This is a genomic window from Paraburkholderia sp. SIMBA_030, assembly GCF_046535245.1.
Taxonomy (GTDB): domain Bacteria; phylum Pseudomonadota; class Gammaproteobacteria; order Burkholderiales; family Burkholderiaceae; genus Paraburkholderia.
In genome coordinates this window covers 1-230,686 of sequence record NZ_JAWRXB010000011.1, presented here as the reverse complement: position 1 = coordinate 230,686, position 230,686 = coordinate 1, and the positions used below count along the sequence as shown (strand labels likewise).

The window sequence follows — 230,686 nt, the reverse complement described above, 5'->3', positions numbered from 1 at the left end:
CAAGCAGCATTTGGCGGGAGCTAGCTGCATCGTATGCAACCGGCTTTCAGCCATGAGCGGATGCTATGCGCATCACTGGTGGCGCGGTGACGTGTTGGGCAAAGATGTGTCATAGCTGCACTTTAAGAAAGAAGTGAGATGACCACGTATTCCAACGAAGCGGTACTTGAAGCGCTGCGGCGGGCGCAATATCGCCAGGTGCCATGGGCCAGACGGCCGGGCGTCTTCCAACATCTCCGGGCGCTGGGCTTGATGGACACTGTCCGGCAGCGCACGGTCGCGCCTGCTCCGGGTTTTCATGCCCCCGTCGATATTGCCGTGCTGACCGAGCGGGGCAGAGCCGAGTTTGCGCGGCTCGAGCACGCCGAACGCCTACTGAGTTGGGCTGCGCAGCGGATGAACGACTACGTCGTCGCTACGGCCGAAACGCACCCAACAGCTGCTCTCGAAGTCAGACCTTAGGGTCGCTGAGCGGCCTTGCACTGTTTCCCCGGCCGCATGACGCGGTCGGCGGCAGTTTTATTCTCCGCTGATTCGCGGGCACGACGCGTGCCGTCTCCCCTGTTCAGGCGAAAAAAAGCCCGTATCGCGAGGATACGGGCGTACCGGATTTACTACTGCCACGCTGTGCTTATGGCACTGAATGAGACTGGTGAAGCGCCGGGTGGTTCCCCCAATCGCTTAATTCGTACTACAGCGCCTTCATCGCGATGTCTGACGCATGAAACGCCCGCGCCTAGCGGCGTCGCGCCGCATCTCCGCGTGGCGGCTCCGGTCGTGTGCGGACATTGCTTGCGATATCGCCGCGCAAATCGCCTCGCGGCGCCGGCGGCGTGAAGTCGCGGTTGCGCGTTTCGCTTTGTTGCCTGGCTTCAATGGAGGCCGTGCGATCCGGCCGCCAGTTCCACCCTTGTGGGCGCTGCTGCGCGAGCGCCGGTGCGGCCATTGATGAAACGACAATGCCGCACAGAAGCAGTGACATTGGTTTCATGCTGAGCTCCCATCAAGCCGATCGACTCAAGGCCTGTTTGCATATCCATACGGTATGCCGAGTAGCGAAAGCACGGTGTAAGTAATAGTAAATGGATGTTTCACCCGCAACATTCGAGCGGCTTCAGGCATCTGAAGCCGCTCGACGGCGAACGCGGGGAAGCTGAAGCGGACGACTACGATGGGCGCGCTGTGGAGCGGTGCCCATGACAGGCCGGTCAAGCGCGTGAACGCGCGGCGGCCCAAATACACGCCGAGCGCCCGCAGGGCGCCCGGAGGCAAAACAATTCGCGTCAGGCCATCTTGACCGGCGCGCGCCACGATTCCGGATTGGTCCAGAATGCGCCGCGCAGACGGTCGCGGCTCGGCGGTGCCGGCGGTTTCGCCGCCGTCGCGCCAATGCGTCCGCGCAGCGAAATTTCGCGGCCGCTCGTGCCAAGTCGCTTAACTATTTCGGCGAGCGTACCATCGGCTTGCCACTCGTCGAAGCGGCGGCGGCAAGTCGGCGGCGACGGATACCGGCCGGGCAGCTTGGACCAGCCTTCGCCCGTCGACAGCACCCAAAGCACGGCGTTGACAACTGCGCGTGCTTCCACACGTGGTCGACCGCGTCGTTCACTCCGTGCTGGCTCCGCACAGAACAACGCCTCGACCAGCGCCCACTCGTTGTCTCTCAAATCGTCGAACAGCATCATGTTTCACCTCAGCGAAGCTAACTCCGGTGCGCTGCCCCGCGCCGCGCACTCTCCATGCACTCGATAGGCGAGTGCCAAGGGGGTCGGGCTTGCCACGGTCTGCTATGCAGTCAGATGTCATGGCGCCGACCCTGTGTGCATCTAAACGCAGGAAGTGTGCCAAGTTAAGTCCAACTGCCTGAAAGCCCCGTAACGGCGGGCCAGCGCGGGCGCCAGCTAGGGGCGTATGAGAATCCAAAAAACCCATCTCGAAAATCGGGACAATCACCAATCTTGTGCAATCAAGCCCGGCCAGCGTGCGTTTGCGCCTTATTGCTGCAATGCGGCGAGATAATCCAGCACGGCGCCTGTGCGACATTTCGCCATACAATGCGCATCAAACGATGTTATTAATGAGATCGGCAAATGAATGTGACGCTGCGCCAGCTAAGGGTTTTCATCGAGGTCGCCCGTTTGCGGAGCTTCAGTCGCGCTGGCGATGAGATCGGCCTGACGCAATCGGCGGTCAGCCGCTGTGTGCGCGAACTGGAGGGTGAAATCGGCCTCAAGCTGATTGACCGCACCACCCGTGAGGTGCAGCTCACCGACGTCGGCGGCAACCTGGTGTCGAGCGTGTCGCGGCTGCTGACCGACCTGGATGACGCGTTGCGCGAGATTCGCGAAATCGGCGAGCAGCGGCGCGGACGCGTGGTGGTCGCGGCCAGCCCGACGGTGGCCTGCCGGCTGATGCCGGGCGTGGTGGCATCGTGCAGCCGGCAATTCCCGTTCATCGCGCTGGGCTTGCGCGACGACGTGCAAAGCGATGTGGTGCGCAAGGTCAAGTCGGGCGAAGTCGATTTCGGCGTCATCATCGGCCCGTTTTCCGCCGACGATCTCGTCAGCGAATCATTGATGACGGATTCGTTCTGCGTCGTATCTCGCGGCGATCACCCGCTGGCGGCCAAAGCGCAGGTGGCGTGGACGGACCTCGATGGCCAGCGACTCGTCATGCTCGATTACGCGTCGGGCAGCCGCCCGATCATCGACGCAGTGATGCAGGAGTACGGCGTGAGCGCCACGGTGGTGCAGGAGCTGGGGCATTCCGCGACCGTTTTTGGGCTGGTCGAAGCGGGCGTCGGCGTGAGCGTGCTGCCGTGGCTGGCATTGCCTTTGCCGGCAGGGGCCTCGCTGGTGGCGCGGCCACTGGTGCCGCGCGCCGAGCGCACGGTCGAATTGGTGCGGCGGCGCGACCGGTCGCTGTCGCCGGCGGCGGAGGCGGTGTGGGGCTTGGTCCGGCAATTGCCGGCGCGGGCAGAGGATCTGGACTGATGCACGGATCAGCGCGGACGCGCGGTTGCTGTGGCCAGGGACCCCGCTGCGTCTGTCGGCTTGACGACTTCGCCGTCCCCTAAACAGGCGCCGCGCTAAACTGTTGCCTTTCCTGAACCTCAACCTTTACCCGTCACCCGTGTGGAAGTCTCAATGAGCGAATCGGATCTGCCTGTGCCGTCCGTCCCGAACGCGCGCGATGCCGTGCGCGCACTGCGTCCTTCGCAGATCCGTGAAGTCGCCAATGCCGGTTTCGGCGTGGCAGACGTGCTGCCGTTCTGGTTCGGCGAGTCCGACCGGGTGACGCCGGCTTTCATCCGCGACGCCGCCAGCGACGCGTTGGCCGCCGGTGCAACCTTCTATACGCATAATCTGGGCATCGCGCCGCTGCGTGTCGCGCTCGCTGACTACGTCAGTGAACTGCACGGGCCGACTTCGCCCGATAACGTCGCGGTGACCAGTGCGGGCGTCAACGCGCTGATGCTGGCTGCGCAACTGGTGGTGGGCGCGGGCGACCGCGTCGTCGCGGTGACGCCGTTGTGGCCTAACCTGGTCGAGATCCCCAAGATTCTCGGCGCGCATGTCGAAACGGTCGCGCTCGGTTATGGCGAACACGGCTGGCAACTCGATATCGAGCAATTGCTGGCGGCGCTCACGCCGGACACGAAGATGTTGCTTGTCAACTCACCGAACAATCCGACCGGCTGGGTGATGAGCTGTGACGAGCAGCGCGCCGTGCTGGCGCATTGCCGGCGCCACGGCATCTGGATCGTCGCCGACGAAGTCTATGAACGCCTTTATTACGAGGACGTCGGCATAGCCGCCAGCGGCGCCCGGTCACGCACCGCGCCGTCGTTTCTCGATCTGGCCGCGCGCGACGAGCGCGTGATCTGCGTGAACTCGTTCTCGAAAGCATGGCTGATGACGGGTTGGCGGCTCGGCTGGATTGTCGCGCCGGCCGCGCTGATGGACGATCTGGCCAAGTTGGTCGAATACAACACTTCGTGCGCGCCTGCTTTCGTCCAGCAGGCGGGCATCGCGGCCGTCCAGCAGGGCGAGCGCTTTACGCAGGAACTGGTGCGCGATCTGAAGGCGTCGCGCGACCATCTGGTGCAGGCGCTGTCCGCCGTGCCTGGCGTCGACGTGAAGGCGCCGCCGGGTGCGATGTATCTGTTTTTTTCCATGCCGGGGGCCTCGCGCAGTCTCGAGTTGTGCAAGGCGCTGGTGCGGGAAGTGGGTCTAGGCGTGGCGCCCGGCAGCGCGTTCGGTCCGCAGGGCGAGGGTTTCGTGCGTTGGTGCTATGCCTGCGACACGGCGCGGCTGGACGCGGGCGTTGAGCGTCTGAAGCGTTTCCTGGCACAGCACGGCACGCCGCATTGAGCGTTGGCGGCGAAGCGGAGAGCCGGGCGGGTTGCCTGTCCATTTCCGCCCGCTTTGGCAATAAAGCAGGCGGGTCGAGGCATACGTGGAAAATGCGCCGGGATTTCGTCTTTACGCACCGATTGTTTTTGCGTAATATGGCGCTCAGTCACGCGATTCCTTTCAGGACTTTCGCTGCTCCGTCCGGCTGGGTTTGGCTCGATTGCCTGTTTCGCCTCCCCCCGGTGCGTGCTCCCATCAATATGACCGATCAGAATCGGGCGAGCGCGTCTTCAGTTCCACATCGTCTGTTTGATCCGGTTCTTTGACCCTAACTCATAAGGTCGACCTGGCTGCATGAATACCCAAGAGGCGAAGATCGTCCTCGAGACTGCTTTGATCTGCGCGCAGGAGCCGTTAAAGCTCGGCGAACTGCGCAAGCTCTTTGCCGACGGCGTGTCGGCAGACACTGTTCGGACTTTGCTCGAAGACCTCAAGCAGGATTGGTCTGGGCGCGGTGTGGAGTTGGTCGGGCTGGCCTCGGGCTGGCGGTTTCAAAGCAAGCCCGCGATGCGCTCGTACCTGGATCGTTTGCATCCCGAGAAACCGCCGAAATATTCGCGCGCGGTGCTCGAGACGCTCGCGATCATTGCGTACCGCCAACCGGTCACACGCGGCGATATCGAAGAGATTCGCGGCGTCACGGTGAACACGCAGGTTGTCAAGCAACTCGAGGATCGGGGCTGGATCGAAGTGATCGGTCATCGTGATGTGCCAGGCCGTCCGGCGCTGTACGCGACCACGCGGCAGTTTCTCGACGACCTCGGTTTGAGGGCGCTCGACGAATTACCGCCGCTTGCCGATCCGTCGGCACAGCTGAATGCGAATCTGCTTGGGCAGCACGCGATAGAGTTCGCCGACGCTGAAGCCGCGCAGGCGCAGGACTCGGGCGAGGCGGTTGCGCTCGAAGCGGATGTGGAATCTGCCGCGGTCGAAGCCGATGCGGCAGCAGGAGAGGGAATCGCTGAGGAGCATCAAGCGCTGCTCGATCAGCCGCAGCACGCCGAGCCGGCAGAATCAGCCGATAGCGCCGCGGATGCCACACCCGCGTCCGAGTCGCATCAGGACGCCGCAGCCACACCGGCGGCGCAAGAACATGTTGTTGAAGCGGCACACGTTGAATCGCAAGCCGGCACTGCCGGGCCTGCACTGAATCACGATCCGGTCTCCCAGGCCGATCCGGCAGTACCCGCGCACGACTCGGGCGTGCTCCGCGATACGGAGCACGCCGCCGAGCCGAACCCGACCACGGCGGCGCACGGCGATCCTGAGGGTCGCCGCGATGCCGCACAGGACGCAGGCGTTCTGACCGACGACGAACCCGAGTCGCGCAGCGCCTGACGTAACCGAACTTTTTTTGCCGCGCCCGCAACGGGCGCGCGCGACCTGACATTTTGAGGTTGTTTTGACACATACCCACGACACCGATTCGTCCGAATCCGAGCGCGCCGTGCTGTCGGCTCGCGCCGACGAAGCGCGCACCACGCAAGCGTCGGCAGGCGAGGGCGAGCGCCCGGCGCAGACCACGGAAGCAGACGGTGAAGACCGTCCGCGCCGTGGCCTGCGTCGCGGGCCGCGCAGCCTGATCGCGCGGCGCCGCGCCGGCGCGAAGGCAAAGGGTGCTGAAGGCGCGCCGGTCGTCACCGAAGCGCCGCCGGACGGCGAGGTCGTCGCGCAAGTGCGCATGCCGCGCAAAGATGCGGGCGCCAAGGGTCAGGGGCCACGCCGCAACGCGGGCGGCGCCAAGCGCGAGGGCGCGTCTCGCGACGGTCAACGCGAAGGCGGACCGCGCGAGCGTCAAGCGCGCGAAGGCGGTCAGCGTCAGAACCGCCGCGGCGGCGAAGCGCCGGCAGCGGCTGCGGCACCTGAAGCGGGTCAGGACGATCTGTTTTCGTACGTTACATCGCCCGCCTTCGATGCGGACAATAGCGCCACTGGCGGCGTGCGCGCCCCGATGCTGCGCCGTGGCAAGCCGGCCGCGCCCAAGCGCGTGCTGGCAGCGGACGACGACGCGCCAAAGCTGCACAAGGTGCTGGCCGAAGCCGGCATGGGCTCGCGCCGCGATATGGAAGAGCTGATCGTGGCCGGGCGGGTGTCGGTGAATGGCGAGCCGGCCCACATCGGCCAGCGCATCATGCCGACCGACCAGGTTCGCATCAACGGCAAGCCGGTCAAGCGCAAGCTCGCCAGCAAGCCGCCGCGCGTGCTGCTGTACCACAAGCCGACGGGCGAAATCGTCAGCCATGCCGATCCGGAAGGCCGCCCGTCCGTGTTCGACAAGCTGCCGCCCATGAAGACTGCCAAGTGGCTCGCAGTCGGCCGTCTCGACTTCAATACGGAAGGTCTGCTGATGCTGACCACGTCGGGCGATCTGGCGAACCGTTTCATGCATCCGCGTTATAGCGTCGAGCGTGAATATGCGGTACGCGTGGTCGGCGAGCTGGCTGAAGGGATGCGTCAGAAGCTGTTGCACGGTGTCGAGCTAGAAGACGGTCCGGCGAATTTCCTGCGCATTCGCGATGGCGGCGGCGAAGGCACCAATCATTGGTATCACGTGGCGCTCGCCGAAGGGCGTAACCGCGAAGTGCGCCGCATGTTCGAAGCAGCCGGCCTGATGGTCAGTCGCCTGATCCGCACGCGTCACGGCCCGATTTCGCTGCCGAAGGGTTTGAAGCGCGGCCGCTGGGAAGAACTCGAAGACAACCAGGTGCGCGCGTTGATGGCGTCGGTCGGCCTGAAGGCGCCGACTGAAGAGCGCGGCAGCCGTAGCTCGGCACCGGAGCGCAAGCAGCCGGATCCAATGCAAACGTCAATGGGCTTCATCAGCCGCGAACCGGTGCTGATGTCGCATGGCCGTTTCGACCAGCAGCAGCCGCGCGGTCAAGGCCGGCGTGGCGCGGCGGGGGGCGGTGGCTTCGGCGGCGGCGCGGGCTCTGGCTCAGGTTTCGGTGGTGGCTACGGCAATCGCGGTGCTGGCCGCGGGGCCGGCGGTGGTTTCGCTGGGCCGATGGGCGGTGGCGCGGGCGGCCCCCGTGGCGGCCGCGACGTCGACGGCAATCGCGCGCCGTCGGGCAATGGCAATCGCGCCGCGGGTGGCGGTAAGCGCGCCGGCGGCAGTGGCGCCAATCCGGGCAGCGGCGGCAACCGCGGACCGGACGGTAATCGCGGCGGCAACGCCAACCGTGCCGGCGGCGGCAACGCCAATGCAGCAGGTGGCGCCAATCGTGGCGGCGGCGCGCCGCGCGGCCGCTCGCGTGGCCGTTAAGTCAAAGTCGTAGTAAGCAAGGTAGCTGGCGCGTTCGTTCGTTCTTTAGCGATCACGCCAGGCCGCGGTGAGAATCGATCGACGAGCGCCGCAGGTTTCATCTGACGCATGAGCACAGCGGCCTGTGCATAAATAGGGGCGGATTTTCTCGCAAGATTCATCGGCCGCGGCTGATGATCTGTTCGAGTCACCTTGAAAAAGGGTGGGGCTGCCGCGATATCGTTGCAGTAGCGTTGAAAGATTGCCATGAAATCAAGCGGAAATGCGCTTCGCGCGGCGTTCCGCGGTTTGCGTTTGTCCCGAAAAATGGCTACAATCGCAAAGTCGCTGGGCGTGCGGCTTTTCATGTGCGGCTCAGGTGCGACCACCGGCAATAAGATGATGGGCGTTTAGCCCATTTTTTTTTGCCGCTCAGTTCATCGTGGTTCGGCATCTCGGGTAGCACGAACGTGCGCCGGCTTGGCGCGCGGCCCGCATTGGTTGTTTGCAAACAGGCGGCAGGCTCGCTGCGCGAACATCTTAGAGGGCACTGTGCAACTGACGGAACTGATTGAAACCACGGTCGTGGGACTCGGCTACGAGCTCGTCGATCTCGAGCGCACCGGGCGCGGCATGTTGTGCATTTATATCGACCAGCCGGCCGGCATTGCGATCGAAGACTGCGAGAAAGTCACGCGTCAGCTCCAGCACGTTCTGACGGTCGAAAATATCGATTACGAGCGGCTTGAAGTGTCGTCGCCGGGTCTCGACCGCCCGCTGAAGAAACTGGCGGATTTCGAACGCTTCGCAGGCAGCGAAGTGGTAATCACATTGAAAAAGCCATTGGACGGACGGAAATCGTACCGGGGCATTCTGCATGCTCCGCAAGGCGAGACGATCGGTCTGGAATTTGAAGGGAAGGAAGGCGCTGCGATGCTTGATTTCACGCTCGCGGACATGGATAAAGCACGCCTCGTTCCGAAAGTTGACTTTAGGAGCCGCAAACAATGAGTCGCGAAGTGTTGATGCTGGTGGATGCGCTGGCACGCGAGAAGAACGTCGATAAAGACGTGGTATTTGCCGCGCTCGAGGCGGCCCTCGCTTCGGCCTCCAAGAAACTCTTCGAAGAAGACGCGGACATCCGCGTCCAGATCGACCGTGAAAGCGGCGAACACGAAACGTTTCGCCGCTGGCGCGTGGTGCCGGACGAAGCCGGTTTGCAGGAGCCGGATCAGGAAATCCTGCTGTTTGAAGCACGTGAGCAGAAGCCGGAAATTCAGCTCGACGAATACATCGAAGAACCGGTGCCGTCGATCGAATTCGGCCGCATCGGTGCGCAGGCCGCCAAGCAGGTTATCCTGCAGAAGGTGCGCGACGCCGAACGCGAACAGATCCTGAACGACTTCCTCGAGCGCGGCGAACACATCATGACCGGCTCGGTCAAGCGTCTGGACAAGGGCAACTTCATCGTCGAAACCGGCCGTGTCGAAGCGCTGTTGCGCCGCGACCAGCTGATTCCGAAGGAAAACCTGCGCGTGGGCGACCGTGTACGCGCCTATATCGCGAAGGTCGATCGCACCGCGCGCGGTCCGCAGATCGAGCTGTCGCGTACGGCGCCCGAATTCCTGATGAAGCTGTTCGAAATGGAAGTGCCGGAAATCGAACAGGGCCTGCTGGAAATCAAGGCGGCGGCGCGCGATCCGGGTGTACGCGCCAAGATCGGCGTGGTCGCTTACGACAAGCGCATCGACCCGATCGGCACCTGCGTCGGCATTCGCGGTTCGCGCGTGCAGGCCGTGCGTAACGAGCTCGGTGGCGAAAACGTCGACATCGTGCTATGGTCGGAAGATCCCGCCCAGTTTGTGATCGGCGCGCTCGCGCCGGCAGCCGTCCAGTCGATCGTCGTCGATGAAGAAAAGCATTCGATGGACGTCGTTGTAGACGAAAACGAACTGGCGGTCGCGATCGGCCGCAGCGGCCAGAACGTGCGTCTTGCCAGCGAACTCACCGGCTGGCAGATCAACATCATGACGCCGGACGAATCTGCGCAAAAGCAGAATCAGGAACGCGGTGTACTGCGTGACCTGTTCATGGCGCGTCTCGATGTCGACGAAGAAGTCGCCGACATCCTGATCGACGAAGGCTTCACGAGCCTCGAAGAGATCGCTTATGTGCCGCTCAACGAGATGCTCGAAATCGAAGCATTCGACGAAGACACCGTTCACGAACTGCGTAATCGCTCGCGCGATGCGTTGCTGACGTTGGCGATCGCGAATGAAGAAAAGGTCGAGAATGTTGCCCTCGACCTGAAGAGCCTGGAAGGCATGGACGCCGACCTGCTCGCCAAGCTTGCCGAACATCAGATCCAGACGCGCGACGAACTCGCCGAGCTGGCTGTGGATGAACTGGTCGAGATGACCGGAATGGAAGAGGATGCCGCTAAGGCGTTGATCATGAAAGCACGTGAACACTGGTTCCAGTGAGAAATGACCATGGCGCACTAAATTGAACGCGGCCGTCAGGCCGCATGACCCGATGCTAACCGCAAGGAATCGGTCCTTGCATTAAGAGGAATGAATGGCGAGTAACAACGTAGCCCAATTTGCCGCGGAACTGAAAATGCCTGCAGGCGTGCTGCTCGAGCAGCTGCAGGCGGCGGGCGTCACAAAAGCGAGCGAAGACGACAGCTTGTCCGAAACGGACAAGGCGCGTCTGCTCGACCACTTGCGCAAGTCTCACGGCTCGACTGATGCGGACAAGCGCAAGATCACGCTGACGAAACGGCATACGTCGGAGATCAAGCAATCCGACGCGACGGGCAAAGCTCGCACCATTCAGGTCGAGGTGCGCAAAAAGCGCACTTTCGTTCGCCGCGACGAATCCGCCGCTGAAGGCGCGGAAGCATCGAATCATGTGGCCGAGGCCGACGTAGACGACCTCGAACTCCAGCGTCGTGAAGAGGAAGCCCGTCACGAAGCCGAGCTGCTCGAAAAGCAGGCTCAGGAACTGAAGGCGCGTCAGGAACAGCTCGAACGCGAAGAAGCCGAACGTCAGGCGCGCGAGCAGGCTGCCGAAGCCGAGCGTCGCCGTGCGGAAGAAGAAGCGGCGAAGAAGCGCGCTGCTGCGGCGGCCGAAGCGGCTGCTCGCGAGAAGGCTCCAGCGGCGCAAGCTACTCAGCCGGCCGCCGCGAAGGCTGAACCGGTCGCTGCCAAGGCCGCTGAGCCGGCGGCGGAGCAGGACGACGAGCGCGCTGCGGCAGAACGCGCCGCTCAACGCGAAGCGGCGAAGAAAGCGGAAGACGCAGCGCGTCAGGCCGCCGAAAAGACGCGCGCCGAGCAGGAAGAAATCAGCAAGCGCCGTGCGGCGGCAGAAGCCGAAGCGCGTGCGATTCGCGAAATGATGAACACGCCGCGCAAGGCGCAGGTCAAGGCGCCGGAACCGGCACCGAAGCCCGCTGAGCCGGCCAAGGCCGTGGAAGCCAAGGGCACGCTGCACAAGCCGGCGCGTCCGGCAGGCGAAGCACCGGCGCGTCCGGCAGCCAGGAAGCCGGCTGCTGCGACTACTCCGGCTGCTACGACTACGCAGCCGGCTGGCGACAAGAAGAAGCCGGGCGCCGGCAAGGGCGGCTGGCAGGACGACGCAGCGAAGCGCCGTGGCATCAAGACGCGCGGCGATACGAGCGGCGGTGTCGATCGTGGCTGGCGCGGCGGCCCGAAGGGTCGCGGCAAGCATCAGGATCAGAACACCACGTTCCAGGCACCGACCGAACCGATCGTGCGCGAAGTGCACGTGCCGGAAACCATCACGGTCGCCGATCTGGCGCACAAGATGGCGGTGAAGGCCTCGGAAGTCATCAAGTCGATGATGAAGCTCGGCCAGATGGTCACGATCAACCAGATGCTGGACCAGGAAACGGCGATGATCATCGTCGAAGAACTGGGCCACCACGCGGTTGCGGCCAAGCTGGACGATCCGGAAGCGATGCTGGTCGAAGGCGAAATCTCCGACGCAGAAGCGCTGCCGCGTCCGCCGGTCGTGACCGTGATGGGTCACGTCGACCACGGCAAGACCTCGTTGCTCGACTACATCCGCCGCGCCAAGGTCGCAGCGGGGGAAGCGGGCGGGATTACGCAGCACATCGGCGCGTATCACGTCGAAACGCCGCGCGGCGTCATCACGTTCCTCGATACGCCGGGCCACGAAGCGTTCACGGCCATGCGTGCTCGCGGTGCGAAAGCGACCGACATCGTGATTCTGGTGGTCGCGGCCGACGACGGCGTGATGCCGCAAACGAAGGAAGCGATTGCCCACGCGAAGGCAGGCGGCGTGCCGCTGGTCGTCGCGATCAACAAGATCGACAAGCCGGATGCGAATCCGGAGCGCGTGAAGCAGGAACTGGTCGCGGAAGGCGTCGTGCCGGAAGAATACGGTGGCGATTCGCCGTTCGTGTCGGTGTCGGCAAAGACCGGTGCGGGCATCGACGACCTGCTCGAAAACGTGCTGCTGCAAGCCGAAGTGCTGGAACTGAAAGCACCGGTTGAAGCGCCGGCCAAGGGCCTCGTTATTGAAGCGAAGCTCGACAAGGGTAAGGGTCCGGTTGCAACGATCCTGGTTCAGTCGGGTACGCTCAACCGTGGTGACGTGGTGCTGGCCGGGAGTGCTTACGGCCGCGTGCGAGCCATGCTCGACGAAACCGGCAAGCCGACCAGGTCGGCGGGGCCGTCGATCCCGGTCGAAATTCAGGGTCTGTCGGAAGTGCCGCAGGCAGGCGAGGAAATGATCGTCATGCCGGACGACCGCAAGGCGCGTGAAGTCGCGCTGTTCCGCCAAGGCAAGTTCCGCGACGTCAAGCTGGCCAAGCAACAGGCCGCGAAGCTCGAGAACATGCTGGAACAGATGGGCGAAGGCGAAGTGCAGTACATGCCGCTCATCGTCAAGGCCGACGTGCAGGGTTCGCAGGAAGCTTTGGTGCAGTCGCTGCTCAAGCTGTCGACCGACGAAGTGCGCGTGCAGATCGTGCACGGCGCCGTGGGCGGCATCAGCGAGTCCGACGTCAACCTGGCTACGGCTTCGAAGGCGGTCATCATCGGCTTCAACACCCGTGCGGACGCGCAAGCTCGCAAGCTGGCGGAATCCAACGGTGTCGATATTCGCTACTACAACATCATCTATGACGCAGTAGATGAGGTGAAGGCGGCAATGTCGGGCATGCTGGCTCCGGAGAAACGCGAGATCGTGACGGGTACGGTCGAAGTGCGTCAGGTCTTCAAGGTGCCGAAGATCGGCGCGGTGGCCGGCTGTATGGTCACGGACGGTTTCGTCAAGCGTTCGTCGTCGGTACGTGTGCTGCGCAACAACGTCGTCATCTTCACGGGCGAACTCGATTCGCTCAAGCGCTTCAAGGACGACGTGAAGGAAGTCCGTCAGGGCTTCGAGTGCGGTATGTCGATCAAGAACTTCAACGATATCGTCGAAGGCGATCAGTTCGAAGTCTTCGAGGTCACCGAAGTCGCGCGTACGCTGTAATTCACGCGGCACGGCTCAACGGGCGGAGCGGGCTTTAACGCCCGCTCCGCCCGTTGTTTTTGGGCCCGCGCGAACCCCCTTTGTCATCCGCTAGAACGGATCACTCATTCACATGCCTAAAAAACGTACTTCTCCCAATCGCAACGTGCAGATCGCCGATCAGATCCAGCGCGACCTGTCCGAGCTGCTGCGCGAGGTCAAGGATCCGCGCATCGGCATCGTCACGATTCAAAGCGTCGAACTGACGCCGGACTATGCGCACGCGAAGGTCTACTTCACGACGCTGACGGGCGACCCGCAACAGACGCTGGAAGCACTTCAGCACGCTGCCGGCCATCTGCACAATCAGCTGTTCAAGCGCCTGCATATCCATACCGTGCCGACGCTGCATTTCCATTACGACAAGACCATCGAACGTGCGGTCGAAATGTCGCGTCTGATCGACGAGGCGAACGCCAATCGCGCGAAAGAAGACTGATCGCGCGCTGTTTAGCGACGTTTTCCGCCCTGCTCACCGTTCACCTTGACTCTGTCTTCTTTCTGACATGACCGCACCTCAACGCCCCCGCGTGCCACGTCGCGCGCTCGACGGCGTGCTGCTGCTCGACAAGCCGATCGGCCTGTCGAGCAACGACGCGCTGATTCGTGCGAAGCGTCTCTATCTGGCAAAAAAGGCAGGCCATACCGGCACGCTCGATCCACTGGCCACCGGTCTGCTGCCGCTGTGTTTCGGCGAAGCCACCAAGTTTTCGCAGGATCTGCTCGAAGCCGACAAGACCTACGAGGCGACCATGCGCCTCGGTATTCGTACGACCACCGGCGACGCCGAAGGCGAAGCGATCGACACGCGCGACGTGACGTGCGATCAGACGGCAGTCCTTGCCGCTTTGGCGAAATTTCCCGGCGACATCGTCCAGGTCCCGCCGATGTATTCGGCGCTCAAGCGCGACGGCAAGCCGCTGTACGAATATGCGCGCGCCGGCCAGGTGGTCGAGCGGGAAGGGCGTCAGGTAACGATCCACGCGCTCGAGTTGCTCGCCTGCGCGCTACCGGACGTGACGTTTCGCGTGACGTGCAGCAAGGGGACGTATGTGCGAACGCTGGCCGAGGATATCGGCGAAGCGCTCGGTTGCGGCGCACATCTGGTGGCGTTACGGCGCACCGGCGTCGGCGCGCTGACGCTCGAGCATGCGGTGACGCTCGACGCGTTGTCCGATGCGACGGAAAGCGAGCGCGATGCCTGGTTGCAACCGGTCGATGCGTTGCTGTCCACGTTTCCGGCAGTCCATCTGGATGAAGACGCGACGCGCCGGTTCCTGCATGGTCAGCGATTGAAGCTCTCCGAGTTGAGCATGACCGGCGATGCGGTCAACGCGCCGCGAGTTCGCGTGTACGCCGCCGAAGGCCGCTTGCTCGGCGTCGCGAAACAAGGCGACGGCGTGCTGGCGCCGGAGCGGCTGGTGGTCACGGCCGCGAGCTAGACCGCAGGCCAACGCGCGCAACAACGAAAAAGGCGGAATCGCTCGATAGCGATCCCGCCTTTTTTCATCCAGCTTGCGTTTTGTATCGAAACTAAAATCTCAATGCGCCGCCGCGGCCGCCGCGCCCGCGTCACCGCCCGCGCGTTCCGGCCTTGTGATCCAGATCAGTGCGACCAGCGCGACGAAGATGCCGGCGGAAACAAAGAACAGATCATTCACGCCCAACTGCGCGGCCTGCTGCGTAGCCATCGTGTTGAAGAGTCCGTACGCCTGCGGTTGACTGAAACCAGCCGCACCCATCTGCCGGATCGATTGATCGAACACCGGGTTGTATGCGTTTGCCTGTTCCAACAGTTGCGCGTGATGCATGATGGTCCGGTGATCCCATGCGGTCTGGAAGATCGAGGTGCCGATCCCGCCGCACATGATCCGCACGAAGTTCGACAGGCCTGACGCGGCCGGAATCCGGTTGCCCGGCAATCCCGACAGCGTGATCGACACCAGCGGGATAAAGAACCCGGCCATACCGATGCCTTGAATCAGCGTAGGCAGCAGCAGCGAGTAAGTATCGACGCCAGTCGTATAACGCGAGCGCATCCAGAAGCACAACGCGAACACGAGGAACGACAAGGTCGCGATATAGCGCGGATCGGTACGCGGCAAGATCTTACCGGTAATCGGCGAGAGCAGTACCGCGAACAGGCCCACCGGCGCCATCACCAGGCCGGCTTCGGTTGCGGTGTAGCCGATGTCGGTTTGCAGCCACAGCGGCAGCAACACGAGATTGCCGAAATAGAGTCCGTAGCCGATCGAAAGCGCGACCGTGCCGCCGGTGAAATTGCGCCGGCTGAACAAGGACAGATCGACCACCGGATGCTCGGCCGTCAATTCCCATACGATGAAGAACGCGAGCGAAATCACCGCGACCAGCGCCAGCACGACAATGGTGGTCGACGAAAACCAGTCGAGGTCCTTGCCCTTATCGAGCATCACCTGCAACGAGCCCACCCAGAGGATCAGCAGGCCGAGACCGACGCCGTCGATCGGCGCCTTTTTGACGACCGAATCGCGATTGCGGAAGATCGTCCAGGTCGCCACGGCGGCGATCGCGCCGACCGGGATATTGACATAGAAAATCCACGGCCACGAGATGTTGTCCGAGATCCAGCCACCGAGAATCGGCCCGGCGACCGGCGCAATCAGCGTGGTCATCGCCCACATGGACAAAGCCATCGGCGCCTTGGCGCGTGGATAGCTCGCGAGCAGCAGCGTTTGCGACAGCGGAATCATCGGGCCGGCCACCGCACCTTGCAGCACGCGCGAGGCGAGCAGGAACGGCAGGGTGGGTGCGAGGCCGCACATCCATGACGAGATCACAAACAGAACGATCGACGCCATGAACAGGCGCACCTGGCCGATCCGGTCGGTGAGCCAGCCGGTCAGCGGCACGGAGATCGCGTTGGCGACAGCGAACGAGGTGATCACCCACGTGCCCTGGTCGGACGACACACCGAGATCGCCCGAAATCGACGGAATCGACACGTTCGCAATCGACGTATCGAGCACGTTCATGAACACGGCGAGCGACACCGCGATGGTGCCGATCACCAGTTGCGCGCCCTCGAGCGGCGGGTGAGGGAGTGGCGCCTGAGCCTGAGCCTGAGCCATCAAAAAAGCCTTATATGAATCGTGGCAAGGCTTACATCAACTTCGCAGCGGGCCTGGCGGCCTGGCTCGACTTCTGCGAGCCGCCGTTCGGACCTGCGTTCTCCGAGATGATGCGAGCGATTTCCGCATTGGCTTCGTCGCCGTACTTCTCGAACACGCTGGTTTGATAGACCGTGTTCGGCGCGTTGCCGAGCTGGCCGCCGTCGTCGTTCTTGATGGTCACATCGGCTTGCATCGACAGACCGATACGCAGCGGGTGCTTCTCAAGTTCTTGCGGGTCGAGCGCGATCCGCACCGGCAGGCGCTGTACCACCTTGATCCAGTTGCCGGTCGCGTTCTGCGCGGGCAGCAGCGAGAAGGCCGAACCCGTGCCCGCCGAGAAGCCGACCACCTTGCCGTGGAACACCACCGACGAGCCGTACACGTCGGCCGTCAGTTCGACCGGCTGGCCGATGCGCATATGCTTCAGTTGCACTTCCTTGAAGTTCGCGTCCACCCATACGCCGTTCAGCGGCACGATCGCCATCAGCGGATTGCCCGGCGAGACGCGCTGGCCGACCTGCACCGAGCGCTTCGCGACGTAGCCGGTAACAGGCGCCGGCAGATTGTTGCGCGCGTTGTTCAGGTAAGCGTCGCGGACCTTCGCCGCGGAGGCCTGCACATTCGGGTGATTCGCGATCGTGGTGTTGGCGGTCAGTGCGCGGTTCGACGCGAGCTGTTGCCCGGCGGCGTCGAGTGCGGCCTGCGCGCTTTTCACGGCGTCGCGAGCGTGCGAGATTTCTTCCTGCGACACAGCGCCGGTTTGCGCGACCGTCATACGGCGCTTCAGGTCGTCCTGAGCGCGCGACAGATCCGCCTGGCGTACGGCGACTTGCGCCTGGTACTGGTTGTCGTCGGCGAACAGGCCGCGCACCTGGCGCACCGTTTGCGCGAGATTCGCTTCGGCCTGTTCCAGCGCAACGCGTGCGTCGGCCGGATCGAGCACGACGAGCGGGTCGCCGGCCTTCACGGTTTGCGTGTCATCCGCGTTCACGGCGACTACCGTGCCGGTAACTTGCGGCGTGATCTGCACGACGTTGCCGTTCACGTACGCATCGTCGGTGTCTTCATGGAAGCGCGCGACGAGGAAGTAGTAAAGACCGTAAGCGATCGCTGCGATCAGGATCACGATGACGAGCAGCGTCATCATGCGCTTGCGTTTGCCGTTGTTCGCCGGTTGTGCGGGGGGCGCGGGCTGTTGGGGGGTGCTCATTGATGTGCTCCGGGTTCTCTCAAGCGTCGTCGTTTATTCGGATGTTCGTGCGAGTGTGTGCGTCGCACCGATGTGGCTTCGGTTTGCGCGTTCAGTTTGCGGCGGCGGTTGCGGCGGTCGCCGAGGCCGGGGCATCGGTCGGCACCACGAGGCCGGTCTGCGTCGCGTCGAAACCGCCGCCGAGCGCCTTGATGAGGCCGATCTGCAGATCGCGGCGGCGCATCTTCAGGCTCGTTACCGTCTGTTCGGCGGCAAGGCGGTTCTGGTCGGCGGTCAGCACCTGCAACTGCGGCGACAAGCCGGCCTTATAGCGAATCACCGCCAGTTCGTACGCCTTGGTCGACGCGTCGAGCGCGCGTTGGGCGTCGCCCGATTGCCGATCGATCGACCGGATCGACGACACTTGCGTCGCGACGTCGGACAAGGCGCTGATCAGCGTCTGGTTGTAATTCGCCACGTCGAGGTCGAAATCGGCGTAACGGCCCTTCAACTGCGAGCGCAGGGCGCCGGCGTCGAAGATCGGCAGATGGATCGCCGGGCCGAATTGGATCTGACGGCTGCCGGATTTGAGAAAACGGCCCCAGCCGAACGCGTCGAAACCGAAGCCGGCCGCGAGGTTGACGTCCGGGAAGAATTCAGCTTTCGCTTCCTTCACGTCGTGCATTGCGGCTTCGACCTGCCAGCGTGCGGCGACGATATCGGCGCGACGTGCGACAAGGTCAGCCGGCAGATTGTTCGGCAACGCGACCGTGTCGCCGGTGGTCAGAACCGGCTGGGCGATTTGCAGGCCGCGATCAGGGCCCTTGCCGAGCAGCGCGCCCAACTGATAACGCACCACGGTGATCTGACCGTCCAGGTCAGTCAAATTCGACTGGCTGGTCGCGATGTTGCCGTTCGCGGTCTGCCGCTCGACGTTGGTGTCGAGACCGGCGGCCACGCGGCCGTTGGTGATCCGGCCGATATCCTGGCGGTTGGCGATTTCACGCTGGGCGATATCGCGGAACGCATACAACTGCGCGAGCTGGTTATACGTGCTCGCCACCGACGCGGCCAGCATTACGCGCGCCTGCTGCATGTCGGCCTCGGCGGCCTTTTCCTGCGACACGGCCTGGCCCAGACGCTGGCGGTTCTTGCCCCACAGGTCCAGATCCCATGACGCGCTTGCCAGCACGTTGTTTTCGCTATACCAGGTGCCGCCGTACGGAGGCGGGTAGAGCGCGTTGCCCGAGAACAGTTCGCGGGTCCACGAATAGCTGCCGTTGACCTTCGGGTACAGCGCCGAGCGCGAGCTTTCGATGTACGACGAGGCCTTTGCCACGCGTGCCTGCGCCTGCGCGATCGACGGACTGCCTTCCAGCGCTTCCGCAATCAGCTTGGGCAGTTGCGGGTCGCCGAACTGGTTGGCCCAGTCGAGCGACGGCCACGGGCCACCCTGGCCGGACAGACTCTGGGTGGACTCGTACTGAGCCGGCGACGAGATCTGCTTGTCGCTCTTCATGCCGAAGTAGTTCGCGCACCCCGTAAGGGCGAGCGCCGTCACCGCAGCGGCGACGGCGGCCCGGCTCGACAGCGCGGGCGCGGACAGGGAAAGGGGTTTCATCGTTCGACTCTTTGAGTGGAATGTAATGATGGACACTGCAAGCAATTTATTACGACTTGCTGTCAGGATTGCTTGCTGCATCACGGGTGAGTCCCGTTTGTTCGCCGGAATTAGTGAGCACGCGGCGCAGCATGCTTTTCAGGAAACCCACTTCTTCGGGCGTGAAACTGCCCAGCAGGCTGTCCAGTACGCCTTTGAAAATCGCCGGCATCTTCGCTGCGATCGCGTGGCCTTCCGGCGTCAATGCCAACCTGACGACACGCCGGTCTTCGTTGCTGCGCACCCTTGTCAGCAGCCCGCGCTTCTCCAGCCGGTCGACGAGGCGAGTGACGGCGCTTGCATCGATGCCGTATTCGCGCGCCAATTCGGCTGCCAGCAGACACTTGCCGCTGGCCACCATGAACAGGATGCTGCCCTGCTGACTGGTGATGCCAAGTTCGGCCATGCTACGTTGGGTGACCAGGTTGGACATGGTCGATTTCACCCGCGAGATCAGATAGCCGACGCTTTCGCCTAGCTGGTACTCACTGAGATCCGGCGTGGGGGTGGGGGACGGCTCCGTCATGGTTCTCATGCAAATGCAATGGTTGACTAGGCAGGATTATAGAGGCCGATTGATTGACGCGGCAAGCGTTATTACAGCTTAGGCAAGGAACTTTTCCCGCTCAAGACATAATGTGCGCGATTTCGCGTAAGAGTTCGCGGATACTGGATGGCGCCTTTCCTGCGCACGCTGCATGGAAAACGGTCGGTCTATCAGGGAATACCAGAAAGCTTCATTTGTGCGTGCTACAATATTGGGTTCCCAAAAGTGCGCTTTGGGCTTGTCGTGGTTTATATAAGCAACCGGCGCACTCTCAACTGTCTCCAGGTTTCCTATGACCCGCGCCCTACGCAACATCGCTATCATTGCCCACGTCGACCACGGCAAGACTACGCTCGTCGACCAGCTCCTTCGCCAAACCGCCACGTTCCGTGAGAACCAGGCGGTGGTCGAGCGGGTGATGGACTCGAACGACATCGAAAAAGAACGTGGCATCACGATTCTTTCGAAGAACTGCGCGGTCGAGTACGAAGGCACGCACATCAACATCGTCGACACCCCGGGCCACGCCGACTTCGGCGGCGAAGTGGAGCGCGTGCTGTCGATGGTCGACTCGGTGCTGTTGCTGGTCGACGCGGTCGAAGGTCCGATGCCGCAAACCCGTTTCGTGACCAAAAAGGCGCTCGCGCTCGGCCTGAAGCCGATCGTCGTGATCAATAAGGTCGACCGGCCGGGCGCGCGGATCGACTGGGTGATCAACCAGACCTTCGATCTGTTCGACAAGCTGGGCGCGTCGGACGAGCAACTCGACTTCCCGATCGTCTACGCGTCGGGCCTGAACGGCTACGCCGGTTTGACGTCGGACGTGCGCGAAGGCGACATGCGTCCGCTGTTCGACGCCGTGCTGCAACACGTGCCGGTCCGCCCGGCCGATCCGGAAGCGCCGCTGCAACTGCAGATCACGTCGCTGGATTACTCGTCGTATGTCGGTCGCATCGGCGTGGGCCGCATCACGCGTGGCCGTATCAAGCCGGGCATGGCAGTGGCCGTGCGTTCGGGCCCGGACGGCGCGATCCTGAACCGCAAGATCAATCAGGTGCTGTCGTTCAAGGGTCTGGAGCGCGTGCAGGTGGAGTCGGCTGAAGCCGGCGACATCGTGCTGATCAACGGCATTGAGGAAATCGGTATCGGCGTGACCATCTGTTCGCCGGAGCAGCCGGAAGCGCTGCCGATGATTACCGTCGACGAGCCGACGCTGACGATGAACTTCCTCGTCAATTCGTCGCCGCTGGCTGGCCGCGAAGGCAAGTTCGTCACGAGCCGTCAGATCCGCGATCGCCTGATGAAGGAGCTGAACCACAACGTCGCGCTGCGCGTGAAGGAAACCGGCGACGAAACCACGTTCGAAGTGGCGGGCCGCGGTGAGTTGCACCTGACCATTCTCGTGGAAAACATGCGTCGTGAAGGCTACGAGCTGGCCGTGTCGCGTCCGCGCGTGGTGATGCAGGAAATCGACGGCGTGAAGCACGAGCCGTACGAAAACCTGACCGTCGACATGGAAGACGGCCACCAGGGTGGCGTGATGGAAGAGTTGGGCCGCCGCAAGGGTGAAATGCTCGACATGGCGTCGGACGGCCGTGGCCGTACGCGTCTCGAGTACCGTATTTCGGCACGTGGCCTGATCGGCTTCCAGTCGGAGTTCCTGACGCTCACGCGCGGCACGGGCCTGATGAGCCACACGTTCGACTCGTATCAGCCGGTCAAGGATGGTGCGGTCGGCGAGCGTCGTAACGGCGTGCTGATTTCGCAGGACGACGGCGCAGCGGTTGCGTACGCGCTGTGGAAGCTGCAGGACCGCGGCCGTATGTTCGTGTCGCCGGGTGAGCCGCTGTACGAAGGCATGATCATCGGCATTCACAGCCGCGACAACGACCTGGTCGTGAACCCGATCAAGGGCAAGCAGTTGACCAACGTGCGCTCGTCGGGTACGGACGAAGCGGTGCGTCTCGTGCCGCCGATCCAGATGTCGCTGGAATACGCGGTCGAATTTATCGACGACGACGAACTGGTCGAAGTCACGCCGCAATCGATCCGTCTGCGCAAGCGTTACCTGAAGGAGCATGAGCGCCGCAGCGCCAGCCGTAAGGGCGCAGTGGACTAAATAGGTATCGCGCCGCGGTTTCGCGGTCGATGTCGGGCAAAAGCCACCTTCGGGTGGCTTTTGCCGTTTTTGGGCACCCACATGACTTAAGCGTCGTTAGTCGCGGGTGCTATTCCCGTTTGTCCCCCGTTTCTCGCAGAAGACTGTTGCAAGGACTGGAAACTAGCTGGAAAGCCCGTCGCGGCGGGCTCGGGCGACAATCGGCCTGCTATCTGGACTATCCGTTATGTGATATGCTCCCCGGGTGCAAAGTTTTAGGTCCTTCCAAGCAAGACTTGATTCGCGCAATCCGCTAAACGGTCAGGCCGTGTCGCGGAAGGTTCTGTAACCCGCTATTTCTCGAGAAACTCGAAGAAAGGTGAGCGTAAAAATGATGAAGCAATTCCAGTCGAACTCTTATCTGTTCGGCGGCAATGCTCCGTACGTGGAAGAAATGTACGAAGCGTATCTCGATAATCCGGCGTCAGTGCCCGAGAACTGGCGCAGCTATTTCGACGCGTTGCAGAACGTCCCTGCATCGGATGGCAGCAATGTCAACGACGTGGCCCATGGCCCGATCGTCGAATCGTTTGCTCAACGGGCCAAGGCCAACGCCTTCATCCCGCGCACGGCGGTCGGCGGCGAAGATCTCGCTACCGCACGCAAGCAAGTCTATGTGCAGTCCCTCATCGGCGCATATCGCTTCCTCGGCTCGCAATGGGCCAATCTCGATCCTCTGAAGCGCCGCGAACGTCCCGCTATTCCCGAACTCGAACCCGCGTTCTACGACTTCACCGAAGCCGACATGGACCAGGAGTTCAGCGCAACGAATCTGTACTTCGGGTTCGAGCGCGCGTCGCTGCGCGAGATCGTCAAGGCATTGCGCGACACGTATTGCGGCACGATCGGCGCCGAGTACATGTACCTGAGCGATCCGGAACAGAAGCGCTGGTGGAAGGAGAAGCTCGAGTCGATCCGTTCGACGCCGAATTTCTCCAATGAAAAGAAAAAGCACATTCTGAATCGCCTGACGGCCGCTGAAGGCCTCGAGCGCTTCCTGCACACCAAGTACGTCGGCCAGAAACGCTTCTCGCTCGAAGGCGGCGAAAGCTTCATCGCGTCGATGGACGAAGTCGTGCGTCATGGCGGCGCTAACGGCGTCCAGGAAATCGTCATCGGCATGGCCCACCGTGGCCGTCTGAACGTGTTGGTCAATACGCTCGGCAAGATGCCGGCGGACCTGTTCGCCGAATTCGAAGGCAAGCACGTCGACGACCTGCCGGCTGGCGACGTGAAATACCACAAGGGTTTCTCGTCGGACGTCTCGACCGAGGGTGGCCCGGTTCACCTGTCGCTCGCGTTCAATCCGTCGCACCTCGAAATTGTCAACCCGGTGGTCGAAGGCTCGGCCAAGGCCCGTATGGACCGTCGCGGCGACGACAGCGGCCTGCAAGTGCTGCCGGTGCAAATCCACGGCGACGCGGCCTTCGCAGGCCAGGGCGTCGTGATGGAAACGCTGAACCTCGCGCAAACGCGCGGGTACGGCACGCACGGCACGCTGCACATCGTCATCAACAACCAGATCGGCTTCACCACGTCGGATCCGCGCGACTCGCGCTCCACGTTGTACTGCTCGGACGTCGTCAAGATGATCGAAGCACCGGTGCTGCACGTGAACGGTGACGATCCTGAAGCGGTCGTGCTGGCTACGCAGCTGGCCATCGACTTCCGGATGCAGTTCCATAAGGACGTCGTCGTCGACATCGTCTGCTTCCGGAAGCTGGGTCACAACGAGCAGGACACGCCGGCGGTCACGCAGCCGCTGATGTACAAGACGATTGCGAAGCATCCGGGCACGCGCGCGCTGTACGCTGAAAAGCTGGTGCAACAAGGCGTGATCGCGGCGCCTGACGCAGACGAATACGTCAAGGCCTACCGCAAGGCGATGGACGAAGGTCATCACACGATCGATCCGGTGCTCTCGAACTACAAGAGCAAATATGCGGTCGACTGGGTCCCGTTCCTGAACCGCAAGTGGACCGACGCAGCCGATACGGCAGTGCCGCTGGCCGAGTTGAAGCGCCTCGCTGAGCGCATCACCACGATCCCGGAAAACTTCAAGGTTCACCCGCTGGTCGAGCGCGTCATCAACGACCGTCGCGCGATGGGCCGTGGTGAAGCGAAGCTCGACTGGGGCATGGGCGAACACCTGGCATTCGCATCGCTGGTCGCATCGGGCTATGCAGTGCGCCTGACCGGTCAGGACTCGGGCCGCGGCACGTTCACGCACCGTCACGCGGTGCTGCACGATCAGAACCGCGAACGCTGGAACGACGGCACGTATGTGCCGCTGCAGAACATCGCCGAAGGTCAGGCGAAGTTCACGGTGATCGACTCGGTGCTGTCGGAAGAAGCGGTGCTGGGCTTCGAATACGGTTACTCGACCGCTGAACCGAATACGTTCGTCGCGTGGGAAGCGCAGTTCGGCGACTTCGTGAACGGCGCGCAAGTCGTGATCGACCAGTTCATCTCGTCGGGCGAAGTGAAGTGGGGCCGCGTCTCGGGCCTGACGATGCTGCTGCCGCACGGCTACGAAGGTCAAGGTCCGGAGCACTCGTCGGCACGTATCGAACGTTTCCTGCAACTGTGCGCAGACCACAACATGCAGGTCGTTCAACCGACCACGCCAGCGCAGATTTTCCACCTGTTGCGCCGTCAGATGATCCGCCTGTTCCGCAAGCCGCTGATCGTCGCAACGCCGAAGTCGCTGCTGCGTCACAAGGAAGCCGTATCGGATCTGTCGGAACTGGCGAAGGGCGCGTTCCAGCCGATTCTCGGCGAAGTGGACGACGCCATCGACGCGAAGAAGGTCAAGCGCGTGGTGGCCTGCTCGGGCCGCGTGTACTACGACCTCGTCGCGCATCGCCGCGAAGCGAAGGCGAACGACGTCGCGATCATCCGTATCGAACAGCTCTATCCGTTCGCGCACAAGCAGTTCGAAGCGGAAATGAAGAAGTACGACAACGCGACCGAAGTGGTCTGGGTGCAGGACGAGCCGCAGAATCAGGGCCCGTGGTTCTACATCGAGCACCACCTGAAGGAAGGCATGAAGGACGGACAGAAGCTGGCATACAGCGGCCGTCCGGCTTCGGCCTCGCCGGCAGTCGGCTACTACGCGAAGCACTACGAGCAGCAGAAGGCGCTGGTCGAAGGCGCTTTCGGCCGCCTCAAGAGCGCGTCGATCGCTAAATAAACACAACAGACGAACCGGGAAAGCGCCACGCGCTTTCCCGTGCCGCGTCTGAAGGTTCATTCGCGGCAGTTATGGTTCGCAGGCGGTCGTCGTTCACCGCGCCGTCACCCGATACGTATTCAGGATATTCATAATGGCTATTGTCGAAGTCAAGGTTCCCCAGCTTTCCGAGTCGGTCTCGGAAGCCACCATGCTGCAGTGGAAGAAGAAGCCCGGCGAGGCTGTCGCACAAGACGAAATTCTCATCGAAATCGAGACCGACAAGGTCGTGCTCGAAGTGCCGGCTCCGTCGGCTGGCGTGCTCGCGCAAGTCATCGCGAACGACGGCGACACCGTCACCGCCGAGCAGGTGATCGCCAAGATCGACACCGAAGGTACCGCCGGCGCCGCTGCTGTCGAAGCAGAAGTGAAGCCGGCTCCGGTCGCCGCTCAGGCACCCGCCGCAGCACCTGCTGCGCAAGCCGCATCCGCAACGGGTGCGAACACCGCTGCTTCGCCGGCTGCCGGCAAGCTGATGGCTGAAAAGAATCTGTCCGCAGGCGACGTCGCCGGCACCGGCCGCGACGGCCGCATCACGAAGGGCGACGTGCTGACCGCGCAAGCCGCACCGGCACCGGCACCGGCCGCCAAGGCTGCTGCACCGGCTGCCGCACCGAAGGCTGCGAAGCCCTCGCTGCCGGACGTCAAGGCGCCGGCATCGGCCGAGCAATGGCTGAAGGACCGTCCGGAACAGCGCGTGCCGATGTCGCGTCTGCGTGCGCGTATCGCCGAGCGTCTGCTCGAGTCGCAACAAACCAACGCCATCCTCACGACGTTCAACGAAGTGAACATGGCGCCGGTGATGGACCTGCGCAACAAGTACAAAGACAGGTTCGAGAAGGAACATGGCGTGAAGCTCGGCTTCATGTCGTTCTTCGTGAAGGCGGCTGTTCACGCGCTGAAGAAGTTCCCGCTCGTGAACGCGTCGATCGACGGTAACGACATCGTCTATCACGGCTACTTCGATATCGGTATCGCGGTCGGTTCGCCGCGCGGTCTGGTGGTGCCGATCCTGCGCAATGCAGATCAGCTGAGCCTCGCCGAAATCGAGAAGAAGATTGCCGAATTCGGCCAGAAGGCCAAGGACGGCAAACTGTCGATCGAAGAAATGACCGGCGGCACGTTCTCGATCTCGAACGGCGGTGTGTTCGGCTCGATGCTGTCGACACCGATCATCAACCCGCCGCAATCCGCAATTCTCGGCGTGCACGCCACCAAGGAACGCGCTGTGGTCGAAAACGGCCAGATCGTGATCCGTCCGATGAACTATCTGGCGCTGTCGTACGACCACCGGATCATCGACGGTCGCGAAGCGGTGCTGTCGCTGGTCGCGATGAAGGACGCGCTGGAAGACCCGGCTCGCCTGCTGCTCGACCTGTAATCGCCGGCTTGTAATCACTACAGTCGTCGCGATATAAGCAACACGCCTCCAGCATTCCGCAGTACTGGAACGACGCGCGCCACGAAGCGTGGCCGCGCGCCGTTTCGCCATCAAAGGGATTGTCATGTCCAAAGAATTTGACGTTGTCGTGATCGGTGCAGGCCCCGGCGGCTATATCGCCGCAATCCGCGCTGCCCAGCTCGGCAAGTCGGTTGCATGTATCGAAAAATGGAAGAACCCGGCCGGCGCGCTGAAGCTCGGCGGCACGTGTCTGAACGTCGGTTGCATTCCGTCGAAGGCGCTGCTCGCATCGTCGGAAGAATTTGAAAACGCGCAGCACCACCTCGCCGATCACGGTATCAACGTGTCGGACGTGAAGCTCGACCTCACGAAGATGCTGTCCCGCAAGGAAGGCATCGTCGAGAAGATGACCAAGGGCATCGAGTTCCTGTTCCGCAAGAACAAGATCACGTGGCTCAAGGGTCATGGCAAGTTCACCGGCAAGACGGACGCCGGCGTGCAGATCGAAGTGAGCGGCGGCGAAGGCGCGGATGGTACAAGCAGCGAAGTCGTCACGGCGAAGAACGTGATCATCGCGACGGGCTCGAAGGCGCGTCACCTGCCGAACGTGCCGGTCGACAACAAGATCGTGTCCGACAACGAAGGCGCACTGAGCTTCGACACCGTGCCGAAAAAGCTCGCCGTGATCGGCGCAGGCGTGGTCGGCCTGGAACTCGGCTCGGTGTGGCGCCGTCTGGGCGCGGAAGTGACCGTGCTCGAAGCGCTGCCGGAATTCCTCGGCGCCGCGGACCAGGCGTTGGCCAGGGAAGCCGCCAAGCAGTTCAAGAAGCAGGGTCTGGACATCCACGTCGGCGTGAAGGTCGGCGAAGTGACGGCGACCGATAACAGCGTCACGCTGAACTACACGGACAAGGACGGCAACGCGCAAACGCTGGAAGCCGACCGTCTGATCGTGTCGATCGGCCGCGTGCCGAATACCGACAACCTCGGCCTCGAAGCGATCGGCCTGAAGGCCGACGAGCGCGGCTTCATCGACGTCGACGACCACTGCGCAACGGCCGTGCCGAACGTGTACGCGATCGGCGACGTGGTGCGTGGTCCGATGCTCGCGCACAAGGCTGAAGACGAAGGCGTGCTGGTTGCCGAAATCATCGACGGTCAGAAGCCGCATATCGACTACAACTGCATTCCGTGGGTGATCTACACCGAACCGGAAATCGCGTGGGTCGGCAAGACGGAGCAGCAACTGAAGGCCGAAGGCCGCGAAGTCAAGACGGGCCAGTTCCCGTTCATGGCGAACGGCCGCGCGCTGGGCATCAACAAGGCGGATGGTTTCGTCAAGATGATCGCCGACGCGAAGACCGACGAACTGCTCGGCGTGCACATCATCTCGGCGAACGCATCGGACCTGATCGCGGAAGCCGTGGTGGCGATGGAATTCAAGGCGGCGTCGGAAGACATCGGCCGTATTTGCCATCCGCACCCGTCGCTGTCCGAAGTCATGCGCGAAGCCGCTCTCGCCGTCGACAAGCGCGCGCTGAACATGTAACCGGCAGCGCACGCCTGACTGATCGCAGCACTGCGGCATCACTACGAAGGCGGGCGGGTTCACTCCCTCCCGCCTTTCTTTTTGCAGCAACACAATGAACGTCACCGAATACTACGAAAAAGAACTGCAGACGCGGGGTTATCAATCGGACCCGGCGCAACGCGCGGCGGTCGACCGCCTGCAGCGGTGCTATGAAGAGTGGGTCGAGTACAAATCGCGCCGCTCGAACGCGCTCAGGAAACTGATCATCCACCCGGATCTGCCGCGCGGCGTGTACATGTGGGGCGGCGTAGGGCGGGGCAAGAGCTTCCTGATGGACAGCTTCTACATGATCGTGCCGGTGCAGCGCAAAACGCGGCTGCACTTCCACGAGTTCATGCGCGAAGTGCATCGCGAACTGGAAGAACTGAAAGGCCAGGCCGATCCGCTCGACGAACTCGCGCGCCGTATCGCGAAGCGCTATCGGCTGATCTGTTTCGACGAATTCCACGTGTCGGATATCGCCGACGCGATGATCCTGTATCGCCTGCTCGACAAGATGTTCGAGAACGGCGTGCAGTTCGTGATGACGTCCAACTACGATCCGGACACGCTATATCCGGACGGCCTGCATCGCGACCGCATGCTGCCGGCAATCGAACTGATCAAGGCAAAGCTCGACGTGATCAACGTCGATGCCGGCGTCGACTACCGGCAACGCACGCTGGCCCAGGTCGAGGTGTATCACACGCCGCTCGGCGCGGCGGCGGACAAGGCTTTGCGCGACGCGTATTCGCGCCTTGCGGCGGTCCCCGACGAAAGCCCGCTGCTGCACATCGAAAAGCGGGAACTGAAGGCGTTGCGCCGCGCTGACGGCGTCGTGTGGTTCGATTTCGCGACCCTGTGCGGCGGTCCGCGCTCGCAGAACGACTACCTGGAACTGGCGAGCCGTTTTCACGCGGTGATTCTGTCCGGCGTGCCGCAGATGTCGGTGCGCATGGCTTCGGAAGCGCGCCGCTTCACGTGGCTGATCGACGTGTTTTACGACCACAAGGTCAAGCTGCTGATGTCCGCAGCGGTGCCGCCCGAGCAACTGTACGTCGACGGCCCGATGGCCAACGAGTTCACGCGCACGGTGTCGCGCATCGTCGAAATGCAGTCGAAGGAATATCTCGACGCGCCGCGGCGCATCGTCGATACGTCGCTGACCTGAGGGCCGGCGTCATCCTCGCGGCGGCGCTTTTGCGATAGATCACGGTCCGCTCGGCAAGTGGGCGGTGTCCGAAACGTATTTTCAAGATTCGGATTGGTCTTATATTCCGCCCGCGGGCGACTGGGTATCTTCTTTGTCATGGTTCTGACAAAGGAGAAGCCATGAATCCGTACCGTGATATCAATGACGAAGAATGGCAACGCATTGCACCGTTGCTCCCTGAACTGCGTCCGCGCTCCGAACTGCGCGGCCGTCCACTTGCCAATACGCGCTCAGTGCTCAACGGCGTGCTGTGGGTGATGTATAACGGCGCTACGTGGTCGGCCATGCCGCGCAAATACCCGTCGTATCAAACTTGCCATCGCCGCTTCAAGGCGTGGTACGAATCCGGCGTGCTCAAGCGCGTGATGGATCTGCTGTTCGGTGCCGCAAGCGAGGAACTGTGCAGCACGATGGAAGCACGTATGCGTACGCACGTGGGCACGGAAGAGGAGAGCGAGCCGGCAGATGCGGCTCCGGTTGCGGCACCCGCGGCGTACGACCTTGCGTCCGCCAAGCCGGTACCGGCTTCGCCGTTCGCGTTTGCGTCGCCCTTCAAGCACGCTGCATGACGGCGTGAACAAAGCAAATCAAGCAAAAAAACGGCCGCACGATGGTGATCGTCGGCCGTTTTTTCTGACGCTGTCCTGACAGCAGTAACGGTATGCTGGCGACCTACACCAGCACCTCAGGCATTCATACCTGAACCACGCGCGGACTTATTGCTGACGAACCCACGTCTGCGAGCGGCCAAGCAGCGATACGCCGATATAGCCGCGCACCACCAGCTTGTTCCCACCGTCTTCCAGGTGCATCTTGCACTTATAGACCTTGCCGTTTTCCGGGTCGAGAATCTGCCCGTGATCCCAGCCGTCGCCGTCCTTTTTCATATCGTTAATGATCGTCATGCGGAGAATCAATTGATCCTTGCGCGCGTCGGTGCATTCCGTGCAGCGGCGATCCGGTTGATCGTTCGCGCCCAACCCCTTGATCACCTTGCCGTTAAGCGAGCCCGTGCTGTCCTGCGTGATCTGAACGAGCGCCTTGGGGTTGCCGGTATGATCGTCGACGGTTTGCCAGGTGCCGACCGGGTTGTCGGCTTGCGCCATCGCGGTGACGGCGCTGGCGAGCAGCACGCCGGCAACGGCGGCGTGTCTGGCTGTGCGGAGCACGATTGCGCGAGCGCGTTGAGTGAATTGCGTCATGTCTTCCTCCTTGAAAAAAAATCGCACGATCATGGTCGCGCGGCGTTATTGGCATCTCGGGCCCGTCTGGGCCTTCTTGGGCCTTCTTGAGCGATCAGCCGCCGTGATGCCTCGTGTTGCCTCTCAGGTTCTGCTTCAGCTGCATCGGTTGAACACCGTCAGCGCAGAATACGTGAAAGTGCGCGTGCCGTTTGATAGTGGAACCTCTAGTCAGAACGCGGCACTTTCGCTCATCAGTTCAGTTGATACGAAAACGTAGCGTTGATGCGCGGGCTGCGCGACGCGCTTTCCACCGGCGCGTCGCCGACCGGTTTCGCGACTGACAGATCCAGGCTGTAGTACTTCGCATCCGAGATCCTGAAGCCGAACGCAATCGATGACAGCCTCGACGGCGAAGGCGTGCCCGCATGCAGATACACGCGCGCCATGTCGAACGATAGGTACGGCGTGAAAGTACGCAGGTACGTGAAGCCGGGCGTGAACGCGCGGTTGACTTCGAGCATCGCACCCCAGCCTGAATCCCCGACGCTTCGCCCGGTTGATAGCCCTGCGCAAAACGTTGCGCGCCGAACGAGATCTGTTCCGAGGTCGGCAGCGATACGCCGCTGTACTGACCGGTCAGCGAGACGGCGGTGCCGATCTGGAGCGGCCACTCGTTGGTCTGCGAGAAGGTCGCGCCGGTCCGTACGAAGTTGATCGACGCCGGATTGGTGACGGGCGCACCGGGAACGTTCGAGTCGCCGGATTTCGACGCGCCCAGGATATCGAATGCCTTCGCCACATTGAAACTCGCGTGGCGCACCTGAGTCGGGTGCACGCTGGTGTAGTCGGCCTGCAACTGCAGCACGCGGATTTGCGAGCGCAAGCCGATCTGCGCGCCGGTGTTGTGGTTGTTGTAGCGATCTTCGCGATCAGCCCAATGCTGCCGATCGGCAGCGCGCCGTGCGCAGCGAGATAGGTTACGTCGTCCCGACCTTTTGGCAGCAACGCAGACACGCTCAATTGTTCGCCGAGCGCGGTCAGCCCGTTCTCGGTCGCGGTCAGCAGACCTTGCACGCCGGGATGGTTGAAGTCGATGCCGGTGCTGACGTTGAACGGCTTACGATCCACGTTCGGTTCGAGCATGGTGGCGCCATCGGTGTTTTGCGGCGGCGGCACGGTGGCCGCGACCTTCACGCCGGGCAGTAGGCCCAGCCCAGCACATTGAGCGCTCGAAGGTGGCGCGCCGCAATGGCCGGTCGGCCGTGATGCGGCCGGCGATCGCGCGGATCCTGTCTTCGACTGCGCCGGCGTCATGTCGGTATCGCGCGCGCTGAGCGATATACCCGTACTGGCTTGCCGACGCGGTTGCCGACACCTATTTCCCCGGCAATGTGCGCGAGCTGCGCAATCTCGCCGAACGCATCGGCGTGACCGTGCGGCAGATCGGCGCGTGGGATGCGGCGCGTCTGCAACGACTGCTGGCGCTCGCGCGCACCAGCCAGCCGATGCCGGCCGAGAGCACCGCGGAGGTGCTGGTGGACCGCAGCAAATGGGACATGGCCGAGCGCAACCGCGTGCTCGCCGCGCTCGACGCAAACGGTTGGCGCCGGCAGGATACAGCGCTCTATCTCGGCATCAGCCGCAAGGTGTTGTGGGAGAAAATGCGTAAGTACCAAATTTTCGACGAAGAGCCCGAAACACGCGAAAGTGAGTAATAATGAGATGGTTGTGCTAAAACAAAAACTGTTCGAGCAGGAATTACATGGACCGAAAGTCGAAACTACGACAGATTGCCCTGGCGGCATTCGTCGCGTTGGGGGCCGTGCAGGGCGTGAATGCGCAGGCTCTGCCGGATAGCGGCACGAGTGCTGGCGTTGTTTCCCAGCCGGGCGCGACGATGGCGTTGCCGGCTACTTCGCAGGCGCAACCCGGCGTGCTGACGCCGGACGAAGCGAAGCAATCTGCCGCGGGGAATGTGGCGGAATTGCAGCAGATGATCCACGGGTCGGATCTGAACGAATTGCGCACGACGTACAACGGCAGCTACGGCACGAGCCTGCTGTTTTATGGCAAGGAGATGACGTACTACGTCGCGCTGTTCCAGCAAAAGAATTTCTGGCGCGTCATCAAGACGCAGGACGCAACGCGTGCCGACATGATCTACAAGGATTTTGTGCGCCAGACGTTGCAGCTATCCGACGTCGAGATTCGCCGCACGCAGCTGGAGGCACAAAAAGCGTTCACGGAACGGATGATCGCGTTGTCGCAGGATCGCGCGAACCGCCTGCAGGCTGACCTGGACGTTGCGCGTCAACAGCAGAACATTGTCGCGAACCAGCAGCAGCAAACCCGCGCCGAGGCAACGGCGCTGGCGCAGCAGAAGGCGGCAGCGCAAGACCAGTTGCGCGTTGCGCAGCGCCAGGTACGCGAGTTGCAGCGTCAGCTGGAAACAGGCTTGCCGTCGCACTGAAGCGTGCGAGCGGGCAGGAAGGGGGCAGGGGCGGAGGACCGCCCGGCCCTGCACGGGGCAACGCTGATAAACCAATAAGAAAAGAGGCGCCACCACCCCAGGCGCACGGTCAAATGCCGCTGCGAAAGGCAAAAAAACCGCCTGCTTCAATGCCGCTTCTTCCCGCTCTCCGGCGAATGCGCATCCGGCAAATGATGCGGATCAGTGACATCGACAGCAATCGGATCACTAGCAGGGAAACTTTCCTCAAGCGCCTCATCGAGGCGACTCTCCGCGGACGGGGCGGGCGGCTTCGCTACCTTGGCATCGGGCGCATGCGGCTTCGGCTTGGACATGACGTGCTCCACTTCGAAAGTAGTGTCGATAGTCCAGCATAGCGCAAAGCCAAACCGGCCGAACGGTCAACGGCACATTTCCCCTACGCCGGTAGGCATTTCCTTCAAAAAGAAAAACACCCAGCCAACGGCAATTAAAGAGCGCAACTTAAGAACGTAGTTAAAGCGAACTTAAAACCCCGCCGCTCTACCTCGTCTTCGAGTGTGTCGCCAAACAAAAAAGAAAAGCAAAAGGCGAGACCAGGCAAAACCGCATGCCGCCCAACGGCATCTCCAGAACGGGATAGCGCAAAAAAACAAGGCAGCGCAACGACATGGAACCCAAGACCCCTGCACAGACGCAGCGCGTCAACGCATCACACGTAGTGGAAGCGGAATTGGAACATCTGGATTGGGCAACACGGCAACCGGCGCAGCGCATGCTGGACGCCGGCTACTGGCGCCGCCGCGTGCTGGCGGTCAAATGCAGATTCGAACTGACGCAGCTGCAGATCATGCGGCTGGAGAAGATTCTGCAGCGGCTCGGCTATCCGTCGGAGTAGCTGGCCGCTGCGTGAGCAGCTTATTCGTTACCGCCAATGGCGCCACCATTGCCACCGTTACCGCCGCCATGGTTGCCGCCTTCGCCGCCACCCGTGCCGAACAGGCGCCGGCGACGCGTCACGACCACCGGTCCGTCAGACGTGCTGCCGCGCTCGGACGATGCCGGACGGTCGGAAGACGGCTGCGCGCCATACGACTCGCGCGGCTCACGCGGTTCGCGGGGCTCACGATGATCGCGCGGTTCACGCGAGCCGTGTGGGCCACGCGTGGTGTGTTCGCCGTGCGCAGGCCGTCCGGCGCGCGGAGCCGGACGCGTGCCGGTGTCGAGCTGGATCGTCGAGATCGCGCGCTTGTAGATGCCTTGCAGGCCGACGGGCGTGCGCAGCATCACCAGATACTGATCGAACGACTCGATGCACCCTGTCAGGCGAATGCCGTTGACAAGGTAGATCTCCACGCGCTTTCGTTCTTTGCGCGCTGCGTTCATGAAGTCGTTTTGCGGATGCGATTCTGCGGAAGCCATGGACAATTCAGGTTAGAAAGACGGTTGTTCGCCGCGATTCTACCCTGTGTAGGGGCGGAACGCGTCGGCGGGCGAACTGCGTCCACTATAACGGCTTGCGCGCACATAAGCATCTGATAACTATTGACTGTAACGTTGAGTTACGAATCTGCGGATGAATGGCGCTTTTCGTGGCGGCGGTGGCGCGTCGCCGCCGCGGATGGCGGAAAAAGATGGCGCCTCGCGCCGAACGCACGGAATAAACCGGTGTCCGCCTGCGTTAAGTCAGCATGGCAGCGTTGCATGTCGCACGCGGCCGACCGGGTCCCGGCCCACGCGCGCCAGCCGGCGGACGCGTCGGCCGAAACATAGTCAGGAGATACACATGAAAGCAACCCGCATTCTTTCCACCGTCTTCGTGCTGTTGGCACTGGCGTTGGGCTCGCTCGCGACGAGCGGCTGCACGTCGGCGACCGATAGCGGCGCGTCGAGCACCAGCGGCAGTGGCGGTGGCACCGGCGGCGGTTACTGAGCGTTAAGCGCACCGGGTGAATTTCGAAGCGGAAGTGATTTCGTGGCTCCCGCAGTTGCGCCGCTATGCGCGCGCACTGACGGGCGACCGCGCTTGGGCCGACGATCTGGTACAGGATACGGCGGAGCGCGCGCTTGCGCGCTGGGCGGCATTCCGGCCGAACAGCAACCTGCGCGCGTGGCTGCTGACGATCCTGCGGCATCTGTACATCGATCAGTTGCGCGGACGTCGCGAGATCGCCGTCGACGACGAAAGTGCGCCGTGGCGCAATCTCGAAGCGCCGCACGGCGAAGTCGACGGTCTGGTGCTGCGCGATCTGCAGCGCGCGCTGTATTGTCTGCCGCTCGAGCAGCGGGAAGTGCTGCTGCTCGTCTGCGTCGAGGAACTGACGTACCAGGAGGCGTCGAGCGCGCTTGGGGTGCCGATCGGCACGGTGATGTCGCGGCTGTCGCGCGCGCGTGAACATATGCGCGTGCTGCTTACAGAAGGTCCGGCGCACAAAAAAAACCCGCCGCTGAAAGTAGTGAGAAATCCGCGATGAACAACGACGACTACGATTCCGGCTTGACCGAGGGGCTCGATTTGCGAGTGCTGTCGGCGTTTGTCGACGGCGAGTTGCCGCACGCGCAGCGCGCCGCGATCGAGACGCAGCTGGAGCAGCATCCGCAGGCCGCCGCACGGGTGGCCGCGTGGCGCGCGCAGAAGAAGGCGTTGCAGGCGCTGTGCGGTGCGCCGGCGCGCGAGGAGCCCGCTTTCATCGTCGTGCGCCCGTCTGCGCCGTGGTGGCGGCGCGTCGGCCTTGCGGCGTGCTGGCTCGCGGCCGGCGCCGGGCTCGCGCTGGCGTTGGGACCGCTCGCGCCGCGCCTGACGGGCGGTGCGTGGGGCGGGTTGGGCGGGTGGAGCGGCTTCGGCGCCGCTCCGGCCAGCTTCGCCCAACGCGCGGACGTCGCCTATGCGGTTTATACGCCCGAGCGGCGTCATCCGGTCGAAGTCGCGGCGAGCGAGGAAGAGCATCTGATCAACTGGTTGTCCAAACGGCTGAACCGGCCGTTGTCGGTACCGTCATTGCAGGAATATGGCTATTCGCTGGTGGGGGGGCGTCTGTTGCCGGGCGAAGCGGGACCGGCCGCGCAGTTCATGTACGAGAACCAGAACGGCGCGCGCCTCACGCTGTACGTCACCGGCATTTCGCGCGACGAAACCGCGTTCCGCCTGTTCCGCGACGGCAACCGGCGCACTTTCTACTGGGTCAGCGACCGCATGGGCTACGCGTTGTCCGGGCCGATCTCCGAAGGCAAGCTGCGCTCTATCGCCATCGACGTGTGCAGTGCCCTCGGCGGCAAACCGGAAGCGTGGCAGTAACGCCGTGAGCGCGGTAAGCGGATGGCGGTGAGCGCCGGCCCGTTTGCTGGCGTTGCAACACCCGGTAACAGAAAAGCTCCCGCGCTCGCGGGCCGCCGGCGGAATAGCGCCGCGCCGCGCTTCGTTTACTCGTTGCAGGACCGTGCCGTCGCGGCGGCGTATCAGTACGCGCAGATACCGCGCAAGTGCGCGCGCGGCGCGGTCTCGAGCGAGGCAAACCGACGGGGTCTTCACGGTGTCGACACGCCCCTTGGCGAGTCGCAACGCCGGCGCGTCGAGGCAGCGAAATCATGGTTACTTTCCATCAATTCGGCACGGGGCTATGCTCCGGCATATGTTGTCTGTGTCTGAGCACCGGTTGTGCGGCGCAGTACGATGCGAGTGCCCCGTCGAACGACACGCCGCCGTGCCGCATCGTCGCGGGTCAGGCGGAAATCGACGGCGTCATGCAGCAGATTACCGGCCGCGCGTGCCTGCAGCCGGACGGCAGCTGGCAGATGGTCGAAGGCGACGGCACCGCGCTGGCATCGTACCCGGCGCCGGTCTATTACTACGACCCATGGTACTGGGGGCCGCCGGTGGTGTTCGGAGGCGGCGTGTCGTTCGTTTTTGTCGACCGCTTTCATCATCATCACCATATGGATCATGTGCGGATGGGTGGCCACGGCGATTGGCACGGCGGCAACGGCGACTGGCGCGGCGGCCACGGCGACTGGCACGGCGGCGGACATGGCGGCTGGCATGGCACCGTGCCGATGCAGGGAGCGGGCGGCATGTCGCACGGCGGCGGTGGGATGCGTCGTTAGCTTGCCGCGGCTCACACGTCGCGCCGCAAAGGAGACGCTTTGACACGCAGCTTGCCGCCGAAAGTTTCAGCCGCCCAGTTCGATCGCGCGCTCGCCGGCTGGCGCTCGATCGTCGGCGAGGCGCAGGTGGTCAGCTCGGCAGCCGGGCTCGCGGCGTATCTCGATCCGTTCGCGCCCGGCGAGCGCGAAGCGTTCTCCGCGTCCGCTGCGGTGCTGCCCGCATCCGTCGACGAGATTCGCGCGGTACTGCGCATTGCCAATCAATATCGCATTCCGTTGTGGACGGTCTCGACCGGCCGCAACTTTGCGTACGGCGGCGCCGCGCCGCGTCTGCCGGGCTCGGTGGTGCTCGATTTGCAACGGATGAACCGGATCATCGAAGTGAACGAGACGCTCGCTTATGCGCTGGTCGAGCCGGGGGTCAGTTATTTCGATCTGTATGCGCATCTGCGCGACAAAGGCTACAAGCTATGGGTCGATCCACCCGCCGCGGGTTGGGGCAGCGTGGTCGGCAATACGCTCGAGCGCGGCTTCGGCTATACCGCGTATGGCGATCACGCGGCGTCCCAATGCGGCATGGAAGTGGTGCTCGCCAATGGCGACGTGCTGCGCACGGGGATGGGCGGCATCGAAATCGGCACGGCGTGGCAGCTGTATCAGCCGGGCTACGGGCCGTCGTTCGACGCGATGTTCATGCAGTCGAACTACGGCATCGTCACCAAGCTGGGCGTCTGGCTGATGCCTGCGCCGCCCGCATATCTGCTCGGTGAAATCCAGTTTCGTCACGAGCAGGATCTCGAAGCGATCGTGGAAATCTTGCGGCCGCTGCGGCTCGATGAAACGATCCGCAGCAACGCGGTGATCGAGGGCGGTCTACGCCGCGCCGCGGGTTTGTCGGCGCGTACGCAGTGGTACGACGGCACAGGCGCAATGCCCGAGAGCGCGGTGGCGGCGATGCTCGACAAGCTGAATGTCGGCCGCTGGAATCTGCATTTCGCGCTGTACGGCACGCCGGAATTGATCGATGCGCGCTATGCGATCGTGCAGCGCGCGTTCGCCCGTTTCCCGCAGGCAAGACTCTCGGCCGTACGCTATGCAGGCGATGCGCAACCCGCCGCGGGCGGCGACCGTAACCAGGCCGGCATTCCCGCGATGAGCGCATTCCGCATGCTCGACTGGCGCGGCGGCGCGGGCGCGCATGTGGACTTCGCGCCGGTCTGTCCGGCGACCGGGCGCGACGCGCTGCGCCAATACACGATGGTGAAAACGCGCGCCGCGGAATACGGTTTCGATTACTACGGTGGCTTCACGGCGGGCGTGCGTCATTTGCATCACATCTTCGCGGCGATCTTCGACCGTAACGACGCGAATCAGGTCGAGCAGGCCGGCGAGCTGGTGCGCTCGCTGATGAGCGACGCGCGCGCGGCCGGTTACGGCGAATATCGCGCGCATCTCGCGTACATGGATTTCGCCGCGGCGCAGTACAGTTTCAACGACGGCGCATTACTGCGGCTCTCGGAAACGATCAAGGACGCGCTCGACCCGAACGGCATTCTCGCGCCGGGCAAGCAGGGCATCTGGCCGGCGGCGTGGCGCGACCGGCGCGGTTATACCTGACACACGCAAAGCGACGGCGTAATGAAGCAATGGACCGACGCACTTTCATGATGACAGGCGCATGGTTTTCGACCGCGGCGGGCGGCGCGTGGCCGTGGCTCGCGCATGCGGCTGCTCGTTGCAATACGTTGGCGGTGATCGATTCCACCCTCGCGTGCGGCCCTGCGTTCGCGGACTACGTCGCGCAATTGAACCTGCCCGCCTTCGAAACGGGCGACGATATCGGCTCGCTCTGGTACACGACGCTTGCGCCGCGCCTGTCGCGAGCTCAGGTCTCGCTGATCGGTCTCACGCGCGCATCCGATTACTTCGTGCTCGAGCAGCTTGCGAACCGCACCGCACGTAGGGTCGAGCATAGCCACGAGCAGGGCGCGGGACGCGTTGCGCACGTCGCGTTCGTGCTTGCGCCGCGCCTCGCTCGCTAGAAGTTGTACCCCTTGTTCTTCGGATCGAAGGCCATGTCGTCGAACGTCTTCGGCGTGATGGTTTCGAAGACGATTTTCTCAAAGAGCCTGCCGTCGTTATCGTAAGACTCGACCGTGCGGAAATACGGGTGCCGCAGATCGAGCCCGAGCGTTTCCTTCTTCGCATAGAACTGCGGCTGTCCAGTGGGCGATTCGAAGGTGACGGCAACCACGCGCACACCGTCGATCGTTTTCACGTCCACCTGGGTGGAGCGCGGCAGACCCGTCTCGATGTATTTCTTGCCTTCGGCGAGGTACTGGCTGGCGATGAATTCGGTGCCGAGGTCGCGCACATGATGGTTCGATTGCGCACGCGCCAGTGTGCCGGTGGTCGACGTCCACAGCGGCATCACGTTCAGCAAGCCGCCGAGGTGGCCGTACATTTCATCGCTCCGTTTGGACTCGTCATAGATGATTTCCTGGCCGGCGTGCGCACCGTCGGGCAGCCACTTCGCGTAGATCCGCAGCGGGTTGTGCGCGATGCGCACCAGCATGTGATCGGCCTTGTCGGGCTGCTCCCCGTGAATGCGTTCCATACGCGACATCGTGAACTCGTAAGACGGATAGCCGTTCGGTCCTTCCTTGATGTAGCGCGGCAACGCAAGCGGATCGAGCGACCTGAACAGCGCGACCAGTTGCGCGTCGTCGAGCTTTTCCAGCGCGCCGCTTTGTTGCGCGGCGCGTAGCCACTTGACCTGTTGGTCCAGCGTGAGTTTGCCGACCTGTGCCGAAGGCGTGGCCGGCGCTTTGACAGCGTTTGCGATATCGAGCGCGGGCGGCGCGTCGTCGTTCTGCGCGAACGCGGGCATGGTTGCCGCGCCCGCCATGAGCGCGCCTATCGCTAACACGCGTAATGATGCGGCACGTAATGACGTTCCCAGCGAAACCTCCGGCGAAGCCTTCGGCGAAACCTTCGGCGAAGCACGCGGCGCGGTGACGTCCGACGGCAAACGGGCGAGGCGCATGAAGGCCGGCGAGCGGCGCGAACGTGCGGACGTGCTGTGCTTCATGAATCTCTCCGAAAAGGCTAGCCTGGGGTGGCGCGGACGCGCCTTACCCCTCAGGCCGCCTTGTGCTTGGCGAGTTCCTCGTCGCGCAGCGCGCGGCGCAGGATCTTGCCGACATTGGTTTGCGGCAACTCGTCGCGGAATTCGACGAGTTTCGGCACCTTGTAGCCGGTCAGGTTCTTGCGGCAGTGGGCAATCACCTGTTCTTCCGTCAGCGACGCATTGCGCTTGACGATGAACACCTTCACACGCTCGCCGTGCACCTCGTCGGGCACGCCGATCGCGGCGACTTCGCGCACGTCGGGATGCATCGCGATCACGTCTTCGATTTCGTTCGGGTAGACGTTGAAGCCCGACACCAGGATCATGTCCTTCTTGCGGTCGATCAGACGGATGAAGCCGCGCGGATCCATCACGCCGATGTCGCCGGTGGCGAGCCAGCCGTCGGCATCGATCACCTTGGCGGTCTCTTCCGGACGATTCCAGTAGCCTTTCATCACCTGCGGACCTTGCACGCACAGTTCGCCCGCTTCGCCGATGTTCGCCCACGTGCCGTCGTCTTTCCTGAATCGCACTTGCGTGGACGGCGCGGGCAAACCGATCGAACCTTCGAAATCGCGCAGATTGGTGAGATCCACCGGATTCATCGACACGATCGGCGAGCACTCGGTCAGCCCATAACCTTCGATGATCGGCTTGCCGGTGACCGCCTTGAAGCGATCGGCAACCGACTTCTGCGTGGCCATGCCGCCGGCCATCGCGAGTTTCAGATTCGAGAAGTCGCGCTTGCGGAATTCTTCGTTTTCGAGGAACGCGTTGTAGAGCGTATTCACCGCGGTCATGCCGGTGAATTTCTCGTGGCGGATGATCATCATCACGCGCTTCATGTCGCGCGGATTCGCGATCAGGATGTTGCGCCCGCCGAGTCCCATGAAGATCAGCGCGTTCACGGTCAGCGAATAGATGTGATAAAGCGGCAGCGGCGTAAGCACGGTTTCGATGTCGCCGCTCAATTGCCCCTCGGACCACACCTTCGCCTGCAACAGGTTGGCGATGATGTTCCTGTGCGTGAGCATCGCGCCTTTGGCGACGCCGGTGGTGCCGCCGGTGTATTGCAGGAACGCGATGTCGTCGTGGGTGGGGCGAACCGGTGTCAACGGCCGCGTGTAGCCGATCGCGAGCGCTTCGAGCAGCGGCACGGCTGTCGGCAGGTTGTACTGCGGCACCATTTTCTTCACATGGCGCAGCATGAAATTGAGGAAACGTCCCTTCAGATTCAGGCCGTCGGCAAGCAGGTCGCCCAGACCCGTGACGATGACGTTCTGCACTTTGGTGCCGGGCAGCGCCTCTTCGACGGTCTTCGCGAAGTTCTCGAACACGATGATGGTTTGCGCGCCGCTGTCCTTCAATTGATGCGCGAGTTCACGCACGGTATAGAGCGGATTGACGTTGACCACCACGGCGCCGGCTTTCAGCACGCCGAACAGCGACACCGGATACTGGAACGTGTTCGGCAGCATGATCGCGACGCGCTCGCCCGGCTTCACGCCGATGCTTTGCAGATACGCGGCGAACGCCGTCGCCTTGCGGCCGAGTTCGCCATACGTCAGATTCGCGCCGACGCTCACGTACGCGACACGTTCGCGGAACTGCGCGATGCATTCGTCGAAGAACTGCACGATCGACTCGTATTTCCGCACGTCGATTTCGTGCGGCACGTCCGCCGGGTACGACGCGTACCAGATGCCGTCGGTGTTCGGCGCGCGATTCGCCGCAGCGGTTGAAGGTGCGGATTCGGCAGCGGTTGAAGGTACGGATTCGGCAGCGGACGAGGGCGGGGCGTGCGTGGGCTGGGTCATCGGTCGTCTCCTGAAGCAGTGGCTTCGTATGTTTGTGTGCCGGTCTTGCGGCCAATCGTTAATGCAGTGATCCAGGCGGTCGTTGAGTTGCTCGTTAAGTCGCTCATTGAATCGGTCGGTACGACGCTCGTGCGCTTCAACGTTCCAGAATCGCCACTACGCCCTGGCCGCCCGCCGCGCAGATCGAAATCAGCCCGCGCGCGGTGCCGGCCGGTTTGTCGAGTTGCGCGAGCATTTTCGCGAGGCCGGCGACGATCCGCCCGCCGGTTGCCGCAAACGGATGACCGGTGGCGAGCGAGCTGCCGTTCACGTTCAATTTTGCCCGATCGATCGCCCCGAGCGGGCCCGGCAAACGGAGTTGCGTGCGGCAATACTCGTCATCCTGCCACGCCGCGAGCGTGCACAACACTTGTGCCGCGAATGCTTCGTGGATTTCGTACAGATCGAAGTCCTGCAAGCTCAGGCCGGCGCGCGCCAGCATGCGCGGCACCGCGTAGGCGGGCGCCATCAGCAGGCCTTCTTTCTTGTCGAAATAGTCGACCGCGGCGGTTTCGGACCCGCTCAAATACGCGAGTACGGGCAGGCCATGTTGTGCTGCCCAGTCTTCGCTTGCGAGCAGCACCGCGGACGCGCCGTCGGTCAGCGGCGTCGAGTTGCCGGCCGTCAGCGTGCCGGCGTCGCGATCGAAGACCGGCTTCAGGCCGGAGAGTTTTTCGAGCGTCAGGTCGGCGCGCAGATTGTTGTCGCGCGCGAGGCCGCGGTACGGCGTCATCAGATCGTTGACGAAGCCGCACGCGTACGCCTCGGTGAGCCTGCGGTGGCTCTCGTAGGCGAGCACGTCCTGCGCTTCGCGCGAGATGTTCCAGCGCTTGGCCATCAGCTCGCAATGTTCGCCCATCGACAGCCCGGTGCGCGGCTCGCCGTTGCGCGGCAGCAGCGGTTTGAAAAACATCGCGGGGCGCAGCTTGGTCAGCGCGCCGACGCGTTGCCCCGTGCTCTTGCCGCGATTCGCTTCGAGCAGGATTTTGCGCATCCGTTCGTTGATGCCGATCGGCGCGTCGGAGGTCGTATCGACGCCGCCCGCGATCCCCACGTCGATCTGCCCGAGCGCGATCTTGTTGGCGACGAGGATCGCCGCTTCAAGACCGGTGCCGCAAGCCTGTTGCACGTCGTAGGCGGGCGTTTCCTTCGCGAGCGTGGTGGACAGCACCGATTCGCGCGTCAGATTGAAGTCGCGCGAATGCTTGATGACGGCGCCGGCGGCCACTTCGCCGAGCCGTTGGCCGTGCAGGTCGTAGCGATCGATCAGGCCTTGCAGCGTGAAAGTCAGCATGTCCTGATTCGACGCGGTCGCGTAGGCGGTGTTCGAGCGGGCAAACGGAATCCGGTTGCCGCCGATGATGGCGACGCGGCGCACGGCGGGCAGCGGGTTGGACATGCTCGGCTCCTTTGGGTCGTTCCCCGGTTACTGAACGGTGCGAATGACGACTACTTCGGGTTTGCGTTCGGCTCCGCTTTCGCGGTCTACATTCACTACACAACGAATTTCATGCTGCTGTCATTCCATGCGGTTACGAAACAATGGCACGGCAATCGCACGAAGCATTCGCACGAAACAGCGCGCACTTCATTGCAGCATCCATTGCATGCGGCCGCGTAAATGCGGTTTCTCTCCGGCGATATCGCGTACTTCCAGTTCGCGCTCGATCAGCGAAGGCGACGCGCTCCAGAACGACACCTCGCCCGGCAGCAGCATCGGCACTTTGAATTCCGCGCTGAGCGTGGCTTCGGCAAGCGGTTTCGGCGGTTGCAGCGCGGCGGCGGCGCGGGCCAGCGTCCACATGCCGTGCGCAATGGCGCGCGGAAAACCGAATGCTTTTGCGGACAACGCGGTCATGTGAATCGGGTTGTAGTCGCCGGATACGCGAGCGTAGTCGCGGCCCAGTTGCGGCGGCAATTGCCAGCGGGACAGACGTTGCAACGCAGCCTGATCGAGTTCGAGCGCGCCAAGAGGATCGCCGCTTGCCGGCACGCCCCGCTTCAGATAGACGCTGTCGCCGTCCCACACGGCTTCGCCGCGCCGGTACAGACGCGAATGCAGCACGAACGCCTGGCCCTTGTCGTGACGCAGCAGCGCGCCGAATTCGACCTCGACGCGCAGCACGTCGTTATGCGCTATCGGCCGCCGCAGCCGCACATGATTGGCCAGATGCACGAGCCCGAGCGCCGGCCACGGGAAAGCCGGGTCGGTCAGCATCAGCAGATGCAGCGGGAAGGCGAGCAGATGCGGAAAAGTGAGCGGCACGCCGTGCTCGGGAATGAACCCGCACACCCGCGCGTAATGCCCGATCGCCGCCGCATCGAGCGGCGCGGCGGGGCGCACCAGGCGCAGCGCCGGCAGATGCGTGTCGTGTCCGCGTTTGAGGAGGCCGGATAATGCGCGCGCATACAGCTTCGCCGGCGCGGGCAGTTGCTCGATGACGACGGTTTTGGGTCGGACCGCATTCGTTGCGTGACCGCCATTAAACGGCTCGCGCATGGTCACGCTCCAATCAGACTTTGCCCGCATACGCGCACGATCTGGCCAGTGATGCCCGCCGAACCGGGATGCGCGAGCCACGCGACGGTCTGCGCGACGTCGACCGGCAGGCCGCCTTGGCTCATCGAATTCATGCGGCGGCCGGCTTCGCGAATCGTCAGCGGAATCTTCGCGGTCATCTGCGTTTCGATGAAGCCCGGCGCGACCGCGTTGATCGTGATGCCGCGCTCGCGCAGATGCGGCGCCATGCTTTGCACGCGGCCGATTACGCCGGCTTTCGAGGTCGCGTAATTGGTCTGCCCGCGATTGCCCGCGATGCCGCTGATCGACGATACGCCGACGATGCGTCCGCCGTCGCGCAGGATGCCGGCCGCGAGCAACGCATCGTCGATACGTTCCTGCGCGGACAGGTTGATGTCGATCACGCTGTGCCACGCGGCGTCGGCCATCCTGGCGATGGTTTTGTCCCTGGTGATGCCGGCGTTGTGCACGACGATATCGACGCCTTGCTCATCGAGCGCCGCGGCGATCTGTGCGGGCGCTTCGGGCGCGGCGATGTCGAAGGCGAGGGCGGTGCCGTTCAGTTGCCGCAGCGTCGCTTCGAGCGCGTCGCGCGCCGCCGGAATGTCGATGCCGATCACATGCGCGCCTTCGGCCGCCAGCACGCCCGCAATGGCCGCACCGATGCCGCGTGCCGCACCGGTGACGACCGCGCGGCGGCCGGCGAGCGGCTGCTGCCAGTCGAACGCCGGCACGGCGTCGCTGCCGGCGCCGATGCGCACCACCTGGCCCGACACATACGCCGAACGCGGCGACAGGAAGAACCGCAGCGTCGCTTCAATGCCGTTCCCGGCGCCTTGTTCGACATACACGAGATTCGCGCTGATGCCGCGCCGCGCTTCCTTGCCGAGCGAGCGCGTCAAGCCTTCGAGCGCGCGCTGCGCGGTCCACTGGCGCGGGCTCGCGCAACCTTCCGGCGGCCGGCCGAGCACGACGATGCGGCCGCACTTGCCGAGCGAGCGCAACGTATCGTGAAAGAACCCGTGCAGCGGATCGAGCTGGCTGCTGTCTTCGATACCGCTCGCGTCGAACAGCAGCGCGTTGAGCTTGCCGTGCGAGCCGGATTCGGCCGGTTCGAAGCGGCCCGTCATCAGGCCATGGCGATTCGCGAGCGGCACCCACAGTCCCGCGCTGTCGTGCGCGACGCTGGTCATGCCGACACTGGCCACGAGCTTGGCGAGCGCGTCGAGCAGATGCGGTTCGCGGCCCGCGCCGATCGCCACCAGGCCGTCGAACTCGGGCTGGTCTGCACGATAGCGGCGCAGCACTTCGGGCAACGGCAAGCCGAGCGAGCGCGCCAGGCGCGCGCCGAACGGCGAGTTGACGAAGTTCAGATAAGAGTCGTTCATTGGGTCCGTTGCTCCGCTGGCCTCTTCGAATGTGCGTCAGTGTGCATGCGTTGCGCGTTGTCGTGGGTTTTTTTTCTGGGCGCTCAGGCCGCAAGCTGCAGCGCTTTGTCGAGCGCTTCCTTGCGCTTTTGCAATCCGGCCAGCATGTCGAAGTCGGCCGGGAAATCGTCGACCTTCACGACTTCCGCGCCATAGCGCGCGTAGTCCTCGAGCACGCGGCGCTCGTCGGCATCGATCAGGCCTTTCTGCTGCGCGGCGCTGGTCCACGCGGCCAGTTGCGGCAGGCTTTGCGGCATCGGCGCAAGCACGCCTTGCCGGACCGCGTCGCGCAGTTTCTGTTCGATCCCGGTGACGCGCGGGTTCAACTGGAACACCAGTTCGCCGTAGCCGAGCGCATCGACGTCCGGATGCGGCACATATGAGTCCGACACCAGACGATCGCGCGCCGCGCCCGGCGTTTGCATCAACTCGGCAATCTCGGTGCCGAGCTGGTCGGACGGCGCGCGATACGGCAGGCCGAACGGAAAGGCGAGCATACGCACGAGGCGCGCGGCGAAGCGGTTCGGATAGTTGGCGAGCACGCCGTCGATGGCCTGCTGTGCCTGGTACAGCGAATCTTCGACGCCCCAGCGCACCAGCGGCAGATCTTCTTCCTGACGGCCTTCGTCCTCGAAACGCTTGAGCGTCGCCGAGATCAGGTAGAGCTGCGACAGCACGTCGCCAAGACGCCCGGAAATGCGTTCGCGCCGTTTCAGATCGCCGCCGAGCACGAACATCGATACGTCGGCGAGCAAGGCGAAGGCGGTCGAGATGCGGGTCGCCGCGCGGTAGTACGGCAGCAGCGGGGCATGCGCCGTGCGTGGCCTGGCGATGAATGCGCCGCCGGTCACGCCGTAGACGAAACTGCGCGCCACGTTGGAGAGCGTGAAGCTCACATGACCGAAGAACGCCGCATCGAAATCGCGCAGTGCCTTGGGGCGATCCGTTTCACGCGTCGCGGCCATTTCCTTGAGCACATACGGATGGCAGCGAATCGCGCCCTGGCCGAAGATAATCAGGCAGCGCGTCAGAATGTTCGCGCCTTCCACCGTGATGGAGATCGGCACCTGCTGATAGGCGCGCGCGAGGAAGTTCGACGGCCCCATGCAGATGCCCTTGCCGGCGGCGATATCCATGCCGTCGTTGATGACCATGCGGGCGCGTTCGGTGACGTGATACTTCGCGATCGCCGAAATCACCGACGGCTTTTCGCCGAGGTCCACCGCATGCGCGGACAATCTGCGCGCGGCATCCATCACATACAGGTTGCCGCCCATGCGGCCGAGCGCTTCCTGCACGCCTTCGAACTTGCCGACGGCGGTGCGGAACTGGCGGCGGATCGCGGCGTACGCGCCGGTGCCGCGCACGGCGATCTTCGCCATGCCGACATTCGAAGACGGCAGCGAAATCGCCCGGCCCGCCGCCAGACATTCCATCAACATGCGCCAGCCGTTGCCGACTTGCGCGCGGCCGCCGATCACCCAGTCGAGCGGAACGAACACGTCCTTGCCCGAATTCGGACCGTTCTGGAATACCGCATTGAGCGGCCAGTGACGGCGGCCGATGTTCACGCCCCGGTGGTCGGTCGGAATCAGCGCGCAGGTGATGCCGGGCTCTTCGTCGGCGCCGAGCAGATGATCGGGATCCAGCGCGCGGAACGCGAGGCCGAGCACGGTCGCGATCGGGCCGAGTGTGATGTAGCGCTTGTCCCACGTGACGCGAAAGCCCAGCGTCTCGCGGCCTTCAAAAGTGTCTTGGCAGACGATGCCGATGTCCGGAATCGCCGCCGCATCGGAACCGGCGTAAGGGCTCGTCAACGCGAAGCAGGGGATGTCGTCGCCACGCGCGAGGCGCGGCAGATAGTGGTTCTTTTGCGCTTCGGTGCCGTAGTGCACCAGCAATTCGGCGGGCCCGAGCGAGTTCGGCACCATCACCGAAACGGCGGCGGCCGAACAGCGCGTCGCGAGCTTCATGATGACCTGCGAATGGGCGTACGCGGAGAACTGTTTGCCGCCGTATTGCTTCGGGATGATCATGCCGAGGAAGCCGTGCTCCTTGATGTACTGCCAGGTTTGCGGCGACAGGTCTTGCCACACCATGGTGGTGTCCCAATCGTTGGCGAGCTCGCACAGATGCTGGCATTCCACGTCGAGAAAGGCTTGCTCTTCGGCGGTGAGGGTGGCCGGCCCGTAGCCGAGCAAGGTGTCCCAGTGCGGGCGGCCCGAAAACAGTTCGGCGTCCCACCAGACGGTGCCGGCTTCAATCGCATCGCGCTCGGTCGGCGACATCTCCGGCAGGATCTTGCGGAACACATCGAGTAGCGATTTGGTGAGCCATGCGCGGCGCAGCGGCTTGAGCGCCAGCACCAGTGCGGGAAGCACGAACAGGACGGCCAGAACCGTGGTCGCCGCCGGGCCCGAAGCGCCGCTGGCATGCGCGGCTGTCACCCACGCGATCATGAAGGCAAGCCACCATGAAGCGCGTGCCTGCACGTAGACGAGCGCCAGCGCGGCGATGACGAGCACAAGGATGAACCACGGCATGACGTTTCCTCCTGTTTCGATGGTGCGTGCGAACGCATCCACGGGGCGCGGACGGCTCGCGTTCTGTTGTTGATCTTCTACTGGCGGTTTTGCGTCCGCCGCGCGTCGGGGTCGCTTTCTGGTCGCGTTTGTGTCGTGTCTATTGTTCGACCGCGCGGCGGCGCTTAGGTGCGGGACCTGAAGGCGCTGCTCAGGTATGCGGCATTCGTGATGTTCCGGTGGCGGCGCTCAAGCCGTGCCATGCAACGCGTGCTGAAATGAGTTCGCGTCGACACTGCCGCCGCGGCGTTCGCCGTCCGATGCGGGCGAGGCCGCCGCCGATCCGCTTGAAGCCGGCTGCGTGGCGGCCACCGCCGGGTTGGCGCATGCCGTCTGGTCTTGCTCGCCGCCGTCGGTGGCGTCGCCGAGCACGGCGGCGAACGTGGCCAGTTGCGTGCCATCGGGCAGGGGTGCCTTGAGCGCGGCCACCATCAGCGAAGCGAGACGCGCGATCAGTTGCAGATCGTTCATCGACTTGCCCTGTGAGAACTCGGAAATCAGGCTGTCGGTATCGGTACCGGCCAGCACGCCGGACAGCGCGCCGATCGCGAAGTGCAAACGCCAGCCGAGTTCTTCACGCGGCAGATGCGGCAGCGCGCGCTGGAATGCATCGAAAAAGCGCATGGCCACCGACTCGTAATGCGCGTTCAGAAAGTCGCGAATGAACGACGACGGATCGGTATAAGCGCGCCCGAGCAGCCGCAGGAACGCCTTGCCGCCCACGCGCGGATCGCGCGACAGCCGCAGCGCCGGAATGAACATCGCGCCGAGCACGTGCTCGCAGGTCAAACGCACGCCGAGCATTTCGTCGAAGCGGTCGAGCAATTTGAGCCGCTCCTGGTTGAGCTGGTCGAGCCGGCGCGACAGCATCGAGTGAATCAGCGATTCCTTGCTGCCGAAGTGATAGTTGACCGCCGCGAGATTTACTTCGGCACGCGAAGTAATCTGGCGCAGCGACATGACCTCATAGCCACATTCGATGAACAGCGTTTCGGCGGCGTCGAGGATGCGGGACTTCGTGTCGCCGGCATGCCGGCCTGTTGTGCGAACTGCCATGTCGCGTCTCCCAGTTGCCGGGCATCCGGCCGCAAACAAGCGATTCAAATGAATATTTGAAACAGCCGTTTTTTCAGGATAAGAAGAATAGCGTTGGCGATCAAGGATTCACTGTCGATTAACTCCTCTAGAAGACCTGACGCGGGTCGGGATGCGAACACGCGTGATACGGCCAGGCGCGCGGAAATAAAAAAAGGCCGTTCCGATCGAAATCGGAACGGCCTCGTATGGCTTGCTGCTTGTGTTTGGCCCTGCGTTTGTTCTGTTGCTGCGTGGCGGTTCGAGCCGCCTTTGGGGCTATTGTGCCCGATAACGGGCCGACGAAATAGCTGTTTAGTTCGAGCGCTTGAAGCTACGCTACAACTTCCTTCGCCGATTGCGTCATATCGATGCCGCGGCGTTCGCGGCTGAACGGAATCAACGCGGCGATCACCACTGCCACGATGCCGATCACGACGCCCATCACCAGTGCGTAGTTGTTGCCATGCGCTTCGGCGGCGCTCGCCTGCAGCGGACCGTTGACGGACGCGATCAGGTTGCCGAGCTGATACACGAGGCCCGGGAACGTCGCGCGGATTTCATCGGGCGAGATTTCGTTCAGGTGCACCGGAATCACGCCCCATGCGCCCTGCACCGAAATCTGCATCAGGAAAGCGCCGGCCGCGAGCAGCACTGGGGTGCTCGAGAATGCCCACAGCGGCAGCACCGGCAGCGCGATCAGCGCGGCGATGAAGATGGCGCGCTTACGGCCGATCTTCTCCGACAACGCGCCGAAGAACAGGCCGCCGCAGATCGCGCCGACGTTGAGCGTGATCGTGATCCACGACACCGTATGCGCGTCGAACTGACGTTGCACGCGCAGGAAGGTCGGATACAGATCCTGCGAGCCGTGCGAGAAGAAGTTGAACGCCGTCATCAGGACGATTGCGTACAGCGACAGTCCGACATGCTGCTTCAACGTGGCGACGAGACCCAGATGCGCTTTCTTTTCCAGCGTTTTGAACGCCGGCGACTCCGGCACGTGCGCCCGGATGTACAGCACGAGCAACGCCGGCAGCACGCCGACGAAGAACATGCCGCGCCAGCCGATGTACTGATAGAAGATGCCGAACACGACCGATGCGAGCAGATAGCCGCTCGGATAACCGGCCTGCAACAGACCCGAGACGAAGCCGCGCGACTTCGGCGGCACGGTTTCCATCGTCAGCGCGCCGCCGACGCCCCATTCGCCGCCCATCGCAATGCCGAACAGCGCGCGCAGCACCAGCAGGGTGGTCAGATTCGGCGAAAAGCCGGAGAGCAATTCCAGCAACGAGAAGCACGCGATGTTGACCATCAGCGTTGGACGGCGGCCGAATTTGTCGGCGAGCCAGCCGAAAATCAATGCGCCGACCGGACGCATCATCAGGGTGAGCATAATGCCGACGGTGACCGCCGGGATATTCGTATTGAACTCCGCCGCGATATCTTTCAATACGAATACCATTAGAAAGAAATCGAATGCGTCGAGTGTCCAGCCCAGATAGGCGGCGATCGTGACGTTTCTCTGTTCCCGAGTCCAGCTCATTGATTGTTCTCCTGATTCTCCGATAACCTTCGTTTGACTACGGGCGGCTGCGCAGCCCCGTATGCCCCGTAGTATGGGTTTCGAGCGAGTGTACGCCGAGTGTTAAGCGCTTGCATGGATGAACTGGCGTTTATCCGTCGTTTATCCGTCGTTTATCCGTCGTTTATCCGTATTAATACCTGGAGTGAATTGCGCCACGAATCTTTATGCATGCAAGATGTCGGGTGAATGTAATCGCGTGTTTCATGAGCGCTCGAGGCGCAACAGCGCATCGGCGAGGTCGTCGAGCGACAGCGGCTTGGTGAGATGGCAGTCAAATACGCCAACGCCCGCCTCGAGGCGACCGGCGCCTTCGGTATAGCCGGTCAACGCCACCAGCTTCGTCTGGCCGCACTGCGGGCGCAGGCGAAGCAACTGCGCAAGCTCGAGGCCGTCCATGCCGGGCATCGTGATATCGATCAGGGCAACGCCCGGCGTAAACGACTCCACGATCCGAAGCGCGTCGGGTCCGCTTTGTGCCCGTTTCACCTCGTGTCCATCGAGTTCCAGCAAGGTACCCAGCGCCTCGGTCGCGTCCGCGTTGTCGTCGACCAGGAGGATGCGCATCGGCGCCATCGTGCGCTTCGGGGTCATGCGCGCCTCGCCGGCGGTTTTGCAGACAATCGGGAGTCGCAGGGTGACTTCCGTCCCCTCGCCTTCGCCCGCGCTCGCAATCGTAACGGTGCCGTTGTGTGCCGTCACCAGATGCTTCACGACAGCCAGGCCAATTCCGAGTCCTCCTTCTGCATGCTGGCGTGCCGACGCCGACTGGGCAAACATGTCGAAGACGTGTGGCAGTAGCGACGCTGAAATACCGGCGCCGTTGTCCTTTACCCGGATGATCGCGGTACGGGGCGATGAATCGTCTATCGGGGCACTGCCAAGATCCGGCGCCTCCACCAGCAACGTGATGTCGCCGCCGGGAGGCGTGTATTTCGCCGCATTCGACAGCAGATTCGACACAACCTGCGTGAGGCGGGCAGGGTCCGCGTGAACGGTCACCGGATACGGCGGAACGGTGATATGCAGCCGGTGCCGGTCATTGTTGACGTCGGCCTTCAGCGCCGTCACCGCGTCCGCCACGATGTCCTGGAGCAAGCCGTACGAGGGACGCACGGAAAGTTTGCCATGCCTGATCCGGGACGCGTCGAGCAGGTCGCTGACGAGCCGTTTCAGTATCCGCATTTGCCTGTCGGCGATGCCCAACGCGGACAGTACGGCGGGATTGTCCGTCGCGAGCTTTCGCGCTGCCCTCAGCGCGCTGTCGATAGGGGCAATCGGATTGCGCAGTTCATGGCTCAGGGTCGCGATGAAGTCGTCCTTGCGTGCTTCGGCTAGCGCCAGTGCGTTCCTTGCTGCGTCCGCTTCAGCCGCGCGGGCTTCCGCTTCAGCTTTCGCCCGTGTGATGGTGAGCGCCGCGCAAGTGAAGTTCGCGAGGCGGGTCAGGATCCTGAGGTCCTCGGAGTCGAAAAGATGCGCCTTGTCGTGAGACATCACCCACACGGTGCCCCACGGTTCCGGTTCGCCTGGAATCGGTACGACCAGTTCTTCGATAATCTCGGGTTCAACGTGTTCCAGACAGGCATAGTGGCGTTGGGGATACGAGAACAGTTGCCCCGCGGCCAGTTTGAGCGCAATGCCACTCGGGCTGTCTTCAATCGGGGTTGTAGTGTCTACGGCGGCAACGCACGCGCCCGAAACGGCAACCCATCTGAAAACAGGGGGGCCGCCGGTGCCGGGCTCCAGCAAGCCGATGCCCGCGCTGCCCGCCTCGCATAGATCGAGTGCCATGTCCGAGAGCGTCTGCAGCATGGCGCCATCCGAGGAGATCAGCGCCTGCGCGAGACGATGCATCGACTCGCTTTCAGCCGCGAAGTCGGGCGGTCGATGCGCGCGCGCACCAAGCGCTGGTGTGACCAGGGTGCCCGCGCGCCGCGCGCGGTCCGCCTCGGATTGCGCGGACGGTCTGGCCATATGGCCTCCAAGGCGAAATTGGTATTGGGATGCACGTGCCAAGCGACGCCGTGCAGACTGAATTGTAGTCCTCGCGGCACGAAGATTCGGCCGTGCTGCCGCACGCGACGCCGGAATGTCTCTCGGGTACGCTTATTGCGAAGGCCACTTGTTATCCTTTTGACCTGAATGCGCGGTACGTGAATTGCCGACGGTCCTTTTAGTTGATGACGATCCGAATATTCTGCGCCCACTCCGGCTACTGGTGGAGCGTGAGGGATATCGCGTGCTCACGGCGCAGAACGGCGAGGCGGCACAGAGCGTCGCCGCGCTCGAGAACCCCAGTCTGATTGTGACCGACTGGATGATGCCGCACGTCGATGGCGTTGAACTGTGCCGGCGTTTGAAGGGTGACAGTGCGACGGCGCGCATTCCGGTGATCATGCTGTCGGCCGCGCTGCCGCCTCATTCGCAGGAGCCGCTATGGGACGTACTCCTGTTGAAGCCTGCCCCGATAGCACGGCTGATAGGGACGATTCATCAGCTTCTCGACGGCTCTCGCCCGGACGCGCCATGACGCACGCGTGCGTGGTGAACAGTCCGGTATGCGGAACAACAGATCGTTCGCTGTGCCACGATGGAGACGGCCGAAACCGCCCTAACCACAAGACCTAACGTGTTTCGCAAGTGTGATTCAGGTCCTGCGGTGATTCAGGTCCTGCGCGGTTTCTGCAGAGGAATAGGCGAGGCGGCGTGCGGCGGTCAGACTTCCAGTAGTAGAAGAGACGCGCACGCCGCAATTTTTTACACTGCATTGCAATTTGTGCACAGCACGATTTGCCGTCCAGTCGTTATCCCCCGCGTACATAGTGGTCAGAGACCACGCGTCGTCGATGAATCCAGGCGATCGCCAGTTCGATTGCCTGATCCATTGCTTCCTGAGCCTGTCCGAAATCGCCATCGACCCCAATCGTACGTTCTTCTCCATCCCGATCGACAATTGTCGCGGCGCCGGCAAATCGTCCACCGTTCGATGCGGTCACAATCGGATGGATGAGGCAACCGCCATATTCAATAGCGTTTCCATGTTGCATCGCGACCTCCTTCTACGGTACGCATTCGTTCCCGAACCAGAAGCAGTACGCGCGCCACCCGCGTTTCGACTGGAAAATGTCCGCGCTTCCAGCAACTCGGCACGCGCTTCTGATCGTAGCGCTTATCGCGTTCGACGACACGCTTTGCCTTGCAGGCGGCGTGCGTTCCGGGACCCGCGCGCACAAGACCCGAGCGTCGCCAGGGTTATAGATATCGGCCTACACTGAATGCACGTCGCCGCTGATTCGCGGCACGACCCGCCGGCTAAAAGCGGCCAGCTAAAAACGATAAGAACCTGCGGAGTCGACGGCGGCACTTCCCGTGCGGACGAGAGGCGAAACCGGCGTCAGCCGGCCAGTTCGCCATCCGCAATATGGACGGGCGTAATCCGTACTGATCGGGTCCTGATTGTGAAGGAGGGAATCCGGATGCTGCGCGTGACCAAACTGGCGGACTACGGCACGGTGATCATGACCGCAATGGCGCGGGATCCCGATGCCGTCCATAGCGCGAGCAGTATCGCGGCCGCGACGGGCATCGCGATGCCCACCGTGTCGAAGGTGCTGAAGGTGTTGACGCGGGGCGGCGTGGTGGTGTCGCTGCGCGGTGCGAACGGCGGCTACCTGCTGCCGCGGCCGCCGCAGCGGATCACGCTGGCCCAGGTGATCGCCGCTGTCGACGGGCCCTTCGGCATGACCGAATGCAGCACGCTGCCCGGCCTCTGTATGCAGGAGGCGGCGTGTGCGGCGCGCGCCAACTGGCTGAAAGTCAACCGCCTGATCTACGAGGCGTTGCAGCAGGTCACGATGGCAGACATGGCGGGGCCGACCTTGCGCGCAGTGGATATCAGCGCGATTCGCGCGCGCAGCATCCCGGGCCAACGTGCGGGTGCGGCACCGGCGGCGCGCAGGACGATTGATGGAGCGACTAATGGGACGATTGACGGAGGCCACGCATGAGCCCATCCACAAGTAGTTTCGACGAACTGATCGGTCGCGAATACCAGCATGGTTTCGTCACCGAACTGATGGCCGACGCGTTGCCGTGCGGACTGAGCGAGGACGTGATCCGGCTCATCTCCGCGAAGAAAAACGAGCCGGCGTTCATGCTCGAATGGCGGCTGACAGCCTATCGGCACTGGCTCACGATGACCGAGCCGCGTTGGGCGACGATCCAGCATCCGCCGATCGACTATCAGGGCATCGTCTATTATTCGGCGCCGATGGCGCAGAAGAACGGTCCGAAAAGCCTCGATGAGGTCGATCCGGCGCTGCTGCGTACTTACGAGAAACTGGGCGTGCCGCTGGCCGAGCGCGAACTACTGGCAGGCGTGGCGGTGGATGCCGTATTCGACAGCGTCTCGGTGGCCACCACGTTCCACGAAAAGCTCGCGGAACTCGGCATCGTGTTCTGTTCGTTCTCGGATGCCGTGCAGCATCACCCCGAGCTGGTGCGGAAGTATCTCGGCTCGGTCGTGCCGTACACCGACAATTTCTTCGCCACGCTGAATTCCGCCGTGTTCAGCGACGGTTCGTTCTGCTACATCCCGCCGGGCGTGCGCTGCCCGATGGAACTGTCGACCTACTTTCGCATCAACGCGCAAAACACCGGCCAGTTCGAGCGCACGCTGATCATCGCGGACCGGGGCGCGTACGTGAGCTATCTGGAAGGCTGTACCGCGCCGATGCGCGACGAAAATCAGCTGCATGCCGCGGTGGTCGAGCTGATCGCGCTGGAAGGCGCGCAGATCCGCTATTCGACCGTGCAGAACTGGTATCCGGGCGATGCGTCGGGCAAGGGCGGCGTCTACAACTTCGTGACCAAGCGCGGCGACTGCCGCGAGGCGAATTCGAAGATTTCCTGGACCCAGGTGGAAACCGGCTCGGCGATCACCTGGAAATACCCGAGCGTGATTTTGCGAGGCGATAACTCGATCGGCGAATTCCACTCGGTCGCGCTGACCAGTCACTATCAACAGGCCGACACCGGCACGAAGATGATTCATCTCGGCCGCAATACGCGCAGCACGATCCTGTCGAAGGGCATTTCGGCGGGCCGCGGCAAGAACGCCTATCGCGGGCTCGTGAAGATCAGCCGCGCGGCGCAGGGCGCACGCAATTACACGCAGTGCGATTCGCTGTTGCTCGGCGCGCGGTGCAGCGCCCATACGTTTCCGTATATCGAAGTCAGAAACCCGACGGCGAAGGTCGAGCATGAAGCATCGACATCGCGGATCGGCGAAGACCAGATGTTCTATTGCCGGCAGCGGGGCTTGTCTCCTGAAGACGCGGTGTCGTTGATCGTCAACGGCTTCTGCAAGGACGTTTTCAAGGAGCTGCCGATGGAATTCGCAGTCGAGGCGCAGAAGCTGCTCGGCGTCAGTCTGGAAGGCAGTGTGGGCTAATTTTTACCCATTTATCCACGGCGATTCGTGAGGTACACGAACCATGCTTGAAATCAGCAACCTGCAGGTCGAAGTCGACGGCAAGCATATTCTGCGCGGCATCGATCTGAGCGTGAAGGCCGGCGAGGTGCACGCGATCATGGGGCCGAACGGCTCCGGCAAGAGCACGCTCGCTCAAGTGCTGGCGGGGCGCGAGGACTTTGTCGTCACGGGCGGCACGGTCTCGTACCTTGGGCACGATCTGCTGGCGCTCGCGCCCGAAGAACGCGCGCACGAGGGACTCTTTCTCGCGTTCCAGTATCCCGTCGAGATTCCTGGTGTGAGCAACATTTATCTGCTGAAGGCCGCGTTGAACGCGCAGCGCCGGCATCGTGGCGAGCCCGAACTCGACGCGATGGAGTTTCTGCAACTGGTCAAGGCCAGAATGACGCTGATGCAGATGGACGAGACGCTGTTGTATCGTGCGGTCAACGAAGGATTCTCCGGCGGAGAAAAGAAGCGCAACGAGATATTGCAGATGGCGGTGCTGGAACCCCGGCTCGCGATTCTCGACGAAACGGATTCCGGACTCGATATCGACGCGTTGCAGATCGTCGCGCGCGGCGTCAACAGCATGCGCGCTGCCGAACGGGCGATCGTACTGGTCACGCACTATCAACGGCTGCTGGATTACGTCGTGCCGGACCGCGTGCACGTGCTGGCGAACGGCCGCATCGTGAAGTCGGGATCGCGTGAACTGGCCGTCGAGTTGGAGCGCAAGGGCTATGGCTGGATCGAGAATGAAACGATGCATCCAGCCGCTGGAGCAAGTGCGGGGCTTTGATGAAAGACAAATCGACCGACCCTTTCCACCAGGCTTTCAGACACGTCGCCAGAACCTTGCCCGGCGCTGAGTTACCGTGGCTGCGCGCCGCGCGCCGCAACGCCTTCGAGCAGTTCGACGACGTGCTCGGCCTGCCGACCACCCGTCAGGAGGACTGGAAATACACGGACGTGTCGGCGATCGGCCGGCATGACTGGCATTTCGCGCCACAGCGTACCGGCCGCGCCGGTCATCTCGACGACAGCGAGATGCGCCGTATCGTCGATGAACTCGCGCTGGACCCGGCGGGTCATCGGCTGGTATTCGTGAATGGTCACTACGTGCCGCGGCGCTCGAAACTGAATGGCCTGGCGCATGGCGTGTTCGTGGGCTCGCTCGCGCGGGCGTTGCGAGAAATGCCGCAACGGCTTGAAGCGGCAATCGTGTCTAAGACCTATACCGACGGCTTCGCGGCGTTGAACACCGCGTTTCTGGCGGATGGCTTTGCCGTCGTGCTGCCGCCTGGCGAAGTCCTCGATCAGCCGTTGCACATGCTGTTCCTGAGCGACGAGCCCGGTCTGGCTGTGCAGCCTTTCAGCGTCGTGCTGGCGGGCGCGCGCTCGGGCTGCACGATCGTCGAGCACTTCGTCGGATCAGACGGCGACGCGTATTGGACCAATGCGGTCACCCGTATCGTCGCCGACGAACAGGCGGATGTGCAGCACTACCGGTTGCAGCAGGAAGGGCCGAAGGCTTTTCATATCGCGTCGGTCGTCGTCGACCAGCAACGCGCCAGCTGTTTTGCATCGCATGCGTTCGCGTTCGGCGGCGCGCTGTCGCGCACGGGCATCGGCACCAGTCTGAACGCCGCCAACGCACAAGCCACGCTGAACGGTCTCTATTTTGTCGGCGGCCGGCAGCACGTCGATCACCACACGCGCATCGACCACGCCGACGTGCACGGTACAAGCCGCGAGTACTACCGCGGCGTGCTCGACGGCGCCGCGCACGGCGTGTTCAACGGGCGCGTCATCGTGCATCCCGATGCGCAGCAAACCGACGCCCATCAGTCGAATCACAACCTGCTGCTGTCGCGCGACGCTGAAATCGACACGAAGCCACAGCTCGAGATCTATGCCGACGACGTGAAATGCACGCACGGCGCGACCGTCGGTCAGCTGGACGAAGGTCAGTTGTTCTATCTGTGCGCGCGCGGCCTCGACGAGCGCATGGCGCGGGCGCTGCTGACCTATGCATTCGCGCGTGATGTTGTCGAACGTGTGCGCATCGATTCGCTGCGCGACCGGCTCGAAAACGTGCTGCTCGCGCGCACCCCGGAAGGCGCGCGCATCAGGGAGTTGCTATGAAGCCGATTGAATCCATGCCGGTGCCGGATCCGCGCAACGTCGCGCACTGGCGCGCTGATTTTCCGATTTTGGGCGAGCGCGCGCATGGCCGGCCGCTGGTCTATCTCGACAACGGCGCCACGACGCAAAAGCCCGCGGAAGTTATCTATGCGGAAAACGCCTTTTACCGTCATAGCAACGCCAATGTGCACCGCGGCGTGCATCTGCTGTCGCTGCGCGCGACCGATGCATTCGAGGCGGCACGCGCGAAAATTGCACGCTTTATCCATGCGGAGCGCGCGGAGGAGATCGTGTTCGTGCGCGGCGCGACCGAGGCGATCAATCTGGTCGCGCAGAGCTACGCGCGGCCGCGGCTCGGGTCCGGCGACGAAATCCTGATCAGCGCGATGGAGCACCATTCGAACATCGTGCCGTGGCAGATCGTCTGCGAGCAGACCGGCGCGGTGCTGAAAGTCGTGCCGATCGACGATACGGGCGCGCTCGTTGTCGACGCGTATGAAAGCTTGCTGAGCGAGCGTACGCGGCTGGTCGCGATTACGCATCTGGCCAATGCGCTCGGCAGCATCAATCCGGTCGAGCACATCGTTGCCGCGGCGCACGCGAAGGGCGTGCCGGTGCTGCTGGACGGCGCCCAGGCGATTTCGCATCTGCCCGTCGACGTGCGCGCGCTCGACTGCGATTTCTACGCGTTTTCCGGGCACAAGGTGTACGGGCCGACGGGAATCGGCGTGCTGTACGCCAGGGCCGCGCTGCTCGAGGCGATGCCGCCATGGCAGGGCGGCGGCGACATGATCCGCTCGGTAACGTTCGAGAAAACGGAATACAACGAGATTCCGTGGAAATTCGAGGCGGGCACCCCGAACATTGCCGGCGCGATCGCGCTCGGCGCGGCGCTCGATTATGTCGACGGGATCGGCATGGAAGTGATCGCTGCGCACGAGGCCAGCGTGCTCGCTTATGCGACGCACGCACTGCAGGCCATACCGGGTTTGCGCCTCATCGGCACCGCGCGCGATAAAGCGAGCATCGTGTCGTTCGTGCTCGACGGCGTGCATGCGCACGATGTCGGCACGATTCTCGATCGTCACGGCGTCGCCGTGCGTGCGGGCCACCACTGCGCGATGCCGGTGATGCAGCGCTTCGGCGTGCCGGCGACCGTGCGCGCGTCGTTAGGCCTTTACAACACGCGCGACGATATCGATGCGCTGATCGAGGGACTCGGCCACGTCGGGGAGGTATTCGGACGATGAGCGATCTGGGCGAACTCTACCAGGAGGTCATCTTCGATCACTACCGGCGGCCGCGCAATCACGGCGTGCTGGCCGGCGCGAACCGCAAGGCGGAGGGCTACAACCCGTTGTGCGGCGACAAGGTGACGCTGTATCTGAGGATCGAGGACGGTATCGTCAAGGACGTGAGCTTCGAGGGCTCGGGATGTGCGATTGCCACCGCGTCGGCATCGTTGATGACCGAAGCGCTGAAAGGCAAAACGGAAGCCGAGGCGCAAGCGCTGTTCGGGCGCTTTCGCGAGATGGTGACGGCATCCGGTCTGGTACCGGTGGGAGCGCCGGATCTGGGCAAGCTCGCGGCGCTGTCGGGCGTGCGTGAATTTCCCGCGCGGGTGAAATGCGCGACGCTGGCGTGGCATACGCTGCATGCCGCGCTGCAAGGCGAGGATCGCCCCGTGTCGACAGAGTGAGGCAGACGATGAGCACATTCGACTGGTTCAAGCGCGCCGAGGGCGCACAATCTGGCAGTGCCGCCACGACAGAACGGCTGGAAGAACGCGTGATCGACGCGTTGCGCACGGTGTATGACCCGGAGATCCCGGTCAACATCTTCGACCTGGGCCTGGTCTATGGGCTCGATATCGACGCGCACGCGGGGCGCGTCGATATCCGCATGACACTCACCGCGCCCGGCTGCCCGGTCGCGCAGACTTTCCCGGCGACGGTGGAGGAGGCGGTGCTCGACGTGAGCGGTGTGAACGAGGCGCACGTCGAACTGGTGTGGGATCCGCCATGGTCGCGCGAGCGGATGTCCGATGCCGCGCGCCTGCAACTCGGGATGCTCTGACATGTCGGACTGGGTCGAAGTCGCCGCCATCGAAGATCTGCCGCCCGGTACGCACCGCACGGTCGACGTGGACGGCGCGCAGGTTGCCGTGTTCAATCTCGACGGCGTCTGCTATGCGATTGAAGACGTTTGCACGCACGACGGCGGCATCCTCACGGGCGGCGAGGTGAACGGCGACGTGGTCGTCTGTCCGCGTCACGGGGCCAGCTTTTGCATCAGGACGGGGAAGGTCCTGGGGCCGCCGGCCTACGAGGACGTCGCGACGTTTCCGGTTCGCGTCGAGGACGGGCTCATTCAGGTGCGCGACGCACGGTGGGATTGATGATCGACGACGGGTATGCTTGATCCCCACGGCGATGTATCGCGCACGGCCGCATTCACGGCCGTCATGCAACCACCACGCCAAGGAGGGCGACATGCGCGCAATGGTGTTCGACGGGACTGCTCCAGTACTGCATGACATGCAGGTGGCCGATCCGCAACCGTCGGCCGGTCAACTGCTGATCGACATCCATGCATGCGGGGTGTGCCGCACGGACCTGCATGTGGTCGACCGCGAGCTGGCGCATCCGAAACAGCCGCTCATTCCGGGGCACGAAATCGTGGGAACCGTTGCCGCGCTGGGCGAGGGCGTGTCCGGATTCCGGCTCGGCGATCGCGTCGGCGTACCGTGGACAGGCCGCACCTGCGGCCACTGCCGCTATTGCCTCGGCGGCCGCGAGAACCTGTGCGACGAACCGGGCTTCACGGGCTACACCATCGACGGCGGCTACGCGCAGCGTACTGTCGCCGACAGCCGCTACTGCTTTCACTTACCCGAGCGCTATTCCGACGTCGAGGCGGCGCCGCTGCTGTGCGCCGGGCTCATCGGCTATCGCACGCTAAGCATGGCGGGCGACGCGCAGCGGATCGGCATTTATGGATTCGGCGCGGCCGCGCATATCGTGGCGCAAGTGGCGCGCCACCAGCGGCGCTCGGTCTATGCATTCACGCGCCACGGCGATGCGAGCGCCCAGCAGCTTGCGCTGCGCCTCGGTGCCCGCTGGGCCGGCGGCAGCGACGAGACTGCTCCTGACGAACTCGATGCCGCGCTGATCTTCGCATCCGCCGGCGCGCTCGTGCCGGCAGCGCTGAAGGCGGTGGCCAAGGGCGGCACCGTCGTATGCGGGGGGATTCACATGAGCGATATCCCGTCGTTTCCGTATGATTTTTTGTGGGGTGAACGACGCATCTGCTCGGTGGCCAATCTCACGCGCGCCGACGGGCACGCTTTCATGCAACTCGCCGGCGAGATTCCGCTCGAGATCGAAACGAGCCGCTATGCGCTCGCCGATGCGAACCGCGCGCTGAGCGACCTGCGTGACGGCAGAGTCACGGGCGCGGCCGTCCTGTGCATGCGGTGACGGTAGCGGTTGCGCGTTTCATCGCAAAGCGGCGCGCCGTGGACGAGATTGACACGTACTCGTCGGCATCGCGGATGGGTTCCCGTGCCTGTCACGGCAACGGCTATCCGATCCGCACGTCGGTCGAATCACGCGGCACGGTAAGCAGAATGCGGCCGGCGAGCGGATCGGCCGGCGCCGTCCCGTCGCCGTTCGCACGCTTGACCTTGCTGAATACCACCGAGAAGCCCTCGGGCGTGACCGTGGCCGACGCGTAGCCTTGTGCGTCGTGATCGACATAGCGAAGATCCGGATTGTTCGTCTTCAGGAAAGCGTCAAAGGCGGCAGGCGTGGCGACGAGCGGCGCAAACGGCGTCCCGCTCCACGCGGCCTTCACGTAGGTATAGAAAGACGTGCTGCTGATCCCAGCGCACACGAAATCGACGATCACCGGCGTACCGGTTGCGGGGTCCGGCACATCGCGCACCACGCCGCACTGAAACGCATGCAGATCGCCGGTGATCGCGACGACGTTGTGGATCGACTCCTGCCGCAGCCACGTGAGCAGGTCTAGTTTGTGGGCGGGATAGCCGTCCCACGAATCGCAGTTGATGACGAACCGCTCCTTCTGCTTCGCATCCGGTTTCGGAAAGGTCGCCCACAGACGATTCAGCATGACCTCGTTGCCCCACACCTTCCACGTCGCACGCGACGCCTTCAGTGTGTCTTTCCACCACTGCGTTTGCGTCGTGCCGAGCATCGATGGCATCCGGCCGAGTTGGCCAGCATCGAGCGCTTCGGAGCGCGCCAGCATGTCCTGTCTGACGAAGTACCGCGAACCGACCGCGTCGTCGCCCTGCACCGGGTCGTGTCCGCGCGCTTCGGCGATCGCCCGCGCGCTGACGACGGGCCCGTCGCGATGGAGCCTTTCGTCGGTCATCACCAGCTCCATGAGCGAGCCGAACCTGAACGTGCGATAGATACGGATGTTTTCGTACGATTCATTTCCGGGCGTGAACGCGACATCGCTCCAGTCGACCGGCATGTATTCGGCCCAGGCCTGGTTGGCGTGGCGCCGACGTTGCGTTTCCTGTTTTGCTTCGTTCGTGTACGCCTGATGATCCTGCCAGCAATCGTCCGAGAATTCGTGATCGTCCCAGATCGCGATCATCGGGAACTGGCGATGCACGGCCTGCAGCCGCGGGTCGGTATGGTAGGTTCGATAGAGCGTGCGATAGTCGTTGAGCGTATCCGCGTAAAAACCTCCGCCCGGCAGCGGTTGGCCGTCGGGTAATTTCAGCGGTGGATGCGACGCTTCTGCCGCGTCGTGGGTCGGGGCGCCGACGGTCTCATAGATATAGTCGCCGACGTGCACGACGAAATCGAGATCGGTTTCGGCGGCCATCAGGACCATGGCCTGCCAGTGATTGACGCTCCAGTCCTGGCAGGTGAACCATGCGAACCGTACCCGGGTATTCGCATCGGTCGGGCTGGGCGCAGTGCGGGTCGCACCGGTGACGCTGACGTCCCGGCCGGCGACGAATCGATAGTAATACCGGGTCTTTGGCAGCAAACCCGTGACTTTTGCCCGGACGGTGAAGTCGAAACTGTCCGACGCGCGCAGCGGGACGCTTGCGACGGTGGTTGCGAAATCCGGCTGCGCGGCCACCTCGAGCCGCACCGAAACTCTGTTAGCGCTGCCCCTCGCGGCGATGCAGCGCGTCCAGAAGACGACCGACGTATCCCGAGGGTCGCCGCTCGCGACGCCCTGCGGGAACAGATACCGGCGCTTGGGCGAGGACGCGTTCACAGGCAGCGCGGATCGGCACGGCATGAGCGTGCCGGTTGCGGCGGCGACCGTGAAGAAAGCCGTCGACTCCAGAAAATGACGGCGCTTCATCGCGTTTCCCGTGGAGATACGTCGCGCCGCGAGGGTGCTCGACCGGTGCCGGGGATGCTGTTCTGACCGGTGCCGGGATGCTGTTCTAACTGATCGCGCCGCTGCTGTTTTTCGTCGCGATGATTGACCGTTATCCGGGCAGCGTTGCGGCGCGGACAATACCGACTCAGGCTTTTTTCACGTATGCGCTACACCATCCCTTTGCATTGACCAGCTTGCCGCCAAAGGTCGTGCAGGGACCCGTCATATCGCCTGACTTGCCCTGGAAGAACTGACAGTTGGCGCATGTCTGACCGGCCTGGTATTTCGGAAATTTTGCCTTGTCTACACGAGCGGCGTCCGTTTTGTAACCGAGCCCCTGTGCGGTGGGATCGCTTTCGGAGAGCACGGGGGCGTCCGCGCGTGATTCCTGGTTAAACAGGGCGCTCGAAGCGAGCGAAGCGGCGAATATCATGAAACGACGACGATAGGTTCGCATGGGAGGCTCCTTTTTCGTCACGGATAAAAGCATGCATCCAGAACCCATGGCAGCGCGATCAGCCGATTCACTGTTTCAGCGAGTACGTCGGCAGATACAGCTACGTACGTAAGGGTCACCTCCTCGAAGCCGTGACGGCGATCGATACGGACCCGAACATGGTCGGCATGTCGCGTCTCACGGCCAAGCGCCTGCCAGACGGCGACGATTCTCAGGCCGTGCGAGGCTGCTCGCACCGTGAGGCGGTAAGGTGCCGTCTCACGGGCGCCGTGCCGTGCAGACATCACCTGTATGACAGGATCGTCCGGTGACATCCTGATTTGCGCGTCGGTCGGTTCCGCACCCATGGTGAACTCCGAAGTGAGCGTGGCAGTCATGGATGCTGAGACCCGGCGGAGCGGGCGAGTCGCCCTTTCATCCAGTTCACCAGTCCTCCGCACAACACGGTAGAAGCGGCCGGTTTCGCAATCAATTTTTACGCGTCAATGCAAGTTATACACGGGCGCGATCGGTCGTGAGTGCGGCACGTACAGCGCCGACTTGTCGCTTCAAAATGCTAGCATCAACCATTCCAGCAACCCGGCTGTCGGTCGTCGCTGCGGCGACGACGTGACGCAATGACCTGTACGACCTGTACGCGCACGAGACCGCCGGGGCACGACAGTTGCTGGAAGGAGGTTTGTCCGCGGCAGACTGCCAGCGGATCGATGGCTAGTCTTTTTAGCTCGCAGTGGAGGGTCAAATGCCTGCGAAATCGAAAGCACAACAGATGGCTGCCGGCATGGCGCTGGCCGTGAAGAAAGGGGAGAAGCCGGAAGCAGAACTTAAGGGCGCTGCGAAATCGATGTATGAGTCGATGAGCAAAGAACAGCTTGAAGAGTTCGCAACGACTAGCCGGAGCGGCAAGCCAGTCCATAAGTCAAAATCGGAATAAAAGAGTCTGCCACGCGTGCGGCCCGTAATCCGGTAGCGGCAGGCAATTCTGTTTTCAAATAGCTGCGCCGATCCAGGGGCAACCGTGAAGGCTCGTCCGGGATGTGCCGCGCAAATCTGTCTGGGAGAGTGTGATGGTTGCCGTATCTGAAGTCATGACAAGAGATCCCGTCAAGCTGGCGCCTGCCGACAGCATGCAGCGTGCGGCGGAATTGATGCACGCCTTTGATGTCGGCGCGATCCCCGTGTGTGATTCGAATGTGCTGATCGGCATGGTGACCGACCGGGATGTCCTGTTTCGTGGCGTTTCGCAGGGAAAGAGCGCGCATACCGTCGTGAGCGAAGTGTACACGCGCAACGTCAAGCGCTGCTACGAGTACGACGACGTGGAGGCCGTTCGCGAGACGATGCAAGCGGAGCAGATCAGTCGCGTGCCGGTCGTGAACGGCGACCAGGAATTGGTGGGTATCGTCTCGCTCGGCGACCTCGTCACGCAGGCAGACAACGATGCAGGTGAGGCGCCTGGACAGATGTCGGCGGCCTCCGGGCGGGCTCGCTGACACGCGGCGAATTGCCGGACCTACTCGGAAATACGCGCATTCTCGGCGCGATGCGGCGCGTACCGCGCGAGGCAGTCGAGCCCCTTTATCGCGCCGACCGGATTTGGGCGATCGCGGCAAGCAGCGCGTGCAGCGACACCGGTTTCCCCAGATGCGCGTCGAAACCCGCCTGCAGCGCATCGGTCGCATCCTTCTGCCGCCCGAATCCAGTCAGCGCGATGGCCGGGACGGTTGCCGTCTGGGGAAGTTTTCGCAATTCGGCGATGAGTTCATAACCGCTCATGCCGGGCATGCCGATGTCCGACAGGATCAGGTCGAATTCCGTCCCCTTCGCGGCGTCGAGCGCGGCTTTGCCGCTCAGTTCGGCCCGGACCTGTGCACCTTCCATTTCCAGCAGTGCCCGGAAACCCTCGAGCCCTTCTGCAGAATCGTCGACGAGCAGGACCCGCAATCCCCGCAGGCTGCTCGCATCGACGGCAGTGCGCGGGGACGGCGAGGGTGACGCGGGCGCGACGTCGGGCAACTTAAGGCAGAAACGCGCGCCTCGTCCAATTCCTTCGGAAAAGGCGTCGATCCGGCCGCCGTGCATCTCCACCAGTTGCCTGACCAGCGACAGGCCAATACCCAGTCCGCCGCGCTCGCGGCTCGGGCCGGTATGGGCCTGGCTGAACATGTCAAACACGCGAGGCAGAAAGTCCGGAGCAATGCCCTGTCCCGTGTCGGTCACATCGACGCTCACGTACCCGTTGCCATGGGCGACGGTCACATCGACCTTTCCTCCCGACGGGGTGAATTTCAACGCGTTGCGGATCACATTCCAGAGTATCTGTTCGAGGCGCACGGCATCCGCCTGGATCGGGATGGACGTGTCGACGCCTGAAACGGACAACGTAATCCCACTGGCGGCAGCATCGACCGTGCTTGCATCGATCACGGCGCGCACGGTGGCCGCGATATCGACCGGCGCCAGGTGAAGCGCAAGTTTTCCCGTGCGCGCCCGCGACAGGTCGAGCAGGTCGTCGATGATCTTCGCCTGCCCCACGACCGTGCGCAGAATGACATCGGCCGCATCCTGGACGAGCGGCACTTCCCGGAACTCCGCCGCGCGGGCCAACATCTCGGCCTTGACGTGAATCAGGTTCAGCGGATTCTTGAGCTCGTGCGAGAGCACCGCAAAAAATTCATCCTTCTGCCGGTTGGCCAGCTCCGCCCGCTCGCGCACCCGCCGTTCGAGTTCAAGCTGAACCATCTGCCTGCTTTCAACGCTTTTACGGTCGGTGAGATCGCGTGCGATCTTGGCGAACCCCTTGAAGTTCGGCGTCTCGATCGGCGTCATCACGCCGCTGCAATAGATTCGCCTGCCGTCCTTGCGCACATGCCACCGCTCATCGTCCGCCCGCCCTGATTTTGCGGCCTCGGTGCGCTCGGCGAGCGGCGCCCCCTGTGCCCGGTCTTCGGCCGAGAAGATCAGATCGAGCGGCTGGCCGAGCACTTCTTGTTCCTCATAGCCGAACACGTTCTGCGCACCCTTGTTCCAGCTCACGATCGTGCCGTTCAGGTCCTGCACGATGATCGCGTAGTCGTTGGTGGTGAGCGCCGCGAACTTCAGCCGCTCTTCGCTTGCCTGTGCCGACGCTTCCGCCCGTCGACGCGCCGTGATGTCGATGAGCGTGAGCACCGCGCCGTCGATGCGGTCATCGAGCGTCCGGTAAGGCGTGAGCCGCGCGATGAACCACTGGCCGTCACGCGTGCTGACTTCCCGTTCGGTCAACTTCAGCGTTTCGAATGCTGCCGCGGCGTCCTGCGCCAGTTGGGGATAGTTCAGGCGGTGCGTCAAATCCAGTAACGGCCGGCCGACGTCCGTCGGGATAATGTTGAAGATGGCGACCGCGGGTGCCGTAAAGCGCTTGATGCGCATGGCCCGGTCCACAAAGATGGTTGCAATGCCGGTCGACGCGATCAGATTCTGCAGGTCGTCGTTCGCCTTGGCCTCATCCTCGACCTTCGTCTGCAGCTCGGCGTTGACCGTGACCAGTTCCTCGTTGACGGACTGCAGTTCTTCCTTGCTGGTTTCGAGTTCCTCCGTCGCCGAGCGCAACTCCTCGTTGATCGCCTGCAACTCCTCGTTTGATGCCTTCAGCTCCTCGTTCGATACGTTCGACTGCTCGATAGTGGACTGCAGCAATTCCTTTGTGCGGTGTAACTCGTTCTCGAGGTGCGTGATGACGGGATTGTGGTCGGCGAGGCGGCCGGCCTCCGGGCTTTCCTGGTTGCCGGTATCGTAAAACTCGTCAAAAAATACCGCGATCACGTCGCTCCCGGCTGCGTCGTCGTGGAACGGGTGCACCGTCATGTTGACGTACGAGCAGGCATCGCCGTGCGAAAGCCGCACGTGCTCCACCTTGACACTGCCGCCGTGCTGCAGCACCTGGAACAGCGCGGTTCTCAACTCGAGGCGCAGGTCCGGATTGATCACCCGGAGCAGGTTGTGCGACGGCTCTCCGCCCACGTACCGCAGGAAGCGGCCGGCCTGTTCGGACATGTGCAGGATTTCCGCCTCGCGATCGACCAGAATGCTGGGCGCGGCATAGTGCTCGATCACCCGCTGATGCAGAGGGGCAAATGAAACACTGGCGGCCCGCCGCAGCGGTTTCGCAACGTGGACCGTCGAGAGTTGCGCCGCCCGGCCGGCGACCAGCAGCGACGGCGCGACCCGGGTGCCGCTCGTGACAGGCAGTGCGCGATAGATCCGGTTTTTTTTGTCGACTGCGGAAAACAGGTCTTCCGCAATTTCCGCAGATTCGGAACTGCCCAGAAACAGATACCCGCCAGGCTGTAGCGCGAAGTGAAACGTCTGCAGCACCTGGCGCTGGACGGTGCGATCGAGATAGATGAGCAGATTGCGGCACGACACCAGGTCGAGCTGGGAGAACGGTGGATCGCGCAGGATATTGTGCGCGGCGAACAGCACCTTTTCACGCAACGGCTTGTTGACGGCATAGCCGCTGCGGGAGTGCGTAAAAAACTGCTGCAGCCGCGCGCGCGGGACATCGGTCAGGATCGATTCCGGATAGTGGCCGGCCCGGGCCACTTCGATCGCCCGCTCGTCAATGTCGGTGGCGAACACCTGGACGCCACCCGCTTTCGTACCGTCGGCGAGTTCCTGGCAGAGCAGGATCGCGACGGAATAGGCTTCTTCACCTGTGGAGCAGCCGGCTACCCACGCGCGAACCTGCTTCTCACGCGATCCGTCGCAGATGCGGGGGATGACCTCCCGCTCGAGCGCCTCGAACGCCTCGTGGTCGCGAAAGAAATTCGTCACGCCAATCAGCATGTCCCTGAGCAGGGGCGGCGTTTCGTCGGTATGCCTGCCGAGGAACCGTTCGTAGGCTGGCAGATCGGGCAGGGCATTGACCTGCAGGCGCCGCTCGATGCGTCGCAGCACGGTCGCGCGCTTGTAATGCCGGAAGTCATGACCGGTCCGCAAGCGCAGTGTCGTCAGGATTTCCTGCAAGGCGTGTTCAGCGGTTTCGTTTGCATCGGCAGACGGCGCCACGACAGCTGAATCCGTGTCGGCGGCCGGCAACTGGATGGTCCGGGCATTCGCCCACAGTTCGATCAGTTTTTGCGGCAGCTCGAGGACCGGCAGCGTGATATCCACGAGGCCGCTCGCGAGCGCGCTTTGCGGCATCTCGGGATATTCCGCGTCCTCGGGACTTTGCGCCAGGGTGATACCACCGCACTCCTTGATGCGACCGATGCCGACGGTTCCGTCGCTGCCGGTTCCCGACAGGATGATGCTGATGGCGCGGGAACCGTGGACCTCCGCGAGACTGCGGAAAAACCTGTCGATGGCGACCGGACGTCCAGCATCGCGTTCAGCGTGCGTCACCCGCAGATAACCGTCGCTCATCGACAGATCGTTTGACGGCGAGATCAGGTAGATATGATTCTTCTCGATGCGCGTCGGCTCGCGCACCTCCGAGACCGGCATCGCGGTCACCCGCTGGATCACGTCGTCGGCGCGGCTCTCGTGCCGGGGCGACAGGTGAAGCACGACCACAAACGCCATGCCGGCGTCCTGGGGCATCTGTTCGAAGAAGCGCAGGAGCGCCTGGATACCGCCGGCCGATGCCCCCATGCCCACCACCGGAAAGTCCAGCGGGGCGGGCACAGTCTGGGCGGCGTCGGGGCGCCCAGGGGCGGAGGGTGGTGCGTCGGTGTTCATTAAACGATTGCTGGCTAGGGGTGGCATCGACGCGGGTCGCGCCGCGTTGGCAGTGAGTGATCAGGGTGGCGGCGCTCAGACCGATAGCGTACGCCGGGACTCATCGGAAGGAAAGGATCAGACTGCTCGAATAGACGAGGCTGTACGGCTTTCGGGCGGGCCATCGAGTTCGCGGGCCAATCGGCCATTGCATGGATCGACGAACGCGACAATAGCGTCGCCAGCAAGGAGGCTGCTCTGCCGCTCGCACATTGAACTCACGGCAGAATCGGACCGTAAGAAGCGCGCGGTTCGACGAACTGTCGCACGATTGGCCCTGCCTGGCCCCGATTGGCGCCACGATTGCGTGTGACGCCCCTGACTGATCCAGCAGGCACGGTCCGTGCGTAAACCCGGCGAGGGAGAGCAATTCGCGCGACATTGCCGTTTCACGGCATGGCAAGGCGGTGATCTTCAGGGGGAAACGTCATGGAATCGATCTTGAAATATGTGTTCGTCGTCGTGGCGGCCATACTGCTCGCGGCAGGAACGACGGCGTGCAAGCGTGCTGACAATAGCAGCGAAAGCAGTGCCGGCATGAGCGGCGGCGCGACCAGCAGCAGCGCAGCGCCGGCGATGGGGCATCCGGCATCGGGCGCCAGTCAGTAGCCGACCGTCGGCGCGCCGCATCGTCGCGCGCCGGTCTCTTTGGATGGCCGCGGCATGCCGCGATTGAATTCGCGCGAGTTCGCCGCGGCCGTCGTTGCAAAGCTTGCCGGCAGGTCGGTAGACATTTCATCCGCCTGATCGCATGTCTGAGCGGTATTACACGACCGTTGATTGGAGATGCCCCGTGAAGCTTGGATACACGATCCTGTATGTCGAATCCGTCACCGACACCATCGCCTTCTATGAAAAAGCATTTGGCCTTGAGCGCGGGATGGTGGCCGACACCGGCGAGTACGGCGAACTCAGAACGGGCGAGACGAAACTGGCCTTCGCCGCCAATGGCATTGTCGAAGGGTTGACCGGCGTTCCCTTCGAAGCGGCGGCTCCTACAAAGGCCGCACCACCGCTGGAGCTCGGACTGGTGACCGATGATGTGGCGTCGATGTTTAACCGCGCTGTCACCGCCGGTGCGGTTCTGGTCAAACGGCCCGAGAAGAAGCCCTGGGGCCAGGTAGTTAGCTATGTCCGCGACAACAACGGGTTCCTGGTGGAGATTTGCTCGCCAATGGCTGATTGAGTATGGCGGCTGACGAAAAATCCGTGGCCTGCCGAACGCCGCCGTCCGCGAGACCGGACGCCGTCCCCCGCGGACTGGCCCGTTGGGTCCCGGCCCTGAGCTGGGTGAAGGCGTACCGGCTTGCCTGGCTGCCGCACGACGTAGCCGCCGGCGTGACGCTCAGTGCGGTCCTCGTGCCAGCGGGGATGGCGTATGCGGAAGCTGCGGGCCTGCCGGCCGCATCCGGCTTGTACGCGTCGCTCGCGGCGCTGGTCACGTATGCGCTGTTCGGTCCGAGCCGCATCCTCGTGTTGGGACCGGATTCAGCCCTGGTCGCGCTGATTGCGGCGACCGTCATGCCGCTCGCACGCGACGGCGGGGCGCACGCCGTCATCCTCGCCGGGGCGCTCGCGCAGCTGTCGGGGGCGATCTGCGCTGCGGTCGGTCTGCTGAAGCTCGGCTTCGTCGCGGATCTGCTCTCGACGCCGATCCGTCATGGCTATCTGAACGGCATCATGCTGACGATCGTGCTCAGCCAGCTGCCGAAGCTGCTTGGTTTTTCCGTACACGGCGAAACGTTCGTGCTGCAGGTGCGCGAACTGGCGGACGGTGTACTCGCGGGCCGGACCAACCTTGCCGCGATGACGATCGGCGCGCTATCTCTCGCCGCGATCCTCGGATGCCGGCGCTGGGCGCCGAAAGCGCCGGGTGTCCTGATTGCGGTTGCCGCGGCGACCATCGCCACCGCGCTCCTCAATCTCGCCTCGAGCGCGGGCGTGGCCGTGGTCGGCACGTTGCCGCGCGGCCTGCCGGCACCGCACATTGCGCTGCCTGTGCTGCACGAGTGGCTGGCGCTGACAGCGACGGCCGCCGCCATCGCGCTCGTCTCGTTCACCGACGTCAGCATGCTGTCGCAGACCTACGGATTACGCGGCGGTGTGCCCGCTGACCGTAACCAGGAATGCGTCGCGCTCGGCATCGCGAATATCGCTGCCGCGCTGTTTCAGGGGTTTCCGGTCAGCGCCAGCGGCTCGCGCACGCCGGTCGCCGAAGCCGCCGGGGCGAAGACCCAGGGCACCGGTCTCGTCGCCGCGCTGATGGTGGCGATCTTGCTGCTGTTCCTGCCGCAGGCGCTGCACGATACGCCGCAAGCGGCGCTTGCGGCGGTCGTGGTGGCGGCGTCGCTGGCGCTGCTCGAAACCCGCGGGATGCTGCGGCTTTACCGGCTACGGCGAGGCGAGCTGGCGCAAGCGCTTGTATGCTTCTTCGGGGTTGTGCTATCCGGCGTGGTGACAGGCGTCGGCATCGCGCTGGGGCTTGCTGTGCTGATGTTCCTGTGGCGTGCCTGGCGACCCTATTCAGCGGTGCTGGGCCGGGTCGACGGCGTGAAGGGCTACCACGATATCTCGCGGCACCCTGACGCGCGCCGCATCCCGGGCCTCGTGCTGCTGCGCTGGGACGCGCCGCTGTTCTTCGCGAATGCGCAGATCTTTCGTGAGCGCGTGTTGCGCGCGCTGCGCGACGCGCCCACGGCGACGCGCTGGATCGTGATTGCCGCCGAGCCGGTCACCGATATCGACATCACCGCGGCCGACATGCTCATGCAGCTCGACGAAGAACTCGACGCGCTGCAAGTGCAGTTATGTTTCGCGGAGCTGAAGGGCCCAGTCAAGGACAGTCTGAAACGCTACGGAATCTTCGAGCGGATCGGCGGCCACTATTTCATGCCGACAGTGGGCCGCGCGGTCGGCGAGTACCTCGAAGCGCATCCCGTCGAATGGCACGACTGGGAAGACGACGCATGACCTCGGGAACATAAGCGGGACGGCGCTTGCAGACGCGCCTGCAGTCAGCGTGCACTGCAGGCACGAGCGATGCGACGCACACTATCGAGGCGCGTGAGCGGTGTCGATTGTGATATCCGCGTCCGTATAAAAGGGCGCTCCTGAATATTCCCGTGGCAAGCACGACCCCGCCGGGCGCGCATCGCAAAACGGGTGAAGCGTGTGGAGAGCGCGATGCGAGGCCGATGGGCGAAAATTCTTCTCCTCGCTGCGATTGTCATTTCGTGTGATGCGTGCTCGCGCAAGGACGATAGCGGCATCGCTGTTCCCGGTCGGCATGGCGGCAACGGCAGCGGTGCTTCATCGCCGACGACGGGTGCGCGGCAATGGGTTCTGGCCCGGCGATCCGGCGCAGATGTCAATACGCGCGCAACCGCGAAGCTACAGGAGGAACGGCCATGAGTCCGGTTGACAGGGAGCAACGGATCGAAGAGATCGAATTGGGGTTGGCGAAATTGTTCGCATCGCCCAAGCCGCCCGCCGTACGAAGTTACGCGGAAGGCTCGAGTCTTTATCTTCATCTGTCGTGGATTGTCGCGTCGACCGGCGACACGTCGCTAGATTCGCGTTGCGTCGTCGCGCTCAGGTTCTCCGCGCAGCAGATCGATCGCTACGGCGCAATGGAAACGGCAAAACGCAACGCGTTTCGGGAACGACTCGGGTCTTTCGTCCGGCGACGCTTTGACGAGCAGTACAACTTACCACCGCGGCAAGGCGACTGCTCGGTCGAACTCGATGTCGATGACGCGCTTTTTGAAGGGCAGGACGGCTCATCCTGAGAGCGCCCATGCCTGTCGCCAGCATGCCGACGGCGCCACCGGCGGCGCTATCCGTTGCGCGGCGCGCCGCCGGCTCAACGCGCCGCGCCGCGCAGACGCTGATACCAATTCATCAGCGGCGTTGCCGAGATGCCGTGCACGACCACTGAAGCGGTCACCACCGCCAGCGCGATCGGCACGAGGGGCAGCACGTCGGCGCGCGGGCCGTATTCGAGCGCGTACGCGAGGTAGTAAAACGAGCCGATCCCGCGGATGCCGAACCAGCTCATCAAGCGCCGTTGCGCATGCGAGGCCTGCGATCCGACGAGCGACGCTTCGACCGCGAGCGGTCGCACAAGCACAAACAATGCGACGATGAGGGCGGCGCTCGACCAGGTGAACAGCGGTACGGGTAGCGTCGAAAGGACGTTGCCGATGATCATCATGGTGGCCATCTCGGCGATCCGTTCGAGTTCGATCGTGAAGCCCAACACCGATTCGGCCATATACGCGTGCGCTTTCTCCGGATGGGCGGCGGTCGCTTCGATATCTCCGGGATCGACGGCGCCGATCGCGGCGGGCGGCGAACGCTCGCCGCTCGCCCGGTGTTCGGCCCGGCGCATCGCGACACCTGCCGCGAACACGGCGAGGAACCCGAACGTGTGGAGCAGTTGCGCGGCGCCGTACGAGAGTTCGATCAACCCAAGCGCGAAGAAACCTTCGAGGCCGAGGGCCTGCGCATGACGGGTACGCAGCCAGGCCACCGCATGCATAGTCGTCCAGCTCATCAGCGCGCCCACGGCGATTGCGCCGGCGATGCCCCATGCCGTCATGCCCAGAAAACCGGCGGAGAACACGTGCTGTGCGTCCGCTCGTGCGTTTGGACACAGCGCGAGCCCGGCAAGCACGAACGGCAGCGCGACGCCATCGTTCAAGCCGCCTTCGCCGGAGAGCGCGAAGCGCACGCGGTCCAGATCGCTGGAGTGGCGCACCTGCACGTCGTGCGCGAGCACCGGGTCGGTCGGCGCGAGAATGGCGGCAAGCAGCAGCGACGGTCCCCAGCCAAGATGCAAGATGCCGACGCCAGCCAGGGTCAGGAGCGGCACCGTGACGATCATCGCGAGGAATCCGAGCCGCAGCGGCAAGCCCCACAACGAGTCGAATACCGGCACCCTCAGCCTCAGGCCGATCGCGAACAGCGACACGAGCAGCGCGACCTGGGTGAGGATGCGCAACATGCCGGCATCGTGCGGGAGGGCGAGTGCAAGCAATCCGATTCCCGTGGGGCCGAGCGCGAAGCCGGCAGCCAGATAGAACATCGCGGTGCTGCAAGGCAGGCGCTCGACCATCGAACTCGCAATACCCATTGCCACGAAGATGCCGCCGACGATGAGGAACCATTCTGTCTCGTGCATGCTGCGTGCGCTTGCCCTCAGGGCTCGCGGCCGAATGCTTCGCGCAACTTGCGTTTGGCTTTTTCGAGCTCGTCGCGGCGCGACCTGGGAAGGTTTCTGCCGGCCCGGTTGATATAGAAGTTCAGCATCGACATGGCCGATTGAAACGGCGTGCCTTTGCGACGGCGGCTCCGCGTGGACGAACGTTTCAGCGATTGCGCGATCTCCTGCGCGCTGCCGGTTCTGAAGATGCCGGCGTCGAGATCCAGCGCGTCGCTGGTTTCCATCACGTGATGCGACCAGCGGTTGGGCGACTTGCTCACGCTCTGCTGGTTTCGATATGCGGCGCCCGCCTGCGCATGGCGCTGGCGGGGCGGCCGGCCGGTACGGCGCCGCGTCGAGGGGTGAGGGGATTTCACAGGTGGCATGCGGGCCTCGTCTGAACAGGGACGGTCCTGGCCAGGAAGCGTGCAATCCCTATGCCAGTACTTTCGGAGACGGGCACGAAGACTGCTGAATAGCTGATGAATCAAGTCGCCTTTCCAGCGTATTCGAACCCATGGAGAACCTCATGTCACAGAAGCCGTTCCTGAGCGACGTCGAAACCATCCGCAAGCACGCGCGCGACCGTATTGCGGAGGGGGCCGTGACCGCGGGCTATCGTGCCGACCGCGAGACTGTCCTGAAGCTGCTCAACGATGCGCTTGCTACTGAACTCGTTTGCACGCTGCGCTATCGTCGCCACCATTTCATGGCGAAGGGCATTCAGTCGAAGAGTATTGCCGACGAGTTCCTGCAGCACTCGAACGAGGAGCAGCAGCATGCCGACCAGATCGCCGAGCGCATCGTGCAGCTCGGCGGCGAGCCGAATTTCTCGCCTGATGGACTGCTCTCGCGCAGCCACTCGGAATACGTCGAAGGCCAGACACTGGTCGACATGATTCACGAGGACCTGGTCGCCGAGCGTGTGGCGATCGACAGCTATCGCGAGATTGTGCAGTACCTCTCCGACAAGGATCCGACGTCACGCCGGGTGATGGAGACCATTCTTGCTGTCGAAGAGGAACACGCGGACGAGATGGCGGATTTGCTCGAAGGCTTGCCGGAAAAGGTCCGGAAGTAACCGGCGCGGGCACCATGCTTGCGTGTACGAAGGAACAGGCATTGAACAAAGCGGAGAGAAATTCAAAAGCGAAAAACGGCGAGTCAAAACCGGCTTGCGACAACAATGTCAACCGCCCATCGGGCGGCCCATAAGGAGGGATGCGCCATGCTTCAATATGCGCTCGTTTTCTTCATCATCGCGATCATCGCGGCGGTCTTCGGTTTCGGCGGCATCGCCGCCGGCGCGGCGGCCATCGCGAAGATCCTGTTCTACATCTTTCTCGTGATTTTTCTGGTCACGTTGCTGCTCGGCGTCGTGCGACGATGAAGGCGACCTAAGGCCGGAACGGGTCGCAACATCGATCTTCGGATTGCAGCTATTACAACAGGCATTGTAAGGATTGCGAAGTCAACCGGCTGACCACGCTTGCATAGGGCTGCCGTTTTTTTATTCTCGTGCGCGAGACACATGTCGCCGTGGCGCGCTTCGTGCTGAAGTTCGTAACATTGTCGCGCGATGGTGCAGCAGCAAGGGCAATCGATAATGGCGCGGAAACTGGAAACGTACCGGCGCAAACGCCGCTTCGACGAGACTCCCGAGCCGTCCGGCGCGCCGCGGCGCAGCCGGGCGACGGCTCGCGCGAAAGGCGACGGCAATCCGAACGGGCACGCACTTTCCTTCGTGATTCAGGAACATGACGCACGGCGTCTTCATTACGACTTTCGCCTTGAGCTGGACGGCACGTTGAAGTCGTGGGCGGTGCCGAAAGGGCCGAGCCTGGACCCTTCGGTCAAGCGTCTGGCCGTCCACGTCGAAGACCATCCACTGGAATATGGATCGTTCGAAGGTGAGATTCCGCAAGGCAACTACGGCGCAGGCACCGTGCTCGTGTGGGACCGCGGCACCTGGGAGCCAGCGGGCGGCGAGCGAGCGGCGCATGACGCCTATGAGGCCGGCAAGCTGAAATTCCGGCTCGACGGAGAGAAGCTGCATGGCGACTGGGTGCTCGTGAAGAGTCCTATGCGCGGCCGCGGCGACAAGGAGCAGTGGCTGCTGATCAAGGAGCGTGACACCGAGGCCCGCAGCGAAGACGAATTCGATGTGCTTGCCGAACTGCCCGGTAGCGTGCTTTCGCATGACGATAATAAAAACGCGGGCAAAACCGCCAAACCCGGGAAGGGCGCTTCAAAGCGCAAGCACGGCGCCGGAGAGACTCACGCGAGTGCCGCCAGGCACCACGCGAAATCGCTCGTCAAACCGGTGTCATCACCCCATGCGGGCGATGCGAAGACCGACCATCCCGATATCGTCGCCACGCGCAGCGCGGCATCGCTTCGCACACTGGCGGCGTCGCCGTCAATCGAAGGGGCCGTGAAGGCGCGGCTGCCCGCGATGCTCAAGCCGCAGCTCGCGACGCTTGTCGATGCTGCTCCGCAGGGCGGCGACTGGTCGTATGAAGTCAAGTTCGACGGCTACCGGGTTCTTGCACGAATCGACCGGCAAGACTCGAAACGACCGGTGCACATCTTCACGCGATCGGGCCTCGACTGGAGCGCGAAATTCGTCATGCAGTGCGAAGCGATCGCCGGACTCGATATCGAATCGGCATGGCTCGACGGCGAGGCAGCCGTGCTCGATGAACGCGGCGTGCCGGATTTCCAGGCGCTGCAAAACGCGTTCGATACCGATCATCCTCAGGATATCGTGCTGTTCCTGTTCGATTTGCCTTACCTGAACGGCTATGACTTGCGCGAGGCGCCGCTCGTACGGCGGCGCGCGCTGCTTCGTGCGCTGCTGGAAAATGCCGGCGGCGACATGCTGCGCTTCTCCGAAGACTTCGCAATCGATGCCGACGACCTGCTGCGAAGCGCTTGCGAAATGGCGCTGGAAGGCATCGTCGGCAAGCAGCGTGACAGCCACTACGTTTCCAGGCGAAGCCCGACGTGGATCAAGCTGCGCTGCCGTCGGCGTCAGGAGTTCGTGATCGGAGGCTACAGCGAGCCGGCCGGAAGTCGCGCGGGTTTCGGCGCGCTGCTGCTCGGCGTGTATGACGCGAACCATCGGCTGCAATACGCGGGACGTGTCGGAACCGGCTTCGATTCGGCCACGCTGCGCACGGTGAAGCAGGAACTGGCGGCACGCGAAACCGAGCAGATGCCGTTCGCGAGCGTGCCGCGCGAGCGCAGCCGTACCCCCATTCATTGGGTGAAGCCCGAACTCGTCGCCGAATGCAACTTTGCGCAGTGGACAAGCGACAGCATCGTGCGTCAGGCGTCGTTCATCAGCCTGCGTCGCGACAAGCCCGCGCGCGAGATCGTGCAGGAGGAGGCGCGCAAGAACACCGCCACGCCAACGAAGCACGCAAAAAAAGCGTCGTCGCGTGACGAATCGATCGTTGCCGGCGTGCGGATATCGCATCCGGATCGCGTGATCGATGAGAGTACGGGGGCGACCAAGCTCGACCTCGTGCGCTACTACGAGTGGATCGCGCCGCGGATGCTGCCGCATCTCGCGGACCGGCCGGTTGCGCTTTTGCGCGCCCCGGACGGCCTCGACGGCGAGCATTTCTTCCAGAAACACAGCAACAAGCTCGCTTTACCGCATGTCACGCAGCACAAGGGGCTCGACCCCGGCCATGCGCCGCTCCTGACGATTGACAGCATAGAGGCGCTCGCCAGTGCTGCGCAGATGGGTGTGATCGAATTTCACACGTGGAACGGGGTGGCGTCGGCCTTGGAAAAGCCTGACCGGATGGTGTTCGATCTCGACCCGGACCCCGCCTTGGGCTGGGACGCGATGATCGAAGCGGCGCAAGTCACGCGCGAGCTGCTTGCCGAGTTCGGCCTCGAATCGTGGTGCAAGACGAGCGGGGGCAAGGGGCTGCATGTGGTGGTGCCGCTTGAGAAGGGGCTGGGCTGGGAGGACGTCAAGGCGTTTTCTCAGGCGATCTCGCAGCATATGGCCAGGACGCTACCCGAGCGCTTCAGCGCGAAGATGGGCCAGCAAAACCGGAAGAAAAAGATCTTCGTCGACTATCTGCGCAACAATCGCGGATCGAGCACCATCGCGGCGTTTTCGGCACGCGCGCGGGCAGGACTGGGTGTTTCGGTGCCGCTTGCGTGGGATGAGGTCAAACATACGACAAGCGGTGATCAATGGACCATCGGCAACCTGCGCGAACGCCTCGACGCGCTCAAAGGCGACCCATGGGCCGGTTACGCGAAGTGCCGGCAACGCATCACCGCGGCAATGCGAAAGCGTCTTGATCGATCAGGAAAGGACGATTGAAGGCTTTCGCGCGGAACGTTCCTTGCACGACCAAACAGTGAAAGTAAGGAATTTCAAACCCGTAAACCATCGGAAGGAGAAACCATGAAGACCATCGAGTTAATCAGGGCTGCTTGTGGTATCGCATGCGTCGCCTTCGCACTGACCGCGACTGCGCAAACCAGCGGTACGGCCCCTCCGGCAAGTTCCGAAACGATGGGGCAACATCTCGATGACGGCACGATCACCGCGAAAGTGAAAGCCGATCTGCTCACCGCGAAAAACGTGAAGTCGGTCCATATCCATGTGCAGACGCGCCAGGGCATCGTCTGGTTGAGCGGCACGGTGCCGACAGTGGACGACAAAGCGGCTGCGACAGAGGTGGCGCAGAACGTCGACGGTGTCGCCGGCGTCAAGAACCATTTGAAGGTGGCCACGCAATAAGCGTTTCGCGTTCCTTCGTGCGATGAACGGCCAGCATCGCATCGCTGGTTTTGGCGGCAACGATTTCGTAGCGCTGCAGCACGTGCGTGGTGCGAGACGCGGTTGCGTAAAGGATGCTGGCGCGTTTGCAATTCTTTCGCATGAGTACGAGGAGAACTGATAAACGGCTTTCAAAGCACTCCTGCGGATGCAGAAGACGCACGTCGTGCGCTGCATCGTTGGTGAATCTCCGGCGAACAGAGGCGCGGCCGCGTTGTACGTGGTCGGCGCCTCCAGTGCCTAGCCGTCTTCGCCGACCTCAGTGGGATCGGGCAACTCGGGCAGATTGCGGCTGTCGTCCGGTGGTGCCGGTTGTGCCTGATCGTCTTCCGATGCAGGTGTGCCGGAGACCTCGTTGGGTATCTGCATGGTTTGCATCGTTTTCTCCGTAAAGGCCCTTATGCTCGAGGGCGACGCACGCTGCGTGCCAATGTTCTACGGGCCCGGCATCACCGTTTTTTTCGCGAATGCACGCCCAGAAGGCACAGACCTTGCTAGATCACGAGTGGCAGCAGGCAACAGTTGCGCTGTAAGCCGGCGAATGCCGCATTCACCTACCGAGACTTCGACAAAGCAGGGGGTGATGAAACAGCTAACTAATCAAAGCACGGGCAAACAAGTGCTGATGGTGGCGGCGCTCGTATTGTTGACAGCCGCTGGCGGCTGCAAGCGCTCCGCTAGCGACAGCACCGGCGCCGCGCTGAACAGCAGCGGCGTGATGGACGGTCACGCGGCCACCGGCAGCACCGCCGACACGAGCAGCGGCGCGGCCGCCGCCGATAAGGCGAGCACGCAGGCCACGGCCGCCGCGGCGTCGGGGGCCAGCCAATGACGACAGTCCCGCGCGGATTTGCAGTAAGGCGATCTGGGTTGAACGCCTCATGACCAGGCAGACGCCGGAGCAGCAATACGGGCAAGTTGGGGAGGTGGACAAGCGCGGACATGCTGCGCCGGCTATATCGATGCAACCGATCCATGCCGCTCGGTTCTCGCAAGGGTGGGAATGAACGCATGCGCTTGCATCGCGGGAGATGCAATCATGAACTCAAGAATCCATTACCAGATGAATATCTGTGGCGGTGATTTCACGCACGTCAGGGAATGCTTCCGCGACTGGAAATCGCAGCCGCTCGTGTATCGGTGGAACCAACGGATGTTCGAGGGAAAACAGGAAGTGCGTCGTCTGTTCGGCGGTGTATTCAACAACGGCGAGGTCGCGCATCGGGCGCTCGAGCGTGTGTGCGGACCGGGTGATCCCTACGCGCTTGCTGCCGAGATTCGCGACGGCGAGCGCGACCTGTGGCTAGTGATGGCTGCGTACGAAGAAGAAGCTTGAGTTGAACCGAAACGCGCGCTGGCCGACGCTGGTGCAACACGCTGATTGCGCAATCGGCGAGGCGCAACGCTGTATAGGCGCCGTGTGGCGAATGAGGCGCACGCATGGGATCTGAAACGCTGCGCCGCATGTATCCGCGGTGTTTCGGTGAATACATCGACCAGGGAGAAAGAGCATGAAATTCCGATATTTCCTTCAAATGATGGCTGTCGCGCTGGGTCTCGGCGTCGCGTCGACCGGCGCGGTGTATGCACAGGCGAGCGATGCAGCGGCGGGCGCCGCGAAGCTGTCGCCGGCGGACCAGCAGTTCGTGCAGGATGCCTCGCAGGCCGACGCTACCGAAATCGCGGCAGCCAAAATAGCGCTCAGGAATTCGAGCGATCCGCACGTCAAGACATTCGCGCAGCAAATGATTATCGACCATACGAAGCTCTCGCGCAGCATGGACGCACTGGCTGCCAGAAAGGGCCTGGGCGCGGCACCGGCCGCCGATTCTGCGCTGGTTGGCAAGCTGCAAACGCTCAAGGGCCAGGCGTTCGATCAGGCGTATGTAGAACAGGTCGCGCTGGAAGGTCACCAGAAGGCAGTCGATCTGTTCCAGAAGGAGAGCGAGAGCGGCACCGACGCGCAACTGAAGGCCGCAGCCATGCACGCGCTGCCGACCATCAAACATCACCTCGCAATGGCGCAGCAACTCGCTGGCGCAATGAAGGGTTCGTCATGAGTAGGATTGCGCCGCGGCCAGCCTATGAGGATTCCTTTATGCGCATCACTTTTCCCAACGACCAGCCGGTTTTCGACGGCGCGAATCTGACAATGCGCTTGACGGCGCGCGTCGACGGCGGGCCGGCGACTTTGATCCGCTCAAGCAACCCGTGCCGCTCAATGAATTCGGTGAGAAGCACGCTTGATTTGAAGGTTTTTCGCTGAGATTTTCGACGAGCCAGGAAACAGGAACGGCGGTACGTTCCAGGCACGCCCCATGCGAATAGATCCATGGAACCCCGCTGTTGCATGAAGGTATGCGGCGGCAGATTCCATGATTGACGAAACCTATGGAGGTATTGAATGGCTACGAACGTTGTTTCCGTGCTGAATGACCTGATCGAAACGTCGAAGGATGGCGAAAAGGGTTTTCGCAGGGCCGTCGATGATGCACATGACGCGCAACTGAAGACGATGCTTCTAGCGTGCGCGGAAGACTGCATGCGCGGTGCGCGTGAGTTGCAGGACGTGGTCCAAGGTCTGGGCGGCAAACCCGAAGCGCACGGCAGTATGAGCGGCGCATTGCATCGCGGCTGGGTCGACGTGAAGTCGGCGGTGACGGATCGCAGCGACCACGAAATCCTCGCCGAATGCGAAAAAGGCGAGGATGTGGCGAAGAAACGCTATCACGATGCGCTCGAAAAGGACTTGCCGCTGGACGTGCGCAGCATCGTCGAGCGTCAGTATCAGGGCGTGCTGCAAAACCATGACCGTGTGCGCGATCTGCGCGATCAGTATGCCTCGGCCAGGCGTTAATCGGCATTATTAGTCGAAATCGATCGGCAGTAAGCGGCCGGCGCGCTGACGAGCGCCACAACACAACTTTTCACGCCAGCGTCCGGATATTGGTGCCCTTGGCTGCGAGCCGTCCGTCCTGAACGCTCCCGGTGACTACTTGCTCGTTCCGGGCGTGACGGATATCGCAACCGCTTCGGTGTGCACAATTTCAACCTGATCACCCTGGCGAATTTTCTGCAACTGCTCGGGGTCCACCAACACATCCACCGTGCCCTGCGGCCCCTTTATTGTGACGTGTTTCCCCTCTGCATCAATGGCAACGACATCGCCCACTACCGTCACCTCACGACTGATTGTGCCGCCCGGTTTGGCCCCGGACGCGGCCGGCTGTAAGACCTGCCGCTCCTTGGCAGACCGCGGGCCGCTTGTTTTTCTGAGACTCAGAGACCTCGCCTCCCGGTACTCGGTGGTGACCACATCACCAACCTTGAGCTGATCAAAGTTGCGCACTTCCTCGCCCGCCTCAAGTTCTTCGACCCGGCCGTTCTTGTCCTTGAGCGTGACGGTGCGGGTAGCGGGATCAATGGCGACGACCGTGGCAATTACCGTTGCCGTTCCTGTCACGGTGGTCTTGTCTGTTCCATTTTTGATCTCCACAGACGTCTGTGGCTGGGCAAATGCCGGGCAGGTCATCATGGCGACGGCGGCCGCCACAAGGAAATACTGGATCTTCATTGCCGTGCTCCCTGGATCGGCTCCGGAACGATTCAATTTTGCGAGCCGACGACTGACGAATTACAAGTGCGTCAGCGCAACATCCGTATCGTCGGTCGTGCGCTCCGAGGCTGTTCCCGCCGCGCTGCCCGCTACCGCGAGTCCCGCCGTCGCCAGAGCGTCGCAGGCATGCCCGCGTAGATCGTCGACCGCATAGGGCGCGTCCGGGTCACGCACCCACGCGCTGATCTGCAGCCGCGCGCCGCCCTTCGACGGATAGCTGTCGACCGCGACCGTCGGCGCGAGTGTGGAGCCCGTCAGTACACGTGGTTCGGCGGCGACCATCTTCTTCAGCTCGGCGATGGCCGCATCCACCTGGTCGCGTCGTGCGAGATCGATCATCACATCGATATGCTGCGTGCCGCCGCTGCTGTAATTGATGAGGGGGTTGCTCCAGATCTGACTGTTCGGCACGAACACGACGTTGCCGTCCCCGCGTTCGATACGCGTCGTGAAAAGCCCCACTTCACGAACGATGCCCGCAGCGGCGCCGCTGCCTTCGATCACGTCGCCGGTCCTGAACGGCCGTAGCATCAGCAGCATGATGCCGGCCGCGATGTTTTGCAGCGTGCCCTGCAGCGCCAGACCGATCGCGAGTCCGGCGGCACCCAACGCGGCAAGCACGCTCGCCGTGGCGATACCGACTTCACTCAGCGCTGCGACGATCGCGACGACGCGTACGGCCCACGCTGCAATGCCGGCGAGCATCGGCGCCAGTGTCGGGTCCGCGTCCGAGCGGATCAGCATGCTCGCGAACAGCTGCGCGATGCGGTTCGATACCCACCAGCCGATCACGAGGATCAGCACCGCAACGATCAGGTGCAGGACGTCGTGCGTCACCGACGCGAGCAGCGACGGTTGCAGATGGAAGAGGCGGTTGAAGAATTCGTCCATGGTTGAATGTCAGCCGGTTGCAATGGGTCGCGAGATGCGTCGCCGCGCAGCGCCGATCCGGCGATCCGCCGGAATTTACGGCCTGCCCCGCGAACGCGTGGAACGCGCGCAAACTGGGACAGCACGCGATCTCGCACGTGGTGTGTACGGAGCAGCAGACCCCGTGCCTGTCCGCTTTCGACAGATAATCACGCTGCTTGTGCGTGGAGCATGCTGGCCCGCGCCGCTCCGGCGCAATTCAACGGGTGGCGAGTCCCTGTTCGGGCGGCGGCCCGGCATCGATGCCGGAATATTCATACTGTGAGATCACCTGGGCGCCAAATAGCAGCAACGTGGCGAGCCATTCGAGACTGAAGAGGATCACGATGGCAGTCGTCAACGAGCCATAAACTACGCTGACCTGTGACAGCCTGGCGAAATACCAGACCAGCACATGACGCGTGATTTCCCACAGTAGGGCCGCTGTCACGCCGCCGAACAACGCGTGCCGCAGCACGGGACGGCCAACCGGCATCACAAGGTAAATCGAGGTCAGCACGAAGATTTCGCCGGCCACGCCGAGCAGATACAGCAGCGCGCGCGAAAATCCCTGCAGCGAAACATGGCGACCGAGCAGATCGACACCTTGCGCGCCGACAGCTTGCAAGCCGGTGGAGACGAATGTGACGATCAGCAGGCCGACGCCGAGAAAGAGGATATAGCAATACGGCAGCAGCGCCGACAGCATGAAATGACGCCGGCGGATCGCCACCCGGTGCACGAAGATCACTGACATCGCGTTCTCCAGCACAGTAAAAGCAAGCGAGCTGAAGAAGAACATCGTCATGAGCAGCACCCAGCCAATCACTGCGCGGTGAGCGAGGAAATTGGCAAGTTCATGGACGAGCGCGTCGGCCTGGCCCGGCACCAGCCAGCGCAGCAAACGCGCAAGCGTGTCGAGCAGAACGCGCGGGTCCACCACGTGCGACAGCGCAATGACAATCAGGATGAGAAGCGGAACAATCGAGAGGAGAGCGTAGTAAGCGACCGCGCCCGCCAGCAGCATACCCTGATTGGCGCGAAAGGCCTTCAGCGTCTGCAGCAGGAACGTGCCCGGATGGCGTGCAACGCTGCGCGCGCGGTGCAGGGTGTCGACGCTCATGGCCGCGGTTCGACTGCTGAAATGGGTGCAACAAGAGACGGATAGTTGATGGGCATGAAGGGCTCCTTGCTGGCGTCGCGAACACTTTCCTGCGCTTTGAAAAATTTTGGGGAGGATCATTGGGCGCCGTCACCGCGAGACTCCTTGCCGCTCGCCTACGGTAAAAATCGCGGCGAGCAGTCCCGCGGAAACAAGCGCGGTCGTTCGTTGAATCATGGTTTTCACCTTCTGTCGGCAAGGGCATATGCATTGACAGAGGCAAAAGTCGTGCCGCGCGCTTCCGGACCAGCAAGGAACAGCGCCTGCCGCGCTCCAGGTTGCCGCCGTGCAATCTGTTAGCGGATCGAGTAAATGTTGCCAGCCCGCATGCGCCGAATCGGCGTTCCCTGAACGGCCTATTTCGCATTCGCCGCGCTGGCGGGCGGGCTTCGTATGATTTTGTCGTTGGTCGGCCTGTCCGGATTCTTCACTGGCATGTTGTCAGGACTGGTCGCGCTCGCTGCGCTTGAAGCCGCGGCGGGCGGCGGTTTCACCATCGGGGTTTCCGGTTGCGGCGCCACGGCTTGGGCCTGCGCCGTGGCGGCGAAGGCCGTCGAGATCACGAACACGAAGGTCGTACCGGGCGCTACGAGTGCATGACGAGGCTTCATCGACTTCTCCAGATTGTTCCTTTCCCGCTCGTCGCGAAACGCGTGCCCGGCTCGCACCGATGCATCGCAGCGTTCGCTACGGACCGCTTTGATGCTTTTCCGGCAATGCGAGATGGAGCGTCGCGGTCGGCCGTAACATATCGTCCTACAGATCGACACCGATGATCGGGTGCAAACCATCTCCGCCGGACCCCGTCGCAACCTGCCGGAGGCCCAGCGCCAACTCCACAAACTGCATCGCCCGGGCGTTGGCGTCGCCACCGACCTGAGGTTCGAATCCGCGCTTCGCGCACAACGCGACCGTCTTTTCATAGACCGCGACCCCTGCTTGCCGCGGATAGGCGATGAACGGCTCGTCGCGCAGATCCTTGAGCTTGATCGATGAAGCCTTGGCGAGCCGATGGCGGGCATGCATGGCGAGCATCAGCGGTTCTTCCATCAGCGGCGTGAACACCAGATCGGTAGGCGGCACACTTTCGGGCACCCGCAGCAAACCGACGTCGATTTCGCGCTGCTCGATCGCCTCGATCTGCCGGGACGATGACAGCTCCAGCAGCGTGATGTTGACCTTCGGACGTTGCGTCCGGTACGCGTGAATCAGCTTGGGGAAAAACGGTGACAGCGTTGAAGCGTTGGTAAAGCCGACCCGCAATCGCCCAACGTCGCCGCTGACGTGCTCGCGCTCGGTTGCAACGACCTCTGCGCCGACATGGGTCACACCGGCGAGTCGGCTCATCCCGAGGTCGCGGCCGCGTGTCGCAAAGTGATCGCGGCGGCATAGGCCCCGAAGACAAATATCCGAAGGTCGAGCATCCGCACTACATGGTCGGACTATCACTGCCGCATCTCAGAAAGCTGTCTAATAAGGACAACTATGCTCGAGCCAAACAGGTAGTCTACAGCCGTCAACTTGACAAGGCCGCTGGCGGAGTTTCTGAACAGAACTCGAGACGGCAGCCTTCACAATCTTCCTCTTTGGCAGGACGATCGGCTGTGCGGCAGAGATCGACGATCACCTCAATCGCGGCCACGCCGCAAAACGTGGTTCGATATGTCGCATAGCCGGCGCCGACATGCGCAGGCGGCCGGGACCGCGCGAGCCGCCGGGTTATTCGCGAGCGGGGGTTAATGAGACGGCACCGAGGGTTCACCCCAAGTCCGAAATTCAGGTTGCATTCAGGTTGCGTCGCTAGGCTTTGCTCATGAACACGACGAGCGGGCGGCGAAAGATCCGCACCCCGGTAACCAGGGCCGCGTCGTCGCGTTAATCCATCTACACACGGTGCGAAGGAGGCGCACTGACCAGGCGCGGCCACGAAGTGGAAGCATTGGCACGGGCCGGCCGCATTGGCAATGACGGGATTGAAGGAGCAGGTGATGGAAACGACTAGGACGTCCTTGCGTTATCAGGTGGAGAAGTGGCTGATGATGGCTTCTGCAATGTCGGCTCGGGTCAGCCGCGCAAACCGTGCAGGCTCGAATGGGAGGCGCTGTGTATGCGTCGAGGCGTTGAGATCCACAGGTCCTATTGCCATCTATTTCTTTTGCGAGCGTGAGGGCAACTGGTGCGTATCCCCGCTTCGTTCGAATCGACCGGCGATGAGCGTGGCTTGAAGGGCAGTCAGTCACCGATCGATTCTGTATCCACACTGGCAGGGTTACGTGGTTGTGACCGTCTCCGAGGCCGCGGCGTTCGACGGACGTGCTCAAACGCGGAGATTTGGCTGCAGCATTGTCCGCATGCCTATCTGATCGACGTGCGCCGGAACGATCAGACGTGTGAACCGGGCTCATTGCCATCACCCGCAACCCGGTTTCACCTCCAACCTTAACCTCCGGCGACACGCAATACTTCCGACATTCTTTCTCGACGTGTCGAGTTTCTGCGCTCGGGAATTGTTCGCTGCTAATGGGCTGCCACGGCAGGCCGTTGCCGGAATACGGATCCGCAAACCAGAATGAACAGCACAAGCGCGATCGAGGCGCCATACCGGCTCATTGCAAGACCGCCATTAGCGATGGGCTTGTCGAGGAAGTCGCCGACCACTGCACCCAGCGGTCGGGTCAGGATGAACGCCGCCCAAAAGAGCAGCGTCCTTGGGATGTCGGTCGAGTAGTAGGCAATAACGAGCACGAGCAGCAGACCGCCGAAGATCAGCGCGGCACCGGAGTAGCCAAGGCCTGCCGAATCGGCCGTCCAGTCTCCCAGCGCGGTGCCGAGCGTCTGGGAGAGCATGATCGTCACCCAGTAGAACATTTCGGCTTTCGCGGACGAAACCGTCGTCACGCATATCGAACCCATCGTCCGATACCAGACGAGTAGTGATGCGAGCAGCAGGAACATCAGGAGTGCGCTGCCGCCCGCATAACCGATGCCGAGCGATCGATCGGCAAAATCCGCGAGTGTCGTGCCGACAGTTGTGGTCGCGATAATGGTGAGCCAGTACAGCACGGGGACGAATCGGTCCGCCTTGATCTGTGCAACGACCGACACGAGAAATATGACTGCGAAGATGATCGTACTGACCAGATAACCCAGATTCATGGACATCGAAGCGGCATCGCCGCCGGTTTCACCGAGCGTGGTTGCGGCGATCTTGATGATCCAGAACGCTAGTGTGACCTCGGGAACCTTGACTACTGCGCTGTTCATTTTTTCCATGGCGTTTGGCCTGAAATATGGTTAGGACGTGGTTGTCGACAACCTGCTGACCTCGGGGCTGCCGTCGATGAACGCTCAAGCCAGGCTGTCAGCGGAGCAAGACGACAGGCTACGGGAAGATTCCTTAAGAGAGACTTAGAGACTGCATTGCGCGTCCCGGTCACCTGGTAACGATGGCGGTTTCCCAACTTGCCACGCCATCTCACACAGCGAGCATTTACTTCCCGGCCACTGTCTTCACGCTGGCGCCCGGCAATACATCGAAACGCAGCAATTTTCCGCCGGTGCCTGAATCGCCCGGCGAGACCGCAATATAGAGACATTTCCGCGCAGGTACGAGAATCGCCGTCTTGGCGCCCATGTCCGTCGGCATGTGTGCGAGTTCCTCGTAGCGGTGGGGATCCTTCTGCTGGATGACGCCCAGATAATCGTCTCCGGCCATGTAGATGCGCTGATTGGCCTCGTCGAAGATGACTTCGTTCGTGCGCTGGGGCGCGTCGAACGACGCGATCATGTTGCCGTTTGCGGCATCGAGCACGAGTAGCTTGAACGGCTTGCGCGTGCCGATAAACAGGCGCTGGTGCTTCTCGTCGAACGCCATGGATGCGTTGAGTTCCGCGCCGTGGATCGGCCAGTTCGCGATCGCGTGGCGCGTCGCCTTGTCGACGACAGCGAGCGTGCTCTTGCCCGTTACGTTGACGAAGAGTCGATGACCGTGCTGCTCCGCCGCCATTGCTTCGGTAAAATCAGTGTCGAACGTCACGTCGCCGATGTGGCTACCTGTGCGCGGATCGACCTCCGAGACGACCGTTCGCGTCATCTTCGGCTCGGCGTTTTTGCCACCGGTGACGACGTACATATGGCGACGCGACGGATCGTAGCGCATCGAATCGGCGCCGGCGGTGAGCGGGATCGAACCGATCATTCGATAGCTCTTGCCGTCAACGATGCGTGTCATGCCGGCGCCGCTGTCGGTGACGATCAGGCGGTTCACGTCGGGCAGATACAGAATTGCGTGCGGCTGGTCGAAGCCCTTGATCGTGCGGAGATGCTTGCCGCTGCCGAGGTCGAACACCTCGAGCGTCGCGCCGTCTTCGCCGGCGAGAAACAGGCGCCCGCCGGCGACGTCGGCGGCGAAGTGGTCGAAATCGCCTTTGTAGCCGGGCAATGCCGTGCTGCCGGTGAGCCGCAACGGAGCGCTGGCCTTCGGTGCCGCCGCGCGGGCGGCGTGCGGCAGCGTTGCGCAGAGCATCGCGACTGCGAACGTCGTCAGTGACACCAACGCGGAAATTCCCAAACGCATATTGAGTCTCCTGAATGGGAATGAATCGATAAAAAGGGTCTTCCCCGAGATGCTGGGAAAGACGCTTCGGATGCATCTCGTCGGCCGCGCGCGTCGCCTACCTCGCGGGCTCGAACAGCGCGGCGTAGCTCGGGATCTGCCTTTGCAATGCGTCGCGCAGATGCGTCGAGGCGAGGAAGAACGCGGTCTCGCCCTTCGCGTTCGCGCCGTCGTTCTTGTACGCGAGCACGATCTCGCCGACGTTCTCCCCGTGCACGTCGCGCAGCGGCAACATCATCACGAACTTCTTGACCGTGTCGTTGGGGCGACGCCAGCGCGGGTCGACGATCGTGATGCCCTTCTTCGAGATGTCGATGTCGTCCGGATCGTCTGCATTGCCGATGCGATCGAGGTAGGAGCCGGCGAACATCGTGTAGGCGTCCGTCATGCCGGGAGGCACGCCGTGGAAAGTCACGCTGAGCAGCTCGGGATGCTGTCGCATGATTTGATCGGACAGTTTCTGTGCGTAAATCTTCGCGCTCGGCGGCGTCCAGTTCTTTGCGTGAGGCTCGGGCGCGATGGTGGCGGCGTCGGCCGAGTACACCGCGGAAACCGACACGACGCCGAGCATCGCGACGAGCAGGGTCTTCGTCAGGGTCTTCATGTCTCTCCTCTCTTAGCCCTACGGGCGTTATGGAACAGGTGTGAGTCGAGTGTAGAGTCGTCACCTTGAACGAGCGTTAACGCGATCTGAACTCGAATTCAGTTTGAGACGGCAAGGCTGTCGCAGTGGATGTTGCCATTGCAACGCGTGGCGACGTCCTTGTGTCCGCGCGAATGTCGCTACAGGCTGATCGAATCGGCATCAACAACGAGAGCGAGCCGGGACTCACTGTGTTTCGCCGATGGAAAGCAACGACGCAAGCGGGACCGCGGAAACGCGCCCGTCCGCGTTTGCGAAGTCATTCCGCCTGATCGAGCTTCGCCAGCTCTTCCTTGACGACGGATGGGGTCAGTGGAATATAGACGCCTTCCTTTGCCACCACGTCCTGCCCCTGGCGGCTAAGTACGAGCTTCAGAAATTCCCTGGTCTTCGGCTGCAGCGGTTCGCCGGGCTTCTTGTTGACGAAGATGTACACGTAGCGCGAGAGCGGATATTTGTGCGTGTACACGTTCTGCAGCGTCGGTGCGAGGTAAGGTCCGCTGTCGTCCGCCGCGAGCGGCACGACTTTGACATTCGGCGTCACGTTGGCGAGCAGCGCGTAAGTGAGTCCGCCCGGATGTGCCGCCATATCCTCTGCCGCCACCGTGAACGCATGCGTGAAGCCCTTGCCCTTCACGAACTGGATGTTGTCCTTATATTCGCCGCCTTCGAGCAGATTCAGCTTCAGGAAGTACTCGATGCCGTTGACCGGCTTCAGGCCGTAGAGATGAATCGGCCGGTCCGCCCAGTCGCCGCCAAGCCCCAGGTCACCCCAAGTGTTGATGTCGGCGTGCCCGCGATTACGCGTCTTCGAATAAATCGCGTCGAGCTGGGCCAGCGTCAATCCCTTGATCGGGTTGTCCTGGTCGACGAGTATCACCGACGTCGCCGTCTTGCCGAGCGAGCCGACGCTGCCCGTCGCGACGCGAATCGCGAGCGGCTTGTAGCCGAACTTGTCGACGAATGCCTTCTCCTCGGCGGGCAGCAATTCACGTCCGACGGGCGCCAGGTCTGCCGCGCCGTTTGTCAGTGCCGGACCGCCCGCGCCGGATGCCTTCGCCTCCATCGTCACGCTCAGGCGCGGATAGGCTTTCCGATAGAGCTTGATCCATCCGAGCGTGATCTCGTCCATCACGTCCGCACCGACGAGGCGCAATTCCTCCTCCGGTACCGACTGGACTTCGCCCGGGTGCCAGCTCGGTATCGACGGGTCGACATTGAGGTGGTGCTCGACAGCCGCGTACTTCAGCGCGAACGCCGACGGCGATGTCAGCGCGCCGAGCGCGGCCATGCCGATCATGGCCGCGACCGATGCCGCTGCGGATTTGCGTAAAGCTCCAAACTCCTTCTTTCGTTTCATGGACGTCTCCTGAATGAACCAAGGCCGACATGTTGTCGTGAGGTCGCCGTCGGCAAGGCGTTGGTTGTGTGTCGCAAGGCGGTCGTGTCGGCGGTGAAGCCTGTGCGTAGCCGACACGATGAGGCTGCACCACGATCGTGGGCCTGGAAGATAAAACCAACCTGAAAATTTACTGAATTAATCTTCAGGCGCGCACGTAACGGTCAGTGCGTGGGCTGGAACAGTGCATCCAGCGTGCGGGTGCGCGCGGCGAGTTCGTCGCGAATCCTTTCGGCCTGACGCACGATTACTTCGCGATTTCCGCCCGGAGCAAAGTGAAACGTCGAGCCGATCACGCCGATGGTCTTGCCGTCGGCGCTGTGCATCGGCAGTTCGACTGACAGGTCGCCGGTTTTCGTGGTCTCGGTGCGGGGCCGGCCGCTGTCGAGCACGGCGAGATCGTCGGCATCGGCCGGCTTGCCGATGCGGCCGATGTTCGATGCGATGATCAGGTTCTCACTACCGGCGGGCGGCGTGACGTGCAGGGCAAGGATCGTGAGCTCGGGGTGTGCGGCCAACGTGGTGTCGACGAGTTGCTGCGCGTATGGCGCTGCCTGCACTTCGGCGCGTGCCGACCAGGCGAGCGCGAGCAACGCCGCTGCCGCGGCGGCTTTGGGGATGCGGTGCATGCGAAAGCTCCTGAAGAGGGCGCCGCCCGCGGGATGTGTGGAATGGCGAGCGGCGCCGGAGGGCGAGGGCGAGAGGCGGGCTGCGAGGTCAGTTGGCCAGCATCGCGCGCGAGCTTTCCACTTGCTGCGCGCGCAGCGGCACGTACATCGCGTGATCGAGTACGGCTTGCTGGCCTTGCTTGCTCAGCACGTAGCGGAGGAACTCGGCGATCGCCGGGTTGAGCGGCTTGCCGGGCGCCTTGTTGGTGTTGAAGTAGATCAGTCGGCTCAACGGATACGTCGCCAGCGCAACGTTCTCGTACGTCGGCGCGACGAACGGTCCGCTATCCGACTGGCCGAGTGGCAGCATCTTCACCGGCGCGTCGATATAGGCGATCCCCGAGAAGCCGATGCCATAGCGATCGTCGGCCACGTTCTTCGCGAGCGGGAACACCAGCTTGTCGTAATGGATGTCGTCGCGCCACTCGCCGCGCTTCCCGTCGGTGCTCAGCACACGCTGCCTGACGAATTCCTCGAAGCCGTTCCACGGCTTGATCGCATAGACATGCACCGGCTTGTCGGCCCAATCGCCGGTCAGCCCGAGGTCACCCCAGGTCTTGATCGGCTTGCCGCCGCGCAGCTGCGTGCGCGAGTAGAGCGCGTCGATCTGCGGGTAGCTCAGCTTCTCGATCGGATTGTCCTTGTTGACGAAGAAGCCGATCGCATCGAGGAAGCCGAAATGCCGGTACGAGCCGCCGGAAATCGGCACGCTGAGCGGATCGTAGCCAAACTTGGCCTTAAAGTCGGTGACGTCGTCCGGCTTGAGTTCACGCGAAACAAAAACGAAGTCGAGCTTTTCCCTGAGCAACTCTTTCGCGCCGAGGCTCCCCGCGTAGGGCGGCGAAATGTGAATGTCGACGTTCGGATAGTACTTCTTGAAACCTTCAATCCAGCGGTTGACAAGCGAGGGCAACACGTCGGACGCCGCGCCCGCGAACGTGCCGGAGAGCTTGCTGTCGGTGCGAGGCTGGTAGTCCGGCAACGCGGCATCGAGCCGCGGCTGTAGGATTTCGGGTTCGAGCAGCGTGCGTCCAACTTTCATGCCTTCATCGGCTTGCTCCTTGGTCTGCGGCGTCGCCGTCTTGAGCGCGGGCACGACCCACTCGACCATCGGCGTGTTGGCGTATGCCGTGCCCATCAATACCGATGTAACGGTCCAGGCGGCGGTGACGGCCAGACGGCAATAGCGGTGGGGCGATCGACGTCGGCCCGTCGCGGAACAGGGTTCGTATCGATTCATGAGATGTCTCCTCCTTTATTGAATTGGACTAGATGCCGCTGTTCCTTCATCCCGAGACCAACGGCGCAAAAAGACGACCGGGGATGACGTGCTGAATAGCGTGCGATCCGGCGAATCAGGTAGCGTGCCGATCCGATACGACACAACAATAGTGCCGCCGGATGAACGAAAACTGAAGCGATCCTGAAAATCCGTTCATGAAACGCATCTGCCCAAGATGAACGAATCTTCAGGATCGGTTCAGGTTGGCTTCATCGTGTCGCCGTACCGTTGGGACAGCTTGCACGGGCGCAAAGGCGGGGCGGCGTTCCTGACCGGAAGCCCGGCGAATGCGCCATTTTCCCTATCCGGCAGGAGACACCCGTGCTTGCTTTCAATCTTTCCCAGCGGCACGCATCATCGTCGATGCGGCATCTACTGCATTCATCGCGCACGTCCCGGTTTACCGGTTCGTGTGCACCAAGGGGCCACCGGCGTTCAGCCGGCGCAAGCCTTGTGGTTGCCGCCTGTCTGGCGCTGACGGCACCCGCCATGGCACTCGCAGTGGATGCTGTCGCAGGCACTCCAGTTTACCAACCGCAAGCGAACCTGAGCGGGAGGCTCAATTGCGTCGGCGACGACACGATGGGGCCGCTGGTCGACGCGTGGCTTGCCGCCTTCCAGCGACGTCAGCCGGGCATTCGTCGCGGGCCGCACTGGCGTCATGCGGGCAGCGCGACGGCGTTCGGTGCTTTGATGTTCGGCGATGCCGACATCGCACCGATGGCGCGCGAGCCGCTGCCGACCGAGCTACAACCGTTTGCGCACCAGTTCGCGGGCGACATGATGAAGTCGCCGCTTTTTGTGCGCGTCGCGAGTCGCGACGGTCAGCCGGCCTATCTCGCGGTGAATCGGCGACCCGGTGCGCCGTTGCCTCCGAAGGTCAAGGCGTTCCTCGAGTTTGCGCTGAGCGGCGACGGGCAGGCGATCGTCGCTGCGCAACAGCGCTTCACGCCACTCACCGCCGACGACGATGCGCGAGAACGTGCGAAGCTCGACGGCTTCCTGCCGCAGCTCGATACGGGATTGCCCGGCTATCGTCCGGTGGCGGGCCTGCACGGCGCGATTGACAGCATCGGCAGCGACGGCATGAAATCGCTGATGGACACGTGGATCGATGCGTTCACGCACGTGCAGCCCAGCGTGCGCAAGGGCGATCGATGGGAGCATCTCGGCACGTTGAACGGCTTTCACGCGCTGCTCGCAGGCGATACCGAGATGGCGCCGATGGGCCGCGAACTGTGGCCTGACGAGCGGGCTGCCTATGCGCAGATCCGTCACGACGCGGCGCCGCTCGAAATCCGTGTCGCGCGCGGCGGCTTCAACACGCCGCAACGCACGACCGCGCAAGCGATCTTCGTGCATCCGGACAATCCACTCTCCGGCATCACACTGCCGCAGCTCGCATCGATCGTGCAGCGCAACCCGGCCATCACTCGATGGGGACAACTCGGTCTGACGGGCGAGTGGGCCGACCGTCCGATCACGATCTACATGCCGCCGCACGTCGCGCCGAACGCGATGTCGATGCAGTTCATGGTGCTCGCCGGCGGGCAATGGAACGCGGCCGTGCACGAAGGATCGATCGACGACACCGCGCGTGCGATTGCCCACGATCCAGGCGCGATTGGCTTCGGCGGACTCGAGGAGGTCGGCCCCGGGCTGAAGTCCCTGGCCGTGGCGCGGCGGGCCGGCGAGCCGTTCTATGTCCTCGACGCCGAGAATGCGTCGAGCGGCCGGTATCCGCTCACCCGCTACATGTACATCCGGCTCAACCGGCCGCTGACGGCCCCAGTGAAGGCGTTTCTGCGCTACATCCTGAGCCGCGAGGGGCAAGAGCCGGTGCGTTATTCGGCGTACTTCCCGCTGACTGCGGCGGAAGTGCGGGAAGAACTGGCGAAGCTCAAGTAGCGGTCGCTCGAATCCGTCCCGGCGCGCGCCGCTGGCGATCCCTGAACAGAGATTCATTTTCCGTTCAGCCTGTTTTTAAGATTGCCCCGTATAACTGAAACCGTTTCATGAGCCCGGGCATCCCGAACCGGGACACGGTGCGAGCGCCGCAGCCAATGCGGCACGCAACCCTATTCGATATTGGAGGAGAACATTCGATGAAACGCACTGTCCTGCGTATTGCTGCCGGCGCGATCGCGCTCGGCGCCCTGGCCCCCGCCGTGCATGCGAACGAGAAGATCACGCTGATGGTCGGCGGCGTGGAAAAGCAGATCTACCTGCCTGCCACGCTTGCGGTTCGGCTCGGCTATTTCAAGGAGCAGGGCCTCGACGTCGAGCTCGTCAACGAGGCCGCCGGCGTCGACGCCGAGAACGAACTGATCGCCGGTGCGGTGCAAGGCGTCGTCGGCTTCTACGACCATACGATCGACCTGCAGGCGAAAGGCAAGTACATCGAGTCGGTCGTGCAGTTCAGCCACACGCCGGGCGAAGTCGAGCTGATCGCGACGAGGCTCGCCGGCAAGGTCAAGTCGCCCGGCGATTTCCGCGGCCTGACGCTCGGGGTCACCGGGCTCGGCTCGTCGACGAACTTCCTCACGCAGTATCTGGGCGTGTCGCACGGCGTGAAGACATCGGAAATGACGTCGCTCGCCGTCGGCGCCGGCAGCACGTTCATTGCCGCGATCAAGCAGGGCAAGATCGACGGCGGCATGACGACCGAACCGACCGTCTCGCGTCTCGTCAACGGCGGCGACGCCAAGGTGCTCGTCGATCTGCGCTCGCCGGAAAGCACGCAGACGTGGCTCGGCGGGCTCTATCCGGCGGCGAGCCTCTATATGGAGAATGGCTGGGTGCAGTCGCACAAGGCGACCGTCCAGAAGCTCGCGAACGCGTTCGTCAAGACGCTGCGCTACATCGACACGCACAGCGCCGACGAGATCACCGCGCAGATGCCCGCCGACTACTACGCGGGCGATCGCACGGCTTACGTGAAGGCGCTGGCCAACGGCAAGGTGATGTTCATCCCGGACGGCCGCATGCCGGACTCGGGCCCGCCGACCGTGCTCAAGGTGCTTTCGTCGTTCGATAAGGCGGTGACGGGTCACAGGATCGACCTGTCGAAGACCTACACCACCGAGTTCGTCAACGCGGTGCAGACCAAGTAGCCGCGCAAGGCGCGACGGTCCGGCAGCGGGTCGTCGCGGACGCATCGTCGATTCCAATCTGGTCCCAAAGGTGGTAACCAAATGGCAGTTTCCCTGGCAACCGTGCAGCAACCCGTCGTCGCTTCGAACGACGTACCGGCGATCGAACTCGACCGCGTCAGTCGCCGCTTCGTCAGTCCGGAAGGCAAGGCGATCATGGCGCTGCAGAATTTCACCATGAGCGTCGCCAAGGGCGAGTTCTGCGCCGTCGTCGGCCCGACCGGCTGCGGTAAATCCACGACGCTCAGTCTGATCACAGGCCTCGCGAAGCCCAGCGCGGGCTCAGTCAGGATATGGGGTAATCCGGTCACCGGCATCGATCGTCGAATCGGCTTCGTGTTCCAGTCCGACGCGGTGTTCCCATGGAAGAGCGTGCTCGACAACGTCGCCGCCGGCCCGCTCTATCGCGGCGAAGTCAAGGCGCGGGCCTACGAGCGTGCAATGGAGTGGATTCGCCGCGTCGGTCTCGTGCGCTTCGAGCGTCACTACCCGCACCAGCTCTCGGGCGGCATGCGCAAGCGCGTCGCGCTCGCGCAGACCTTCATCAACGAACCCGAAATCCTGTTGATGGACGAGCCGTTTTCCGCGCTCGACGTGCAGACCCGTACGCTGATGCAGGACGAGCTGCTGCATCTATGGAGCGCGAACGGCGCATCAGTGGTGTTCGTCACGCACGACATCGAGGAGGCCATTGCACTCGCGGACAAGGTATTCGTGCTCACGTCGGGCCCCGCGACCGTCAAGACATCGTACGAGATCGACCTGCCGCGCCCGCGCGACGTTGCGGAGGCGCGTTATTCCCCCCGCTTTATCGAACTGTCGCGCCAGATCTGGAACGATCTTCGCGACGAGGTCCACATTTGAGCGCCCCAGGCGCATTGAGGAACAGCATGAATACCCCTATGACAGGAACCGCCCCGCTCGAGATCGAGCTGCGTGAGGTGGAAGTACGGGCGCAGGCAAGCATGCGCCGACGCCGGACCCTCGTGCATGCGTTGCGGTTGGCGGTGCTGGTCGTGACGCTGGGCGGCTGGGAGTTCGCCGGGCGCCTGGGCTGGATCGATCCGTTTTTCTTTTCGACACCGTCGTTGATCGTCGCGCAGATCTGGCAGTGGCTCACCGAAGGGACGTCGCAAGGCCCGCTGTGGGTGCAGGTGCTGGTGACGCTCGAGGAGACCGGGCTCGGCTTTCTGATCGGCAGCGTCGGTGGTGTGGTGGCCGGGATCGCGCTCGGTCGCAACAAGCTGCTCGCGGATGTGTTCAGCATCTACATCAAGGTCGCGAACTCGATCCCGCGCGTGGTGCTCGGCTCTGTGTTCATCATTGCGCTAGGTCTTGGCATGGCATCGAAGGTGGCGCTGGCGGTCGTCATGGTGTTCTTCGTGGTGTTCGCCAATGCCTTCCAGGGCGTGCGCGAGGCGGATCGGAACCTGATCGCGAACGCGCACATCCTGGGTGCCACGAAACGCGAAGTGACGATGACGGTCGTGCTGCCGGCCGCGATGAGCTGGATCCTGGCGAGCCTGCACGTGAGTTTCGGGTTCGCGCTCGTGGGAGCGGTGGTCGGGGAATTTCTCGGCTCCAGGCAAGGCATCGGGCTCCTTATTTCGACCGCCCAGGGAGCATTCAACGCGGCCGGCGTGTTCGCCGCGATGATCGTGCTCGCCGTCGTCGCACTGGGCGCGGAGTTCGTGCTCACGCAGTTCGAGAACAAGCTTCTCAAATGGCGCCCGCCGCAATTCTCCGACGCGGGTCACTGAGCTCCGCGCGCCGGGCCGGTCCGCGCGCCTGACGGATCGGCCCGGCACCCGCCGTTCGCGCGCCCGTCGCCGCGCCGCGCTTCTTCCCACCACGCCGGCTGGCGTCCGCAGGTCGCGTTCGCGCCCAGCGTCACGCTGCCGACCGGCAACGAGCGCCTCGGCCTCGGCGACGGGCATGCGCACTTGCTGCTACCGCTGTGGGTGCAGAAGACGATCGGCGACTGGACGACGTTCGGCGGCGGCGGATACGTCGTCAACCGTCATGGGGGACAGAAGGGCTGCTGGACCGCCGGCTGGGCCGCGTTGCGCAAGCTCGGCGACAAGCTCCAGCTCGGCGGCGAAGTCTTCTACACGGGGGCGGCGAGCGTGGACGATCCGTCGGCGGTCGGCTTCAACCTCGGCGGCATCTACGGGCTGACCGAGCACGACCGCCTCCTGTTCTCCATCGGGCGCGGCATCACGCACGTGAGCGACACCAACCGTTTTTCTTACTACGTAGGCTATCAGCGCGACCTGTGACGCACGCGACGCGCTCAGGCCGCGCCGGTGGCATGAAGTGCGGCAGCGGTAGGACCGGCGTTGTTGGTTGCCGTTGCGGCAGGGATCTCGAAGACCATCGACAATCCGCGGCCTCCGGGCCCGGCTTCGGCGAAAATGCGGCCGCCGTGCAGCTCCACGAGACTGCGGCAGATAGCGAGGCCGAGGCCGGTGCCCTTGTCTTCGCTGCCCGGCCGATTGACGCGCACGAAACGCTCGAAAATACGTCCGCGCTGATCGGCCGGCACGCCGGGCCCCTCGTCCTCCAGGCGCACCTGCCAGCACTGATTCATCAGGGTGGAGCGCAACGTGACGCGGCATCCGGTGGGCGAAGCCGCCAATGCATTGCTAAGCAGGTTCAGCAGTATCTGGCGTATCCACTTCGGCTCGATCGCGACCAGCCCGCTGCCGTGATGGGTCAGGAAGAAGCGCTGTTCCCGGTATTCGGCGAGCACGTGCGCGTCCTGCGCGAAGCCTTGCAGGAACGGTTCTGGGTCCTGCGGCCGCAGATCGAGCGTAATCGCGCGCGCGTCGGCGCGCGACAGAAACAGCAGATCCTCGATGATGCGGTTCAGATGCGTGAGCTCCTTGAGCTGCACCTGCACCGCGTGTTCCTGCGCGGGCGTCAACTGGCCGTCGACGACGAGCTTCTCCGCCTGCAGGCGCACCAGGGTCAGCGGCGTCTTGAGCTCGTGCGACGCCTCGGCGGTAAAGCGGCGAATCTGGTGGAACGACTCCTCGAGGCGGTCGAACATCTGATTGAGCAAGCGCGCGAGGTCCGAGATCTCGTCGCGCGCGCTGGACACAGGGATGCGCTCGCTCAGGTTGTCCGAGTGGATGCGCACCGCCGTGTCCTGGATCAGCCGCAGCGGCCGCAGCGCCATCCGGCCGAAGCCGTAGCCGATCACGCTGCTAACCGCGATCATCACGAGCAGCAGCCCGTAGAACGTATGCTCGTAGCCGCTCATCACGTCGCGCACGTGGCGCTTCGATGTCGCGACCACGGCGGTATACGGTCCGAGCGCGAACTTGCCCGCGCGCAGTTCGCCGAAGCCGTCGACATGGACGTTGAACGCCTGAAGACTGGGCGACGGCGTCATGTCGAGCGCGCGCAGCGCCGGCGACCGAAATACGACCGAGCCGGCGGGGCCGTAGATCTCGGTGAAAAAGAGTTCGAGATTGTCACTCGTCAGCGCGTCGACGCGCTGACGCAACGCGGCCTCGGGCGGCTTCGCGCCGAGCGCGGCGACGCCCGCGCGGATATGTTCGAATTCCGACTGGTTGAGCAGATCCAGCGCGCGGATCGCGTGGCTTTCGATGATATACCGCCCGGCGAGGAACAGCGCCGCGAACGTCGCGGTCGACGCGAGCACGTAGCAGATCGCGAGGCGCGCACCGATGGTTTTCATAGCAGCTGATAGCCGACGCCGCGCACTGTCTTGAAGAGCGGCTTGCCGAGCGGCACTTCGAACTTTCCGCGCAGGCGGCTCATATAGACGTCGAGCAGGTTGGTGTCGACGTCGTAATGGGATTCCCAGATCTTTTCCGCGATCAGCGTGCGCGTCAGGATGCGGCCGGGATTCTGCAGAAAGATCTCGAGCAACGCGAACTCGCGGCTTGTCAGATCAATCGGCTTGCCGTTCAGATGAACGGTGCGGCTTAGCAGGTCGAGCTTGATGCCCTGATGCTGGAGCACGGTTTCCTTGACGGACGATTGGCGCCGTAGCAGCGAGCGCATGCGCGCCAGCAACTCTTCGATGCTGAACGGCTTGGGCAGATAGTCGTCGGCGCCGACGTCGAGCCCTTTGATCCGGTCTTCCACCGCATCGCGCGCGCTCAGGATCAGCACCGGCTCGTTGAAGCCGGCGCGGCGCCATTCGCGCAGCAGGTCCAGGCCGTCGCCATCGGGCAAACCGAGATCGAGCACGATGACGTCGTAATTCGATTCGCACAGCGCTTCGCGCGCTTGTGCACAATTCTCGACCCACGTGACCGTATATGCGCGTTCGGTTAGCGCTTGCTTGAGGAACAGACCCAGCTTGCGCTGGTCTTCGAGAATCAGGATTTTCATAACGAAACCGCGTGTCAGGGACATCTTCAGGCTAGCGCATGCGGATTGCCGTGACAACCAATGCATACCCGGGAGAGGCACTACGGAAGGCACCTGCGGAACTGAGCCCCCTGGGGTAAAACACGATTTCCAGCGTCGTTTTTTCCAAAGGAGCACGCAAAAGGGATGCGCCTGACACAACCCTCCCAGGGCAGACGAGCACTGCATGCACACCGATGCGAATCACACGCAATCGAATGTGAACGCGTTTCGAGCGAGGCGGGGCGAATCAGTGAATACCCCTGCACTCCGCCAAAATTCAGGTTTCATTCAGGTTTGAACGCAAAGATGATAGTCACCAACCCTCGACGTTTAGCAAACCTCATGAAACTCGATTTCCGTCCTCTACTCCTGCGGATTCATCGTTGGTGCGGCTTGACCGTCGGACTCGTGATTCTGCTGATGGCGAGCACGGGCGCATCGATCGTGTTTCGTCCCGATCTCGAGCCCGTGCTCAATCGCGATCTGCTGACCGTGTCGGCCTGTACGGCGCGCGTGCCGCTCGACACGCTGAGCGCAAATGCCGCCGCATCGCGGCCCGGCGCGACGCTCGATTATGTCCGGCTCGTGGCGGGCAAAGAGGGCGCGCCGCGCATGCCGTCCGCGATGGTGCGCTTCACCGATCAGTATTTCGTCTTCCTGAATCCGTGCAGCGGTGAAGTGTTGGGCGAGCGTTCGCGCTACGGCGGCCTGCTCGGCACGATCGAGCAGATACATCGCTTCCGCTTCATGGAGCACGGCAGCCTGATTACCGGTACGAGCGCGATCGTGTTCGGTCTGCTGCTCGTGATCGGCGGCCTCGCACTCGGGTGGCCGCGCACGCGCCGCGGCTGGCGAGACGCGTTCACGCTCCGGTCCGGCTCGTGCAGCCACGTGTCCGCGTATCGCCTGCATCGATCGGCCGGCGCCTACGCGAGCGCAATTCTGCTGTCGATGGTGCTGACTGGCCTGCCTTGGGCGTTCGACTGGTACGCGTACGGCATCTATACGATCGTCGGTTCGCCGAAACCCGCGAAGGCGCCGAAGTCGGCCGTGCCGTCGAGCGGCGCGCCGCGTCTGCCGCTCGAAACCTTCTGGCGCACCGCGCAGTCGCTGTCGCCCGATCCGCAGGATGCGCTGCTGCACATCCCCGAAAAGCCCCGCGACGCCGTCGAGATGTACCTGATCGACCGCGACGCGCCGCATCCGAACGCGCGCACGATGCTCTTCATGGACGCGTATACGGGCAAGGTGCTGCGCTTCGTTCCGTATGCAAGGAGCGGTCTCGGGCACAAGCTGTATTTCTGGGCGCTGTCGTGGCATACCGGCGCGGTCGGCGGCGTGTTCGGGCAACTGCTCCTGCTGTTCGGCGCGCTGTCGGTGCCGGTGCTCGCATACACCGGGATGCGGAATTTCTTGCGCCGCAAGCAGCGTCCCGTATTGAACGACGTGCGGCTCACGGTGCGCGTCGCGAAAAAAACGATCGAAGCCGACGGAGTGTGCGCGTTCGAGCTGACAGATGCGGCAGGGCGCAAGCTGCCGCCCTTCGCGGCGGGCGCACACATCGACCTCTACCTCGGTGACGGTCTCGTGCGTCAATATTCGCTTTGCAACGATCCGCGCGAGCGCCATCGCTATTTGATCGCCGTGCTGCGCGTCGAACGATCGCGCGGCGGATCGGCGGCGATGCACGATCGCGTTTGCAAAGGCGATTTAATCGAGATCGGCCTGCCGAGTAATCGCTTCGCACTCGACGAATCGGCGCCGCGCTCTCTGCTGCTCGCGGGCGGCATCGGCATCACGCCGATCGTCGCGATGGCCGAGCGCCTCGCGCGGCGGGGCGCCGCTTTCGAGCTGCACTATTGCGCTCGCTCGCGCTCGCGCGCGGCGTTCGTGCGGCGTCTCGCGCAAGCGCCATTCGCGGGGTGCGTGCGCTACCACTTCGGCGACACTCGCGCGGAGCAGCGGTTCGACTTCGAGCGCACGCTGGACAGCCAGCCGGCGGCGACGCACCTGTACGTGTGCGGTCCCGCCGGCTTCATCGATGCCGTGTTGCACGCTGCGCGGCAACGCGGTTGGCCTGAGCGGCAACTGCACTGCGAGCGCTTCGCGTCTAATGCGCGCAAGCCCGCGGTGACGCACGCGTTCGACGTCCAGCTCGCCAGCACGGGCAAGGTGTACCGGATCCCCAAGCACAAGACCGTCACCGCATCGCTGGCCGAGCACGGCGTCAGGATACCGACGTCGTGCGAGCAGGGCGTTTGTGGAACGTGCGTCACGCGCGTGATCGCCGGCGAGGTCGAGCATCTCGATTGCGTGCTGACGGATGCGGAGCGCGAGCGACATGGGCATTTCACGCCGTGCTGCTCGCGCGCGAAGGGCGATCTGCTCGTGCTGGATATCTGACCTCGCAGCGGACGCGATGCGCGTGGCGACCGGCTCGGACCGAATATCGACACTACAACAAATCTGGAAGTGACCGTGATCAGAAAGACGATGGTAGCGATGGCCGTCCTCGCCATGTTTTCCCCCGCGCTCTACGCGCAGGCCGACGGCGGTCCGCGCGCGAACGCGGAAGTGTCGCAGCCCGGACACGCGCAAACCTATGCGCAGCAGCTCGTCGATCGCACGGTCGCGCGGCACCCGGAACTTGTCGAGCTGGACATTCACATGCGTCCGCCGGGCGGGGCGGCTAGCGTCATCGTCGCGGCGAAATCGGCTGGCCGGATCGGCATCAAGTCGGATCCGGACGATCTCGATGTGGTCAAGACAGGCACGCCGTTCGTTGAAGTGAACAAGCGCGGCGATCAGAACGTCGAGGTGCATCTGCCGTTGCTCGACGTCACGCGCAAGGTGATCGGCGAGCTCGAAGTGACGTTTCCGTACCCGCCCGGATCGGGCCTCGACAAGGATGCGCTGATCCGCAGCGGCGCGCTGATCCGTGACGAATTGAGTCGGCAGATCCGCTACGGGGTCGAGCTCTTCGATCCCGTGCTCGCGAACACCGGCATTCCCACGAATCCGTACGCGCAGACACTCGTCGACGACGTGATCCGCACGCGCCGCGACGTGATGGTGCTCGTCATGCACGTCGAGCGGCCGGGCGGCAACGGCGACTATCCGATCATCGCGTCGAACATCGGGCGCATCGGCAAGCCGGCCGACGCGGGCGACCGGCGCGTGATCGAGACTGGTAAGCCGCAGATCGAGATCGGCTCCGACGGCGACCGTCTCGAAGTGGAGTTGCCGCTGCAGGATGCCGGGGGGCGCACGATCGGCGCGCTCGCGGTCGTGATGCCGTATCGGACCGGCGACGATGAGTCGGCGTTCGTGAAGAAGGCCGAGAAGATCCGCGACGACCTGCGTGCGCGGATCCGCGACGTGGCTGCGCTGTACACACCGCAGCGGCTCGAGCCGGCGACGTCGGTGATCGCGACGCAGATCAGCGAGGACGCGCTCGGCAACAAGGAATCGCTGCCGATGACGAAGGAGGTGATGGGCGCTGCGTCGCTGCAGACCGCGCAGGAAGGCGTGACCGATGCGGTAAAGAATCAGGCCGGCGTCGCGCCGACGAACTCATCGGGCAGCCCCGCCGACGCGGCGAGCATTCGCGGGATCAAGGTCAACCTGTTCGCGAACTACCGGCTCAACGGCGGCCTGCCGACCGCGAACGTGATGTCGGTGCCGGCGGAGAACAAGCAGCGTGTGGAGACGCTGAAGGGCGCGAACGCGCTGATGTTCGGCGTTGCAAGCCCCGCGGGCATCCTCAACATGGTCACGAAGCGCGCGCCGATGGACAGGGACGTTGCATCGCTCGCCCTGCTCGGCAACTCGTTCGGGCAGATCGGGATAGCGGGCGACGTGAGCCACCGGTTCGGCAGCGAGAAGCAGGTCGGCCTGCGTGTGAACGCATCGGACACGCATCTCGAGAACGGCGTGCACGGCGCGTCCGGGCGGAGCTGGTTCGGGAGCGTCGGCGCCGACTGGCAGGCGACCAATCGGCTGCACTTCGAGTTCGATCTCGAAACCTATCGCAAGGAGGTCGTCGAACAGGGCAGCATCAGCTTGCCGAAGGCCGTGAACGGACAGGTGACGGTGCCGCGCGTGCCCGATCCGCGAAATCTGCTGTCCGGCCCGTGGGCGACCTTCTCCGCGAAGACGACGAACGTCCAGGGGCGCGTCGACTACGACATCGCGCCCGGCTGGAAGGCGCTTGCCGAGATCGGCCAGTCCGACTCCGACCGTTCGCGCCTGACGACCCGGATCGGCGGCTACGACGTGTTCACCGGCGCGGGCGGCATCCCGACCGTGAACACCGTGACGCAGATCTATTTCAACAAGTACAAGCGCGCGGAACTGCTTGGCAAGTTCACGACGGGTCCGCTCACGCACGACATCACGTTCGGTGTGGCGCGCAGCGAGCGGATCGCTGAGACGCCCGTGCAGAACACTATCGTGCTGCCGGTGCGCGTCAACATTTTTGATCCGATCGCGCTGCCCGCGCCGGTGCCGACGAAGCCGAACACGTCGCTGCCAAAGCAGATCAACGCGGATACCGGTCTCTATACCTACGATATCGTGGGCATCGGATCGAAGTGGAAGTTCCTGCTCGGCTTCCGCGAGAGCCGCTCTTCGGCGAATGACGGTGTCGTGTCGTCGTCGACGTGGGTCGGGTCGCCGGCGTTCGGCATCCTCTACGACGTGCTGCCGACAACCACGCTGTTCGCGAGCTACATGAAGGGCCTCGAGGACGGCGGCGTCGCACCCGTGAACGCGAAGAACGCGTATCAGGTCCTCGCGCCGGCGGTGTCGACGCAATATGAATTCGGCTTGCGCGATCACTACTTCAAGTGGCTGCAGGTGAGCGCTTCCGTATTCGACATCAAGCGCGCGAACGCCGTGACCAATTCAACGACGCAGATCTTCGCGAACGACGGCACGATCGAGTACCGGGGTGCGGAAGCGGTGCTTACGCAAACACTGTCGCGGCAGTGGTCGCTGACCGAGGCGATCCTGTACATGCACGCGGTGCAGAACCCTGTCAGCGACAAGTCGATCAGGGGCCTCACGCCGGAGAACACGCCGAAGTGGATCGGCAACGTCGCGCTCACGCACCGGCCGTCGTGGCTACCCGGCCTGTCGCTGACGGCGCGCATGTCGTTCATCGCGAAGCGCCCGGTCAACCCTCAGAACCAGGGCTACATCCCCGGCTACACGATCTACTCGCTCGGCGCGAGCTACGAGACGCGGATCGGCGGCAAGCACGTCGATTTCAGGCTGGCCGTCGAGAACCTGTTCAACAAACGCTACTGGAACTCGGTGCAGACCGGCACGCTCGGCACCGGGATGGACCGCAGTGTAAAGGCGGTTGCCAAGATCGATTTCTGACGCGCGGCACGGCGATTTTTCTCACATCACTTTCGACGGACTCTTTCATGAAACCCAATTCGATTCGTACCTTCGGCCGTGCCATCGCCGCCGCCGTCGCGCTGACGGGCGTGCTGCAAGCCGGCGCCGCGAGCGCGGCGGTGCCCGGGGACGGCGACGCGCTGTCGCTGATCATCACGTACCAGACCGCGCCCGCGAACCGGCCGGCGCTGCGCCACGAGCTCGAGCAGTCAACCGCGCGCGAACTCGCGCGCTGGAAGCACGACGGGCACATCAAGCAGTACAACCTGCTGTTCAATCGCTATGCCGATTCGGACAACTGGGACGCGATGGCCGTGCTGACGTTTTCGACGCCAGCGGATCTGTATCGCTGGCGCGTGGTCGAGCGCACGCGGCCGGCCGCGCTGTCCGGAAAGGCGCTCGCGGTCACGACATCGATCCACACAACGCCGGTCGATGCGAAGCGCGCGGAGGCGCTCGACGCGAAGTTGCCGAATGCGGTGTACGTCGTCATTCCGTACAAGACGCTGGTGTCGGCCGGCGAATATGAGAAATACGCGGACGGCTACGTGATCCCGCAGTTCAAGGGCTGGATGGACGAAGGTGTGCTCGCCGGCTATTCGCTGTATACGAGCCAGTTCCCAGCGGGCCGCCTGTGGAATGCGATGGTGCTGCTCCAATACAAGGACGAGGCCGCGCTGAGCGCGCGCGAGTCCGTGGTCGCGAAGGTGCGCGAGCGCCTGAAGAGCAGTCCGGAATGGAAGGCGATCAGTGACAGCAAGAAGAACGTGCGGACCGAGGAGCAGGTGGTGATCGCCGATCCCGTTGCCGTGAATCAATGACGAATCCACTCGCAGGGAATATCCGATGAAAAAGCTCACACTCGCTCTGTTATCCGCGTGCGTCGCCACCAGCCACGCATCGGCCGCCGAACCGGCCGCGCTCGCCGTGGACGCGGCGCCGCAACGCATCGTCCTGCTCGTCGACGAGATCAAGGCAGTCCGCAATTTCCCGGTCGTGCTCGCGGAACGACTCGGCTACCTCGACGACGGCAAGACGACCGTCACGCTGATGAACATCCGCGACGACATGTCGACCGCCGACATGCTGAAGGACGGCCGCGTCGACGCCGTGGTCGCCTACTACCATCACAACGTCGTCAATCAGGCGCACGGAATCAACACGGAGGCGGTTGTCACGCTTGGCGTGACGCCGGGCGCGAAGGTGCTCGTCGCGAATCAGGCGAAGGACAAGTACAAGAGCGCGGCCGACCTCAAGGGCGCGCGCTTCATCGCGGGCGGCGCTGGCTCGTCGAAAAGCACGGTCGCGAATGCGCTCGTACTAGCGGGTGGCAACGGGATCGACGACTACACCCGCCTCGGCACCGACGGCAAGGAGAAGAACGTCGACGCACTGCGCGACGGTGCGGCCGATTTCGTCGTCGCACCGACGCCGGACGGTGACGTCTACGAGGCGAAGGGGGTCGCGACCGTGTTCGCGGATCTGACGACGGTCGATGGCACGCGCCGGAGTCTGGGTACGCTGTTTCCGTCGAGCACGGTCTACATGTCGAGCGCGCGCGTACACGCGCATCCGGAAATCGCGCGGCATCTCGCGGGAGCGTTCGTGCGTACGCTGCAGTACATCAACGCACATACGCCGGAGCAGATCATGGCCGTGATTCCGCCGGAAATCGTCGGAAAGGACCGCGCTGCGTATCTAAAGGTGCTGAAACAGGAGATCCCGATGTTCGCGAACGACGGCCGCATGCCGGACGACGGCGCGACGAAGGAATGGCAGGTGCTCGCCGCGGCCAACCCGGCCTACGCGTCGGTGAAGGTCGATCGGACCTATACGAACGCGTTCGTCAATGAAGCGTTGCGTGCGCCGCACTGATTCTGGAGATGAACGCGGCGAACGCGTGGGCGGCGACGCTGCTCGCCCGCGGGTTTTGTCGCGGTAAGGAACTCGGTGGAAATACGACCGCTATACCACGCTGCTTATGTCGAGGCATTCAGCGCCGGTTTTCATATCGTAACGACTTTTCAGGAGACTTACCCATGCAAATCACCGGTATGTTGCACGGCTCGCGCCTGCTGCAATTCGTCGGCTTCCCGGCAAGCGAGGTTGTGGGGCCGGGCGCCAGCGAAGAAGAGATCAAGGCACTGATCGACAGGCACAAGCAGGTTTTCGTCAAGCCTGTCTTTAAGGGCGGAGTCGGAAAGAAGGGGAAGGCGGGATTGCTCGGCCGTGCGTCCGACCTCAAGACAGCGTTGGCCGAGAAGGAGCGGCTGTATTTCGCCGAACACATCGCTCGACATCTGAAAGCGAAAGCAAACGGCGTGACATTCGAAGCCGGCGTGCCGGCGAAGCATGAGGTCTATTTTTCGATCACCGATTCCACCCGTTTTCGGGCACCGACCATGACGCTCTCGCACATGGGCGGCATCGATATCGAGGACGTCGATCCGAAGCATGTGGCGATGGTGCCGTTCGACGCGCTGACTGGCCTGAAGGCTTTCGTCGTCGCGAATGCGCTCAGCGAAATTGGCGCACCGAAGGAAATCATCTCTTCGCTCGTTCAGCAGTTGCCAAAACTCTGGGAGCTCTTTCACGACTTCGGCATGACCACGCTGGAGCTGAATCCGATCCGAATGCGCGAGGACAAACAGGGACGCCTGACGCCTGTTGCCTGCGACTTCAAATGCGGCTTCGATCGCGACGATCCGCGCTGGACGCGTCTTGGACTTCCGGCGCATCTGTTCGCCGCCGATTACTCGGATTTCGAGCAGGAGATCAATCAGCTACGCACGCACCAGGGGCAGAGCGACGTGTATGTGATCAACGAGAAGGGAACGATCCTCGCGCCGACGTTCGGCGGCGGCGCCAATTCGCTCGTCACCGAAATGCTGGGCGATGCCGCGATCATCTCGTCGGACTTCGGTGGCAACCCGCCTTACGCAAAGATGAAGGAAGTAGCACGTATCTGTTTCAGGCACTGGCTCAAGCAGGCGAATGTGCTTTTCATCATCGGCGGCAAGTCGAACAACACCGACATCTACGAGACGCTCCGCGCGATGGCCGACGCGTTGCGCGAGCACTTCAGCGAGCACGGCCCGACGCCGCTCTATGTCGTGCTGGGCCGGGGAGGGCCGAACCTCGTGCGGGGCATGTCCGCGCTGAGAGACACCTGCGATTCGCTGGGTCTGCCTTATCGGCTGTTCGGATTCGACTCCGACATCAGCGAAGTCATTCAGTACGCACGCGAGGCGGACGCATGGATGCAGGCCGGCGGCCGGGCAGCGATCGCGGCCCGGATCGGTGCGGCCGCGACGGAAACGCAAGCGGTTCATGCCTGAGGAGATCGACATGTACAAGCAAGGCAATAACCCGTTCAAGTATTTCGTCGGCATCAATTCGCTCGCGCAGATCGCCTCGCGCGAAGATCGCGTTTGCGTGCTCAACATCCTGGGCGGCGAATCGTCGGATGTCACTCCGGTGAGCCATGCGTTCTCGGGCGGCAATGTCGTTTTCGGAACTGCGCCGGGCAAGGGCGGACAAGTGCTCAAGACCGCACTTGGCGACATCCCCGTGTACAACAACGTTCGCGAGGGTCTGGAGGCGGGGCACCGGTTCAATTGCGGCGTTGTCTATCTGCCGCCGTCGGCGGCTCGCGACGGCGTCGCGGAACTGATTCGCGTCAATCCTGAGTTGCGCAGGATCTTCATCATCACCGAGAAGATCGCCGTTCACGACGCCCGCGAAATCCGCGCGATGGGCCAGCAAGCGGGCATCGACATTTTCGGGGCGAACGGACTCGGTGTGGCCGACTCGTGGAATCGGGTGAGAATCGGCGGGGCGCTTGGCGGCGACAATCCGGACGACTCGTTGCGCCAGGGGTCCATTGCGATCTTCTCCAATTCCGGCGGCTTCAGCACGACCATCGCGCAGTACTTGCGCATGAGCGGCTGGGGTACGTCGACCGTCATTTCGAGCGGCAAGGATGTCTATATCCACTACGCCGCGCCTGAATTTGCGTTCGCGCTCGCGAACGATGCGCGCAGCAAGGCGGCGGTGCTTTACTGCGAACCGGGCGGCTACTATGAGGCCGACGCCACCTTCACGAAACCGGTCGTCGCGTGCGTCGTCGGTCGATGGAAAGGCCGCCTGACGCGCGCGGTCGGCCACGCGGGGGCGATGGCTGGAGGGGCCGACGATGCACGGGCCAAGGAGCGCTGGTTCATGGAGAAGTTCGGCGTGGATCGGCTCTTCGCACCCGACGATCCCTGCTGCTCGGCGAAAGGCGCCGTCGTCGTGAACATCGCGCATATCCCGGCGGCCCTGACGGCCGTGATGCGCGCCAACGCGATGATGCCCGACTTCGACCCGGAGGGCAGCCTCGCGCTCAAGCCATGGTTCGGCTCCGATCAGGGCATCGCGCTTCCTTCCAGCCTTGAGATTCCGGTGGTGGAGGCTGTCGCGCCATATAACGAGCAGGTCTCCCTGGTCAATCGCCAGGTCGGCGCGATTGCGCCGCGTCAGCCGCTCAAGGACGCATCGGGCGCATCGCAGATGGATGCGAAGACGCAGGTGAGCAGTCTGCACGGTACGTCGATGCTCGAAGCGGCCACGCGCTCCATCGAAGCGAACGTCTGCCTTGCCCTGCTGCGCGAATTCGGCGGCGAGAACGACGCGAAGCTGATCAACGTTGCGGTCGCCGCCTGGGTCAACCTGCATGGGACACCGGAACTCTCCGCGGCGCAGGCCGCCCGCGAAGCCGGCAACGCACCGAACGCGGTGCTGGCAGCGGCGGCTTCGATCGTCGGGCCCAATCGTCAGCGCGCGGCGCGGGACGCGGCGAAACTGCTGATCGATCGCTTCGCGGCTGTCAACCTTGCCAACGCGCTCGATGAGACCTTCGACATCGGCCAGATCGACGCGAGCGGCTGCGAGGCGTTGTTCTCGGACTCCCGCGACCCGCGCGCCGATGCGATGCTCGCAGGACTCGCTCATCGTGGTGCGAAGTCGGTATTTATTCGCTGGCTCGTGTCCCGCCCGCTTCACCCAACGGCGGACGCGGTGCTGGCCGCGATCACCACGACGCTGGCGTGGGGGCCTCTCAAGCGCAAACGTATTTCGCGCATTACCGCAGAAAGCCTGCCCTGGTGGACCATGCTGTTCGGCACGATGATCGGGGCTTCGGCGGACGCGTCGCGACATGGTCCGGACGTTTTCTGCGGCTTGCCGAGCGCAAAGCTGCTGACCGAACACAGCCTGACCGAAATCTGCTTCGCGGCGCTGCTCAACCTCGAGCCGGGCCCTGATGACCTGTTCGCGTTCAGGACGCTCGTCGGCCTGCTGCTCACCAACGGTCCGGGAGCTATCTCGGCACAGGGGGCGAAGGGCGCGGTGTCCGCGGACGGTCCGGAAAGTCCCGAGCGCGTGCAAATCAACAAGGCGATCGTCGGCTTCCTTTCGCATACCGGCTATACGCATGGCGGCAACGGCTACGAAGGCATCGCGTTTCTGCTCGAAGCGTTCAGGGACAGCGGCCTCGATGATCCGTCGAAGCCCGGCCAGGGTGTGGATCTCCAGTTGCTCGCCGAGCGTTCCGTCCAGCGCTATGCGAAATACAAGGCCGGGCAAAAAAACGCTGGCAGCCTCGACATCGCCAAGCTTCCAGGCGTGAATCATCCGGTTTTCAAGGACAGACCGGTCAACCACGATCCCCGTGAGGTGTTCATCGCCGACCTGTTCGGCAAGCGTGGCGAATACAACGCGTTTCATGCTTACTATCGCGAGCTAGTACAGGCACTTTTCGACGCGGGCGTGTCACGCAACGTCTATTGCGTCAATGTCGATGCGGTGATCGCGGCGCTGTTGCTGAAGATGCTTTGGCAGCCGCTGCGACGTGGAGAGTTCAGCGAGTCCGACCTGGAAACCGCGGCCTTCACGATCTTCCTCTACCCGCGCATGTTCGGATGTGCGGCGGAAATCGACGATCACCTCAACCGCGGACGAAACATGGACACGCGCACGCCCGCTTCAGGGTGCCGCTTTGTGGCGTGAACGCGCGTGCCCATTGATAACGGATGGGCGGCGCGAACTGGCCCCGTCCTGCGCCGCATGGTGTCGCATGGTGTCGGGCGATCGACAATTCAACGTCGATCGCCGGGTTCGATGTGGCGTTGCACCGTCGGCTGCATTGACTCCCCAGCGAGCCACCTCTGTTCTACTATCCCTTCCGCCGGCTCGTCGCCGTATTGGGCAAGGCCGTTGCCCCCGCAATTTTGCATAATTAAAGTGACCATTTCTCGTGAACCTTTAGTTCAAATTGCACGCTGTCGGTTGCCGCCCGCCTGTCTGTTGACTCCGCCACTTGAACACGCGGCGCCGCCGACCAGCGCGCTACGTCGTCCGTGATGCGCGAGGTGAGCGAAGCAGGATAGGGCGGCGCATTCATGGCGACGACCGTATTTCGCAAAGAACATGTCGCAGCATTACGCAATGAAGCGCAAGGGCCGACCTGCAAGATATTCGCCGACCTTGATCGGAAGGTCAGGAGTGGTCGAAGGCTGCGATTGCGACGAGATAAAGGAACGCATTGCCGAGATCGCCTGGCCGGCGCAGCAGTTCGTCAGCGAGTTCTCGCTAAGCACGGTGGCCCATGCGGCATAGTGGTGGAGAACCAACTTGGCTCCGTATGCGGTGCGCGGCTATCGGGAAAGATGCTGGGCGCGCGGCGACTACGCCTCCACGAACTCGAATTTTCATGTACTCAAAAACGTACTCATTTGACGTCGGCTTATCTCGTGGAACGCAGCATCCCCCTATGCGCCCCAGAAATGAAAAAGCCCGCAAAAGCGGGCGTTTTCATGAACAGCAATCCAGCAATTGATCTGGACCTAATTTTCTCTGCCCAGGAGAGGACTCGCATTTGTCTTGTAGTGCATTGATTTTTAATGACATTTTTGTACTCCGAGCTCTACGGCGTGCTCGTTGATGTACTCACTCGCGGTTTGCTGTAAAACCTGTCGTTTGTTGCGCAAATGCAACGCTGGATCAATGACGTCCTGGAGTCTACAGACCTCCGTTCGCGGGCGCGTCGCGTCGAAGCCTGAAGCCAGAGACAGCGAAGGTCATTTCGGTCAACGATCTTCGGTGCCGGCAATGTAGTGTTTAGTGTTGGGAGCGCGAGCTTGTTCAGGCGGGATTGCCGTTCAAGAAGTATGAACAGGAGAAATAGTTGAACGACGGAGGTCTACTGTTCATAATGTCAGCGTGTTCACATTTTCTGAACAAGCATACTTCATGAACGCCGATCCGTATGACCTCCCGGGTTTCGACCGCCCGACCCAAGCGCTGCTCAGCCGGATCGTTGGCGCCGTGACCGGGCGAGGACGCATTCCATTGCATATCATCGACTTTTATCCTGGCGGGAGAAAAGCTGGGCCAGCCGGAGAGGGGCGACTGACGCTCGATGTGAACGGTGTGATCCAGCAATACACGCTTGCGGCCAGAGGCCGGATAAGATCGCGGGAAGAAGTGAACGCGCTTGCGGCGATGAACCACGCCGCGGCTTTTCCAGTCCTGCTGACCACTGCCTGGTTGACGCCCGCGTTAGCGGACGAGTGCGTCGAGCACGACCTGCAGTTCATCGATCTGGCTGGCAATCTGTACGTGCATGCGCCTGGCCAGTACATGCTTGTAACCGGCAGGCCGGCGAATCCCGAGATCAGGCGTCTGGGATCGGGATCGGGGAAGCCCGCCAGTTCCGCGAGCGCCTCTGCGCTCAGGATGATTTTTGTGTTGTTATCTGCTCCAGAGTTGCTTAACCGTCCATACCGGGAAATTGCGGCAGCGGCGGGTGTGGCGCTTGGCACCGTTGGCAGTGTGCTGGACGACCTGCGTGAGCGCGGCTTGCTGGCGGGCACGGACGACCGGAGATTGCTCGATCCTGCAGCGCTCAGGCAAGAGTGGGCGATCAACTATCCGCTGCGCCTGCTGCCGAAGCTCAACGTGCAACGGTTCGCAGTAGCCGATCCATCGTGGTGGCAGCATGCCGGGCTTCCCGCAGGGCAGGCATGGTGGGGCGGGGAGGTTGCTGCTGCAAAACTGACCGGGCAGCTTCGGCCGGCCGCGCAAACGCTCTATGTCGAACCCACGGCAAGACCGGCTGTGACGATGGCACTCGCGAAGCGTCACCGCTTGCGTGCCGATCCCGCCGGCACGCTGGAAATCATCGATGCCTTCTGGCATCTCGACGAGGCACGGATGGAAAAAGTGACGGCGCCACCTTTGCTCGTGTACGCAGATCTGCAGCGTACGAGGGAACCCCGCAATGCGGAGGCTGCGGTGTTGATTCGCAACCAGATGGAGCAGGCGGATGACTCCAGTCCATCTTAAGACGCCGCTGCCGGAAGGAAAGCAGGTTCTGCTGACAGTCATGGATCGCGTGGCCCGGCTGACGAACCTGCGGTACTTCGTTGTCGGCGCGACGGCGCGCGACATCCTGATGTATCACCTCCACGGATTCGCTCTCAACCGCGCCAGTCCCGACATCGATTTCGCCATGGCCATCGAGGACTGGACCGTGTTTGAGGCGCTCAGGGCGGCGCTTCTTCAGGAGCCAGGCTTCCGGGCGGACGCGAAGGTCCTGCATCGGCTTCACTATTCGCCAGCCGTGGGAGATGGCTTTCCGGTCGATCTGGTCCCGTTCGGCGGCGTCGAGATCTCTCCCGCGCAAGTGGCGTGGCCTCCGGACATGGCAATCGTGATGAACGTAGCGGGCTACGCCGAAGCGCTGGATAGTGCGGTGACCGTGTGCATCGCAGATCACTGCGAGATCCCCGTTGCATCGATACCGGGTCTCGTGATGACGAAATTGATCGCGTGGCTGGACCGTGGGCGGTCCAATCCGAAAGACGCGGTGGACTTCCGGTATCTGCTGGAAAATTATGCTGCTGCAGGCAATGTCGACAGGCTGTATGGAGAAGAGTTGCCATTGCTGGCCGCGTGCGATTATGTGTTCGAGCGGGCCGGTCCGAGATTGCTGGGATTGGATATAGCGTCTATCGCTTCCGCGCAAAGCAGGCAACAGATCGTCGGCATTCTGGCTGCCCCCGAACTGCATGATCGGCTGGTGATGCACATGCTGCGGGGCGAGTCTCACTACGGCGACGCGGTAGGGGAGATTGAGAACCAGCTTGCTGAATTCAGGATCGGGCTGATGGATTGGCCCGGGCCGTGATTTCCTGACTGTACCCGAACCGGCGCCGAGGGGAAATGGTTCGCCGCCGCGAAAGACGCCGGCCTGCTCGATCTGGCGGCGTCAGGCTGAATGTGCGACGGCCTTCAGAGCGGTGTCGTACTGCCTGCGGCAAGCCGCGCCTTTCAACCGCGCGCGCTTGGGCAGTGAGTTCTCAGCATCGCGGACCACAGACTCATGGCAACAGGTCGCGCGTGCTCATTCGTCAGCCTTGCCGAGGCCACTCCATACGACCTTGACAGCCTTGCGGAAGGCATGCAGTTGCGACGGGTTGTCTTCACTCCAGCGAAGGAAAATAACCAGACCCTGGCAACTGGACAGGATCAATGCGCCACGCAATTCGCGTTCTTCCATCGACAGTGCCGGATTGAGTTCGCCAACGAGCTTCGCAAAGAGCCTCGTGAACTGCTTCTGTATCTCTATGAAGACATCGCGCGCGAACGATTCATGCAGCGCCAATCCCCAGCTTTCGAAGATGGCTGCAGGCAACCCGGGTTTGACAAACTCGGCGAAAGCGTCGTCGATGATCGCTTCGAGCCGCGCCTGCGGGGAGCGGTTTCTGTTTTCGGCAAAGCCCCGAAAGCGTTCGAAGTACCGCTTTGCGACCTCCTCGATCGTGGCGCGCAACAGCGCTTCACGGGTCGAAAAATAGTGCTGTAACGTGCTCAGGCGAATGCCCGCATCATTGGCCACGCGGTTGATCGTGTACCCCGCATAACCCGCCGCGATCAGCACGTTGATCGATACATCGATGATCTCGGGCACCCGGCTCTCCCGATTGCCGCGCCGTCTCGTGAGTGTCGCGGTACGTGGATCAAATATCGCTGCGGAAGTGAGGGTCAGTTTTTTCACGTGCACTCCGTTCTGAGGCGCTAACTGTCTCGCTGTTTGGCGCAAAGTTCGCGTCTGGCAACGGCCCGTGGGGTCGCGCCCGCCCTGTGCGACAACAATCAACGTTGCGGTTCTGCGCTTTCCGGGCATCGCGTTGAGAGTCGGCGGCGCGACTGCGCGGTGGTTGCTTCGGAAATCGCTCAACTTAATAGGTTATCTAACCTGACTTAAGTATAGGTTGAAAAACCGATTTTTGCCAAACATCGACACGCCAAATGTCCAATAAAACAACGTCTCGACGGGTCTATATCGTTTACCCTTGCCACCCAAATTAGAGGTTGCTTTATAGGTTATATAACCTATATTTGACGGTAAGGTAACCGACAAGACGTTGCAATGTTCCAGCCACGAATTGGCGGGACACGATGGTGGCGCCGCGGTGAGAGGAGAGCGAGATGGGTTCCGGCAAGATGTGCTTGCGATCGCTGGTCGCAAAGTGGTTTGGGCACTCTGCGGTGATGACGGTACGCGTGATGGAGTTCAGTCGCACACCATCGGATCGAAGGCGCTACGTGCGCATCGGCGTGGTGCGGCCGGACGGAAGTTTGACCATCGTTTTCTTCCGGCACGATGACGGTTCGTGGAACGTGTTCCCGGCAAAGGCGAGCACGCCGGCGATGCGCGCTTACCCGCTTGCAGCATGAGCGATGGGTCGCTAGTCGGGCGATCTCAGGAGAAACGGAATGAACATCCTGGAATTGGCGGCGGATGCTGGAATGCTGGTCGTACTTGACGGCAGAATCGGTCGCACCGAGTACCGAAGCGTCCATGGAACCCTGGATGCGTTTCAGCGTTTTGTTCACGCGTTGGAATCGGCACTGGTGAATAGCGAGGAGTCCGATTGGTCTCAGTGTCGAGGCAGCCTGTGCGCGGAGTCTTCGTCATCTTGAAGAAGTGGTGCCGGAGCGCCACGATAGAGACCTTCACGCTGACTCGGAATGCGTATCTGGCCGCTGGCCATGAAACTGGAGCGGGTGCAGAACAAGCTGGTGCCGGATCGAGTTCGCTCACACTGAAGAGCAAGCTCAACTGGATGGAGAGACTGATGAAGGCTTCCGCAATCTACGCCTGGGTGACGGTGCTTACTGCTATCGCCGCGGCGCTCCCTCCGGTCTCGTCCTATGCCTACGCGCTCGATCCGCAACTCGACTGTCGATCGAACGCACACGCGTTCATCGCCCCGCTTCTGAAGGACCAGTATATCGATCCGAAGCCGATGCGCGTCGAAGCGAACTCGGTCAACGCATTTCGACCGGCGCACGACAGCAACCTGACGGCATTTGGCTTTCGCGTCTACGCCGTCCTCGGATATAAACACGACGATGCACTGTTCAAACGCGGAGATGGCCAGCCTGTTACGGACTCAGCCTACGGCGTGGTAGTGATGGGCCCCACCGAGTCAGTAGAAGCGCACGCGCGCCAGGCCGGCAGCGGCGCTGTCATTCATCAAGTAATCCCCCTCTTGCTAACGGCCATTTTCTGCAGCGGACCGTGACGCGCTCAGCGTAGGCCAAATTAATTCTGTCGCTCCGGACTCTCCGTGGCAGAAGGGAATCGCCGATCGGATTGACAATTTTGCTTCCACTCCGAACGAAATAAAGCCGTCACTTCGCCTCAGTCCGAATTAAATTTGCCACTTCGCATCGCATACCGCTGTCAGGACGCGACAAGGTTTTCCGGTCTGGATATCGCACATTTCTAACGCTAGATAAGCCGTTTCGCGACGGTTAGGCGCGCGCTTTGGCGGCGAGGAACACCAACTCCGACTTCGGTTCGACGCGTCTGGGCATGGGATTGCCCCCGAATCTGGTATAGGCAAAAATCGTGAAGACAGCCCCTCGCAACTGCATGCCTTCCGCAAGGCTGTCAAGGTCGTATGGAGTGGGCTCGGCAAGGCTGACGAATGAGCACGCTCGACCTGCTGTTATGAGTCTGTGTCGTCGTGACAGAACAATTGTCGCCGCGCACATGCGCGTGTCGGTCATCTCATGGGCGACCACCCAGCCGAACGTGGACCAGGCGGTCGAAGCCATCATCGGGGCATGGCGCCGGGTGGCGGCCAATGCATCGAGTTTGGTGCGATAACACGCGCTTCGCCAGATCCACGCCAATAGTCGTAATCTTCATTGCCGACTCTCCTGTCCCTTGCAGCGGGAACAACGATTTCCCACTTTGGCATAGGTCTGCCCGCCTCGCAGAGGGAGTCGCCCATTAAATCGGAGCCGGCCGGAGTTCCAGTCAAGGCTATTGCGGGCCTGGAGGCGGCGCGCGGTCCGCCGTCGCGAAACGGAACGGGAGTAACATGAGTTCCGGCGAGTGAGGCTTCGTGGAAGCGATAGATCGCGCCGGGCCGCGCTTGCTGACAAGTGAACCGCAAGCAGGGAGAAGACCGTGCCGGCGAACTCAGAGACGACATCACCTCCAATTGTCAGAGTCATTGGCAAGGCTGGTTCGCCAATGGCGTACACAATTCGGGATTTTCTTCATCGCAGCGACGTGCCTTTCGAATGGGTTCAGCTTACCACTGACGAAGAAGCGCGCTCGCGGGCAGGTGTGGACCATCTCTATGATCCGCGTCTGCCAGTTTGTGTATTTCCGGATGGTAGCCGAATCGAGGCACCAACCGTACGCCAGATTACGGAGAGGCTCGGCTGGTTCCTCGCTCCGTCGCGTGCCGAGTACGATCTTGCTATTTACGGTGCGGGTCTGGCAGGTTTGAGCGCCGCGGTCTATGCGTCATCTGATGGGCTCAAAACGGTTCTGATTGAGCGATCTGCCATCGGCGGGCAAGCCGGCAGCAGCTCCAAGATTGAGAACTACCTTGGATTTCCCTCAGGAATCAGCGGTGCGGAACTGGCTGAGCGAGCGAGGGAACAGGCGTGCCGCTTTGGAACCGAGATTCTGGTGGCGCGCGAAGGCGTCCGCGGCGAACTCCAGCCGGGGAAGCGCGTCGGCCATCTTGCTGACGGCACGAAGATCGTCTCCCGCGCTGTCATCTGCGCGACCGGCGTCGAATACGCGCACCTCGATTTGCCGAAAGAGGAGGCGTATATCGGAGCCGGTTTGTACTATGGCGCGGGCGCGAGCGAAGCTTCGCTCACTCGGACCAAGCACGTCTATGTCGTCGGTGGCGGCAACTCGACAGGGCAGGCGGTGATGCATTTTGCTCCCTTTGCCTCGCGGGTCAGCATCGTCGTCCGTGGTGATTCGTTGGAATCCTCACTTTCGCAATACCTGGTCGATCGCATTTGTGCCTCCACAAATGTGGAGGTGCTTACGCGAACCGAAGTGACGGGGCTGGAAGGGGATTCCCAGCTTCAAGCGATAACGCTCAAGGATCGCAACACTGGGCAGCAACGCAGGGTTGCCACACACTGGCTGTTCGTCTGTATCGGCGGTGTGCCACACACTGAATGGGCTCCAGAGTTGGGGGTCATGCGGGACGAGCGTGGTTATTTGATGACAGGTCCGGACCTTCTTCGCGACGGGCGGCAGCCGCCCAACTGGCCTCTCGATCGTGACCCGTATTACCTGGAAACCAACGTTCCCGGCCTCTTTGCGGTGGGTGACGTTCGTCACGGTGCGGTGAAACGCTGTGCCTCGGCAGTTGGCGAGGGTGCAATGGCGGTAGCGTTCGTGCACCGGTACCTGGCGGAAGGCTGAGACCGGCTTTTAAGCAGCCCCACAGACGCTCCAAGGTCGCCGTTTCGGGGTGATAGGGCGAGCCGACGGCGGACGAGTTCGCTGCCATTCGTCCGGGCAGATAACCCAATTACATGGCGCCCGCGCAAGTACGCAGAGTCAAGCGCCCGGTCCCAGGCGGGAACACGCGCCACGTACCGTCATCGTGCTGGAAGAAAAATAGTGCAATCGTGCCTTGCGGCCGCAGCGCTTCGACGCGGACATAACGCCTCCAATTAGAGTGCGTGCGACTGAATCGGGTTACCCGAATCGGCGTCGCCGGAGTGGGTGCCAGCCATTTTTCAACCAGCGTGCTCAAGGACTTTTCTGCGATGCTCATCTGCTTCTCCTTCAAACGGAATGCTAGCCAAGGCGCGTGGTCAGAGAGTCTTGACCAGTTCCGGCACGGCGCTGAACAGGTCCGCCTCGAGACCATAGTCGGCCACGCTGAAAATAGGTGCCTCAGGATCTTTGTTGATCGCGACGATCACCTTGGAGTCCTTCATGCCGGCCAAATGCTGTATCGCCCCAGAAATGCCTGCGGCAATGTAGAGCTGAGGTGCGACGATCTTGCCCGTCTGTCCCACCTGCGAATCGTTCGGCGCGTAGCCTGCATCCACAGCGGCGCGGCTCGCGCCCAGGCCCGCCCCCAGCTTGTCGGCAAGGGGCGTCATGACTTCGGCGAACTTCTCGGCACTCCCCAAGGCTCTTCCGCCACTGACGACGATCTTTGCGACCGTCAGTTCGGGTCGGTCGCTCCTCGTGAGTTCGCGGCTCACAAAGCTGCTTTTGCCGCTATCGGCCACCGCGTGCACCTGCTCGACACGGGCATTGCCACCAGTCGCCGCCGCAGCGTCAAACGCAGTGGTGCGCACGGTGACGACCTTGGTCGCGTCGACGCTTTGCACGGTCGCAATCGCGTTGCCGGCATAGATTGGGCGCTCGAAAGTGTCCGGGCTGTTGACCCCGGTGATGTCGCTTATCTGGGCAACATCGAGCTTCGCCGCCACGCGTGGGGCGATATTCTTACCGTTGGCCGTGGCGGGGAAGAAGATGTGTCCGTAATCGCCAGCGATGGCGAGCACCTGCGCAGCGACATTCTCGGCGAGGTTCTCGCTCAGGCTGGCGCCATCGGCCACGATGACTTTGGCCACGCCGGCGATCGCGGCGGCGGCCTGCGCGGCTCCAGAGGCTTTGCAACCGGCGACCAGCACGTGGATCTCGTCGCCGACACGGGCGGCGGCAGTCACGGTGTTGAGGGTGGCGGGCCTGATGCTTGCGTTGTCGTGTTCGGCGATGACAAGTACGGTCATGTTTCGTTGCTCCTCTGTCCAGTCTCTCAGATCACTTTGGCTTCATTCTTGAGCTTGTCGACCAACGTAGCCACGTCGGGCACCTTGATGCCGCCCCCGCGCCTGGGCGGCTCACTGACCTTGAGGGTCTTCAGGCGCGACTTGACGTCCACGCCCAGGTCCTCGGGCCTGAACGTATCGAGCGGCTTCTTCTTGGCCTTCATGATGTTGGGCAGCGTGACATAGCGCGGCTCGTTGAGGCGCAGGTCGGTGGTGATGACCGCCGGCAAGGACAGCGAGATGGTTTCCAGGCCGCCGTCGATTTCACGGGTGACCTTAACTTTGTCCCCCTCGATTTCCACCTTGGAGGCGAAGGTCGCCTGCGGCAGATCGGCCAGCGAGGCGAGCATCTGCCCGGTCTGGTTGGCGTCGTCGTCGATAGCCTGCTTGCCGAGGATAACGAGCTGGGGCTGTTCCTTGTCGACGATGGACTTGAGGAGCTTGGCCACAGCGAGGGGCTGGAGTTCCTCTGCGGTTTCGATGAGGATGGCACGATCGGCACCGATGGCCAGCGCCGTGCGCAGGGTTTCCTGGGCTTGGGCAACGCCGGCGGAAATAGCGATGATCTCGGTGGCTACGCCTTTCTCCTTGAGTCGCACCGCCTCCTCGACCGCGATCTCATCGAATGGGTTCATGCTCATCTTTACGTTGGCAATGTCCACGCCGCTTGCGTCGCTTTTCACACGAACCTTGACGTTATAGTCAATGACCCGCTTGACGGGCACCAGAACCTTCATGGACTCAACTCCTGGGATGTTGGGGAGGGCGACGCGAACATGTGCACGGCATGCGCTATGTAGTGTTGTATTGTACAATACACTAGCGCACTAAATATAGTCAAGCGCGAGCGAGCTTGACGCTCAACCTCGTCCGATGCGTCAGCCACGCCCGATCAGGAATCCAATGACAGATAGGCCAGCAGGTTATGTTTCATGGTATCGAGCGTGCTGGCCGCGGTTTCGAGCTGCGTATCGGGCAGTCCGGCGAGGATCTGCTGGTTGAGCTGATGGCTGAGCTTGCGCATCTTCGTAATGAGTTGCTTGCTCGTGGGCTCAAGAAAGATGCGGTTGATCCGGCGGTCGCCGGCGTCAGCTTCGCGGCGCACGAGGCCGGTTTTCTCCAGCCGGTCGATCAGCCCGCCAATCGCCACCTTGCCGAGGTCCAGCTCTTCGGCAAGTTGCGATTGCGTCATGCCGTCCTGGCGCGATAGATAGGCCAGTACCCACCATTGGGAGCGGGTGACGTTCATCGGCTTGAGGCAGCGGTCGAATGCGCTGCGCCGCAGGCGCGAGACGTCGTGTATGAGGAAGCCGAGCCGTAGCTCCCAGTCGGTACTTTTTGCGTCGTTGCTCATCTGTTTTCCGGATTGGGTGATCTTTTACTTTGCGGATGTGAACATTTTACAGACACACAGTACCCAGGTGTGCGATCGGTTGTGTCATTCGCGGGTGAGCCGGATCAGGCGCTTGCCGAGGTTGTCGCCGCGGTAGAGGCCGGCGATCGCCCCCGGCGCTTGATCGATGCCGTCGAGCACGTCCTCAAGGTAGCGCAACTGTCCCGAGCGCAACCAGCCCGCCAGGTCGTGGAGCGCGACGTCCTCGTGTTCGGGATGGTCGAAGATGACGAAGCCTTCGATGCGGGCGCGCTTGACGAGCAGATGCCGCTCGATGCGCGGGCCCTGCGGCGGCGGATCCCAGCTCGCGACCGACGCCGTTCCGCAGATGACGACGCGCGCGCCAATGTTCAGATGTTCGTGGACAGCGTCGCTGATAGGGCCGGCGGTGTTGTCGAAGTAGACGTCCACGCCACCCTTGCAGGCAGCGGCGAGCTGCTGCGCGAAGTCCGGCGCCTTGTAGTCGACGGCTGCGTCGAAGCCGAATGATTGGGTGCACAGCTGCGTCTTCTGTGGGCCGCCCGCGATGCCGACCGCGCGGCAGCCCTTGAGTTTCGCAATCTGCCCGACGCAGGAGCCTACGGCGCCGGCCGCGGTGGAGACGACGACCGTCTCGCCAGGCCGGGGCTGGCCTATCTCAAGCAGGCCATAGTGCGCGGTGACTCCGTTGATGCCGAGCACGCCCAGCGCGGTCGAAGGCGGAAGGTCGGTTTCGGTGACCTTGCTCCGGATTGCCTCGGCTTCCACCACCGCATAGTCCTGCCAGCCGAAGAGCCCGGTAACGAGATCGCCCACGCGATAGTCCGGATGACATGAGGCCTCGACACGCGCGACGGCGAACGAGCGCATCACACCGCCGACAGGCACGGGCTCGGCATAATTCTTTACTGCGCTCACCCAACCGCGCATGGCTGGCTCGACCGACAGATAAAGGTTGCGCACCAGCACCTGGCTGCCGGACGGCGTAGGTACGCCGCTCTCGACGATCTGGAAATGCCGGCTCTCCGGGATGCCCTCCGGGCGTGACTTCAAGAGCACCTGGCGGTTGACTGTAGCGGTCATGTACGTCTCCTTCTCAAGGTTCTCACCGACACCCAACATCGGCGGATTTTGTGGATTCAAAAGTGAAGCGCAACGCCCCCTGGTTTCCACGAACGCTGCGCGAAGCATGCGAGCATGCATCCGCTCAATCGGGTTTTCCCGCATCCGTGTGCCTGAATGGACCGCAAGTGTTGCGCTTCACTTTTGAATTTTCTCTTGGTATAGTACGCATGTGTATGGTGTATATGTGCACGTTATATTAACACATCTTGTGGAGATATTCCGATGGCAGGCCTGTGGTTCGAGCAGTTCCGTGTCGATCAGGTGTTCGAGCACGAAATCCGGCGCACGGTGACGGAGGCCGACAACGTGTGGTTCTGCGGCGCCACCTACAACCCAGCCGCTGTCCATATCGACGCCGAGTACTGCAAGACTACCGAGTTCGGGCGGCCACTCATGAACAGCATCTTCACGCTCGGCCTGGTGATTGGCCTGTCCGTGCAGGAAACGACGCTGGGTACCACGGTGGCTAATCTTGGCATGACGGACGTGCGTTTTGCGTCGCCGGTGTTCGCGGGGGACACGATCCGCGCGGTGACGACGGTGGCCGAGTTGCGCGAGAGCCGCTCGCGGCCGAACGCGGGCATCGTGACTTTCGTGCACCGCGGGCTGAACCAGAGCGGCCAGGAGGTGGTGACCTGCCGCCGCCAGGCGCTGATGCTCAAGAGGCCCGTATGAAATTGCGTTCGATGCTTTTTGTGCCGGCCGACAGCGAGCGCAAGCTCGACAAAGCCCTGGGTAGCCGCGCCGACGCCTTGATTCTCGATCTGGAGGACGCAGTCGCACCAGCCCGGAAACCGGCGGCACGCGAGGCCGCCGCGGCATTCGTGGCCGCACAGGCGAAGGCGCTTCCGGCCAGCCTTTTTGTGCGCATCAACCCGCTCGACTCAGGCCTTGCCCTCGATGACCTCGCGGCCGTGGTCGTACCGGGACTCGCCGGCATCATGCTGCCCAAGACCACGAGCGCCGAGGATGTGCGCCGGCTTGGGCTTTACCTCGATGCGCTGGAGTCTCGCGCTGGCATGGCTCTGGGAACGGTACGCGTCGTGCCGGTGGCCACCGAGACCGCGCAGGCGATGCTGACGATGGCGTCCTTCGTGCCAGGCATTCCTCGCCTCGCGGGGCTGACCTGGGGAGCGGAGGACCTGTCGGCCGCGCTCGGCGCAATCTCGAACCGTGAGGCCGACGGCAGCCTTTCGCCGCTCTACGTATTCGCCAATTCGATGTGTCTGTGCGCGGCGGCCGCGGCCGGGGTCGACGCCATCGATACGTTGCACGCCGACTTCCGCGATGGCGACGGCCTCGCGGCCGCCTGCGCCGTCGCGAGGCGCCGTGGGTTTCGCGGAAAGATCGCAATCCACCCCGACCAGGTGGACATTATCAACGAGGCGTTCACGCCCTCGGAGGCGGAAATTGCGGCTGCACGCCGCATTGTCGGCGCCTTTGCCGCCCAGCCGCAGGCGGGCACGCTGAGCATCGACGGCGTGATGGTCGACCTGCCGCATCTCAAGCAGGCCCGGCGCACGCTGGGCGTTGACAACTAACGACGGAGACAGGAAACAATGGACTTCACAATCCCCGAGGACCATCGCGCAATCCGAGAAGGCGTGGGCGCCATCGTGCGCTCCTTCGGCGACGACTACTGGCTGGCGCGCGACGAGGACGGCGAGTTTCCACGCGAATTCCATCAGGCCATGGCGCGCGCCGGCTGGCTCGGCATTACGATGCCGCCCGAGTATGGTGGCGCGGGGCTTGGCGTGTCCGAGGCGGTGGTGATGCTGCACGAGGTGGCGAGCCACGGCGGCGGCATGGCGGCGGCCTCTACCGTTCATATCAACCTGTTCGGGCCGCACCCGATCGTGGTCTTCGGTACGCCGGAACAGCGCCAGCGCTGGTTGCCGGGGCTGGTGGAAGGGCGCGACCAGTGCTGCTTCGGTTTCACGGAGCCCGATGCGGGGCTCAACACCACCGCGATCAAGACCTTCGCAGAGAAGGTGCCAGGCGGCTACATCGTGCATGGCCAGAAAGTCTGGACTTCCACGGCGCAGGTGGCCAACAAGATCATGCTGTTGACGCGCACGACCAAGCTCGAGGACTGCGCCAAGCCGACCGACGGAATCACGATCTTCTATACCGAGCTCGACCGCAGCAAGATCGAGGTTCGCCGCATCGCGAAGATGGGCCGCAAGGCGGTGGACTCGAATGCGATCTTCATCGACGGCCTGTTTATCCCCGAGTCCGATCGCGTCGGTGAGGAGGGCAAGGGCTTCGGCTACATCCTGCACAGCCTGAACCCGGAGCGTCTGCTGGTCGCGGCCGAGGCGATCGCCATCGGCCAGGACGCGCTGCGCCGGGCGACCAGGTATGCCCGCGAGCGCATCGTCTTCGACCGGCCTATCGGGCAGAACCAAGGCATCCAGCATCCGCTGGCGGAGCGCTGGATGGCGCTGGAAGCAGCCTGGAATATGGTGCTCAAGGGCGCTTGGCTCTACGACCAGCACCAGCCCTGCGGCGCGGAAGCCAACAGTGCGAAGTTCCTTGGTGCGCGGGCCGGCTATGACTCGGCACTCCAGGCGGTGCTGACGCACGGCGGCTTCGGTTACGCAAAGGAATACCACGTCGAACGCCTGCTGCGCGAAGTCACGGTGACGCGCATCGCACCCATCACCGAACAGCTCATCCTCTCCTTTATCGCCGAGAAGGTGCTGGATCTTCCCAAGTCATACTGAAAACGGAGTGCCGTCGTGATCAAGAGAGAATTATTTCAACCGGAACACGAGACCTTCCGAGATACGGTGCGCCGCTTCATCGACAAGGAGATCGCACCGCATCACGCCCAATGGGAAAAGGATGGGATCGTACCGCGTGAACTGTGGCGGAGGGCGGGGGCGGCCGGCTTGCTGTGCTGCACCATCCCGGAGGAGTATGGCGGACTAGGCGCGGACTACCTGTTCGACGTGGTGGTATTCGAAGAAATGGGGGCCGCTGGTTACACCGGCCCGGGCTTTCTGATCCACTGTGACCTGGTCGCCACGTACATCAAGTCCTTCGGCAGCGAGGCGCAGAAAAAGTGCTGGCTGCCGAAGATGGTGGCGGGCGAGGCCATCGGCTCATTAGGCATGACCGAGCCGCATGCCGGGTCCGATCTGAAGGCTATCCGGACCAGGGCGGTACGCGACGGAGACGACTATGTGATCAACGGCCAGAAGGTCTTCATCTCCAACGGACAACTGTGCGACGTGCTGGTGCTGGCGACCAGGACCGACTCGGCCGCAGGCGCGAAGGGCATCACCCTGTTCCTGGTCGATACCAGCCTGCCGGGTTTTCGCCGCGGCAAGAACCTGGACAAGCTCGGCATGAAGGCGCAGGACACCTCGGAGCTTTTCTTCGACGATCTGCGCGTGCCGGCGTCAGCCATGCTGGGCGAGGAGGGAAAAGGCTTCGAGCTGATGATGACCAAGCTCGCGCAGGAACGGCTTGCGCAGGCGATCCGGTCGGCCGCAGTCGCCGAGCGTGTGATCGAATACACCATCCAGTACACCGGCGAACGCAAGGCTTTCGGCAAAACGATCGGCGAGTTCCAGAACACGCAGTTCAAGCTGGCGGAGCTGGCCACCGATACGGCGGTAGGTCGCCAGTTCACGGACAAATGCATCCAGCTGTTCATGGAAGGCCGGCTCGATGCCATCGACGCGGCGATGGCCAAGATGTACCTGAGCAATCTGCACTGCCGCGTGGTGGACGAGTGCCTGCAACTGTTCGGCGGGTGGGGCTACATGTGGGAATATCCAATCGCGCGGGCCTATGCCGACGCCCGCATCGTCAAGATCGCCGGAGGCTCCATCGAGATCATGAAGCACATCATCGGCCGGCAGTTATTCGCGGATTTCCGGCCGCGAACAGAGGCGCGCTAGCGAGCGGTTGGAGGCAACGCGGTTTCGAGACCGCTTTAAAAAAGACAGGAGACACATATGGAAGACTCGATGAGCGATCCGTTCCGTCCGGACGTGCTGCGCGGCAAGCGCATTCTGGTGACCGGGGGTGGCACCGGTCTTGGCAAGGAGCTCTCACGTGCCTTCGTGGCGCGCGGCGCCGCCGTGCACATCTGCGGCCGCCGTCCGGCCGTACTCGAGCAGACCGTGGGCGAACTTGGCGCGCAGGCGCAGCATGGCGGCTCGATCGAGGCGCATGTCTGTGACGTGCGCGAGGCCGAGCAGATCGAGTCGATGGTGGAGACCATATGGCGAACCGGTCCGCTCACCGGCCTGGTCAATAACGCCGCAGCGAACTTCATCGCACCGTCGACCGAGATCAGCCCGCGCGGCTTCGCCGCCGTCCGCTCGACCGTGATGGATGGGGCGCTCTTTTCCACCCTGGCCTGCGGTCGGCGCTGGATCGAGCAGGGACTACCGGGCTCCGTGGTCAGCATGCTCGTCACCTGGGTTTGGACTGGTTCGGCTTATGTATTGCCCTCGGCGATGGCGAAGACGGCCGTGCATGCGATGACGATGTCGCTCGCGGTGGAATGGGGCCGTCATGGCATCCGCGTGAACGCGGTCGCGCCGGGTCCCTTTCCAACCGACAGCGCTTGGGAGAAGTTGTCTCCGATTCCCAAAGCCAACGTCGGCGCGGTCTCGTCCGAGCAGGTTCCCATGCGCCGTTTCGGCAGGATGGAGGAACTCTCGAACCTGCTGACCTTGCTGCAGTCCGACGGGTGCGACTATCTCACGGGGCAGAACATTGCGATCGACGGCGGACACCACCTTGCGGCGCCCAGCACTTTCGCCGACCTGTCCCAGCTAACGGCGTCCGATTGGGCCGAGGCGAAGGCCGTCGTGCGTTCGCGCGCAGAGGCCGAGAAGGCGGAACGGGCAGCGGGGAAGTGAGGGCACCATGAAGAGCACCTCCGGCTATGAGATCCTCCCCCTCTGCCTGCTGCGCGATCTGCTCTGTCGACGAGACTGAAATCGACTGCCTGGCAAGTGTGGGCGCTGCGTCCGGTTGATGGGCCAAGCGCCAGGCGGTCACGTTTTTTCACTCTTTGGAAAACACAAAGGAGACAAGCGTGTTCCAGCAAAAGAAAGTCATCATCAGTTGTGCGGTCACGGGCGCAATCCACACACCGTCGATGTCACCGTATCTGCCGGCGACACCGGAGGAGATCGCCGAATCGTCGATTGCCGCTGCCCAGGCCGGTGCCGCGATCATTCACCTGCATGCGCGCGATCCGGTGACGGGTAAGCCCGACCAGCGGCCGGAGGCGTTTACGCCTTTCCTCGGCCGCATCAAAAGCGCGTGCGATGCGGTGATCAACCTCACGACAGGCGGCTCCCCCTACATGCCGGTGCAGGAGCGCATTCGCCCGGCCGTCGAACTGCGGCCGGAGGTCGCCTCGATGAACATGGGGTCGATGAATTTCGGCCTGTTCCCGATGCTGCAGCGCTTCAAAGAATTCCGGCACGATTGGGAGCGGCCTTACCTCGAGGGCAGCAAGGATCTGATCTTCCGTAACACCTACGGAGACATCGAGACCGCGCTGCAGGCATTGTCATCGAGCGGCACGCGCTATGAATTCGAGTGCTATGACACCTCGCATCTCTACAACCTCGCCCATTTCATCGAGAGCGGCTTGGTGAAGCCGCCGTTTTTCGTCCAAACGGTGTTCGGTATCCTGGGCGGCATTGGCGCCCATCCGGACGACGTGATGCACATGAAGCGCACGGCCGACCGGCTTTTCGGCAATGACTATCGATGGTCGGTGCTGGGCGCTGGTCGCAACCAGATGAAAGTGGCTGCGATGGCCGCTGCCATGGGTGGCAACGTGCGCGTCGGCCTTGAAGACAGTCTCTGGATCGGAGTGGGGCGGCTCGCCGAGTCCAACGCGGCGCAGGTGCTCAAGGTTAGGGAGATCCTCGAGGGGCTCGGCCTGGAAATCGCAACGCCCGATGAGGCGCGCGAGATTCTGTCGCTTAAAGGTGCCGATCAGGTCGGCTTTTGAGGTTCAGGAGCGGCGAGCGGAGGCGGTCCCGGCAAGTGCCGAGGCGCATCGGATCGACGCTTTCCGATGGCTCAAGCAGGGCGGGATGCGATGGAGCGGGGCGAAGTTGGCCCCCGCCGTTCAAAGGCGGCGACGGATGGTGCCCCATGCTTCCTGGAGTGCCGCGCGATGTTCCGGCGCTGCAATGGCAATGAGGGCATGGGCGCGGGCGTCGAGCGACAGGTCACGCACCTGGGCCGCACCGTATTCTGTGACAACTACGTCGGCCATATGCCGGGGCAACGTGCAAAGGCTCTCTGCATCCAGCGCAGGTACGATGCGCGAAACCGAGCCGCGCTTTGCCGTGGCTGCCATGCAAATCAGGAGGCGGCCATCGGTTGAGTTCAGCGCGCCTTGCGCGAAGGCCGGCAAGCCGCCGGCGCCGGCCTGCAGTACGCCCGCGCCGCGCTCGGCGTTCACCTGGCCGAACAGGTCGATTTCCATGGCCGAGTTAATGGCGACAAAGCGTGCCTTCGCGGCCATTGCCTGCACGTTGTGCGTCTCGCGCACGTCTGCGAAACGTAGACGCGGGTGGCGGCCGGCCCAGTCGTAAAAGTCCGCATCGCCGAGCGCGACGCCGGTCGTGATGGTGGCGTCGGGTTCCAGCGCGCCAGCGTCCTCGAGCGTGCGCGCTGCCTGCGAGACCATGCCGGTGTGCAGCCTGAGACGGCGGTGTGAGGTCAGCGCGCGGGCCAGCGCCAGCGGTACGGAGCCGATACCGAACTGAAGCGTGTCGCCGTCGCGTACGAACTCGGCCGCCAACCGACCGATGCGTGACGTGGTCTCGCCGCCGCCGTCGGCTTCGGAGAACTCGGTCAGCGGCGCGTCGAACTGGATCGCCGCGTCGAGCTCGGAAAGGTGCACGCGAAAGCCGCTGGCCGTGTGTGGCATCGCACGGTTGAATTGCGCCACGCGCCGCGCCGCGCGCGGCCATGCAATGGGCAGGAAATCGCCGCAAATGCCCGCGCTGCACCAGCCATCTGGGTCGGGCAGGCTGAAGTGGCCGATGGCGAGGTCGAATGGCGTGCACTGCTGCAGGTAGCGGGCAATGCCGGGATAATCCAGACTCAGCAAGTCGGCGCGCTGTTCCCGAATGCCATTTCGTATCGACGGTGACATGAAAAACGCCGTCTGCCGCGCCTGCGGATGGACGCTCAAGTAGTCGGCGTGACCAATGCCCGGAAACTGGACGCCGATGAAGTCGACGTCGCGCGCACGTTCAGGGTCATCCGTCAGTTCACGCAGCAGCAGTGGAGATTCGCCACTGAGTCCCGGCACGAAAACGCGCATCTGCGGCCGCAGTGCATCGACGAGCCGCTTCACTTCGCCTCTCCTTCCTCAGACATCCGCAGCGAAATCTGCGCGCTCCCAGAAATCAGGAGTTCGCCCGCGTCGTTGTGTGCGCTGAGCGCGTAGTGGGCGATGAGGTCTTCCGTCCGCTCGAGCGTGCCCGTCAAGACGATGCGCGCGCCGCGCTGTGCGACGCTCACGAAACGCGTCTCCAGCGAGCGCAACGCCTGCGCGCCGAAGTGGGTCGTGAGGAGCCGGGCCGCAAAAGCCATGGTCAACATGCCGTGCACAACAGGCCGCTCGAAGCCGGCAGCATGCGCGATTTCGTCGTCGAGGTGTAGCGGATTGTGGTCGGACGACGATGCCGCATAGCGGGCGAGGTCGAGTGCGGTGACCGGACCGCATTCGAGCCGGATGGACGCAGGTGGCGGGTTCAACACGACGTTCATGCTGCTGATGCCTCGGCTGCGATGTTATTGCGGGCCACGATGGTTTGCCGGCTGGTGCCGATGGTGACGCCATCCCGCAGGTACTGCGTGTCGATCACGATGAAGCTCAGTGCTCCGTCGCGCTTGTCGTAGCTGTCGGTGATCCGTCGGCTGACCTCGATGCGTTCGCCGACATGCAGTGGTGCGAGGTAATCGAAGCGCTGCGCCGCGTGCAGTACCGAGCGCAGTGGCACACCGAGCTGCTCCATGAGCTGCGCGCTGTTGAAGTGATCGGTTTCGATCGCCTTGAGGAAGGTGGGCGGGACCGGACAAGCCGCATATCCCGCATCGGCCGCAGCGCTGGCGTCCCAGTACACCGGGTCGGTTTCGCCGATGGCCTGGCAGAAGAGCTGGACCCGCCACGCGTCGATCGTGACCGACGTGGGCGCGGTGGTGAAGCCGATGTGGGCGCTGTCGATCATGATGGGTAGCTTGGTCCAAGCCGATGCTCGAGTGCACGCCAGGTCTCGGCCTCCGGGCCCTGCAGCCGGGCGGTCAGCCGACTGCGCTCCTGCCACAGGAGGGTGAACGGGCCGCCACTGAAGGCGGGGGCAATACCGGCTGCGCATGCCGCGACGTCGAACAGTTCGGTGTCGTCGACCATGCCGTCGGCCGCGAGATCGAACGCGCTCAGTGCGAGCGCGTCAAGCGGGTTGTCGCCCGTCGCTGCGGCAAGCCGCAGCAGAGCGCTCCGGGCGGCTCGGGTCCGGTAGGGCAGGGCGCCGAGACCGTTGGCGAGCGCGGCAAGCGCCTGTGCCACAGCGTCGTCCGTCGCCACGATTTCCATGACGCGTCCATAGGGGCCAGCGGGCGAGAGCACGGCTGTTGTGACGTCGAAGAATTCCCCTCCGCCTGCATCGTCGAGCGTGCGCAAGGCGACGAAATAGGTGCGGCCCTGGTTGTCCACGACCTGCGCGGTGTCGGCAGACAATGCAGCATCGCTGGCGTGTGCCAGCTTTGACTTCTCGATCGCCTCCCGCCATGCGCGACGCGTAGTGGACAGCGGGCCGAGCGTGACGCGTTCGATGCGCAAATCGCGTGGCGCCGCCAGTTCCCTGTCGGCGCGCTGACGATTGAGGAACAGCGTTCGCACCATGTTGCCTGCGACCGGGTCGAACATCAGCCGCAGAAATTGCCGCATCTCGATGTCGGTCGCTTCCGCCAGGTCCTTGCGTGCGCCGAGCAACACGCTGTCGATGATCGCGCTGTAGGCAGGATAACGTTCGAAATCAGGATCGGAAACGCCGTGTGCGCGCGCAATGCGGCGTGCCTGCTCGTCCGAGTGAACCGGGACATCGGTTTGGGCGTGATGGAGGTACTTGGCGGCCTGGTCGGGCGAGCGGCCCTGCAGTTCGTGCGCCACGGCGCGTGCCTCGGCGAGCAGTTCGGGCGCTGGCAAGGCCCGTGAGAAGATCCCCAGTTCCGCAGCGTGCCTCGGTGTGATGGCGCGACCTGTCAACAGCAGCGACATGCCCTGCTCAAAGCCGGCAAGCCGGGGCAGCCGCTGGGTGCCGCCCGCGCCCGGCAGCAAGCCCCAACGCACTTCGGGCAGGCCAATGAGGGCTCGCGCGTCGTCGACGACAAGCCGTTCCCTGCAGGCCATCGCCAGTTCGAGGCCACCGCCGAGCGCGGTGCCGTTGACCGCAGCCACCCAGGGCTTGGTCGAGTCCTCGACCCGCAGGAACAGGCGCCCCAGCCGGCCGCAGCGCTTGAACATCACCTCCGCGGTATCGCCGGGTCCAGGTTCGGTGAAACCGCGAACCATCGCCAGATCGGCGCCGGCCAGGAAAGACGACTTGCCTGAGGTCAGCACGACGCTGCGCACATCGGGCGTGGCTTCCACGTCGTCGAGCAGGGCTTCGAGTGCATCCATCAAAGCGACGGAGAACACGTTCATCGATCGCCCGGGCATGTCGACGGTGGCCAGCAGCACGCCATCGTCGCCCAACTCGCTGCGAATCAACATTGGCAACTCCCTCGGTTCGTCAGCCGGCATACTTCTTGAAGTCCGGTTTGCGTTTCTCGTTGAACGCCCGTACGCCTTCCTTCGACTCCTCGGTCTGATAGTAGTGCTTGACGGTCTGGATGCCGAGAAACCCGATGCCGCGGATATTTTCCGAGTCGGCGTTGAAGGAGCGTTTGGCGATGGTCAGGGCCGTGGGGCTCATCTCGTTGATCTCCTTGCACCACTGGTCGACCTCCGCATCGAGTTGCTCGTGCGGGACGACCTTGTTGACCAGCCCCATGTCGAACGCTTCCTGCGCCTTGTAGCGGCGGCACAGAAACCAGATTTCGCGAGCCTTTTTTTCGCCGACGATGCGCGAGAGGTAGGCGGTGCCCCAGCCCGGATCGACCGAGCCGACCTTCGGTCCGACCTGGCCGAACGTGGCCTTCTCCGAGGCGATGGTCAGGTCGCACAAGGTCGCGAACACGTTGCCGCCGCCGATGGCGAAGCCCTGCACCTTGGCGATCGTCACCTTGCGCACATCGCGCAGCGCGGTCTGGAACTCTTCGATGGGCATGCCTACCGTGCCCCGCGGACCATAGAGACCATCTTCGCTGAGATGCTCCTTCTGGTCACCGCCGGTGCAGAACGCCTTGTCGCCGGCGCCGGCGAATACGATCACATTGGCCGACTTTTCCTCACCGGCACGCTGGAAAGCGTCGATCAGTTCTTCCAGCGTCTGCAGGCGGAACGCGTTGTAGACTTCGGGCCGGTTGATCGTGATGCGAACCACGCCGTCGCGAACTTCGTAGAGGACATCCTTGTAACTGGTGCTCATGATCAGTTCTCCTTATCCGTGCATGGTGAGACCGCCCGAGACGCTGATCGTCTGGCCGGTGATGAAGCGGGCGTCCTCACTCGCGAGAAACGCGACGAGACCGGGGTAATCGTCTGGCAGGCCAATGCGGCCGAGCGGCACGCCCCGCACCATGGCGTCGCGGATTTTCTGGCCCTGCTCGCCGCTGCCGACGAAGGCTTCCATGGCGGGCGTTTCGGTCGGACCGGGACACACGTTGTTGACGGTGATCTGGTTGCGTGCGAGCTCACGCGCGAGAGCCTTTGCGAACGCGATGGTCGCGCCCTTGCAACCGGAGTAGACGACCTCGCCGCTCGAGCCGACCCTGCCTGCGTCGGATGCAATGTTGATGATGCGTCCGGCCTTGCGGGCCGCCATGCCCTGGGCCACCGCATGGGTCACGTGGAGTGGGCCGAACCAGTTGATCGCGACGACCTTCTTCCAGAAGGCCTCGTCGGTCTTCAGGAAAGGCATCGGCGTGTCCCAGCCGGCGTTATTCACGAGGATGTCAGTACCCGCGCCAGCCGCTTCCTCGAAGGCCTTCACGGCCTCCACCACGATCGTGTATTGGGTGATATCGGCGATTGCCGCGATCGCTTTGCCGCCGGCTTCCTGTATCGCGGCGACTGTCTCGTTCGCCCCCTTCTCGCTGATGTCGAAGACGCCGACGGTGATCCCTTCGGCCGCAAGCCGCAGGGCGATTGCGCGGCCGATGCCGCTTCCCGCGCCTGTCACGATGGCGGTTTTTCCCTTGAGTCCTCTCATGTGCTGCGTCTCCTGAAAAGAGTGGATATGTTTCGCTGCTCGCGCCCGACGGCGGATCGGCATGGACCTGCGCTCAGGCCCTGTGACGTCCGATGATCGCCACGGCACTGACATTCTGATGCGGATGACCGCCCAGGTTTTGCGTCAATCCGAGGTCGATGCGCCTGATCTGACGCTCGCCCGCCCGTCCGTGGATTTGCTGGTAGATTTCGTAGACCATGCGCAGTCCCGATGCGCCGATCGGATGGCCGAAACATTTGAGCCCACCGTCAGGTTGCACGGGAAGCAGGCCGTTGCGGTCGAACACCCCATCCAGCACATCGTAGATCGCGCGGCCAGGTGCGCTGAACCCCAGGTCCTCCATCAGCACCGCCTCGGTAACGGAGAAGCAGTCGTGCACCTCCGCCATATGGACCTGCTCGCGCGGAGCCGTGATGCCGGCACTGCGATAGGCGCGCGCGCTGGCGGTGCGCGCCGTTGCGATGTGAGCGCCGTCCCAACTGCTGAATGCGGCCTCCTCGCCATTGCTGACTGAGACTTCGAGCGCCTTGACGCTGACAATTTCCGCACCCGGTTTGAGCGAGCGCGCGATCTCGGGTGTAGTCACAATCGCGCAGGCCGCGCCGTCGCTCACGCCGGAACAGTCGTAGAGGCCAAGCGGTTCGGCGATCATCGGTGCCTTGAACACATCCTCTTCGCTGATGGGATTGCGCAGGTGGGCCTTTGGGTTCAGAGCACCGTTAGCATGGCTCTTGATCGAGATGTGCGCCATGGCGCGCTTGAGATCGATCTTGTCCACGCCATGCTTGGCGGCATAAGCCGCCGCCAGTTGCGCAAAAGCGCCCGGCGCTGTGGCGTTTGGCAGCCACAGGTCATTGTTGACGCCGCGCGTTCGCACCGGCAGGCCGCCGTAGCCCGTGTCCTTGAGCTTCTCGACGCCCAGCGCGAGCACGATGTCGTAGGCGCCGGCGGCCACCGCATACGCGGCGCCGCGTAAGGCTTCCGTGCCGGTGGCGCAGGCGTTCTCTACCCGCGTGGCGGCTATCCTGGGCAGCCGCAGCGCCTGCGCGAGCGGTCCTGCGGTCTTGCCGACGTTGTTTTCTTCAAGACAGACGCCGAGCCAGGCGGCTTCGATCTGGCCGATTTCGATGCACGCGTCGGTCATCGCCTCGTTAAAAGCTTCAAGCATCAGATCTTCAGGGCCGCTGTCCCAGCGTTCGCCAAAACGCGTGCAACCCATCCCCAGAATGGCGACTTTGTCGCGGATACCTTCAGCCACAGGATGCTCCTTGTTCTACCGTCCGCACAGGTGTGGCTTTCCAGAAGTAGCGGCGGAAGCCACGTTTCGCATCGTATTCCTTGACGCGGAACACCATGCGCAGAGGCACGCCAACGCTCAACTCGCCGGCGTCGGTGTCAGCGAATTCCATCAGCACGCGTCCGCCACCGTCGAAGTCGATGTGGCCGAACTGGAAGGGAGGCGCGGGCGTGTAAGCGAGCCAGTCGCTCGTGTGCGACAGCACCCGTGCGCCGGTGTCGACGAGGCTTTGGGGCGTTTGGGTATCTTGCGCACGGCAGATCGGGTTGACGCACAGGCGCGAACGGGGAAATTGCGTGGTACCGCAGGCTGAGCATCTCCCGGCCTCGAAGTGGGATACGCGGGCGCCTTCGCGCCAGGCAGCGGTCAGTGCCGTCCGGTTGTCCATCTCGGCGCGCATGCCCCATTCGAGCGCGATCTGGCCGGTGAATGACAGGTACTTCATGTAGCTTGTCTCCGGCCGACCCGCGGACGGCACAGTGCCAGGACAGGGCGCTTCGGTGCGGCGCAGCAGCAATGCGTCGCAGCCGCTGCCGAACGCGACCAGCAGCACCAGTTCGCCGGGCGCGGCACGACGAAGTGCCACGTCAAGCAGGGCAAGCGGCTGTGCCGTACCGAGATCACCTGTCTGTTCCGAGCCGGCTCCGACGAGTGCTTCTGCGCGGATGCCCAGCTTCTTCGCCATTACCTCGTTGATGCGGTTGATCGGCGCCGGCATCGCGAATTGAGCGATGCCGGCGGCATCTACGCCGGCACTGGTCAGACATTGACGTACCGTCGACAGGGCCACTTTCATATAGCCTTCGTCGCGTACCCAGCGCTCCTCCCAGCCGTAGTCGTAGGTCTGGCCGGCGGCGCGGAAACGGTCAACGAAGTCGGCATGCACGCTGTGGCTCGCCACCAGCGTGGCGATCGGAAGGCCGCTGCCCACTACCGCTCCGGCTGCGCCATCGCCGTATATCATCTCCTGTGGACTGCCAGGCTTGGCGAGGCGGCGATCCGAGGCCACCAGCATGTGTGCCGCACCGCCACGCTGGCGCAGCAGGGCGACCAACTCGGTTGCGGCGGCGCGGGGGCTGGAACTCAGGTCCCGCACCAACAGGGCATCGGGCAAACCTAGCGCAGATGCAACGATGCCGGCATTCGATCTTTCGACGAAGGGCAGGGTGGTCGACGCCAGCGTCAATCCGCCCAGTTCGACGGACGGCGCGGCCCGGACCAGTTCCCGTGCCGCCTCGACCGCCATCGTTACGCTGTCTTCATCCCATGAGGCCATGGCGCGCCTACCGCGCGCCAGCGATTTGAGCCCGGGTGCCATCCACTGGTGCTGGGCGAAAATTGCGGCTCGATCAAGCCTCAGGCGAGGCAGATAGCGGCTGGTAGCGAGGAGGCCGTATCCGTGGTTGGTTGGGTCCTTCATCCTTTTCCTGTGCTCAATCGCGCCATGATGTGATGATGAATACAGTACACTAGTGAACTAAATGAGGCAAGCAAAAATCCGGGTACCCGGAATGAACGATGCCCAACGTGCGCCCTGAATGGTTCAAACCGGATCCCACGTGAATACATCCCCGGACCGGTCCAGCGCGTAGAAAGCCGGACGCAGCATCGGCAAGGCGGTATCGATCACGCTTTCAGGCGTCCAGCCCTCTCCGCGGTGCGCATTGCGGATCGGCCGCGGCTGGCTGAACAGGTGGATTTCGTTGTTGCGTACGCCGAAAACCTGCCCCGTGACATCAGACGCTGCATCGGCGCACAAGGCGACGACAAAGGGGGCCACCCGTTCCGGCAATAATTTTTTCAGAGAATCGACACGTCGCTTCTGTTCGGCCGTTTCGTTGGGAATGGAGTCGACCATGCGCGTCCAGGCAAATGGTGCGACCGCATTCGAACGGACACCAAACTTCTGCATGTCGATGGCGATAGATTTCGAGAGCGCGGCGATCCCGAGCTTGGCCGCACTGTAGTTGGCCTGGCCGACGTTGCCGATCAGGCCCGAGGTCGAGGTCATGTGCACGAAGCTGCCGCCGCCCTGTTCCTTGAAGTACGGGGCAGCAGCACGGCTCACGTTGAAGCAGCCTTTAAGGTGAACGGACACCACATCGTCGAATTCCTGCTCGGTCATGCGATGAAAAATCGCGTCCCGCAGGATGCCGGCATTGTTGACCACGATGTCTATCCGGCCGAAGGCATCGACGGCCGCACGGACCATGGCTTGCGCTGCCGCCCAATCGGCGACCGAGCCACCGTCGGCGACGGCTCGGCCGCCGAGCGCTTCGATGGCGGCGATCACGTCCAGCGCCGGGCGTTCCGACTCCGGGCTGCCGTCGAGTCCCGCGCCAAGATCATTGACCACCACGCTGGCACCCGCGGCAGCCAGCGCCAGTGCGATGCCCCGGCCGACGCCACGGCCTCCGCCGGTGACCAATGCGACTTTTCCTTCCAGCAACTTGCTCATTCGCGCTCCTGATGTCGATAACTCATGCTTTCCACTTGTCCTGCACCCGCCGGTCATTCGCCGGGGAAGCCCGTGCCGTCGTGCCCTGAATCAGTCGTTCAACTACGTCACGTAGCATATAGTGCACTAGTGTACTATAAAATCAAAGAGTCGTCGTCAAATATTTTGCGGTGGATCAGGGCTGGACTAACAGGCCGTAGGCACGAGCCTTGGCCAGCGCAGCCGATCGGCTGCGCACGCCTATCTTGGTGTACAGGTTATTCAGGTGCCACTTCACGGTGGGCACTGTCAGGGACAACCGGTCAGCTAGTTGCTGATTGCTGAGGCCTTCATTGATGAGATGCAGCAACTGCGTTTCGCGTACCGTCAGCGCCGGCAACGCGCTCTTCTGCCCGGTCCCGACCGGTATCGCGGCCGCGTCGACGGGGACGGCCATGTCCGGCAGCTCGGCCAGTGCCCGAAGCCGCTCGAGAAACCTGACTTCATTCGGATGAACGAACCCGAAATCGCGCGACCCGGCGCTGTCCAGGACTTTGCCTAGCGCGTTACCGCACACCATGAACGGATAAACCAGTTGCCCCGGGCAGGCCAGCGAGATCGCCATCGACAGGACCCGCAGGGCCTTCGTCGAATCGCCTAGCCTGACGTGCGCGTCCATGGCGGCCAGCAGGAGCTCGACGCGATCGTGCTGGCGCCCTTGAGCCTGTGCAACCTTCATAGCCACGTTGATCTCATTCAAGGCTTGCTCGCACATGCCTCTCCCGATCAACAGTTCAATACCGGCCAGCAGCCAATCGCCGCGTGCACGCATGGGCGTATCGATGGTGTGGCGTGATCGCGGGGTTAGCAGATTGCATCGTTCCGCCAGGTTCACCGCCTCCTGGGTATTTCCCAACCGCAATTGCCGGCGTACGCGCTGAGCCGACAGCAGCCTCAGCACTCTGGGCGGATAGCTGCGGGCGATTCGATCAAGCTCCGACTCCGACAACGCATCCTCGGGCTGGTCAGGCAACACGGCGACACACGCGCCAAGGCCCGATTCGGCGGACATGACCACGCCGTGGTGATGCGCACGGGCCAGCCCACGACGGGCTGGCAGGAGGGCCTCCGAAAGTCGCCCCGAGTCCACCAGGGCACGCGCGTGCACGAAGTCGATCGCCGCGACGACGCCAGCATCCTCCCCGATTTGGGCAGCCACATTCGCACGCGCTTCGATCAACAGTCGGTCTGCCACGTCGGGCCGCGCGCGAGCCAGTTCGACCATCGCCCGCAGGATCTCCACCCAGGCTTGAGCAAAGGCGCTTTGCGAACGCAATATGGCGCCCTCGGCACGATCCAGGTGCTGCTGCGCATCAGCCAGATCCCCGCAGTCGATCTCTGCCATGGCTGCGATCGCCGTAACCGTGCCCGTGTGCAACGGGTCGTTCGGATGGTCGCTGGCAAGCCAGGCCAGCGCTTCGGCATGGGCAACGTCCAGCGTGTCCAGGTATACGCCCAACACCATCCGGAGGAACGGGAGATCGGCACTCACCTGGCCGGCCTCCGTGTCAGGCACCGTGCCCTGCTGCAAACGACGGTCGAACACGTCCAATGCAAGCCGCGCACGTTCGTACTGCATCGTGTGGCACAAGGCCCATACATACCAGCCCTGGGCTTCTGCCGGTACGCGGCCACCGGCGAGGAGCAAGCGGTCAACCCACTGGACGAAGAGCGTCATCTGCCCACGGTCCCCGGCCACCTGCCGTGCGACCCGACCGATCAGGTCCTGCGCCAGTTCGACGTCGGGTGCATCGAGTGCGCTCCCGATGGCAGCGACGTAATCGCCACGGGTGGCATGCCATTTCGCCACCCGCTGCAATACCTCCCTGCGGCGATCCTTGTCGAGGCGCTCCTGTCCCTCGTTCAGCAGATATTCCCGCAACAGCGTATGAAAGCGGAACCAGCGGCGATTGCGATCCACTGGGAATATCAGCATGTTGCGAAGCACCAGGTCGTCCAGCCATGCATGGGCCTGAACAGATCCGGTCATGTACTGCGCCAACTCCGCGCTGAATTCCCGCACCAGCGCTATCTCCATGAGAAACCGGACACGCGCGGGCTCGATTCCGGCCAACACGCGGTTCGTGAGGACGCGCGCAATATCCGTCTGATCGCCACCGAAGTGCTCCAGCACCGTTGCAGGAATGACGCCTTGAACAGGGCCTGCATCGACGCCGCGCTCGGCAGACATCAGCACTTGCAGCAGACGCACGGCTGCGGGCCAACCCTCAGTTTGCGTCTGGATGTGGTCGAGCATAGTCGCGTCGAGCGAAGAAAAGCCCGCCAGTTGGAGCAATCGTCGGGTCGCGATGCAATCGAAGCAGAGATGCTCCGCGCGCAGTTCAAGCGCGCCCAGTTCCAGTTTGACCCGCACGATGTCGATCGGCAGTGCGCGGTTGCTGGAGAGGATCAGACGCAACTCGGGGCCGCTGTCGAACACCAGGCGCTCCAGCAGCGCAGAAAGCCGCAAGTCCTCGCACAAGCCCAGGTTATCGATGAAGACTACAGTCCTTCCCGGCAGCCGGCGGAGTTGCCCGATGACCCGATCCATCATTTCGCCGGGATCGGCGAACGGCAGCACCTCAACTTCGGTCTCGTCGGCGGGGGCATCTGCGCATTGCGCCAGTGCATCACGCAGTAAAGCTAGCAACGAAAGCAGGTCGCGGTCGCGGTCGTCGAGCGACAGCCACAGGCAGTGTTCGCCGCGCGACCGCAAGTGCTCATGGACCCGGCTGAGCAGCACCGTCTTGCCGTATCCAGGCGGCGCGCACACGGCCGTCAACTTGGGCAGAGCGTCCGCCTGCAACTGCGACAAGGCGCGCGTCAGCACACACTCGAAGCCGAAATCTGGAGGTGCCAGACGTCCCCTGGACCACTCATCCCGCTTCATGCGACCCGCAGAATGTCCAGCGAGAATTGTCCCAAAGTGCTGATCCGCCCCGTCATTCGACGGTTCTGACACCCGTGGGTCGTCATGTCCACTTACGGTGACTCGAGGCACCGGCGGCGAGATCGCTTTCATTCATACGCCCGAACTAAGTTCACTTGTGCATTGTAAATGACATATACCATATTCATGTTTATGGTAGACATGGTCTCGCCTCTTCTGGCAGTTTCCCCGATTGTGAGCCTGCTCGGGTGTCTTGATGCCTCGGGTTTGTCCTAGTCGGACCCCAATCTTTCGGATGGGGTTATCAATCCTCCTCGCCATTCTAATTACAACAGGTCACCAATGAGGAATCCGTGCGCCGATTCATCGGCATCGGGGACTCGCACCAGTCCACCGCCGTCGCTGCATCGCAGCATGACGGGGCGATAAACCAAGGAGACAACCATGAGACTCAAAGACAAGGTCGCGGTCATCACCGGCGCGTCGACAGGCATTGGTCGCGCGATTGCCGAGCGCTACGCCCGGGAGGGGGCCAGCGTTGTCGTGGCCGACGTCCGGGGAGCCGCCGAGGCTGCCGCCGAGATCGGCCAAAATGCCTTGGGCATCACGACGGACGTTTCCGACCTTCAGAGCACCCACGCGATGGCCGTGGCGGCGATCAATCGATTCGGGCGAGTGGATATTCTGGTCAATAACGCCGGCATTTTCACCGGGCTCAACTACACGCCCATGGAAGCACTCGCCGTTGCTGACTGGCAAAAAATCCTGGCAGTCAACGTCATGGGGCCGTGGCTGTGTGCAAGTGCGGTGTCGCCGAATATGCGTGCGAACGGCGGCGGCAAGATCATCAACATCGCTTCTGTGATTGCGCATGTCGGCATCCCGTTCATGCTGCACTACGTGGCGAGCAAAGGCGCGTTGGCCGCGATGACGCGAGCGATGGCGCGCGAGTTCGCCGCCGCGAAGGCTGGCATCACGGTCAACGCGATTTCCCCCGGTTATATCCACTCGCCCAACGCGGTGGCCAACGCAGCGCAGCACGAACAGTTCGAGGCGGTGGCGTCCCAGATGCGAACCATCGAGCGCGCGCAGACGCCGCAGGACATTGCCGGCGCCGCCTTGTGGCTCGCAGGCGATGAGTCATCGACCGTCAACGGCCAGAACATCGTAGTCGACGGCGGCATCTTCATGAGCCTTTAGAGGGCGTCGGCCAGCTGCAGCGGGCCGACAACTTCATTTGAACCGCAACGCTCGCGCTCCCATGTCCCGTAGTCACGTATCGAATTCAGGAGACAGTCAGATGGACACTTCCGTACAGTTCGGAACCCAAATCAAGGCGGTGAAAAACAAGAATCTCATTGGCGGTCAATGGCTGGACGCCGCTTCGGGCCAGACCATCGAGGTGGAGAATCCCGCGACCCAGGACCTGATCGCCGCCGTGCCGCGTAGCGCAGCGCAAGACATTGACCGCGCGGTGAGGGCGGCTCGGGCCTCCTTCGAGAGCGATGCGTGGCGCAAGATGCGCCCAATCGATCGGGGTCGCCTGCTCGAAAACATTGCCCGCAAGATCGAGGATCACGCGGAAGAACTGGCCCACCTGGAGTCGGTCGACACCGGCAAGGCCATTACCTTTGCCAAAGTCCTGGATCTACCGTCCACGGTCGAGGTGTTCCGCTACATGGGAGGCTGGTGCAGCAAGGTCGGCGGCAAGACTTTACCCGTCTCTTTCGACGGCAAGGAGTACCACGCCTATACGCGCCGCGAGCCAGTGGGCGTGGTGGGCGCCATCACGCCATGGAATTATCCGCTCGCGCTTGGGGCATGGAAGATCGCGTCGGCGTTGGCGGCCGGATGCACGATGGTGCTGAAGCCCACGGAGCTCACTCCGCTGAGCACGTTGCGGCTTGCCGAGCTCTGCCTCGAGGCAGGTCTGCCAGAAGGTGTCCTGAACATCGTCAATGGTTATGGCCACGAAGCCGGCGCTGCGCTGGCCCAGCACCCCGACGTCAACAAGATCACGTTCACCGGCTCGACCGCAGTGGGCAAGCAGATCGTCGAGTATTCGCTTGGCAACATGAAGCGGGTTGCGCTGGAACTCGGCGGCAAGTCGCCCAGCATCGTTTTTGCCGATGCGGACCTCGACCAGGTCGGCCTCGGCGCGGCGCTTGCCGTGTTCTTCAACTCCGGCCAGATCTGCTTTGCCGCCAGCCGGCTGTTCGTGCAGGACAGCGTATACGACCAGGTGGTCGAGGCGGTGGCGGCGGCGGCTTCCCAGTTCAAGGTGGGCAATGGCCAGAACCCGGAAACCATGATGGGGCCGCTCGTCTCCGGCAAGCAGCAGGAACGCGTACTAGGCTACGTCGCCTCAGGGCTGGAGCAGGGCGCGACGCTGGTCTGTGGCGGCAAGAAGACGGGAGACAAGGGTTACTTCATGGAGCCAACCGTGTTTGCCAATGCCGACCCGTCGATGAAGATCGCCCAGGAGGAGATTTTCGGACCGGTGGTCAGCGTGATGCGGTTCAAGGACGTCGAGGACGTCACCCGAATGGCCAACGACAGCCCCTACGGGCTGGCCGCCAACATCTGGACACGTGACATCAAGAAGGCCCACCGGCTGGCGCACAGGCTGGAGGCCGGTTCGGTCTGGATCAACTGCCACGGAATCATCGACGCGGCATTGCCTTTCGGCGGGTTCAAGCAGTCCGGCTGGGGGCGCGAGGTGTCCGAGGAAGGGCTGTTGGCCTACACCGAGACAAAGACGGTCTGCGCGTTGCTCGACGACTGAAATGAACCCAAATGCCCCGCACTGCGGGCTCATGGAGGAAGGTGAAATGTGGGATTACCTCAAATATTATCTGGCGCCGCTGACGCAGGCGTTAAGCATGCTGGGACTCTACGTGGGCGGTGACTATGTCTGGGTCGGCCTCGGTTTCTTTCCCTTGATGGCAGCCATTGACAGCATGCTGCCGCTGGACCTGAAGACGCGCAAGATGAAAAGGCGGGGTTGGGCCTTCGTGCCGATCTGGCTTTCGACCTTGCTGGGACCGGCCACGTACCTCATGCTGGCCTGGTCTGTCGCCCATCATGATCTGACCGGCTGGCAGATGTTCGGCGGCGTAATGAGCTGCGCGTGGCTCTCGGTGGTGCCGATGGTTCCCGCCTCCCACGAGCTCTACCACGCACGGGGCAGAATCGGCCGCACGTTCGGACGCTATGCGCAGATATGCTTCCTCGACCCGACGCGGATGGAGGCGCATGTCGTGAGTCATCACCGTGACGTGGGCACGGCCCACGACAGCGACACTGCAGCGCGTGGCGAAACCCTGTATTCGTTCGCACCCAAAGCCGTTCTTGAATCCACCCTGCTGGCCCAGCGTATCGAGTCGGATGCGCTGGAAAAGCGTGGCTTCGCCCGCTGGTCGATTCGCCACCATCTCTGGCGCGCGATCCTGGCGCAGGTGCTGTTCCAGTCACTGATGTACTGGATCGGCGGTTGGGCGTCGGTCGGGCTCGCGCTCGTTGCCATGGTGATTGCCCGCTTCTGGGTCGAGACCTTCAACTACTTCCAGCACTATGGGCAGGTGCGCGTGGCTGGCAGCCCGATCGAGAAGCGCCATGTATGGAATCACCTCGGTCCGCTGTCACGGTTGCTCGCTTTCGAGATCACCAATCACGCTGACCACCACCTGAACACCTATCTCTCCTACTACGAGTTGGTGCCTCACCGCGAGGCGATCCGCATGCCCAGTGTGTTCGGTTGCTTCATGGCAGCGCTGTTGCCACCGGTGTGGTTCAGTCTGATCATCAAGCCGGCCCTGCGGCGCTGGGACAACGAATGGGCGTCCGCGGAAGAGCGCCGTCTGGCTGCCGAGCAGAACCGTCGCGCGGGTTGGGAAGATTGGCTAACGCAACCTCCTGCAACGGCCAGTTCATCCAGTTGATGGACCACGCCCCTGACGAACCCATCCAATGAAGAGCGCGAACATGATTGTCGATATCCAGCGGCGCATGATTGGTCATGCTGCCCTCATCCTCCTTATCGGGATGCTGGCAGGCGCGGGCCTGCTTGTCAGTCTGGTCGGAGGACTCGAGTGGTGGCCCGGAAAGACGATGCCACTGCACCTGCCGATTTCAACCGACGCCTGGGTGCGCACGCACCTCGGTGGCATGCTCAACGCCTTCCTGATCATGCTGGCGGCACTGGCTATGCCGGTGGTCGGGTTCGACGTGCCTGGCGGGCGCCGCCTCGGCTGGATGTTCGTGGGCACGGGGTGGGCCAATACCGTCTTTTACTGGGCGGCGATGTTTGCCCCCAATCGCGCGCTGAGCTTTGCCGACAACCGGTTCGGGTCATCCAACCTGTTCACGGTGATCGGCCTCGCGCCTGCCTTGCTGTTCACCCTCGTATCCATCGTCGCGGTTGTGCTGCTGGCGTATCGGGCTTTGCGCTAAGCCTTTGTCCACGGCGTCGCTTTCCGTTTTCCAGACTCTCCACACTCCATGCGAAATTTCCTCAACTCCTTGCTGCCGCGGTCCCCTACCAAGCGGCAGATCCGGATCCTCCCGCAGGGGGTGACCATTGACGTCGCCTCGGGTCAGACGTTGCTGGAAGCGGCACTGGCCAATGGCGTTCACTATCCTCATAACTGTACTGTGGGCACCTGCGCTTCGTGCAAGACGCTCTTGCGCCAGGGCCGCGTGCGGGAAGCCACGCCTTTTGGCTACACCCTGTCCAAACAGGAACTGGATGCGGGTTACATCCTGGCCTGTCAGGCCTTTGCGCGCGACGATCTCACCGTCGTGGAGATTGCCCCCCCGAGTGCCGATCTGCCAGTGGCGGAGTCCTACGCGGCCAACATTGTCGCTGCCGAGCCGCTGACCCACGACATTCTGAAAGTTACGATGCGTACAGACCGCCCTGTGAACTATGTGGCCGGGCAGTACGCTAGCGTCCTCGCGCCCGGATTGCCCCGCAGCCGGCACTACTCGTTCGCCGACGCGCCACAGCGGGGCGGCCGGACAGAACTTGCGTTTTTCATCCGCAAGGTGCGGGGTGGCGCCTTCACCGATGCATTGTTCAGTGGCAGCCTCACCGGTCAGTCGCTCGCGATCGAGGCGCCCCACGGCAGTTTCTACTTGCGAGGCGGCAATGCGCCGATGGTGTGCGTCGCAGGCGGCAGTGGCTTGGCGCCATTGTTGAGCATCCTGGAGGATGCGCGCAGGAGCCGCATCCGCCGCCCCTGCACATTGCTCTTCGGCGCGCGTACGCAAGCCGATTTGTACATGCTCGATGCCATCCGGGAGCTTGCCGGAAACTGGCCCGATCCTTTCGAATTTATCCCGGTGTTGTCTCACGATTCCCCGGGCAGCCCCTGGGAAGGCGCCCGAGGCCTGGTCAGCGATTTCATCACCGCGGCGATGGCTGACGGTGCGGAAGGCTATCTATGCGGACCACCGCCCATGATTGACGCAGGCATCGCAATGCTGGTGCAGCACGGGGTTTCGCTCGAGGCCATTCACTACGACAAGTTCACCGACGGTCACGATGCGGTGCCCGGTAGCTGACCCCTGCACTGCATTTGCCGATTCAAACTCGCCCAGGAGCACTGCAACCAGGCAGACCACGATGAATATGTCTTCCGAGGTAGTGCAAACACTTATAGATAGCTACAGTACGGTACACTACTGTACTAGTTATGCAGATGGCGCCACCCGGCATAACCCAGGAGATTGGATAGATGGTCCTCACTGAAGACCAGAAAGCGCTTCAGGAAACCGCGCGAAGATTTTCACGCGAGCGGTTACTCCCTGACTACCAGAAGCGGGAAAAGCAGAGGGTGCTTGACCGGGCACTGATCCGCGAGATGGGTGCATTGGGCCTGCTGGGAACAGACATTCCCGAATCCTTCGGCGGCCTGGGGATGGATGGCGTGACGACGGGCCTGATCGCAGAAGAAGTCGCGTACGGCGATTTCAATATCGGCGGTGTGTCCGTCGCGATTTCACTGCTCGCTGCGATCATCCTGCGCAATGCGAATGCGGCCCTCACAGACGTATGGGTGCCCCGCATGGCGCGCGGCGAGGCCATCGTCGGCATCTGCGTGACGGAACCGCGCGGCGGGTCGGATGCAGCCAATTTGCAATTGCGTGCCCGGATTGACGGCAACCATTACGTGGTGAACGGTGAGAAGACGTCTATCACCTTTGCCGACTGCGCGGACGCGTTCCTGGTTTTTGCCCGCACCGGCCGGACGGACGAAGGTGCGCGTGGCATCACGGCGCTCTTCATTCCGGCCGACTCGCCCGGGGTGCAGCGCACCCGCTTCGACGATGTAGGAAGCCACATCACGGGACGCGGCTCGGTGTTTTTCGATGATGTGCGCGTACCACTCGACCACCGGCTAGGCGAGGAGGGGCGAGGCTTTACCCAGGTCATGCAGGGCTTCGATTACAGCCGCGCGCTGATCGCGCTGCAGTGCGTTGGCGCCGCCCAGGCATCGCTTGACGAAGCGTGGTGCTACGCAAAGGAGCGGGAGGCGTTCGGCCGGCCAATCGGGCAGTTCCAGGGCGTGAGTTTCCCGCTGGTCGAAGGGGATTCCTCGATCGCAGCCATCCGGCAGCTCTCGTACCACGCGTTGTCGCTACGTGACGCGGGGCTGCCGCATACAGCCGAAGCTGCAATGGTCAAGTGGATGGGACCGAAAACCGCCTTCGATGTCATTCATCAATGCCTGCTGACGTTCGGCCACTACGGCTGGTCAAAAGACCTGCCGCATCAGCAGCGCATGCGCGATGTAATGGGCCTGGAGATCGGGGACGGCACGGCCGGTGTCATGAAACTGATCATCGCGCGCGAACGCATCGGCCGTGCCGCTGTGCAGTATGCATGAGAGCGAAATCATGAGGATCACCAGGAGCTGTCTATGAGTTATCGGTCCGCGTTCCGCCATGGCCTGTTCGAAGACCGATGCGTCATCGTGACGGGCGGCGGCAGTGGCATCGGCCGCTGTGCCGCGCACGAACTCGCCGCGCTTGGCGCAGACGTCGCCATTGTTGGCCGCACGGCAGAGAAGCTCGAGGTCGTGAAGGCTGAAATTGAGCAGGACGGAGGCACGGCGAGCACGCACATCTGCGATATCCGCGAGGAGGCGCAGGTGCAGGCCACGATCGATGCAGTGCTCGCGCAACACGGCCGTATCGACGGGCTCGTCAACAATGCGGGCGGCCAGTACCGTGCCGCGCTCAAGAGCATTTCGACAAAAGGATTCGAGGCGGTCGTGCGCAATAATCTGACTGGAGGCTTTATTTTCATGCGCGAGGTCTATACGCGCTGGATGGAAGTCCACGGTGGCTCGATCGTCAACATCATCGCTGATATCTGGAATGGCTGGCCGAACTTTGCGCATTCGGGCGCGGCGCGCGGCGGCATGCTCACGCTCAGCCAGTCGGCCGCGTCCGAGTGGGCCGGATCGGGCGTGCGGGTGAACGTCGTAGCGCCGGGCGGCATTGCTTCGAGCGGGTTTGACACCTATACACCCGAGGCTTTTGAGGAGATACGCAAGGTGGCGAGCGGGGTACCCCTGCAGCGCTTCGGCAACGAAGCGGAGGTCTCATCGGCGATCGTCTATCTCCTGTCGCCAGCCGCGTCGTACATCACCGGCACATACATTCGCGTTGACGGCGGCAGTCCGAATGCGCGTCAGACCGGAACGCTGGCCACCGAATCGCGGGTACCGCCGTTTGACGGCTTTCATCGGGCTTTGCCCACGCGCAGTTGAGGACGCGATGCCAATTCCCTGGAAAGAGCGATGGTTTGACGACTTCGCCGTCGGCGAAACGGCGGTGTTCGGCGAACATCTGGTCTCCGAAGACGAGATCGTCGAATTCGCGCGACGCTACGATCCGCAGCCTTTCCATGTTGATCCGGTCGCGGCGATGCAATCGCCCTACGGCGGGCTGATCGCTAGCGGCTGGATGACGGGTGCAGTCGTGACGCGTCTGATGTGCGCGCACTTCCTTTCGCCCTGCTCGGCAATGGCTTCGCCCGGCGTGGATGAGCTGCGTTGGCTCAAGCCTGTTCGACCAGGAGACTGTCTGTCCGTGCGTGTCGAAGTGCTGGAGACCAACCGTTCACGCAGCAAGCCCGATCGTGGCGTCGTACGTTTGCTACAGCAGGCGGTGAATCGGGACGGCGAGGTCGTGCTGTCCCTGCACGGGCGGGCGATGTTCCGGTGTCGCCCATGAAGCCGCTGACCGTTCGCCAGTGTGGCCAAGGAAGCAGCGCGAGAAGCGCTGCACTTTTCCGAACAACACAGAGAGATCTCATGCCGTTTGAAATCGCACTGAGCCCGGCACGGGCCGACGTCCTGCGCGCCCAGGGATGGTGGCGGGACAAGACCATTAACGCCTGTTTTGACCAGGTGCTCGAGCGTTCGCCCGACAAGACAGCGCTTGTGGCTCATACCCGGGGTAACGAGGCTGCGCGCCGCATCAGCTACAGGGAACTCGACCGGCTCGTCGCCAGGGCGGCCGCTTCGTTGAGCGCGCTCGGCGTCGGGCGCGGCGACGTCGTGTCGATTCAACTGCCCAATGTCTGGCAGTTCGTAGTGACATCATTAGCCGCCTCGCGGATCGGCGCGGTCGTGAATCCATTGATGCCCATCCTGCGTGAGCGCGAACTGGCCTACATGCTCGACTTTTGCGAGGCGAAGGTTCTGGTCGTTCCGTCCCGTTACCGGGGCCATGACCATGCCGCTATGGCGCGCGGCCTGCTGCCTCAGTTGACGAAGCTGAAACGGCTTGTGGTTGTGGGAGATGACGGCGCAGACGGCTTTGATCGTGTGCTGCTGAATCCGGACATGCAGGCTCCCGTTTCTCTGAGCGCCGCTGCGGATAGATTGCAGCCGGATGACGTGTCGCTCCTGATGTTCAGCTCGGGGACTACCGGCGCCCCCAAGGGCGTGATGCACACGTCCAACACGTTGCTGTCGACGCTTTTCACGTCGATCGAAGACCTGCACCTGAGCTCTGACGACGTGGTGCTGGCCATTTCGCCCGTCGGCCATCTGCTTGGCTATGCGTATCAGACGATGATGCCGCTGATGCTTGGCGCAACGACCGTTCTGATGGATGAGTGGGAGCCGCGCGTCGCGCTCGAACTGATGCGCAGCGAAAAGGTGAGCTTCAGCGCCGCCGCCACGCCATTCCTCGCTGATCTGCTCAATGCCGTGGAAGCGGGTGAGCCTGGCGCACCCAGTTTCCGGCTGCTCGGCTGCGCTGGCGCACCGGTGCCCGCAGTGCTGGTCGAGCGCGCGGCTACGTGCATGAACCTGACCGTGTGCTCGATCTGGGGCATGACGGAAACGGTGGCCGGAACGCTGACAGAGGTTGAGCGTGCGCGAGAGTTGTCTGCCGTGGCCGATGGCCGGGCAGCGCGCGGCAACGAAGTGAGGGTGGTTGACGAAGAGGGAAGGCCGGTGCCGCTGGGCACCACTGGCCGCCTGCTGTTCCGCGGCAGTTCGCTCTTCGTTGGCTATCTGAAGCGTCCCGAGCTTAATGCCCTCGACGCCGAAGGCTGGTTCGACACAGGAGACCGCGCCTACCGGTTGAACGACGAGGGTTACATCCGGATCAACGGGCGGAGCAAGGACATCATCATTCGTGGTGGCGAGAACATACCGGTGTTCGAAATCGAATCGCTGCTGCTGCGTCACCCTGCCATAGCTGAGATAGCGATCGTGGGTTATCCGGACGAGCGACTCGGCGAGCGCGCCTGTGCGTTCATCGTCCTCAAGCCGAGATGCACCTTCGACACCGATGCCATGGCGCAGTACATGGGGGCGTCGAAGACCGCCAAACAGTATTGGCCCGAGCGAATTGTGATCTGCGAGGAGTTGCCGAAAACCGGCAGCGGAAAGGTGCAGAAGTTCAGGCTGCGCGAACGGGCGATTGCCTTCGCCAGTGATCAGATCTGACAGATTGGTTAGAGAGACAGTCCTATGTCCACGAACTATTCGTCGCTTCGCCTCGAGATCGACGCCGGTCTCGCAACAGTGACTATGACGCAGCCGTCGCGCGGCAATCCGATCGACGCCCATTTCACTCGCGAGTTCAAGGAAGTTTTTCTCGAACTGTGGGACACGGTGGGCTTGCGCGCCGTGCTGTTGCGTGCGGAGGGCGAAAATTTCAGCCTTGGGGGAGACCTCAAGACTTTCCATCCCGCACGCGATCAACTTCCTGCACTGGTTCGGCGGCTGACCAGCGACCTGCACATGGGACTGTCGCGGGCGTGGCAACTGCCGGTTCCGATCGTCGCCGAAGTGCAGGGCTGGGCGATGGGCGGCGCGGTCGCCATGATTGCCGGCTGCGATGTGGTGGTGGCGGCCGAGTCCGCGCGCTTTGGCTCGGCCTTTTCCCGGATCGGTTTTTCGTGCGATAGCGGCTCCACAGTCACGTTGACATTCCGCATGGGAGCCGCTCGTGCGCGCCGTTTTGTCCTGATGGGAGAAGTGCTCGGCAGTACTGAGGCTTTGGCCGCAAGTCTGGTGGACCGGGTGGTGCCGGACACGCAGTTGGCGGAATTCGCACGCGGCTTGGCATCGGAGCTGGCAGCCGGCCCGACCTTGGCCTACGGAGAGATCAAGCGGCTTTTTCTACAGGCTGGCCATGCGCAACTCGAAGAGCGTCTTGAGGACGAGGCGCTTACTTTGGCGCGCATATCGGGCACGCAGGACGCCCAGGAGGGCGTGGCAGCGATGTTTGAGCGGCGCAAGCCCTCATTCCATGGGCGTTGAGCAGCCGTGTCGTTGCCGTCAAGGAATAGCTGTTGAGCGATTGCGGTACGTGAGGGTTGATTCAGGAGGAACGCTTCAACGAGAGTGAAACAGGTAGAAGTATTTCGTACCGCATACGTTCGGAATAAAAAAATAAAATCGATAGGAGACGGCAGGCATGAACTATTCAATTTGCAATGATGACGGCAAATCGCGCAGGCGCAAAACGCCCAGTCGAGTGCCGGTTCTCGCGGTACTTCCGGCGCTGCTGATCGCACTGGGTTCGCCCGCCGGGGCGTACGCAGCCGACGAACCACCTCCCCCCGGTGAACAACGTTCCGGGTTGAGTGGACTAATCGGGTTGACGGACAACTACCTTACGCTTGGCGGATTCGTCCGTACGTGGGCGTCGATGAACCTCCAGAATCATCCGGAGACGCCAAGGAATGACGCCGGGACGCTTCAGATGCTTCGAGGGTCGCTCGAACTCGATGCAAAACTGAAAACCGGTCCGCTCACCTGGACGGCGGTGGGCCGGTCTGACCGGGAAGTCCTGACCACGTATGAAAAGGATCTGCAGAACCTTGCGCGCCAGAATACGCCGGGAGGACCGGGAAGCAGTCTGTTGTCACAATACAATCAAACCGAGCTTAGAGAGTTCTATGTCGATGCTGATGTCGGAGATCGAGTCCATCTCCGTTTGGGCAAGCAGCAGATCGTCTGGGGCGAGACGGACTTCTTTCACCCGACCGACCTGATTCAAGGGTACGACTACCGGTGGCGCTCCTTTGTCGAGCCGGAGAGTGATGAAGTCCGCAAGCCCTTGATCATGGCCAACGCAAAGATCGCCGTGCCTGAGGCTGGTGGAACACTGCAGTTGGTGATTCGCCCGGGGCTGGATCGTAAGCGGGATATTGGCAATACGTACGATATCTACGGTGGGCGTTGGAGCGTACAGCCATTCCAGGGCGTCGACTTTCTCTCCGGCATTCTCCGTTACGACTATGACCACCCGTATGGCAAAGCCACTTCCCCGACAGGCGGCGCCAGATGGACTGCGGTCGCAGGCCCGGTGAACTATGCGTTTTCGTATCTCAACACGTTTACGCCCGATCCTGTCCTTAACCCGGCGGCCAATCCGATTGGCAAGACACCGTCTGGCGCGCTCGGGGATTTCTTCTTCCCGAAGATCAATGTTTATGACGCAAGCATCAGTAGTCAGATCCCGGCAATCGACACCGTAGTCAACGCGGAAATAGCCTACCAGCCAAATCGATATTTCAATACCGGCACAGGGCTGCCCAACGGCACGCAGGGCAGCGGGCCCGTGATCAGAAAAGACGTCATTTTAACTACGCTCCGTCTGGACAAGGAGCTGAGTCTCGAATCCTTGCTCGGAACGAATGCTGCGTCGCTTCTCTCGATCCAGTTGTTCGACCAGTGGATTCAGAATTTCAAATCCAGCGACGACATCGTCGCCCAGGTTGGTTGGAGCGCGCCAGCCAAGAGGCACGACACGATCTTGACGGCGTTCCTCACGCTCAACTACATGAATAGCCGCTTGAACCCAAGCTTGGCCGGGGGAGTAGACGTCAGCACCGGCGATGCATTCATTATTCCCAGCCTCACCTACACGGTCGGCAATCACTGGAGATTCCTGGCCGAAGCGGACATCTTCCTGCCGCGGCATGCGCGTACCAGCCCAGCGCAATTGGGACAGAGCACCTATGGGCTGGCGGGCTTCGGCAACCACGACCAGTTGCTGCTGCGCGCAACGTACCAGTTCTAACCAAAGGACAATCGGAGACAGATTATGCAACATCCATTTAAGCAAAGCGTGACGTGCCGTCTTACGACGTTGGCGGGTGCATGCTTGATCGCGGTGAGCGCTTCCGCACTTGCGGCAGAGCTTCCTGACGGAACCGTGATCAGCAAAGCCAACCTCGATCAGATCAAGAATGACACGTTCTTGGGGCATACGATCGCCAGCCTTCTTACCGAAAAAGTCGAATGGCAAATACGAAACACTGGTCTCAAGATGCCGCTAGGCAAGGCAAAAGAGCCGGTTTTTGATCCCAGGTACGCGGAAGCCACGAAGAAGTATTCCGAACAGGCCAAGTTCGATCCCAAGACAAGGGAAGTCACGGGCTGGGTTGCGGGTCTGCCGTTCCCCGATATCTCCGAGTCGGATCCGGACGCGGGGGAAAAGGTGATGTGGAACTTCTACTATGGGTCACCCTATCCAAGAGACATGCATAAGGATGTCTATTTCGTGACGATCAACAGTTCGGGATACGAAGCGACGCAACACTATATCTTCGATCGACTTTTCAATAAGGGACGTTTGGGGGAAGGCAAAACGGTTCTAGGCGATCCTGAGGTGCTAACCAAAACGATGCTTGTCGCTGTGGAGCCACAGGACATCAAAGGGACGGGTACCTTTACGGTTCGCTATGACATAAGCGCCTCGAAGCTCGAGGATCAGTTCGCATATATCAAATCCGCTCGCAGAATCCGTCGACTTACCGGAAACGCATGGATGGACCCTGTAGGCGGGCTCGATTTCCTGAATGACGACATCTACGCCTACAACGCGCGTCCATCTCAATACAAGCAGAACAAGCTGATTGGCAAGCGCTGGATCCTCGCCGACGTTGACTACAAAGTGACACAAAATGCCTCCAAGGCGGGAACCCTGGCAGAGTGGCCAATAATCGATTCGAGCGGGACTGCGCCCTTCTGGTACCAGAAAATGACCTATACGCCGCGCGAGGTCTGGGTCGTCGAGGGTACGCCCCCTTCCGAGCATCCCTACAGCAAGAAGATTGTGTACGTGGACACCAAGGTTCCGGCTGTCTACATGGCCGAGACGTATGACAAGAAAGGCGAACTGTGGCGATACATCGAATACGGTTACGGATGGAGCACTGGGCAGACCTCCGGAATTAACTATTACACCCCTGGTGGCGGGGAGTTCATCGACTTCAAGGCGAAGCACGAGACCCAGTTCATCGCTCCGGGCATAGTCGATCACGGTGCCAAGTGGGGACAATATACGCCTGAAGCTCTGGAGGCATTGCAATAGCGAGGCTGAGTCAAGGCGCCGGTTCGCGCGTTCACGGGCGCGCGCCTTCCGGCGCCTTTGTCGGGCCCGGCTCGGCCTTGGACCTCGCACGCGCCAAATCCACTTCTGCCCGCGCCTGCCTGCTTTTTGCCGCAACGTATCAGGACATCAACGTGAACCGCATATTCAATCTTTTAACGTCTGCGTTGCCGCTGGTCATCATCGGCGGATTGCTGTATGCCGGGCTTTTCATCAAGCCACAGCCGCAGGGGGCTGCGCTGGCAAGGCCGGTGTTCGAACGCGGTGATCGCTTCTATGGATTGGCCGTGCAGCAGGACGGGAGGGCGTGGGTGGTGGGCAGCGGCGGCAAGATCGCGCGCACGGAGGACAGCGGGCGCTCGTGGCGAATTCAGCGATCCGCTGTTGATGTCTCGCTGCAGGATGTGGCGGCGTGGGATGGGCGACACGCTGTTGCGGTCGGCAACGGTGGGGCCGTGATCGTTACCGATGACGGCGGAATGCTGTGGCGTGGCGTCGAGGCGCCGCACAACAAGATTGCCAATAAGCTGATGCGCGTCAAGGCGCTGGCCGGCGGACAGGCATGGGCCGTGGGCGAGGGCGGAAGCGTGCTCCGTTCGACCGACTTCGGGAGCACCTGGCATCAGGTAGGACCCGAAGAGGACATCGCGTGGAACGACATTTCTTTCCACGAGAAGCTTGGCTGGATGGTGGGCGAATATGGCCGGATTCGAGTATCGAACGATGAGGGTGCCTCATGGCACGAGGTCAAAAGCCCGACGAAGATGAGCCTCATGTCAGTCGCGTTCAAGGATGCCGAAAACGGTGTGGCGGTCGGCCTGAACGGCGTCATTCTTGTTTCGCACGACGGCGGGGAAAGCTGGACCCAGGAGAGGTTTGTATCGCCCGATCAGTCGCCCCAGGCCATCCAGACTGACGATCGTCTGGAAGCAGGAAAAGTGTATGAACGCGGACGATTGGAGCATCTGCTTGACGTGATTTGGGACGGCGAACGCTGGGTTGCCGTGGGCTCCAAAGGCATTGTCGTCATTGGATCGACAGACGCCAGCGAGTGGAAAGCAACCCGCCTGTCGCCGGATGATCGCAATTGGTACACGAGCATTGCACGGAGCCAAACGCAGTATTACCTCGTAGGTTCGCGAGTGGTCACCACCCAGGAAATGAAGGCCCTGTAGGCACGGGGCGAGCAAAGAGTGCGGCAATCCGGAGAGCAACACTGTGAAAGACCTTACGTATACCAAGCTTCAGAACTTCGTCGAGTTCTGCATCCGAAACCGTGTGGCCGTGGCCGGAGTTTACCTCCTGCTGACGCTGGTGCTGACGCTCTTCGCCGCACGCGTACACGTCAAGACGGTATTTGAAGACCTGCTGCCGCGCAGTCACCCTTACGTTCAGGTACATGAGCGATTTCAGGAGCACTTTGGCGGCTCAAACGTGATCAGCATCATGCTTGAGGTCAAGCAGGGCGATATCTTCAATCAGAAGGTGCTCGAAAAAGTCAGAAAAATTACGAATGAACTGCCATTGGTCGATGGCGTGAACTCGACCCAGATCGTTTCGCTTGCCTCGAACAAGCTAAGGGAAATCAGGGCGTCGACCGACGCCATCGAAGCACGGCCTGTCATGTGGCCGGATATTCCGAAGACGCAGCAAGAGATGCAGGCGCTGAAGTCCTCTGTGCTCAACAGTCCGTTGATCTACGGGCCTTACGTTTCACGAGATCTGAAGTCAACGCTGATTACGGTCGACTTCTATGAGAGTCTGGTCGACTACAACAAGATCTTTCCGCAGATTACCAGGCTGGCCCAGGCCGCGCAGGGCGATGGCGTGCAGGTCAACGTGGTCGGCGAGCCCATGCTCTACGGCTGGGTGAACTATTACGTCCCGGAAACCTTGCATATCTTTCTTTTCACCATCGGGTGCCTGGTAGCACTCCTGTTTCTGATTGCGCGGACGTGGCGAGGCACGCTACTGCCGCTGCTGGCAGGCCTGACCAGTGCGATTTGGGCGCTCGGGTTCGCCTCGCTCCTTGGCTTCAACCTTGATCCACTCGTCATAGTCATCGCTTTCCTGATTACTGCCCGATCCATCTCGCATTCGGTACAACTGGTGTCGAGATTCGGCGATGAACTGGCGGCGGGGGCCGAGACGACGCGTGCGGCTGCCAGTTCCTCGATGCTCCAGCTTTTCAAGCCAGGCATGCTCGGGGTGATCGCCGACGCGGGCTGCATGGTCGTGGTGGTGCTCACGCCGATTCCGCTCATGCAGAAGGTGGCGGTCATCGGAACCATCTGGGTACTGACCATCGCCGTAAGCGCCTGCGTCATGACGCCGGTGCTGCTGTCGTGGCTCAAGAAACCCAAGGGCTGCGCGCACCCGTTCGACGTCTCGCCGCTGCTCGATCGCGTGCTTACGCTGGCTATCTCCGTTGCCGCCTCCAGATGGCGTTACGTAGTGGTCGCCGGTGCCGCGGCGGTTTTCATCGGCTCGGGCCTCTATGCCTTCAGGCTTCAGATCGGCGACGCAGATGCCGGTTCGCCGATTCTTTGGCAAGACTCGCGCTATAACCAGGACTCAGCGGCGGTCAATCGGCAGTTCCAGGGGGCGGACCGCATGTACGCGGTCTTCGCGGGAACGAAGCCCGACGACGTCAAAGAGCCTGCGGTGCTCGAAAATATGGTTTCGATGCAGCGCTTCATGGCCGCGCAGCCGGAGATCGGGGGGAGTCTGTCGATTGCGGACGTCATTCCGTCAGTCAACCGGATCCTGCGCGAGGACAATCCGCGCTATCAGGAGTTCGGCAAAACCAAGAACGAGAACGGCGAGTTGTTCTACATGTGGGGGGCCGATGCAGGTGAGTCTGCTCAATTTGTAGACCCCAAGTTTCAGTACGCACCGGTGACCTTCTATTTCAAGGATCATCGCGGTGGCAGCATTCGGACGGCGGTGCAGCGGCTCAAGGAATTCATCGCTGACAACCCCTTGAAGCAAGGCTCCTACCTACTGGCCGGGGGCGTGATCGGCGTCACCGCGGCCGTCAACGAAGTGATCCTCTCCGGGCAGATCGAAAGCGTTGCGCTGGCACTACTCTGGCTGGTCATCTGCTGCGCCGTCGCCTATCGCTCGACGCGGGCAGGGATCTTTTTCATGGTGCCGGTCATGCTTTCCAACACCATTACCTTCAGCTTCATGGCCTGGAAGGGCATCGGCATGACTCTGAGCACGTTGCCTGTCGCCGCACTCGGGATTGGGCTGGGTGTCGATTATGCGTTCTATGTCGTCGATGGGATCCGCGAGGAACTCCATCACCACAACGATCTGAAGCGGGCAATTCAACAGTCGTTGCGCACTGCGGGCAAAGGCGTGCTGGTCACGTCCCTGACGCTGACCGTGAGCGTGGTGCTGTGGCTGCAGTCGTCGCTGCGTTTTCAGGCGGAAATGGGGCTGTTGATGGCGATCTGGCTCTTCGTTTCGGCATTCAGTGCCTTGTTCATCATGCCCGCCATGGTCTACGTCTTCAGGCCAGAGTTCATTGTGGGAAAACGTAGCGAGTCCAAATACAGTGCGCCGGCCAAACGGCATCGGAAGGTGGAGGATCCGGCGTGGGAGTGCTCCACCGGGGCAGTGAGCAGCAAAGCAGGCCGCACCGCTGCCAATGATTGACGCAGACGCCGCTGCGCGCGTTGTAAGAGGAGAGGAATTTGTGATGCCGATTTCTGTAGCAGTCGTTGGCAGCGGTCCAGCGGGTATGTATCTCGTGGAGGCTCTGCAAAGGCATGGGCCGACTCCACCGCTGATCGACGTAATAGATCGGCTGCCGACGCCGTTCGGGCTCGTTCGCTCCGGCGTTGCGCCAGATCATGCGTCTGTCAGAGCGGTGACGCAGCGCTTCGAACAGGCGTTTTCCAGGCATGGTGTTCGATTTCTCGGCGGCGTGGAGATTGGCCAGGCGGTTTCACTCGACCGTCTGCGAAAACTCTACGACGCAGTGGTACTAGCCTGTGGTTGTCCTGTCGACAAAACGCTGGATATCCCTGGAGAACACCTGCCTGGCGTGTGGGGATCGGCTCGATTTACCGGTTGGTACAACGCCCATCCTGATCACGCAGAGCTGGAAATTGCCGAGCTGCCGGAAACCGTGATGGTTATCGGCAACGGCAATGTCGCGATTGACGTGGCTCGGCTACTCACAAAGCCCGTCGATGCGCTTGCGCAGACCGATATATCTCCTCGCGCGATGGACATGCTGCGCAAGTCGCGCGTACGAAAAGTCGTGCTGGCCGGACGGCGCAGCCCCATGGATGCTCGCTTTTCGGTCAAGGAGCTGGAGGAGTTGGGCGAAGCAGCAGATGTTTCCCTATCCTTGCCGACAGGAACAGAGTTCCCGGATAGCACGGTCATCGCGAGCCTTCCGGCGCCGCAAGCGTCCATGCTGAATGCTCTGGCCCGCTTCTCCAACTCTGCAATGTCAGGAAAGGCCCGCGCTATCGAGCTTCAATTCCTCGGAAGGCCCGTCGAGATCATCGGCCGCACGCGAGTGGAAGCGATGCGCTTCGAGCGAATGCGGATGAATGGAAACATCGTCGAAGGCACGCGCTCATTTTTCAATGTTCGGTGCGATGTGGTGATCAGTTGTATCGGCTACCGCGTGAAGCGATTGGCGCCTCTGAATATCGATGAGCGGCGCGGGTCCTTCCTGCATGAGGATGGTCGAATCGAGGAAGGCCTGTACTGCACCGGATGGGCGAGACGAGGGCCGGGTGGAACCATCGCAACCAATAGAGCCGATGCCGCTCAGATCGCCGCTCGCATCAGTAAGGAAGTCTCCGCTATCGGTGGTGAAGGTCCTTCCGGGCTGGACAAGTTGCTGGCAGAACGCGGCATCCGTCCTGTCGTGTTCGAGGATTGGAAGGCAATCGATCGCGCTGAATGCACACGCGCGACCGGAGGAGCGCCCCGCAGGAAATTTCACACCGTCGAAGAAATGTTAGGCATATGCGGTATTGACCGAGTGAGCGCCGCGAGCGCGTAAAACGAAGTGAGGAAACGATCATGACCTATGTCGTTACAGACTCCTGCATACGATGCAAATACACAGACTGCGTTGACGTATGCCCGGTGGAGTGCTTTCGCGGTGGCGAAGTCATGCTGGTCATCGATCCGGTGACCTGCATCGATTGCGCTGCCTGCGTCCCGATCTGCCCCAGTCAAGCCATTGTCGCTGGCAGCAAACCGGAAGCCGAGCGCTGGCTGGAGCTCAACAGGCAGCTCTCGGCCGTCTGGCCAAAAATGATCGAACACCGACGGGACTTCCCCGACGCCGACGAATACAAGGGGATGTCGGGCAAGTTCGAGAAATTCTTCAGCGAACAGCCACAGAGCGAGTGATCGCCGTTAGGTGTGAAGTTGGAGGAACGTACGATGAGCGCTACAAGCATGGAAGGAAGTCTGAGCCGACACGTTCGCAAGTGCCCCATCTGCGAAGCAGGGTGCGGCGTCGTGGTGACCGTCGATAGGGAGACGCGAACCGTGCTGGATATTCGCGGCGACGAGCATGACCCGCTCAGCCGTGGTTTCGTCTGCCCCAAAAGCCAGGGCATGAAAGTGTTGCGTGAAGACCGTGATGTCCTCACCAGACCACTGCGCCGCCGAGGCAAGGATTTCGAGGAAATCAGCTGGCAGGATGCCTTCGAGTTGGCGGCCGAACGCTTCAAGGACATTTCGCACAAGTATGGCGCGGACGCCAACGCGATTTACGTGGGCAATCCTACCGCACACAATCCGGGCGGACTGCTGTACACGCTGAGTTGCGCGATGGCGCTGGGCACACGCTCGCTGTACTCTTCAACCTCGGTCGACCATCTGCCCAAGGTGCTGTCAACAGGCCTGATATTCGGCGACCAGTCGTTGATTCCGGTGCCGGACGTCGAGCGCACCGACTACCTTCTCATTCTGGGCGCTAACCCCTGTATCTCGGGGGGCAGCCTGATGACGGCGCCCGGCTTCGGCCGGCGCATGGAGGAAATCCGGCAGCGTGGTGGCCAGGTGGTGGTGGTGGACCCGCGCCGAACCGAAACAGCGGCCTTGGCGAATCGACACCTGCCCATCCGACCGGGCACCGACCCTTACTTCCTGCTGGGGCTGTTGCGGGTGCTCTTCGACGAGAACCTTGTCAAGCTCGGCAGACTGGAGACGCATGTCAATGGCGTGCAGGAGGTCGCCGCCTTGGCGAGGTCGTTCTCGCTGCCGGAACTCGCTGCGGCCAGCGGCATCCCCGCCGAGACGATCAGGGAGATCGCCCGCGATTTTGCCGGCGCTCCATCGGCCGTCTGCTATGGGCGAACCGGGTCATCCCAGCAGCCTTTCGGCTCGGTAACCAGCTGGCTGATCGACGTGGTCAATGCGCTGACAGGAAATCTCGACTGTCCCGGCGGCGCCATGATCCCTATGGGAGTGACGCCTTCGATCTTCCTGAACGAACGTTACCGGAACGGTGTGGCGCCGCATCACCGCTGGCATTCGCGGGTGCGCGGACTGCCGGAAGTCGCCGGCCAATTGCCCGCGGTCGTCCTGGCCGAGGAGATTCTCACGCCCGGACAGGGACAGATCCGGGGCCTGCTCACGATGTGCGCCAATCCGGTCATCAGCGTCCCCAATGGCCCGCAGTTGTCGAAGGCGCTGTCCTCGCTTTATTTCATGGTGGCGGTCGATATCTATGTGGGCGAGACGAGCCGCCACGCCGATCTGATCCTGCCTGGCTCCGGCCACCTGGACCGTTCGGACTGGCCGATTTTCACGACGACACTGGCGGTGCGCCATGTCGCCAAGTGGGTCGACAAGGTTTTCGAGCCGATCCCGGGTACGAAGTCCGACGGCGAGATCATGCTGTCCCTGGCGGCCAGGCTATCCGATACCTCCGAGCAGGCCGTCGACCATGCGCTCGCCGGGTTCTTCCTGCAGGGCGCGCAGGCCGCCGACGGCCTGGGCGGCAAGACGGTTGCCGAGGCCCTGGCGCTCCTGGAGGAGAAACAGGGCAGCGACCGCATCTATGAAATCCTGCTGCGCACACATCATTTCGGCGACAAGTTCGGAGCCAGGCCTGCCGGTCTTACCTTATCGAAGGTCAAAGCGGCGGATCACGGCATCGACCTGGGCCGGCTATTTGAGCGTCTGCCGCAAGCGTTGGGCACGCCGAGCGGGAAGATCGAACTGGCGCCCGAGCTGCTGATGCGGGAAGCGCCGCGCCTGCGTGAAGCGATGACTCGGTACACGGCCAGTGACCGAATGATCATGATCGGGCGGCGCCAGTTGCACTCGATCAATTCCTGGATGCACAACATCCGCGCGCTCAATCGCGGCCCGGACAAGTGCACGGCCCTGCTGCATCCGAACGACGCCGAGCGCCTTCACGTCAAGACGGGCGACCGCGTCGAGATCAGTCGGAACGACAAGATGATCACGGTGCCGGTGACCGTTTCGGACGAAATCATGCCCGGTGTCATCAGCATGCCGCACGGCTGGGGACACGACGCACCCGATGCGCGTCTGTCCTACGCGCGCACACGGCCTGGCGTCAATTCGAATCTGGTCGCCTCGGAATTCGACATCGACATTCCCAGTGGCAATGCGGTCCTCACGGGTTTCACCGTCGGTGTCGCACGGGCGGCCGCCGTGCCGGCGCCAGCGTAGCGCTCCCGGCGTTTCATCAGCGTAGTGTCAACTCAATTTGGAGAAGGCAATCATGAATCAAAATGCTCAAGGTACTGACTACGGGATGTGGCGGCTGCTCGCCTGGTGCGGTCCCATCTTCATGGCGGTTTTCTGTTACTTCTGGGGCATCCTGTCCCATAACATGCCCCCGATCGGCGCCGACGTCACACCAGCGCAGATTGCGGCCCACTACCTTGAAAACAATCTGGCGCTGCGTGTAGGCATGTCCGTTTGCATGGTCGGCGCAGCCTTTTACATGGCCTGGGGTTGTGCGGTGTCCAAAGTCATGCGCCGCATCGAGGGGCCGGACGGTCTTCTGTCCAGTCTTGAAATGATGGGCGCCACCATCACCGTTTGTCCTCTCTTGATCGCCTGCGGTACCTGGCTGACCGCCGCCATAGAGACATCAATTCTGACACCGGAACTCATTCACACGCTCTATTACATGGGCTGGATGATTATCGACCTCGCTTACATGGTGACAACGTTCCAGATTTTCGCGATCTGTGTGGTGTTTCTGCGCGACAAGCGCGCCGAGCCCTTGATGCCGGCCTGGGTCTGCTGGTGGGGCTTCTTTACCTGCGCAACATTCTTTCCAGTCAGCCTGATCCCCTTCTTCAAGACCGGTCCATTCGCCTTCCAGGGCATGTTCAATTTCTGGGTCGCCTTTCTCGCCTGGTATGCGTGGGTATTCGCCACGTCCTTCTATGTGATCCGTGCAATCACTCGGATCGAGCAAGAGGACAAGGACCTTGTTGCCAGTTCCATCTCCAACGCCGGATTTCCAGCAATCTCTTCAACTTGAAAGATCGTGACGGCCACTCTGAATCACGCACGACGCTTGCCCGGAGCGGAAGGCGTCTGGGTCTTTATCGCCGCCGACATGATGGTGTTCGGCCTGCTCTTTGCCTCGTTCGTTATTGAACGCGGCAAAAACGTCGATCTATTCAATCTCTGCCGGCAAACGCTCAACTTCAACTACGGTGGAATCAATACGCTGATCCTGCTGACCAGTTCCTGGTTTGTGGTCATGGCGGTACAAGCGGCCAAAGCGAAAAAGCTGCGGCAGGTGCCCCCTTTCCTCGCTCTCGGTGTTCTCTGCGGGGCCACGTTCGGCGTGCTTAAAATTGCTGAATACACCGAGAAACTGAGCGCTGGGATATCGCCGCTCACTAACGATTTCTACATGTTCTATTTTATTTTGACGGGCATCCATCTATTACATGTCGTCGGCGGCATCGTAGTTCTCGTCATCCTCTGGAAGAAAGCTCGGCTTGGGGCCTACAACGGAACGAATCTCACCGGTCTCGAAAGCGGCGCCTCGTTCTGGCATATGGTCGATCTGCTCTGGATTTTTCTTTTCCCGCTCCTTTATTTGATGAAGTAAAACATGCGCATCCTGTTAAGTCCGGTGAGTGCTGTCTGGATGCTTCTCATGCTCGCTACCTGTGCGAGCACCTGGTGGCTGTCGAAGGATGGCATTGCCCCGACTACCGTGACGGTTCTGATCCTGACGATTGCGGCCATCAAAGTGAGGCTGATCATGATTAATTTTATGGAGCTTGGCCGCGCTCCGGTTCGGTGGCGCTTGCTGTTCGAAGCGTGGACGGTGGCTTGTACCGCAGTCATTTTGATCACGTACCTGCGTTAGGGCCGAAACGTATTGCAACACTGCTGAAACTTTCTCTGACAACGAGGTGACATGAGCGAACCTTCAGAGCAGTTCAAAACGAAGTTTTCCCTCGACCCGGTGCATGACGGTCGCCATCGCCTGCGCAATGATCCCCTCGCGCGCGAATCATTGGTATTCATGTTGCAACTGCCCGAGGAGAATATTGCGGCATTTGTCTATACATGGGTCAATGGCGAAAGCAAAGCCGGTGCTGCACTATGCGTTTTTGGCCCTGGAGCGGGTGCCGTGCCAATTTTTGAAGCGGTCGACGGCATTCCCGTTCCGCACGAACAGGGCTTCGACGACTGGCGCGTCGGCAAGGTGCGCGTCGCGCATGGTGCGGCATTGCAGACGGCGGACCTTTCCTATTCCGGCGATGGGGTAAGCCTGCAATACCACTTCGATGCAACGCATCCCGCGTACAACTACGGCTCGCATGCCGACGGCTGTCCGCAATGGCTGGCCGACGACCGCTTCGAACAGGCCGGCCAGGTCAGCGGCGTATTGCGCCTGGGCGATCGCGAGATTCCTTTCGACACAATGGGGCACCGCGACCACTCCTGGGGTACGCGTGATTGGGGTGTGGCACAGCACTGGAAGTGGCTGGAGGCGCAAGCCGGGCCGGATACTTCCGTGCATTTTTTTGATATCCAGGCGCTCGGTCGCAATATCCTGCGCGGCTACGTGCAGCGCGATGGAAAAATTGCGGAAGTGAGCGCGGTTGACGTTGCCTTCCAGCACGATGCGCTGCTCAGGCATACGGGCATCGATGCCGTCGTGACCGATGCACTCGGAAGAACCACGCATGTGCGCGGCACTACGTTTGCGCTATTCGAATTCAAGGTCAGTCCGCTCGCGACCCTGAATGAAGGATCGATGTCGGTCGAGATCGATGGCGTCAAGGGTGTCGGCCATGTCGAGATGTGCTGGCCGAAATCCTACCTGGACTATATGGCGAAAACAGGCGCGACCTGAATCCGCGGCCCTCTCCAACCGCACCATGCTCCACCTCTAAAAAGACATGTATCGCCGAAAGCCGTTATGGCTCGTTCCATACTGAGGAGACGAGAATGCAAGAGATCAACAAGGACAGTCCGTCGGCGGAATGGATCAGCGCCATCCGCCGGCGCTTCACCGTCGAGAAGGAGATCGACCACATCCTGACACGCAAGCTTGAACGGCGCAGCGGGCCGGGTTATTCACCCATAACGCTCGCGTCGCTGGTGCAGAGTGTCGAGTCCTTGCTCCGCACCGAAATCGGCGATACCTTCGAAATCAAGGATACGCGCTGGTTATCCGGTGGCGCCTCGAAATTGCAAATGGCGTTCACGCTTGAATGGAATCGTCCCGGAGCAGGCTTTGAAAAAACTGCGATGGTGCTGCGTATGGAACCGGCCGAGTCGATCGTCGAAACCAGCCGCCTGCGCGAGTTTCAGTTGCTCAAGGCGTGCGAAGCCGTGGTACCTGTCCCATCTGTTTTCTGGTGCGACGCGCAAGCAAGGCATTTGCCCTATCCGGCACTGATCTATGGTTTTGCGCCCGGCGTGACCAAGCCTTCCAATGCAAGCAGCGGCGTTTCTGGCCTGGCAACCCACCTGCCCGAACTGGTGCGCAATCGCCTTGCGCCGCAATTCGTCGCCAACCTCGCAGCAATCCATCTTCATGACTATCGCAACGCGAACCTTAGTGCGTTCGACGTGCCAAGCATCGGCACGACGCAGTGTGCCGAGTGGGGCATCGACCATTGGGACCGGATCTGGGAAGAAGACAGCGATGAGGATATTCCGCTGATGCGGGTCGTCTCCGCGTGGCTGCGCCGCAATATGCCTGTTCTGGATCGCGCATCCATTGTGCACTCGGACTACCGCACGGGCAATTTCCTGTTCACCGAGCATGACCTCAAGATTTCCGCCTGGCTGGATTGGGAACTCGGGCGCATTGGCGATCGACATCAGGACCTGGCGTGGACGACCAATCGTGCGTTCGGCCACCTCGATCAGGATGGCAAAACCTTTCTTGTTTGCGGACTCATGCCGGAAGCGCAATTTTTTGAACAATACGAGAAGGCATCGGGGATGCCGGTGTCCGCCAAGACTGTGCATTGGTACAAGATTTACAACAGTTACAGCATCGCTGTCCTTACGCTTGCCACCGGCTACCGGATCGCGCGTAATGGCAAGACGCACCAGGATGTGCTGGTGACATGGCTGATAGGAATCGGGTACATGATTCTCGAGGAAGTGCGAACCCTGATAGCGATGGAGAACTAACATGCAGATGCGGCCAGAAGTACAGATCGCCAGCGTAATCAAGGCGATGACGGATGTGGTAATCCCGGCGATCGATCCTGCCAACAGGCTTGCGATCGAACAATCCCAACTGATCATCGGGCTGTTGAGTCTGTTGAATACCCAGTTGCCCCTGCAGTTCCGCTTTGATCGCGACGAACTTGGCCGGCTGCTTGCGAATGCGGAAACCCTGAAGGCAACTCCCGCAAACGATCCAGGCACCAGGGCGGCATTGGACAAACTCGCCGTCATCAGTGCCGCCGCCTGCACCGTACTGGATCGATGTACGCTCGATCCTGTGCTACTCACGCAGAGCGTGCGCGACATGCGCGTGGCCATGGGATCAGTCGTGGTCGCGGCGGCTGGCACCGCCGATCTCGACACGCAGTTGCGCGTGGAAAGAATTGTTCTCAACATGTCAAAGGACCAACTCCTGCGCGACCGCTCGCTGATGAAGATGCAGGGGTGGGAGGCGGATCCGGCTGCGCTGCCGGATATCGAAGACCTATTGGCGCAACACTGACATTCAACCATCTTCAGGCAGCGTCGGCCGGCACGTTCATTTTCGATCGGCACGGCGAGGGGCCAGAAGACGACTTCCCCCTCCATCCTAAGATGAGCGATGTTGATGACAATCTCCCCATCGGGGCTTGAAGGCGCACCCAATTTTCGCGACCTCGGTGGCTTTCGTGCTGTCGGCGGCTCTCACGTTCGACCGGGGCGGCTATTCCGCTCCGAGTCGCTTGAGCGACTGACGGATGGCGATCTCGCGCAGATCGCGAGCCTCGACATTGCGCTGGTGTACGATTTGCGCAATGCTGACGAGCGAACACGCGCATCGAATCGATGGCCACTTGGCAAGGCACTTGAAACCGTAGCCGGGATAGATTCGCCCCAGCTTGAGGCCGTCAGTGTATTCGACTGGCGCGAGCGCATCGCCGATCCGACGTTTGATGCAGCGGCCGCTCTTCACTGGATGCAGGATGCTTACGCCAAAATGCCAGGATTGTTTGCCGGGGTCCTCGCCTCGGCATTTGACCGTCTTGGGGCGCCCGCCGCGCCCGCGACTTTGATCCACTGCACAGCCGGCAAGGACCGGACCGGATTTATCAGCGCCGTGGTGCTGCTGGCACTGGGCGTTTCCCGCGATGAAGTGTTCGAAGACTATCTATTGACCCGCAATCGGCGATCTCCCGAAGCGTTGTTGCACATGTTGGGGCCGGACCTCACCCGGCAGTCGCCAACCACCCGCGCCGCCATGCTTACCATTGCGGATGTCCGCGAAGGATATCTTGGGGCCGCCCTGCACGCCATCGAACGCGATTTTTGCAGTATGGAGGCCTATCTCGCACTAGCGTGTGGACTGGATTCTGCGCGGTCAAGACGCTTGCGTTTGAAGTTGCTGGAATAAGAGCCAGGACTTGCCCCGCATGATTCGCCGCATGAATGTCTCAAAGTCACAGACGGTGAAAGTCATTCAGTCCGATCCAGTAAACGCCCAGCAGGGCGACAGAAATCACTAGAAGCCATCCTTCAAGAATACCCCGCCAGACGGGTGGGGCGTGTCTGAGTTCCATGAAATCGAGAACGACGAGTCGCCCCTTGAGATATGCGATCGCAAGAGTGCCCGCACCAGCGGCGAGTCCCACAACGCCGTCGGCACGGAGCCAGAACGTCACGCTGGTTGCGATGATCAGCACTATCCAGGTTCGGTGAAGCGGTTCTCGCAGCAGTCGGAGCATAGCCGGTTACCTCAACAGATAGAGCAGAGGGAAAAGGAAAATCCACAGCAGATCGACCATGTGCCAGTACGACGCACCGGTCTCCAGTCCCTTGGTGTTCCATGCATGATAGACGCCTTCTCTCGCTCTCATCCACATGATAATCAGGATGATCGTCCCGCCGATGACGTGCAGCAGGTGAATCATCGTCAGGCAGAAATAGAACATGTAGAACGTGTTGGTCGTCATTGTTATGCCGGCGTTGAACTTGGCCGAATACTCGACGTACTTCACCAGCATGAAGGCGAAACTCAGCGCTATCCCGACACCGAGATATAGCGATACTTTTGACCGCCTGTTCCTGCGTGCGGCACGCACGGATAACGCCACCGCCCAGGAACTTGTCACTAAAAAAAACGTGTTGGCGACACCCAGATTCCGATTCAGCGATAGTTGCGAGGCGTTAAACATCTCGACTTCGCAGAACCGATTCACGATGTAAATGGCGAAGAAGACGCCGAACATAAGAAGCTCGGCAATGATGAAGACCCAGACATCCTTGTCTCCCGGCAGGTGGCGCGCTATGGGGCTTGTGCCAACAGCCGGGGGTGCTGTGCCGACCCCCATGAGTCAACGCTCCAGGAACAGGCGACGGTTGCCACGCGGATGGCACCTCCGTCGAAAAGATGGGTAGGTAAAACCAGGCACTCCTCCGATCTCGGAACGGCCGAGGTCGGAGGAGATCAGCTTGGACGCTGAATGCGAACCTTCAACTGCCCATACGGTGCGCGAAGTCGCCAGCAGTTTCCGGAATATCAGATACAGCCATACGACGTCGAACCTCTTTGATCATGTAGATGCTTGCCGTGATGTACCAACACAGCCAACAAAAATACGGAAAGTAGTAGCTCAGTACACCGCTCCATGCGAAAGGCCCCGTCTGTAGCACACCAGTCAGGCTTGCCGGGAAGAAGCTGATGCCGCACCAGATTGTCAGGAAGCAGACCCATCGGGGGAACAGCGGAACCGTGCTCTTGTCGGCCAGTCCGACCAGCGCTGCTGCCACCATTTGTAGCGTCGTGCAGGCGTACTGGAGATCGATGCACAGCCAGCCCAGATCGGTGAGCAGTTGAATAGACGCCGGATCCCGTTCGGGTCGGAAAGCAGCGACGGCCCAGAACATGACACTGAAAGAGACCACCATCACTGTTAACCCGCCGCCTAACAATTGAAGAAAGCTAAGAACCGGGAACTTCCCTTCGATCCGCGCCATTTGTGCGGTGAGTACCGCGGTCCACGGCATGTATAAGACCACCGTGATCATCGAAACGATGAATCGAAGACGAATTTGACCGAGGTTGGCGAGATACCGCGCCGCCAGGTCAGAGGCGCTCAGCGCTGGCGATGGGTTAGGCAGGTTGTGCCCCAGGACCCCCCAAAAGAAAACGAATGTCACCAGAAAAGCGGGACCGCACCAGGCGCTGATGAGCTGATACTTGAGACTCGTTCTGTCATCCATACTCTTTTCTCCTCACGTTGTGTCGGCGGCCTCGACGTAGCAATTCGATGTCGGGACTTCCGTGCGTCTTTAAACGCAATGATTCGAATCAGACGGACCATGATTGTCTCGGACGCGGGGAAGCGCCGGCAGTGTCTCCGCCATGGGTGGCGTGCTCCGTTCAATCGACGAGCGCCACTCGATTCAGGCAAACTAGTACGCTATATGTATAGTGTACATGCGTACCATAGTAGCGTTTGAAAACGTTCTTTGCAAGCAAGACGGCCTGATTGGTACCCATCGGCGGTCGCCGGCCTTCGGCGGGGATGCGCATTGACCGCCAGCACCAGTATTGCGGCTTTAGGCTGGAAGTTCAGCAACGAGGACGAACGAGCTGACCGCAAACCAACTGCTCCCGTAACCGCAGGATGGCGAGGTTCGCTGAGAGTTCCATCTTCCGGGAGGCGATGGGTAGACCGACTAGAAAGGAAGAGCGAATCGTTGAAGATGCCGAACTTTTGGTGGGGGAGGTTCGGTCTTGCTGGTTATAGGCTTAGTGGTATGGATGTCCGGTTGCGCGTTGCGCACCCCATCGCGGCGTGTATGTCGCGTCGGAATCGAGTTTTATCGCGTGCTGCGCAGCGCCTCGCAGCAGCATCACCGGGGTCGTGCGCGCAAGCCTTCGACCCGGGTAGTGACCAGCCATTGTGCCACTGGTTCGAACCAGGTCTGGTCGTGGGACATCACGTGGCTGCCGGCGGCGATCAAAGGACAGTACTACTACTGGTACATGATGCTGGACGTGTTCAGTCGCAAGATTGTCGCTCACGAAGTGCATGAAGCCGAATCGGCGGAACTGGCCGCGTTGCTGATGCGACGTGCCAGTCTGGCCGGGCGTCCCCTGGTGCTGCACTCGGATAACGGCAGCCCGATGAAGGGTGCGACGATGCTTGCCACCCTGGAAAACCTGGGGGTCGCGGCCTCGTTTAGCCGGCCGCGTGTGAGTAATGACAACCCGTACGCCGAGTCGCTGTTCCGCACCTGCAAGTACCGGCCCGACTACCCGCGCAGGCCGTTCGGCAGCGTGGATGAGGCCCGTGCCTGGACGCAGAAGTCCGTGCGTTGGTACAACCATGAGCACAAACACAGCGGCCTGAAATTCGTCACGCCGGCGCAGCGCCACAACGGCGTAGCCGCCGCAGTGCTCGCGCAACGTGAAGCCGTTTATGAAGAGGCCAGGCAGCGCAATCCACAGCGTTGGTCCCGATCGACGCGTAATTGGGAATTGAAGGATGAAGTCTGGCTCAATCCGGAGCGCATACAGCCGGAAGAACTAAGGCAGTTTGCTTGAAGTGACGCGACAACTACGTTGACAACCGCTTCCGCCAGCGCGAGCGTCGCGACGTCGATCCACCGGGTCGGCGTGGCTACGAATGAATTTGACGCGCTGATACTTTCGGCTAATCTTTGGCCCGCATATCCAATCACGATTTAAAGAAACGGCTCGCCTGCAAGATACAAAGCACGAGCCGCCTGTGGTGTTGATGGATCGAGCTATTGCCAGCGCACAGTCAATGCGTCAATTGGGCTCCAGCCAACTCGATCTCTTCTTCACTGGCTTGAGCATTGAAGCGTTCCAGTTCCGCGCGAGCGATCGCTTCGCTGCCAACCAGGGTCCGGCTAGCCAGAAGCAGTGAGCCGATCGAAACCGGCAAAACTGCGAGCGCGCACAGGATCGCCAGACGCAGATTGCCCGATGCATCGCTGATCAGACCAACGCAATACGGCCCCAGCCCCAGGCCAAAAATATTGGCTCCCAGCGAAAACGCGGCGAACGCCGTACCGCGCAGTCGCGGAATCACCAGATCCTGTGTGGTTGCCTGAAGCGGGCCGAACCACATGGGCACGAAGAAAGTCGCGACGGCGTACGCACAATAGAATACGGTGACATCTCGCGTTACATACTGAAGCGCGCTGGCGGCCGTGAACATCGTCGCGGTAAAGCACACGAAGTAGAGTCTTCCGAGCGGATGCTTACGCCGCGCACGATCCGACAAGTAGCCACTGACGCTGATTCCCGTGCCGCCCGCAATGATCGCGATGATGCCGAGATGCAAACCAGCTTGCGCAGTCAACCCGAGTTCGCGGCTTGCATAGACGAACACGAACCCATTTACCGCATTCATCGCGAAGGCGAGGAACGCGCCCGCCACGGTCAACGAAAAGAAGGTCTTCGATCCCGTGATCAGACGGTGAGCGGTGGCATCGCCGAGTCGCGTCGCCTGATACCAGTTCGAACACACATAGACAGCGATCGCTATTGCGAGCCACTGGACCAGGTTGCTCGTCACCGGCATGCCAAATAACGTTCCGATCCGCGCGTTACGACTGGCGGACAGCACATGGTTGGTTGCCGAAGTGGCGAACACCACGACGCAGATCGCGATAAGCAGATACGCGGCGTTGCGCAAGTATTCGCGGCGCGGTGCGCCGAGCGTGCGCAGGGTCAGCCAACTCCACGGTGGCACCATGGCGCCGAGATCGCGAATGGCGTGCGCGAACGGATGAGGGTCTTTCTTTGGGGCGACGGCGTCGAGGCGGCCGCGCGCGGGCTCGCGAACCGTCAGCAGAACGATCAGCGCGAAGATCAACCCCGGTACGCCCACGCAGATAAATGACGCCTGCCAGCCCGACAGCCCGAGTGGCGCCGACACACCGCCTTTGCCATAAGCGTGCTCCCACGCGGCCACGATTGATCCGCCAATCGCAAGCGACGCCCCAGCACCGACATACACGCCCACTGAATACAGCGCCAGAACGGTGCCGCGCTTTGCACGCTCGAAATAGTCGCCGAGCAGCGAGACGGCGGCCGGCGTCGCGCTGGCCTCGCCAACGCCGACCCCGATGCGGGCGGTGCCGAGTTGCGCAAAGTTGCGTGACAGGCCGGACATCGCTGTCATCAGAGACCAGAAAGACAGCCCCAGCGCAAGCGTGCGAACGCGGCTCCAGCCGTCCGCGAGACGTGCAAGTGGAATGCCGAACACGCAATAGAACAGCGCAAACGAGGTGCCATACAGCAAACCTAGCTGCGCATCGGAGATGCCCATGTCTTTCTTCAGATAGGGCGCGAGGATCGTGACGATCTGGCGATCGACGTAACTGAACGCATAGATCACGGTCAGGATGAACAGCACGTACCAGCGGTACCAGGGCCTTTCATGATTCGTATGCATATTGACGTCTCCTGAAGTTTGTCCTTATCGGGCAACGGCTTGCGATGAGCCGAGGCTGGTCCACAGGATAGTCACGTGCGTGCCGCTTACACCAATACGATTTTCCGATCCTCTCAGACGAAGAACCTTGCGTCGGATCATAGGGAAATCCTCTCAATCCCTTCGGAAACAGTATTGGCCTTACTAAACATCCGCCGAGTACATTGGCTTCACATTGCAGCACCGTGAGTTCACTTTCAAAGGGCGCGACGCACAGTCAAGCCGACACGCAAAAAGATGATGGAGCTTTCGACTATGGCGCAGAAGAGCGAGGTGGGGCGCACCCCTGTGGTGATCGTGGGAGCGGGTCCGGTTGGACTGGCGCTGGCCGGCGATCTCGGCTGGCGGGGCGTGTCGTGTGTACTGATCGAACGCGGCGACGGCCAGGTGTTCCAGCCAAAGATGGACATGGTCGGGATCCGCACGATGGAGTTTTGCCGCCGCTGGGGCATTGTCGACGATGTCGAGAACGCCGGCTACAACCGCGACTATTCGCAGGATTATGCATGGGTGTCGCAGCTGCACGGCGGCTATGAATTTGGGCGTGAGTCCTTCCCGACGGTACGCGAGGAGCCAAAGCCGGAGCAGAGCCCGCAAAAGCGCGAGCGTTGCCCGCAAAACTTTTTCGATCCGGTGCTCACACGCTTCGCCGCGAAGACCGGCAAGGTGCAGATCCGGTATAGCACCGAGTATGTGTCGCACGACGAGCGCGGCGATGGTGTAACGGTGACGGTTCGCGACCTGGTAACGGGTGAACAACAGAAGATCGAATGCCAGTATCTGGTCGGTTGCGATGGCGGTGCGAGCCGCGTGAAGGAAACGCTCCGCATCAAGATGACCGGCACGCCGGCGCTCACGTATACGACGAACGCAATCATCGAATGCGAGGGTCTTGAGAAGCTGCACGACAAGAAGCCTGGCTATCGCTACATCTTCATCGGACCGGAAGGCACCTGGAGCACCGTTGTGGCAATCAACGGGCGCAACTGGTGGCGCTTTTCGATCGTCGGTGACGGGACCATGCGAACGCTGACGGAAGACGACGTGGCCGCAGCGTTCCGGCGCGCGGTGGGACGCGACGATTTCGATTTCCGGATCATCTCCGTGATGCCGTGGATTCGCCGCCAACTGGTCGCCGACAACTATGGTACGCCGCGCGTAAAAATCGCTGGCGATGCCGCGCATCTCACGTCGCCGACCGGTGGTTTCGGCATGAACATGGGCGTGCAGGACGCGGTCGATCTCGGCTGGAAGTTGCAGGCGATGGTCGAGGGCTGGGGCGGTGCTCATCTGCTCGATACGTACGAATTCGAGCGCCGTCCGGTCGCGATTCGCAACGTCAACGAAGCGACCAACAACCTGAAGCTGATGCTGACGCCGCGCCAGACGTTGACTCCGGCTGTATTCGAACCGGGACCGGAAGGCGATCAGGCGCGCAAGGTGTTCGGCGATGCGTACACGCAGATGATGAAACGCGAATGGTACACAATCGGCATTCATCTCGGCTTTCGCTACGAGGGTTCGTCGATTGTCGTGCCGGACGGCACGCCCGAACCGGAAGACACCGTCAGCACCTACGTACAGACGGCGCGACCAGGACATCGTGCGCCGCATGTCTGGCTGGCGCCAGGCCAATCGACGCTCGATCTGTTCGGTCGTGAGTTCGTGCTGATGCGCTTCGACCGCTCGGGTTCGGTCGATGCGCTGACGGCGGCCGCTAAACGGGCCCGCGTGCCGTTGAGCGTCGTGGATATCGACAACGAGCAGGCCCGCGCGCTGTATGAATGCGCGCTGGTGCTGGTGCGGCCTGACGGGCACGTCACCTGGCGCGCAAACAGCCTGCCCGACGACACCGATGCACTGATCGACATTGCTCGTGGCGTGCTGCCTCTGGGTGTGACGGACCGCATTGTCGAAGAGGTGGCCGAACGATGAGACTCGTATCTTTCGATAACGGCCGCATCGGCGTCGTTCATGAAGGTCATGTGGTCGATGTCAGCGACATCGCTGGCGTCGTGCCCGGCGCGTGGCCGCCGGTCGGCATGGTGCGCTTTATCGCGCAATGGGAAGCGTTGCGTCCCGCATTGCTGGATGCCGTTCGTTCGCGAGCAGGCCGTGCAATGAGCGAAGTGCGTCTTCTAGCGCCAGTTCAATGGCCCAACAAGGTGATCGCGTTTCCGGCGAACTATCACGCGCACATCGACGAAATGAAGCATGGCGTCGGCCCTGGCGTGATTTCATCGTTCAAGGCAAGCGGGCAGGGTTTTTTCCTCAAGGCGAATTCAAGTCTGAGCGGTCCAGCCGACGCGATTGTGCTGCCGCCGCTGGCAGGCCGCGAGATTCATCACGAGTGCGAGCTCGGCATCATCATCGGCAAGCGCGGTCGGGGCGTGTCGCATGCGGACAGCCGGTCGTACGTCTTCGGCTTTACATGTCTGCTCGATATGGTCGTGCGCGGCAAGGAAGAGCGCGTGATGCGCAAATCGTACGACACGTTCTGCCCAACAGGTCCATGGATTGCCACCGCCGATGAAATTGCCGATTTCGACAACATCGAAATGCGCTTGCGAGTGAATGGCGAGGAACGGCAATCCGCGTCCACGCGCAATCTGATCGTGAATATCCCGGACATGATCGCGATGTCCTCCGCCGTGATGACGCTGGAACCCGGCGACATCATCGCAAGCGGGACGCCGGCGGGCGTCGGGCCGGTCGAAGACGGTGACGTCATCGAGATCGAGATCGACGGTGTGGGATCGATGCGCCTGCCGGTGACGCGCGGAACAATCGGCGATCACCCGGTATGGGACACGGAGAAGGCCGGACTGGCCGTTTGACGCCGCACCCCTTGAATCACGTCGTATCGCGAGCCGGCGATTCACGACGGCACATTAGTAGAGGACTGTGATGTCTGAAACCGCTACACCCAATCAGGCGGCACCGGAAGGCTTCTTCGACTCGCTCCAGGCCCGTGCGCTGTCGCCGGGCTGGGCGAAGAAAGTGCCGCAAATGTGGCCGGTGCCGCGCCCGCGCTTCGTTCCTGCCATATGGCGATACGCCGACGCCCGCGCCGCGCTCGATGCCGCATGCGCGTTCGTTTCGCCAGAGCAGGCCGAGCGCCGGAACCTGATCATGGTGAATCCGATCGCCGACAACATCTATCCGACCTGTCGCAACCTGGTCGCTGCATATCAGCTGGTGCTTCCCGGAGAGACGGCGCGCTCGCACCGTCACTCGCCGAATGCGTTGCGGCTGATTCTTGATGCAGGCACGGATACGTTCACGATCGTCAACGGCGTGCAAATCGATGTCGCGCCTGGCGACGTGGTGTTGACGCCTTCGTGGCATTGGCATGGGCATAGCAATTTTGGTAGCGAGCCCGCGTTCTGGATCGACTTTCTCGACGTACCGCTCGTGCAAAACTTCGAATGCATGTATTTCGAGGACCATCCGCAACGCAACGAGCCAGCGGTCGCTCACGAACCGGACTCGCCGTTGCGACATAAGGGCGTCGATCTCGACCGTGGCGCGCGAGAAAAAGGCACCGTGGATATCGCCCCCGGCGGACTGAAAACAATCGGTCTGCAGGCAGTCGGCATTGAACTCGGACAGTCGCGGTCGCATGACAAGCGGATCGACAACAACTTTTATACGGTCACGCGCGGCAGTGTACGAATGACCGTCGAACAACTCGGCGTAGTCGATCTCGTACGCGGCGACGTGATCGCCATTCCGTGCTGGCACGCTTTCACGATCGAAGGACTCGATGACTGGTCGCAACTGATTCGCGTCAGCGACGAACCGGTGATGGCGGCGCTCGGCTTCCGTGAACTGAAGTGCGCGTGAATCCGCTGAATCATTTTTAAAGACGCTTGAAAACACGCGACGCAAGGAGACGGTAGTGAAATTCAGCGAAGAACAGGAGATGCTGCGCGATATGGTGCGCAGGGTCGCAGAAGAACGGGTTCGACCGCTCGTCGCGGGGATGGAGGAGACCAAGCGCTTTCCGGAGGAACTGGTCGAAGTCTTCGGCGATCTCGGCTTGCTGCAAATGTGGGTGCCTGATGCATACGGCGGTCCCGGCGGCGATCTCACTTCGGTCTGCATTGCAAAGGAAGAGATCGGCAAGGTGTCGCTCGCCGCATCGACCTTGTGCGCTAACAACTCGATCGGACTGATTCTGCCGTTGCTGCATTTCGGCAGCGAAGCGCAGAAGCAACGTTATCTGCCGGAGGCGGCGAAGGGCCGCACGATCTCAGCGGTGGCGATTACGGAACCGGAAGCGGGCTCCGACGTGTCGGCGATTCGCACCACCGCGCGGCGCGACGGCGATTCGTATGTCGTCAACGGACAGAAAAGCTGGATCACGTGGGCGGCCCAGGCGAATTACATGCTGCTGTTTGCACGCACCGCGGAAGGTCGCGGTCACGACGGCATCAGCGTGTTTCTGGTCGATACGAAAGCACCTGGACTGAGGATCGGTCGCAAGGAAGTAAAGATGGGCCGGCATGGCTCGCCCACTTATCAGGTGTTTTTCGAGGACATGCGCATCGACGCCGATTGCCTGCTCGGAGAAGAGGGCAATGGCTTCAAGGCGTGCATGAAGATTCTCGATCTGAACCGGCCGTCTGTAGCCGCGTCGTCGCTGGGACTCGCTCAGGCCGCGATGGACGAATCGATCAACTACGCGAAGGACCGCCGTCAGTTCGGCAAACGGATCGGCGACTTCCAGGCGATCCAGTTCAAGCTCGCCGACATGGCGATGAAGATCGAAGCGGCGCGCACGTTGCTCTACTCGAGCACACAGGAAATCGACGCCGGAGACATCAGCCGTCTGACGATGCTGTCCTCGATCGTCAAATGCTACGTCACTGACGTTGCGATGGAGGTCGCACTGGAAGCCGTGCAGGTACATGGCTCGTATGGTTACTCGACCGAGTACCCAGTCGAACGCTTTATGCGCGACGCCAAGCTCAATCAGATTCTCGAAGGCACGAACGAAATTCATCGCGTGATCATCGCGAGGCAGTTGCTCGGCAAATGAATCACGCCATCAATCCAATGACACAGGAAGGATACTGACATGACTTCGACGTTACATCCCGGACTCGGCGACGCGGCGCGCGGCTTTCTGTCGCGTACGCATCAATTGCTGATCGACGGCCGTATGGAAGAGTCCGATTCCGGCCGCCGTACCGATATCGTCGATCCCGGCACCGGTGAAGTCATTACCACTGCCGCCGAAGCGTCCGCAACCGACGTCGATCGCGCAGTAGTTGCCGCACGCCGCGCGTTCGAAGGGCCTTGGAGCAAGGTCACGCCTGCGGAACGCACACGGATGATGCTCCGTTTCGCCACGCTGATCGAAGATCACGCGGACGAACTCGCGGAACTCGAGTGCATCAACAGCGGCAAGCCGTTGCCGTTCTGCCGCAATGGGGACGTCGTCGGCATTGCGGAAATGCTGCGCTACATGGCGGGCTGGACCACAAAAATGGGCGGCGAAACGCCGAACGTTTCGCTGCCCGGTGAGTGGCACGCGTACACGCTGCGCGAGCCGGTTGGTGTCGTTGGGCAGATCATTCCGTGGAATTTTCCGCTGAATATGGCGATGTGGAAGATTGCGCCTGCGCTTGCTACCGGTTGCACCATCGTGATGAAGCCGTCCGAACAGACGCCGCTGACGGCACTGCGTCTCGGCGAACTCGCGCTCGAAGCGGGCATTCCCGCTGGCGTGCTGAATATCGTGACCGGCTTCGGTAACCCTGTCGGCGCGGCTATTGCCGCGCATCCCGGTATCGATAAGGTCGCGTTCACCGGCTCTGGAGAAACGGGCCGACGCATCGTACAGGCCGCGAGCGGCAATCTGAAACGCGTGTCGCTGGAGTTGGGCGGCAAGTCTCCGGTCATCGTGTTTCCCGATGCGAATCTCGACGCAGCGGCGGCAGGCGTGTGTTCTTCGATCTTTTTCCACGCTGGGCAGATTTGCGCAGCCGGCTCGCGTCTCTACGTGCATGAACGGGCGTTCGACGAAGTACTCGACGGCATCGCCAAACGCGCGAATGCGATGAAGATGGGCCACGGCATGGATGCCGGCACGCAAATGGGACCGGTTATCTCGCGGCGTCAACTGGATCGTGTCGCGGGCTATATCGACCAGGGGCAACAGGAAGGCGCGACGTTGTTCGCGGGCGGTGGCTCCAGTGGCGAGCACGGTTACTTCGTGCAGCCAACCGTACTCACAGGCGTGAAGCCCGGCATGCGCGTGCACGACGAAGAAATCTTCGGCCCCGTGCTCTGCGCAATGTCCTTTAACGACGACGACCTCGACGGCATCGCCGCAGCCGCCAACGCCACGACCTACGGACTTGCCGCAAGCATCTGGACCAGGGACATCGGCCGTGCGCACAAGATGGCGCGCCGGATGCAGGCGGGAATCGTCAACGTGAACGCGCTGTCGTCGCCGGATGCGACCCTCCCGTACGGCGGTTACAAGCAGTCCGGCTGGGGCCGCGAGCGCGGTTACGACGCGATCAAGCTGTACACCGAGGTCAAAGCGGTTGCGATCAACCTGAACAACTGACAACGGCGCCCGGTCCAGACCGGGCGCGGAGGAGAACAGCATGACTGGCAGCATCGACTATGTTGCGAAAGATGGGCGGGCGTACATCACGATCAACCGCCCGGAGAAGAAGAATGCGATGAGCAGCGCAATGCTCGATCAGTTAATGACGGGCTACGACCGCGCGGAAGCCGACGACGACGTTCGGGTCGTCGTGCTGCAAGGCGCAGGCGACGATTTCACGACGGGGCACGATCTCGCCGAAGTCGGCACGGAATACGGTGCGACCACCTACGACGACAAGGGCCGCCCGCGCAAGCCGAGCCAGCGCGCACGGCTGCTGCACGACAAGCGGTACATCGAACGTTTTGAGCGCATCTTCAAGTTCCTGAAACCGACGCTTTCGCTGGTCAAGGGCTATTGCCTCGGCGGCGGTCTCTACCTGGCCGAGGCCTCGGACCTCGTGATCGCGGCGGACACCGCGAAGATGGGGCACCCGGAGCAGAAGCTCGGGTTGTCAGGCGCCGCATATTTCGCGGCTTGGGAAATGATGACGCTCGGTCCGCGCAAGGCGCGCGAACTGTTGTTGATGGCGGACGTTTGGGACGCGCAGACCTGTCTCGTGAACGGCCTCGTCAACAAGGTGGTGCCGGTCGCGTCGCTAACCGACGCGGGCGAAGAATGGGCAGAGCGGATCGTGCGTCTGCCGCGCGACGGCATCGTCATGGGCAAGGCCGCGACGAATCTGGCGATGAACGCGCTAGGCATCGACGCGCAGTTTTCGTATGGACATGTGCTGCACGCACTGGCGACGAATGTCCGCTACGAGGCCGACGAATACAACTTCATGAAGCAGCGCCGCGACAAAGGTGTGCGCGCGTCGAATCACGAGCGCGAAGAGTTTTACGTCGCGAAGGAAAAAGCATGAACACCGCGCTCAAAGGACTGAAGGTTCTCGACTTCACGCAGATGATGACGGGACCGTTCGCCACGATGATGCTCGGCGATTCAGGCGCTGATGTGATCAAGGTCGAGCAGCCGGATGGCGATCCGTTCCGGCGCTCGGGCGAAACCACGCTGAATGGCGACGGCGCGTTCTTTCTGGGTGTGAATCGCAACAAGCGCGGCATTGTTCTCGATCTGAAGAGCGAAGAAGGGCGTGCAGCAGCGCTCGCGCTTGCCGCGGAGGCGGACGTGCTGGTGGAAAACTTCCGGCCCGGTCTGACGGACAAGGCGGGGCTCGGGTACGACGCGCTGCGCAAACTGAATCCGCGCCTGGTCTACTGCTCGATCTCGGGGTTTGGCCGAAACGGACCGGACAGGAATCGGCCCGCGCTCGACATGGTGATTCAGGCCGTATCCGGCGTCATGCAGGTGACCGGAACGGAAGAGTCGGGGCCGCTGAAAACGGGTTTTCCGTTCTCAGACCTGATAACGGCGTTGCTCGCGAACATCGGCATTCTGACTGCATTGCAGGCGCGGGAGCGAACCGGCGAAGGTCAGCGCGTCGATCTGTCGATGCTCGACGCGAGCATCTTCAGCCAGGTGCCTCGCGATGTCTATTTCGATCTCACGGGCAAAACCCCGAGCCGGATGGGCAATCAGCACTGGGACATCGTGCCGAACAACACATACGCGACCGCCGACGGTCGCGACATCATGATCATCACGATCAATGACAAGTTCTGGCACGTGCTCTGCGATGCGATGCAAGCGCGCGAACTGAAGACCGACCCGCGTTTCGCGACCAAGGCCGCACGTCTCGAGAACCGCGCCGCAGTGGATGCGAGGCTCGCGGAGATTTTCGCCACTCGCAGTCTCGCGGAATGGGAAAGTGTGCTGTCTGCGGCTGGGGCAATTTACGGCTCGGTCCGCACGTGGCCCGAAGTGTTTAGCGACCCGCATGTGGTCGATACCCTGCTGAAGACCGTGCAGCATCCCAAAGGCGGCGAGTTCAAGGTCATCAACAACCCGCTGCAATTCTCGGGCACGCCGACGCAGATCCGCAACGCACCGCCACTACTGGGGCAACACAACGAAGAAGTACTCGGGCGTGGCGCCAGCGGATGGCCGTCAATCGACGGCTAGCAACAGTGAACGCAACAATACAAATGCGGGCAAGGAGACAAGCGTGATGGAACGGACCTGCATCATCGTCGGCGCGAGCCACGCGGCGGCGCAGCTAGCGCCGAGCCTTCGGCAGGAAGGCTGGGAAGGACGCATTGTCGTGATCGGCGACGAGCCGCGTTTGCCGTATCACCGGCCGCCGTTGTCGAAGGCGTATCTGCTCGGCGACAAACACACGGACGATCTGCTGATTCGCGCCGCCGACGCGTACGGACGCTTCAAAATCGAGTTCCGTCTCGGCGAACGGGTCGATTCGATCGATCGTGGCGACAGAACAGTCACGCTGCGAAGCGGCGAAAAACTGGCGTACGACAAGCTCGCGTTATGCACCGGCACCCGCGTGCGCACCGTCACGCTGCCGGGTTCGACGTTGCCGGGCGTTCACTATCTGCGCAATATCGACGATATCGACCGCATCAGGGCGGATGTGCGCGCAGGTGGCCGCGCTGTGATCGTCGGCGGTGGCTATATCGGGCTGGAAACAGCGGCCGTGCTGACGAAGCTCGGCATGCACACCACGGTCCTCGAAATGGCGCCACGCGTGTTGGCGCGTGTGACGGCTCCGCAAGTATCCGGCTTCTTTGAGCGGGTGCATCGTGAAGAGGGTGTGGACATCCGCACTGAAATCGCGGTGCGTGGTTTCGAAGGCACATCTCGCGTCGAAAAGGTCGTCTGTGCGGACGGTACTTTCTTCGCTGCCGATCTCGTGATTATCGGCGTCGGCGTGATGCCGAACGTTGAACTCGCCGCGCAGGCGAATCTAGCCACGGACAACGGCATCCTCGTCGATGCATGCGCCCGGACCGCCGACCCCGATATTGTCGCAGCCGGCGATTGCACGATGCATCCGTCGCCGTACTACGGCTATATCCGGCTGGAATCCGTGCCCAATGCAACCGAGCAGGCAAAGAGCGCGGCGGCCTCGTTGTGCGGCAAGGAGAGGCCCTACGCCGCGTTGCCCTGGTTCTGGTCGGATCAATACGACATCAAGCTGCAGATTGCCGGGCTCAATCAGGGCTATGACCAGGTGGCCGTACGAGGCGACCTTCAAGCCGGACGCAGCTTCTGCGCGTTCTATCTGAAAGACGGCCGTATGATCGCGGCGGATTGCGTGAACCGTCCGCAGGAATTCATATTCAGCAAGAAGCTGATTGCTGAACGGATCGAAGTCAGCGCGGCGCAACTGGCCGACGAGGCGTTGCCGCTCAAGTCGCTGATTGAAGTTGCCAAAGTTGCGAATTAATTGACTCGAGCGTTAAGAGAGGTGTGCAATGCCAGTCATCAAATATGTACAGTCGAATGGTCAGGTCGTCGAAGCCGATGTACCGCTGGGCAGCTCGGTGATGCAGGGCGCGGTCGACCATATGGTCGAAGGTCTTGCCGCCGAGTGCGGCGGGGCATGCAGTTGCGCGACCTGCGAGGTTCATGTGGATCAGGCATGGATCGAGATTGTCGGCGAAGCATGCGACATCGAGAAGGACATGCTGGCCGCGTCGAGCGCGCTGCGCAGCAACAGTCGCCTGAGTTGCCAGATCGAGATCACGCCCGAACTCGATGGCCTTGTGGTTGCGATTCCGGCCTGAGCGGACACACTCATGACGCTGACGGTAAGCGGATTGATCGACGTATTGCAGGTCAGACGGGAGACCAGTACGCGCTTTACCGGCTGGTCACCGCTCGACGGCGCGCGACGCATTTACGGCGGTCAGATGCTGGCCCAGTCGGTCATGGCGATGGGGCAAACGGTGCGTGAACCGCATCGATTGCATTCGCTGCAGGGCTATTTCCTGCAACCGGGCGACGTGACAAAACCAATCACGTTCGACGTGCAGCCCATCCGCGAAGGGCGGAACTTCAGCACACGGCGTTTGCTCGCGTTGCAGGACGATCTGCCGATCTTCAGTGGCGCCGCATCGTTTCAGGCGCCGGAGGGCGAGTATCAGCGGTTTGACGCGATGCCGGAGGTCGCGCCACCCGAGCAGATGCAGTCCGAAGACGCGTTCTATGCAGGTCAGCTCCATCTGCTTGAAAACTGCCGATCGCATGTGCCGCTAATCATGCGGCTTTTCGAGCGACGCAGCGAACGCTGGCGCGCGTGGCTAGACCCTGGACCTTTGCCGCCCGTCAATGGCATCTGGTGTCGATTGAGGGAGCCGTGCGGCGATGATCCGCTGCTATGTCAGGCGTTGCTTGCGTACGTGTGCGATCTCGATCTGATGAACACCGCGATGCGGCCGCGCGGTTGCGGCTCGCTGGATAGAACCATGCAGGCGGCAAGTCTCGACCACGCGATGTGGTTTCATGCGCCCATTCGTCCGGATCGCTGGTTCTACTACGACCTGCAAGGTCCGAGCGCCACCAACAATCGCGGTCTCGGACGCGGCGCGCTCTATCAGAACGGCTTGCTCGTCAGCACGGCCATGCAGGAAGGGCTACTGCGCGAACGTCATGATCGACGTGCGAATCATCAAAGGAATGAAGCGTATGGGCCAATGGGACGATAAATTCGAGCGTGCCGATCGCAAGTGGGCAAGCTGGAAAATGCAGGAATACCCGCAGGCGGAGCGCGTGATTGGTCGGATCATTGAAGATAAGGCGCGTCGGCAGCCTTACCGTGAGGTGTTTCAATTCCGCGATCGGGTGATCTCGTACGAGCAGTTGAATCTGTTTGTGAACCGTGTCGCGAACGGCTTTATCGCACTCGACATCCGGCCAGAAGACAAGGTCGCGCTGATGCTGTCGAATCGCGCCGAGTTTCTACTCGCGTGGTTTGCGCTGAACAGAATCGGTGCGGTTTGCGTGCCGATCAATATCGCACTCAAAGGCGCGGGCCTCGCGTATCAGATCGATCAGGCCGACTGCGTCGCACTCGTTGCCGAGGAGGACTTTTTCGCGGCGCTGGGCGCAATTTCCGATCAGTTGCCGAAGCTGCGTCATTCGATTGTCGTCACCGATCAGCACGCGGTTCGGCTCGATGCGTGGCCGGGCATTGAGAACCTGCGCTTCGACGATCTGCTCACCCGCCCTGAAACTACGCCCGACATCACTGTCGACTTCAGAAGTCTCGCGACCATTTCGTACACGTCCGGCACGACGGGGCTGTCGAAAGGCGTGATGATGAGCCATCACTACTGGTACGAGATATGGTCGGAGGCGGTGCGCTATGCACGTTATACGGAAGACGATGTGTTGTACACGGGCTTGCCGTTTTTCCATACGAGCGCACATGGCACGACTGGCCCCGCGATTCTGACCGGTGCGAAGGCGGTGCTGGTCGAACGCTTTTCCGCCAGCCGCATGCTCGATGACTGCCGGCGATGGGGATGCACGTCGGCGAAATATATCGGCGGGATGGTGTCGATTCTGATGAAGCAGCAGGCTTCAGTTGAAGACGCCGACAACCCGCTGCGATTGATGGTTGGCGCGGCCGCACCCAAGCATCTCTGGCATGCATTCGAGAAGCGGTTCAACACGCGTCTGCTGGAACTGTATGGCATGACCGAATGCAGTAGTGCTCTGGTCAATCCATTCGATGCACGCAAACCCGGATCGTGCGGTAAAGCAGGTACTGGCTACGACGTGCAACTGGTCGACGATCACGACAATGCCGTGCCACCAGGGCAGGTGGGCGAACTCGTCGCGCGTCCACAACGTCCGCATCTGGGCACGACAGGCTACTACAGGAACCCGGACGCAACGCTGGAGTTGTTCCGTAATCTGTGGATTCATACCGGCGATCTGGCGACGCAGGACGAGGACGGCTATTTCTTCTTCGTCGATCGCAAGAAGCAGGCGCTCAGACGGCGCGGCGAGAACATTTCGTCGTTCGAGGTGGAGGCCGTGATCAGCGCGCATCCAGCAGTGGTCGAATCGTGTGTGGTAGGCGTGCCGTCAGAACTCGGCGAAGATGACGTGAAGGCCGTGATCGTGCTCAAACCCGGACATGTCGTGACGGAAGCCGAGCTGATGGACTGGTGCGAGCCGCGGCTCGCTTACTTTGCGATACCGCGCTATGTCGCCTTCCGTGCGACGTTGCCCAAAACGCCGAGCGAGCGTGTCGAAAAATATCGGCTTCGCAACGAAGGCGTGACGGCGGATTGCTGGGATCGCGAGCAGTCCGGACGCGTACTCAGGCGCTGATCTGCCACGTTGTCCGCGCCCGCTCCAAACCATAAGAAATCGGTCTCACGATCTCGTAAAACAGTATTGGACCCGACCGCGATTTGAGTCGAATCTTGAGTCTGAGGCTTTGCAGAACAAACGCGCAAAGCACCGACACAGAAAATCCTTCCAAAACTATATCGTGAGAAGAGGTGACGCATGACGAACAAGGTTGCAGTGGTCACGGGTTCCAATGGACTGACCGGGCAGGCGATTTGCAAGGACCTGACGGCACGGGGTTATACCGTCGTGGGGATGGACATTGCCGATTCGGGCAAAGGCGAATACGCGTATCGCAAGTGCGATGTGACTGATTACGAGCAGATCACTGCGTCGGTCGCGGCGATCGATGCAGAGTACGGCACGATTCGCGTGCTGGTGAATAACGCGGGTGTCTGGCACGGCAAGACGTTCTTCGACATTGCGCCTTCCGATTACGACTTCACTTACGGCGTCAACACGCGCGCGCCGTTCTTCCTGAGCCAGGAAGTGGCGAAGCGTCTCGTCAAAGCGGGCGGCGGTGGTGTGATCGTCAATCTGGCGTCCATCGTCGCGACGCTTGGCAGCGGCGTGACCGACTACGGCGGCTCGAAGGCAGCGGTGGTGAATCTCACGAAGAGTCTCGCGAAACCGCTGGGACCGCATGGTATCCGTGTCGCGGCCGTTTCGCCGGGCACGATCAATACTGCAATGGGCGAGAAGGTGCCGAAAGAGGTGCGCGACAGACTGATCGCAAGCTCGGGTCTGCAACGCGCGGCTGAGCCGGAAGAAATTGCTTCGGCGGTGGGCTTTCTCGTCAGCGACGATGCGCGCTATGTGACGGGCGCGACGCTCGATGTCAACGGCGGACTGTGATTTTCCTCTGGAAAAGACGCTCTCACTGATCAATGTGACGGAGGAACCATGTCTGGATGTCCTTTCAGCAAGCCGGCATTTCCAATGCCACGACAATGTCCGTTTCTTCCGCCGCAGGAGTACCGGGATTTTCAGCAACAACCGGGTCCAACCAAGGTACAGATGTGGGACGGCAAGGACGCGTGGCTCTTCACGCGTTACGACGACGTGCGGGCGGTGCTGGGCGATAACCGTTTTAGCGGCGACCCACACGTTACGGGTTTTCCGAGCCTGTCCCCCGCAAGAAACGCGGTGCTCGATCTTGAGCCGGCTTTCATCCGTATGGACCCGCCCGAGCATGGCCGCTTCCGGCGCATGCTGACCAAGGAGTTCATGATCAAACGCGTGAGTGCGATGCGCCCGCGTATCGAGTCGATCTTCGACCGCCTGCTCGACGAGCTGCTCAAGAAAGGGCCGCCCGCGAATCTGGTGGAAGATCTGTTTCTCCCGTTGACGTCCGAAGTCATCGCGGGGCTGCTCGACGTACCCGGCAAGGATCACGGCTTCTTTCAGGAGCAAAGCCGCCTGAAGGTGCTGCTCGACGTCGACCCGGCAATCCCTAAGGCGGCGTCGGACCGCATCCTCACCTATCTTGACAAGCTGATTACCGAGCGCGCAAAAGATGCCGACAGTCGTGAAGATCTGTTGAGCCGGTTGATCGTAGAGCAGGTGCGCCCGGGCCATCTGACGCATCGTGAACTCGTGATCATGGCCGAACTGCTGCTGATGGCCGGCCACGAAACGACAGCAAACCAGATGGCGCTGGGTGTGCACAGCTTTCTGACCAACCCGGACCAGCTGGAACTTTTGCGCAACGATCCTTCGTTGCTGCGTGGCGCCGTCGAGGAAATGCTGCGGTTTCATACCATCGTCCACTACAACGCGTTCCGCGTTGCGCTGGAGGATGTCGAAGTCGCGGGCCAGCTGGTCCGCAAGGGCGAGGGCGTGGTTGCGCTGATTTCGGGCGCGAATCACGATGCAAACGCGTTCGAGAACCCGGAGAAATTCGACATCACGCGCAAGGCCGATCATCACGTGGCGTTCAGTTACGGCATTCATCAGTGTCTCGGTCAGCCGCTTGCGCGCGTCGAACTGCAAGTGGTGTTCGCCACGCTGTTCCAGCGGATTCCAACACTGCGGTTTGCCGTTCCGCAGGAACAGATCAAAGGTAAGGGCGATCACTTCGTGCAGGGACTCGAATCCCTGCCGGTGACGTGGTGAATATCAATTGATCCGGTGCGTCCGGACGGAGGAGTCAGACATGTCGAATAGCGGCTTCAAACTGCGGGTGTCCGTAAATCAGGACGTGTGCGTAGGCGCGGGATTGTGCGTGTTGTCGTCGAGCGAGGTATTCGACCAGCGCGACGAAGATGGTGTCGTCAAATTGTTGCAGACGTCGCCGGACGAGGCGCTCTACGAAAAAGTACTCGGAGCGTCGCGAAAATGTCCGTCGAAAGCAATCAAGGTGGAGAAGATCGCCGACGATTCCACTGCGCAGGAGGCCGGCCTGTGAGTACGATTGCGCGTTCGATTGTGATCGTCGGTGCGGGCCAGGCCGGTGTGCAGGCAGCGAGCGCGTTGCGCGCCGAGGGGTACGATGGTGCGATTCATTTGCTCGGCAATGAACCGTGCTTGCCATATCAGAGACCGCCGCTGTCCAAGTCGTACCTGTCCGGCAATATCGCGGATGAAGAGTTGCATCTGGAAACGGCACAGTGGTTCGACGAACAGCGCATCGAGCGGTCGGTCGACACGCATGTCGACTCAATTGAACGGCGTCTCAAGCGCGTGAAGCTGTCTTCGGGAAGAATGCTGGGTTACGACCATCTGATTCTCGCAACAGGTGCGCGTAACCGGCCACTGCCTGCGTTGAGCGAACCGATTCAAGGGGTGATCTCGTTGCGTACCGTCGCCGATGCAGCGGCGCTTACGTCGAAATTACGCGGTTCGCGTCGTGTCGTGGTGATCGGTGCTGGCTTTCTCGGGCTTGAAGTGGCAAGCGTCGCGATCGCGCAAGGTTGCGACGTGCATGTTGTCGAGTCGGTTGATCGGGTGATGCAGCGCGCTATTTCGGTCGAGATGTCGCAGGCGTGTCTGCGGCATCATCGCACGGCGGGTCTGAAGTTTTCATTCAATGCGCGCGTCGATGCTTTCTGTGCGAAAGATGGCCATGTCAGCGCGGTAAAGTTCGCTGACGGCAGCCAGCTTGACGCCGATCTCGTGCTGGTTGCGATCGGTGTCGTGCCGAACAGCGAACTTGGCCTGGCGTGCGGACTCGATATCTATAACGGCTTCATCGTCGACGAACAATTGCGAACCTCCGATCCGTCGATCTTTGCGATCGGCGACTGCGCGGCATTCCCGTATGCGTTCGACGGCGGCGACCGGCTGCGACTCGAGTCGGTGCAGAACGCAGTTGACCAGGCCTGCTATGTCGCGCGTCGCATCGTAGGTACTGCCGACGCGCCACGCTACGATCAGGTGCCGGTGTTCTGGAGCGATCAGGGCGGCATGCGGCTGCAGATGGCCGGTGTTGCGCGCCGGCTCGACGCGAGCGTGTTACGTGGAGATCCTTCGACTGGGGCATTCTCGGTATTCCGTTACCGTCATGACCGACTTACCGCGGTTGAATCGTTCAACCGTCCGGCGGACCACATGGCCGCGCGGCGCATGTTGCAGCGGCGGATCAGTCCGTCGCGCGCCCAGGCAGCGGACATCACGTTCGATCTCAAGTCGTTGCTCGCCGCTGCGGTGACAACGTGAACGCGCACGAAAGCACGCACGAAAAGGGCACACGGCAAAAACCATGACGAAGGCTGCTCCGATACTCGACGGCATCCGGATACTCGATATGACCTCGGTAATCTTCGGCCCATATTGCACGGCAACGCTCGCTGAAATGGGCGCCGACGTGATCAAGATCGAACCGTCCACCGGCGACGAAATCCGGCGCGTGGGACGCCCGGCGGCGACGCGCGGCATGGGGCCGGCGCATATGACGCTGAATCGCGGGAAACGTTCGGTGGTCTGGGACCTGAAGACACCACGTGGAATGGCCGCGCTGCGTCGCCTGTTGAAACGATGCGATGTATTCATTCACAACCTGCGCAGCGATGCGATCGACCGGTTGGGCTTGAACTACGAAGCAGCGAGAGCGATCCGCCCCGATCTCGTCTACGTGCATTGCTCGGGGTTCGGCGAAGGCGGACCGCTCGCCGGTAAGCCGGCGTACGACGATATCATCCAGGCCGCGTCTGGCGCGGCCAGCCTCCTGCCGCGTACCGACGGCAATCCTGTGCCCCGTTTTCTGCCGATGGCGATGGCCGACAAGGTCGCCGGCTTGCATGCGACGTACGCGGTACTCGGCGCGCTGTTTCATCGGGAGCGGACCGGATTGGGACAAGAGGTGGAGGTGCCCATGTTCGAGAGCTTCACCCATTTCCTGCTGCAGGATCATCTGTATGGGCGCGCTTTCGTCCCACCCAACGATCCCGCCGGTTATCCGCGACAGCTTGACCCGTTGCGTCAGCCGGTGAAATGCGTGGACGGCTATCTGTCGATCGCGCCGTACACCGACGCACGCTGGGTGCGTTTCTTCGAGATCACCGATCACGCGGGTTTCTTGCAACGAGAAGGACTCACGACCGCACGCGAGCGTTTCAACGCGCTGGACCGGATGCAGACGGAACTGGCGCGGATCGTGGCCAGCAAGCCGCTACGATACTGGCTTGAACTGCTTGCGGAACACGATATTCCCGCCGCCGAAGTCAAAGGGCTAAACGATGTATTTGACGATCCGCATTTGCAGGCCGTCGGGTTCTTCAGGCGCAAAACGCACGCGACGGAGGGCGACTATCTGGAGATGCGGGCGCCGGTTCGCTTTCACGGTGCGGCTTGGAAAGACGTGGAAGCCGCGCCGTTACTCGGCCAACACAGTGAAGCGCTTGAGCGTTGGCTCGATGAGGAACACTGAGTCAGGCGGCCTGCTCGATCAGATCCGGACGCGACGTATCGAGGAAATACTGCGGATGCCGAGCGGTCAGTTGCGCTGCGTTCGCACGCGCTGCCTCACGCCATGCACCGAGCAAAGGCGGCACGCGATCCTTATGCCATGCAAGCGACAACGACACGCCCGGCGTATCCGCGTTCAATGGTCGGTATGCGACACCGAGCGGTTGCATCAACTGCATGACGGCCGGCACGACCGCGACGCCGACGCCCGCTGCCACGAGACAGGCGGACGTGTGCATGTCGTGCGCTTCCTTGGCGATCGTCGGCTTCAGGTTTTCATCTTCGAAGATGTCGAGGATGCGGTCGCCATAGCCGCGCTCTGTCGCTGTGCCGCGCGCTACCGCAATCAACGGCCAGTTTGCGAGGTCGCGCAGATTGACCGGACCTGGTACGTCGTATTCGCTGCCGGCCGGCACCGCGACCACCAGCAACTCGCGATAAAGCAGCTCGGTGACGATGTTGTGGTCGTACACATGGCCGCGTACCAGGCCGACTTCGATCGCGCCTTCCTTGAGTGCCGCAATCTGCTGGGAGATGGTCATCTCCTGCAAACTGACATCGGAGTCCGGTGCAAGCGATTTGAACAGGCGCAGCGTGTTCGGCAGAAAGCAGTAGATCGCGGTATAGATGGACCCGACAATCAGATGCGCCCGTGCGCCGCGTCCCGACGCGCGCACCGCGGCGATAGCGGCCGATGCCGTATTGAGCACGCGTTGAGCGTGTTCGACAAGAATCTCGCCAGCCGGTGTCAACAGCACCTTGCGCTTTTCCCGCGTGAAGAGCGCGGTGCCGAGTTCGTCTTCGAGTGAAATGATTTGTGCGCTCAACGCGGGCTGCGCAATGTTCACGCGCTCGGACGCGCGGGTGAAATTCAGTTCGGCAGCCACTGCAAGGAAGTATTGAAGTTGGCGCATGTTCATATCCACACTCCTGTATTGAGGTCGTGGCGCTAACGCCCGGAGCAACGGGCGGCCGGTTCAGCGGCCGCATATTCGCCCACCAGCGCAGGGTCGAATGCCACGCGACCTGGATCTGTCATGTAAAGCGCCAGGCTGACCAGTCGCAGCCAGTAGGCGATGTTCATCGTGAATTCGCGTTCGGGTCGCGTTAGTGCGCGCCGCGCCACGCGAGCGTGCCGGCGTCGACGCCGAAGGTGCTGCCGGTCGAGAAGGAGGCCTCGTCCGACGCGAGGAAGCACACGAGACGGGCAACTTCTTCCGGCTGGCCCAGCCGCTTGATCAGATGCGTGCCCCACAGGCGCGCACGTGCCTTCTCCTGATCAGGTGCGTGGGCGAGGCTGCGGCTGAGCATCGGCGTGTCGATCGCGCCGGGCACGTAGGCATTGCAACGAATACCCGCGTCGGCGAGATCGAGCGCGACGGCTTTCGTCAGCATCACGACGCCGCCCTTGCTGGCCGCGTACGCGGGCAAACCCGGATACGCCACCGTGCTCGCGACCGACGCGCCGTTGACGATGGCGGGGCTGCGTGTGGATTTGCGCAGATAGGGCGCGGCGAATTTCGCCGCCAGCCACATCGCCTTGAGATTGACGTTCATCACGGCGTCCCAGACTTCTTCCGGCAGATCTTCGATCGTCGGCGCGCGGCCGGTGAGGCCGTCGTCGGTGACACCCGCGTTATTCACCAGCACGTCGATGCCGCCCGCCTGAGCGGCTGTCTCTTCGATCATGTGGCGGATTGAATCGCTTTTCGACAAATCGGTTTTGATGAACAGGGATTTTGCGCCAGCGTCCTTGACCGCTTCGGCTGCCGCCACGCCTTTGTCTTCCTGCAGATCGGCCAGAGTGACCCATGCGGCGCCCTGACGGGCAGCTTCGATCGCGATCGCCCGGCCCATGCCTTGCGCTGCGCCAGTGACGATCACCACTCTGTTCGTGAGTTTGCTCATGCAATGTCTCCGTTTCTTCGTGCCTTCCGCAGGCATTTTTTGTCCGGTGCACCGCTGGATGTACACGCGTTGCCGGTTCGTGTTTCCACACGTTATCGAAACGACGCGAGATGTTCCATAACCAATCATCTCTTTAACTTTACGGATCGTCTCAATTGAAGTGGGGGCGCTATCGTCAGACGGATGCCTCCGTACACGCCGCCATTTCATCTGCGTTCTGTTCGCCGGCTCTCGCGCGTCGCGGAATCGGAAGATGCGGTGTATCGAAAGCCGCGGCGGCGTGATTCGCGACCGACGCCGGTACTGTCACGGCCCGAGTCAGCTATACCCCGATACGCTCGAATCATCGTTTTTTAGTATTTCCCCAATCACCTGACGGCACCGTATCTTCTGCTCATCGTATGGCGTTATCCGCGTCTTGTAGTTGAAGGCGCCGGCGCCAAGCCGTATCCATGAGTTGCAAGAGAGAGACCTATGCTGAAGGTGTGTGTTTTCGGAGGCGGTGCGATCGGCGGATATATCGCCGGGCATCTCGCTCGCGCGGGACGGTGCGAGGTCAGCGTGGTGGCGCGCGGCAAGACACTCGACGCAATTCGTACACACGGACTGCGTGTCATTACCGCGTCGGAGGACTTCACGGTGCGCGTGAATGCCGTTGAGGATGCGCGAGAACTCGGCGTACAGGACTATGTTTTTGTCACGTTGAAAACACATCAGGTCGACGATGCGCTCGACCAGATCCGTTCGCTGATGGATTCGCACACTGTAGTGCTGCCGCCCACCACCGGTATTCCTTATTACTTCTTCCCTGACCGTCAGATGCCCGTGCTCGATCCCGGCGCACGGCAATGGAATGCCATTCCCCCGGCGCAGGTACTGGGCTGTGTGTACTGGATCGGCGCGCACGTGGTCGCGCCTGGCGTCGTATCGCAGGACGGCGCGAAAGCCGGCTGCCCGATAGGCGAACTGGACGGCCGCCACTCGGAGCGTGCCAGCCGCCTGAGCGAATTGCTGGGCGCGAGCGGTATTCCGGCGAAGGTCAACGACAACATTCGCGCGGCAATCTGGGTGAAGTTCGTGAATAGCCTGTGCTGGAATCCGGTGGCGATGCTGACGCAGGGAACACTCGGAGAAATACGCGACGCCGCGAACGCCGTGTCCATCGTCAGGACGATGATGCGTGAGGCCGACGCGCTCGCAGCAGCAATCGGACTCGATGTCGGCCCGGATCCCGACAAGCGGATCGCACTAACGCTCAGTGCGCCGCATCACAAGATGTCCATGTTGCAGGACCTCGAAGCGGGACGCCCGCTCGAACTGGAACCGCTACAACGTTCACTGGACGCCGTTCGCGAACTCGCCGATCTGCGCACACCGATACTCGATACCGTTCTCGCGCTAGCCCGTCTGCGCGAGAGCATCGCGTTAAATAATCTTCGTACAAGGGAGCTGCATTCATGACATCTGCGTCCACCTCCAACACGGCCGGCGCGGCTCGTGACTTTCGTCGTCCGCTCGAAGGCGTCAAAGTGGTCGAAGCGTGTAGTTATATTTCCGGCCCGTTCTGCGCGCAGATGCTGTCCGATCTCGGTGCGCACGTGATCAAGGTCGAGCCGCCGTCCGGCGATCCGTACCGCAATTTTGGTCACAGCTGGGAAGGTGTCGGTACCGTGTGGACCAATTCCAATCGCGGCAAGGATAGCGTGGTACTGGATCTGAAGTCGCCGGGGGATCTGGCGAAGTTCAAGACGCTTCTGAAAGAAGCCGACATCTACATCGAAAACTGGCGGCCCCATGTGTCGGCTTCGTTGGGTCTGAGTTTCGATCAGGTGAGTGCGTTGAATCCGCGCATTGTCCAGCTCTCTATTACCGGCTATGGGCCGGACGGTGTACTTGCAAAAGAACCCGCATTCGACGCGTTGATTCAGGGCCGCACGGGACTATTGAGCTACGAGGCCGCTGGCGGGGAACCGCGCGCGACCAATACGTTTCTCGCCGACAAGGTCGCGGCGGTATTCGCCGCGCAGATGGCGCTGTCCGGATTGATTTCGCGCGACCGGTCGCAGCAGGCTGTGCATCTGGAAACTTCAATGCTCGACATCATCGCGTACTACAACTTTCCCGACATGTTCCACAACCAGACCTTCGTCGACGACACGGCTGCCGCGACGCTTGCGCCGCAGCCCGTGCTGGCGACGCGCGACGGTTATATGGTGCTGTCGCCGGTATCGGGCAAGCAGCTCAGCCGCACGCTCGACGCGATCGGCCATCCGGAGTGGAAGGACGAGCTCAAGCAGATCAAGGATCGCAAGCAGATGACTCACACGTTTTTTGAACGCGTGGCTGCTCCACTGAAGCTGAAGACCACCGCCGAGTGGCTCGAGCGTTTTCGTGAACTCGATGTGCCGGCAGGACCCGTCAACGAACCTCATGCGCATTTCAGCGACCCGCAGGTGATTCACAACGAACTCTATTCGGAGTTACAGACGCCGGGCGGCACTGCTCGTGCAATCCGTTACCCGGCTCGTTTCAATGGTCATCTGCTGAAGCCCGGCAAGCCGGCGCCGCGTCTCGGCGAAGGCAATGACGAAAGACTCGCGACCTGCCAGTCTGGCGAATGAAGCAAGGCACTCACGCCGGCTTTCACGGGAGAGCAACGTGCCGATACTGCTAAGAGGTATCGAAGGGATCAAGGCTTACTCGGGCTTCCATCTCGGCAAGAGCAGCTGGGTCGAAGTGAGTCAGGACATGATCAATGCCTTCGCGTCGGCGACCGACGACTGGGACTGGATATCCGTCGATGAGGCACGTGCCAGACGCGGGCCTTTCGGCAAACCTGTCGCGCAGAATACGCTGATCCTGAGCCTGATCGTACCGTTGCTGCACGACGTGTTTGTCCTCGAAGACATCGGCATGAATATCGTTCATGGCATTGACCGGCTGCGCTTTCTTGGAACCGTCCCGGTCGATTCGAGCGTGCGCCTCAATGTGGCCGTCAAAACCGTCAACATGACCGGCGATCGTGGCCATTGGGTGCTGGCCTGCAGGATGGAGTGCGACCTCAGCGACGCCCCCGTGCTCGAAGCCGAACTGGTGTATTGCGTCGGGCCCGCCATTGGCGAACCGATCAGGATCGCGGCAGTTGGATGAGCAAATCGGCGATACCGGGTGAAGTGGCTGGACAACTGGCTTACCGGTTGCCCTCGGTATGCCCCTTGTTCTCGTGCCGTTTCTGATCGCCTAACCGCCCGGCCAATGCGCAGCGCAATGCCAGCGCACTGCTGCTGGCGATGCCATCGGGCGTGTGCGGTCGTCCGGTGATTTTTAACGGATCGGGTCAGGCAGCGAGCGAGCCAGCGTTGTCAGGCTATCTGTTAGCCGACCGATCGGACCTTCATCGAGCGTCATGACGACTTCGATGATTTTCTTCGCCACGCTTGCGAGCGCCGGTGCTCCCTCGCCGTGTTGGTCGAGACCGATCATCACGTTGAACTTGCTGTAGATCTGTTCATCGGAGAACCGCGTTGCCGGCGTCCACGGATCGCCTTGAGAATGATCGGCGGTGGCGCTGAAAATCTGTCCACGCGCATGTATGTCGACGCCACCCGGCACGCCGCGCCATTGACCACCTGTCATCCACTCCCCAATGTTCGACGATGTCGGCTCCGGCATGACTTCGACTCGTTTGCGGAAAGCGGCAATGCGCTCGTCGCTCATCGTTTTTTCATCATACCAGCGCGGGCCGGCCGGCACGTCGTACGCAACTGCGGCGACTGCATGAGCGTGGCTGAATTCCGCGCTGAGAGGATCGCCTGGCTGCTGCTCGCGGAAGATGGAGGTCAGGGCAAAAGGATTGGCCCGCACCACGACCCGCTCGATTTCGTGTGGCCGAAGCTCATGTCGTGCGCGCAACTGGGTAAAGGCGGTGAGCGGGTGATGAATCCAGCGGCAGCATGGCCAAGGTTTGTAGGTGGTGTTGAGAATTTGCCAGTCACTACCGAGGCCGGCCATTAGCGCTTCGTCATCGTGCGTAGGGGAACCGTAGAACTTCCAGAAGGCGTTTGATCCATCGAGGATGTCCTTGAAGCCTGTACTGCCCAATCGTGCGAGCAGCGCTGCCGACACGCCGGTCTCGGCACACCAGCCGGCGTCGGCATATTTGTACATAGGCTGCTCGACGGATTCCGCCCACTTTCGTAATGTCGGCTGCGGGGAGTTACTTCCACCGATCCCGAAAGCGTGGTTGGCCTCGTTCCCATCGAGGCCGCCGATGTTCGTCGAGGCGCCGATGGCGGCCCAGGTGATGGTCGCTGCCGGGCCGCCCAGTTCGTTCCAGCCGATCACCTTACCGTTCTCGATCTGCATTGGCGCTCCCATCCAGCTGCCGATCCGCGCGCCGACATCGAAACCGACCGCGATGGCTGTCAGCAAGTCGCGTCCACTGCGTTGATATAGCTCGGCAAGCGCCAACGCAGAAAAGACCGTCGCGTTGCCAAAATGCGTCGAGGTCGGAAAGGTATCGTCCGCATCCAGCACATTGGCCAGGCGCGCATTGGCGTATGCAGCAGCGGTGACCGAACTGCGTTGCGTTTTTCCGAGAACAGTCGCGTCTGGATTGCCCCCAAGGGTACCGACATATTCGAGGGCAATCCGTCCGCTGTCCGTGCCGAGCGCTCCTAGCGCACACCCCAACGTGTCAAGGAGGAGTCGTTTGCTTTCGGCGACAACGGGCGGTGGCAGATCGTCAAAGCGTGTTTTCACCACGAAATCGGCAAGTTTTTGCGTGAGGCTCGTCATGTCTCGCTCCTTTGTCAGATAGTTGTGTGCTGGTCGAACGGCTTCGTTTAAACGGCGCTTTGCAGTTCGGGCAGGACTTCGAAAAGGTCCGCCACAAGGCCATAGTCCGCCACCTGAAAAATGGGAGCGTCCGCGTCCTTATTGATTGCAACAATGATTCGGGAGTCTTTCATGCCCGCCAGATGCTGGATTGCTCCTGAAATGCCGACGGCAATATAAAGCTGCGGCGCGACGATTTTTCCGGTCTGGCCGACTTGCATGTCGTTTGGTGCGAAGCCCGCGTCGACTGCTGCCCGCGACGCGCCGACCGCTGCGCCGAGTTTGTCCGCGAGAGGGTGAAGCAAACCGAAGTTCTCGCCGCTCTGCATGCCGCGACCGCCGGACACGACAACTTTTGCGGTCGTCAAATCAGGGCGATCGCTCGCTGCAAGCTGCTCGTCGAGAAGGACCGACAGACCCGAGTCGCCTGAACCTGCGACCTGCTCGATAGGGGCTGGGTCTTGCATCGCGTTCGCTGCGTCGAAAGCAGTGCCGCGCACGGTGATCAGTTTGATTGCAGCGGAGGACTGGATCGTTGCGATAGCGTTGCCGGCGTAGATTGGACGCCTGAAAGTATCTGCACTCATCACCTCGATGATCTCGGAGATCTGATCGGTATCCAGCAACGCGGCAACGCGTGGCAAGATGTTCTTGCCATGGGTGGTGGCGGCCGCGAGCACATGGCTGTACGCGGACGCAATTCCCGCAATCAAAGGCGCAATGTTTTCCGGCAATTGGTGCGCGTAGGCGTCTTTGTCGGCGATTAGAACTTTGGACACGCCTTCGATCTTCGCTGCGGCCTGCGCAACTGCGCCGACGTTCTGACCCGCGACCAGCACGGCGATATCGCCCCCGATCTTGCGTGCGGCGGAAACCGTGTTCAGTGTGGCAGCGCCGAAAGCACAAGTGTTGTGCTCGGCAATGACAAGGATGGCCATTAGATCACCCTCGCTTCGTGCTTGAGCTTTTCGACCAGTTCCGTGACGGAGGCGACCGTGACGCCCGCGCCGCGCATTGCCGGCGCTTCGACTTTGAGGGTCTTCACGCTCGAGGCAGTCGACACGCCAAGCGAGTCTGCGCTGATCACCTCGAGTGGCTTCTTCTTCGCCTTCATGATGCTGGGCAAGGTCGTATAACGCGGTTCATTCAGCCGCAGGTCGGCGGTGACGATTGCCGGGAGATTGAGCGCAACCGTCTGCAGCCCGCCGTCGATCTCTCGAGTGACATTGATCTTTTCGCCCATAACATCGAGCTTCGATGCGAACGTGCCTTGAGCGTAGCCGGTCAGTGCGGCCAGCATTTGACCGGTCTGATTGTTGTCGCTGTCGATAGCCTGCTTTCCCAGGATCGTGATGCGCGGTTGTTCCTTGTCGACAATGGCCTTGAGCAGTCGTGCCACCGCGAGCGAGCTGAGCGCTTCATCGCTCTCGATCAGAATCGCGCGATCGGCGCCAAGCGCGAGGGCCGTGCGTAACTGCTCCTGGGCCTGACTTGGGCCGATTGAGACCACTACAACTTCGGTTGCGATTCCTTTTTCCTTGAGTCGCACGGCCTCTTCCACCGCGATCTCGCAGAAGGGGTTCATGGACATCTTGACGTTCGCGAGGTCCACGCCACTGTTGTCCGCCTTGACGCGAACCTTGACGTTATAGTCGACCACCCGCTTGATAGCGACCAGAACTCTCATGCCATCAGCCTCATCTTGCTACTCCGTTTTCAACTTGGGACATAGCCCGAGTTGACCACTTATTCTGGAGGCGCGCCAATAGCTTTATATGTTCAAGTGATCGAATTAACGTATGGACGGAATTCCCGAAACTGGCAGGCGCGAAGCCTTATTGGGGCGCGACGCTCATCGCCTTCCATACGACTTTAGTTGCGGTGCGGAATGCCGCAGCGTCGAAACCAATGGAGCCCGAGCGCCGCAAAAATACGATCAGGCCTTCCCAATGCGAATAGAGCAGTGCGCCTCGCAGACGGCATTCATCGGCAGGCAACGCTCTATTGATCTGTGCCACCAGCCCGCTGAACAACGCCTGAAATTCCTTGCTCACCTTGACCATCAATTCACGCACAGCGGGTTGATGTTCCGCGAGGCACCAGCATTCGAACGCAAAGGGGCTGACGACATTGTTGCTGTCGGTCAATGCGTCGAATACGTCGTCCAGCACCGCTTCCAGTCGCGCTCCAGGCGATAGTGCCGGATCGCTGGAGAGCGAACGGTATTGTTCCAGATATCGTCGGGCAACTTCTTCTATGGTGGCTAGCAGCAACGCGTCCCGACTCCCGAAGTAATGCTGCAGAGTGCCAAGACGAATTTGCGCTTCGGCTGCTACGCGTCGTTGCGTGAATCCGACGTTTCCCTCGGACGCAAACACGCGGATTGCAGCCTCAAGAATTTCAGGGACACGCGTTGACCGGTTGCCGCGCTGCCGCACGGGTGACTGCGGATCGCGTCCGCCAAGTTCCGCGGAACTTAGGGATATGTCTTTCATTTGTGACACTCGATGGGTTGAGTCCAGTCGGCCGCGAGCTGTCCCGTGCCGTTGCCTGCACGCTTCGGTAGAACCCGAAGGCCGCAACCGTTCAGTTGCTGCGACTATTGGTCAAGTGTATAACATGCGGCCCTTACCCTAATAAGGGAGACCCGAAATATCAGCTACATTAAGGGTAAATGCTAGCGTCGTGTTTCTTGATAATCAGTCAGGCGACCACTAGTATTTGGTCAACGGACCAAAAGCTTGGTTTCGGGTGGTAAGTCTGGATCCTGATCGTTGCAATCGAGGAGTGCGGAGTTTGGCATGGACAGCGGCAGCACATCATTGCGTTGGTTAGTTGAAAAGTGGCTTCAACCTACTGCGGCTTCACCCGCTCGGGTCGTCCGGTTGAATTCCCGGCGAACGCACTCCACGCGCTGCGTGCGCGTCGAGGTCAGGCGTTCATCAGACGTGTTGTCAGTCTTCTTTTTCCGGCATAGTGACGGCTCGTGGTGCGTATTTCCGCCTCACGTCGAGGGTCCCGCAATGGCCCTACAGCGGTTTGCCGGCTGATTGGAAGGAGCCGTCATGGACGTGGTCGAATTAGCACGAGCATCGGGTTTGCAGGCCGTTCTCGATGGGCGGATAGGGCGCGAGGAGTATCAGAGCGTGTGCGGATCAGTCGATGCGTTGCGTCGGTTCGCAGACGCTATCAATTTGTCGATCGAGACGTCGGCGCGTGTGGCGATGCCATTCGCGCCGTCATAATGCGCTAACGGAGACACGCTGGCAGAGCGCTAGCAGACGACCATAATCAATATTCGACAATTATTTGTGGGTCGTCTCAAGTGGACCTGTTGACCGATATCGTCCGACTGATGCGTCCCCAGTCGGTGTTATGGCGCACGCTCGAAGAGCACGGGCGATGGGGAATGAGCGTCCCTCAACGTGACGAACCGGTTTTTTGCCTCGTTGTTACGGGACACTGCTGTTTCGTTCCGCCTAAAGGTCCCCCTTTGCTAATGAAGCAAGGTGACTACGTGATGCTGAACGCGTCATCTCGCTACAGCCTCGGCAGCGGGTTGGACGTCATGCCGACAGTGACCGCACTCGCCGCCGACGCCGGGCAAACAGACTATGTCCGATGGAACGACGGTGAAGGTGGTGAGGAAGTCAGACTCATCGGCGGCTATTTCCAGGTCGAACCTGAGCACACCGAACTCCTCGCGAGTCTGCTGCCGGATCTCCTTTACCTCCGATCCTCCGATGAAGAAGCGGGACGCTTGACCCGTATTGTCGAATTGATCGGCGAAGAGTCGCTTTGTCAATTGGCGGGTCGTGAACTCGTCATGGGCCGGTTGGTGGAAATCATGCTGGTCGAGGTTTTACGCCGTCCGATGCTGCAAATCGAAGGGCAACGAACCGGGTGGCTTAGCGGTATGGCCGACCCACAGATCGCGATGTCGCTGCAAAAAATGCACGCCGATGTTGCGTATCATTGGACCGTGGAAATACTCGCGAAGCAGGTCGGCATGTCACGGGCGGTGTTTGCGCGCCGCTTCTCCGAATGCGTGGGCCAGGCCCCCGCAACTTATCTTTCCAACTGGCGTATCGCGGTTGCCAAGGATGCGTTGCTAAACAGCGATCGCTCGGTCAACGATATCGGTCTCTCGATCGGTTATCTGTCCGACAGCGCGTTTAGCACCGCGTTCAGCCGCATCGTCGGATGCTCTCCCGCAACCTTCCGTCGGGAGGGGCGAAGGGTGTCCTGATCGAGCTATTGGTGGATCTGCTCGATCCATCGTTTTTTAGTATTGTCCCTTCTTTGCGACACGCCTTATCTTTTGCACATCATCAGGTCTTGCGGCAGCTCCTGACTCACAATCGGAAGCGAGCCTAAGGCGCGGTTCAACGAGTTTGCAAGAGAGCGCGATATGCGAACGGTTTGCATTATTTCAGGTGGCGCGATTCGAGACTATGCCGCAGGTGACCTTTCTGGCGTCAGGCGCGTTCACGCGTGCGGTTGTCAAATCTCTGATCTCTATAAGCCGCATACGCCACGTTGATGAAGAGATCGGCGGGCGCCGCATCGATTTGCATAGCGAATTTTGTAAAGAGCAATCCTGATCTATTTGCCGGGGTAATTAAAGCGGGAACGCTATCGAAATCGCTTCATGCGTGGCCGGTAGCGACTGACAAGAGACGTTCTTAACCTTCAGGTTGACGATAGAAAACAAAAATCTTGCACAACCTGAGAGCTTTGCAGATCTATTAAAATATATTGGAGACAGGAATGAACTACCCGAGATTGATGTTGGCGTCCGCTGCTTTACTTGTTACCCATGCCGCTTCTGCTCAAAGCAGCGTCACGCTCTACGGCGTGATCGATTATGGTCTGAACTTCGTCAACAATGCGCAAACCGTCGTGAATGGCCATAGAACGGGCCGCCAGCAATATACGATGAGCAGCAGCATCATGCAGGGTAATCGATGGGGGCTGCGAGGGACGGAAGATCTCGGCGGTGGCTACAAGGCCATCTTCGTACTGGAAAGTGGTTTTGATGTCGGGACTGGCAATTTCCAGCAAGGGGGCGATCTGTTCGGCCGGCAGGCGTATGTCGGAATTTCAACTCCGTACGGAACGGTCACGCTTGGGCGTCAGTATGATTCAGTCGTGGACTTTATCGGACCACTAACCGGTGCTGTAGGGAATGGAACGTATTCGTTGCACGGCAATGATGTCAACAATTTCGGAAACACCTACCGTGTCAATAACGCGATCAAATTCACGTCGAACACCTACGGTGGTTTCAGATTCGGTGGGCTCTACAGTTTTGGCGGAGTGGCGGGGTCGTTCGGAACCAACAGCATTTTTTCGTTGGGCGGTTCTTATGGATTCGGCGGATTCACGGTCGCCGCAGCGTTTCTGCGGGCGCGTGATCCGAATCGGTCGTTCTGGGGAAACAATGTCAATAGTTCGACGACAGCCAGCAATCTGGGTTCGATATCCGGTGTACAGGTAAATCCCGTCTACGGCGGGTTCGCCTCCGCATCGGCGTACCAGGTCGCGGGAGCCGCCGTGCAATACGCGTTTTCCCGCGTCATCGTCGGAGCGAACTATTCTAATATCAGCTTTCGTGGGCTGAATAATGCGGCATCGGGGAACCTTGCGCTCACCAACCCCCGTGGTTATACCGGTAACGCTACGTTCAACAGCTACTCCGCGTTTGTGCGCTACGGCCTCACGCCGTTCCTGTGGCTCAACGGTTCTTACGATTACCTGACCGGCGGTGCCATCGACGGAAAAGAAGGCGCGAAATACCATCTGATCAACGCCACCATCGACTACTTCCTTTCGAAACGCACCGATGTGTACTTCATGGCGAATTATCAGATCGCCTCCGGAGTCGATTCGACAGGTCAGTCCGCAGTGGCGTCTTATCTGACGATCACTCCTTCAAGTAACTCCCATCAAGTTGTTCTGCGGGTCGGTATGAGACATCTCTTCTAGAGCGTAATGCCGGTTCCAGTCACCGGCAGGGCGCGTCGCGGAAATTGCCTTCTTCCAATGTCAGGTAAGACCGGGTTATGTCAATTGCTCAACTTAAACAGAGAGTGCTGAACATGTCGACTCAAGATGCCGAAATCAGGTGCCCCTTTGCGCAGCAAACATTCCCCTGGCCGCGCGATGCAGAAGCGCCACTCAACCCTCCGCCGCAATATGCCGCTTTGCGTGAAGAAGGGCCGATGGCGAAGGTCCAACTTTGGGACGGGAGCACTGCCTGGATCGTGACGGACATGGAGCATTTCAGGGAGGTGCTGACGAACCCTCATTTCAGCGCTTCTCCTCTTGTCGCGGGGTTCCCGTTCGTTGCGCCGGCGCGCGCCGCGCAGTCGAAGTCGTATCAGACATTCATTACCATGGATCCTCCCGAACATGGTCATTATCGCCGCATGCTGACCAAGGAATTCATGGCAAAGCGCATGCAGGATTTGCGGCCGTTGGTGCAGCGTTCGCTCGACACGCTTCTTGATGAGATGGAGAAGAAAGGCGCGCCAGCCGATTTCATCAAGGACGTCGCATTGCCGCTGCCATCGCTGGTGATTTCTATCATGCTGGGGGTGCCGTATGAAGATCACGCAAAATTGCAGAAGTGGAGTGCGGATCGTATGGATCTGTCCATTGATCCGGAAGCTTTGACGCGATCGGCGAAAGAGATGACGACCTATATCGATCAACTCTTGCGCAAGAAAGAAGAGAGCCCGGGCGACGGAAGCGATCTGCTGAGCAGATTGGCGGTTGAATGGGTCAACCCAGGAAAGCTGCCGCATTCAGAAGCAGTCCAGATGGCGACGTTGTTGTATCTCGCCGGACACGAGACGACTGCCAACCAGATCGGACTCGGGCTGCTAAGTCTGTTTCAACATCCGCAGCAGAAGGCAGACCTGATCTCGGATCCTTCTCTGGTTCGCGCGGCAGTCGAAGAGATGCTTCGTTTCCATTCCATCACGCATATGAATTCCAACCGTGTTGCGACAGAGGACGTTACGATTGGAGGACAACTGATTCGTAAAGGGGAAGGCGTCCTTGCACTGCTGCATGCAGCGAATCACGATCCGGTTGCGTTCCCGAATCCTGAGAGTTTCGATATTCATCGCGAGAACAATGGACATTCTCACGTAGCGTTCTCATTCGGAATTCACCAGTGCCTGGGCCAGCCACTGGCTCGGCTTGAACTTCAGGTTGTGTTCGAGACGTTGTTCAAACGATTCCCCAATTTGCAATTGGCAGTTGAATTCGATGCACTGCCGTTCAAGAGTCAATCCTTTGTTTATGGTCTCAGGGAACTGCCGGTCAGCTGGTGAGCGACCGGCTCAAACGACTGCGTTGTAGCGAACCCGTGCGGAGAGCTTGCTTCTCCAATTCTGGTCGGTGCTGGGTGAGTACGTCGCCGATCAGACATACACATTCGACAGATGGAGCCGCTCGTTATGAACTGGAAATTTGTCGCCGTGATTCATTTGCGCGAGGGCGTCGGCATTTTCGTGGCCCTACTCGCAGATCTGGCGATTGTGGCATAGCGCTCTGGATGCGTCCGTTGATCCAGCGACCGGAGAGGATGGCCGATATACATTGCAGCGCCATCTCAACCCATGAAGGAAGAGGTAAATGAACAGGTTATTCGACAAGAAGGTGGCCCTTGTGACCGGCGCTGCATCCGGTATTGGTCGGGCAACTGCCATTGCGTTTGCCAGACTTGGAGCAGCGGTAGTTGTCGCGGACACAGATGCGCAACGCGGTGCCGAGGTCGTTCATTACATTACTGGGAGCCTCGGCGAGCAGTCACTTTTTATAAGCGTGGACGTGACAGATCCCGACTCCGTGATCAAGTTGTTCTGCGGGTCGGTATGAGACATCTCTTCTAGAGCGTAATGCCGGTTCCAGTCACCGGCAGGGCGCGTCGCGGAAATTGCCTTCTTCCAATGTCAGGTAAGACCGGGTTATGTCAATTGCTCAACTTAAACAGAGAGTGCTGAACATGTCGACTCAAGATGCCGAAATCAGGTGCCCCTTTGCGCAGCAAACATTCCCCTGGCCGCGCGATGCAGAAGCGCCACTCAACCCTCCGCCGCAATATGCCGCTTTGCGTGAAGAAGGGCCGATGGCGAAGGTCCAACTTTGGGACGGGAGCACTGCCTGGATCGTGACGGACATGGAGCATTTCAGGGAGGTGCTGACGAACCCTCATTTCAGCGCTTCTCCTCTTGTCGCGGGGTTCCCGTTCGTTGCGCCGGCGCGCGCCGCGCAGTCGAAGTCGTATCAGACATTCATTACCATGGATCCTCCCGAACATGGTCATTATCGCCGCATGCTGACCAAGGAATTCATGGCAAAGCGCATGCAGGATTTGCGGCCGTTGGTGCAGCGTTCGCTCGACACGCTTCTTGATGAGATGGAGAAGAAAGGCGCGCCAGCCGATTTCATCAAGGACGTCGCATTGCCGCTGCCATCGCTGGTGATTTCTATCATGCTGGGGGTGCCGTATGAAGATCACGCAAAATTGCAGAAGTGGAGTGCGGATCGTATGGATCTGTCCATTGATCCGGAAGCTTTGACGCGATCGGCGAAAGAGATGACGACCTATATCGATCAACTCTTGCGCAAGAAAGAAGAGAGCCCGGGCGACGGAAGCGATCTGCTGAGCAGATTGGCGGTTGAATGGGTCAACCCAGGAAAGCTGCCGCATTCAGAAGCAGTCCAGATGGCGACGTTGTTGTATCTCGCCGGACACGAGACGACTGCCAACCAGATCGGACTCGGGCTGCTAAGTCTGTTTCAACATCCGCAGCAGAAGGCAGACCTGATCTCGGATCCTTCTCTGGTTCGCGCGGCAGTCGAAGAGATGCTTCGTTTCCATTCCATCACGCATATGAATTCCAACCGTGTTGCGACAGAGGACGTTACGATTGGAGGACAACTGATTCGTAAAGGGGAAGGCGTCCTTGCACTGCTGCATGCAGCGAATCACGATCCGGTTGCGTTCCCGAATCCTGAGAGTTTCGATATTCATCGCGAGAACAATGGACATTCTCACGTAGCGTTCTCATTCGGAATTCACCAGTGCCTGGGCCAGCCACTGGCTCGGCTTGAACTTCAGGTTGTGTTCGAGACGTTGTTCAAACGATTCCCCAATTTGCAATTGGCAGTTGAATTCGATGCACTGCCGTTCAAGAGTCAATCCTTTGTTTATGGTCTCAGGGAACTGCCGGTCAGCTGGTGAGCGACCGGCTCAAACGACTGCGTTGTAGCGAACCCGTGCGGAGAGCTTGCTTCTCCAATTCTGGTCGGTGCTGGGTGAGTACGTCGCCGATCAGACATACACATTCGACAGATGGAGCCGCTCGTTATGAACTGGAAATTTGTCGCCGTGATTCATTTGCGCGAGGGCGTCGGCATTTTCGTGGCCCTACTCGCAGATCTGGCGATTGTGGCATAGCGCTCTGGATGCGTCCGTTGATCCAGCGACCGGAGAGGATGGCCGATATACATTGCAGCGCCATCTCAACCCATGAAGGAAGAGGTAAATGAACAGGTTATTCGACAAGAAGGTGGCCCTTGTGACCGGCGCTGCATCCGGTATTGGTCGGGCAACTGCCATTGCGTTTGCCAGACTTGGAGCAGCGGTAGTTGTCGCGGACACAGATGCGCAACGCGGTGCCGAGGTCGTTCATTACATTACTGGGAGCCTCGGCGAGCAGTCACTTTTTATAAGCGTGGACGTGACAGATCCCGACTCCGTGCAGAATATGGTTCGAACTACTGTTCGCGAGTTTGGCGCGCTGGATTGCGCATTCAACAATGCCGGTGTTCCTGATAAGTCGAGCAGCTTACGGGTGTCTACCCAGGACAACTGGGACCGTGTGATGTCCGTCAATCTGGAAGGCGTTTGGCATTGTATGCGGGCAGAGCTTGACCAGATGCTGATCGCCGGGAAAGGTGCGATCGTTAATAATGCATCGCGCTCAGGTCTGGTTGGTGTGCCAGGTGACGGAATCTACGGCGCGGCCAAGCATGGGGTAATAGGTTTAACAAAGGCTGCGGCGGTCGAGTTTGCAGCCAAACAGATCAGAGTGAACGCAGTTTGTCCAGGTCTTGTCGAGACGGCTTTGACTCAGGCGAGATTTGGCGATGACCTCGTCGCGCGTTCACGGCTGGCGAATCCGCTCGGACGGATGGCTGAGCCTGAGGAGATTGCTGAAGCTGTTGTCTGGTTGTGCTCAGAGGCGGCTTCCTTCGTGATTGGCGTCGCGCTGCCGGTGGATGGCGGGGCCACCGCCCGGTGACCTCTACGTGTGTGTAGCACCGGGTCCCGGGGTTTGCGGGGCTTGCATCATATTCGTTTTGCGAGCAAACCGATGCGCCGGCGTTTCGCGCTGGCGCATGCTCCAATGAGCCGTCCGGATTTTAGGCACGGCGACCTCTATCAGCTTTGCGGCGATAACCTCGTCGTCGTATGGACGCACTGCCGCGAACAGCAAGCGCCTTGACCTCCTTGATTGTTTCCGAGCGCTCACGCTCAATAAACCAACGCGGCCGGAGCGTCTGAGATTTCTCACTGCCTTTCTATTTCCTTCCAGACAATCTGCTCGAACACGTAAGGGCTCCGCGGGCGACGTAGCTGAACCGTAGAGTTCCTCTCCGCGCGGAAGCTGCCGGTCCACGCAAGGAGGGTCGGGCCTGCTGACGCGAGCCCGGGGTACGCATTCGTCACCAGTCCAAAATCCACTGCGCAAAGTATCCGACGGCCTATATTGAAAAGGCGCTAACCCGGTCATCGCCTTATGGCGTCGTTGCCCGGCGCTGAGTAGCAGTCGCGTCTCCTTCAACGTTGATTATTGCAAAAATCGTAATAGATCATTTGTAAAAATGTGCTTAATTGGCTGTCTTTGTATCGTTAAACTCACTTGAAAGGTAGGTCCAATGAATATGTTTTAAGAGGGAGTTTTGCTATGAGATTCGCATTCCAGACAGTGGTCGCAAGCGTTGCTCTTCTTGCACCCCTATTAGCGTCCGCCCAGCAGCAGGGCGCTGAATTGCAGCGCGCTCAGGTCCGCAATGAGTTGATATCGCTAGAGCGGGCTGGTTATGCTCCTGGATATCCTGCGAGCTTGCCGGCCGCAGAGGCCCGCCTGTCTCTCGAAGCGGCCGACAAAACAGCCGCTGGTTATGGGCCGTCATTGCAAGGTTCGTCGCAGTCAGGCCACGCCGCAAATCTGAATACAGCCCAGTCCGTGTACTTTGGTCTCTGAGTTTCGCAAGGATCGGGTTGGCGATGCAAATATCATCTGACGGCACGTGCGCGGATTTTGTGTCTGCGGCATGCCCTGCGGAGCGCCGTCGCGTAGTCCAGCGAGGACCGCAGGCACGCTTGTGACTACACCGACTCTGCCTGTGCTTTGACGAGACCCTCAACGCCTCGGCCGGACCTGCCTCTACACCGGTCTGAAAGACCACCCGCGTGCTGACAGCTAGCGCGGGTGAACCCCGTAGAGAACATATGAAAGATCGAACGGCAACCCCATCCGACTCTGCAATCCCCGTGGCAGCTCAACAGGACCACGAGTGGGAAAGTACTCGTAACAGTTCTTATGACGCGCAGGCACAGCCCCTTCGGGTCGGCGATAGGATTCTCGAGCAAATCCGTCTCAGGCTGAGTACCGGCGAGCTCGCGCCCGGCGACAAGTTACCCAGCGAGCGCGACCTTGCCGAGCAGTTAGGCGTTGGCAGGAACGCGGTTCGGGAGTCGTTGCGCGTACTGGAAGCGAGCGGTGTCGTCACGATCAGGAAAGGCCACACTGGAGGCGCTTTCATTAGTAACGGTGATATGAGCGTCACCGTCTCGGGTTTAGGCGACGTTCTGCGATTACGCGGCGGCCAGGTGAGTGAAATATCGGAAGTCCGCCTTTGGATGGGAGACGTGGTGGCGCGCGCCGCGTGCGAACGCCGCACTCCACTTAATCTTGAAAAGTTGCGCGAAAATCTTGAGCTGGTCGAGCGAAGGCAGAAGGCTGCCGATTTAAAGGGTAGCCTCGCTTCAGCAGCGGAATTTCACGTGATTCTGGCAGAGTGCAGCCAGAACTCCCTGCTCGTTTTGATGATGGAAACAATCATGGGAATCACGTCGCAATTTGCAACCGACTTTGGCATTAACGCGAGCGAGTTCGCACTGAACGAGCGGCGAGAAATCGTGGATGCTATCGAGGCGCGCAAGGTTTCAAAGGCGACCGCCGCGATGAAGGCCCATCTGGACAACGTGCACTCGCGCTATCGAAACGCGGTCGGACAATCGTAGGAACGCAGACAACGACATGACGATTACGCCGCTTGTCTCTCTTTCTGTCGATCGAGAATCATGCGTGACGCCTTCTCGCCAATGACCATGCAGATCGCGGCCGTATTCCCGGACGTCAGCGTGGGCATGATTGAGGAATCGGCGATACGCAGGCTTTGAATGCCATGCACTCGTAGTGACGCATCGACGACGCTCATGCTGGGCGAGCGCCCGAGAAACCGGGAAAACTCGCGCACGATGCGCAGATAGTTGGCCTGCGTCCTGGGGGAAAGCCGGCGCATGTGCATGTCGTCGATCATGCGCTGGTGCAGCGGGTTGACGCCCTGTCTGGTGTGGGTCATGACTCTGCTCCCGTTGACTGACGAGGCGGATTGCCTCGCCCTTCAACATGAAAACAGAGTTGGTTTCCCCTCCATTACCGCTATCGCGGGCCGGAGAGTCCTTTACCGCGCGAGTGGTTTCGTTCGGACGATGTTGATGGGCCTATGGCATTTCGCAAAGAACATGTCGCCGCATTGCACGACGAAGCGCACGGGCCGACCTGCAACATATTCGCCGACCCTGATCGAAAGGTAAGGCGTGGTCGAGGACTACGGTTACGACGAGATTAAGGCAAGTGTTGTCGAGATCGCCAGGCCGGCACAGCAGTTCGTCAGCTATCTCTTGTGACGCGCGGTGTGGGCCGTGCGGCATAGATGCGGCAAGGTGATGGAGGACAAACGGACAAACCTGGCCCCGTGTGTGGTGCTCGTTAACCGGGAAGGGAAAGATGCCAGGCGTGCGGTGAGTACGTTTCCAGGAGCTCGAACTTTCATGTACTCGATACTCATTCGACGCCGCCTTATTGTGGGACACGAGCATCTTCCAGGCGCTTCCAAAAACAAAAAGCCCGCAAAGCGGGCTTTTCATTAACCTAAGATCCAGCAACTGATCCGGACCTATTTTTCTGGTGCCCAGGAGAGGACTCGAACCTCCACGATGTTGCCACCGCTAGGACCTGAACCTAGTGCGTCTACCAATTCCGCCACCTGGGCACGTCTTCAAGCTAGACCGCTATTCTAACGGGATGATGAAGCGTGTCAATCCCCACTTGCAAACATCGTTTCATCATCCCGCTCAGCCGTCGTAAAGAGAAGCAAACTCGCCAACCACGGTCCTGCAAACCTGTAATCCGATCGTTATTAAGCGAACACCGTCACAAGCCTTCACACAAAAAGTAAAGCCGCCCGAAGGCGGCTTTACTTTTGAATCTGCCAAGAGAGGACCCGAATACTATTTTTTTACTTAATTGATTATAAAGAAAAAATTTCGCCTGCTTGCGTGATGTATACGTTTGTGTATACGCAAAACGATTGGATTCTACCGGATATCCCTTGTGCATTGTTCTTGTTCAGCCTCCTATGCCGAACACGTGAGACTTCACGCTACCGCCCCTGTTTCGCTGGCACCGTCGCATGCGATGCTTCACTCTCGCCAGAGAGTGTTCGACGAATCGAGGGTGTCGCGCCCCTACGGTTCGAGGGCCGTCGATGAGAATTTCGTTGTTCGTCCAAGAGCGGGCTCGAATATTATATGTAATATATCCACTGAATCGCGAATAAATTTATTTGCGGTGCGCGATATACGCACTTATGTGCGAAAACTTCGTGCGTTCGGCGTGATTGTCGGGAGGGAGCGTGTCGCTTTTATGCAGCTTCGAAAAGGCAAGATGGATTCGTCTGCAGATTGCCGTTGCTGGTGCCAGAATAAAGAGGCCGATAGTGGGCAACGGAGTCGCGGTGAGCAACGCTTACCGGCAGGAGGCTGTATGGGGTTCGACCGTCAGCAGTTAGAGACTTTCGCCGTCGTCGTGGAGTTGCGGCATTTCGGGCATGCCGCAAGATCGCTGAATATTACCCGCGGAGCCGTCGACAGCAGCCGGTACGCCACGCGCAGACGATCTCCGACCCGCCCCAGCGCCCACGACGCCGCGAGTAACATGCTGAGCGCGCTGATGTCTTGCGCGAGCGCCAGGCCTTCCTAGGTATCGCCCGACGGGTCGATTTGTCAGCGGACGGCCAGATGGGTGCGAACCCGGATCGATTTGCGCTGGCGAAGCCGGCGGATCGCACCGGGTTTCGACAGGACGATAAAGTGTCGACGGAAGCTGACAGACAGCCTCTACGGAACAAACGAAACGGAACACGGCCTGACTGGCGATCGCGACCATTTCCACGTTCTCGCCGGTCACGAGCGGCAGGATGCGGCCGTCAACGTGCGGCGGCGTCGCGAAGAGCGCCTGGTTCGGCGCAAAGCCGATGATCCGGCAAGGATGCCCGACTACAGACAAACTTGATTGGCCGCAATACTGGGCGGACGCCGTAGACGGGGTCATCTCAAGATCCGGAAATTTGCGCACGTTAAGCTGCACGTGCCCTGACCGGGTGCGCCGGGCTACCCAGCGGGTAATCGCCAGCGTGAGCAGCACGAAAATCACGGTGCCCCGGAACGGCCTGGGGGATCACGAGCGGCGCCTAAACCATCCTGTGAGCGACATGCGCTCGCGCGTCGCAGGCAATACTTCGTGCAGCATGTCGGCAGATAGAAACACTGCGATCCGGCTGCCGACTGGCAAGATGTCCTGCGTCCTCAAGCCTTCAGGATGTAGCCGCAACGCCCCGCCGTGCTCAGGCAGCCAGTCCGCGTTCAGATAGACGATGACGGACACCGTGCGGCTGTCGTCATCGCGAAATTGATCGCGGTGTCGCTGATACGAAGCGCCCGGGGCGTAGCATGCGAAGTGGCTTTCGTATTCTTCGAGTCCCAGAAAGAGCCCGCGATTCAACGCAATACGCAGCATTTCCATGATCGCGAGATACCGGTCGCGGGCTTCGGACTGGCCCGCCTCCAGCCACTGAATCCGGTCGCCGCGCACCTCGGGCTGAAGAGAACGTGCCGCGCCCTGGCCGACAAGCGCCAATGTGAGCGTCCCGGCCGTCGCAAGCGCTGCACATTCCAACGCCAGCGCGAGCGTCAAATCCGGCGGAAAAAAATTGTCCTGTTCCGACCAGCCATGGTCATGAATGGCATCCACGATACGTCGATGCCGTTCATCTCCGGGTGCATCGAAACGCGCCGGTGAGTGTGATCGGGTCACTGCCTGTTCCTTCGAACGAAAGTGCTGGGTGGAAATTCGAACGGCCGTCCGAGGCGGGTATCGGCAAGGGGGCTTGATCTGAGCGAAAGATAGTAGCACCGACTTCTTACGGGTCCTGCGGCCGGCTCTCCACGTGGTCTACGCGTGTGTCCATGCGTAGAGGCGTGCCGTCAGGAAACGGACGAAAACGTACGATAGCCGCACCGCACAATCATATATTCAACAGCTTGCGAATGGACTCCGCTTTTCGGCCAAGCGTCGGACAGCAGCATTAGTGCCAAGCCTGGTGCGACAGGGCTTTGCAAGACTCAAGGAACTTCGAGGGGACAAGCAAGGCGCGCTCCGACACTACAACGCGTACGCCGTACCCAGGGCTCTTGAACATCGCTGTCAGCAGATGAGCGCGCTGGTTTGTGAGGTTCGGAATGAGTTGTCGGCGTTCATTTATTGAACGCCGAGCTCAACAACGTGCGAAGTTCAGGCGACTACGACTATTACTCGCCGGGATCTGGATCGTCTTTACCACCACCACCACCACCCTCAACGGGAGGATCAGTTACATCAGTTAATTCAGGCGGGGGAGGTGCAGTTACAACTGCAACGGGTTCCTCACCCGGCTCCGGCAGGGGTCGCCAGATAACGATGGCTCGAGTCCCGGGGTTACGGGGTCGACTATCGTGTCCATCGGGTCGATTATTGGATCGGGCACAGGCGGGTCATCCCCCGGGTTCACGGGGTCGATTGTTGGAACTGGGCCAGCGGACAAACCATCTTCGTCATTCGTAGTCTTGTCAAACCTCACAAGGCTTACGTTCGATATCCGTAAGCACCCCCGGAGACTCTTTCCAAAATGCAATGCGCGTCGCCGACGTCGGTCCGAGCCATCGCCGGCATTCCTGCGCAGCGTGAGCGAGCAAGCAGTTTCACACAGTTCGTTGGATGAAAACCGCGAGGCCTTGGCCTACTCGATGCCGGTGTGTTGCCTAACGAACGAACGGGATTCGGCCCCTTGGGTCGAGAATGGACAGCGCCCGCTGACCGTGAGCAGAGACTGGATCTCCCTTCACCCGAAAGGAGATAGTCATCAAAGCGTTTCACGAAGGAACCGCTGCCCGAGCACCTTGGAACAAAAGTAGGTTGACGGGACAGACGCCGCCGTTGAAGCTCAAGGAAATCTGGGCCATTCGTATCAGCTTGCAGCTTTCGGCGCGCGTCCGAGACCTCGCCATGTTTAATCTGGCCATCAACAGCAAACTGCGTGCGTGCGACCTGACCAAAGTTAAGGTACGTGACATGTGCGACGGGGAGCATGTCGCCAGTCGGGCGACGATCATGCGGCAGAAAACGCAGCGACCGGTTCAGTTCGAGATAACCGAGCAAACGCGGGATAGCGATGACGCATGGATCAAGGTGGCCGGTCTCGCAGCGCCAGACTTCCTCTCTACTTCGGGAGCGACCTCTTCAGCGAGTTCAACCGCTTGCAGCGGCAGATCGATGAACTCTTCGGAGACTTCCCGTCCAGCATCTGCTCCGTCAGACGCGGTGCTTTCCCGCAAGTCAACCTCGGCGTCACCGACGACACCATCGAGATCGTCGCGTTCGCGCCCGGCATGAAGCCGGACGAACTCGATGTTTCGATCGACAAGGGCCTGTTGACGATCAGCGGCGAGCGCGAGTCGGCAACGCCCGACGGCGATAGCGACCGGAAGGTCTACGCCGGGGAGCGCTTCGCCGGCACCTTCAGGCGGGTCATCGAACTCCCGCAGAACGCTAACCCTGACAAGGTGCACGCGCGTTATGTGGACGGCTGTCTGTGCGTGACGGTGAGCAAGCACGAGTCGTCGAAGCCCCGGTCGATTACGGTCCAATGATTTGAGGAGAGAGCCATGAGCGATACCACTCAAGTTATCGAACGCGAACAGCCAACCAGCGTGACGCCGGGCACGCAGGCGAAGTCCGCGGAACGCAGGGCAACCATAGTGCCGGCCGTCGATGTTTTCGAGGACCAGACGGGCATCACGGTTATGGTCGATCTGCCCGGCGTTTCGAAGGACCAGCTCGATGTGAAGGTGCAGGACGGCAACCTCGTGATCGAGGCCGAGGCCCGCGTGCCGACACCCGACGGCTTGCGGCTGCGGCATGCCGAAATGCCTGCGCCCAGCTACTTCCGGCCTTCACGCTGAGTCCGGACTTCGACACGGCAAAGATCGAGGCGAACCTGCAGGACGGCGTGCTGAAGCTGCGCATTCCGCGCAGTGAAAAGGCTAGCCTCGTCGCATCGAGGTCAGGGTCGGGTAACCCGGAACACGCCATTACGACTATGAGGAAACCTGGTGGCGCGCCGCTGGGCGCCACCATTGCACTTCTGGGAGTTTGCAATGGAAAGCGTCACACAAGAGTCCTGGAAAGGGCATCAAATCAATATCCGTACCGTGCCGGTTCGATACGTTCACACGCCGGTATCCGCCCCTGACGGCTATGAGGCGATCGTGCAGATCTGCATGAACGGCGACGTGCTGGCGGACTGGCACCTGCCGCGTTACGGCGAACGGTGGCGCAGTCGGCAGGAAGCTGAGCGCGAAGCGAAGCAATACGCCGTTCAACTGATCAATCGCGGTGTGTTGGGTGAACCGGTGCAAGAGTTGGGTTTGGCCGCGTAGCGCGTTTGAGCGACGTCGGACTTTTCCACGCGCACCGTACGTCAATCATCTTGCAATTTGTAGGAGGATGAAATGAACACTGACCTGAGTAAATGGAACCCGTTCAAATTCCTGCGCAAAACGCAAACCGAAAAAAGCGGCGAGCAATCGTCGCCCAGTGCACCAACGTCGAAGCACTGGCTGGCCGAGTGGCCCGATGTGTCCCGGTTCTTCTCATCGGACCCGTGGCGGGCGATGGGCGAGTTGCTGCACGATCCGTTCGCAGGCGTCAGCGGTCTTGACCGATGGTTCGGCGACTTCAGTTCATCGCGGTTCCAGCCACGCATCGATGTCGTCGACGACGGCGACGCGCTGCGCATCACCGCTGAGTTGCCGGGTATGGATCGCGAGAATTTGCAGACGTCCATCGAAGACGGCGTCCTCGTTCTGCGTGGCGAGAAGAAGCAGGACACGAGGAGCGAGGAAAACGGCTGCTACCGGCTGGAACGGTCGTACGGCGCATTCACTCGTATGATCCCGCTGCCCGATGGGGTCGACATCGACAAGGTGGATGCAAAGTTTGACAAGGGCGTCCTGACGCTTCGTTTGCCAAAAACGGCTTCCGCCGGCTCCGCGGTCAGGGAGATCGAGATCAAATGAGTTCTTCGGCGCGTAGGGTCGAACGGTAGCGTGCCCGGGCGGCGTGGCATTTATCCGCCACGCCGCCCGGCGGCACCGTGGGATCAAAGCAGCTAACTATGAATGAGAAAAGGAATATGGCCCGCAGAGCGATGGACGCACTCCGGTTGGAGCCGCACGTCCTCGGTTTTTACGAACGCTTCGAACAGGCTGTCGTTCATATTCTGAGCATCGTCATTTCCGTGATCATTGCCATATCACTGTGGCAACGCATCCGCGCGGTAGTCGCATTGCTCCTGTTCCGACTTTTCCTGATTTCCTTACTGCGACAGAACCCTGCTTGCGACAACCTACAGAATCGAAGCGCCGGATCTGCCAGGACAAGGTGATTCTGATCGCCCAATGGACGGGTATGACACCCACACCCTTGCAAACCAGGTCCATCGTTTTCTTCAGCAACTCGGAATAGCTCGATACTTCCTTGCTGCGCACGATGTAGGAGCATGGGTTGCGTACCCCTACGCCTCGCTTTTCAGCGACGAGGTTCGTCGACTAGCGCTACTGGACGCTGCCTTGTCGGGATTGAAACGGCCTACCGTCGGAATCTGCATTGAAATCACGGGGATCCGAGTTCCAGCCAAACGCGCCGACTCCCTGAAAACCGATCTAATTCGGTAAGGATCGGTGTTCGGATCATCTGGCCGAACCAGCGTCTGCCACCCGCGACATTCGATCTGTTCCCGATTGCCGGACATCGTCGGCGATGTTGCTCGGGAAAGGTGCCTGGTGCCGACTATGTATGCGCGTGCACCGAAAGTTGAGCAGGTCCCTGTGCCTTTTATCGCTGAGCGCGGGGCAGTTCCATTGCTGCGTGATTACCATTGGCGTCCGCTCAACCCGACCATGGACAGGAACCGGTTCTCAATCTGGTCGAGTCTGCCCGCTTTCGCGTGGGATGATGTCGCCGCGCAGCTCAATCCCTGTCCGCCAGATTGCAGGGCGGCGTTCGCTTTTTCGGCCATCCTCTACCCGCATCTTCCTCGGCATTCGTTGCGGTTCGCTTGTGACGATGGCAGAGATTCAGGCTTACCTACAAGGAAGGGCAGCCCCGGTCAGCGCATCGATGCCCAGAACCGGACCACGGCGGGGTGAATCACCTCGTGCCACCTCGGGCCGGTGAACAGGTCGTAGTGGTCGCAATCCGATATCGTCCAACGGCAGCGCTTCTGTGCCGGGATCGCACTGCACAGCGTGTGAGCGGCGTGCGTCTGGCCCGCGCCGGCAATGTCGTCGCGGTCGCCCTCGACGGTGCAAAGCGCCGTGGATGCGAGATCCTGCAGCTGCACACAGCTTCCGCCGACGCGCCATTCCCCGTGGGCAAGGTGCTGTTCCTGAAAGATCACGCGGATCGTGTCGAGCAGATAATCTTCAGTCATGTCGAGGGCCGCGGCGTATTCGTTCAGTGAACGCAGGCTGTTCGCGATGGCCGTTGCATCGGCTGAGAGGCGGCTCGACCAGTAGCGCAATTCGAGTGCCAACTGGCGGTGCGGATGCGCGGCGACGATCGCCGCATGCTGGATGAAGCCCGGACAGACCCGGCGACCGGAACCGCCATAGCGGGGCGGAACGGTTTCGATCACCGTGTCGCGAAACCAGCCGAGGCTGTGGCTTTGCGCCAACCGGTCGACGGCCGTCGGATTGAGGCGCGTATCGATCGGCCCGCCCATCAGCGTCAGGCTGAGCGGCGGCGCTTCTCCTTGCCTCGACATCAATGCCGCAGCCGCAAGGGTCGGAACGGTAGCCTGGCAGACGGCGATGACGTGCGTATGCGCGCAGCCCAGTTTTCGCAGAAAGCGTTCGAGCGCGAACACATAGTCGTCGAGTCCGAAGCGGCCTGCGGCAAGCGGCACGTCACGCGCGTTGGCCCAGTCCGTAACGTACACATCGCCGTTCTGTAGCAGTGTTTCGACGGTCTCGCGCAGCATGACCGCGTGGTGTCCCGCGAGCGGCGCGCAGAGGAAGATATCCGGCGGCGCAGTGCGGTTTTGACCGCGCCTGGGTGCAACTGGCGCCGGCGCGCGCATGAATTGCCGCAGCGCGCAAAACGGCGTGCTGTCGACCACCCGTTCGACCACGGGTACCGACCGGTCGCCGACCGTCACCGCCGGGATGCCGAACGGCGGTGGCTCGGGCGGCGGTCGAACCAGCCGGTACAGCCAGTCATAGCCGGCAGCGGCGACGGGCATGCAAGGCATCGCCGGCGATGTCCAGGCATCGCATCCGCGCATCGCCCAGTCACTGAGCGACTGCATCAGGCCACGCTGCGCTTCAAGCCACGTATACCACATGCTGTCTCCTGCCTGCGTCTCATTCCGTCCCCCGTCGATGCCGGAGGGCCACCGGATAAATGGGAACGAACCGCGCTTGACGGCGATCAACACGCCGCGAAATTGTTGATCTGACGCAAGGGATCCGGCGTCGCGTTTTCGGATCGAAAGAAGCGTCCGTCTGATGGCGCGCCGGGCGACACGGCCGCTGGACTGTGGTGGCGGTGGTTAGCACGGCTTGGCCCGAAGGCGTGGAATTTCATGCGCATGAACCACGCCACCTTGTCATTGACGCGCCCGAACTTCGTGATGAGCGGGGATCTTCATCCATGGGCCGCGATAGTCGCAGCTGCTGACCTCCAAGGCTCCGCAACGAACAGGAAATGCCATGACGAAAGCCGTTCTCGCCCCCGAAGCCGCCGCCTTTACCCTCGGTGCCCCTCGGTGCTATTGCACTGGCATAAGCAGACGATCACGATGATCGTAGTCGGGTATGCAACAAGGTGAAGGTGCATCGCCATTGGGAAAACCGCTGCCACTGACGCAGTCTGGCCAGGTCGGCCCCGCCTTGAGCGGGGCTTTCAACTCTGGTTGCGCCATCAACGCTTATGGTGCAGCCGTTCCCGCACGGGATGCGCGTCCGGCCAGAGGAATTGCTGATTCCTGTGGAGTGCGCGTCTGTAGTGCTCTGCTACCAATATTGCCGCCATCATCAGCGCGATTACCCCAAATAGCACTCCCGTGATCGACTCGGCCATGGCAGCCTCCTTGCCGTGTCGCCGGCATGCTTGCATTTTAGGCGATGCGCTCATGGAAACCGGCGTTTTGCCCTGTCCCTTTCAATTCGGAAGACGTGGCGTTACCCGTCGATTGGTACGTCGAACTGCGTTCGACAAGCTGGGCATTTGAATGGCTCGAAGTTACCTTGCGCCGGCAATGCTGCGAGCGGCTGCTCCTCGCCGGCGAGGTAGCAGACTGGGCACGGAAACGCGTCGTGCGATCGAAGTCGGTGCCACCGGTCGATGAACCGCTGAATGTCGATAGGCTGGGTGCCGTTCGCTTCGAGGTGGTCGAGAAGCACGTGGAACAGAGCGGGGCTTTGCATTGAGACCTCCGCAGCGATTTTCAGCCATCGTAGCATCTGCGACCAAAGCGCGGCTGGTGGTCCAGGAGTTCCGCGCGCAAGCCACGCCGGATGTTCAGTGCTAGTGTAGTACTGGGGAGTAGTGCTTGGGATTCTCCCCGGTCATCGGGAGAATACGATGCCGTCAGACCCCACCACAAAATCCGCCGAGCCACCTGCAACGCGAGACAAGCCGCTCCCTGGCGCGGCGCCGCAGACCGAGTCATCTGCACTGGACGCAGAAAAAGACGAGCCGGTACAGCACGAGCGCCCGCCAGTCCGATCAGACGACAACTGACTTTTCGCCACGCCCTCGGTTTGAAGGGGAGTCGCTTCAGTGCGCCCCGGGTGGCTCTCACCGTTTCGCCGACAGCCCGACTGAAACGCCACAGGTCGCCAGAACGCCTTGTCGCGAAGCGCTTGGCGGGCGACCTTGTCTCGGCGCTTTTGCAACAGGGTGGCGGGCAACCCCGTTATAGTGTCGCGATAAACTCGTCCCAAGCGGTCCCTTGCAAGGTCTCGGTGGTAGCGTGTCCACAGGCGCGGATGATCAACGCCGCTCTCTCGAGCTGTTTCAGATCGTCAGACTCGACGATGTCCACCACATCGAAGCGCCCGAGTGTCAGATAGCTGTCTTTCCAGGTGACCGCAGGACATTCGGCCTTAATTTTCTCGGCCACTGTGGCGGCGAGCTGTTTCAGGTCTTTGGGGTCCTTGAACGCGTCAGGAAACAAACGACTGAGGATGACGTACGTGGCCATGGAATACCTCCGTACAAAAAATTGACCCGCAATTGGGTATGGCAGACACACGCGGGAAATAGCCTCCCCTCAACCGGAAGCGTCCCTGTGCATCTTGATTATAGTTGTGCCCCATGTCCTTGGCGCCGAGCTTGCGGGTCGTGTCTTTTCAGAGCAAGGGATGTCCCGAGATGCAACAGCCTCTCGGGTTTTCACAAACGGTCGAATGATCACTTGGTGTCAATTGTGAAAAAGTCGCCCGAAGTGCGAACTGTATCGTTCCATCCAACTGAGAGGTTGTGGTCGACCAGGCATAATCCCGTGCGGTCGTCCGGCATCGTGTGCCTGATTGCTTTTTTCGTGCTCGTCGCGAGTGGTTTCGCGCAGTGACTGCGACAGATCCCCGGCTGGCTTCTGCGCCGACCTTGAAACCGCCATGTGATTCCGGGCTCCCAACAGGCTCATGCCACGGTCCGAACGCGTTGGGTGAATTTCAACACCAGTCGCGAGCGCTGCCCGGGATTCAACGCTTCGGTCCCCTCATACCCTCGGTTTCCATCGCAGCATTCCGCTCTTCGCGGGCTTCAATGGGTTCCATGGTCTCGTCGATGGAAGCTGTCGCGCGTTCTGTGGCCGCCTTCGTTTCGTCGACGGTGGAACCGAGTCCTCCGTCGTCGTCGCTCGGGGGCTCCAGCATGTCTCGAAGCATGGCCTCCAACTCCGACGTGTCCCACGGCGCGCCATGCTGCTCTTTCTTCTTTATGTAGTGCCTGACTTCTGCGTCCTGCTCCGGCGTCAGGGGGAGACCGCGAAATGTGCTTTGGGGGGTAGCGTCGGTCATGGTATTGCTCCGGAATTTATCCCGTTTTGAGTGTAGCCCTGTTGTGGCCAGCAAGCCTCAACTATCGGTCTGCGCGTGGACTGATCCGTCCATTCGCATCGGCTCGTCCAGCGAGCGGACGTTGCTGTCGGCACAGATACGAACTCGGGGTTTTGGCGGCTTCGACCGCTCATGGCGATGCGCGTACCGATGCAAATTGCGACGGGTCATGAAGGATGGCAGGAACTATGACAAAACTGTCCGGACAGTTTTCCATCGAGCGCGTGCACAAAAGCTGTACGCTGGTGATTCCCGACTGCGACCGGATCGGACCCAGATGAGGGCATGGCATTCGACTTTCACAACCTCAGCCGCAGCTGCGACGCACTCGGGCACTGCGTAACGTTCTGGGGTTATGGCGACGTCGTGAAGGGGACCACGAATATCGGTGTCGGACAGACGGGAGGGCGGAAGATGCAACTGATCGAACCGGATGAACGCCAGGCTTTCCTGGCGACCTTGCAGCGCAAGGGACTGGCAGAAGGTGAATTCGAACTGCTGGAAACGGATACGACTGACCCCAAGGGCGACGAGAACGTCGGCCTGCAGGGATATGTCACCGTAACCAGACTATCAACACAAATTGTGAGGGAATACCCCATCGGTTTCGAAACCGGCTGGGTGCAGCATTTCAAACAGGATCTCGAAGCTGGCGTCTTCGATAAGCCGGAATGAGATCCCGCATCTCATTGGGCTGGTAAGAGTTGACCGCCCACCCGGTGCGGGTACCAGCCTGGAAGCAGGCATACTCACGCCCTGCGCGTGCATCCGGAGGAACAACTCCTTCGGGCGCGTCGCCAATGTCGCCCCCACGGCTTCGCAGGCGGTTGCGAAGCCTCACTACGGTTGACGGCGGGCGATAGGCGGCAGGCGTGTGCCGACCCAAAGCTGCAACTGACGAGACTAAAATGGACATTCGCGCGCCAAGTCACGAACGCACGGTGTGCCCGGTGGCAACACTTACGCCTCGGGGAAACAGGTCGCCCGCAACAAAGGATCAGTACCGCGACGCAATCTCACGGTGCGCATGCGTTTTTCGCCCGGAGTCAGCCACTCGGGATCGAAGCCCGATTTCATTCCTCGCCGCGACGAACTCAATTCGCCAGATGATATCGGCAGACGGCTGCGGTTCAAGCTCAGTTCGCGCGAGTTGCATTGGCACGCGCCCAGCACATTTGCCCTTTTGAAAGCACAGTTGTGTCGCGGCCGCCGAGAATGACTGGCACCATGGCGCCGCTGAGAAGAATCGGACGCTCCAGGCGCTGCTGTCGGCCTGCGTCGCTCGCCCCGTACATCGGTAGAAAGCAGCCCTTCCGAATGGATGGGCCGGAGCGCCTGGAGATCCAGTCAGAACACAGGGCGCCATCTGAACAGATCACCCTGTGCGTATGCGGTTTCTGGCTTTCCCGGATGAAGCGTCGGCATGACACGAGAAAGTCATTGCGTATTCGTACATGAAGCGTCTAATGAAGCATGCGTGCAGACTTCATTGGCTGTCGCTCATACAAAGACGTTGAGGTGATTCAGTACAGGACACCGAAACAATGGATGAAATGCGCGAGGAAGTGGCCAGGAGCGGGAGGTTCCCCCATGCAATCGGGAAGGTCGGTGATGGTTAGGCGGAAGCCTGATCTGCATGGTTCTGACCTCAAAGGAGGCTGCCATGAGCCAGTCAATGATCAGTTTTGTAGTGGGGATCGTGGTGCTGCTATGCGTCGCGATAATCGCAGCGGCACGGTACAGGCGAGAACACAAGGACGAGCCGGTTACCCGCTGGCTAGACGCGCATCCGATTCGCGACTGGCTGCGCCATAAGCACTGAGTGACACAAAATATGATTTTTTGAAGCGCTGGAGTACGTGAGTGCTAATTCTCTACCGCGTAATCTGTCGTCGCCCGGTGTAAATCGAGAACAAACTGAAAAGGATGACATGATGTACGCAATGTGGGGCATCCTAATCGGGATGTTGCTAATGTCCGGCGCGTCGCTGCAGCGGTATAGGCACAGCCTCCAGCGGAAGCGGGAAATCCAGTGGCTGGATGAACACCGTGTATTGGACAGGCTACGCAAGCAATTGGGATTGTCGCTCCGGAAATGACACTCGCTGGGCAGATTGGCAGGTTGCAAAGACTACTTTTTGGAGGAGTTGGCGAGATGACCATGAATTACGCAGGCAGGTCGCACGATGAAGCCGTGGCAGCGCGGCACAGGCAGAAGCAAAGGGCACAGGAACAGGCAGGCGGCGAAATGGCGATAGAAGGGACGGAGGCGGACGCGGAGCATAGTTGCGGCGAGCTCTCCGAGCGGGGAAAGCAGGTATGGCGAAGTGGAAGCGGGATTAACGGCGGGGGGAAGGAGTGATGTGGCCTTGTCGAACCGGAGCGATGCGGGCGGAGTAATGCATTTCGCGCCACATCGCTCATGAATCGGGACGCTGGCAGCGAGCGGCCCCGATCTGTAACCACAGACCCCCCATGTGCCCTCGCGGCGGTCTTGACGTGTGTCGGCGTGGCCCTGCCACATCGCGCCCTGCAATCGCACAGGTGACCGTCCGCTTACGGGCGTCGAGTTCGAGCGTCCGAAACTGTGGCCGATAGCTCCGATGGGCGGGTGATTCCGCAAAGTCGACATTGGTGAGCGATTGGCAACCGTGTACAGCCGCCCGGAGCAGCCGAGGGACAGCCATCCAAGCCGATTTCCCGAGTGTCTGCTCAACGCCTGTGAGCAGACGACTGCGAGTTGGAACGTCGAATAACCCTTAACGCGTGCCGCCGATCGCCAACACGCAGCGGCTGGTCAGGCCCGGCTATTCACGCTGGCTCCCGAACGGGCAATCGCGACCGACCGCATGGGTCGACGACAAACCGTTAGCAACATTGCTGACCTGCGGGCGTTCAAAGTTCGGCTTGGTCGGAGAGAAACGGCGGTGAGTGGCGACGCGGCTCAATTCCTGAGAGACCTGATGGCGACTGGCACATCGCCGCCCAAGCCGTCGTTAGCGGCGGCCGCTGCGACCCCACACATAGCGCACCCAACGTTGCCAGCGGCTCTGCGGCGGGGCGAGAGAGTTACGCGTTGCCTGTGCTTCGCGGTCGCGCTCGACGCTCTGCTGCACCTGTTGGTGGATTTGCCGCAACGTCAAGCCGCCGGGGCCTTTCAGTTTGTCGGGATCTGGGTTGTCTGTCATGGGAATGGCTTATTCTTCATGAGCCGACTTGATCTTGATACAGATGGGCAGTCGCAGCAAGCATGTGGATGGGCAGTTTGCTGACCGGTGCGCAGTCAGATGGGCGGGCAGTCCGCAGCGGTGCAGGCGAGCCATGAGCCCTCATGGCTCAAGGACAGGCTTGCAGGCGGACTGACTTCGAATCTGCAGGACTGGCACAATCGAGAGGATCGTCGAGCCGCTCAGGAATCCTCATGCCAGCTGCCGCAGCCCCGTCCACTTCGCGAATCAGTCCCCTGTTCGCGCTGTTGCCCTTCCTGCGCCCTTATGCCGGGCGTTGGGCGCTTGCCTTCGTGGCGCTGGTGACTTCCGCGAGTGCGACCCTGGCATTGCCGGTGACGTTCAAATACCTGATCGACAGGGGCTTCGGCGGCGGCAACCGGGCGCACATCGATCGCTATTTCCTGGCACTATTCGCCGTTTCGCTGGTGCTGGCCGGGGCCACCGCGCTGCGCTTCTACCTCGTGTCATGGCTCGGCGAACGTGTCACGGCTGACTTGCGGAAAGCGGTATACGAGCACGTGCTGGAGATGAGTCCGCAGTTCTTCGAGACTACGCAGACCGGAGAGGTGCTGTCGCGACTCACCACTGACACAACGCTGATCCAGACGGTAGTGGGCACCAGCCTGTCGATGGGGTTGCGCAACTTCTTCCTGCTTACCGGCGGCGTCGCGATGCTTGCGGTGACCAGCCCGCTGCTGTCCGCCTACATCATGGCCACGCTGGTCGTGGTGGTCGCACCTATCGTCATGTTCGGGCGTCGCGTGCGGCGGCTCTCGCGTGCGAGCCAGGACAGCGTGGCTAACGCGAGCGCGCTGGCGGGGGAGGTGCTCAATGCCATGCCGACCGTGCAATCGTTTACGCAGGAGCCCCGCGAGGCACGGCGCTTCGCCGGCGCGGTGGAAGCGGCATTCGAGACGGCGCTCACTCGTATTCGGGCGCGCGCCTGGCTGACCGCCGTGGTCATCGTGCTGGTATTCGCGGCCATCGTGTTCGTCCTGTGGCTCGGAGCGCAGGCGGTGCTGGCCGGGCACATGACGGCTGGCCAGTTGTCCCAGTTCATCCTCTACGCAGTGGTTACCGCCGGGGCTGTGGGAGCGGTCGCCGAGGTGTGGGGCGATCTGCAGCGTGCCGCCGGCGCCACCGAGCGGCTACTGCAACTGCTGGCGGCGCACTCGCCGGTGGCGCAGGCCGAGGCCGTCGTTCCGCTGCCGACGCACGGGGATGGCATCCGCTTCGACAACGTTAGCTTCTCGTATCCGTCCCGCCCCGGCATCGCCGCGCTCTCCGGCCTCTCGCTCGATGTCCGCCCGGGCGAGCATGTCGCCTTGGTCGGACCGTCCGGCGCCGGCAAGACCACCCTGTTCCAACTGCTGCTGCGCTTTTACGACCCGCAAGGCGGCAGCATTCTGATCAACGGCGTCCCGACACGGCATGTGCCGCTTGCCGAGTTGCGCCGGGAAATCGGAGTGGTACTGCAGGAATCGGTGATCTTTTCAGGCAGCGTGCTCGACAACATCCGCTACGGCGCGCCTGAAACCACACTCGCGCAAGTACAGCGGGCCGCCGAAATGGCCGCTGCGACTGGCTTTATCGAAGAACTGCCGCAACGCTACGACACGTTTCTCGGCGAGCGCGGGGTGCGACTTTCTGGCGGACAGCGTCAGCGCATCGCGATCGCGCGCGCGATCCTGAAGAATCCGCCCATCCTGCTGCTCGACGAGGCCACCAGCGCGCTCGATGCCGCCAGCGAACGGCTGGTGCAACGGGCGTTGGACAACGCCGCGCAAAACCGCACCACGCTCGTCATCGCGCATCGTCTCGCGACCGTACAGCAAGCCGACCGCATTGTCGTGCTGGAACAAGGCCGCATCGTTGCGCAGGGCCGTCACGCCGATCTCCTTCAGACTTCTCCACTCTATGCGCAGCTTGCCGCCCTGCAGTTCGGCGAGCCGCTGGGGCAGACGGAGCAGCGCGGCGCTGTGCGCGATCAAGTCGATTCTGCTTGAAGACGTGATTCAGGTCGCCCGGGCAGCCAAGGCGCGCTTGTCACCCGTTAGAAGATCGACTGGCCGTGGTCCGGCCGGCCGACGGGTGTTCGCCAGCGGCCGGGCCGAACGGTCGCGTTACCGGTCGAAAGCACCGCCCGACACATCCGTGCACGGAGGTTCCGTCACGATGCTGGCCCCCATCGGCCGCGATCCGCAACCGTCCGCAAAGACCGACCAGCCGCAGATAAATGCTGCGCGAATGACAGGCTCATGGTGGCCCGGAAGCGGCTCATCGAGAGCCGCGCCGCGGCTGAATGGTCCAAACGGGTCGAAGAACAACCCTCAACGAAGACGGACGGTCTTGCCTGAAAACTCTCGGGGCTGGGTACCGCCACGCGATGCTCACTATAAGACTGTTTGCGCTGTCCCTGACGATACGACACGGAGGCAGACTCCGGCCCTGTGGGGACGCCCTATCAGGCCTCGTTCGCCGTCCGCTTGACCGTTCACCGGGCTCCCGTAGACTGCTCGGCCCATTTTGCGTCGACCACGTCGGGCATTCCGATATCCGGCACGCTACCCAGCAATGACAGCGAATGCTTGGCGAGTTCCCGAGGAACATGCCCCGTCAAGTGCGCAAACCGACCGCCGTTGTCGGGGAAGACGTCAAAGATGCCGAAGTGATCGTCGTCAAAGCGGATGGCAAACCAGGCGACGGTCCTGGGTTCCTGTTCCACGAGTGCTTGCGCGTCGCGAAGGAACTGCGCGACCTGTGACTCGTGGCCCGCCTTTGCCTTGAACGTGAGGAGCAGCGCCTTCGTGACCGGCTCGCCCGATGATGTTGAGGGCAACTTGTCGGCCAGGACGTCGAACTCCTGAATCAGCGGCGCCCCGGCAAACACGCTGCCGCCGGCATCCAGCAGTGCTTGTGTAACTGGGCCCGCCAGATATGCCTCGCGGCCGGCATCGTCTGGGAACACGTCAAAGATGCCGTACTCCGATCGCCCGAATCTGATCGCGAACCACGCGGTCGTTGCGGCTTCCGCCCGACCCATCGCGAGAGCCGAGCGCAGGACGTCCTCCGCCATGGCGTCGTCGTTGCCGGCCTTGACTTCCAACCTGACGAGCAGACCTTTAGTGCCCATGAGACACCTCCATTCGTAATCGACCGACCGTGAGTGCGTCGAGCGTACAGTCCTTCGACGTTAACAAGCCAGCAGCGCCGCGCAGTAGAGCCAGTGCGCTCCCTCCGGAGGACACCTTCGGTCCTGCGATCGTCGCCGGCGGCACCGGGCTAGACATCTCGCCCGGCGATCCTGCGCGTGTGCAATGCACCTCAACTGACACGATAGTGGATTTCGCCTCGCCGTTCCAGGCGGGTTCGCTGGAACCGGCTTGCCCTGATGACTCTGGCATCTGCAGTTGCACGAACTCGCTCGCGACACGTCTGCAAGTCAGGAGCCGGAGCCTGCCGACGTCCGGTGCTGGCCGGACCCGGTTCCAGGCTGGCGGCGGTGGCGACTCCAGTTTGCTGCGCCGGCCCGCTGAACTGAAACCGGCGCGAGCTGTATGCCACGTTTGTGGGCCAGCTCGCCAAACTGCCGGATGACACGAAGATCTACCCCGGGCATGACTAC

The 230,686-nt window shown here is 61.8% G+C and carries 212 protein-coding genes, 1 tRNA gene and 7 pseudogenes; 138 read left to right on the top strand and 82 right to left on the bottom strand.

What is annotated here, in order from left to right; all coding sequences use genetic code 11:
• Positions 1-138 precede the first annotated feature (138 nt).
• Positions 139-462: a hypothetical protein gene (locus SB772_RS20635; protein ID WP_410835060.1), complete on the top strand. Its 324-nt coding sequence runs from the start codon at positions 139-141 to the stop codon at positions 460-462.
• A 274-nt stretch (positions 463-736) separates the two neighbouring features.
• Here the strand turns inward: SB772_RS20635 and SB772_RS20630 are convergent, their stop codons facing one another.
• Positions 737-991, bottom strand: coding sequence for a hypothetical protein (locus tag SB772_RS20630; RefSeq protein WP_410835059.1), 255 nt, complete (start codon positions 989-991; stop codon positions 737-739).
• A gap of 295 nt (positions 992-1,286) precedes the next feature.
• A pseudogene (locus SB772_RS20625) lies at positions 1,287-1,682 on the bottom strand (transposase); the annotation flags it as partial.
• A 408-nt stretch (positions 1,683-2,090) separates the two neighbouring features.
• Here SB772_RS20625 and SB772_RS20620 point away from each other — a divergent pair.
• The 4 genes from SB772_RS20620 (at position 2,091) to rluB (ending at position 7,677) form a co-directional block, all read left to right on the top strand.
• Entirely contained in the window at positions 2,091-2,993 is a 903-nt protein-coding gene (locus SB772_RS20620) for a LysR substrate-binding domain-containing protein (protein ID WP_410835058.1), read from the top strand.
• A 153-nt stretch (positions 2,994-3,146) separates the two neighbouring features.
• Complete coding sequence (locus tag SB772_RS20615) at positions 3,147-4,373, top strand: pyridoxal phosphate-dependent aminotransferase (protein WP_410835057.1); 1,227 nt, start codon at positions 3,147-3,149, stop codon at positions 4,371-4,373.
• 336 nt (positions 4,374-4,709) lie between these two features.
• Positions 4,710-5,753 (top strand): SMC-Scp complex subunit ScpB, encoded by a 1,044-nt coding sequence (gene scpB / locus SB772_RS20610; protein WP_410835056.1) that lies wholly within the window; start codon positions 4,710-4,712, stop codon positions 5,751-5,753.
• A 64-nt stretch (positions 5,754-5,817) separates the two neighbouring features.
• Positions 5,818-7,677, top strand: a complete 1,860-nt coding sequence (rluB, locus tag SB772_RS20605) for a 23S rRNA pseudouridine(2605) synthase RluB (RefSeq protein WP_410835055.1) — start codon at positions 5,818-5,820, stop codon at positions 7,675-7,677.
• On the opposite strand, the gene SB772_RS20600 is transcribed toward rluB, so the two are convergent.
• A complete protein-coding gene (locus tag SB772_RS20600) occupies positions 7,674-8,024 on the bottom strand; it encodes a hypothetical protein (RefSeq protein ID WP_410835054.1) in 351 nt (116 codons plus the stop codon). The genes rluB and SB772_RS20600 overlap by 4 nt on opposite strands.
• A gap of 184 nt (positions 8,025-8,208) precedes the next feature.
• On the opposite strand from SB772_RS20600, the gene rimP reads away from it, so the two are divergent.
• The 5 genes from rimP (at position 8,209) to truB (ending at position 14,663) form a co-directional block, all read left to right on the top strand.
• Positions 8,209-8,667 (top strand): ribosome maturation factor RimP, encoded by a 459-nt coding sequence (rimP, locus tag SB772_RS20595; RefSeq protein WP_007182297.1) that lies wholly within the window; start codon positions 8,209-8,211, stop codon positions 8,665-8,667.
• Positions 8,664-10,139 (top strand): transcription termination factor NusA, encoded by a 1,476-nt coding sequence (gene nusA / locus SB772_RS20590; protein WP_341312467.1) that lies wholly within the window; start codon positions 8,664-8,666, stop codon positions 10,137-10,139. The genes rimP and nusA overlap by 4 nt, the downstream gene beginning before the upstream one ends.
• Before the next feature lie 94 nt (positions 10,140-10,233).
• On the top strand, positions 10,234-13,182 hold the full coding sequence (infB, locus tag SB772_RS20585; RefSeq protein WP_410835053.1) for a translation initiation factor IF-2: 2,949 nt from the start codon (positions 10,234-10,236) through the stop codon (positions 13,180-13,182).
• A 112-nt stretch (positions 13,183-13,294) separates the two neighbouring features.
• A complete protein-coding gene (gene rbfA, locus SB772_RS20580; RefSeq protein WP_115109196.1) occupies positions 13,295-13,660 on the top strand; it encodes a 30S ribosome-binding factor RbfA in 366 nt (121 codons plus the stop codon).
• Between the two features lie 67 nt (positions 13,661-13,727).
• Positions 13,728-14,663: a tRNA pseudouridine(55) synthase TruB gene (gene truB, locus SB772_RS20575; protein ID WP_410835052.1), complete on the top strand. Its 936-nt coding sequence runs from the start codon at positions 13,728-13,730 to the stop codon at positions 14,661-14,663.
• Positions 14,664-14,762: 99 nt separating this feature from the next.
• Here the strand turns inward: truB and SB772_RS20570 are convergent, their stop codons facing one another.
• The 4 genes from SB772_RS20570 to SB772_RS20555 form a co-directional block, all read right to left on the bottom strand.
• Positions 14,763-16,331 (bottom strand): DHA2 family efflux MFS transporter permease subunit, encoded by a 1,569-nt coding sequence (locus SB772_RS20570; RefSeq protein ID WP_410835051.1) that lies wholly within the window; start codon positions 16,329-16,331, stop codon positions 14,763-14,765.
• A gap of 31 nt (positions 16,332-16,362) precedes the next feature.
• The gene (locus SB772_RS20565; RefSeq protein WP_410835050.1) at positions 16,363-17,583 is read right to left on the bottom strand and encodes an EmrA/EmrK family multidrug efflux transporter periplasmic adaptor subunit; all 1,221 of its coding nucleotides are present in this window, start codon (positions 17,581-17,583) and stop codon (positions 16,363-16,365) included.
• A 91-nt stretch (positions 17,584-17,674) separates the two neighbouring features.
• A complete protein-coding gene (locus tag SB772_RS20560; protein ID WP_410835049.1) occupies positions 17,675-19,183 on the bottom strand; it encodes an efflux transporter outer membrane subunit in 1,509 nt (502 codons plus the stop codon).
• Positions 19,184-19,232: 49 nt separating this feature from the next.
• Entirely contained in the window at positions 19,233-19,748 is a 516-nt protein-coding gene (locus tag SB772_RS20555) for a MarR family winged helix-turn-helix transcriptional regulator (protein WP_410835048.1), read from the bottom strand.
• Between the two features lie 313 nt (positions 19,749-20,061).
• Here SB772_RS20555 and typA point away from each other — a divergent pair, with 313 nt between their 5' ends.
• The 6 genes from typA to SB772_RS20525 all read left to right on the top strand — a co-directional run bounded on the left by typA (position 20,062) and on the right by SB772_RS20525 (position 29,913).
• Complete coding sequence (gene typA, locus SB772_RS20550) at positions 20,062-21,888, top strand: translational GTPase TypA (protein WP_410835047.1); 1,827 nt, start codon at positions 20,062-20,064, stop codon at positions 21,886-21,888.
• Between the two features lie 370 nt (positions 21,889-22,258).
• Entirely contained in the window at positions 22,259-25,120 is a 2,862-nt protein-coding gene (locus SB772_RS20545) for a 2-oxoglutarate dehydrogenase E1 component (RefSeq protein WP_410835046.1), read from the top strand.
• 133 nt (positions 25,121-25,253) lie between these two features.
• Complete coding sequence (gene odhB / locus SB772_RS20540; protein WP_410835045.1) at positions 25,254-26,540, top strand: 2-oxoglutarate dehydrogenase complex dihydrolipoyllysine-residue succinyltransferase; 1,287 nt, start codon at positions 25,254-25,256, stop codon at positions 26,538-26,540.
• A 124-nt stretch (positions 26,541-26,664) separates the two neighbouring features.
• On the top strand, positions 26,665-28,110 hold the full coding sequence (gene lpdA / locus SB772_RS20535) for a dihydrolipoyl dehydrogenase (RefSeq protein ID WP_410835044.1): 1,446 nt from the start codon (positions 26,665-26,667) through the stop codon (positions 28,108-28,110).
• Between the two features lie 94 nt (positions 28,111-28,204).
• Complete coding sequence (gene zapE, locus SB772_RS20530) at positions 28,205-29,302, top strand: cell division protein ZapE (RefSeq protein WP_410835043.1); 1,098 nt, start codon at positions 28,205-28,207, stop codon at positions 29,300-29,302.
• 161 nt (positions 29,303-29,463) lie between these two features.
• Positions 29,464-29,913: a transposase gene (locus tag SB772_RS20525; RefSeq protein WP_410835042.1), complete on the top strand. Its 450-nt coding sequence runs from the start codon at positions 29,464-29,466 to the stop codon at positions 29,911-29,913.
• Between the two features lie 147 nt (positions 29,914-30,060).
• Here the strand turns inward: SB772_RS20525 and SB772_RS20520 are convergent, their stop codons facing one another.
• Together SB772_RS20520 and SB772_RS20515 are read right to left on the bottom strand one after the other, a co-directional pair.
• On the bottom strand, positions 30,061-30,546 hold the full coding sequence (locus SB772_RS20520) for a DUF2147 domain-containing protein (protein ID WP_410835041.1): 486 nt from the start codon (positions 30,544-30,546) through the stop codon (positions 30,061-30,063).
• A 233-nt stretch (positions 30,547-30,779) separates the two neighbouring features.
• Positions 30,780-31,873: pseudogene (locus SB772_RS20515) on the bottom strand (ShlB/FhaC/HecB family hemolysin secretion/activation protein); the annotation flags it as partial.
• On the opposite strand from SB772_RS20515, the pseudogene SB772_RS20510 reads away from it, so the two are divergent.
• A pseudogene (locus tag SB772_RS20510) lies at positions 31,872-32,243 on the top strand (helix-turn-helix domain-containing protein); the annotation flags it as partial. The pseudogenes SB772_RS20515 and SB772_RS20510 sit on opposite strands and share 2 nt — an antisense overlap.
• A gap of 47 nt (positions 32,244-32,290) precedes the next feature.
• Positions 32,291-32,998: a DUF2968 domain-containing protein gene (locus SB772_RS20505; protein WP_410835040.1), complete on the top strand. Its 708-nt coding sequence runs from the start codon at positions 32,291-32,293 to the stop codon at positions 32,996-32,998.
• A 146-nt stretch (positions 32,999-33,144) separates the two neighbouring features.
• On the opposite strand, the gene SB772_RS20500 is transcribed toward SB772_RS20505, so the two are convergent.
• Complete coding sequence (locus SB772_RS20500) at positions 33,145-33,333, bottom strand: hypothetical protein (protein ID WP_410835039.1); 189 nt, start codon at positions 33,331-33,333, stop codon at positions 33,145-33,147.
• 314 nt (positions 33,334-33,647) lie between these two features.
• Between SB772_RS20500 and SB772_RS20495 the strand changes: the two genes are divergently transcribed.
• Complete coding sequence (locus SB772_RS20495; RefSeq protein WP_410835038.1) at positions 33,648-33,875, top strand: hypothetical protein; 228 nt, start codon at positions 33,648-33,650, stop codon at positions 33,873-33,875.
• A 20-nt stretch (positions 33,876-33,895) separates the two neighbouring features.
• Here SB772_RS20495 and hfq read toward each other — a convergent pair whose 3' ends face one another.
• Positions 33,896-34,399, bottom strand: a complete 504-nt coding sequence (gene hfq / locus SB772_RS20490; protein WP_410835037.1) for an RNA chaperone Hfq — start codon at positions 34,397-34,399, stop codon at positions 33,896-33,898.
• Positions 34,400-34,763: 364 nt separating this feature from the next.
• Between hfq and SB772_RS20485 the strand changes: the two genes are divergently transcribed.
• The 6 genes from SB772_RS20485 to SB772_RS20460 all read left to right on the top strand — a co-directional run bounded on the left by SB772_RS20485 (position 34,764) and on the right by SB772_RS20460 (position 39,120).
• Positions 34,764-34,910 carry a hypothetical protein gene (locus SB772_RS20485; RefSeq protein ID WP_410835036.1) on the top strand — a complete coding sequence of 49 codons (147 nt, stop codon included), beginning with the start codon at positions 34,764-34,766 and terminating at the stop codon, positions 34,908-34,910.
• Between the two features lie 16 nt (positions 34,911-34,926).
• A complete protein-coding gene (locus SB772_RS20480) occupies positions 34,927-35,451 on the top strand; it encodes a sigma-70 family RNA polymerase sigma factor (RefSeq protein ID WP_410835035.1) in 525 nt (174 codons plus the stop codon).
• Positions 35,448-36,272 (top strand): anti-sigma factor family protein, encoded by an 825-nt coding sequence (locus tag SB772_RS20475; protein ID WP_410835034.1) that lies wholly within the window; start codon positions 35,448-35,450, stop codon positions 36,270-36,272. The genes SB772_RS20480 and SB772_RS20475 overlap by 4 nt, the downstream gene beginning before the upstream one ends.
• Positions 36,273-36,562: 290 nt before the next feature.
• On the top strand, positions 36,563-37,078 hold the full coding sequence (locus SB772_RS20470; RefSeq protein ID WP_410835033.1) for a hypothetical protein: 516 nt from the start codon (positions 36,563-36,565) through the stop codon (positions 37,076-37,078).
• 39 nt (positions 37,079-37,117) lie between these two features.
• Positions 37,118-38,695 (top strand): FAD-binding oxidoreductase, encoded by a 1,578-nt coding sequence (locus tag SB772_RS20465; RefSeq protein WP_410835032.1) that lies wholly within the window; start codon positions 37,118-37,120, stop codon positions 38,693-38,695.
• 29 nt (positions 38,696-38,724) lie between these two features.
• On the top strand, positions 38,725-39,120 hold the full coding sequence (locus SB772_RS20460; protein WP_410835031.1) for a hypothetical protein: 396 nt from the start codon (positions 38,725-38,727) through the stop codon (positions 39,118-39,120).
• Here the strand turns inward: SB772_RS20460 and SB772_RS20455 are convergent.
• The 9 genes from SB772_RS20455 to SB772_RS20415 form a co-directional block, all read right to left on the bottom strand.
• Positions 39,117-39,986 (bottom strand): DUF1571 domain-containing protein, encoded by an 870-nt coding sequence (locus SB772_RS20455; protein WP_410835121.1) that lies wholly within the window; start codon positions 39,984-39,986, stop codon positions 39,117-39,119. The genes SB772_RS20460 and SB772_RS20455 overlap by 4 nt on opposite strands.
• A 233-nt stretch (positions 39,987-40,219) precedes the next feature.
• The gene (locus SB772_RS20450) at positions 40,220-42,025 is read right to left on the bottom strand and encodes an AMP-binding protein (protein ID WP_410835030.1); all 1,806 of its coding nucleotides are present in this window, start codon (positions 42,023-42,025) and stop codon (positions 40,220-40,222) included.
• A 136-nt stretch (positions 42,026-42,161) separates the two neighbouring features.
• The gene (locus SB772_RS20445; RefSeq protein WP_410835029.1) at positions 42,162-43,463 is read right to left on the bottom strand and encodes an acetyl-CoA C-acetyltransferase; all 1,302 of its coding nucleotides are present in this window, start codon (positions 43,461-43,463) and stop codon (positions 42,162-42,164) included.
• A gap of 189 nt (positions 43,464-43,652) precedes the next feature.
• Entirely contained in the window at positions 43,653-44,564 is a 912-nt protein-coding gene (locus tag SB772_RS20440) for a MaoC/PaaZ C-terminal domain-containing protein (RefSeq protein ID WP_410835028.1), read from the bottom strand.
• 2 nt (positions 44,565-44,566) lie between these two features.
• Positions 44,567-45,973, bottom strand: coding sequence for a 3-oxoacyl-ACP reductase (locus SB772_RS20435; RefSeq protein WP_410835027.1), 1,407 nt, complete (start codon positions 45,971-45,973; stop codon positions 44,567-44,569).
• Positions 45,974-46,056: 83 nt separating this feature from the next.
• Positions 46,057-48,555 carry an acyl-CoA dehydrogenase gene (locus SB772_RS20430; RefSeq protein ID WP_410835026.1) on the bottom strand — a complete coding sequence of 833 codons (2,499 nt, stop codon included), beginning with the start codon at positions 48,553-48,555 and terminating at the stop codon, positions 46,057-46,059.
• Between the two features lie 228 nt (positions 48,556-48,783).
• Positions 48,784-49,650: a TetR/AcrR family transcriptional regulator gene (locus tag SB772_RS20425; protein ID WP_410835025.1), complete on the bottom strand. Its 867-nt coding sequence runs from the start codon at positions 49,648-49,650 to the stop codon at positions 48,784-48,786.
• Positions 49,651-50,002: 352 nt separating this feature from the next.
• The gene (locus SB772_RS20420) at positions 50,003-51,217 is read right to left on the bottom strand and encodes an MFS transporter (protein ID WP_410835024.1); all 1,215 of its coding nucleotides are present in this window, start codon (positions 51,215-51,217) and stop codon (positions 50,003-50,005) included.
• A 243-nt stretch (positions 51,218-51,460) separates the two neighbouring features.
• The gene (locus tag SB772_RS20415; protein WP_410835023.1) at positions 51,461-53,230 is read right to left on the bottom strand and encodes an ATP-binding protein; all 1,770 of its coding nucleotides are present in this window, start codon (positions 53,228-53,230) and stop codon (positions 51,461-51,463) included.
• Positions 53,231-53,414: 184 nt separating this feature from the next.
• On the opposite strand from SB772_RS20415, the gene SB772_RS20410 reads away from it, so the two are divergent.
• Positions 53,415-53,786, top strand: a complete 372-nt coding sequence (locus SB772_RS20410) for a response regulator (RefSeq protein ID WP_410835022.1) — start codon at positions 53,415-53,417, stop codon at positions 53,784-53,786.
• A gap of 274 nt (positions 53,787-54,060) precedes the next feature.
• On the opposite strand, the gene SB772_RS20405 is transcribed toward SB772_RS20410, so the two are convergent.
• Entirely contained in the window at positions 54,061-54,303 is a 243-nt protein-coding gene (locus SB772_RS20405) for a hypothetical protein (RefSeq protein WP_410835021.1), read from the bottom strand.
• A 429-nt stretch (positions 54,304-54,732) separates the two neighbouring features.
• On the opposite strand from SB772_RS20405, the gene SB772_RS20400 reads away from it, so the two are divergent.
• The 9 genes from SB772_RS20400 to SB772_RS20360 all read left to right on the top strand — a co-directional run bounded on the left by SB772_RS20400 (position 54,733) and on the right by SB772_RS20360 (position 62,356).
• A complete protein-coding gene (locus SB772_RS20400) occupies positions 54,733-55,263 on the top strand; it encodes an SUF system Fe-S cluster assembly regulator (protein WP_410835020.1) in 531 nt (176 codons plus the stop codon).
• Positions 55,260-56,708, top strand: coding sequence for a Fe-S cluster assembly protein SufB (gene sufB / locus SB772_RS20395; RefSeq protein ID WP_410835019.1), 1,449 nt, complete (start codon positions 55,260-55,262; stop codon positions 56,706-56,708). The genes SB772_RS20400 and sufB overlap by 4 nt, the downstream gene beginning before the upstream one ends.
• A 43-nt stretch (positions 56,709-56,751) precedes the next feature.
• Positions 56,752-57,531: a Fe-S cluster assembly ATPase SufC gene (gene sufC / locus SB772_RS20390; protein ID WP_410835018.1), complete on the top strand. Its 780-nt coding sequence runs from the start codon at positions 56,752-56,754 to the stop codon at positions 57,529-57,531.
• The gene (sufD, locus tag SB772_RS20385) at positions 57,531-58,877 is read left to right on the top strand and encodes a Fe-S cluster assembly protein SufD (RefSeq protein ID WP_410835017.1); all 1,347 of its coding nucleotides are present in this window, start codon (positions 57,531-57,533) and stop codon (positions 58,875-58,877) included. Before sufC ends, sufD begins: the two co-directional genes overlap by 1 nt.
• Positions 58,874-60,127, top strand: a complete 1,254-nt coding sequence (locus tag SB772_RS20380) for a SufS family cysteine desulfurase (protein WP_410835016.1) — start codon at positions 58,874-58,876, stop codon at positions 60,125-60,127. Before sufD ends, SB772_RS20380 begins: the two co-directional genes overlap by 4 nt.
• Complete coding sequence (sufU, locus tag SB772_RS20375; protein ID WP_410835015.1) at positions 60,124-60,576, top strand: Fe-S cluster assembly sulfur transfer protein SufU; 453 nt, start codon at positions 60,124-60,126, stop codon at positions 60,574-60,576. The genes SB772_RS20380 and sufU overlap by 4 nt, the downstream gene beginning before the upstream one ends.
• A gap of 8 nt (positions 60,577-60,584) precedes the next feature.
• A complete protein-coding gene (locus SB772_RS20370) occupies positions 60,585-60,953 on the top strand; it encodes an SUF system Fe-S cluster assembly protein (protein WP_410835014.1) in 369 nt (122 codons plus the stop codon).
• A gap of 1 nt (position 60,954) precedes the next feature.
• Positions 60,955-61,275: a Rieske (2Fe-2S) protein gene (locus SB772_RS20365; protein WP_410835013.1), complete on the top strand. Its 321-nt coding sequence runs from the start codon at positions 60,955-60,957 to the stop codon at positions 61,273-61,275.
• A 94-nt stretch (positions 61,276-61,369) separates the two neighbouring features.
• Positions 61,370-62,356 carry a zinc-dependent alcohol dehydrogenase family protein gene (locus SB772_RS20360; RefSeq protein WP_410835012.1) on the top strand — a complete coding sequence of 329 codons (987 nt, stop codon included), beginning with the start codon at positions 61,370-61,372 and terminating at the stop codon, positions 62,354-62,356.
• A 103-nt stretch (positions 62,357-62,459) separates the two neighbouring features.
• On the opposite strand, the gene SB772_RS20355 is transcribed toward SB772_RS20360, so the two are convergent.
• From SB772_RS20355 to SB772_RS20345, 3 genes are all read right to left on the bottom strand, one after another.
• The gene (locus SB772_RS20355) at positions 62,460-64,235 is read right to left on the bottom strand and encodes an alkaline phosphatase D family protein (RefSeq protein ID WP_410835011.1); all 1,776 of its coding nucleotides are present in this window, start codon (positions 64,233-64,235) and stop codon (positions 62,460-62,462) included.
• Positions 64,236-64,401: 166 nt separating this feature from the next.
• Positions 64,402-64,713 carry a high-potential iron-sulfur protein gene (locus SB772_RS20350; protein WP_410835010.1) on the bottom strand — a complete coding sequence of 104 codons (312 nt, stop codon included), beginning with the start codon at positions 64,711-64,713 and terminating at the stop codon, positions 64,402-64,404.
• Between the two features lie 17 nt (positions 64,714-64,730).
• Positions 64,731-65,060, bottom strand: coding sequence for a hypothetical protein (locus SB772_RS20345; protein ID WP_410835009.1), 330 nt, complete (start codon positions 65,058-65,060; stop codon positions 64,731-64,733).
• A gap of 395 nt (positions 65,061-65,455) precedes the next feature.
• On the opposite strand from SB772_RS20345, the gene SB772_RS20340 reads away from it, so the two are divergent.
• The gene (locus SB772_RS20340; protein ID WP_410835008.1) at positions 65,456-65,647 is read left to right on the top strand and encodes a DUF3008 family protein; all 192 of its coding nucleotides are present in this window, start codon (positions 65,456-65,458) and stop codon (positions 65,645-65,647) included.
• A 133-nt stretch (positions 65,648-65,780) separates the two neighbouring features.
• Positions 65,781-66,206: a CBS domain-containing protein gene (locus tag SB772_RS20335; RefSeq protein WP_410835007.1), complete on the top strand. Its 426-nt coding sequence runs from the start codon at positions 65,781-65,783 to the stop codon at positions 66,204-66,206.
• A gap of 85 nt (positions 66,207-66,291) precedes the next feature.
• On the opposite strand, the gene SB772_RS20330 is transcribed toward SB772_RS20335, so the two are convergent.
• Positions 66,292-70,434 carry a CheR family methyltransferase gene (locus SB772_RS20330; RefSeq protein WP_410835006.1) on the bottom strand — a complete coding sequence of 1,381 codons (4,143 nt, stop codon included), beginning with the start codon at positions 70,432-70,434 and terminating at the stop codon, positions 66,292-66,294.
• Positions 70,435-70,902: 468 nt separating this feature from the next.
• On the opposite strand from SB772_RS20330, the gene SB772_RS20325 reads away from it, so the two are divergent.
• Complete coding sequence (locus tag SB772_RS20325; protein ID WP_410835005.1) at positions 70,903-71,082, top strand: hypothetical protein; 180 nt, start codon at positions 70,903-70,905, stop codon at positions 71,080-71,082.
• Here the strand turns inward: SB772_RS20325 and SB772_RS20320 are convergent.
• Positions 71,076-71,207: a hypothetical protein gene (locus SB772_RS20320; RefSeq protein WP_410835004.1), complete on the bottom strand. Its 132-nt coding sequence runs from the start codon at positions 71,205-71,207 to the stop codon at positions 71,076-71,078. The two genes, SB772_RS20325 and SB772_RS20320, sit on opposite strands and share 7 nt — an antisense overlap.
• A 59-nt stretch (positions 71,208-71,266) precedes the next feature.
• Between SB772_RS20320 and SB772_RS20315 the strand changes: the two genes are divergently transcribed.
• The 3 genes from SB772_RS20315 (at position 71,267) to SB772_RS20305 (ending at position 74,261) form a co-directional block, all read left to right on the top strand.
• Positions 71,267-71,659 carry a VOC family protein gene (locus tag SB772_RS20315; RefSeq protein WP_410835003.1) on the top strand — a complete coding sequence of 131 codons (393 nt, stop codon included), beginning with the start codon at positions 71,267-71,269 and terminating at the stop codon, positions 71,657-71,659.
• Between the two features lie 2 nt (positions 71,660-71,661).
• The gene (locus SB772_RS20310) at positions 71,662-73,443 is read left to right on the top strand and encodes a SulP family inorganic anion transporter (protein WP_410835002.1); all 1,782 of its coding nucleotides are present in this window, start codon (positions 71,662-71,664) and stop codon (positions 73,441-73,443) included.
• 437 nt (positions 73,444-73,880) lie between these two features.
• Positions 73,881-74,261 (top strand): DUF3022 domain-containing protein, encoded by a 381-nt coding sequence (locus SB772_RS20305; protein WP_410835001.1) that lies wholly within the window; start codon positions 73,881-73,883, stop codon positions 74,259-74,261.
• 74 nt (positions 74,262-74,335) lie between these two features.
• On the opposite strand, the gene SB772_RS20300 is transcribed toward SB772_RS20305, so the two are convergent.
• Positions 74,336-75,655, bottom strand: a complete 1,320-nt coding sequence (locus SB772_RS20300) for a cation:proton antiporter (RefSeq protein ID WP_410835000.1) — start codon at positions 75,653-75,655, stop codon at positions 74,336-74,338.
• A 17-nt stretch (positions 75,656-75,672) separates the two neighbouring features.
• Complete coding sequence (locus SB772_RS20295) at positions 75,673-76,062, bottom strand: DUF3175 domain-containing protein (protein ID WP_410834999.1); 390 nt, start codon at positions 76,060-76,062, stop codon at positions 75,673-75,675.
• A 143-nt stretch (positions 76,063-76,205) separates the two neighbouring features.
• On the opposite strand from SB772_RS20295, the gene SB772_RS20290 reads away from it, so the two are divergent.
• The 4 genes from SB772_RS20290 (at position 76,206) to SB772_RS20275 (ending at position 80,450) form a co-directional block, all read left to right on the top strand.
• Complete coding sequence (locus SB772_RS20290) at positions 76,206-76,757, top strand: bacterioferritin (protein WP_410834998.1); 552 nt, start codon at positions 76,206-76,208, stop codon at positions 76,755-76,757.
• A gap of 147 nt (positions 76,758-76,904) precedes the next feature.
• Positions 76,905-77,066 (top strand): DUF1328 domain-containing protein, encoded by a 162-nt coding sequence (locus tag SB772_RS20285; RefSeq protein ID WP_410834997.1) that lies wholly within the window; start codon positions 76,905-76,907, stop codon positions 77,064-77,066.
• Positions 77,067-77,282: 216 nt separating this feature from the next.
• Positions 77,283-80,027: a DNA ligase D gene (ligD, locus tag SB772_RS20280; protein ID WP_410834996.1), complete on the top strand. Its 2,745-nt coding sequence runs from the start codon at positions 77,283-77,285 to the stop codon at positions 80,025-80,027.
• Positions 80,028-80,111: 84 nt separating this feature from the next.
• On the top strand, positions 80,112-80,450 hold the full coding sequence (locus tag SB772_RS20275; RefSeq protein WP_410834995.1) for a BON domain-containing protein: 339 nt from the start codon (positions 80,112-80,114) through the stop codon (positions 80,448-80,450).
• A gap of 279 nt (positions 80,451-80,729) precedes the next feature.
• Here the strand turns inward: SB772_RS20275 and SB772_RS20270 are convergent, their stop codons facing one another.
• Positions 80,730-80,867 carry a hypothetical protein gene (locus tag SB772_RS20270; protein ID WP_410834994.1) on the bottom strand — a complete coding sequence of 46 codons (138 nt, stop codon included), beginning with the start codon at positions 80,865-80,867 and terminating at the stop codon, positions 80,730-80,732.
• A 205-nt stretch (positions 80,868-81,072) separates the two neighbouring features.
• On the opposite strand from SB772_RS20270, the gene SB772_RS20265 reads away from it, so the two are divergent.
• The 3 genes from SB772_RS20265 to SB772_RS20255 all read left to right on the top strand — a co-directional run bounded on the left by SB772_RS20265 (position 81,073) and on the right by SB772_RS20255 (position 82,549).
• Positions 81,073-81,321, top strand: a complete 249-nt coding sequence (locus tag SB772_RS20265) for a hypothetical protein (RefSeq protein ID WP_410834993.1) — start codon at positions 81,073-81,075, stop codon at positions 81,319-81,321.
• A gap of 207 nt (positions 81,322-81,528) precedes the next feature.
• Entirely contained in the window at positions 81,529-81,825 is a 297-nt protein-coding gene (locus tag SB772_RS20260; protein ID WP_410834992.1) for a hypothetical protein, read from the top strand.
• A 175-nt stretch (positions 81,826-82,000) separates the two neighbouring features.
• Positions 82,001-82,549 (top strand): DUF4142 domain-containing protein, encoded by a 549-nt coding sequence (locus SB772_RS20255; RefSeq protein WP_410834991.1) that lies wholly within the window; start codon positions 82,001-82,003, stop codon positions 82,547-82,549.
• Between the two features lie 22 nt (positions 82,550-82,571).
• On the opposite strand, the gene SB772_RS20250 is transcribed toward SB772_RS20255, so the two are convergent.
• On the bottom strand, positions 82,572-82,823 hold the full coding sequence (locus tag SB772_RS20250) for a hypothetical protein (protein ID WP_410834990.1): 252 nt from the start codon (positions 82,821-82,823) through the stop codon (positions 82,572-82,574).
• Between the two features lie 70 nt (positions 82,824-82,893).
• Here SB772_RS20250 and SB772_RS20245 point away from each other — a divergent pair, with 70 nt between their 5' ends.
• Complete coding sequence (locus SB772_RS20245) at positions 82,894-83,346, top strand: ferritin-like domain-containing protein (protein WP_410834989.1); 453 nt, start codon at positions 82,894-82,896, stop codon at positions 83,344-83,346.
• A gap of 135 nt (positions 83,347-83,481) precedes the next feature.
• Here the strand turns inward: SB772_RS20245 and SB772_RS20240 are convergent, their stop codons facing one another.
• From SB772_RS20240 to SB772_RS20230, 3 genes are all read right to left on the bottom strand, one after another.
• Positions 83,482-84,063: a hypothetical protein gene (locus SB772_RS20240; RefSeq protein WP_410834988.1), complete on the bottom strand. Its 582-nt coding sequence runs from the start codon at positions 84,061-84,063 to the stop codon at positions 83,482-83,484.
• Between the two features lie 60 nt (positions 84,064-84,123).
• Positions 84,124-84,996 (bottom strand): mechanosensitive ion channel family protein, encoded by an 873-nt coding sequence (locus SB772_RS20235; RefSeq protein WP_410834987.1) that lies wholly within the window; start codon positions 84,994-84,996, stop codon positions 84,124-84,126.
• A gap of 238 nt (positions 84,997-85,234) precedes the next feature.
• Positions 85,235-86,137: a YihY/virulence factor BrkB family protein gene (locus SB772_RS20230; RefSeq protein ID WP_410834986.1), complete on the bottom strand. Its 903-nt coding sequence runs from the start codon at positions 86,135-86,137 to the stop codon at positions 85,235-85,237.
• Positions 86,138-86,569: 432 nt separating this feature from the next.
• Between SB772_RS20230 and SB772_RS20225 the strand changes: the two genes are divergently transcribed.
• Complete coding sequence (locus tag SB772_RS20225) at positions 86,570-86,776, top strand: hypothetical protein (RefSeq protein WP_410834985.1); 207 nt, start codon at positions 86,570-86,572, stop codon at positions 86,774-86,776.
• Positions 86,777-86,932: 156 nt separating this feature from the next.
• On the opposite strand, the gene SB772_RS20220 is transcribed toward SB772_RS20225, so the two are convergent.
• Positions 86,933-87,523, bottom strand: a complete 591-nt coding sequence (locus tag SB772_RS20220; protein ID WP_410834984.1) for a LysR family substrate-binding domain-containing protein — start codon at positions 87,521-87,523, stop codon at positions 86,933-86,935.
• On the opposite strand from SB772_RS20220, the gene SB772_RS20215 reads away from it, so the two are divergent.
• Complete coding sequence (locus SB772_RS20215; RefSeq protein ID WP_410835120.1) at positions 87,497-87,568, top strand: hypothetical protein; 72 nt, start codon at positions 87,497-87,499, stop codon at positions 87,566-87,568. The genes SB772_RS20220 and SB772_RS20215 overlap by 27 nt on opposite strands.
• Positions 87,569-88,693: 1,125 nt before the next feature.
• Here SB772_RS20215 and SB772_RS20210 read toward each other — a convergent pair.
• The 6 genes from SB772_RS20210 to SB772_RS20185 all read right to left on the bottom strand — a co-directional run bounded on the left by SB772_RS20210 (position 88,694) and on the right by SB772_RS20185 (position 94,741).
• Positions 88,694-89,449 carry a hypothetical protein gene (locus SB772_RS20210; protein ID WP_410834983.1) on the bottom strand — a complete coding sequence of 252 codons (756 nt, stop codon included), beginning with the start codon at positions 89,447-89,449 and terminating at the stop codon, positions 88,694-88,696.
• Positions 89,450-89,666: 217 nt separating this feature from the next.
• Positions 89,667-90,752: a YncE family protein gene (locus SB772_RS20205; RefSeq protein ID WP_410834982.1), complete on the bottom strand. Its 1,086-nt coding sequence runs from the start codon at positions 90,750-90,752 to the stop codon at positions 89,667-89,669.
• Positions 90,753-90,849: 97 nt separating this feature from the next.
• Positions 90,850-91,395 carry a hypothetical protein gene (locus SB772_RS20200; RefSeq protein ID WP_410834981.1) on the bottom strand — a complete coding sequence of 182 codons (546 nt, stop codon included), beginning with the start codon at positions 91,393-91,395 and terminating at the stop codon, positions 90,850-90,852.
• A 298-nt stretch (positions 91,396-91,693) separates the two neighbouring features.
• The gene (locus SB772_RS20195; RefSeq protein WP_410834980.1) at positions 91,694-92,794 is read right to left on the bottom strand and encodes a PstS family phosphate ABC transporter substrate-binding protein; all 1,101 of its coding nucleotides are present in this window, start codon (positions 92,792-92,794) and stop codon (positions 91,694-91,696) included.
• A 203-nt stretch (positions 92,795-92,997) separates the two neighbouring features.
• Positions 92,998-93,462: a hypothetical protein gene (locus SB772_RS20190; protein WP_410834979.1), complete on the bottom strand. Its 465-nt coding sequence runs from the start codon at positions 93,460-93,462 to the stop codon at positions 92,998-93,000.
• A gap of 88 nt (positions 93,463-93,550) precedes the next feature.
• The gene (locus SB772_RS20185; RefSeq protein WP_410834978.1) at positions 93,551-94,741 is read right to left on the bottom strand and encodes a PstS family phosphate ABC transporter substrate-binding protein; all 1,191 of its coding nucleotides are present in this window, start codon (positions 94,739-94,741) and stop codon (positions 93,551-93,553) included.
• Positions 94,742-95,272: 531 nt separating this feature from the next.
• Between SB772_RS20185 and SB772_RS20180 the strand changes: the two genes are divergently transcribed.
• The 5 genes from SB772_RS20180 to SB772_RS20160 all read left to right on the top strand — a co-directional run bounded on the left by SB772_RS20180 (position 95,273) and on the right by SB772_RS20160 (position 100,214).
• Positions 95,273-96,691 (top strand): substrate-binding domain-containing protein, encoded by a 1,419-nt coding sequence (locus SB772_RS20180; protein ID WP_410834977.1) that lies wholly within the window; start codon positions 95,273-95,275, stop codon positions 96,689-96,691.
• Between the two features lie 197 nt (positions 96,692-96,888).
• The gene (locus SB772_RS20175; protein WP_410834976.1) at positions 96,889-97,896 is read left to right on the top strand and encodes an ABC transporter substrate-binding protein; all 1,008 of its coding nucleotides are present in this window, start codon (positions 96,889-96,891) and stop codon (positions 97,894-97,896) included.
• A gap of 81 nt (positions 97,897-97,977) precedes the next feature.
• Complete coding sequence (locus SB772_RS20170; RefSeq protein WP_410834975.1) at positions 97,978-98,799, top strand: ABC transporter ATP-binding protein; 822 nt, start codon at positions 97,978-97,980, stop codon at positions 98,797-98,799.
• 26 nt (positions 98,800-98,825) lie between these two features.
• Positions 98,826-99,695: an ABC transporter permease gene (locus SB772_RS20165; RefSeq protein WP_410834974.1), complete on the top strand. Its 870-nt coding sequence runs from the start codon at positions 98,826-98,828 to the stop codon at positions 99,693-99,695.
• 183 nt (positions 99,696-99,878) lie between these two features.
• Complete coding sequence (locus SB772_RS20160) at positions 99,879-100,214, top strand: hypothetical protein (protein WP_410834973.1); 336 nt, start codon at positions 99,879-99,881, stop codon at positions 100,212-100,214.
• Between the two features lie 14 nt (positions 100,215-100,228).
• On the opposite strand, the gene SB772_RS20155 is transcribed toward SB772_RS20160, so the two are convergent.
• Entirely contained in the window at positions 100,229-101,641 is a 1,413-nt protein-coding gene (locus SB772_RS20155; RefSeq protein WP_410834972.1) for an ATP-binding protein, read from the bottom strand.
• A complete protein-coding gene (locus SB772_RS20150) occupies positions 101,638-102,303 on the bottom strand; it encodes a response regulator transcription factor (RefSeq protein ID WP_410834971.1) in 666 nt (221 codons plus the stop codon). The genes SB772_RS20155 and SB772_RS20150 overlap by 4 nt, the downstream gene beginning before the upstream one ends.
• Before the next feature lie 363 nt (positions 102,304-102,666).
• Between SB772_RS20150 and SB772_RS20145 the strand changes: the two genes are divergently transcribed.
• The 9 genes from SB772_RS20145 to SB772_RS20105 all read left to right on the top strand — a co-directional run bounded on the left by SB772_RS20145 (position 102,667) and on the right by SB772_RS20105 (position 116,959).
• The gene (locus SB772_RS20145) at positions 102,667-104,727 is read left to right on the top strand and encodes a PepSY domain-containing protein (protein ID WP_410834970.1); all 2,061 of its coding nucleotides are present in this window, start codon (positions 102,667-102,669) and stop codon (positions 104,725-104,727) included.
• A 75-nt stretch (positions 104,728-104,802) separates the two neighbouring features.
• The gene (locus SB772_RS20140; RefSeq protein ID WP_410834969.1) at positions 104,803-107,709 is read left to right on the top strand and encodes a TonB-dependent siderophore receptor; all 2,907 of its coding nucleotides are present in this window, start codon (positions 104,803-104,805) and stop codon (positions 107,707-107,709) included.
• Positions 107,710-107,756: 47 nt separating this feature from the next.
• Entirely contained in the window at positions 107,757-108,551 is a 795-nt protein-coding gene (locus tag SB772_RS20135; RefSeq protein ID WP_410834968.1) for a hypothetical protein, read from the top strand.
• A gap of 25 nt (positions 108,552-108,576) precedes the next feature.
• Positions 108,577-109,605, top strand: coding sequence for an ABC transporter substrate-binding protein (locus SB772_RS20130; protein ID WP_410834967.1), 1,029 nt, complete (start codon positions 108,577-108,579; stop codon positions 109,603-109,605).
• Positions 109,606-109,769: 164 nt separating this feature from the next.
• Entirely contained in the window at positions 109,770-111,068 is a 1,299-nt protein-coding gene (locus SB772_RS20125) for an ATP-grasp domain-containing protein (protein WP_410834966.1), read from the top strand.
• Between the two features lie 10 nt (positions 111,069-111,078).
• Positions 111,079-113,778 carry a CoA-binding protein gene (locus SB772_RS20120; RefSeq protein WP_410834965.1) on the top strand — a complete coding sequence of 900 codons (2,700 nt, stop codon included), beginning with the start codon at positions 111,079-111,081 and terminating at the stop codon, positions 113,776-113,778.
• A gap of 438 nt (positions 113,779-114,216) precedes the next feature.
• Positions 114,217-114,387, top strand: a complete 171-nt coding sequence (locus SB772_RS20115) for a hypothetical protein (protein ID WP_410834964.1) — start codon at positions 114,217-114,219, stop codon at positions 114,385-114,387.
• A gap of 633 nt (positions 114,388-115,020) precedes the next feature.
• Complete coding sequence (locus SB772_RS20110; RefSeq protein WP_410834963.1) at positions 115,021-116,115, top strand: type IV toxin-antitoxin system AbiEi family antitoxin; 1,095 nt, start codon at positions 115,021-115,023, stop codon at positions 116,113-116,115.
• Positions 116,096-116,959, top strand: coding sequence for a nucleotidyl transferase AbiEii/AbiGii toxin family protein (locus SB772_RS20105; RefSeq protein ID WP_410834962.1), 864 nt, complete (start codon positions 116,096-116,098; stop codon positions 116,957-116,959). The genes SB772_RS20110 and SB772_RS20105 overlap by 20 nt, the downstream gene beginning before the upstream one ends.
• A 216-nt stretch (positions 116,960-117,175) precedes the next feature.
• Here SB772_RS20105 and SB772_RS20100 read toward each other — a convergent pair whose 3' ends face one another.
• Complete coding sequence (locus SB772_RS20100) at positions 117,176-117,829, bottom strand: TetR/AcrR family transcriptional regulator (RefSeq protein ID WP_410834961.1); 654 nt, start codon at positions 117,827-117,829, stop codon at positions 117,176-117,178.
• Between the two features lie 434 nt (positions 117,830-118,263).
• Between SB772_RS20100 and SB772_RS20095 the strand changes: the two genes are divergently transcribed.
• From SB772_RS20095 to SB772_RS20085, 3 genes are all read left to right on the top strand, one after another.
• Entirely contained in the window at positions 118,264-118,512 is a 249-nt protein-coding gene (locus tag SB772_RS20095; RefSeq protein ID WP_410834960.1) for a hypothetical protein, read from the top strand.
• Positions 118,513-118,551: 39 nt separating this feature from the next.
• Positions 118,552-118,758, top strand: coding sequence for a hypothetical protein (locus SB772_RS20090; protein ID WP_410834959.1), 207 nt, complete (start codon positions 118,552-118,554; stop codon positions 118,756-118,758).
• A gap of 155 nt (positions 118,759-118,913) precedes the next feature.
• Positions 118,914-119,363, top strand: coding sequence for a hypothetical protein (locus tag SB772_RS20085; protein ID WP_410835119.1), 450 nt, complete (start codon positions 118,914-118,916; stop codon positions 119,361-119,363).
• A 232-nt stretch (positions 119,364-119,595) separates the two neighbouring features.
• Here SB772_RS20085 and SB772_RS20080 read toward each other — a convergent pair whose 3' ends face one another.
• Entirely contained in the window at positions 119,596-119,904 is a 309-nt protein-coding gene (locus SB772_RS20080; RefSeq protein WP_410834958.1) for a hypothetical protein, read from the bottom strand.
• A 421-nt stretch (positions 119,905-120,325) separates the two neighbouring features.
• On the opposite strand from SB772_RS20080, the gene SB772_RS20075 reads away from it, so the two are divergent.
• Positions 120,326-121,531 carry an NAD(P)/FAD-dependent oxidoreductase gene (locus SB772_RS20075; protein ID WP_410834957.1) on the top strand — a complete coding sequence of 402 codons (1,206 nt, stop codon included), beginning with the start codon at positions 120,326-120,328 and terminating at the stop codon, positions 121,529-121,531.
• Between the two features lie 109 nt (positions 121,532-121,640).
• On the opposite strand, the gene SB772_RS20070 is transcribed toward SB772_RS20075, so the two are convergent.
• The 5 genes from SB772_RS20070 to SB772_RS20050 form a co-directional block, all read right to left on the bottom strand.
• Positions 121,641-121,889: a hypothetical protein gene (locus SB772_RS20070; protein WP_410834956.1), complete on the bottom strand. Its 249-nt coding sequence runs from the start codon at positions 121,887-121,889 to the stop codon at positions 121,641-121,643.
• A gap of 40 nt (positions 121,890-121,929) precedes the next feature.
• Positions 121,930-122,862 carry an electron transfer flavoprotein subunit alpha/FixB family protein gene (locus tag SB772_RS20065; RefSeq protein WP_410834955.1) on the bottom strand — a complete coding sequence of 311 codons (933 nt, stop codon included), beginning with the start codon at positions 122,860-122,862 and terminating at the stop codon, positions 121,930-121,932.
• A 26-nt stretch (positions 122,863-122,888) separates the two neighbouring features.
• Positions 122,889-123,638 carry an electron transfer flavoprotein subunit beta/FixA family protein gene (locus SB772_RS20060; protein WP_410834954.1) on the bottom strand — a complete coding sequence of 250 codons (750 nt, stop codon included), beginning with the start codon at positions 123,636-123,638 and terminating at the stop codon, positions 122,889-122,891.
• A 155-nt stretch (positions 123,639-123,793) separates the two neighbouring features.
• On the bottom strand, positions 123,794-124,255 hold the full coding sequence (locus tag SB772_RS20055) for a MarR family winged helix-turn-helix transcriptional regulator (protein WP_410834953.1): 462 nt from the start codon (positions 124,253-124,255) through the stop codon (positions 123,794-123,796).
• An 84-nt stretch (positions 124,256-124,339) separates the two neighbouring features.
• Positions 124,340-125,356 (bottom strand): NADP-dependent oxidoreductase, encoded by a 1,017-nt coding sequence (locus SB772_RS20050; RefSeq protein ID WP_410834952.1) that lies wholly within the window; start codon positions 125,354-125,356, stop codon positions 124,340-124,342.
• Positions 125,357-125,620: 264 nt separating this feature from the next.
• On the opposite strand from SB772_RS20050, the gene SB772_RS20045 reads away from it, so the two are divergent.
• From SB772_RS20045 to SB772_RS20020, 6 genes are all read left to right on the top strand, one after another.
• Positions 125,621-126,073, top strand: coding sequence for a MaoC family dehydratase (locus SB772_RS20045; RefSeq protein WP_410834951.1), 453 nt, complete (start codon positions 125,621-125,623; stop codon positions 126,071-126,073).
• The gene (locus tag SB772_RS20040; RefSeq protein WP_410834950.1) at positions 126,070-126,939 is read left to right on the top strand and encodes an HpcH/HpaI aldolase/citrate lyase family protein; all 870 of its coding nucleotides are present in this window, start codon (positions 126,070-126,072) and stop codon (positions 126,937-126,939) included. Before SB772_RS20045 ends, SB772_RS20040 begins: the two co-directional genes overlap by 4 nt.
• Positions 126,940-126,957: 18 nt before the next feature.
• On the top strand, positions 126,958-128,124 hold the full coding sequence (locus SB772_RS20035) for an acyl-CoA dehydrogenase family protein (protein WP_410834949.1): 1,167 nt from the start codon (positions 126,958-126,960) through the stop codon (positions 128,122-128,124).
• Between the two features lie 15 nt (positions 128,125-128,139).
• Positions 128,140-129,309, top strand: a complete 1,170-nt coding sequence (locus SB772_RS20030) for an acyl-CoA dehydrogenase family protein (RefSeq protein WP_410834948.1) — start codon at positions 128,140-128,142, stop codon at positions 129,307-129,309.
• Positions 129,310-129,366: 57 nt separating this feature from the next.
• Positions 129,367-130,281 carry an SDR family oxidoreductase gene (locus tag SB772_RS20025; protein WP_410834947.1) on the top strand — a complete coding sequence of 305 codons (915 nt, stop codon included), beginning with the start codon at positions 129,367-129,369 and terminating at the stop codon, positions 130,279-130,281.
• 179 nt (positions 130,282-130,460) lie between these two features.
• Positions 130,461-131,393 (top strand): 3-keto-5-aminohexanoate cleavage protein, encoded by a 933-nt coding sequence (locus tag SB772_RS20020; protein WP_410834946.1) that lies wholly within the window; start codon positions 130,461-130,463, stop codon positions 131,391-131,393.
• A 120-nt stretch (positions 131,394-131,513) separates the two neighbouring features.
• Here the strand turns inward: SB772_RS20020 and SB772_RS20015 are convergent, their stop codons facing one another.
• The 10 genes from SB772_RS20015 to SB772_RS19970 all read right to left on the bottom strand — a co-directional run bounded on the left by SB772_RS20015 (position 131,514) and on the right by SB772_RS19970 (position 143,481).
• Entirely contained in the window at positions 131,514-132,755 is a 1,242-nt protein-coding gene (locus tag SB772_RS20015; protein WP_410834945.1) for an acetyl-CoA hydrolase/transferase family protein, read from the bottom strand.
• Positions 132,752-133,171, bottom strand: coding sequence for a MaoC/PaaZ C-terminal domain-containing protein (locus tag SB772_RS20010; protein ID WP_410834944.1), 420 nt, complete (start codon positions 133,169-133,171; stop codon positions 132,752-132,754). The genes SB772_RS20015 and SB772_RS20010 overlap by 4 nt, the downstream gene beginning before the upstream one ends.
• Positions 133,168-133,632 (bottom strand): MaoC family dehydratase N-terminal domain-containing protein, encoded by a 465-nt coding sequence (locus SB772_RS20005; RefSeq protein ID WP_410834943.1) that lies wholly within the window; start codon positions 133,630-133,632, stop codon positions 133,168-133,170. Before SB772_RS20005 ends, SB772_RS20010 begins: the two co-directional genes overlap by 4 nt.
• The gene (locus SB772_RS20000; protein ID WP_410834942.1) at positions 133,629-135,176 is read right to left on the bottom strand and encodes an enoyl-CoA hydratase/isomerase family protein; all 1,548 of its coding nucleotides are present in this window, start codon (positions 135,174-135,176) and stop codon (positions 133,629-133,631) included. Before SB772_RS20000 ends, SB772_RS20005 begins: the two co-directional genes overlap by 4 nt.
• A 19-nt stretch (positions 135,177-135,195) precedes the next feature.
• Positions 135,196-135,993 (bottom strand): enoyl-CoA hydratase-related protein, encoded by a 798-nt coding sequence (locus tag SB772_RS19995; protein WP_410834941.1) that lies wholly within the window; start codon positions 135,991-135,993, stop codon positions 135,196-135,198.
• 12 nt (positions 135,994-136,005) lie between these two features.
• Positions 136,006-136,776 carry a glucose 1-dehydrogenase gene (locus SB772_RS19990; RefSeq protein WP_410835118.1) on the bottom strand — a complete coding sequence of 257 codons (771 nt, stop codon included), beginning with the start codon at positions 136,774-136,776 and terminating at the stop codon, positions 136,006-136,008.
• A 73-nt stretch (positions 136,777-136,849) separates the two neighbouring features.
• Entirely contained in the window at positions 136,850-138,055 is a 1,206-nt protein-coding gene (locus SB772_RS19985; RefSeq protein WP_410834940.1) for an acetyl-CoA acetyltransferase, read from the bottom strand.
• Positions 138,048-139,340, bottom strand: coding sequence for a 3-oxoacyl-[acyl-carrier-protein] synthase III C-terminal domain-containing protein (locus SB772_RS19980; protein ID WP_410834939.1), 1,293 nt, complete (start codon positions 139,338-139,340; stop codon positions 138,048-138,050). The genes SB772_RS19985 and SB772_RS19980 overlap by 8 nt, the downstream gene beginning before the upstream one ends.
• 297 nt (positions 139,341-139,637) lie before the next feature.
• Positions 139,638-140,552 carry an SDR family NAD(P)-dependent oxidoreductase gene (locus SB772_RS19975; RefSeq protein ID WP_410834938.1) on the bottom strand — a complete coding sequence of 305 codons (915 nt, stop codon included), beginning with the start codon at positions 140,550-140,552 and terminating at the stop codon, positions 139,638-139,640.
• 175 nt (positions 140,553-140,727) lie between these two features.
• Positions 140,728-143,481: a LuxR C-terminal-related transcriptional regulator gene (locus SB772_RS19970; protein WP_410834937.1), complete on the bottom strand. Its 2,754-nt coding sequence runs from the start codon at positions 143,479-143,481 to the stop codon at positions 140,728-140,730.
• 444 nt (positions 143,482-143,925) lie between these two features.
• Between SB772_RS19970 and SB772_RS19965 the strand changes: the two genes are divergently transcribed.
• From SB772_RS19965 to SB772_RS19850, 24 genes are all read left to right on the top strand, one after another.
• The gene (locus tag SB772_RS19965) at positions 143,926-144,681 is read left to right on the top strand and encodes an SDR family NAD(P)-dependent oxidoreductase (protein ID WP_410834936.1); all 756 of its coding nucleotides are present in this window, start codon (positions 143,926-143,928) and stop codon (positions 144,679-144,681) included.
• A 100-nt stretch (positions 144,682-144,781) separates the two neighbouring features.
• Complete coding sequence (locus SB772_RS19960) at positions 144,782-146,266, top strand: aldehyde dehydrogenase family protein (protein WP_410834935.1); 1,485 nt, start codon at positions 144,782-144,784, stop codon at positions 146,264-146,266.
• 46 nt (positions 146,267-146,312) lie between these two features.
• Positions 146,313-147,422: an alkane 1-monooxygenase gene (locus tag SB772_RS19955; protein WP_410834934.1), complete on the top strand. Its 1,110-nt coding sequence runs from the start codon at positions 146,313-146,315 to the stop codon at positions 147,420-147,422.
• Positions 147,423-147,450: 28 nt separating this feature from the next.
• Positions 147,451-147,933: a hypothetical protein gene (locus SB772_RS19950; RefSeq protein ID WP_199203047.1), complete on the top strand. Its 483-nt coding sequence runs from the start codon at positions 147,451-147,453 to the stop codon at positions 147,931-147,933.
• Positions 147,934-147,981: 48 nt separating this feature from the next.
• Positions 147,982-149,046, top strand: a complete 1,065-nt coding sequence (locus SB772_RS19945; protein ID WP_410834933.1) for a 2Fe-2S iron-sulfur cluster-binding protein — start codon at positions 147,982-147,984, stop codon at positions 149,044-149,046.
• A 173-nt stretch (positions 149,047-149,219) separates the two neighbouring features.
• Entirely contained in the window at positions 149,220-150,371 is a 1,152-nt protein-coding gene (locus tag SB772_RS19940; protein ID WP_410834932.1) for an acyl-CoA dehydrogenase family protein, read from the top strand.
• 33 nt (positions 150,372-150,404) lie between these two features.
• Positions 150,405-151,259, top strand: a complete 855-nt coding sequence (locus SB772_RS19935; protein ID WP_410834931.1) for an SDR family oxidoreductase — start codon at positions 150,405-150,407, stop codon at positions 151,257-151,259.
• A 7-nt stretch (positions 151,260-151,266) separates the two neighbouring features.
• Positions 151,267-151,725, top strand: a complete 459-nt coding sequence (locus SB772_RS19930; RefSeq protein ID WP_410834930.1) for a MaoC family dehydratase — start codon at positions 151,267-151,269, stop codon at positions 151,723-151,725.
• Positions 151,722-153,455: an AMP-binding protein gene (locus tag SB772_RS19925; protein ID WP_410834929.1), complete on the top strand. Its 1,734-nt coding sequence runs from the start codon at positions 151,722-151,724 to the stop codon at positions 153,453-153,455. Before SB772_RS19930 ends, SB772_RS19925 begins: the two co-directional genes overlap by 4 nt.
• A 24-nt stretch (positions 153,456-153,479) precedes the next feature.
• Positions 153,480-154,274, top strand: coding sequence for an enoyl-CoA hydratase/isomerase family protein (locus SB772_RS19920; protein WP_410834928.1), 795 nt, complete (start codon positions 153,480-153,482; stop codon positions 154,272-154,274).
• 157 nt (positions 154,275-154,431) lie between these two features.
• Entirely contained in the window at positions 154,432-156,042 is a 1,611-nt protein-coding gene (locus SB772_RS19915; RefSeq protein ID WP_410834927.1) for a DUF1302 family protein, read from the top strand.
• A gap of 24 nt (positions 156,043-156,066) precedes the next feature.
• Positions 156,067-157,338, top strand: coding sequence for a DUF1329 domain-containing protein (locus SB772_RS19910; protein WP_410834926.1), 1,272 nt, complete (start codon positions 156,067-156,069; stop codon positions 157,336-157,338).
• Between the two features lie 77 nt (positions 157,339-157,415).
• A complete protein-coding gene (locus tag SB772_RS19905; protein WP_410834925.1) occupies positions 157,416-158,531 on the top strand; it encodes a YCF48-related protein in 1,116 nt (371 codons plus the stop codon).
• Positions 158,532-158,574: 43 nt separating this feature from the next.
• The gene (locus SB772_RS19900; RefSeq protein WP_410834924.1) at positions 158,575-161,019 is read left to right on the top strand and encodes an efflux RND transporter permease subunit; all 2,445 of its coding nucleotides are present in this window, start codon (positions 158,575-158,577) and stop codon (positions 161,017-161,019) included.
• A 43-nt stretch (positions 161,020-161,062) separates the two neighbouring features.
• Positions 161,063-162,388, top strand: a complete 1,326-nt coding sequence (locus SB772_RS19895) for an FAD-dependent oxidoreductase (RefSeq protein ID WP_408516695.1) — start codon at positions 161,063-161,065, stop codon at positions 162,386-162,388.
• 20 nt (positions 162,389-162,408) lie between these two features.
• Positions 162,409-162,744: a ferredoxin FdxA gene (gene fdxA / locus SB772_RS19890; RefSeq protein WP_410834923.1), complete on the top strand. Its 336-nt coding sequence runs from the start codon at positions 162,409-162,411 to the stop codon at positions 162,742-162,744.
• A 33-nt stretch (positions 162,745-162,777) separates the two neighbouring features.
• Positions 162,778-165,045: a molybdopterin-dependent oxidoreductase gene (locus SB772_RS19885; protein ID WP_410834922.1), complete on the top strand. Its 2,268-nt coding sequence runs from the start codon at positions 162,778-162,780 to the stop codon at positions 165,043-165,045.
• Positions 165,046-165,097: 52 nt separating this feature from the next.
• A complete protein-coding gene (locus tag SB772_RS19880; protein ID WP_410834921.1) occupies positions 165,098-165,871 on the top strand; it encodes a hypothetical protein in 774 nt (257 codons plus the stop codon).
• Positions 165,872-165,877: 6 nt separating this feature from the next.
• On the top strand, positions 165,878-166,453 hold the full coding sequence (locus SB772_RS19875; protein ID WP_410834920.1) for a cytochrome c oxidase subunit 3 family protein: 576 nt from the start codon (positions 165,878-165,880) through the stop codon (positions 166,451-166,453).
• Between the two features lie 3 nt (positions 166,454-166,456).
• Positions 166,457-166,717 carry a cytochrome C oxidase subunit IV family protein gene (locus tag SB772_RS19870; RefSeq protein ID WP_410834919.1) on the top strand — a complete coding sequence of 87 codons (261 nt, stop codon included), beginning with the start codon at positions 166,457-166,459 and terminating at the stop codon, positions 166,715-166,717.
• Between the two features lie 51 nt (positions 166,718-166,768).
• Entirely contained in the window at positions 166,769-167,713 is a 945-nt protein-coding gene (locus SB772_RS19865) for a hypothetical protein (protein WP_410834918.1), read from the top strand.
• Positions 167,714-167,808: 95 nt separating this feature from the next.
• Positions 167,809-169,008, top strand: a complete 1,200-nt coding sequence (locus SB772_RS19860; RefSeq protein WP_410834917.1) for a phosphotransferase family protein — start codon at positions 167,809-167,811, stop codon at positions 169,006-169,008.
• Position 169,009: 1 nt separating this feature from the next.
• The gene (locus SB772_RS19855; protein ID WP_410834916.1) at positions 169,010-169,549 is read left to right on the top strand and encodes a hypothetical protein; all 540 of its coding nucleotides are present in this window, start codon (positions 169,010-169,012) and stop codon (positions 169,547-169,549) included.
• A 99-nt stretch (positions 169,550-169,648) separates the two neighbouring features.
• Positions 169,649-170,437, top strand: coding sequence for a tyrosine-protein phosphatase (locus SB772_RS19850; protein WP_410834915.1), 789 nt, complete (start codon positions 169,649-169,651; stop codon positions 170,435-170,437).
• A gap of 46 nt (positions 170,438-170,483) precedes the next feature.
• On the opposite strand, the gene SB772_RS19845 is transcribed toward SB772_RS19850, so the two are convergent.
• From SB772_RS19845 to SB772_RS19835, 3 genes are all read right to left on the bottom strand, one after another.
• Complete coding sequence (locus SB772_RS19845; protein ID WP_233464914.1) at positions 170,484-170,726, bottom strand: cytochrome C oxidase subunit IV family protein; 243 nt, start codon at positions 170,724-170,726, stop codon at positions 170,484-170,486.
• A 48-nt stretch (positions 170,727-170,774) separates the two neighbouring features.
• On the bottom strand, positions 170,775-171,374 hold the full coding sequence (locus tag SB772_RS19840) for a cytochrome c oxidase subunit 3 family protein (protein WP_410834914.1): 600 nt from the start codon (positions 171,372-171,374) through the stop codon (positions 170,775-170,777).
• 142 nt (positions 171,375-171,516) lie between these two features.
• Positions 171,517-172,266 (bottom strand): hypothetical protein, encoded by a 750-nt coding sequence (locus tag SB772_RS19835; RefSeq protein WP_410834913.1) that lies wholly within the window; start codon positions 172,264-172,266, stop codon positions 171,517-171,519.
• 572 nt (positions 172,267-172,838) lie between these two features.
• On the opposite strand from SB772_RS19835, the pseudogene SB772_RS19830 reads away from it, so the two are divergent.
• Positions 172,839-173,596: pseudogene (locus SB772_RS19830) on the top strand (transposase); the annotation flags it as partial.
• A gap of 220 nt (positions 173,597-173,816) precedes the next feature.
• Here SB772_RS19830 and SB772_RS19825 read toward each other — a convergent pair.
• Entirely contained in the window at positions 173,817-175,478 is a 1,662-nt protein-coding gene (locus tag SB772_RS19825) for a spinster family MFS transporter (RefSeq protein WP_410834912.1), read from the bottom strand.
• Between the two features lie 294 nt (positions 175,479-175,772).
• Here SB772_RS19825 and SB772_RS19820 point away from each other — a divergent pair, with 294 nt between their 5' ends.
• The 16 genes from SB772_RS19820 (at position 175,773) to SB772_RS19745 (ending at position 193,234) form a co-directional block, all read left to right on the top strand.
• Positions 175,773-177,452 (top strand): FAD-dependent oxidoreductase, encoded by a 1,680-nt coding sequence (locus tag SB772_RS19820; protein WP_410834911.1) that lies wholly within the window; start codon positions 175,773-175,775, stop codon positions 177,450-177,452.
• Positions 177,449-178,354, top strand: a complete 906-nt coding sequence (locus tag SB772_RS19815) for a fumarylacetoacetate hydrolase family protein (protein WP_410834910.1) — start codon at positions 177,449-177,451, stop codon at positions 178,352-178,354. Before SB772_RS19820 ends, SB772_RS19815 begins: the two co-directional genes overlap by 4 nt.
• Before the next feature lie 70 nt (positions 178,355-178,424).
• Positions 178,425-179,363, top strand: a complete 939-nt coding sequence (locus SB772_RS19810; RefSeq protein ID WP_410834909.1) for a cupin domain-containing protein — start codon at positions 178,425-178,427, stop codon at positions 179,361-179,363.
• A 55-nt stretch (positions 179,364-179,418) separates the two neighbouring features.
• Positions 179,419-180,561, top strand: coding sequence for an acyl-CoA dehydrogenase family protein (locus SB772_RS19805; protein ID WP_410834908.1), 1,143 nt, complete (start codon positions 179,419-179,421; stop codon positions 180,559-180,561).
• A 39-nt stretch (positions 180,562-180,600) separates the two neighbouring features.
• Positions 180,601-182,100 carry an aldehyde dehydrogenase family protein gene (locus SB772_RS19800; RefSeq protein WP_410834907.1) on the top strand — a complete coding sequence of 500 codons (1,500 nt, stop codon included), beginning with the start codon at positions 180,601-180,603 and terminating at the stop codon, positions 182,098-182,100.
• Positions 182,101-182,140: 40 nt separating this feature from the next.
• Entirely contained in the window at positions 182,141-183,007 is an 867-nt protein-coding gene (locus SB772_RS19795) for an enoyl-CoA hydratase-related protein (protein WP_410834906.1), read from the top strand.
• On the top strand, positions 183,004-184,167 hold the full coding sequence (locus SB772_RS19790) for a CaiB/BaiF CoA transferase family protein (protein WP_410834905.1): 1,164 nt from the start codon (positions 183,004-183,006) through the stop codon (positions 184,165-184,167). Before SB772_RS19795 ends, SB772_RS19790 begins: the two co-directional genes overlap by 4 nt.
• Positions 184,168-184,213: 46 nt before the next feature.
• Positions 184,214-185,449 (top strand): NAD(P)/FAD-dependent oxidoreductase, encoded by a 1,236-nt coding sequence (locus SB772_RS19785; protein ID WP_410835117.1) that lies wholly within the window; start codon positions 184,214-184,216, stop codon positions 185,447-185,449.
• Positions 185,450-185,477: 28 nt separating this feature from the next.
• The gene (locus tag SB772_RS19780; protein ID WP_410834904.1) at positions 185,478-185,789 is read left to right on the top strand and encodes a 2Fe-2S iron-sulfur cluster-binding protein; all 312 of its coding nucleotides are present in this window, start codon (positions 185,478-185,480) and stop codon (positions 185,787-185,789) included.
• Between the two features lie 12 nt (positions 185,790-185,801).
• Positions 185,802-186,710, top strand: a complete 909-nt coding sequence (locus SB772_RS19775) for an acyl-CoA thioesterase (protein ID WP_410834903.1) — start codon at positions 185,802-185,804, stop codon at positions 186,708-186,710.
• On the top strand, positions 186,691-188,346 hold the full coding sequence (locus tag SB772_RS19770) for an AMP-binding protein (RefSeq protein WP_410834902.1): 1,656 nt from the start codon (positions 186,691-186,693) through the stop codon (positions 188,344-188,346). Before SB772_RS19775 ends, SB772_RS19770 begins: the two co-directional genes overlap by 20 nt.
• Positions 188,347-188,526: 180 nt before the next feature.
• A complete protein-coding gene (locus SB772_RS19765) occupies positions 188,527-189,222 on the top strand; it encodes an SDR family NAD(P)-dependent oxidoreductase (protein WP_410834901.1) in 696 nt (231 codons plus the stop codon).
• A gap of 84 nt (positions 189,223-189,306) precedes the next feature.
• Positions 189,307-190,482 carry a cytochrome P450 gene (locus tag SB772_RS19760; protein ID WP_410834900.1) on the top strand — a complete coding sequence of 392 codons (1,176 nt, stop codon included), beginning with the start codon at positions 189,307-189,309 and terminating at the stop codon, positions 190,480-190,482.
• Between the two features lie 40 nt (positions 190,483-190,522).
• A complete protein-coding gene (locus SB772_RS19755) occupies positions 190,523-190,774 on the top strand; it encodes a ferredoxin (protein ID WP_410834899.1) in 252 nt (83 codons plus the stop codon).
• The gene (locus SB772_RS19750; RefSeq protein ID WP_410834898.1) at positions 190,771-192,024 is read left to right on the top strand and encodes an NAD(P)/FAD-dependent oxidoreductase; all 1,254 of its coding nucleotides are present in this window, start codon (positions 190,771-190,773) and stop codon (positions 192,022-192,024) included. Before SB772_RS19755 ends, SB772_RS19750 begins: the two co-directional genes overlap by 4 nt.
• Positions 192,025-192,067: 43 nt before the next feature.
• Positions 192,068-193,234 carry a CaiB/BaiF CoA transferase family protein gene (locus SB772_RS19745; RefSeq protein WP_410834897.1) on the top strand — a complete coding sequence of 389 codons (1,167 nt, stop codon included), beginning with the start codon at positions 192,068-192,070 and terminating at the stop codon, positions 193,232-193,234.
• 1 nt (position 193,235) lies between these two features.
• On the opposite strand, the gene SB772_RS19740 is transcribed toward SB772_RS19745, so the two are convergent.
• From SB772_RS19740 to SB772_RS19730, 3 genes are read right to left on the bottom strand one after another with little or no spacing between them, the layout of a single operon-like run.
• The gene (locus SB772_RS19740) at positions 193,236-194,192 is read right to left on the bottom strand and encodes a LysR substrate-binding domain-containing protein (RefSeq protein WP_410834896.1); all 957 of its coding nucleotides are present in this window, start codon (positions 194,190-194,192) and stop codon (positions 193,236-193,238) included.
• Positions 194,193-194,221: 29 nt separating this feature from the next.
• A complete protein-coding gene (locus SB772_RS19735; RefSeq protein WP_410834895.1) occupies positions 194,222-194,356 on the bottom strand; it encodes a hypothetical protein in 135 nt (44 codons plus the stop codon).
• Positions 194,357-194,379: 23 nt separating this feature from the next.
• Positions 194,380-195,180, bottom strand: a complete 801-nt coding sequence (locus SB772_RS19730) for an SDR family NAD(P)-dependent oxidoreductase (RefSeq protein ID WP_410834894.1) — start codon at positions 195,178-195,180, stop codon at positions 194,380-194,382.
• 474 nt (positions 195,181-195,654) lie between these two features.
• Between SB772_RS19730 and SB772_RS19725 the strand changes: the two genes are divergently transcribed.
• The 3 genes from SB772_RS19725 to SB772_RS19715 are packed head-to-tail and all read left to right on the top strand — an operon-like array spanning position 195,655 to position 198,330.
• Positions 195,655-196,641 (top strand): ketopantoate reductase family protein, encoded by a 987-nt coding sequence (locus tag SB772_RS19725; protein WP_410834893.1) that lies wholly within the window; start codon positions 195,655-195,657, stop codon positions 196,639-196,641.
• A complete protein-coding gene (locus SB772_RS19720; RefSeq protein ID WP_410834892.1) occupies positions 196,638-197,801 on the top strand; it encodes a CaiB/BaiF CoA transferase family protein in 1,164 nt (387 codons plus the stop codon). The genes SB772_RS19725 and SB772_RS19720 overlap by 4 nt, the downstream gene beginning before the upstream one ends.
• A 37-nt stretch (positions 197,802-197,838) precedes the next feature.
• On the top strand, positions 197,839-198,330 hold the full coding sequence (locus SB772_RS19715) for a MaoC/PaaZ C-terminal domain-containing protein (protein WP_410834891.1): 492 nt from the start codon (positions 197,839-197,841) through the stop codon (positions 198,328-198,330).
• Positions 198,331-198,504: 174 nt separating this feature from the next.
• On the opposite strand, the gene SB772_RS19710 is transcribed toward SB772_RS19715, so the two are convergent.
• The 5 genes and pseudogenes from SB772_RS19710 to SB772_RS19690 all read right to left on the bottom strand — a co-directional run.
• Positions 198,505-199,977, bottom strand: a complete 1,473-nt coding sequence (locus SB772_RS19710; RefSeq protein WP_410834890.1) for an MmgE/PrpD family protein — start codon at positions 199,975-199,977, stop codon at positions 198,505-198,507.
• A 47-nt stretch (positions 199,978-200,024) separates the two neighbouring features.
• Positions 200,025-200,954, bottom strand: coding sequence for an electron transfer flavoprotein subunit alpha/FixB family protein (locus SB772_RS19705; RefSeq protein WP_410834889.1), 930 nt, complete (start codon positions 200,952-200,954; stop codon positions 200,025-200,027).
• A complete protein-coding gene (locus SB772_RS19700; RefSeq protein ID WP_410834888.1) occupies positions 200,954-201,703 on the bottom strand; it encodes an electron transfer flavoprotein subunit beta/FixA family protein in 750 nt (249 codons plus the stop codon). Before SB772_RS19700 ends, SB772_RS19705 begins: the two co-directional genes overlap by 1 nt.
• 148 nt (positions 201,704-201,851) lie before the next feature.
• On the bottom strand, positions 201,852-202,289 hold the full coding sequence (locus SB772_RS19695; RefSeq protein WP_410835125.1) for a hypothetical protein: 438 nt from the start codon (positions 202,287-202,289) through the stop codon (positions 201,852-201,854).
• Positions 202,290-202,511, bottom strand: a pseudogene (locus tag SB772_RS19690) (TetR family transcriptional regulator); the annotation flags it as partial.
• Between the two features lie 570 nt (positions 202,512-203,081).
• On the opposite strand from SB772_RS19690, the gene SB772_RS19685 reads away from it, so the two are divergent.
• From SB772_RS19685 to SB772_RS19645, 9 genes are all read left to right on the top strand, one after another.
• Positions 203,082-203,261 carry a hypothetical protein gene (locus tag SB772_RS19685; protein ID WP_410834887.1) on the top strand — a complete coding sequence of 60 codons (180 nt, stop codon included), beginning with the start codon at positions 203,082-203,084 and terminating at the stop codon, positions 203,259-203,261.
• 80 nt (positions 203,262-203,341) lie between these two features.
• Complete coding sequence (locus SB772_RS19680; protein WP_410834886.1) at positions 203,342-204,265, top strand: helix-turn-helix domain-containing protein; 924 nt, start codon at positions 203,342-203,344, stop codon at positions 204,263-204,265.
• A 521-nt stretch (positions 204,266-204,786) separates the two neighbouring features.
• Positions 204,787-206,004 (top strand): porin, encoded by a 1,218-nt coding sequence (locus tag SB772_RS19675; RefSeq protein ID WP_410834885.1) that lies wholly within the window; start codon positions 204,787-204,789, stop codon positions 206,002-206,004.
• A 113-nt stretch (positions 206,005-206,117) separates the two neighbouring features.
• Positions 206,118-207,359, top strand: a complete 1,242-nt coding sequence (locus SB772_RS19670) for a cytochrome P450 (RefSeq protein ID WP_410834883.1) — start codon at positions 206,118-206,120, stop codon at positions 207,357-207,359.
• A gap of 304 nt (positions 207,360-207,663) precedes the next feature.
• Positions 207,664-207,906 carry an SDR family NAD(P)-dependent oxidoreductase gene (locus tag SB772_RS19665; protein ID WP_410834884.1) on the top strand — a complete coding sequence of 81 codons (243 nt, stop codon included), beginning with the start codon at positions 207,664-207,666 and terminating at the stop codon, positions 207,904-207,906.
• Between the two features lie 127 nt (positions 207,907-208,033).
• The gene (locus SB772_RS19660; RefSeq protein ID WP_410834883.1) at positions 208,034-209,275 is read left to right on the top strand and encodes a cytochrome P450; all 1,242 of its coding nucleotides are present in this window, start codon (positions 208,034-208,036) and stop codon (positions 209,273-209,275) included.
• A 304-nt stretch (positions 209,276-209,579) separates the two neighbouring features.
• A complete protein-coding gene (locus tag SB772_RS19655; protein WP_410834882.1) occupies positions 209,580-210,338 on the top strand; it encodes a glucose 1-dehydrogenase in 759 nt (252 codons plus the stop codon).
• Between the two features lie 666 nt (positions 210,339-211,004).
• Positions 211,005-211,304: a DUF4148 domain-containing protein gene (locus tag SB772_RS19650; protein ID WP_410834881.1), complete on the top strand. Its 300-nt coding sequence runs from the start codon at positions 211,005-211,007 to the stop codon at positions 211,302-211,304.
• 248 nt (positions 211,305-211,552) lie between these two features.
• A complete protein-coding gene (locus SB772_RS19645) occupies positions 211,553-212,347 on the top strand; it encodes a FadR/GntR family transcriptional regulator (RefSeq protein ID WP_410834880.1) in 795 nt (264 codons plus the stop codon).
• 23 nt (positions 212,348-212,370) lie between these two features.
• Here the strand turns inward: SB772_RS19645 and SB772_RS19640 are convergent, their stop codons facing one another.
• From SB772_RS19640 to SB772_RS19625, 4 genes are all read right to left on the bottom strand, one after another.
• On the bottom strand, positions 212,371-212,688 hold the full coding sequence (locus SB772_RS19640) for a GMC oxidoreductase (protein WP_410834879.1): 318 nt from the start codon (positions 212,686-212,688) through the stop codon (positions 212,371-212,373).
• 606 nt (positions 212,689-213,294) lie between these two features.
• Positions 213,295-213,381 (bottom strand) — tRNA-Leu (locus tag SB772_RS19635).
• A 794-nt stretch (positions 213,382-214,175) separates the two neighbouring features.
• Complete coding sequence (locus SB772_RS19630; RefSeq protein ID WP_410834878.1) at positions 214,176-214,721, bottom strand: flagellar brake protein; 546 nt, start codon at positions 214,719-214,721, stop codon at positions 214,176-214,178.
• Positions 214,722-214,847: 126 nt separating this feature from the next.
• Positions 214,848-215,483 carry a 2OG-Fe(II) oxygenase gene (locus tag SB772_RS19625; RefSeq protein ID WP_410834877.1) on the bottom strand — a complete coding sequence of 212 codons (636 nt, stop codon included), beginning with the start codon at positions 215,481-215,483 and terminating at the stop codon, positions 214,848-214,850.
• 1,083 nt (positions 215,484-216,566) lie between these two features.
• Here SB772_RS19625 and SB772_RS19620 point away from each other — a divergent pair.
• The 6 genes and pseudogenes from SB772_RS19620 to SB772_RS19595 form a co-directional block, all read left to right on the top strand.
• Positions 216,567-216,932, top strand: a pseudogene (locus tag SB772_RS19620) (integrase); the annotation flags it as partial.
• Entirely contained in the window at positions 216,884-217,354 is a 471-nt protein-coding gene (locus SB772_RS19615) for an Hsp20/alpha crystallin family protein (RefSeq protein ID WP_410834876.1), read from the top strand. The pseudogene SB772_RS19620 and the gene SB772_RS19615, both read left to right, overlap by 49 nt.
• 15 nt (positions 217,355-217,369) lie before the next feature.
• A pseudogene (locus tag SB772_RS19610) lies at positions 217,370-217,781 on the top strand (Hsp20/alpha crystallin family protein).
• Positions 217,782-217,816: 35 nt separating this feature from the next.
• A complete protein-coding gene (locus tag SB772_RS19605) occupies positions 217,817-218,143 on the top strand; it encodes a hypothetical protein (protein WP_410834875.1) in 327 nt (108 codons plus the stop codon).
• A 72-nt stretch (positions 218,144-218,215) separates the two neighbouring features.
• On the top strand, positions 218,216-218,782 hold the full coding sequence (locus tag SB772_RS19600; RefSeq protein ID WP_410834874.1) for an Hsp20/alpha crystallin family protein: 567 nt from the start codon (positions 218,216-218,218) through the stop codon (positions 218,780-218,782).
• Positions 218,783-219,097: 315 nt separating this feature from the next.
• Entirely contained in the window at positions 219,098-219,439 is a 342-nt protein-coding gene (locus SB772_RS19595) for an alpha/beta fold hydrolase (protein WP_410835116.1), read from the top strand.
• A gap of 434 nt (positions 219,440-219,873) precedes the next feature.
• Here the strand turns inward: SB772_RS19595 and phaZ are convergent, their stop codons facing one another.
• The 5 genes from phaZ to SB772_RS19570 all read right to left on the bottom strand — a co-directional run bounded on the left by phaZ (position 219,874) and on the right by SB772_RS19570 (position 223,792).
• Positions 219,874-221,109: a polyhydroxyalkanoate depolymerase gene (gene phaZ / locus SB772_RS19590; protein WP_410834873.1), complete on the bottom strand. Its 1,236-nt coding sequence runs from the start codon at positions 221,107-221,109 to the stop codon at positions 219,874-219,876.
• A gap of 578 nt (positions 221,110-221,687) precedes the next feature.
• Positions 221,688-221,846 (bottom strand): hypothetical protein, encoded by a 159-nt coding sequence (locus SB772_RS19585; protein ID WP_410834872.1) that lies wholly within the window; start codon positions 221,844-221,846, stop codon positions 221,688-221,690.
• Between the two features lie 101 nt (positions 221,847-221,947).
• Positions 221,948-222,193, bottom strand: coding sequence for a hypothetical protein (locus tag SB772_RS19580; protein ID WP_410834871.1), 246 nt, complete (start codon positions 222,191-222,193; stop codon positions 221,948-221,950).
• A 491-nt stretch (positions 222,194-222,684) separates the two neighbouring features.
• The gene (locus tag SB772_RS19575) at positions 222,685-222,972 is read right to left on the bottom strand and encodes a GYD domain-containing protein (RefSeq protein ID WP_410834870.1); all 288 of its coding nucleotides are present in this window, start codon (positions 222,970-222,972) and stop codon (positions 222,685-222,687) included.
• Positions 222,973-223,474: 502 nt separating this feature from the next.
• Positions 223,475-223,792 carry a hypothetical protein gene (locus SB772_RS19570; RefSeq protein WP_410834869.1) on the bottom strand — a complete coding sequence of 106 codons (318 nt, stop codon included), beginning with the start codon at positions 223,790-223,792 and terminating at the stop codon, positions 223,475-223,477.
• Between the two features lie 453 nt (positions 223,793-224,245).
• On the opposite strand from SB772_RS19570, the gene SB772_RS19565 reads away from it, so the two are divergent.
• The 3 genes from SB772_RS19565 to SB772_RS19555 all read left to right on the top strand — a co-directional run bounded on the left by SB772_RS19565 (position 224,246) and on the right by SB772_RS19555 (position 226,193).
• Entirely contained in the window at positions 224,246-224,506 is a 261-nt protein-coding gene (locus SB772_RS19565) for a transcriptional regulator (RefSeq protein WP_410835115.1), read from the top strand.
• A gap of 988 nt (positions 224,507-225,494) precedes the next feature.
• Positions 225,495-225,653, top strand: coding sequence for a hypothetical protein (locus tag SB772_RS19560; protein ID WP_410834868.1), 159 nt, complete (start codon positions 225,495-225,497; stop codon positions 225,651-225,653).
• A gap of 333 nt (positions 225,654-225,986) precedes the next feature.
• Entirely contained in the window at positions 225,987-226,193 is a 207-nt protein-coding gene (locus SB772_RS19555; RefSeq protein ID WP_408190343.1) for a hypothetical protein, read from the top strand.
• Between the two features lie 634 nt (positions 226,194-226,827).
• Here the strand turns inward: SB772_RS19555 and SB772_RS19550 are convergent.
• On the bottom strand, positions 226,828-227,019 hold the full coding sequence (locus SB772_RS19550; protein ID WP_410834867.1) for a hypothetical protein: 192 nt from the start codon (positions 227,017-227,019) through the stop codon (positions 226,828-226,830).
• Between the two features lie 233 nt (positions 227,020-227,252).
• Between SB772_RS19550 and SB772_RS19545 the strand changes: the two genes are divergently transcribed.
• Positions 227,253-229,067, top strand: coding sequence for an ABC transporter transmembrane domain-containing protein (locus SB772_RS19545; protein ID WP_410834866.1), 1,815 nt, complete (start codon positions 227,253-227,255; stop codon positions 229,065-229,067).
• A 488-nt stretch (positions 229,068-229,555) separates the two neighbouring features.
• On the opposite strand, the gene SB772_RS19540 is transcribed toward SB772_RS19545, so the two are convergent.
• A complete protein-coding gene (locus tag SB772_RS19540; RefSeq protein WP_410834865.1) occupies positions 229,556-230,194 on the bottom strand; it encodes a putative quinol monooxygenase in 639 nt (212 codons plus the stop codon).
• Between the last annotated feature and the right edge of the window lie 492 nt (positions 230,195-230,686).

Coding starts and splice junctions, on each gene's coding strand:
- SB772_RS20635 (WP_410835060.1), top strand. CDS start 139: ATGACCACGTATTCCAACGAAGCGGTACTTGAAGCGCTGCGGCGGGCG.
- SB772_RS20630 (WP_410835059.1), bottom strand. CDS start 991: ATGAAACCAATGTCACTGCTTCTGTGCGGCATTGTCGTTTCATCAATG.
- SB772_RS20620 (WP_410835058.1), top strand. CDS start 2,091: ATGAATGTGACGCTGCGCCAGCTAAGGGTTTTCATCGAGGTCGCCCGT.
- SB772_RS20615 (WP_410835057.1), top strand. CDS start 3,147: ATGAGCGAATCGGATCTGCCTGTGCCGTCCGTCCCGAACGCGCGCGAT.
- scpB (WP_410835056.1), top strand. CDS start 4,710: ATGAATACCCAAGAGGCGAAGATCGTCCTCGAGACTGCTTTGATCTGC.
- SB772_RS20600 (WP_410835054.1), bottom strand. CDS start 8,024: ATGAAAAGCCGCACGCCCAGCGACTTTGCGATTGTAGCCATTTTTCGG.
- nusA (WP_341312467.1), top strand. CDS start 8,664: ATGAGTCGCGAAGTGTTGATGCTGGTGGATGCGCTGGCACGCGAGAAG.
- infB (WP_410835053.1), top strand. CDS start 10,234: ATGGCGAGTAACAACGTAGCCCAATTTGCCGCGGAACTGAAAATGCCT.
- rbfA (WP_115109196.1), top strand. CDS start 13,295: ATGCCTAAAAAACGTACTTCTCCCAATCGCAACGTGCAGATCGCCGAT.
- truB (WP_410835052.1), top strand. CDS start 13,728: ATGACCGCACCTCAACGCCCCCGCGTGCCACGTCGCGCGCTCGACGGC.
- SB772_RS20570 (WP_410835051.1), bottom strand. CDS start 16,331: ATGGCTCAGGCTCAGGCTCAGGCGCCACTCCCTCACCCGCCGCTCGAG.
- SB772_RS20565 (WP_410835050.1), bottom strand. CDS start 17,583: ATGAGCACCCCCCAACAGCCCGCGCCCCCCGCACAACCGGCGAACAAC.
- SB772_RS20560 (WP_410835049.1), bottom strand. CDS start 19,183: ATGAAACCCCTTTCCCTGTCCGCGCCCGCGCTGTCGAGCCGGGCCGCC.
- SB772_RS20555 (WP_410835048.1), bottom strand. CDS start 19,748: ATGACGGAGCCGTCCCCCACCCCCACGCCGGATCTCAGTGAGTACCAG.
- typA (WP_410835047.1), top strand. CDS start 20,062: ATGACCCGCGCCCTACGCAACATCGCTATCATTGCCCACGTCGACCAC.
- SB772_RS20545 (WP_410835046.1), top strand. CDS start 22,259: ATGATGAAGCAATTCCAGTCGAACTCTTATCTGTTCGGCGGCAATGCT.
- odhB (WP_410835045.1), top strand. CDS start 25,254: ATGGCTATTGTCGAAGTCAAGGTTCCCCAGCTTTCCGAGTCGGTCTCG.
- lpdA (WP_410835044.1), top strand. CDS start 26,665: ATGTCCAAAGAATTTGACGTTGTCGTGATCGGTGCAGGCCCCGGCGGC.
- zapE (WP_410835043.1), top strand. CDS start 28,205: ATGAACGTCACCGAATACTACGAAAAAGAACTGCAGACGCGGGGTTAT.
- SB772_RS20525 (WP_410835042.1), top strand. CDS start 29,464: ATGAATCCGTACCGTGATATCAATGACGAAGAATGGCAACGCATTGCA.
- SB772_RS20520 (WP_410835041.1), bottom strand. CDS start 30,546: ATGACGCAATTCACTCAACGCGCTCGCGCAATCGTGCTCCGCACAGCC.
- SB772_RS20505 (WP_410835040.1), top strand. CDS start 32,291: ATGGACCGAAAGTCGAAACTACGACAGATTGCCCTGGCGGCATTCGTC.
- SB772_RS20500 (WP_410835039.1), bottom strand. CDS start 33,333: ATGTCCAAGCCGAAGCCGCATGCGCCCGATGCCAAGGTAGCGAAGCCG.
- SB772_RS20495 (WP_410835038.1), top strand. CDS start 33,648: ATGGAACCCAAGACCCCTGCACAGACGCAGCGCGTCAACGCATCACAC.
- hfq (WP_410835037.1), bottom strand. CDS start 34,399: ATGGCTTCCGCAGAATCGCATCCGCAAAACGACTTCATGAACGCAGCG.
- SB772_RS20485 (WP_410835036.1), top strand. CDS start 34,764: ATGAAAGCAACCCGCATTCTTTCCACCGTCTTCGTGCTGTTGGCACTG.
- SB772_RS20475 (WP_410835034.1), top strand. CDS start 35,448: ATGAACAACGACGACTACGATTCCGGCTTGACCGAGGGGCTCGATTTG.
- SB772_RS20470 (WP_410835033.1), top strand. CDS start 36,563: ATGGTTACTTTCCATCAATTCGGCACGGGGCTATGCTCCGGCATATGT.
- SB772_RS20460 (WP_410835031.1), top strand. CDS start 38,725: ATGGACCGACGCACTTTCATGATGACAGGCGCATGGTTTTCGACCGCG.
- SB772_RS20455 (WP_410835121.1), bottom strand. CDS start 39,986: ATGGCGGGCGCGGCAACCATGCCCGCGTTCGCGCAGAACGACGACGCG.
- SB772_RS20450 (WP_410835030.1), bottom strand. CDS start 42,025: ATGACCCAGCCCACGCACGCCCCGCCCTCGTCCGCTGCCGAATCCGTA.
- SB772_RS20445 (WP_410835029.1), bottom strand. CDS start 43,463: ATGTCCAACCCGCTGCCCGCCGTGCGCCGCGTCGCCATCATCGGCGGC.
- SB772_RS20440 (WP_410835028.1), bottom strand. CDS start 44,564: ATGCGCGAGCCGTTTAATGGCGGTCACGCAACGAATGCGGTCCGACCC.
- SB772_RS20435 (WP_410835027.1), bottom strand. CDS start 45,973: ATGAACGACTCTTATCTGAACTTCGTCAACTCGCCGTTCGGCGCGCGC.
- SB772_RS20430 (WP_410835026.1), bottom strand. CDS start 48,555: ATGCCGTGGTTCATCCTTGTGCTCGTCATCGCCGCGCTGGCGCTCGTC.
- SB772_RS20425 (WP_410835025.1), bottom strand. CDS start 49,650: ATGGCAGTTCGCACAACAGGCCGGCATGCCGGCGACACGAAGTCCCGC.
- SB772_RS20420 (WP_410835024.1), bottom strand. CDS start 51,217: ATGAGCTGGACTCGGGAACAGAGAAACGTCACGATCGCCGCCTATCTG.
- SB772_RS20415 (WP_410835023.1), bottom strand. CDS start 53,230: ATGGCCAGACCGTCCGCGCAATCCGAGGCGGACCGCGCGCGGCGCGCG.
- SB772_RS20405 (WP_410835021.1), bottom strand. CDS start 54,303: ATGCAACATGGAAACGCTATTGAATATGGCGGTTGCCTCATCCATCCG.
- SB772_RS20400 (WP_410835020.1), top strand. CDS start 54,733: ATGCTGCGCGTGACCAAACTGGCGGACTACGGCACGGTGATCATGACC.
- sufB (WP_410835019.1), top strand. CDS start 55,260: ATGAGCCCATCCACAAGTAGTTTCGACGAACTGATCGGTCGCGAATAC.
- sufC (WP_410835018.1), top strand. CDS start 56,752: ATGCTTGAAATCAGCAACCTGCAGGTCGAAGTCGACGGCAAGCATATT.
- sufD (WP_410835017.1), top strand. CDS start 57,531: ATGAAAGACAAATCGACCGACCCTTTCCACCAGGCTTTCAGACACGTC.
- SB772_RS20380 (WP_410835016.1), top strand. CDS start 58,874: ATGAAGCCGATTGAATCCATGCCGGTGCCGGATCCGCGCAACGTCGCG.
- sufU (WP_410835015.1), top strand. CDS start 60,124: ATGAGCGATCTGGGCGAACTCTACCAGGAGGTCATCTTCGATCACTAC.
- SB772_RS20370 (WP_410835014.1), top strand. CDS start 60,585: ATGAGCACATTCGACTGGTTCAAGCGCGCCGAGGGCGCACAATCTGGC.
- SB772_RS20365 (WP_410835013.1), top strand. CDS start 60,955: ATGTCGGACTGGGTCGAAGTCGCCGCCATCGAAGATCTGCCGCCCGGT.
- SB772_RS20360 (WP_410835012.1), top strand. CDS start 61,370: ATGCGCGCAATGGTGTTCGACGGGACTGCTCCAGTACTGCATGACATG.
- SB772_RS20355 (WP_410835011.1), bottom strand. CDS start 64,235: ATGAAGCGCCGTCATTTTCTGGAGTCGACGGCTTTCTTCACGGTCGCC.
- SB772_RS20350 (WP_410835010.1), bottom strand. CDS start 64,713: ATGCGAACCTATCGTCGTCGTTTCATGATATTCGCCGCTTCGCTCGCT.
- SB772_RS20345 (WP_410835009.1), bottom strand. CDS start 65,060: ATGGGTGCGGAACCGACCGACGCGCAAATCAGGATGTCACCGGACGAT.
- SB772_RS20340 (WP_410835008.1), top strand. CDS start 65,456: ATGCCTGCGAAATCGAAAGCACAACAGATGGCTGCCGGCATGGCGCTG.
- SB772_RS20335 (WP_410835007.1), top strand. CDS start 65,781: ATGGTTGCCGTATCTGAAGTCATGACAAGAGATCCCGTCAAGCTGGCG.
- SB772_RS20330 (WP_410835006.1), bottom strand. CDS start 70,434: ATGAACACCGACGCACCACCCTCCGCCCCTGGGCGCCCCGACGCCGCC.
- SB772_RS20325 (WP_410835005.1), top strand. CDS start 70,903: ATGGAATCGATCTTGAAATATGTGTTCGTCGTCGTGGCGGCCATACTG.
- SB772_RS20320 (WP_410835004.1), bottom strand. CDS start 71,207: ATGTCTACCGACCTGCCGGCAAGCTTTGCAACGACGGCCGCGGCGAAC.
- SB772_RS20310 (WP_410835002.1), top strand. CDS start 71,662: ATGGCGGCTGACGAAAAATCCGTGGCCTGCCGAACGCCGCCGTCCGCG.
- SB772_RS20305 (WP_410835001.1), top strand. CDS start 73,881: ATGAGTCCGGTTGACAGGGAGCAACGGATCGAAGAGATCGAATTGGGG.
- SB772_RS20300 (WP_410835000.1), bottom strand. CDS start 75,655: ATGCACGAGACAGAATGGTTCCTCATCGTCGGCGGCATCTTCGTGGCA.
- SB772_RS20295 (WP_410834999.1), bottom strand. CDS start 76,062: ATGCCACCTGTGAAATCCCCTCACCCCTCGACGCGGCGCCGTACCGGC.
- SB772_RS20290 (WP_410834998.1), top strand. CDS start 76,206: ATGTCACAGAAGCCGTTCCTGAGCGACGTCGAAACCATCCGCAAGCAC.
- SB772_RS20285 (WP_410834997.1), top strand. CDS start 76,905: ATGCTTCAATATGCGCTCGTTTTCTTCATCATCGCGATCATCGCGGCG.
- ligD (WP_410834996.1), top strand. CDS start 77,283: ATGGCGCGGAAACTGGAAACGTACCGGCGCAAACGCCGCTTCGACGAG.
- SB772_RS20275 (WP_410834995.1), top strand. CDS start 80,112: ATGAAGACCATCGAGTTAATCAGGGCTGCTTGTGGTATCGCATGCGTC.
- SB772_RS20270 (WP_410834994.1), bottom strand. CDS start 80,867: ATGCAAACCATGCAGATACCCAACGAGGTCTCCGGCACACCTGCATCG.
- SB772_RS20265 (WP_410834993.1), top strand. CDS start 81,073: ATGAAACAGCTAACTAATCAAAGCACGGGCAAACAAGTGCTGATGGTG.
- SB772_RS20260 (WP_410834992.1), top strand. CDS start 81,529: ATGAACTCAAGAATCCATTACCAGATGAATATCTGTGGCGGTGATTTC.
- SB772_RS20255 (WP_410834991.1), top strand. CDS start 82,001: ATGAAATTCCGATATTTCCTTCAAATGATGGCTGTCGCGCTGGGTCTC.
- SB772_RS20250 (WP_410834990.1), bottom strand. CDS start 82,823: ATGGATCTATTCGCATGGGGCGTGCCTGGAACGTACCGCCGTTCCTGT.
- SB772_RS20245 (WP_410834989.1), top strand. CDS start 82,894: ATGGCTACGAACGTTGTTTCCGTGCTGAATGACCTGATCGAAACGTCG.
- SB772_RS20240 (WP_410834988.1), bottom strand. CDS start 84,063: ATGAAGATCCAGTATTTCCTTGTGGCGGCCGCCGTCGCCATGATGACC.
- SB772_RS20235 (WP_410834987.1), bottom strand. CDS start 84,996: ATGGACGAATTCTTCAACCGCCTCTTCCATCTGCAACCGTCGCTGCTC.
- SB772_RS20230 (WP_410834986.1), bottom strand. CDS start 86,137: ATGAGCGTCGACACCCTGCACCGCGCGCGCAGCGTTGCACGCCATCCG.
- SB772_RS20225 (WP_410834985.1), top strand. CDS start 86,570: ATGATTTTGTCGTTGGTCGGCCTGTCCGGATTCTTCACTGGCATGTTG.
- SB772_RS20220 (WP_410834984.1), bottom strand. CDS start 87,523: ATGAGCCGACTCGCCGGTGTGACCCATGTCGGCGCAGAGGTCGTTGCA.
- SB772_RS20210 (WP_410834983.1), bottom strand. CDS start 89,449: ATGGAAAAAATGAACAGCGCAGTAGTCAAGGTTCCCGAGGTCACACTA.
- SB772_RS20205 (WP_410834982.1), bottom strand. CDS start 90,752: ATGCGTTTGGGAATTTCCGCGTTGGTGTCACTGACGACGTTCGCAGTC.
- SB772_RS20200 (WP_410834981.1), bottom strand. CDS start 91,395: ATGAAGACCCTGACGAAGACCCTGCTCGTCGCGATGCTCGGCGTCGTG.
- SB772_RS20195 (WP_410834980.1), bottom strand. CDS start 92,794: ATGAAACGAAAGAAGGAGTTTGGAGCTTTACGCAAATCCGCAGCGGCA.
- SB772_RS20190 (WP_410834979.1), bottom strand. CDS start 93,462: ATGCACCGCATCCCCAAAGCCGCCGCGGCAGCGGCGTTGCTCGCGCTC.
- SB772_RS20185 (WP_410834978.1), bottom strand. CDS start 94,741: ATGAATCGATACGAACCCTGTTCCGCGACGGGCCGACGTCGATCGCCC.
- SB772_RS20180 (WP_410834977.1), top strand. CDS start 95,273: ATGGCACTCGCAGTGGATGCTGTCGCAGGCACTCCAGTTTACCAACCG.
- SB772_RS20175 (WP_410834976.1), top strand. CDS start 96,889: ATGAAACGCACTGTCCTGCGTATTGCTGCCGGCGCGATCGCGCTCGGC.
- SB772_RS20170 (WP_410834975.1), top strand. CDS start 97,978: ATGGCAGTTTCCCTGGCAACCGTGCAGCAACCCGTCGTCGCTTCGAAC.
- SB772_RS20165 (WP_410834974.1), top strand. CDS start 98,826: ATGAATACCCCTATGACAGGAACCGCCCCGCTCGAGATCGAGCTGCGT.
- SB772_RS20155 (WP_410834972.1), bottom strand. CDS start 101,641: ATGAAAACCATCGGTGCGCGCCTCGCGATCTGCTACGTGCTCGCGTCG.
- SB772_RS20150 (WP_410834971.1), bottom strand. CDS start 102,303: ATGAAAATCCTGATTCTCGAAGACCAGCGCAAGCTGGGTCTGTTCCTC.
- SB772_RS20145 (WP_410834970.1), top strand. CDS start 102,667: ATGAAACTCGATTTCCGTCCTCTACTCCTGCGGATTCATCGTTGGTGC.
- SB772_RS20135 (WP_410834968.1), top strand. CDS start 107,757: ATGAAACCCAATTCGATTCGTACCTTCGGCCGTGCCATCGCCGCCGCC.
- SB772_RS20130 (WP_410834967.1), top strand. CDS start 108,577: ATGAAAAAGCTCACACTCGCTCTGTTATCCGCGTGCGTCGCCACCAGC.
- SB772_RS20125 (WP_410834966.1), top strand. CDS start 109,770: ATGCAAATCACCGGTATGTTGCACGGCTCGCGCCTGCTGCAATTCGTC.
- SB772_RS20120 (WP_410834965.1), top strand. CDS start 111,079: ATGTACAAGCAAGGCAATAACCCGTTCAAGTATTTCGTCGGCATCAAT.
- SB772_RS20115 (WP_410834964.1), top strand. CDS start 114,217: ATGAAGCGCAAGGGCCGACCTGCAAGATATTCGCCGACCTTGATCGGA.
- SB772_RS20110 (WP_410834963.1), top strand. CDS start 115,021: ATGAACGCCGATCCGTATGACCTCCCGGGTTTCGACCGCCCGACCCAA.
- SB772_RS20105 (WP_410834962.1), top strand. CDS start 116,096: ATGACTCCAGTCCATCTTAAGACGCCGCTGCCGGAAGGAAAGCAGGTT.
- SB772_RS20095 (WP_410834960.1), top strand. CDS start 118,264: ATGGGTTCCGGCAAGATGTGCTTGCGATCGCTGGTCGCAAAGTGGTTT.
- SB772_RS20090 (WP_410834959.1), top strand. CDS start 118,552: ATGAACATCCTGGAATTGGCGGCGGATGCTGGAATGCTGGTCGTACTT.
- SB772_RS20085 (WP_410835119.1), top strand. CDS start 118,914: ATGAAGGCTTCCGCAATCTACGCCTGGGTGACGGTGCTTACTGCTATC.
- SB772_RS20080 (WP_410834958.1), bottom strand. CDS start 119,904: ATGATGGCTTCGACCGCCTGGTCCACGTTCGGCTGGGTGGTCGCCCAT.
- SB772_RS20075 (WP_410834957.1), top strand. CDS start 120,326: ATGGCGTACACAATTCGGGATTTTCTTCATCGCAGCGACGTGCCTTTC.
- SB772_RS20070 (WP_410834956.1), bottom strand. CDS start 121,889: ATGAGCATCGCAGAAAAGTCCTTGAGCACGCTGGTTGAAAAATGGCTG.
- SB772_RS20065 (WP_410834955.1), bottom strand. CDS start 122,862: ATGACCGTACTTGTCATCGCCGAACACGACAACGCAAGCATCAGGCCC.
- SB772_RS20060 (WP_410834954.1), bottom strand. CDS start 123,638: ATGAAGGTTCTGGTGCCCGTCAAGCGGGTCATTGACTATAACGTCAAG.
- SB772_RS20055 (WP_410834953.1), bottom strand. CDS start 124,255: ATGAGCAACGACGCAAAAAGTACCGACTGGGAGCTACGGCTCGGCTTC.
- SB772_RS20050 (WP_410834952.1), bottom strand. CDS start 125,356: ATGACCGCTACAGTCAACCGCCAGGTGCTCTTGAAGTCACGCCCGGAG.
- SB772_RS20045 (WP_410834951.1), top strand. CDS start 125,621: ATGGCAGGCCTGTGGTTCGAGCAGTTCCGTGTCGATCAGGTGTTCGAG.
- SB772_RS20040 (WP_410834950.1), top strand. CDS start 126,070: ATGAAATTGCGTTCGATGCTTTTTGTGCCGGCCGACAGCGAGCGCAAG.
- SB772_RS20035 (WP_410834949.1), top strand. CDS start 126,958: ATGGACTTCACAATCCCCGAGGACCATCGCGCAATCCGAGAAGGCGTG.
- SB772_RS20025 (WP_410834947.1), top strand. CDS start 129,367: ATGGAAGACTCGATGAGCGATCCGTTCCGTCCGGACGTGCTGCGCGGC.
- SB772_RS20010 (WP_410834944.1), bottom strand. CDS start 133,171: ATGAACGTCGTGTTGAACCCGCCACCTGCGTCCATCCGGCTCGAATGC.
- SB772_RS20005 (WP_410834943.1), bottom strand. CDS start 133,632: ATGATCGACAGCGCCCACATCGGCTTCACCACCGCGCCCACGTCGGTC.
- SB772_RS20000 (WP_410834942.1), bottom strand. CDS start 135,176: ATGTTGATTCGCAGCGAGTTGGGCGACGATGGCGTGCTGCTGGCCACC.
- SB772_RS19995 (WP_410834941.1), bottom strand. CDS start 135,993: ATGAGCACCAGTTACAAGGATGTCCTCTACGAAGTTCGCGACGGCGTG.
- SB772_RS19990 (WP_410835118.1), bottom strand. CDS start 136,776: ATGAGAGGACTCAAGGGAAAAACCGCCATCGTGACAGGCGCGGGAAGC.
- SB772_RS19980 (WP_410834939.1), bottom strand. CDS start 139,340: ATGGCGGTCGAGGCGGCACGGGAACTGGTCCGGGCCGCGCCGTCCGTC.
- SB772_RS19975 (WP_410834938.1), bottom strand. CDS start 140,552: ATGAGCAAGTTGCTGGAAGGAAAAGTCGCATTGGTCACCGGCGGAGGC.
- SB772_RS19970 (WP_410834937.1), bottom strand. CDS start 143,481: ATGAAGCGGGATGAGTGGTCCAGGGGACGTCTGGCACCTCCAGATTTC.
- SB772_RS19965 (WP_410834936.1), top strand. CDS start 143,926: ATGAGACTCAAAGACAAGGTCGCGGTCATCACCGGCGCGTCGACAGGC.
- SB772_RS19960 (WP_410834935.1), top strand. CDS start 144,782: ATGGACACTTCCGTACAGTTCGGAACCCAAATCAAGGCGGTGAAAAAC.
- SB772_RS19955 (WP_410834934.1), top strand. CDS start 146,313: ATGTGGGATTACCTCAAATATTATCTGGCGCCGCTGACGCAGGCGTTA.
- SB772_RS19950 (WP_199203047.1), top strand. CDS start 147,451: ATGAAGAGCGCGAACATGATTGTCGATATCCAGCGGCGCATGATTGGT.
- SB772_RS19945 (WP_410834933.1), top strand. CDS start 147,982: ATGCGAAATTTCCTCAACTCCTTGCTGCCGCGGTCCCCTACCAAGCGG.
- SB772_RS19940 (WP_410834932.1), top strand. CDS start 149,220: ATGGTCCTCACTGAAGACCAGAAAGCGCTTCAGGAAACCGCGCGAAGA.
- SB772_RS19935 (WP_410834931.1), top strand. CDS start 150,405: ATGAGTTATCGGTCCGCGTTCCGCCATGGCCTGTTCGAAGACCGATGC.
- SB772_RS19930 (WP_410834930.1), top strand. CDS start 151,267: ATGCCAATTCCCTGGAAAGAGCGATGGTTTGACGACTTCGCCGTCGGC.
- SB772_RS19925 (WP_410834929.1), top strand. CDS start 151,722: ATGAAGCCGCTGACCGTTCGCCAGTGTGGCCAAGGAAGCAGCGCGAGA.
- SB772_RS19920 (WP_410834928.1), top strand. CDS start 153,480: ATGTCCACGAACTATTCGTCGCTTCGCCTCGAGATCGACGCCGGTCTC.
- SB772_RS19915 (WP_410834927.1), top strand. CDS start 154,432: ATGAACTATTCAATTTGCAATGATGACGGCAAATCGCGCAGGCGCAAA.
- SB772_RS19910 (WP_410834926.1), top strand. CDS start 156,067: ATGCAACATCCATTTAAGCAAAGCGTGACGTGCCGTCTTACGACGTTG.
- SB772_RS19895 (WP_408516695.1), top strand. CDS start 161,063: ATGCCGATTTCTGTAGCAGTCGTTGGCAGCGGTCCAGCGGGTATGTAT.
- fdxA (WP_410834923.1), top strand. CDS start 162,409: ATGACCTATGTCGTTACAGACTCCTGCATACGATGCAAATACACAGAC.
- SB772_RS19885 (WP_410834922.1), top strand. CDS start 162,778: ATGAGCGCTACAAGCATGGAAGGAAGTCTGAGCCGACACGTTCGCAAG.
- SB772_RS19880 (WP_410834921.1), top strand. CDS start 165,098: ATGAATCAAAATGCTCAAGGTACTGACTACGGGATGTGGCGGCTGCTC.
- SB772_RS19870 (WP_410834919.1), top strand. CDS start 166,457: ATGCGCATCCTGTTAAGTCCGGTGAGTGCTGTCTGGATGCTTCTCATG.
- SB772_RS19865 (WP_410834918.1), top strand. CDS start 166,769: ATGAGCGAACCTTCAGAGCAGTTCAAAACGAAGTTTTCCCTCGACCCG.
- SB772_RS19860 (WP_410834917.1), top strand. CDS start 167,809: ATGCAAGAGATCAACAAGGACAGTCCGTCGGCGGAATGGATCAGCGCC.
- SB772_RS19855 (WP_410834916.1), top strand. CDS start 169,010: ATGCAGATGCGGCCAGAAGTACAGATCGCCAGCGTAATCAAGGCGATG.
- SB772_RS19850 (WP_410834915.1), top strand. CDS start 169,649: ATGTTGATGACAATCTCCCCATCGGGGCTTGAAGGCGCACCCAATTTT.
- SB772_RS19840 (WP_410834914.1), bottom strand. CDS start 171,374: ATGGGGGTCGGCACAGCACCCCCGGCTGTTGGCACAAGCCCCATAGCG.
- SB772_RS19835 (WP_410834913.1), bottom strand. CDS start 172,266: ATGGATGACAGAACGAGTCTCAAGTATCAGCTCATCAGCGCCTGGTGC.
- SB772_RS19825 (WP_410834912.1), bottom strand. CDS start 175,478: ATGCATACGAATCATGAAAGGCCCTGGTACCGCTGGTACGTGCTGTTC.
- SB772_RS19820 (WP_410834911.1), top strand. CDS start 175,773: ATGGCGCAGAAGAGCGAGGTGGGGCGCACCCCTGTGGTGATCGTGGGA.
- SB772_RS19815 (WP_410834910.1), top strand. CDS start 177,449: ATGAGACTCGTATCTTTCGATAACGGCCGCATCGGCGTCGTTCATGAA.
- SB772_RS19810 (WP_410834909.1), top strand. CDS start 178,425: ATGTCTGAAACCGCTACACCCAATCAGGCGGCACCGGAAGGCTTCTTC.
- SB772_RS19800 (WP_410834907.1), top strand. CDS start 180,601: ATGACTTCGACGTTACATCCCGGACTCGGCGACGCGGCGCGCGGCTTT.
- SB772_RS19795 (WP_410834906.1), top strand. CDS start 182,141: ATGACTGGCAGCATCGACTATGTTGCGAAAGATGGGCGGGCGTACATC.
- SB772_RS19790 (WP_410834905.1), top strand. CDS start 183,004: ATGAACACCGCGCTCAAAGGACTGAAGGTTCTCGACTTCACGCAGATG.
- SB772_RS19785 (WP_410835117.1), top strand. CDS start 184,214: ATGGAACGGACCTGCATCATCGTCGGCGCGAGCCACGCGGCGGCGCAG.
- SB772_RS19780 (WP_410834904.1), top strand. CDS start 185,478: ATGCCAGTCATCAAATATGTACAGTCGAATGGTCAGGTCGTCGAAGCC.
- SB772_RS19775 (WP_410834903.1), top strand. CDS start 185,802: ATGACGCTGACGGTAAGCGGATTGATCGACGTATTGCAGGTCAGACGG.
- SB772_RS19770 (WP_410834902.1), top strand. CDS start 186,691: ATGGGCCAATGGGACGATAAATTCGAGCGTGCCGATCGCAAGTGGGCA.
- SB772_RS19765 (WP_410834901.1), top strand. CDS start 188,527: ATGACGAACAAGGTTGCAGTGGTCACGGGTTCCAATGGACTGACCGGG.
- SB772_RS19760 (WP_410834900.1), top strand. CDS start 189,307: ATGCCACGACAATGTCCGTTTCTTCCGCCGCAGGAGTACCGGGATTTT.
- SB772_RS19755 (WP_410834899.1), top strand. CDS start 190,523: ATGTCGAATAGCGGCTTCAAACTGCGGGTGTCCGTAAATCAGGACGTG.
- SB772_RS19745 (WP_410834897.1), top strand. CDS start 192,068: ATGACGAAGGCTGCTCCGATACTCGACGGCATCCGGATACTCGATATG.
- SB772_RS19740 (WP_410834896.1), bottom strand. CDS start 194,192: ATGAACATGCGCCAACTTCAATACTTCCTTGCAGTGGCTGCCGAACTG.
- SB772_RS19735 (WP_410834895.1), bottom strand. CDS start 194,356: ATGAACATCGCCTACTGGCTGCGACTGGTCAGCCTGGCGCTTTACATG.
- SB772_RS19730 (WP_410834894.1), bottom strand. CDS start 195,180: ATGAGCAAACTCACGAACAGAGTGGTGATCGTCACTGGCGCAGCGCAA.
- SB772_RS19725 (WP_410834893.1), top strand. CDS start 195,655: ATGCTGAAGGTGTGTGTTTTCGGAGGCGGTGCGATCGGCGGATATATC.
- SB772_RS19720 (WP_410834892.1), top strand. CDS start 196,638: ATGACATCTGCGTCCACCTCCAACACGGCCGGCGCGGCTCGTGACTTT.
- SB772_RS19710 (WP_410834890.1), bottom strand. CDS start 199,977: ATGACGAGCCTCACGCAAAAACTTGCCGATTTCGTGGTGAAAACACGC.
- SB772_RS19705 (WP_410834889.1), bottom strand. CDS start 200,954: ATGGCCATCCTTGTCATTGCCGAGCACAACACTTGTGCTTTCGGCGCT.
- SB772_RS19700 (WP_410834888.1), bottom strand. CDS start 201,703: ATGAGAGTTCTGGTCGCTATCAAGCGGGTGGTCGACTATAACGTCAAG.
- SB772_RS19685 (WP_410834887.1), top strand. CDS start 203,082: ATGGACGTGGTCGAATTAGCACGAGCATCGGGTTTGCAGGCCGTTCTC.
- SB772_RS19675 (WP_410834885.1), top strand. CDS start 204,787: ATGAACTACCCGAGATTGATGTTGGCGTCCGCTGCTTTACTTGTTACC.
- SB772_RS19670 (WP_410834883.1), top strand. CDS start 206,118: ATGTCGACTCAAGATGCCGAAATCAGGTGCCCCTTTGCGCAGCAAACA.
- SB772_RS19665 (WP_410834884.1), top strand. CDS start 207,664: ATGAACAGGTTATTCGACAAGAAGGTGGCCCTTGTGACCGGCGCTGCA.
- SB772_RS19660 (WP_410834883.1), top strand. CDS start 208,034: ATGTCGACTCAAGATGCCGAAATCAGGTGCCCCTTTGCGCAGCAAACA.
- SB772_RS19655 (WP_410834882.1), top strand. CDS start 209,580: ATGAACAGGTTATTCGACAAGAAGGTGGCCCTTGTGACCGGCGCTGCA.
- SB772_RS19650 (WP_410834881.1), top strand. CDS start 211,005: ATGAGATTCGCATTCCAGACAGTGGTCGCAAGCGTTGCTCTTCTTGCA.
- SB772_RS19645 (WP_410834880.1), top strand. CDS start 211,553: ATGAAAGATCGAACGGCAACCCCATCCGACTCTGCAATCCCCGTGGCA.
- SB772_RS19640 (WP_410834879.1), bottom strand. CDS start 212,688: ATGACCCACACCAGACAGGGCGTCAACCCGCTGCACCAGCGCATGATC.
- SB772_RS19630 (WP_410834878.1), bottom strand. CDS start 214,721: ATGACCCCGTCTACGGCGTCCGCCCAGTATTGCGGCCAATCAAGTTTG.
- SB772_RS19615 (WP_410834876.1), top strand. CDS start 216,884: ATGGATCAAGGTGGCCGGTCTCGCAGCGCCAGACTTCCTCTCTACTTC.
- SB772_RS19600 (WP_410834874.1), top strand. CDS start 218,216: ATGAACACTGACCTGAGTAAATGGAACCCGTTCAAATTCCTGCGCAAA.
- phaZ (WP_410834873.1), bottom strand. CDS start 221,109: ATGTGGTATACGTGGCTTGAAGCGCAGCGTGGCCTGATGCAGTCGCTC.
- SB772_RS19585 (WP_410834872.1), bottom strand. CDS start 221,846: ATGGCCGAGTCGATCACGGGAGTGCTATTTGGGGTAATCGCGCTGATG.
- SB772_RS19580 (WP_410834871.1), bottom strand. CDS start 222,193: ATGCAAAGCCCCGCTCTGTTCCACGTGCTTCTCGACCACCTCGAAGCG.
- SB772_RS19575 (WP_410834870.1), bottom strand. CDS start 222,972: ATGGCCACGTACGTCATCCTCAGTCGTTTGTTTCCTGACGCGTTCAAG.
- SB772_RS19570 (WP_410834869.1), bottom strand. CDS start 223,792: ATGACCGACGCTACCCCCCAAAGCACATTTCGCGGTCTCCCCCTGACG.
- SB772_RS19565 (WP_410835115.1), top strand. CDS start 224,246: ATGCAACTGATCGAACCGGATGAACGCCAGGCTTTCCTGGCGACCTTG.
- SB772_RS19560 (WP_410834868.1), top strand. CDS start 225,495: ATGAGCCAGTCAATGATCAGTTTTGTAGTGGGGATCGTGGTGCTGCTA.
- SB772_RS19555 (WP_408190343.1), top strand. CDS start 225,987: ATGACCATGAATTACGCAGGCAGGTCGCACGATGAAGCCGTGGCAGCG.
- SB772_RS19550 (WP_410834867.1), bottom strand. CDS start 227,019: ATGACAGACAACCCAGATCCCGACAAACTGAAAGGCCCCGGCGGCTTG.
- SB772_RS19545 (WP_410834866.1), top strand. CDS start 227,253: ATGCCAGCTGCCGCAGCCCCGTCCACTTCGCGAATCAGTCCCCTGTTC.
- SB772_RS19540 (WP_410834865.1), bottom strand. CDS start 230,194: ATGGGCACTAAAGGTCTGCTCGTCAGGTTGGAAGTCAAGGCCGGCAAC.